The 230,686-nt window shown below is 49.6% G+C and carries 199 protein-coding genes, 7 tRNA genes and 1 other RNA gene (2 of these 207 running past the window's edge); 58 read left to right on the top strand and 149 right to left on the bottom strand.

From position 1 onward, the window contains the following. Both H9I35_RS04030 and H9I35_RS04035 read right to left on the bottom strand, forming a co-directional pair. Window positions 1-685, bottom strand: the 5' portion of a protein-coding gene (locus H9I35_RS04030; RefSeq protein ID WP_187420327.1) for a lysophospholipid acyltransferase family protein. 197 nt of this gene lie to the left of the window's left edge; only the first 685 of its 882 coding nucleotides appear in the window; the start codon lies at window positions 683-685; the stop codon falls past the left edge of the window. 31 nt (window positions 686-716) lie between these two features. Further along, on the bottom strand, window positions 717-1,679 hold the full coding sequence (locus H9I35_RS04035; protein WP_187420328.1) for a glycosyltransferase family 8 protein: 963 nt from the start codon (window positions 1,677-1,679) through the stop codon (window positions 717-719). Window positions 1,680-1,765: 86 nt separating this feature from the next. Here H9I35_RS04035 and H9I35_RS04040 point away from each other — a divergent pair, with 86 nt between their 5' ends. Continuing rightward, a complete protein-coding gene (locus H9I35_RS04040) occupies window positions 1,766-2,602 on the top strand; it encodes a hypothetical protein (protein WP_187420329.1) in 837 nt (278 codons plus the stop codon). Window positions 2,603-2,717: 115 nt separating this feature from the next. Further along, window positions 2,718-2,882 (top strand): hypothetical protein, encoded by a 165-nt coding sequence (locus H9I35_RS04045; RefSeq protein WP_016521654.1) that lies wholly within the window; start codon window positions 2,718-2,720, stop codon window positions 2,880-2,882. Between the two features lie 82 nt (window positions 2,883-2,964). Here the strand turns inward: H9I35_RS04045 and H9I35_RS04050 are convergent, their stop codons facing one another. From H9I35_RS04050 to recQ, 14 genes are all read right to left on the bottom strand, one after another. Next, window positions 2,965-4,356, bottom strand: a complete 1,392-nt coding sequence (locus H9I35_RS04050; protein ID WP_187420330.1) for a GntP family permease — start codon at window positions 4,354-4,356, stop codon at window positions 2,965-2,967. A gap of 163 nt (window positions 4,357-4,519) precedes the next feature. Next, window positions 4,520-4,593: transfer RNA gene (locus H9I35_RS04055), tRNA-Arg, on the bottom strand. A 218-nt stretch (window positions 4,594-4,811) separates the two neighbouring features. Continuing rightward, window positions 4,812-5,237 carry a hypothetical protein gene (locus H9I35_RS04060; protein ID WP_187420331.1) on the bottom strand — a complete coding sequence of 142 codons (426 nt, stop codon included), beginning with the start codon at window positions 5,235-5,237 and terminating at the stop codon, window positions 4,812-4,814. Window positions 5,238-6,105: 868 nt separating this feature from the next. Further along, window positions 6,106-6,861 carry a hypothetical protein gene (locus H9I35_RS04065; RefSeq protein WP_187420332.1) on the bottom strand — a complete coding sequence of 252 codons (756 nt, stop codon included), beginning with the start codon at window positions 6,859-6,861 and terminating at the stop codon, window positions 6,106-6,108. An 8-nt stretch (window positions 6,862-6,869) separates the two neighbouring features. Next, window positions 6,870-7,460: a hypothetical protein gene (locus H9I35_RS04070; protein ID WP_187420333.1), complete on the bottom strand. Its 591-nt coding sequence runs from the start codon at window positions 7,458-7,460 to the stop codon at window positions 6,870-6,872. A gap of 190 nt (window positions 7,461-7,650) precedes the next feature. Beyond that, window positions 7,651-7,923, bottom strand: coding sequence for a helix-turn-helix domain-containing protein (locus H9I35_RS04075; RefSeq protein ID WP_187420334.1), 273 nt, complete (start codon window positions 7,921-7,923; stop codon window positions 7,651-7,653). Continuing rightward, window positions 7,920-8,279, bottom strand: coding sequence for a type II toxin-antitoxin system RelE/ParE family toxin (locus tag H9I35_RS04080; RefSeq protein WP_187420335.1), 360 nt, complete (start codon window positions 8,277-8,279; stop codon window positions 7,920-7,922). The genes H9I35_RS04075 and H9I35_RS04080 overlap by 4 nt, the downstream gene beginning before the upstream one ends. Before the next feature lie 128 nt (window positions 8,280-8,407). Next, complete coding sequence (locus tag H9I35_RS04085; protein WP_187420336.1) at window positions 8,408-9,745, bottom strand: RluA family pseudouridine synthase; 1,338 nt, start codon at window positions 9,743-9,745, stop codon at window positions 8,408-8,410. Window positions 9,746-9,748: 3 nt separating this feature from the next. Continuing rightward, window positions 9,749-11,272 carry a type I 3-dehydroquinate dehydratase gene (locus tag H9I35_RS04090; RefSeq protein ID WP_371809469.1) on the bottom strand — a complete coding sequence of 508 codons (1,524 nt, stop codon included), beginning with the start codon at window positions 11,270-11,272 and terminating at the stop codon, window positions 9,749-9,751. Between the two features lie 22 nt (window positions 11,273-11,294). After that, on the bottom strand, window positions 11,295-12,347 hold the full coding sequence (locus tag H9I35_RS04095; protein ID WP_187420337.1) for a PASTA domain-containing protein: 1,053 nt from the start codon (window positions 12,345-12,347) through the stop codon (window positions 11,295-11,297). 128 nt (window positions 12,348-12,475) lie between these two features. After that, complete coding sequence (locus H9I35_RS04100; protein ID WP_187420338.1) at window positions 12,476-12,868, bottom strand: NusG domain II-containing protein; 393 nt, start codon at window positions 12,866-12,868, stop codon at window positions 12,476-12,478. A gap of 131 nt (window positions 12,869-12,999) precedes the next feature. Further along, a complete protein-coding gene (locus H9I35_RS04105; RefSeq protein ID WP_187420339.1) occupies window positions 13,000-13,917 on the bottom strand; it encodes a 1-phosphofructokinase family hexose kinase in 918 nt (305 codons plus the stop codon). A 128-nt stretch (window positions 13,918-14,045) separates the two neighbouring features. Beyond that, window positions 14,046-14,906: a class II fructose-bisphosphate aldolase gene (locus tag H9I35_RS04110; RefSeq protein ID WP_187420340.1), complete on the bottom strand. Its 861-nt coding sequence runs from the start codon at window positions 14,904-14,906 to the stop codon at window positions 14,046-14,048. 122 nt (window positions 14,907-15,028) lie between these two features. Beyond that, entirely contained in the window at window positions 15,029-16,936 is a 1,908-nt protein-coding gene (gene recQ, locus H9I35_RS04115) for a DNA helicase RecQ (protein ID WP_187420341.1), read from the bottom strand. Between the two features lie 69 nt (window positions 16,937-17,005). Between recQ and H9I35_RS04120 the strand changes: the two genes are divergently transcribed. Next, window positions 17,006-17,088 (top strand) — tRNA-Leu (locus H9I35_RS04120). A gap of 97 nt (window positions 17,089-17,185) precedes the next feature. Here H9I35_RS04120 and H9I35_RS04125 read toward each other — a convergent pair. From H9I35_RS04125 to H9I35_RS04135, 3 genes are all read right to left on the bottom strand, one after another. Further along, a complete protein-coding gene (locus tag H9I35_RS04125; protein WP_187420342.1) occupies window positions 17,186-18,832 on the bottom strand; it encodes a DUF438 domain-containing protein in 1,647 nt (548 codons plus the stop codon). 230 nt (window positions 18,833-19,062) lie between these two features. Further along, window positions 19,063-20,622 (bottom strand): YifB family Mg chelatase-like AAA ATPase, encoded by a 1,560-nt coding sequence (locus H9I35_RS04130; protein ID WP_187420343.1) that lies wholly within the window; start codon window positions 20,620-20,622, stop codon window positions 19,063-19,065. 159 nt (window positions 20,623-20,781) lie between these two features. Next, window positions 20,782-21,627, bottom strand: a complete 846-nt coding sequence (locus tag H9I35_RS04135; protein ID WP_252722716.1) for a PHP domain-containing protein — start codon at window positions 21,625-21,627, stop codon at window positions 20,782-20,784. Window positions 21,628-21,692: 65 nt separating this feature from the next. Between H9I35_RS04135 and H9I35_RS04140 the strand changes: the two genes are divergently transcribed. After that, window positions 21,693-22,940: a Crp/Fnr family transcriptional regulator gene (locus tag H9I35_RS04140; protein ID WP_187420345.1), complete on the top strand. Its 1,248-nt coding sequence runs from the start codon at window positions 21,693-21,695 to the stop codon at window positions 22,938-22,940. 146 nt (window positions 22,941-23,086) lie between these two features. Here H9I35_RS04140 and H9I35_RS04145 read toward each other — a convergent pair whose 3' ends face one another. Together H9I35_RS04145 and H9I35_RS04150 are read right to left on the bottom strand one after the other, a co-directional pair. Next, entirely contained in the window at window positions 23,087-25,051 is a 1,965-nt protein-coding gene (locus H9I35_RS04145; protein WP_187420346.1) for an FAD-binding protein, read from the bottom strand. 104 nt (window positions 25,052-25,155) lie between these two features. Continuing rightward, complete coding sequence (locus H9I35_RS04150; protein WP_187420347.1) at window positions 25,156-26,049, bottom strand: phosphatase PAP2 family protein; 894 nt, start codon at window positions 26,047-26,049, stop codon at window positions 25,156-25,158. A 102-nt stretch (window positions 26,050-26,151) separates the two neighbouring features. Between H9I35_RS04150 and H9I35_RS04155 the strand changes: the two genes are divergently transcribed. Further along, window positions 26,152-27,045 carry a DMT family transporter gene (locus tag H9I35_RS04155; protein WP_252722717.1) on the top strand — a complete coding sequence of 298 codons (894 nt, stop codon included), beginning with the start codon at window positions 26,152-26,154 and terminating at the stop codon, window positions 27,043-27,045. Here H9I35_RS04155 and H9I35_RS04160 read toward each other — a convergent pair. Beyond that, window positions 27,042-27,941 carry a DUF6675 family protein gene (locus H9I35_RS04160; RefSeq protein ID WP_187420349.1) on the bottom strand — a complete coding sequence of 300 codons (900 nt, stop codon included), beginning with the start codon at window positions 27,939-27,941 and terminating at the stop codon, window positions 27,042-27,044. The two genes, H9I35_RS04155 and H9I35_RS04160, sit on opposite strands and share 4 nt — an antisense overlap. 10 nt (window positions 27,942-27,951) lie before the next feature. Further along, window positions 27,952-29,220: an argininosuccinate synthase gene (locus tag H9I35_RS04165; protein WP_187420350.1), complete on the bottom strand. Its 1,269-nt coding sequence runs from the start codon at window positions 29,218-29,220 to the stop codon at window positions 27,952-27,954. Between the two features lie 123 nt (window positions 29,221-29,343). Here H9I35_RS04165 and arfB point away from each other — a divergent pair, with 123 nt between their 5' ends. Then, the gene (gene arfB, locus H9I35_RS04170) at window positions 29,344-29,754 is read left to right on the top strand and encodes an alternative ribosome rescue aminoacyl-tRNA hydrolase ArfB (RefSeq protein ID WP_187420351.1); all 411 of its coding nucleotides are present in this window, start codon (window positions 29,344-29,346) and stop codon (window positions 29,752-29,754) included. Window positions 29,755-30,230: 476 nt separating this feature from the next. Here the strand turns inward: arfB and tsaD are convergent, their stop codons facing one another. The 5 genes from tsaD to H9I35_RS04195 form a co-directional block, all read right to left on the bottom strand. Beyond that, window positions 30,231-31,259, bottom strand: coding sequence for a tRNA (adenosine(37)-N6)-threonylcarbamoyltransferase complex transferase subunit TsaD (gene tsaD / locus H9I35_RS04175; RefSeq protein ID WP_187420352.1), 1,029 nt, complete (start codon window positions 31,257-31,259; stop codon window positions 30,231-30,233). Window positions 31,260-31,368: 109 nt separating this feature from the next. Then, on the bottom strand, window positions 31,369-32,673 hold the full coding sequence (locus H9I35_RS04180) for a divergent polysaccharide deacetylase family protein (protein WP_187420353.1): 1,305 nt from the start codon (window positions 32,671-32,673) through the stop codon (window positions 31,369-31,371). Between the two features lie 82 nt (window positions 32,674-32,755). Next, window positions 32,756-33,763 carry a leucine-rich repeat protein gene (locus tag H9I35_RS04185; RefSeq protein WP_187420354.1) on the bottom strand — a complete coding sequence of 336 codons (1,008 nt, stop codon included), beginning with the start codon at window positions 33,761-33,763 and terminating at the stop codon, window positions 32,756-32,758. A gap of 145 nt (window positions 33,764-33,908) precedes the next feature. After that, complete coding sequence (locus H9I35_RS04190; protein ID WP_187420355.1) at window positions 33,909-34,775, bottom strand: Rpn family recombination-promoting nuclease/putative transposase; 867 nt, start codon at window positions 34,773-34,775, stop codon at window positions 33,909-33,911. 392 nt (window positions 34,776-35,167) lie between these two features. Next, window positions 35,168-36,010, bottom strand: a complete 843-nt coding sequence (locus tag H9I35_RS04195; RefSeq protein ID WP_187420729.1) for a sigma-70 family RNA polymerase sigma factor — start codon at window positions 36,008-36,010, stop codon at window positions 35,168-35,170. Between the two features lie 521 nt (window positions 36,011-36,531). Between H9I35_RS04195 and hflK the strand changes: the two genes are divergently transcribed. The 9 genes from hflK (at window position 36,532) to H9I35_RS04240 (ending at window position 48,384) form a co-directional block, all read left to right on the top strand. Then, entirely contained in the window at window positions 36,532-37,506 is a 975-nt protein-coding gene (gene hflK, locus H9I35_RS04200; RefSeq protein ID WP_187420356.1) for an FtsH protease activity modulator HflK, read from the top strand. Continuing rightward, entirely contained in the window at window positions 37,503-38,489 is a 987-nt protein-coding gene (hflC, locus tag H9I35_RS04205; RefSeq protein ID WP_187420357.1) for a protease modulator HflC, read from the top strand. Before hflK ends, hflC begins: the two co-directional genes overlap by 4 nt. A gap of 47 nt (window positions 38,490-38,536) precedes the next feature. After that, complete coding sequence (locus H9I35_RS04210) at window positions 38,537-40,282, top strand: hypothetical protein (RefSeq protein WP_187420358.1); 1,746 nt, start codon at window positions 38,537-38,539, stop codon at window positions 40,280-40,282. Window positions 40,283-40,516: 234 nt separating this feature from the next. Next, window positions 40,517-42,007 (top strand): acyl-CoA carboxylase subunit beta, encoded by a 1,491-nt coding sequence (locus H9I35_RS04215; RefSeq protein WP_187420359.1) that lies wholly within the window; start codon window positions 40,517-40,519, stop codon window positions 42,005-42,007. A gap of 188 nt (window positions 42,008-42,195) precedes the next feature. Continuing rightward, window positions 42,196-43,908, top strand: coding sequence for a phosphoenolpyruvate--protein phosphotransferase (gene ptsP / locus H9I35_RS04220; RefSeq protein WP_252722718.1), 1,713 nt, complete (start codon window positions 42,196-42,198; stop codon window positions 43,906-43,908). A gap of 34 nt (window positions 43,909-43,942) precedes the next feature. Beyond that, entirely contained in the window at window positions 43,943-45,403 is a 1,461-nt protein-coding gene (gene der, locus H9I35_RS04225; protein WP_187420361.1) for a ribosome biogenesis GTPase Der, read from the top strand. Window positions 45,404-45,414: 11 nt separating this feature from the next. Then, window positions 45,415-45,750 carry a MerR family transcriptional regulator gene (locus tag H9I35_RS04230; protein WP_016521687.1) on the top strand — a complete coding sequence of 112 codons (336 nt, stop codon included), beginning with the start codon at window positions 45,415-45,417 and terminating at the stop codon, window positions 45,748-45,750. After that, window positions 45,737-47,215, top strand: coding sequence for a small ribosomal subunit Rsm22 family protein (locus tag H9I35_RS04235; RefSeq protein WP_252722719.1), 1,479 nt, complete (start codon window positions 45,737-45,739; stop codon window positions 47,213-47,215). The genes H9I35_RS04230 and H9I35_RS04235 overlap by 14 nt, the downstream gene beginning before the upstream one ends. Before the next feature lie 86 nt (window positions 47,216-47,301). Beyond that, a complete protein-coding gene (locus H9I35_RS04240; RefSeq protein ID WP_187420362.1) occupies window positions 47,302-48,384 on the top strand; it encodes a BMP family lipoprotein in 1,083 nt (360 codons plus the stop codon). Between the two features lie 199 nt (window positions 48,385-48,583). Here the strand turns inward: H9I35_RS04240 and H9I35_RS04245 are convergent, their stop codons facing one another. The 6 genes from H9I35_RS04245 to dtd form a co-directional block, all read right to left on the bottom strand. After that, window positions 48,584-49,360 (bottom strand): tRNA threonylcarbamoyladenosine dehydratase, encoded by a 777-nt coding sequence (locus H9I35_RS04245; protein ID WP_215905299.1) that lies wholly within the window; start codon window positions 49,358-49,360, stop codon window positions 48,584-48,586. Between the two features lie 17 nt (window positions 49,361-49,377). Then, the gene (locus H9I35_RS04250) at window positions 49,378-50,310 is read right to left on the bottom strand and encodes a type I phosphomannose isomerase catalytic subunit (protein WP_187420363.1); all 933 of its coding nucleotides are present in this window, start codon (window positions 50,308-50,310) and stop codon (window positions 49,378-49,380) included. Beyond that, window positions 50,303-53,041 carry an AAA and adenylate/guanylate cyclase domain-containing protein gene (locus H9I35_RS04255; protein WP_187420364.1) on the bottom strand — a complete coding sequence of 913 codons (2,739 nt, stop codon included), beginning with the start codon at window positions 53,039-53,041 and terminating at the stop codon, window positions 50,303-50,305. Before H9I35_RS04255 ends, H9I35_RS04250 begins: the two co-directional genes overlap by 8 nt. 225 nt (window positions 53,042-53,266) lie before the next feature. Continuing rightward, the gene (locus tag H9I35_RS04260; RefSeq protein WP_187420365.1) at window positions 53,267-54,241 is read right to left on the bottom strand and encodes a BtrH N-terminal domain-containing protein; all 975 of its coding nucleotides are present in this window, start codon (window positions 54,239-54,241) and stop codon (window positions 53,267-53,269) included. Beyond that, window positions 54,238-54,756: a PadR family transcriptional regulator gene (locus H9I35_RS04265; RefSeq protein ID WP_187420366.1), complete on the bottom strand. Its 519-nt coding sequence runs from the start codon at window positions 54,754-54,756 to the stop codon at window positions 54,238-54,240. The genes H9I35_RS04260 and H9I35_RS04265 overlap by 4 nt, the downstream gene beginning before the upstream one ends. Window positions 54,757-54,855: 99 nt before the next feature. Then, complete coding sequence (gene dtd / locus H9I35_RS04270; protein ID WP_187420367.1) at window positions 54,856-55,296, bottom strand: D-aminoacyl-tRNA deacylase; 441 nt, start codon at window positions 55,294-55,296, stop codon at window positions 54,856-54,858. A 237-nt stretch (window positions 55,297-55,533) separates the two neighbouring features. On the opposite strand from dtd, the gene ssrA reads away from it, so the two are divergent. From ssrA to H9I35_RS04285, 3 genes are all read left to right on the top strand, one after another. Further along, window positions 55,534-55,913, top strand: a transfer-messenger RNA (tmRNA) gene (ssrA, locus tag H9I35_RS04275). Window positions 55,914-56,106: 193 nt separating this feature from the next. After that, window positions 56,107-56,247: a hypothetical protein gene (locus tag H9I35_RS04280; protein WP_187420368.1), complete on the top strand. Its 141-nt coding sequence runs from the start codon at window positions 56,107-56,109 to the stop codon at window positions 56,245-56,247. Next, window positions 56,244-56,417 carry a hypothetical protein gene (locus H9I35_RS04285; RefSeq protein ID WP_187420369.1) on the top strand — a complete coding sequence of 58 codons (174 nt, stop codon included), beginning with the start codon at window positions 56,244-56,246 and terminating at the stop codon, window positions 56,415-56,417. The genes H9I35_RS04280 and H9I35_RS04285 overlap by 4 nt, the downstream gene beginning before the upstream one ends. A gap of 1,392 nt (window positions 56,418-57,809) precedes the next feature. Here H9I35_RS04285 and H9I35_RS04290 read toward each other — a convergent pair. The 3 genes from H9I35_RS04290 to H9I35_RS04300 all read right to left on the bottom strand — a co-directional run bounded on the left by H9I35_RS04290 (window position 57,810) and on the right by H9I35_RS04300 (window position 60,385). Beyond that, on the bottom strand, window positions 57,810-58,373 hold the full coding sequence (locus H9I35_RS04290; protein ID WP_252722720.1) for an NlpC/P60 family protein: 564 nt from the start codon (window positions 58,371-58,373) through the stop codon (window positions 57,810-57,812). A 94-nt stretch (window positions 58,374-58,467) separates the two neighbouring features. Continuing rightward, entirely contained in the window at window positions 58,468-59,577 is a 1,110-nt protein-coding gene (locus H9I35_RS04295; protein WP_252722721.1) for a tyrosine-protein phosphatase, read from the bottom strand. A gap of 118 nt (window positions 59,578-59,695) precedes the next feature. Further along, window positions 59,696-60,385, bottom strand: a complete 690-nt coding sequence (locus tag H9I35_RS04300) for a tyrosine-protein phosphatase (protein WP_187420370.1) — start codon at window positions 60,383-60,385, stop codon at window positions 59,696-59,698. Window positions 60,386-60,554: 169 nt separating this feature from the next. On the opposite strand from H9I35_RS04300, the gene thrS reads away from it, so the two are divergent. Together thrS and H9I35_RS04310 are read left to right on the top strand one after the other, a co-directional pair. Further along, window positions 60,555-62,312, top strand: coding sequence for a threonine--tRNA ligase (thrS, locus tag H9I35_RS04305; protein WP_187420371.1), 1,758 nt, complete (start codon window positions 60,555-60,557; stop codon window positions 62,310-62,312). A 131-nt stretch (window positions 62,313-62,443) separates the two neighbouring features. Further along, on the top strand, window positions 62,444-62,689 hold the full coding sequence (locus tag H9I35_RS04310; RefSeq protein ID WP_187420372.1) for a PspC domain-containing protein: 246 nt from the start codon (window positions 62,444-62,446) through the stop codon (window positions 62,687-62,689). Between the two features lie 162 nt (window positions 62,690-62,851). Here the strand turns inward: H9I35_RS04310 and H9I35_RS04315 are convergent, their stop codons facing one another. From H9I35_RS04315 to H9I35_RS04325, 3 genes are all read right to left on the bottom strand, one after another. Beyond that, a complete protein-coding gene (locus tag H9I35_RS04315) occupies window positions 62,852-63,676 on the bottom strand; it encodes an Mrp/NBP35 family ATP-binding protein (protein ID WP_187420373.1) in 825 nt (274 codons plus the stop codon). Between the two features lie 95 nt (window positions 63,677-63,771). Continuing rightward, window positions 63,772-64,254 (bottom strand): GNAT family N-acetyltransferase, encoded by a 483-nt coding sequence (locus tag H9I35_RS04320; RefSeq protein WP_040770381.1) that lies wholly within the window; start codon window positions 64,252-64,254, stop codon window positions 63,772-63,774. 32 nt (window positions 64,255-64,286) lie between these two features. After that, window positions 64,287-65,150 (bottom strand): CPBP family intramembrane glutamic endopeptidase, encoded by an 864-nt coding sequence (locus H9I35_RS04325; RefSeq protein WP_187420374.1) that lies wholly within the window; start codon window positions 65,148-65,150, stop codon window positions 64,287-64,289. Between the two features lie 196 nt (window positions 65,151-65,346). On the opposite strand from H9I35_RS04325, the gene H9I35_RS04330 reads away from it, so the two are divergent. Further along, window positions 65,347-66,474, top strand: coding sequence for a lipid II:glycine glycyltransferase FemX (locus H9I35_RS04330; protein WP_187420375.1), 1,128 nt, complete (start codon window positions 65,347-65,349; stop codon window positions 66,472-66,474). Window positions 66,475-66,489: 15 nt separating this feature from the next. Here H9I35_RS04330 and H9I35_RS04335 read toward each other — a convergent pair. Beyond that, window positions 66,490-66,562: transfer RNA gene (locus tag H9I35_RS04335), tRNA-Pro, on the bottom strand. 148 nt (window positions 66,563-66,710) lie between these two features. Beyond that, on the bottom strand, window positions 66,711-67,475 hold the full coding sequence (locus H9I35_RS04340) for an ankyrin repeat domain-containing protein (RefSeq protein ID WP_187420376.1): 765 nt from the start codon (window positions 67,473-67,475) through the stop codon (window positions 66,711-66,713). Between the two features lie 287 nt (window positions 67,476-67,762). On the opposite strand from H9I35_RS04340, the gene H9I35_RS04345 reads away from it, so the two are divergent. After that, window positions 67,763-69,130, top strand: a complete 1,368-nt coding sequence (locus H9I35_RS04345; protein ID WP_187420377.1) for an MATE family efflux transporter — start codon at window positions 67,763-67,765, stop codon at window positions 69,128-69,130. Window positions 69,131-69,138: 8 nt separating this feature from the next. Here the strand turns inward: H9I35_RS04345 and H9I35_RS04350 are convergent, their stop codons facing one another. From H9I35_RS04350 to H9I35_RS04365, 4 genes are all read right to left on the bottom strand, one after another. Continuing rightward, complete coding sequence (locus H9I35_RS04350; protein WP_187420378.1) at window positions 69,139-69,798, bottom strand: HAD family hydrolase; 660 nt, start codon at window positions 69,796-69,798, stop codon at window positions 69,139-69,141. A 49-nt stretch (window positions 69,799-69,847) separates the two neighbouring features. Continuing rightward, window positions 69,848-72,511, bottom strand: a complete 2,664-nt coding sequence (gene leuS / locus H9I35_RS04355) for a leucine--tRNA ligase (RefSeq protein ID WP_187420379.1) — start codon at window positions 72,509-72,511, stop codon at window positions 69,848-69,850. Between the two features lie 194 nt (window positions 72,512-72,705). Continuing rightward, complete coding sequence (locus tag H9I35_RS04360) at window positions 72,706-74,361, bottom strand: putative manganese-dependent inorganic diphosphatase (RefSeq protein WP_187420380.1); 1,656 nt, start codon at window positions 74,359-74,361, stop codon at window positions 72,706-72,708. Window positions 74,362-74,520: 159 nt separating this feature from the next. After that, window positions 74,521-76,053 carry a lipoprotein 17-related variable surface protein gene (locus H9I35_RS04365; protein WP_187420381.1) on the bottom strand — a complete coding sequence of 511 codons (1,533 nt, stop codon included), beginning with the start codon at window positions 76,051-76,053 and terminating at the stop codon, window positions 74,521-74,523. A 137-nt stretch (window positions 76,054-76,190) separates the two neighbouring features. On the opposite strand from H9I35_RS04365, the gene H9I35_RS04370 reads away from it, so the two are divergent. Next, complete coding sequence (locus H9I35_RS04370) at window positions 76,191-77,432, top strand: galactokinase (protein WP_187420382.1); 1,242 nt, start codon at window positions 76,191-76,193, stop codon at window positions 77,430-77,432. A gap of 75 nt (window positions 77,433-77,507) precedes the next feature. On the opposite strand, the gene H9I35_RS04375 is transcribed toward H9I35_RS04370, so the two are convergent. The 4 genes from H9I35_RS04375 to H9I35_RS04390 form a co-directional block, all read right to left on the bottom strand. Continuing rightward, on the bottom strand, window positions 77,508-78,572 hold the full coding sequence (locus H9I35_RS04375; RefSeq protein WP_187420383.1) for a Gfo/Idh/MocA family protein: 1,065 nt from the start codon (window positions 78,570-78,572) through the stop codon (window positions 77,508-77,510). 134 nt (window positions 78,573-78,706) lie between these two features. Then, window positions 78,707-80,641, bottom strand: coding sequence for an IdeS/Mac family cysteine endopeptidase (locus tag H9I35_RS04380; protein ID WP_252722722.1), 1,935 nt, complete (start codon window positions 80,639-80,641; stop codon window positions 78,707-78,709). A gap of 171 nt (window positions 80,642-80,812) precedes the next feature. After that, window positions 80,813-80,894 (bottom strand) — tRNA-Leu (locus H9I35_RS04385). 66 nt (window positions 80,895-80,960) lie between these two features. Further along, window positions 80,961-82,130, bottom strand: a complete 1,170-nt coding sequence (locus H9I35_RS04390) for an ISAs1 family transposase (RefSeq protein WP_187418599.1) — start codon at window positions 82,128-82,130, stop codon at window positions 80,961-80,963. Between the two features lie 265 nt (window positions 82,131-82,395). On the opposite strand from H9I35_RS04390, the gene H9I35_RS04395 reads away from it, so the two are divergent. Continuing rightward, the gene (locus H9I35_RS04395; protein WP_016521726.1) at window positions 82,396-82,671 is read left to right on the top strand and encodes a hypothetical protein; all 276 of its coding nucleotides are present in this window, start codon (window positions 82,396-82,398) and stop codon (window positions 82,669-82,671) included. Between the two features lie 260 nt (window positions 82,672-82,931). Here H9I35_RS04395 and rsfS read toward each other — a convergent pair whose 3' ends face one another. The 26 genes from rsfS to H9I35_RS04525 form a co-directional block, all read right to left on the bottom strand. Further along, on the bottom strand, window positions 82,932-83,285 hold the full coding sequence (rsfS, locus tag H9I35_RS04400; RefSeq protein ID WP_187420385.1) for a ribosome silencing factor: 354 nt from the start codon (window positions 83,283-83,285) through the stop codon (window positions 82,932-82,934). Between the two features lie 15 nt (window positions 83,286-83,300). After that, window positions 83,301-84,527 carry an LCP family protein gene (locus H9I35_RS04405; protein WP_187420386.1) on the bottom strand — a complete coding sequence of 409 codons (1,227 nt, stop codon included), beginning with the start codon at window positions 84,525-84,527 and terminating at the stop codon, window positions 83,301-83,303. Window positions 84,528-84,551: 24 nt separating this feature from the next. Next, window positions 84,552-85,142 (bottom strand): bis(5'-nucleosyl)-tetraphosphatase (symmetrical) YqeK, encoded by a 591-nt coding sequence (gene yqeK / locus H9I35_RS04410; RefSeq protein WP_187420387.1) that lies wholly within the window; start codon window positions 85,140-85,142, stop codon window positions 84,552-84,554. Next, window positions 85,123-85,785 carry a nicotinate (nicotinamide) nucleotide adenylyltransferase gene (gene nadD, locus H9I35_RS04415; RefSeq protein ID WP_187420388.1) on the bottom strand — a complete coding sequence of 221 codons (663 nt, stop codon included), beginning with the start codon at window positions 85,783-85,785 and terminating at the stop codon, window positions 85,123-85,125. Before nadD ends, yqeK begins: the two co-directional genes overlap by 20 nt. Next, entirely contained in the window at window positions 85,782-86,912 is a 1,131-nt protein-coding gene (obgE, locus tag H9I35_RS04420; protein ID WP_187420389.1) for a GTPase ObgE, read from the bottom strand. Before obgE ends, nadD begins: the two co-directional genes overlap by 4 nt. A 503-nt stretch (window positions 86,913-87,415) precedes the next feature. After that, window positions 87,416-87,673 (bottom strand): 50S ribosomal protein L27, encoded by a 258-nt coding sequence (gene rpmA / locus H9I35_RS04425; protein ID WP_016521732.1) that lies wholly within the window; start codon window positions 87,671-87,673, stop codon window positions 87,416-87,418. Between the two features lie 12 nt (window positions 87,674-87,685). Beyond that, window positions 87,686-88,024: a ribosomal-processing cysteine protease Prp gene (locus tag H9I35_RS04430; RefSeq protein WP_187420390.1), complete on the bottom strand. Its 339-nt coding sequence runs from the start codon at window positions 88,022-88,024 to the stop codon at window positions 87,686-87,688. Further along, the gene (rplU, locus tag H9I35_RS04435; protein WP_187420391.1) at window positions 88,024-88,338 is read right to left on the bottom strand and encodes a 50S ribosomal protein L21; all 315 of its coding nucleotides are present in this window, start codon (window positions 88,336-88,338) and stop codon (window positions 88,024-88,026) included. Before rplU ends, H9I35_RS04430 begins: the two co-directional genes overlap by 1 nt. Window positions 88,339-88,554: 216 nt before the next feature. Next, window positions 88,555-89,025 (bottom strand): 30S ribosomal protein S7, encoded by a 471-nt coding sequence (gene rpsG, locus H9I35_RS04440; protein WP_187420392.1) that lies wholly within the window; start codon window positions 89,023-89,025, stop codon window positions 88,555-88,557. Between the two features lie 14 nt (window positions 89,026-89,039). After that, window positions 89,040-89,414 (bottom strand): 30S ribosomal protein S12, encoded by a 375-nt coding sequence (rpsL, locus tag H9I35_RS04445; RefSeq protein ID WP_016521736.1) that lies wholly within the window; start codon window positions 89,412-89,414, stop codon window positions 89,040-89,042. Window positions 89,415-89,545: 131 nt separating this feature from the next. Next, window positions 89,546-93,805: a DNA-directed RNA polymerase subunit beta' gene (gene rpoC, locus H9I35_RS04450; protein WP_187420393.1), complete on the bottom strand. Its 4,260-nt coding sequence runs from the start codon at window positions 93,803-93,805 to the stop codon at window positions 89,546-89,548. Further along, complete coding sequence (gene rpoB, locus H9I35_RS04455; protein WP_187420394.1) at window positions 93,798-97,349, bottom strand: DNA-directed RNA polymerase subunit beta; 3,552 nt, start codon at window positions 97,347-97,349, stop codon at window positions 93,798-93,800. The genes rpoC and rpoB overlap by 8 nt, the downstream gene beginning before the upstream one ends. Before the next feature lie 582 nt (window positions 97,350-97,931). After that, window positions 97,932-98,315 carry a 50S ribosomal protein L7/L12 gene (gene rplL, locus H9I35_RS04460; RefSeq protein WP_187420395.1) on the bottom strand — a complete coding sequence of 128 codons (384 nt, stop codon included), beginning with the start codon at window positions 98,313-98,315 and terminating at the stop codon, window positions 97,932-97,934. 296 nt (window positions 98,316-98,611) lie between these two features. Continuing rightward, window positions 98,612-99,280: a 50S ribosomal protein L10 gene (gene rplJ / locus H9I35_RS04465; RefSeq protein ID WP_187420396.1), complete on the bottom strand. Its 669-nt coding sequence runs from the start codon at window positions 99,278-99,280 to the stop codon at window positions 98,612-98,614. A 2-nt stretch (window positions 99,281-99,282) separates the two neighbouring features. After that, on the bottom strand, window positions 99,283-99,963 hold the full coding sequence (rplA, locus tag H9I35_RS04470) for a 50S ribosomal protein L1 (protein ID WP_016521741.1): 681 nt from the start codon (window positions 99,961-99,963) through the stop codon (window positions 99,283-99,285). Between the two features lies 1 nt (window position 99,964). Next, window positions 99,965-100,396: a 50S ribosomal protein L11 gene (gene rplK / locus H9I35_RS04475; protein ID WP_187420397.1), complete on the bottom strand. Its 432-nt coding sequence runs from the start codon at window positions 100,394-100,396 to the stop codon at window positions 99,965-99,967. A 173-nt stretch (window positions 100,397-100,569) separates the two neighbouring features. Beyond that, window positions 100,570-101,127: a transcription termination/antitermination protein NusG gene (gene nusG / locus H9I35_RS04480; protein ID WP_187420398.1), complete on the bottom strand. Its 558-nt coding sequence runs from the start codon at window positions 101,125-101,127 to the stop codon at window positions 100,570-100,572. 11 nt (window positions 101,128-101,138) lie between these two features. Next, window positions 101,139-101,321, bottom strand: a complete 183-nt coding sequence (gene secE / locus H9I35_RS04485) for a preprotein translocase subunit SecE (RefSeq protein WP_016521744.1) — start codon at window positions 101,319-101,321, stop codon at window positions 101,139-101,141. A 20-nt stretch (window positions 101,322-101,341) separates the two neighbouring features. Next, window positions 101,342-101,414, bottom strand: a tRNA-Trp gene (locus tag H9I35_RS04490). 126 nt (window positions 101,415-101,540) lie between these two features. Beyond that, window positions 101,541-101,717 carry a 50S ribosomal protein L33 gene (gene rpmG / locus H9I35_RS04495; protein WP_021330783.1) on the bottom strand — a complete coding sequence of 59 codons (177 nt, stop codon included), beginning with the start codon at window positions 101,715-101,717 and terminating at the stop codon, window positions 101,541-101,543. 40 nt (window positions 101,718-101,757) lie between these two features. Continuing rightward, window positions 101,758-101,830, bottom strand: a tRNA-Thr gene (locus H9I35_RS04500). Between the two features lie 187 nt (window positions 101,831-102,017). Continuing rightward, on the bottom strand, window positions 102,018-102,809 hold the full coding sequence (locus H9I35_RS04505) for a FecR family protein (RefSeq protein ID WP_187420399.1): 792 nt from the start codon (window positions 102,807-102,809) through the stop codon (window positions 102,018-102,020). Window positions 102,810-102,875: 66 nt separating this feature from the next. Beyond that, entirely contained in the window at window positions 102,876-104,036 is a 1,161-nt protein-coding gene (locus H9I35_RS04510; protein WP_187420400.1) for a hypothetical protein, read from the bottom strand. Further along, window positions 104,033-104,485 (bottom strand): hypothetical protein, encoded by a 453-nt coding sequence (locus H9I35_RS04515; protein WP_187420401.1) that lies wholly within the window; start codon window positions 104,483-104,485, stop codon window positions 104,033-104,035. The genes H9I35_RS04510 and H9I35_RS04515 overlap by 4 nt, the downstream gene beginning before the upstream one ends. 193 nt (window positions 104,486-104,678) lie before the next feature. Further along, window positions 104,679-105,443 (bottom strand): Nif3-like dinuclear metal center hexameric protein, encoded by a 765-nt coding sequence (locus H9I35_RS04520; RefSeq protein WP_187420402.1) that lies wholly within the window; start codon window positions 105,441-105,443, stop codon window positions 104,679-104,681. 24 nt (window positions 105,444-105,467) lie between these two features. Further along, the gene (locus tag H9I35_RS04525; RefSeq protein ID WP_187420403.1) at window positions 105,468-106,493 is read right to left on the bottom strand and encodes a hypothetical protein; all 1,026 of its coding nucleotides are present in this window, start codon (window positions 106,491-106,493) and stop codon (window positions 105,468-105,470) included. 174 nt (window positions 106,494-106,667) lie between these two features. Here H9I35_RS04525 and H9I35_RS04530 point away from each other — a divergent pair, with 174 nt between their 5' ends. After that, window positions 106,668-108,161, top strand: coding sequence for an HDOD domain-containing protein (locus H9I35_RS04530; RefSeq protein WP_187420404.1), 1,494 nt, complete (start codon window positions 106,668-106,670; stop codon window positions 108,159-108,161). A gap of 86 nt (window positions 108,162-108,247) precedes the next feature. Here H9I35_RS04530 and H9I35_RS04535 read toward each other — a convergent pair whose 3' ends face one another. From H9I35_RS04535 to rsmI, 4 genes are all read right to left on the bottom strand, one after another. Next, window positions 108,248-109,081: a TrmH family RNA methyltransferase gene (locus H9I35_RS04535; protein ID WP_187420405.1), complete on the bottom strand. Its 834-nt coding sequence runs from the start codon at window positions 109,079-109,081 to the stop codon at window positions 108,248-108,250. Window positions 109,082-109,104: 23 nt separating this feature from the next. Continuing rightward, on the bottom strand, window positions 109,105-110,253 hold the full coding sequence (locus H9I35_RS04540; protein WP_187420406.1) for an iron-containing alcohol dehydrogenase: 1,149 nt from the start codon (window positions 110,251-110,253) through the stop codon (window positions 109,105-109,107). Window positions 110,254-110,363: 110 nt separating this feature from the next. Next, window positions 110,364-110,651 (bottom strand): flagellar biosynthesis anti-sigma factor FlgM, encoded by a 288-nt coding sequence (locus H9I35_RS04545; protein ID WP_016521754.1) that lies wholly within the window; start codon window positions 110,649-110,651, stop codon window positions 110,364-110,366. Window positions 110,652-110,672: 21 nt separating this feature from the next. Then, complete coding sequence (rsmI, locus tag H9I35_RS04550) at window positions 110,673-111,380, bottom strand: 16S rRNA (cytidine(1402)-2'-O)-methyltransferase (RefSeq protein ID WP_187420407.1); 708 nt, start codon at window positions 111,378-111,380, stop codon at window positions 110,673-110,675. A gap of 118 nt (window positions 111,381-111,498) precedes the next feature. On the opposite strand from rsmI, the gene H9I35_RS04555 reads away from it, so the two are divergent. The 3 genes from H9I35_RS04555 to H9I35_RS04565 are packed head-to-tail and all read left to right on the top strand — an operon-like array spanning window position 111,499 to window position 115,576. Then, window positions 111,499-112,746, top strand: a complete 1,248-nt coding sequence (locus H9I35_RS04555; RefSeq protein WP_252722723.1) for a response regulator — start codon at window positions 111,499-111,501, stop codon at window positions 112,744-112,746. After that, a complete protein-coding gene (locus tag H9I35_RS04560; protein WP_187420409.1) occupies window positions 112,733-114,706 on the top strand; it encodes a response regulator in 1,974 nt (657 codons plus the stop codon). Before H9I35_RS04555 ends, H9I35_RS04560 begins: the two co-directional genes overlap by 14 nt. 36 nt (window positions 114,707-114,742) lie before the next feature. Further along, entirely contained in the window at window positions 114,743-115,576 is an 834-nt protein-coding gene (locus H9I35_RS04565; protein ID WP_187420410.1) for a histidinol-phosphatase, read from the top strand. A 52-nt stretch (window positions 115,577-115,628) separates the two neighbouring features. Here the strand turns inward: H9I35_RS04565 and H9I35_RS04570 are convergent, their stop codons facing one another. Further along, window positions 115,629-115,985 carry a TraR/DksA family transcriptional regulator gene (locus H9I35_RS04570; protein WP_016521759.1) on the bottom strand — a complete coding sequence of 119 codons (357 nt, stop codon included), beginning with the start codon at window positions 115,983-115,985 and terminating at the stop codon, window positions 115,629-115,631. Window positions 115,986-116,195: 210 nt separating this feature from the next. Between H9I35_RS04570 and infA the strand changes: the two genes are divergently transcribed. Further along, on the top strand, window positions 116,196-116,414 hold the full coding sequence (gene infA, locus H9I35_RS04575) for a translation initiation factor IF-1 (RefSeq protein ID WP_016521760.1): 219 nt from the start codon (window positions 116,196-116,198) through the stop codon (window positions 116,412-116,414). 114 nt (window positions 116,415-116,528) lie between these two features. Here infA and H9I35_RS12535 read toward each other — a convergent pair whose 3' ends face one another. The 9 genes from H9I35_RS12535 to H9I35_RS04620 form a co-directional block, all read right to left on the bottom strand. Next, complete coding sequence (locus H9I35_RS12535; protein WP_215905300.1) at window positions 116,529-117,098, bottom strand: DnaJ domain-containing protein; 570 nt, start codon at window positions 117,096-117,098, stop codon at window positions 116,529-116,531. Between the two features lie 112 nt (window positions 117,099-117,210). Continuing rightward, complete coding sequence (locus H9I35_RS04585) at window positions 117,211-118,086, bottom strand: aldose 1-epimerase family protein (protein WP_187420411.1); 876 nt, start codon at window positions 118,084-118,086, stop codon at window positions 117,211-117,213. Window positions 118,087-118,150: 64 nt separating this feature from the next. Then, entirely contained in the window at window positions 118,151-118,693 is a 543-nt protein-coding gene (locus H9I35_RS04590; RefSeq protein WP_187420412.1) for a Smr/MutS family protein, read from the bottom strand. Between the two features lie 23 nt (window positions 118,694-118,716). Beyond that, window positions 118,717-120,150, bottom strand: a complete 1,434-nt coding sequence (locus tag H9I35_RS04595) for a hypothetical protein (RefSeq protein ID WP_187420413.1) — start codon at window positions 120,148-120,150, stop codon at window positions 118,717-118,719. Continuing rightward, complete coding sequence (locus H9I35_RS04600; RefSeq protein WP_187420414.1) at window positions 120,099-121,739, bottom strand: VWA domain-containing protein; 1,641 nt, start codon at window positions 121,737-121,739, stop codon at window positions 120,099-120,101. The genes H9I35_RS04595 and H9I35_RS04600 overlap by 52 nt, the downstream gene beginning before the upstream one ends. A 1-nt stretch (window position 121,740) precedes the next feature. Continuing rightward, window positions 121,741-122,742 (bottom strand): VWA domain-containing protein, encoded by a 1,002-nt coding sequence (locus H9I35_RS04605; RefSeq protein ID WP_187420415.1) that lies wholly within the window; start codon window positions 122,740-122,742, stop codon window positions 121,741-121,743. A gap of 47 nt (window positions 122,743-122,789) precedes the next feature. Further along, window positions 122,790-123,782 carry a hypothetical protein gene (locus H9I35_RS04610; RefSeq protein ID WP_187420416.1) on the bottom strand — a complete coding sequence of 331 codons (993 nt, stop codon included), beginning with the start codon at window positions 123,780-123,782 and terminating at the stop codon, window positions 122,790-122,792. Continuing rightward, the gene (locus tag H9I35_RS04615) at window positions 123,779-124,675 is read right to left on the bottom strand and encodes a DUF58 domain-containing protein (protein WP_187420417.1); all 897 of its coding nucleotides are present in this window, start codon (window positions 124,673-124,675) and stop codon (window positions 123,779-123,781) included. The genes H9I35_RS04610 and H9I35_RS04615 overlap by 4 nt, the downstream gene beginning before the upstream one ends. A 2-nt stretch (window positions 124,676-124,677) precedes the next feature. Continuing rightward, a complete protein-coding gene (locus tag H9I35_RS04620; protein ID WP_187420418.1) occupies window positions 124,678-125,670 on the bottom strand; it encodes an AAA family ATPase in 993 nt (330 codons plus the stop codon). A 73-nt stretch (window positions 125,671-125,743) separates the two neighbouring features. On the opposite strand from H9I35_RS04620, the gene H9I35_RS04625 reads away from it, so the two are divergent. Next, on the top strand, window positions 125,744-127,045 hold the full coding sequence (locus H9I35_RS04625; protein ID WP_187420419.1) for an aminotransferase class I/II-fold pyridoxal phosphate-dependent enzyme: 1,302 nt from the start codon (window positions 125,744-125,746) through the stop codon (window positions 127,043-127,045). Next, on the top strand, window positions 127,035-128,438 hold the full coding sequence (locus H9I35_RS04630) for an extracellular solute-binding protein (protein WP_187420420.1): 1,404 nt from the start codon (window positions 127,035-127,037) through the stop codon (window positions 128,436-128,438). Before H9I35_RS04625 ends, H9I35_RS04630 begins: the two co-directional genes overlap by 11 nt. Window positions 128,439-128,477: 39 nt before the next feature. Here H9I35_RS04630 and H9I35_RS04635 read toward each other — a convergent pair whose 3' ends face one another. From H9I35_RS04635 to H9I35_RS04655, 5 genes are all read right to left on the bottom strand, one after another. Then, a complete protein-coding gene (locus H9I35_RS04635) occupies window positions 128,478-129,479 on the bottom strand; it encodes an endonuclease/exonuclease/phosphatase family protein (RefSeq protein WP_187420421.1) in 1,002 nt (333 codons plus the stop codon). Window positions 129,480-129,717: 238 nt separating this feature from the next. Beyond that, a complete protein-coding gene (ilvC, locus tag H9I35_RS04640; protein ID WP_187420422.1) occupies window positions 129,718-131,205 on the bottom strand; it encodes a ketol-acid reductoisomerase in 1,488 nt (495 codons plus the stop codon). A gap of 176 nt (window positions 131,206-131,381) precedes the next feature. Beyond that, a complete protein-coding gene (dnaJ, locus tag H9I35_RS04645; RefSeq protein WP_187420423.1) occupies window positions 131,382-132,521 on the bottom strand; it encodes a molecular chaperone DnaJ in 1,140 nt (379 codons plus the stop codon). Window positions 132,522-132,689: 168 nt separating this feature from the next. Next, entirely contained in the window at window positions 132,690-134,633 is a 1,944-nt protein-coding gene (dnaK, locus tag H9I35_RS04650; protein WP_187420424.1) for a molecular chaperone DnaK, read from the bottom strand. Window positions 134,634-134,649: 16 nt separating this feature from the next. Beyond that, window positions 134,650-135,369: a nucleotide exchange factor GrpE gene (locus H9I35_RS04655; protein ID WP_187420425.1), complete on the bottom strand. Its 720-nt coding sequence runs from the start codon at window positions 135,367-135,369 to the stop codon at window positions 134,650-134,652. A 226-nt stretch (window positions 135,370-135,595) separates the two neighbouring features. On the opposite strand from H9I35_RS04655, the gene H9I35_RS04660 reads away from it, so the two are divergent. The 4 genes from H9I35_RS04660 (at window position 135,596) to H9I35_RS04675 (ending at window position 143,750) form a co-directional block, all read left to right on the top strand. Then, entirely contained in the window at window positions 135,596-136,627 is a 1,032-nt protein-coding gene (locus H9I35_RS04660) for an ABC transporter substrate-binding protein (protein ID WP_187420426.1), read from the top strand. Between the two features lie 139 nt (window positions 136,628-136,766). Continuing rightward, window positions 136,767-138,452 carry an ABC transporter permease gene (locus H9I35_RS04665; protein ID WP_187420427.1) on the top strand — a complete coding sequence of 562 codons (1,686 nt, stop codon included), beginning with the start codon at window positions 136,767-136,769 and terminating at the stop codon, window positions 138,450-138,452. Between the two features lie 61 nt (window positions 138,453-138,513). After that, window positions 138,514-139,584: an ABC transporter ATP-binding protein gene (locus tag H9I35_RS04670; RefSeq protein WP_016521779.1), complete on the top strand. Its 1,071-nt coding sequence runs from the start codon at window positions 138,514-138,516 to the stop codon at window positions 139,582-139,584. 293 nt (window positions 139,585-139,877) lie between these two features. After that, window positions 139,878-143,750 (top strand): histone H1-like repetitive region-containing protein, encoded by a 3,873-nt coding sequence (locus H9I35_RS04675; protein WP_187420428.1) that lies wholly within the window; start codon window positions 139,878-139,880, stop codon window positions 143,748-143,750. A gap of 70 nt (window positions 143,751-143,820) precedes the next feature. On the opposite strand, the gene H9I35_RS04680 is transcribed toward H9I35_RS04675, so the two are convergent. After that, entirely contained in the window at window positions 143,821-144,804 is a 984-nt protein-coding gene (locus tag H9I35_RS04680; RefSeq protein ID WP_187420429.1) for a tRNA-dihydrouridine synthase family protein, read from the bottom strand. 101 nt (window positions 144,805-144,905) lie between these two features. Here H9I35_RS04680 and H9I35_RS04685 point away from each other — a divergent pair, with 101 nt between their 5' ends. The 3 genes from H9I35_RS04685 to sppA are packed head-to-tail and all read left to right on the top strand — an operon-like array spanning window position 144,906 to window position 147,430. Beyond that, window positions 144,906-145,595 carry a CYTH domain-containing protein gene (locus tag H9I35_RS04685; protein ID WP_187420430.1) on the top strand — a complete coding sequence of 230 codons (690 nt, stop codon included), beginning with the start codon at window positions 144,906-144,908 and terminating at the stop codon, window positions 145,593-145,595. Between the two features lie 43 nt (window positions 145,596-145,638). Next, complete coding sequence (locus H9I35_RS04690; protein WP_187420431.1) at window positions 145,639-146,478, top strand: DUF975 family protein; 840 nt, start codon at window positions 145,639-145,641, stop codon at window positions 146,476-146,478. Continuing rightward, the gene (gene sppA / locus H9I35_RS04695) at window positions 146,465-147,430 is read left to right on the top strand and encodes a signal peptide peptidase SppA (RefSeq protein ID WP_187420432.1); all 966 of its coding nucleotides are present in this window, start codon (window positions 146,465-146,467) and stop codon (window positions 147,428-147,430) included. Before H9I35_RS04690 ends, sppA begins: the two co-directional genes overlap by 14 nt. 302 nt (window positions 147,431-147,732) lie before the next feature. Here the strand turns inward: sppA and H9I35_RS04700 are convergent, their stop codons facing one another. Further along, window positions 147,733-148,341 carry a response regulator gene (locus tag H9I35_RS04700; protein ID WP_187420433.1) on the bottom strand — a complete coding sequence of 203 codons (609 nt, stop codon included), beginning with the start codon at window positions 148,339-148,341 and terminating at the stop codon, window positions 147,733-147,735. Window positions 148,342-148,547: 206 nt separating this feature from the next. Here H9I35_RS04700 and H9I35_RS04705 point away from each other — a divergent pair, with 206 nt between their 5' ends. Together H9I35_RS04705 and lgt are read left to right on the top strand one after the other, a co-directional pair. Then, window positions 148,548-149,696, top strand: coding sequence for a nucleotide-binding protein (locus tag H9I35_RS04705; RefSeq protein ID WP_187420434.1), 1,149 nt, complete (start codon window positions 148,548-148,550; stop codon window positions 149,694-149,696). Window positions 149,697-149,699: 3 nt separating this feature from the next. Then, on the top strand, window positions 149,700-150,689 hold the full coding sequence (gene lgt, locus H9I35_RS04710) for a prolipoprotein diacylglyceryl transferase (RefSeq protein WP_187420435.1): 990 nt from the start codon (window positions 149,700-149,702) through the stop codon (window positions 150,687-150,689). 163 nt (window positions 150,690-150,852) lie between these two features. Here lgt and H9I35_RS04715 read toward each other — a convergent pair whose 3' ends face one another. From H9I35_RS04715 to ftsH, 10 genes are all read right to left on the bottom strand, one after another. Further along, complete coding sequence (locus H9I35_RS04715) at window positions 150,853-152,715, bottom strand: FAD-dependent oxidoreductase (RefSeq protein WP_187420436.1); 1,863 nt, start codon at window positions 152,713-152,715, stop codon at window positions 150,853-150,855. Window positions 152,716-153,047: 332 nt separating this feature from the next. Beyond that, a complete protein-coding gene (gene tkt / locus H9I35_RS04720; protein WP_187420437.1) occupies window positions 153,048-155,018 on the bottom strand; it encodes a transketolase in 1,971 nt (656 codons plus the stop codon). 114 nt (window positions 155,019-155,132) lie between these two features. Further along, the gene (locus tag H9I35_RS04725; RefSeq protein WP_187420438.1) at window positions 155,133-156,590 is read right to left on the bottom strand and encodes a hypothetical protein; all 1,458 of its coding nucleotides are present in this window, start codon (window positions 156,588-156,590) and stop codon (window positions 155,133-155,135) included. 52 nt (window positions 156,591-156,642) lie between these two features. After that, window positions 156,643-157,287 (bottom strand): CBS domain-containing protein, encoded by a 645-nt coding sequence (locus H9I35_RS04730; RefSeq protein ID WP_187420439.1) that lies wholly within the window; start codon window positions 157,285-157,287, stop codon window positions 156,643-156,645. Between the two features lie 368 nt (window positions 157,288-157,655). Then, on the bottom strand, window positions 157,656-158,369 hold the full coding sequence (locus tag H9I35_RS04735) for an ABC transporter ATP-binding protein (RefSeq protein ID WP_371809470.1): 714 nt from the start codon (window positions 158,367-158,369) through the stop codon (window positions 157,656-157,658). 41 nt (window positions 158,370-158,410) lie between these two features. Then, entirely contained in the window at window positions 158,411-159,208 is a 798-nt protein-coding gene (locus tag H9I35_RS04740; protein ID WP_187420440.1) for an ABC transporter ATP-binding protein, read from the bottom strand. After that, window positions 159,201-160,196: a branched-chain amino acid ABC transporter permease gene (locus H9I35_RS04745; protein ID WP_187420441.1), complete on the bottom strand. Its 996-nt coding sequence runs from the start codon at window positions 160,194-160,196 to the stop codon at window positions 159,201-159,203. The genes H9I35_RS04740 and H9I35_RS04745 overlap by 8 nt, the downstream gene beginning before the upstream one ends. 30 nt (window positions 160,197-160,226) lie before the next feature. Further along, window positions 160,227-161,150 (bottom strand): branched-chain amino acid ABC transporter permease, encoded by a 924-nt coding sequence (locus H9I35_RS04750; RefSeq protein WP_016521795.1) that lies wholly within the window; start codon window positions 161,148-161,150, stop codon window positions 160,227-160,229. 370 nt (window positions 161,151-161,520) lie between these two features. Then, window positions 161,521-162,666, bottom strand: coding sequence for an ABC transporter substrate-binding protein (locus H9I35_RS04755; RefSeq protein WP_187420442.1), 1,146 nt, complete (start codon window positions 162,664-162,666; stop codon window positions 161,521-161,523). Window positions 162,667-162,900: 234 nt separating this feature from the next. Further along, window positions 162,901-164,931, bottom strand: coding sequence for an ATP-dependent zinc metalloprotease FtsH (gene ftsH, locus H9I35_RS04760; protein ID WP_187420443.1), 2,031 nt, complete (start codon window positions 164,929-164,931; stop codon window positions 162,901-162,903). Between the two features lie 186 nt (window positions 164,932-165,117). On the opposite strand from ftsH, the gene fliS reads away from it, so the two are divergent. From fliS to H9I35_RS04775, 3 genes are read left to right on the top strand one after another with little or no spacing between them, the layout of a single operon-like run. Further along, on the top strand, window positions 165,118-165,558 hold the full coding sequence (fliS, locus tag H9I35_RS04765) for a flagellar export chaperone FliS (protein WP_016521798.1): 441 nt from the start codon (window positions 165,118-165,120) through the stop codon (window positions 165,556-165,558). Between the two features lie 14 nt (window positions 165,559-165,572). Further along, entirely contained in the window at window positions 165,573-166,052 is a 480-nt protein-coding gene (gene flgN / locus H9I35_RS04770) for a flagellar export chaperone FlgN (protein ID WP_187420444.1), read from the top strand. Window positions 166,053-166,058: 6 nt separating this feature from the next. Next, window positions 166,059-166,607: a dihydrofolate reductase gene (locus tag H9I35_RS04775; RefSeq protein ID WP_187420445.1), complete on the top strand. Its 549-nt coding sequence runs from the start codon at window positions 166,059-166,061 to the stop codon at window positions 166,605-166,607. A gap of 76 nt (window positions 166,608-166,683) precedes the next feature. Here the strand turns inward: H9I35_RS04775 and H9I35_RS04780 are convergent, their stop codons facing one another. From H9I35_RS04780 to H9I35_RS04790, 3 genes are all read right to left on the bottom strand, one after another. Then, window positions 166,684-167,631: an AEC family transporter gene (locus tag H9I35_RS04780; protein ID WP_187420446.1), complete on the bottom strand. Its 948-nt coding sequence runs from the start codon at window positions 167,629-167,631 to the stop codon at window positions 166,684-166,686. A gap of 69 nt (window positions 167,632-167,700) precedes the next feature. Then, window positions 167,701-168,804, bottom strand: coding sequence for a radical SAM protein (locus H9I35_RS04785; RefSeq protein WP_187420447.1), 1,104 nt, complete (start codon window positions 168,802-168,804; stop codon window positions 167,701-167,703). 4 nt (window positions 168,805-168,808) lie between these two features. After that, window positions 168,809-169,210, bottom strand: coding sequence for a hypothetical protein (locus H9I35_RS04790; RefSeq protein ID WP_187420448.1), 402 nt, complete (start codon window positions 169,208-169,210; stop codon window positions 168,809-168,811). A gap of 462 nt (window positions 169,211-169,672) precedes the next feature. Here H9I35_RS04790 and H9I35_RS04795 point away from each other — a divergent pair, with 462 nt between their 5' ends. Then, window positions 169,673-170,230 carry a TM2 domain-containing protein gene (locus tag H9I35_RS04795; RefSeq protein WP_187420449.1) on the top strand — a complete coding sequence of 186 codons (558 nt, stop codon included), beginning with the start codon at window positions 169,673-169,675 and terminating at the stop codon, window positions 170,228-170,230. A gap of 107 nt (window positions 170,231-170,337) precedes the next feature. Further along, the gene (locus H9I35_RS04800) at window positions 170,338-171,228 is read left to right on the top strand and encodes an alpha/beta hydrolase family protein (protein ID WP_187420450.1); all 891 of its coding nucleotides are present in this window, start codon (window positions 170,338-170,340) and stop codon (window positions 171,226-171,228) included. Between the two features lie 34 nt (window positions 171,229-171,262). Here H9I35_RS04800 and H9I35_RS04805 read toward each other — a convergent pair whose 3' ends face one another. Then, complete coding sequence (locus H9I35_RS04805) at window positions 171,263-171,583, bottom strand: type II toxin-antitoxin system RelE family toxin (RefSeq protein WP_016521805.1); 321 nt, start codon at window positions 171,581-171,583, stop codon at window positions 171,263-171,265. Next, entirely contained in the window at window positions 171,571-171,843 is a 273-nt protein-coding gene (locus tag H9I35_RS04810) for a type II toxin-antitoxin system Phd/YefM family antitoxin (RefSeq protein WP_016521806.1), read from the bottom strand. The genes H9I35_RS04805 and H9I35_RS04810 overlap by 13 nt, the downstream gene beginning before the upstream one ends. A gap of 253 nt (window positions 171,844-172,096) precedes the next feature. Between H9I35_RS04810 and H9I35_RS04815 the strand changes: the two genes are divergently transcribed. From H9I35_RS04815 to H9I35_RS04830, 4 genes are all read left to right on the top strand, one after another. After that, on the top strand, window positions 172,097-173,557 hold the full coding sequence (locus H9I35_RS04815) for a flagellar hook assembly protein FlgD (RefSeq protein ID WP_187420451.1): 1,461 nt from the start codon (window positions 172,097-172,099) through the stop codon (window positions 173,555-173,557). Window positions 173,558-173,756: 199 nt separating this feature from the next. Next, window positions 173,757-174,029 (top strand): BrnT family toxin, encoded by a 273-nt coding sequence (locus H9I35_RS04820; RefSeq protein WP_187420452.1) that lies wholly within the window; start codon window positions 173,757-173,759, stop codon window positions 174,027-174,029. A gap of 151 nt (window positions 174,030-174,180) precedes the next feature. Further along, window positions 174,181-174,438 (top strand): BrnA antitoxin family protein, encoded by a 258-nt coding sequence (locus H9I35_RS04825; protein WP_187420453.1) that lies wholly within the window; start codon window positions 174,181-174,183, stop codon window positions 174,436-174,438. Window positions 174,439-174,654: 216 nt separating this feature from the next. Continuing rightward, window positions 174,655-175,464, top strand: a complete 810-nt coding sequence (locus H9I35_RS04830) for a class I SAM-dependent methyltransferase (RefSeq protein ID WP_187420454.1) — start codon at window positions 174,655-174,657, stop codon at window positions 175,462-175,464. Between the two features lie 40 nt (window positions 175,465-175,504). Here the strand turns inward: H9I35_RS04830 and H9I35_RS04835 are convergent, their stop codons facing one another. The 6 genes from H9I35_RS04835 to nifJ form a co-directional block, all read right to left on the bottom strand. Beyond that, window positions 175,505-177,382 carry a tetratricopeptide repeat protein gene (locus H9I35_RS04835; protein ID WP_187420455.1) on the bottom strand — a complete coding sequence of 626 codons (1,878 nt, stop codon included), beginning with the start codon at window positions 177,380-177,382 and terminating at the stop codon, window positions 175,505-175,507. 20 nt (window positions 177,383-177,402) lie between these two features. Further along, on the bottom strand, window positions 177,403-177,882 hold the full coding sequence (gene nusB / locus H9I35_RS04840; protein ID WP_187420456.1) for a transcription antitermination factor NusB: 480 nt from the start codon (window positions 177,880-177,882) through the stop codon (window positions 177,403-177,405). 9 nt (window positions 177,883-177,891) lie between these two features. Beyond that, window positions 177,892-178,959, bottom strand: a complete 1,068-nt coding sequence (locus H9I35_RS04845) for an MOSP complex formation periplasmic protein, TDE1658 family (RefSeq protein ID WP_252722725.1) — start codon at window positions 178,957-178,959, stop codon at window positions 177,892-177,894. 116 nt (window positions 178,960-179,075) lie between these two features. Beyond that, window positions 179,076-180,884, bottom strand: a complete 1,809-nt coding sequence (locus tag H9I35_RS04850; protein WP_252722726.1) for an alanine--tRNA ligase — start codon at window positions 180,882-180,884, stop codon at window positions 179,076-179,078. Between the two features lie 124 nt (window positions 180,885-181,008). Then, window positions 181,009-182,328: a hypothetical protein gene (locus H9I35_RS04855; protein WP_187420458.1), complete on the bottom strand. Its 1,320-nt coding sequence runs from the start codon at window positions 182,326-182,328 to the stop codon at window positions 181,009-181,011. Window positions 182,329-182,605: 277 nt separating this feature from the next. After that, window positions 182,606-186,139: a pyruvate:ferredoxin (flavodoxin) oxidoreductase gene (nifJ, locus tag H9I35_RS04860; protein WP_187420459.1), complete on the bottom strand. Its 3,534-nt coding sequence runs from the start codon at window positions 186,137-186,139 to the stop codon at window positions 182,606-182,608. A gap of 192 nt (window positions 186,140-186,331) precedes the next feature. Between nifJ and H9I35_RS04865 the strand changes: the two genes are divergently transcribed. Then, a complete protein-coding gene (locus H9I35_RS04865) occupies window positions 186,332-187,531 on the top strand; it encodes an integrase catalytic domain-containing protein (protein WP_187418950.1) in 1,200 nt (399 codons plus the stop codon). Between the two features lie 6 nt (window positions 187,532-187,537). Here H9I35_RS04865 and H9I35_RS04870 read toward each other — a convergent pair whose 3' ends face one another. Then, window positions 187,538-187,708: a hypothetical protein gene (locus tag H9I35_RS04870; RefSeq protein WP_187420460.1), complete on the bottom strand. Its 171-nt coding sequence runs from the start codon at window positions 187,706-187,708 to the stop codon at window positions 187,538-187,540. Between the two features lie 38 nt (window positions 187,709-187,746). Between H9I35_RS04870 and H9I35_RS04875 the strand changes: the two genes are divergently transcribed. Beyond that, window positions 187,747-189,258 carry an IMP dehydrogenase gene (locus H9I35_RS04875; RefSeq protein ID WP_187420461.1) on the top strand — a complete coding sequence of 504 codons (1,512 nt, stop codon included), beginning with the start codon at window positions 187,747-187,749 and terminating at the stop codon, window positions 189,256-189,258. 46 nt (window positions 189,259-189,304) lie between these two features. Here H9I35_RS04875 and H9I35_RS04880 read toward each other — a convergent pair whose 3' ends face one another. Continuing rightward, window positions 189,305-190,012, bottom strand: a complete 708-nt coding sequence (locus tag H9I35_RS04880) for a DUF2259 domain-containing protein (RefSeq protein ID WP_187420462.1) — start codon at window positions 190,010-190,012, stop codon at window positions 189,305-189,307. Between the two features lie 82 nt (window positions 190,013-190,094). On the opposite strand from H9I35_RS04880, the gene H9I35_RS04885 reads away from it, so the two are divergent. Then, entirely contained in the window at window positions 190,095-190,910 is an 816-nt protein-coding gene (locus H9I35_RS04885; RefSeq protein ID WP_187420463.1) for a hypothetical protein, read from the top strand. 2 nt (window positions 190,911-190,912) lie between these two features. Here the strand turns inward: H9I35_RS04885 and H9I35_RS04890 are convergent, their stop codons facing one another. Together H9I35_RS04890 and flcA are read right to left on the bottom strand one after the other, a co-directional pair. Next, window positions 190,913-191,533 carry a diacylglycerol/polyprenol kinase family protein gene (locus tag H9I35_RS04890; protein ID WP_187420464.1) on the bottom strand — a complete coding sequence of 207 codons (621 nt, stop codon included), beginning with the start codon at window positions 191,531-191,533 and terminating at the stop codon, window positions 190,913-190,915. Further along, the gene (flcA, locus tag H9I35_RS04895; RefSeq protein ID WP_187420465.1) at window positions 191,530-195,384 is read right to left on the bottom strand and encodes a periplasmic flagellar collar protein FlcA; all 3,855 of its coding nucleotides are present in this window, start codon (window positions 195,382-195,384) and stop codon (window positions 191,530-191,532) included. Before flcA ends, H9I35_RS04890 begins: the two co-directional genes overlap by 4 nt. 415 nt (window positions 195,385-195,799) lie before the next feature. Between flcA and H9I35_RS04900 the strand changes: the two genes are divergently transcribed. Beyond that, complete coding sequence (locus tag H9I35_RS04900) at window positions 195,800-196,510, top strand: early set domain-containing protein (protein ID WP_187420466.1); 711 nt, start codon at window positions 195,800-195,802, stop codon at window positions 196,508-196,510. A 111-nt stretch (window positions 196,511-196,621) separates the two neighbouring features. Here H9I35_RS04900 and H9I35_RS04905 read toward each other — a convergent pair whose 3' ends face one another. The 6 genes from H9I35_RS04905 to H9I35_RS04930 all read right to left on the bottom strand — a co-directional run bounded on the left by H9I35_RS04905 (window position 196,622) and on the right by H9I35_RS04930 (window position 202,426). Further along, a complete protein-coding gene (locus H9I35_RS04905; RefSeq protein WP_215905301.1) occupies window positions 196,622-196,870 on the bottom strand; it encodes a BrnA antitoxin family protein in 249 nt (82 codons plus the stop codon). Continuing rightward, complete coding sequence (locus H9I35_RS04910; protein ID WP_215905302.1) at window positions 196,851-197,123, bottom strand: BrnT family toxin; 273 nt, start codon at window positions 197,121-197,123, stop codon at window positions 196,851-196,853. Before H9I35_RS04910 ends, H9I35_RS04905 begins: the two co-directional genes overlap by 20 nt. A gap of 160 nt (window positions 197,124-197,283) precedes the next feature. Then, on the bottom strand, window positions 197,284-197,613 hold the full coding sequence (locus tag H9I35_RS04915; protein WP_187420468.1) for a hypothetical protein: 330 nt from the start codon (window positions 197,611-197,613) through the stop codon (window positions 197,284-197,286). 594 nt (window positions 197,614-198,207) lie between these two features. Next, a complete protein-coding gene (gene ffh, locus H9I35_RS04920; RefSeq protein ID WP_187420469.1) occupies window positions 198,208-199,578 on the bottom strand; it encodes a signal recognition particle protein in 1,371 nt (456 codons plus the stop codon). Window positions 199,579-199,697: 119 nt separating this feature from the next. Beyond that, window positions 199,698-200,753, bottom strand: a complete 1,056-nt coding sequence (locus H9I35_RS04925) for an NAD(P)H-dependent glycerol-3-phosphate dehydrogenase (protein WP_187420470.1) — start codon at window positions 200,751-200,753, stop codon at window positions 199,698-199,700. Between the two features lie 503 nt (window positions 200,754-201,256). After that, a complete protein-coding gene (locus H9I35_RS04930) occupies window positions 201,257-202,426 on the bottom strand; it encodes an ISAs1 family transposase (protein WP_187418599.1) in 1,170 nt (389 codons plus the stop codon). Between the two features lie 115 nt (window positions 202,427-202,541). Here H9I35_RS04930 and H9I35_RS04935 point away from each other — a divergent pair, with 115 nt between their 5' ends. Beyond that, complete coding sequence (locus tag H9I35_RS04935; protein WP_187420471.1) at window positions 202,542-203,957, top strand: leucine-rich repeat domain-containing protein; 1,416 nt, start codon at window positions 202,542-202,544, stop codon at window positions 203,955-203,957. A 99-nt stretch (window positions 203,958-204,056) separates the two neighbouring features. Further along, window positions 204,057-204,803, top strand: coding sequence for an NAD(+) diphosphatase (gene nudC, locus H9I35_RS04940; RefSeq protein WP_187420472.1), 747 nt, complete (start codon window positions 204,057-204,059; stop codon window positions 204,801-204,803). On the opposite strand, the gene H9I35_RS04945 is transcribed toward nudC, so the two are convergent. From H9I35_RS04945 to amrA, 19 genes are all read right to left on the bottom strand, one after another. Beyond that, window positions 204,800-206,350, bottom strand: coding sequence for a M16 family metallopeptidase (locus H9I35_RS04945; protein WP_187420473.1), 1,551 nt, complete (start codon window positions 206,348-206,350; stop codon window positions 204,800-204,802). The genes nudC and H9I35_RS04945 overlap by 4 nt on opposite strands. Further along, complete coding sequence (locus H9I35_RS04950; protein ID WP_187420474.1) at window positions 206,347-207,822, bottom strand: M16 family metallopeptidase; 1,476 nt, start codon at window positions 207,820-207,822, stop codon at window positions 206,347-206,349. The genes H9I35_RS04945 and H9I35_RS04950 overlap by 4 nt, the downstream gene beginning before the upstream one ends. Window positions 207,823-208,029: 207 nt before the next feature. Then, the gene (gene dapB, locus H9I35_RS04955; RefSeq protein WP_187420475.1) at window positions 208,030-208,803 is read right to left on the bottom strand and encodes a 4-hydroxy-tetrahydrodipicolinate reductase; all 774 of its coding nucleotides are present in this window, start codon (window positions 208,801-208,803) and stop codon (window positions 208,030-208,032) included. 63 nt (window positions 208,804-208,866) lie between these two features. Next, window positions 208,867-210,192, bottom strand: coding sequence for an aspartate kinase (locus H9I35_RS04960; protein ID WP_187420476.1), 1,326 nt, complete (start codon window positions 210,190-210,192; stop codon window positions 208,867-208,869). 184 nt (window positions 210,193-210,376) lie between these two features. Further along, on the bottom strand, window positions 210,377-210,544 hold the full coding sequence (locus H9I35_RS04965) for a four helix bundle protein (RefSeq protein ID WP_187420477.1): 168 nt from the start codon (window positions 210,542-210,544) through the stop codon (window positions 210,377-210,379). Window positions 210,545-210,553: 9 nt separating this feature from the next. Beyond that, window positions 210,554-211,045: a hypothetical protein gene (locus tag H9I35_RS04970; protein WP_187420478.1), complete on the bottom strand. Its 492-nt coding sequence runs from the start codon at window positions 211,043-211,045 to the stop codon at window positions 210,554-210,556. An 85-nt stretch (window positions 211,046-211,130) separates the two neighbouring features. Then, window positions 211,131-213,683, bottom strand: coding sequence for a fibronectin type III domain-containing protein (locus H9I35_RS04975; RefSeq protein ID WP_252722727.1), 2,553 nt, complete (start codon window positions 213,681-213,683; stop codon window positions 211,131-211,133). Window positions 213,684-213,810: 127 nt separating this feature from the next. Further along, on the bottom strand, window positions 213,811-214,521 hold the full coding sequence (locus H9I35_RS04980) for a DNA-binding domain-containing protein (RefSeq protein WP_187420479.1): 711 nt from the start codon (window positions 214,519-214,521) through the stop codon (window positions 213,811-213,813). 364 nt (window positions 214,522-214,885) lie between these two features. Further along, on the bottom strand, window positions 214,886-216,055 hold the full coding sequence (locus tag H9I35_RS04985) for an ISAs1 family transposase (protein ID WP_187418599.1): 1,170 nt from the start codon (window positions 216,053-216,055) through the stop codon (window positions 214,886-214,888). Window positions 216,056-216,158: 103 nt separating this feature from the next. Next, entirely contained in the window at window positions 216,159-216,341 is a 183-nt protein-coding gene (locus H9I35_RS04990) for a hypothetical protein (RefSeq protein WP_187420480.1), read from the bottom strand. Further along, window positions 216,335-217,456, bottom strand: coding sequence for an ABC transporter ATP-binding protein (locus tag H9I35_RS04995; protein WP_187420481.1), 1,122 nt, complete (start codon window positions 217,454-217,456; stop codon window positions 216,335-216,337). The genes H9I35_RS04990 and H9I35_RS04995 overlap by 7 nt, the downstream gene beginning before the upstream one ends. Window positions 217,457-217,638: 182 nt before the next feature. Next, entirely contained in the window at window positions 217,639-217,743 is a 105-nt protein-coding gene (locus H9I35_RS05000) for an FMN-binding protein (RefSeq protein WP_187420482.1), read from the bottom strand. Window positions 217,744-217,786: 43 nt separating this feature from the next. Beyond that, window positions 217,787-219,688, bottom strand: a complete 1,902-nt coding sequence (locus tag H9I35_RS05005; RefSeq protein ID WP_187420483.1) for a ribonuclease catalytic domain-containing protein — start codon at window positions 219,686-219,688, stop codon at window positions 217,787-217,789. Next, a complete protein-coding gene (locus H9I35_RS05010; RefSeq protein WP_187420484.1) occupies window positions 219,685-221,067 on the bottom strand; it encodes a hypothetical protein in 1,383 nt (460 codons plus the stop codon). The genes H9I35_RS05005 and H9I35_RS05010 overlap by 4 nt, the downstream gene beginning before the upstream one ends. A gap of 392 nt (window positions 221,068-221,459) precedes the next feature. Next, the gene (locus tag H9I35_RS05015) at window positions 221,460-221,696 is read right to left on the bottom strand and encodes a hypothetical protein (protein ID WP_187420485.1); all 237 of its coding nucleotides are present in this window, start codon (window positions 221,694-221,696) and stop codon (window positions 221,460-221,462) included. Window positions 221,697-221,939: 243 nt separating this feature from the next. Further along, window positions 221,940-223,706 (bottom strand): flavocytochrome c, encoded by a 1,767-nt coding sequence (locus H9I35_RS05020; protein ID WP_187420486.1) that lies wholly within the window; start codon window positions 223,704-223,706, stop codon window positions 221,940-221,942. 145 nt (window positions 223,707-223,851) lie between these two features. Next, window positions 223,852-224,697, bottom strand: a complete 846-nt coding sequence (gene amrS / locus H9I35_RS05025; RefSeq protein WP_252722728.1) for an AmmeMemoRadiSam system radical SAM enzyme — start codon at window positions 224,695-224,697, stop codon at window positions 223,852-223,854. Further along, window positions 224,684-225,652 carry a DNA-methyltransferase gene (locus tag H9I35_RS05030; RefSeq protein WP_187420487.1) on the bottom strand — a complete coding sequence of 323 codons (969 nt, stop codon included), beginning with the start codon at window positions 225,650-225,652 and terminating at the stop codon, window positions 224,684-224,686. Before H9I35_RS05030 ends, amrS begins: the two co-directional genes overlap by 14 nt. Window positions 225,653-225,667: 15 nt before the next feature. After that, window positions 225,668-227,089 carry an AmmeMemoRadiSam system protein A gene (gene amrA, locus H9I35_RS05035; protein WP_187420488.1) on the bottom strand — a complete coding sequence of 474 codons (1,422 nt, stop codon included), beginning with the start codon at window positions 227,087-227,089 and terminating at the stop codon, window positions 225,668-225,670. A 277-nt stretch (window positions 227,090-227,366) separates the two neighbouring features. On the opposite strand from amrA, the gene H9I35_RS05040 reads away from it, so the two are divergent. Continuing rightward, entirely contained in the window at window positions 227,367-227,591 is a 225-nt protein-coding gene (locus H9I35_RS05040; RefSeq protein WP_187420489.1) for a FeoA family protein, read from the top strand. Window positions 227,592-227,593: 2 nt separating this feature from the next. Then, window positions 227,594-229,444 carry a ferrous iron transporter B gene (locus tag H9I35_RS05045; protein WP_187420490.1) on the top strand — a complete coding sequence of 617 codons (1,851 nt, stop codon included), beginning with the start codon at window positions 227,594-227,596 and terminating at the stop codon, window positions 229,442-229,444. Between the two features lie 207 nt (window positions 229,445-229,651). Here H9I35_RS05045 and H9I35_RS05050 read toward each other — a convergent pair. Together H9I35_RS05050 and H9I35_RS05055 are read right to left on the bottom strand one after the other, a co-directional pair. Further along, window positions 229,652-229,724: transfer RNA gene (locus H9I35_RS05050), tRNA-Thr, on the bottom strand. A gap of 62 nt (window positions 229,725-229,786) precedes the next feature. Next, window positions 229,787-230,020, bottom strand: a complete 234-nt coding sequence (locus H9I35_RS05055) for a hypothetical protein (RefSeq protein WP_187420740.1) — start codon at window positions 230,018-230,020, stop codon at window positions 229,787-229,789. Window positions 230,021-230,216: 196 nt separating this feature from the next. On the opposite strand from H9I35_RS05055, the gene H9I35_RS05060 reads away from it, so the two are divergent. Further along, a protein-coding gene (locus tag H9I35_RS05060; protein ID WP_187420491.1) for an AzlC family ABC transporter permease crosses the window boundary here: on the top strand, window positions 230,217-230,686 show its 5' portion. 247 nt of this gene lie beyond the right edge of the window; the window shows 470 of its 717 coding nt (coding positions 1-470); its start codon is at window positions 230,217-230,219; its stop codon lies off the right edge, out of view.

The following is a 230,686-nucleotide window of genomic DNA, read 5'->3' on the forward strand; positions in this document are numbered from 1 at the left end:
TTATGAACATCGGGATTACGGGAGCATTGTTTTCGGCGGCAAAACGGTATGCACCGGGCGTAAGAGGACGCGGCTTTCTGTAGTTCCACCACATCGCCTGTTCGGGATAGATGAGAATATGCCTGCCCCGTGAAAGATATATTTTTACCGCATCCATAAAATTCTTCATCGTGGAAGGTAAGCTGCTCAAAGGCATGGTATTGCAGTGCTTAAACAAAAAACCGTAAAATCCCGGAAAATTCGTATAGTTTCCCTCACGGCAGACTTTCAAAAGTTCTCTGTGATAGACGTGCTTTTCTATAGCCTTGTATACGGCAAAATTGTCCATGGGATTGAAGTGATTGCAAGTGATTATTGCGCCTGTCCTTTTTAACGGAATATAGTTTTCAAGACCGCGTACTTCTTTTATAATCATCTGTCTCGATTTCATAAGACCGAGAATATGGCGGCGTGCGAGCATATTCGCAAACTTCATCCATATTTTGCTGGAAATCTTTTTATTCAGATAGTCGACCATTTCGGGACGGAGCGGAACGGTCGGAGGATCCTGTTCGACATCCTCCGAAAAACGCCCCTCCCTTTCATAGGCTTTTATCTTTTCTACGATTGCAAGGCGCTCGGGATCCCGTCCGGTAAAAGATTTCGAATCTCCGTTGTTTTTTCCGATGACCGTTTTTTCCGACATAAAAAGCTCCTCTCCGGACTTTCCGATATGATTATTTCGTCCTGTTTACCGTGTTCCAATAATTATCGGGATCGTTCGTATCTTCAATCGCCATTTGCTTGAGTCTTTCAAAAGCTTCGGCATCGCTTCTCTTTTGCTCAACGCCGTATGAAGCTTTGATTTTCAAAATATTTTCATAGAGGGGAGTCTTTTCGGCGCATTCCCAAAAATATTCTTCGTAAAGAACGTGGTTGTAATGCCAAGGCTTCCAGTTTATTTTGTAGTGGATTATCTTTAAGTTCTTTTCGTCAAAACCTTCGGTTTTGTAAGCGGACTTGTTCCAGCCCACATCGAGCCATTTTACTTTGTCTTTACACAAAACATTCAGATAGTCTTCGTCCTGGGTGATTCTGAACTTGAATCGGTTCATAAGAGCGATGAATTTTTCCTCGATGTTTTCTTCCCGATATTTTTTTGCATTTATTAGAAGAACTCCCGCACTGAAGTATTTTTCACGAGGAACGCCGAGAGCCTTTTCCACATAAGTTCCGAACACATCGAAAGACTGCATAACCTCTTCGATTGCGGCACCGACAAGATTATCGCCGATATCAATATCGTAGAGTTCGGAAATATCGCCCGTCACGACGATGTCGCTGTCAAGGTAAATTACCTTATCGTACTGAGGAAAAAATCTCGGAATGAATATTCGGCAGTACGTTTCCCTCGAATAATAATCGCGCAGATGAAAAGTGCCGGAAGTCTTTTCCATCTCCTCGCGCAGCGAAACAAATTCGACGGATGCATTGCCGGGCATTGCAGCTTGACAGATGGTTTCCAACTGTTCGATATATTCACGGTAAAGGTCCGTCGTTAAAACATAGACCTTATAAAAGCAATTTTCCGACGCCTTTTCCAGCATCGATGCCAAAGCGACCGCCATAAAAGGCGCATAGTTGTTGTCCGTAGCAAAGAAGACCGGTATTTCTTTTTTATCGGTTGAGTTTATACGCATAATTTCGTAAGTCTATCACGAATCGAGAAATCTGTGCAATATCGATTTTTCTTGTAATAAATCCCGATTTTTTGTATCCTGTAAGGGTGAAAAAATCGGCAAAAAAAATAGCGGTATTGTTTTCCGCCTTGGTTTTATTTCAGGCGTCCGCAAAAGAATTCAGTCCCGAAGAAAACGCTCTCATTCAAAAAATATTCGATTTCAGACTCAAGCTCAGATCATTCGACACCGAAGACGAATGCATCGAAAAAATCATCGAATACCGCGATTCTATCTCCGATGAAATAAAAGCCTTTTCCGAAGAAGCGCAGATCACCTGCACCAATATGCTTTCAACGGCGCAATACAACTGCGAATATGCCAAAGACATGAAGTCCCCGAACATGGAAAAGATTCTGCGTCCCCAGTACGAAAAAATTATGCAATTTACCCGTGCAAATGCCGCCGACCCGAATCCGTGGTTTATTCTCACTTCGGCGGACATACTGAACTCAATGATGCAGTTTTTACCGCAATCGGAATCCATAAAAATCGGGCTTCAGGAAAAAAAGGACTACGCCGACGTTATTAAAAAAAATCCGACAATGAGTTTCGCCTACACTCTTTCCGGCTGGTGGTATTATTATGCGCCCGCAATCGGAGGCGGAAGCAAAAAACTTTCAAAGGATTTTTTTATTTCCGCGCTCAAGTACGCAAAAAGCGACTACGACAAGTTCTACGGAAACATAAATCTGGCGCAATTTTATTTTGAAGAAAAAAATACGGCGGAATGCGAAAGGCTCATGGAAGAAGCGGAAAAAATTCTTTCGGGAACACGATATGTAAAATTCCTAAAAAGCATAAATGAGATCGGCTATTCGCTTTTTGATTACAACATGAATTCGCGGCGGGATAAAATAAATCAAAAATTGGCGAACCGCTAAAACGGATAAAGTTCAAATACCGCACGAAATCTTGCATACATTCCGTTTCCGCTATATACTTAAACCGCGTACGAAAATTTGCTGCAAATACCTGCATTTTTTATGGGAGTCCGCTATGACAATCGAAGGATATTTTGACGGAAAAACCTTTGTGCCGCTTGAAAAACTTTCTTTGAAACCGAATCAAAAAGTGCAGATTACGGTTCTCGACGAATTCCTTACGTCCGAAAAGCAAAAACAAATTTCCCGAAAACACGGCAAAGACGACAATAAAAAATAAACCGTATACCGGCGAAACCCGCAAACGGGACTGTCCGAAAACTGAAGTTTTCGGACAGCTTCATCGATTTATTGTGCGATCATCAATGCAGGAAAAGCGACAAGATAAATATTTCTACAACACCTGCTATACCGAGCACAAGCGTACCGAGCGTCTGCGTTTTATAGCCGCGTTCGGGCGACATAGCGCCGAAATTCGTAACGACCCAAAAATACGAATCGTTCGCGTGACTTACGGTCATGGCGCCGGCACCGATCGCCATACATGCGAGCGCCGCACGTACCGGAGAATCGAGACCGAGAACCGGAAGCAGCGGAGCAATGATGCCTGCAGAAGTCACAAGCGCAACGGTTGAAGAACCTTGGGCCGTTTTCAAAATCGCGGAAAGGATAAACGGAAAGAGGATACCCATCGTCTGAAGTACCGTCGCGTGCATTTTGATATAGTTTACCATATCCGAAGACGCGATAACTTTTCCGAGAACGCCGCCTGCCGCCGTGATAAACAGAATCGGGCCGGTAACTTTGAGCGTTTCTTCCACGATCGTATAAAAATCCTTTATTTTATCGGCAAGCTTGAGCTGCAGCACTGCAAATGCGGTACCGACGCTGAGTGCGATAACCGGAGTTCCGAGGAATTTAATAATATTGACTCCGAGTCCTTGCATCTTTGCCATAGCAACGACGGAAGATGCCGCCATAAGGACAACGGGAACGACAATCGGTGCAAGCGCGTTAAAGCCGTTCGGAAGTTTTTTAAATTCGGCAACGAGCTGTTCGTAGCTTTTCGTCACCTGACCCGCATCGGCTTCATCATCCGCACGGACACGGGAGCCGATATATTTTGCAAAAAAATAACCTGCGATAAGCGGTAAAACGGAACAAAGCGCGCCCATGCCCATAACGAGCAAAAGATTGTCGCCGATACCGAGCGTATTCGCAGCGGCAATCGGACCCGGCGTCGGCGGAATAAATACGTGTGAAATATACAAACCGAATGAAAGTCCGGTCGTCATCGCAACGGAAGAAGCGGCGGTTCTGTTGACGAGCGCTTTACGGATGGGATTCAAAATGACGAAACCCGAATCGCAAAACACGGGAATGGAAACGACCCAGCCCATGAGCTCTATGGCGAGGACGGGATGATTTTTTCCGACAAGATGAATGATCATGTCCGCAAGTTTCAGCGCCGCGCCCGTTTTTTCAAGTATGGAACCGATGAGCGCACCGAGGATGATAACGATACCGATACTGGTAAAAGTACCGGCAAAGCCCGCGCCGATAACGTTTGCAAGTCCCTGCACCGTTTTTCCGTCGGCGGTTTTCATGTCGACGAGCGGAATACCGGCAATCAAACCGAGCAGCAACGAAATGCACATTATCGAAATAAAGGGATGGATTTTGAATTTTGAAATTGCAAAAACCATGACGATAATCGCAATGACAAAAACAAAAATAAACGGTAAGCCTGTCATATATAATGACCTCCTTTTTTGTCAATTATAGTAACACGAGTTTTTAAATTCTGCAAGAATTTTTTTTTATGAAATACGGATATGCGGATTGTAAAAGATATAACGCTGTACGGACAAAATATAAAACGGAAAAGCGGCACGGCGGTTTTGTGCAGCTTCGGATTGACGCATGGCGGATTCGAACCGCCTACCTACTGCTTAGAAGGCAGTTGCTCTATCCAGATGAGCTAAAGCGTCGTAGAGTTTATAGTACAGTAAACACGCAATTCTTGCAATACGCAAAACAGGGTTTACGGCAAACAATATTAAAGAAACGAAAAGCGAGCCGAACACCGAACGGGCTTTATTTACATAATGTAAAGCGATAAATCACATAAAGCTTTCGGCATTTTTTCGGATGAAAAAGTTTGATACGAAAAGATTTTTTTCATTCGATCCGTTCGGTAAAAAATCGATCAGCGGGCGGCGCCGCTTTTACCGCCGTATTTTACATAGCCGATACCGTTGAAATTAAAGGTATCGCCCGATATTTTTCCGCGTTCATCATACGTCGAAGAAACGGAAAGCCACACGCCCTTGAGTGCATTAAACGTCGACGTAACGGTAAGCGTGATTTCTCCGTCGGATTGAGCATCGCCGGAATAAGTTCCTCTTTCGGTTTCGATTTCGCCCGACCTTACTCCGTCCCTTCCGTAGGCGCCGCGTGAAAACGTATTGTTTGCGTAAAAGCGATAAAACGTATAACCCGATTTATCGCCGGCACTCATACCGTAACGGTATTCCGCAAGTCCGCTTCCCTTCTTCGTCGATTTACACGAAGCGAAAACACCGAGCGCGGCAAAAATTGCGAAAACGACAATCCATTTCCCAACGTGTTTCATACGACATCTCCTGCAAGCGATTATACGGCAAAGGCGGCGTTCCGCCATCACCTTTAAATCAGGCCGATTCTTTTAACGCTTTATTGTAGCCCGAATACCGACTTTTGTAAATCGCCGTTCGAAGATTGCTGTTCGAATATGCAGAAAACTTCGTTCCGCCCGTTTACAACCTCGCTCGTACGGCGGCACCTACGAAGTCTGCGCCGGTAAAGCGGGAAATCACTATCTTCGTATGCGCCGGCTCTACGAAAAAGAGCAGATGTATGTTATTACGATTTTGAATACTTTGCAATTATATTTTGCAATTCAAAAAGTGCCGATTTACGCAAACAGAGGACAGTCGATTTCCGATCTTTCATTTCATCCGTCAAAGCATCAATAAAGTATCCGTCATATATATATGCGTCTTTTAAATACACCGAAAGAAAATTATCTTCGCCCTTATCGGTTTTATAACAAAAAACAATATCCGGACGATCGGAAATGCAAATTCTTTTCATTTTCGCAGATAAGACAATACGCCAAACCGTTCGCACTTCTTCATCCGAAAGACGGCTGTCATATATTTTCAATTCTGTGTACATCGGGTATTTTTTATCACAACCGATAAATGCAAAACAAACAAGCGATAAACATAAAAAACGTATAATCTTATTCATTTTTATTATTATTCACCGGAACCTCGCCGACAGTCGGCATTAAGCGATATCTTATGCATAACTTTTCGTACATATTAATAATCCCGTTTTAAAATTTGGAGTGCAAAACCCAAGAGTCACACTTACTGCAAAGATCGTTATCGTATTTTTGCAAACGTTGCAAGGACACGCAGTTTTTGCAAAAACTGCCGAATCTCACGGTATAATAATTATTTACCGTCAGGAATATTTTTTTCTTCAATCACAAAGGCTTGTTCATATTTTGTAGTATATGAATAGTTAATAAAATACGGTTTTCCGTTTTCATCGTACAACTCTTTTAATAAATCTCCGTCAATAAAGTAAGGACTTAATTTATATCGGCCGTTCCATTCAAAACGTCTTGTTGAAAAGAAAAAACAAAGCTTATTTTGATATAAACCGAAAAACTTTTTATTGAAATCGGCTTCGATAAATCTTTTTTCCGGCGGATAAAAAACAATATGTTCGGGATCCGTTATATCAAAAATAAAACATATACAGTCATTATATTTACCTATATTCCCTAGAAGCATCAAAAAAGTCTTATCTTCAAAATTTGCGGAACACAATTTTAAGCTATGTAAATCGAAATCCGATTCATTATAAACGAATTTCTGACCATTGATTTCAAACTTACCTTTTCTACACTCTTTATTATTACCCATCGGATAATACAGAAAAGTCTCGATGCCTTTTATATTTTCAATTGAAAAAATCCAGCATGTAGAATAATCGGAATCTTTTATATACTGAGGTTCAAGCGTACCGCGGTCTTTGATTTGAATTTCTTTATACGGATATTCTTTAAAATCAAATAACGAGCGTAAACTTGTATCCGCAAAGATCAGAGTACTTAACAGCATCAAATATACCGATATAAGTACTTGCAGAACCCCTGCTCTTATCCCCTGAACGAACACGTTGTCTTTTTTTCTTCGCCTCATAAAATACCTCAGTAGCTTTCCAAAAGCCGTTTCAAGTCAGCCTTTATCTCTTTCGCCGATATACGATCAAACGATAAGTAGCACGGTAAAAATCCTTTTTTCCTATTATGCTCTTCTGTCTGTGCTATCATCTTTCCCGTTACAACAACGTGAGGACGTGCACTGAATCGGACACCAGCGGCTCTGCTGTCTTCCTGTAATTTTTGATACGCTTCTCCTCGCTCCCTCAATATATCATATAGATATCTATCAAATGAATAAATTATCCTTTCAGAAAAACCTAATGTCCATGCAGGTGTAGGTGCATCGGTCACCAATAAATAATCATCGTCGATATTCGGAAAATCGTGATAGCGCATAAAAAAGATATCTGTTGCATGAGGTTTCAATTCGTGTCCTTGCACGCTCATCGCCCCTCCCCAACATTCATAATTAATAAGAAAAAAATCATTCTCCGAAACTCTCGTTTCCCTAACGCAAAAACCTTTTGTCTTTAGATAAATCGCAAATACTCGTATTATAAAATGTCTCGCGTATAAAATCTCTTTAGCCGTCAATTGTCCCCAATCTTTTGATGCATCGATATGCATTATTTCCATATTAATAATCCTATCTTAAAATTCGAAGCGCAAACCGCAACGTTTGCACCATCCGATGTCGAATAAAAACCGGAAGCCGTCTCCGCACGGGGCACCTTCGTTCGAAAGGGATGACGAAGCGCAGCTGTGTGCTATTGGGGACCTCTAAAAAGCTGCAGTTTTTAAGGCTTTTCTTTACAATTAAAGTAAACTAAAGTAAACGCACGGATAGCTTCTTTCCAAGAGCATAGGCAAAACGCTCGATTGTAGAAAGCGATGTATTGAATGAAGGATTCAATGCGTTATCAACGGCTGTACGAGTCGTATTCATCCGCTTTGCCACAGCCGATTTTGTAAGTTTTTGTTTTGCCATTTCAGCCTGTAATTGAGCAGCGATTACTTTTTTGGTTGCAAGCTCCCGTGCTTCTTCATAGAGACCTTGCTCTTTCATAAAATCGGAAAAATCCTGTCCTACCCTTTTCATTTGTTTTGCTCCTTATAGTCCCTAAGCCTATTTTTTGCAGTTTCTATTTCATCTAACGGTGTTTTCTGAGATTTTTTCCTAAAGCCGTGAAGCAAAATCATTGTGTTCGCGTCTACGGTAAAAAATATCCGGCAGATTCCGTCTGAAACGGTAGAACGCACTTCCCATAAATCAGAATCCATTTTTCGGCATAACGGGAATCCCATCGGAAAGCCCTTTTGTACGGCAAAAATATCAGAACCAACCTCACGTCTATCATCCCTGCCGAGTTCAAGCAAAAAATCTCGGCAAGGTTGATTTCCGTATTTTGTCTTGTAAAAGGCCGCTTCCAAAGCTTTTTCGCGTTCCACAATCATAGTGTACAATATATTGTGCACTATGTCAAATTATTTTCTCAAACGCACAGCAATCGCACACTGTAAGCGCCGGTGAAAACCTGCAATCGTAGGCGCTTGTCGTATCCGCCCGCTCCCGCATCATCCTCTTAAAAATCGGGTTCGCATTCGAAGGCGACCCGCTCACCCCTTACAGGATGGATAAACGACAGATACGAAGCGTGAAGCATGAGACGCTCTCCCTCCCCGCACCTTCCGTACAAAGAATCGCCGACAATCGGAAGACCGAAACCGTGCATATCGCTTGACGCGACGCGGAGCTGGTGCGTGCGCCCCGTGTGCGGAATAAATAAAATGCGCGTCACCTTTCTGTTTTTCCCGTCGATTCCGCGGTACCAGTTGTAGCCGAGTTTTTTCCATTCGGTGATGCCGAGCTTACCGTTTACTTCGTCGTAGATGCGCTTCGGGCGGTTCGGCCAGTCGAGCGAAAACTTCAATTCCATGCGCCCTTCGACGACGCTTGGAAGAGGAGCGCATCGGCCGGGAGCCTTTTCGAGAGATCCGTCAAGCAGTGCGATATAGCGCTTATGCACATCGCCTTTTTCGAACTGCATCGAAAGCGAGCGCTGCGCGTCCTGCGTAAAGGCGAGCACCATGAGCCCCGACGTTTCCATGTCGAGCCGATGTACCGACGGATACGGAATCGTTTTAGGAAAGAGGCGCTTCATGCGGTTTACGATGCAGTCCTGTTTTTCAGGTCCCCGACCCGGAACGGAAAGGAGGCCGCTCGGCTTATTGACGACAAGGATCACGTCGTCGCGGTAGACGATTTCAAGGCCGAGCATCGAAGGCAAAACGAGCGCGCAGCGTTCATCGCACGGCGGATAGGATGTGCCGCTCTCTTTACTTTGCGTCGCCTTACCCCAATACATTTCATCCATACTCACGGGAAAAAGCGAGTGCGAAAACGCATAGTCGAGCAGCTTCGGCGCACAGCAATCGCCGGTGCCTGTCGGCGGCAATTTCGTTTTACAGATATCGGTGAGGCGCCGAATGTTTCCGTCTATGCAGTGAAATCGATACAGTTCATGTACTTTTCGAAGCGACTCCGTCGTTAATATTTCACGCTCTTGGGCGATGCGGCGAAGATCGTTTTCGGGAGCGCTTTTCAATTCCGCGGTCAATTCGTGAATGCGCTTGTCGTTCGGTAAAAGCGCGCGGGCAATAAGCTTTGCATTCACGATCGGCGGCACCCATATTCCCTCGGACTCGCCTTCGGCGACGAGACTGTTGCCCGAAACCGCGTTGAGAATTATTTTATTGCCTTCGGCATCGGCACAGACGAGACATCCGATCATAACGCCGTGCCCGTCGCGCTCTTCACTCGGAAGCGACACCTGTTTTAAAACGAGAGAACCCTTTTGAAGCCGCTCGAAAATCTTTTTCAGATAGAGGTGTGCACGTTTTGTCGGGAGAGGCGGAAACATCGGCTAACAAAGCCTCGCGCACTCGGCACCGTAATCGATTCCCGTAAAAATTTTAAACTGTTTATAGCCCTGATATTTGAGCATTTCTTCGCCGTTGCACGTTTTGCAGCCCGCTTCCGCAGCGCGTGCCATAATCGGCGTAACTTGAGGCACGTACACCAAATCGAATACCGTTTCCGTTCCGGTGAATTGATAAAAATACAGCGGGTCACCGTCTTTCGACGCTTGCCCGTCCGAGCTCATACCTTTCGACGTAGTCTGAATTATGATGTCGGCGTACTTTTCGATTTTTTTTGCAGCTTCCGGTCCGAGCGGTGCATAGTCGAAGCCGTACCGTTCGGCGAGCGCTTTTGCATGAGAAAGCGTTCTGTTGAAGATGCACGCTTTAGCGCCGAGAGACTTGACGGCGTACGCGACTGCTTTTGCCGCACCTCCGGCACCGATGACGGCGACACGGCGGCCGCGGAGTTTTTTTACGCCGAGAAAGCGCAAAAGCGCCGTTCGAAATCCGTACGCATCGGTATTGCTGCCGGTCCATCCCTCGTCCGTGCGCACGACGGTATTGCACGCACCGATCGCCTGCGCTTCTGAATCGAGCTTTATCAATTCGGGTATCACGGCTTCTTTATGCGGAACGGTTACCGCAAGTCCCCTCACGCCGAGAAAAGATGCACAGTCGAGTACATCGGAAACGGACGGCGAACGCAGCGGCAAAAGAAGCGCATCGATATTATTAATTTTATATCCTGCGTTGTGAAGCGCGGGGCTCGATGTTTTCGGAAGCGGCCATCCGGTCACCGCATAAAGCGCAGTCCGATCGCTTAAAGCGCGGAAACGGTATACATCGTTCAGCGTAATCGGATCGATGTGACCGATACTTGCGATATTGCCTTCGGTTTCTTCGGGCGACACGTAAGTCAAATACGAATGAAGCTTATATGCCAAAATACGCGTTACCTGTCCCATCGGTCCCATCGCGCACAGTATGTGCTCATAATCCGTCATCGACTCCGCTTCGCGGAACATATCGACGACATCGGAAAGCGTTTTCGGCATGCATGCGATCTTAGGAATTTCATAGCCCGTCGTGCGCATCGCTTCGCACTTGGCTTTGAGATTTTTTATCGGCTTTTCCATGTCGTGACAGCTTCTGATGATGCGGACGCCGAACGCAAGGCATGCATCCTGTAAACTCGGAACCCGGAAATCATCTTCAAAATCGACGTATGCGAAATTCTTTTGCGGATTTTGATCGGCAAACGCAAGCGCGCGTCCGAAAAGCATCGTCCGCGACATTTCGTTGCTCGCAAATCGTCCGCCGTCCGCCGTCCGCCGGATCGTCAGTATGCACGGAACATTGACCATAGCCGGAAAACGGCGCACCGAAAGCTGTTCGTCGGGAGCAAGGAAATCGACGCGGAGTTCCGCGACATCGATATAGCGGTTATACTTCCGCACGAGAGCCGCGTTCTCTTCGAGCGTCGAAGCGGTGAGCGTCAAACAGACAAGCGGCTGACTCATCGGCATATCCTCATCGATAATTATTGATTTATCTGACGGTGATCCGCTTGCGTTCCGTTTCTCCGGCAGACGACACGACCGAAAGGATGAGATCCGTACCTTTCGGAACGGCGTACGGAATCGTAACGGCACCTCCCGGATGCGAAAAAGTCACGATCGTATAGGCGTCTCCGTCTTCCGGTTTCGCCGCCAGTTTTACCTGTACGGAATACGGATAAGCGGGCAGCACGGCATCGAATATACCGTATACGTTTCCGCCCAGTGTTTGGCGCGGAAATGCGAATTCGACGGCGACGTGTGTATAGTTCGGAACGAGTTCTTCCTCAAAAGTCTGCTCGCGCACCACCGTTCCCGCGTTTTCGCCCGGACCCGCTTCGTGCGAAGTAAAATCGAAAACAAGGCGCGTGCGGGCCATCTGCTGGAGTACGTCGTTTACGGAATTGCCGAGCAAATCGGGAACTCGCGTATTTTCGAAATTCGGTCCGCGGCTGACGACAAAATGCACGGTTACGGGATCGGTTATACTCGTACCTTCCGGCGGATCCTGTTCGAGAATGGTGCCGGCTTCGGCGGTATCAGCTTTGTACTGCGGAGAAGCGATGACGATAAGCGGCTTCGCCGTTCCCGCAAAGAGCGTCTGCAGTTTCATGCGCACCGCGTCGATATTTTCTCCGATATAATTTTCCACGTGATCGATGACGACGCCTCGGCTTACTACGAGCGAAATGTGACTGAAGCCTTTTCTGATTGCCCCGCCCGAAGGATTCTGTTCGAGAATCGTCCCTTCGTCGCCCGGCGTTTCCGAATAGCGCAGCTGGATTTCAGGGTACAATTTTTTCGCCTGCATTTCGATAAGCGCCGCGGTCAGTTTTTTTCCCGTAACATCGGGAACGAGCACTTGTTCGGGACCTTTTACGTTTACGCTAAAGACGGCAAGACATGCAAGCGACATCACGACAAATGTTGCGATGACGGTCATCAAAAGCAATTTGCCGTTCGATTGAAGCCTTTCAAACACAGCGTGAAAATCGATCCGCAAAAATTTTTCTTTTAATTTTAATAATATATCTTTGAGCTTCATATCAATCATATCCTCGACGGTTTTTTATCGTATCATTTTCCGCACACATAATCAATGTTTATAAAACGGCGAAAACGAAATGCTCCCCAGCAAAAAATTATTAAAAAGCGATAAACGCATTTTTTCATCTAGCGTACCGTCGCATCAACGGACGACGATCTGCCGCCTTCTATCCGCAAAAACACTTGATTCGGAAGACAGGCCGACCATTCGCCGCTTTCGCTTATCGGCATGGACTGCACGCAGGTTTTATTCGGACAAGGAGAATCGAGAAAACGAACCGTACCGTCCGAGATTTCGATACGCGACGTACCGATCGCACCTTCGATATCGATAATTCTGTCTTTCGACATATCGTACGCAAAAGTACCGCGGGGAGTATGCACGAGCAGTTCTTTTCGATTCATACCGCCGCTGTACGCGTATGAAAATGCATATACCGTAACGGCCGCAAAAACGGCAAAAACGGCGATATCGATCAGTTTAATTTTCCGAAAGAAATTTAAAAAAAAGCTTGACATTACGCCACCACTATAGTATATTTTAAGCAAGCTTGTAAATAAGCTGATAAACTCTCTCCGATGTCCAACTATGTTGGACGGTAGAGGCTCCGGGTGGCGTTGTCGTTCGGAGCCTCTATTTTTTTTTGCCCTTACCGCAATCCGAGACGGAGCGACTGCGCGTTTTTGAGCGCACAATCCATACCGAAGCGTACCGCATCGGAAAGCGATTTCCCCGCAAGCAGACTGTGTATCATGCCGGCGGTAAGCGCGTCTCCGCAGCCTATCGTATTGACGACGGGTACTTCTTTGTTCGGAACGGCCGAAAAATCATTTCCGTCGTACACCCACGTATCGAATTTGCCTCGGCTTATGACGCTTTTTGTCCCGTAATCTTCGAATATTTTTTTTGTAACGGAATAAACGGTTTCACGGAGAGCATCGGAATTTTCATTTTCGAAAACGACGCGGCCCTTTTCCACGGTTGCCACAAGCTCGGAAAGATTCGGCTTAATAACATCGGGACGAAAAAGGAGCGAACGCCGTAAATCTTCTCCTTTTAAGTCGAGTACGACAAGCTTTCCCAGCTCTTTCGCCCTCGCCGTCATGCGGGAATAGAGATCGGCTTCATAGCCTTGGGCGCGAGTGCCGGTGATAACGAGCGCATCGAATTGTCCGATAAGCGAATCGAATAAATCGAACGCGCATTTTCCGGCGCCTTTTTCGACGGCGAGCGGCTCCTGCACGATTTCCGTACTCGTCTTTTTTTCGCCGTTGACGATATTGATACACGTTCGCACGGGGCTCGCTGACGAAAAATATTCGAGGATGATATTTTCCGCCTTACAAAGATTGAGAAATTCACCTGCACGGCTTCCGCCCAGATGCGTCAATACGTGCGCTTCGGTTCCGAGCTGCGTCAAAACACGAGCGACGTTTATCCCCTTACCCGAAGGGAGGGTAAAATAATTTGCGGTACGGTTCACTTCGTTTTCATAAAAAGAATCGAGTACGACAGTAAGCTCAAATGTCGGATTCAAACAAACCGCGAGCACTTTTCCGGATTTCATTTTGCGGCTCCTAAAAAAATATTATTAAAAAATTATTATACGGATCGAATTTCAGTTTTTATTAAAACCGAAATTATTGTCCGAAACAAAGGGTGACGAAAGTTTTACAGGCACTCGAGGACTTCTTTTCAGACCGCCTTGCCTGCGCTTCCGACGACGTCGATCAGCTCCTCCGCAATGACGGCACAGTTTTCAATCACCGAGCGGCAAACGTTTCGGGGATCGGCATCGGGCAATTTTGCGTATTCGTTTTTTACGGTATCGGAAATGCCGTGTACGCGGAATTCGGTTCCGACATTGATTTTACGTATGCCGCAGGCGATCGCCTTTCGTAAATCTTCGTATGATACCCCCGTACCGCCGTGCAGCACAAGAGGGATGTCGGGAATCAATGTATGGATCTTTGCGATGCGCGCAAAATCGATTTTGGGTTCAGCTTTATAAAACCCGTGTACCGTACCTGCCGCAACGGCAAGGCAGTCGACATGCGTATCGCGGACAAAGCGAACGGCTTCTTCCGGCTGCGTAAATAAAGCCGACATATCATCGACTTCGATATCGTCTTCTTTACCGCCTATGCTTCCGAGTTCCGCTTCGACCGTGACGCCGTACTTTGCGGCGTATTCGACAATGCGTGAAGTAATGTCGACGTTTTCGTCGTAGCTTTTCGAAGACGCATCGATCATAACGGACGTAAAACCGTCGTCTATACAGCGGCGGATCATATCGTAATCGCGGCAGTGATCAAGGTGTACTACCATATCGATTCCGTAATCTTCGCTTACGCCTTCGCACATTTTTACACTCGCGTTTTCTCCCATAATTTTCGTACCGCTTACGGTCGCCATAGCGATAACGGGACTGCGTTTGTTTTTTGCCGCCTGCGCTATGCCTGCAAGATTTGAAAACGTAAAAAAATTAAATGCGGGAACGGCATAGTTTTCCTTTTCCGCTTTTGCAAGTTCATACTTCATCGTCACCAGTGCCATATTCGCTTCTCCCGAAATTACAGACGCAAAAACACGGTGCGCCGTTTCGGTATTTTAAAGTGCATTGCATATTTTTGCAATGTGTAAAATTATTGCGATACGGAACGACAGCCGGAGCGTTTTTACTCATTTTTCACGATGCGTATGATCGCGCTGCCGAAGCGATCGGCTTTTACCGAACCGATGCCGTATACGCGGGAAAGTTCCGTTTCGTTTGCCGGTTTTTTTGCCGCAATGTCGGCAATCGTCCGGTCTCCGAATATGACGTACGGCGGCACGTTTTCTTCTTCGGCGATTTTTTTCCGCCACGCTTTGAGTTCCCGCGCGATGCGGAGCGCATCTCCGTCGCTTTGATCGACGATTTTTGACGGAAGCGATTTTTTTGCAGCTTTGCGCGGAAAGCCGAAAGAAGCGGATCCGGAAGATGAAAGTGCGGATTTTACGGCAATATGTCTCTCTTCTTCCGCTTCGAAAACTCCAGGAGAAATCGGCAGTTCGATTTTTTCACGCGAAGCCAAAGCTCGCTTTGCTTTTTGAGAGAGAGAAAGCACTCGGTAGTCTTCGGATTTATAAAGATAGCCCGCATCGACAAGCGCTTCGGTAAGCGCAAACCAATCGCGCTTCGGAAAGTCTTTTCCGATACCCCACGTCGAAATGGAATCGTGTCCGTTTTCCGCAATGCGTTTGGCACGAGAACCCGTAAGTACATCGATGACATAGGACGCGCCGAAGCACTCGCGCGTACGGAGAATGCACGAAAGAAGCTTTTGAGAGGGAAGCGTCACATCGACCGACGGAAGCTCTCCGGCTGCGCAGACGCTGCAGCATAAAGAAGCATCCTGACTTACGCCTTTTTCACCGAAGTAGGAAAGCAAAAACCGTCGGAGACAGGTCTTTGACGATGCATAAGAAATCATGCTTTGCAAAAGCCGCTCCGATTTTTTTCGGTCGGCGCTTTCGTCGAAAAACCAGCGGATTTTCCGAACGTCTTCCGCACCGTATAGAAGCAGCGCGTGAGCGGGAAGTCCGTCGCGCCCCGCCCTGCCGATCTCCTGATAATATTGTTCGACGGATTTCGGAACGGAATAATGGATGACAAAGCGCACGTTCGGTTTATCGATCCCCATGCCGAATGCGACGGTTGCAACCATGATGAGCGCTTTGTCGCGGATAAACGATTGCTGATGCGATGCGCGTTCGGCGTCGCTCAAACCCGCGTGATAATTCAGCGCGGAAAATCCCATATCGCAAAGAGAGTGCGCAAGATCGTCGACTTCGCGCCTCGAAAAACAATAGACGATGCCGCTTTCATCCGGATGATTTTTAATAAAATGTACGACTTGACCGAGCGCGTTCCGCTTGGGCTGCACTTCGAGAAAAATATTTTCACGGTTAAAACTCGCGACAAAAACTTCGCATCGTTTCATGCCGAGATTTTTAATAATATCGGCTCGCACGGAAGCCGTTGCAGTCGCCGTCAGCGCAAGGCACACGGCATCGGAAAAAAGACGGCGCACGGAAGCGAGTTCGAGATAATCGGGACGAAAGTCATGCCCCCACTCGCTGATGCAGTGCGCTTCATCGATCGTAACGCAGCTCACTTTGACGCCGTCGGAACAAAACAAATCTTTTAAGCGCTCCGTCGCAAGACCTTCGGGCGAAACGTAAACGAGCTTTATCTTTCCCGAACGGATATCGTCCGAAGCTTTTCGATAGTCGTCCCATTCGAGCGTGCTGTTTAAAAACACGGCGCTGACACCGTTTTCGGCAAGGGCGGACACTTGATCCTGCATGAGCGCGATAAGAGGAGAAACGACGATCGTAAGCCCTGCAAAGATGAGAGCGGGAATTTGGCAGCACAGCGATTTACCGCCGCCGGTGGGCATAACGGCAAGCGTATCTTTTCCGGCAAGCACCGATGCGATAATCTCTTTTTGAAAGGGCCGAAAAGAATCGTAACCGAAAACGGCTTTCAGCACCCGCTCCGGCTCCGCACCGACAAAGTCGGCCGCATCCGCTTTATGTACCATAGGGCAATTATAGCGTTTCACCGAGTACTTGCAAACATACCGCTATTACGGTATAGTGACATCTATCCTGCCGGCATGGTGGAATGGTAGACACGAGGGACTCAAAATCCCTTGGCCGCAAGGCCGTAAGAGTTCAAGTCTCTTTGCCGGCAACAAGAAATTTCACATCAGCAAATAAATCAATCATAAAAAATATAGTCGTTATATTGCCGAAGGAGACTTGAACTCCGAAGCTCACATATACTCGATTTATTTTCCCTCGTGAGCTTTTATCTTCGCTTCGATCGCCGCGATCAGTTCATCCATCGGCATTTGACTGCGCTCGCTCATCATAGAAACGGTCGCCTTCGGGATCATGATGCGGGCGAGCGGCGTTTGAAGCATTTTAAATGCGGGATTGATCGACGGAAGTTCGGCTTTCAGCCACGGGTAAACCGCAAGCAAATCCGAAAGCTTCGTTTCGCTTTTGAGCGGCAAAACCTTTGTGCCGTTCGCACTTTCCGAAAAATGTTCCGGCGCGGCCGATTCCGCTCCGGCACTTTCTTTTTTCGGCCGGCTTTCCGCGTCCGCTGTATTGCTTCCCGAAGAAGTATCATCGGCATAGACTTTTTCTTTTTTGCCGCTGCTCCACGTTAAAAGCGTCTGCGAGCCTTCAAGACTTCTGATATGAGTGCAGTCCTGCATCATCTCCAAAACGCCGCGGAAACGCCCGTCGGCATCGCGCACCGCAATATACGTGATATAGATAAAAAGGCCGGGCTTATTTATCCAAAACTCCGCTTCGCTCTCTTCGCCGCTTTTGAATTTTTTAATAATTTCTTCGACGATATGAACGCTCGCTTTCGGGTGACAATTTTTTACGTCGCGTCCGATAACGTTTTTGCTGCGCGGAAACACGCGGTGTTCGGTATCGGTGTAAAAGCAGACGATTTCATTTTCGTCGACGTAGGAAATATCGACCGGCATGTGTTTATAGATCAAATTGATTTGATCGAGCGTCAATCGTCCCGTCGTAACCTCGAGCTTTTCACCGGAAGAAGCTGCGTAGCCGTGTTTTTGCAAAAGCTTTGCAAGGTCGCTTGCAAAATCGCCGCCTGCACCCGACGCAGTTTTCGCATCCGCACAGCTGCAGTCCAAAGAAGCGGCCGCTCCGCTTTTTGCGGAACTTGAGTTTACATCGATCCACGCAAAACCGATTTCTCTGTCGCCGATTTTCATATCTTCGAATTCTTCCGGCGTGAGCATCGCAAGAGAAGTCGGATACAAAATCGTGTTTTCTTTGGAAATCAAATCGCGGACATCGGCAACGATCGTCGGCTGCATCGCGAGAAAGGCGTCGTCTTTGCCTTCTTCCAAAAGCGTGCGCGCGTCTTTTATCTCGTCGCGGATAAAATCGTCGAGCGTCCACATCGTCGTTGTCGGGCGGTCGAAGCCTTTGCGCTCGAGCATGGAATACAATTGATTTTGCTTGCGGGAAAAATGCAGACGATACTGCGCAAGCTTATCGTAGATTTCGAGCCACTGATTTTTGATGAGCGGGTACTGAACCAAATCTTCGATTTCAAGCATGATTTTTAAAAGCGCGTCGTTTTCGCGGTAATAACACATGATCGGATGATCGGCCGGCAGATCGGGGCGGGATGTGTCCATGATATCTTCAAAGAGAACGAGCATGCCTTGAATGTTTTCTTTGCGGCATTCGTCGTCTTCGAATTCTTTGAGTTCCTGTTCGGCAACGGCGATTTCCTGAGGTGTAAGTTTTTTTACTTTTTCCTTTAAAATCCGCTTCGCCTCTTCAAGGCTCATACGCCCGCCGTTGTAAGCGTCTTTTATTTCCAAAACCGTTTTCAGTTTTTCTTTATCGATATCTTTAAGATAGTGCATCATGTTTTCCATAAAATAACCTCGTGCGTGTTTTTAGCATTTTTACGCCGTTTTGTCAATTTGTTATAGTACGCTAACCATAACAACCGTACCGGGAAATATACTCTCTAAAACCGGTATATAACCTAAAAATCGGCTGTACTCCCGCGGGAGCATGTAGCATAACCGCGCAAATTTTCGCGCGGGTTTGTTGTAAGTTCGTCGGACACCGGCATAGAAGAGCCGTTTCGAAAAAGCGCACCCTACTCGTCCGCATTTTCCGGTAAAAAACCCGTACACGCTTTTCGGTATTGTATCGCTTCTTTTACGTGCGCTTCCTGTATGACAGTACAGCCTGCCATATCCGCTATCGTACGCGCGAGTTTTACGGAACTTGAAACGGCGCGCGGAGAAAATCCGTATCGCACCGCTGCGTTGTCGAGCAGCTTTCGCCCGCCTGAGCTCATCGGACAGTATCCGGCAACCTCTTCGGGCAAAAGTTTTGCATTTTTTTTACCCTGCCTTTTCCGCTGCACTTTTACCGCACGCGCGATTTCCATGCGTAATTCGGCGGTCGTCGTCCGTACAGCGCTCGTCCCCACGCCTTCGTTGTCGACGAAAACGCGCATATCGATGCGGTCTAAAAGCGGGGCTGAAAATTTATTCCAATAGGTTTCGACGGCGCGGGCGCTGCACAAACAGATTTTCGATTTCGATCCGAAGTTTCCGCAGGGACAGGGATTTGCCGCCATGAGCAGCTGAAACGACGCGGGATAAACCGTCGAGCGTCCGGCGCGAGCGAGCGTTATGCGTCCGCTTTCGATCGGTACGCGGAGCATCTGCAGCACCGACGAACGGAACTCGGCGGCTTCATCGAGAAAGAGAACTCCGTTGTGTGCAAGCGATATTTCTCCGGGGATACAGCGTACGCCGCCTCCGCACATGCCTTCGATCGTCGCAGTTTGATGCGGTTCGCGGAAGGGAGCGATCCTGACGAGCGGTTCGCTTCCCCGCATAAGTCCCGCAATCGAATAGATGCGCGTAACCGGCTGAGCTTCTCCGACATCGAGGAGAGGAAGCAGTGCTTGAAATTTCCTCATCGCCATCGTTTTGCCGCAGCCGGGAGCGCCGACCGCAATGAGGTTGTGACCGCCGGCAGCGGCAATCTGCAAGCCCCGCACAAAAAAACTTTGCCCCGCCACATCGGCAAATTCAAAACCTTCGGTAACGGGCGGAAAGAGTACGCCCTCCGTTTCGACGCAGTTTTCCGGTATAAAGGCGCTTTGTTCCGATCGGCTCCGCTCGGTAAAAAGTTCATCCGAGTCGAGCGCGGAAAACGCATCTTCGAGAGATGCCGCTCCGTACACTTTCATACCGTTCACTTCGCGCGCTTCGTCTTCGTTCGAAAGCGGCACGATGCATTTAAAAATCCCCGATGAAGCGGCAGTGGAAGCGGCAGCGTGAACGGCGCGCACGCCTCGCACATTTCCCGAAAGTTCGAGTTCCCCCATGACGAGGACGGAAGACGAATCGGAAAGCGAATCTTTTCCGCTGCGTGCTTGGAGGACGGCAAGCGCGATCGCCAAATCGAAGCCTGCGCCTTCTTTCCTCATATCCGCAGGCGATAAACTGACAAGCACGCGCTCCGGCGGAAAGTCGAAGCCGGAATTCTGCACGGCAGCTCTCATGCGCTCTCGCGATTCTTTTACCGCGCCGTCCGCAAGACCTACGATATCGACAGCGGGAATACCGCGGCGGATATCCACTTCAACCGTGACGAGCGCGCCTTCGTACCCGAACGGCGAAAACGAAAAAATCTGCATACGCATTATGCTCCCTGCACGCAAAATCTCCCCGTATAAGGATCGTCTGCAACCGTGCAGTTTCGGAACATGTATGTAAAAATTTTTAAAAAAAATATGTGGCACGGCCGACCTGTCCGCAATTCTGCAAACCGCAGGCCGGAAATCACGCGAAGGCCATTACTTTGCCAAATGCGGAAGCAGTTCTTCGTAATAAAACCGATCGTCTATTTTTTTACCGTCGGCTGTATAACCGAGTTTTCTATCGGCGCGGATTTTTTCGCCGTGAAAATCGCTTCCCGCAGTAACGAACATGCCGTGCTCGTGCGCAAGCGATTCGAGGCGCTTGCAGTCATGACCGCTCGCTCCCGGATGATAAGCTTCGATCCCTTCCACTCCGCGGGAGTGAATATCTTCCAAAATCGTCCCGAGATGTCCCCATGACACATAAAGCGACAGCGGATGCGCGATGACAGGAGTGCCGCCCGAATCGACAATCGCCTGTACGGCTTCATCGAGATTTGCGCCGGTACGTTCGGCGTAAAAGGGTTTGCCTTTTCCGAGATATTTTTCAAAGGCTTCCCGATTGTTTTTTACCGTATTTTTGTATTTAAGATATTCGGCAAAATGAGGTCTTCCGACGCAACGGCCCGGAAAAAGGCTGCAAAGCTCGTCGTATGACGCATCGATGCCTTCTTCACGCATCTTTTCGATTATATGCAGATTCCGTTCGGTGCGTTTTTTTTGCAAAAAATCTACAAGTTCCTCCAAAGACGGCGAAATATGCGTAAAACCGAGTCCGAGCAAGTGGAATTCGCCGGTCGGCCATCCCACAAAAATTTCGATTCCCCGTATAAAAACAATATGCCGTTTTTCGGCGGCTTCGGCGGCTTCGGAAAGCCCTGCAACCGTATCGTGATCCGTTATCGCAAAAACGGAAATACCGCTTTCGTAAGCCTTTTCGACAAGCTCGGCCGGACGGTACTGACCGTCGGATGCATTGCTATGAATATGTAAATCAATCATCAAAAAGAGCATAGCACAAATAGATGATTTATGATATAATACTGTAATGTACCAGGGGATTTTGTATGCCTAAAGCGATGCAATATACAAAAGGATCGATCGTTTACTTTGAAGGGGATAAAGACGAACGGATTTTTATCCTGCAAAAAGGTATTCTCGTCCTTACAACGACAGATGTGGAAACTCATCAGCCCGTCACCGAGCAGGTAAAAAACGGCGAGTTCTTCGGTGTCAAATCCGCACTCGGCCGTTTTCCGCGCGAAGAAACCGCAACCGCGCTTACCGACTGCGTTTCGATCGCTTTGACCATACAGGAATTCGAACAGATATTCAGCAGCAACAAAGAGATCATCATGAAGATGCTCCGCGTCTTTTCAAATCAGCTGCGCCTCATTCATAAAAAAACCGAAGCGATTCTCAACAACGTTCCCGAAGATCAGCAGACGGGTATGATCGCCGTTGCAAAGAGTTTTTATAACGATGAAGAATACCTCTCGTGCTGCGACATCTGCGTCAAATTTTTATCGCTCTATCCGAACACTGCGAAAAAAGACGAAGTCGCAAAATTATATGCCGATGCGAAACTGCGTAACACGAAGATAAAAGAAAAAATAAAAAGCAGCGATACGACCGAAGAAGACGAAGAAGCTTCGGGCGCGCTGAAGCAGTTCGCACTTCCCGCGTTCAAACGTTTTGCCAAACAATATAAACCGGGCAATGTCATCATCAGCGAATTCGAACCGGGTAACAGCTTTTATCTCATTCAGTCGGGACGCGTGCAGCTCGTCAAATGCGTAAACGGCGCAAAGAAAAATCTGGACATCATGAAGCCCGGAGAATTTTTCGGCGAAATGGCCATCCTCGACAATTCCCCGCGCTCGGCAACCTGCGTCGCGATCGGCAACGTCGAATGCCTCGAATTCAACAAAGAAAATTTCCAACTGCTCATCATGGGTAATCCGCAGATCGCCATTATCCTATTGAAGCTTTTTTGCAAACGTATCTACGACCAACGGCGCAGACTCCGCACGCTCGCGATCAAAGACGTACAAGCCCGCATCGCCGACGTATTTCTCATGTTCGACGAAATGAATCCTTCACCGAATGCGCCCGATCGGCAGCGGAAGTTCAACGTGTCTGCCGGAGATGTGGCGCATTGGGCGGGACTGTCTCCGGAAGCGACGCGCGATGAAATTAATAAATTCGTCGAAAAGCGGAAAATCGAAGTGTACGACAATTACATCGTTGTAGACAATATCGCCGATATGAAGCGTATCGTCGACACGCGAAGCGGTCTTTCGGAACAAAAATAAATTTTATTAAGTCGTATTTACACATTGCCGCGAAATCAATAACTTCTTTCGCCTACTTCAATTTTCACGATAAAAAAACCGCCGTCGATTCCCGACGGCGGTTTTATGCTGAGGCTTAGTCTATGTAAGCTTCTATTTCTCTACAGTTACCGCGCATCCGCGACAACCGTATCGCCTGCGAGCTTACCGAATACGACCGTATCCACGACGGCATTTCCGCCCAAGCGGTTCGCGCCGTGAATACCGCCGGTGATTTCACCTGCCGCATACAAACCGGGGATAACTTTGCCGTTCGTGCCGATAACGTGTCCGCTCGTGTCGATCGTAACGCCGCCCATCGTGTGGTGAACACAGGCTTGGCGCGGAGTTGCAACCCACGGGCCCTTCGTCAGCTTCGTCGAATAGAGCGTTCTGCCGAATTCGTCGCGGCCGGAATCGACGCTCGCATTGAAGGTGTTGATCGTCTCTTGGAGCGTCGCAGCGTTCATGCCGAGTTTTCCGGCGATTTCTTCAAGCGTGTCGCCCTTGTAGATGTAACCGTTCGATTCGAGATAGTCGAAGGTAAAGCCGTCCGCGCTTCTCCAATCGGGATCTTTGATGTCTTTATACTTGTCGCCGTCGCCGGATTCGAGCATATAGAACACTTTATCGGGCTGCGCAAAAACCGCGAGACAGATATTGTCGCGTCTGCCGCCTTCGTTCGTAAAGCGTTTGCCTTCTTTATTGATAAAGATGATCTGGTCGGTGCCGTTGACGTCTCTCGGCGGATACTTAGTCAGCTGCCCGTCTTTTAAGTTGCCGAGATACAAAAGCTGGAGCTGTTCCATATCGGTGAGTGAAGCGCCTGCAGCGACGGCCATTTCGATGCCGTCTCCCTGAGAGCAGGAAAAGCGGTTCGTCGTCGCGACTTTGCTCAAATCCTGCCATTTGCCCGACGTATTGTATTTTTGCACCATCGCGCCGTTTGCGGCAAAACCGCCGGTCGCGAGAATGACGCCGTCCTTTGCCGAAAGGGTAAACTCGTTGCCGTTTCTGTCGGCGCATACGACGCCGGTAACTCTGTCGCCGTCTTTAACGAGCGATTTGCCCGTCGTCTCTACCATGACCGTAATATTGTTCATCTTGGCGATGTTTTCGACATAGGTCGAAATAAAGCCCGTTCCCATCTTCATGGTACTCGTGTGAGTGCGCTCCCACAGAGAACCCGCTCCCTGGCTGATGACGTCGGAAAAGCTCATACCCAAATCGTCGATCCAGTTAAGTCCGTCGTATGCGTTGTAGCACAGCACTTTGACGAGATTCAAATTACCGACTTTGTCGCCGCCGTTCCACGTCTGCAGCGCAAACCATTCTTTCGAATCGAAGAGGTCGGTTCTGCCGCTCGCTTTGTACGCGTTCCACTGCGAGCGCACCTGCGCTTGAAGCGCGGCGTGCTCTCCGCTTTTCGGAGCTTCGGCAAGAGCCGCTTCGATCGTGCGTTTTACAGCATCACCCATCGTCGCTTTTTTCTGCAGCGCTTCGTCGGGCGTATTGTAGATGGCGCCGCACACGAGCGTGTCGCCGCCGACTTCGCCGTTCTTTTCTACGATGATAACGGATTTATTCTGCTGACCCGCAGCGATAGCCGCCGCAAGACCCGCACCGCCGCCGCCGACAACGACGACATCCGCGCTCGCATTTGCAGGAGCGGGAGCCGCTTCGGGTTTCGCATTCCAATCGGAAGGATTCGCTTTCGCCTCTTTCAGACAATTCGACACCGCAGCTTTGATGGCAGCCGACGTGATCGTCGCACCCGTCACGACATCGACGTTGACCGACTGATGCTTTACGATTTCGGCGGGAATCAATTCGACGGGGGACGCACCGCCCGCCGTCAGAATCGTGCCCTTCGCATCCATCAGCGGACTGCCGATTCCCGGCGTTTCCGAGTTTTTCGTAACCCGTACGTCAGCGATCTTTTTGTCTGCAATCGTAACGGATACTTCGATTGCATCGTTCATACCCTGTATGGACGAAGTGTAGGTTCCGTTTTTGATCGATTTACCGCCGCAGGAAATCAAACCCGCAACGGCAAATGCGATCAGCGTAAATGAAAATACCTTTTTTTGCATTATTCATGCCTCCAAATATTATTAAAGGGTCGCTGTTCAATACAGCGATTCCTTTTTATGGTATGACCATATATCCGTTTTGTCAAGAAAAACGGCAAAAGTTTTTAGAATCTTGCGCTTATACATACGCCTGTCGGAAAAACGGAAAGCGACACGGCTTCTTTACGCTTTTCAACCGCCTTATGAGATTGCCGACCGATCATGTGCAAGAGCGGTATGCCGATACCGAAAACGGTACCGAAGGCGGCGCCCGCAAGCACGTCGGTCAAAAAGTGATTACCGCTTGAAAGACGCAGCACTGCGACCGTGGCAGCAAGCGCATAAGATCCCGCGCTCACCGGAATATTCCACAGAGAACGGGGAAAGTAGACTGCAAAGACGAAACTCGTAAACGCGGCTGCGGCAAAAGCCTGCATCGTATGTCCCGACGGAAAAGAATTATTCCAATCGCCCGAATCGACATATTTTTGCGGATAGCCTTCGAAGTACATATAAGGACGCGCGCGGAACGTGAGCGATTTTATAAAATCTTTTACCGCATGCGTGAGAAGCATCGTTTCGGCATACATAATACCGATCGTAATCCATTCGTGTCTGTCTACGGATGCAAATACGAGCGGGGTCGCCATTGCACCTCCTATAAATACGTCTCCCGTTATGTCGAGCGCGCGCGAATACGGGCGCATAGCCCAACGGTCGAAAGGATTTACGTCGTCGCGATTGTACGGAGTCCCGCCGAAAACGCGATCGCTTTTAAAACGGAACAAAAACTGATCGGCCGCAAAGAGTCCGATACCGCTCCCGATAAGGACGGAATCCGTTATCGGATTCAACGAAAAATACTGCCGTGAACCTGCGACATAGGATAAAAATCCGCTCTTTCCCGCTTCGGTTTGCGAAACGCGATCTTCGAATTTTTCGGTAAAAACACTTTCCGAATAAACGGAAGCACACGACAGAACGGCAAACACACACAGAGAAAAAATCGATTTCATCATTTACGTATTATTATATGAAAACAAAGCTGCACTGTCCACAGTCGCAGGCTTATGAAAAAGCGATGTCTTGCCGATAAAGCCCATTCGCTTTATATTATATATATGCCTCAAGAATACAACAAATCTCGCATCGCGCGAGGCATCTTCTATATCGTCTGTTCGTCGTTTTGCTTTGCACTTATGGGAATGCTCGCCCGCCTTGCAGGCGACATCCCCTTTATGCAAAAAGCGTTTTTCCGCAATATCATCGCCTTTTTTATCGCTTTCGTATTATTGATAAAAGAGCAGCGCGAAGGAAAGAGGCCGTTTGTACTGCCTGCGGGAAGCGTCCGGTTTCTTTTTTTCCGATCCGTCGCCGGTTCCCTCGGCATATTCGGAAACTTCTATGCGCTCGACAAAATAAACATCGCCGATGCGTCGATCCTCAACAAGATGTCGCCTTTTTTTACCGTCATTTTCAGTTTTTTCATACTCGGTGAAAAGATCATGCCTGTCCCGCTTGCGGCGATTTGCGTGTCGATTGCAGGAGCGGCTCTGGTTATAAAACCGTCGTTTGAAATCACGGCAATGCTTCCCGCTCTTGCAGGATTTTTGGGAGGCGTAAGTTCGGGGTTCGCATACACCTGCGTACGCCGTTTAAGAATAATGAACGTAAACGGCAAACTCATAGTCGCCTGCTTTTCGCTTTTTTCATTGCTTCTTGCAGTCCCGTTTTTGCTCTTTCACTTTTCTCCGATGACAAGCCGACAGCTCCTTATCATGCTTGCTGCGGGCATTGCGGCCGCAGGCGGTCAGCTCACGATAACGGCGGCATACAGCGAAGCGCCCGCCGCAAAGATCAGCATATTCGATTATTCGCAGATCGTTTTTTCATCGCTTATGGGATTTTTCGCATTCGGTCAAATACCCGATGCGATGAGCTTCGCAGGTTATGCCCTCATCATCGCCATGGCGATCGTCGTATTCGTATACAACAGACGGCATAACAATTCCTAATTATTAATTTGATTGATAAACCATGTGTAGAGCGCATCGGTACGGCGTTTAAATGCGTCGGCCAAATCCACTTTTATAAAGAGGACCGTTACCGTCTGCTTTTGCCCCGTAACGATTGCGGAAGAAGAAAAGAAAATACCTTCTTCGAGCGGATACGCCGAAATGCACATTTCCATTTCGCGCTCTTTTAAGCACGTCACTCCGTGATACTTCATCGGCGTGCAGTTCGTGATTTCGAGGAAGATTTCGGATGCGGAATCGGTATACGTATGGAGATACGTATTTTCGCCGAACGACGTATCTTCCTGAAACACGTAGCGCCGGTCGGAAGCGGGAACTTCGCTTGCAACGGGATCGGCCAGCGCGGTTTCCGTATGTTCGGTATCTGCAATGTAGTATGAACGCGTAAAAAGCGTTTTCGGTTTATAGCCCGCGCGCCGTGAAATATACGTAATGCCCTTTTGCGCCGAAACACGTCCGAGCGCATTGTAGAGGGAAAGAAGCTTTTCATCCGCACTCATACTCTTCCACGAAGCGGGATACGGGATGAGCGCACACGATACGACGGCAAAGCCGCTCTTCCCCTGCGGAGATGCCGCAAGTTTTTTCGCGGCGGCGCTCGAAGAAGGCACGTACTTTGTCAAATCTTCTCCGCTTCCGTTGCCGAAGGAAATCACCTTTCCCGCAGCAAGATCGGCCGCCTCTTTTTCACCGAGATTCGGAAGAGCGGCCGAAAGGCGCTCGGCCTTTTTCACGGCGAGTTTATACCCTACATCCCCGTATGAAGGAAAAACAACGGTAGACGAATCGGCGATCCCTTTATCGCCTGCGGAAACGGAAAGCATACAAAGCGATACCGCTCCCGCAAAGACGATTTTTTTAACAATGTGTTTCATTTATTTTAATTTATTCCGTCGGACGCTTTTTCAAAGAACCGCTTTTTACGACAGCCTGTCCTTTACCCGCTTTTTGTTCCATCATTGCGCGCACGGTAAGCGGCAAACCGAAGAGCGTGATAAAGCCGCCCGCGTCGCGGTGATCGTAGAGATCGCCGGTCGTAAAGCTTGCGATGCTTTCGTTGTATAAGCTGTACGGAGAAAAGGAACCGGCCCCCTGTATCGTGCCTTTGTACAATTTGAGGCGTACCCAGCCGCTCACGGTTTCTTCGACTTTGTCGTTGAACGCCATGATGCCGCTCATGAGAGAGGTAAACCACAAACCGTTGTAAATGAGCTCCGCCTGCTTGAGCGCGATCTGCTGCTTGTAGTGATAGGTATCGCGGTCGAGGCACAAGTGCTCGAGTTGTTCGTGCGCGTAATACAAAATCGTTCCGCCCGGCGTTTCGTATACGCCGCGGCTTTTCAAACCGACACAGCGGTTTTCGACGAGGTCGATGAGACCGATGCCGTTTTTTCCGCCGATTTTGTTCAGCGTTTCCATGAGCGAAAGAGAATCCATTTTTTTACCGTTGACCGCGACGGGAATGCCCTTTTCGAATTCGATCTTTACGTATTCGGCTTTATCGGGAGCCGCTTCGGGCAGCTTCGTGATTTTGAGCATATTTTTCCAGTCGGCTTCATTTTCAGTCTTTTCAAGTTCGAGGCCTTCGTGACTGATATGCCAAATATTTTCGTCGCAACTGTACGAAGAAGATTTTTTTACCGGAACGGGAATGCCCCTCTTTTCAAGATATTCGATTTCGTCTTCGCGGCTTTGGAGATCCCACTTAGGATCGCGCCACGCGGCGATAACGCGGAGATCCGGTGCGAACGCTTTGATCGCAAGTTCGAAGCGGACTTGATCGTTACCCTTTCCCGTCGCGCCGTGACAGATCGCAACGGCCTTTTCCTGCCGAGCGTATTCGACGAGGATTTTTCCGATAAGCGGACGCGCCGTCGACGTACCGAGCAGATACCGGTCTTCGTAGAGCGCACCGCCTTTCAGCGCAGGCCAAATATATTCTTCGATATATTCTTTTCGCGCATCGACGACATAGCATGCCGAAGCGCCCGTTTTAATCGCGCGCGCTTTTATCGTTTTCCAATCGTCGCCCTGCCCCAAATCGATGCAGACGGCAATGACATCGTAATCGTAATTTTCCTTCAACCACGGAATGATGACCGTCGTATCCAGTCCGCCCGAATACGCGAGAATCACTTTGCTTTTTTTAGCCATACGAAGCCTCTTTTCGATAAACAAATTTCTGTAAAGGATTGTACCAGCAATCGCACAGTATGGCAATCACGAACGACAGTGAAAATATTTTACCGTACGAGCGGATTGTGCTATACTCGCCGTATGGACAGACAAAAACTGCACGACAGTATCGCGCTTCACACCGAAATGACATTCGCCCGATCGAGCGGAGCCGGCGGACAAAACGTAAACAAAGTCAACACGAAAGTACACGCATCCGTAGCGCTCGAAAAAATCGAAGGATTGTCGGAAGCGGAGCGATCTCTCGTCATGCAGCGTCTTGCAAAAAGCATACACGAGGGCGTTATCTCCGTCGACGTGCAAGACGAACGCTTTCAGGAGCGGAACAGAAAAATCGCGCTCGAACGGATTGAATCGAAAATCGCAGGCGCGGCGCGGATCGAAAAAAAGCGGCGAGCGACAAAGCCGACAAAGGCTTCGCGTGAACGGCGCTTGAAGATAAAAAAACTGCGCGCGGACATTAAAAAAAACAGGGGAAAAGTGCGGGTGTGAAAAAACGTATGTATCGGCTTCATTTCAATCTCGACACATTTGTTATTCCGGCAATTCTGTTATTTCCGCTTTAATTTTTTCATAATTATTCAATAAAAAACGAAATCATATATCATCATGCATTTTCGATTTTATCAAATAAACGATATACAGTATGAAAAAAGCCGCCGTATAAATCGGCAAACATCTCTTTTTCAGATATATTGAAGAGTCGGTATAAAATTGATAAATTTTCATGGGTATCGAACCTTGATACGGTCCGTTCATCGCTATGAAAACCATTTGCATTATTGTCAATAACAAACAAATTAAAAACGCATTCCTTGCATAGATACAATTTTTTTTTGCCTTTTGTTTTTTTCTGCGGATACTTTGCCGCTGTGCGGAGGCGCTTTTATCGTGATCGTCCATTCGTTTTTTCTCCCCGCTTTGCGGAATATACGCCCGCACCGTGAAGCGCCATCGCCGCGTTATCGCTACCGCCTCCGCACCTGTTCCAATCCGCGCTTGAACTGAGGGATGCGTGCACAGGCGGTCGTGTTGAGCGGGCTCGTATCGCCGCGCTGCAAAAAATGATAGGCGACGCCTGCAATCATAGCGCCGTTGTCGCCGCAAAGTTTGAGCGGCGGAAATATGCACGTGATATCGCGCCGTTCGGCGAGCAGCGCGCGCAAGTGCGAATTGGCAGCCACTCCTCCGCCTGCGATGACGGTCGTAAGACCTGTGTCTTCCACCGCGCGGAAAAGACGCGACGTGAGTGTGCGGCACGCAACGTCCTGAAAGGACGCGCACATATTTTCCGTCGTCGGTTCGAAGCCTTTGTTCAAAAAGAGATCGCGCTGATGGATGACGGCGGTTTTCAATCCGCTGAAGGAAACGTCGTAGCGGTGTTCGCTTTCGTCGAGTTTGGGGACCGGAAAGGAAAATGCGCGCGCATCTCCCTCTTTCGAAAGTTTATCGATAATGACGCCGCCGGGATAGCCGAGGTCGTAAAACTTGGCGACTTTATCGAAAGCTTCGCCGACCGAATCGTCGACTGTCGTACCGAGCACTTCGATATCGTCGAATCCGTGCACTTTGCAGATGATGCTGTGACCGCCTGAAACGAGGAGACCGAGATACGGATATGCGATATCGTTTGCGAGATGCGCCGCGTAGAGGTGACCGAGCATGTGGTTGACCGCAATAAAGGGTTTTCCCGCCGCCCATGCGAGCGTTTTACCGTAAGTCAAACCGACGAGGAGAGCGCCCATCAATCCCGGACGGTTCGTCGCAGCGACCGCATCGATGTCGCCGAGGGAAAGGCCCGCCTCTTTGAACGCCTGCTTTACGACGGGCAAAATCCATTCGGCGTGCTTTCTGCTCGCGATTTCGGGGACAACTCCTTTGTATATTTCGTGAAACGGGATCTGCGTCGCAACGACGTTGCTTAAAATAACGCGGCCGTCTTCGACGATCGCCGCCGCCGTTTCATCGCATGAAGATTCGATACCGAGAACTTTCATCTTTACTCCAGAATATTATCAATCGGCAACTTCTAAAAATTGCAATTCGCAAAATCGTTAAATTATTAATTAATAAATTATCAATATGCCGCATTGCGGACATTGTCAACTACGGGCGGATAAGCGCGCCGGAATTGCTCACCGTCGTAAACGCATACCCCTTGTTTTTCAGCACGGGATAGAATTCGATTAATATGCCCGGCAAAATATCCGCCGACCATATATGCCCGATCATTATCGCCGCTCCCTTCGCGTTCGCGATGCCGATACCGCGCATGATTTCGCGGATGATTTTTTCGCGGTCTTTGGTATTGTCGAGAAACACGTTCCGCGAATAGTAGGGTATGCCGAGCGCCATAGCCGCCTGCGGTACGCGCGTTTGGCTCGTCGTTCGCGAATCGAGAAAAAAGACGCCGCTCTCCTTTGCCGCAAGCATCGCAGCTCCGATTTTCATTTCGTCTTCGCTGATGAGAGAGCCTTCATGATTGTTGATTCCGGCGACCGGACCGATTTCGGCGATATTTTCTTTTATAAGCGCTTCGATCGAAGACGTCTGCATATCCGCCGTAACCGCGCCGGGACCGGGATTGACGTTCAAGTTTACCGCCTGCATGGGCTGGTGCAGCATCACTTCATTGCCCGACGCGCGCACTTTGTCGGCACACGCTTTCGAATGCACGAGCTTTGGCAAAACGGACACGGTGATCGGAAACGGGAGCGAAATGAATTTTTCAAGCTGCGAAAGGCTTTGACCCGCGTCGTCGAATACGAAAACGAGCTTCGCGCCGTTTACCGCCTGCGGGATGTCGGGAAGCGGAGATGCGGGTACTGCGGGAGTTACGGGTACGGAAGACGAAGGCTTTACAGACGAAAGCGGTTTTACCGATGCGGGATTTGCCGGCTGCCCCTTGGATGCGGAAGACGAGGGCTTTGCGCTGCCGGAAGATTTGTTGTCCGCGCTTCGATGAACCTGCGCTTCGACCACGCGCTCCTTTTGCCTTACGTTTTCTCCCTCTACGTTTTTTTTCGGCACATCGCTCCGCGACTCATCCCGTCCGGCGCCTTGCCGCTCATCGGATTTTCCCGCGCTTTGCTGCGGCTTTTGCAAACTTTGCCGATCGGCGTTTTGCCGAGCCTCCGCCGTGCGCGACGCATCGCCCGCACTATCCGCATTTTGTGAGGCGATCCTATGCTCGACGGCGGTATTTTTCGGATTGCGTCCCGAATTGACGATGAGGAGTGTAAAACAGGCGGCAATGATCAAAACGCAGAGGATCGCCGTCTGCATGGAAGAAAATACGATTTTATGTTTTTTGCCCGGAATCCGACGGGGAGAGGACTTTGTCCGAGTAGAAGATTTTTCGGAAGATCGCGAAACGGTTTTCCGCCCGTGTGTGCGTCCATTTTGTGCCATAATGCGTATTCTATCACGTATCGCAGGTTTTGAAAACGCTCGAAAAAAATATCCGTAAGAAAAAATATCGCCTAAAAAAAATCTACGGCAGAGTTACATAACACCTTGCCGAACCCGCCAAATCGATTCTGTCGCCGTTTTTTAATACGAGGACGAATTTCATTTTCGCCCAATACTCCTGACATTCTTTCAATATCGTATAAATCAAATCGGTTTCCGGAAGTTCGAAGTATTTTGTCGGAACGCCGGTAAAAGTATAGACCGTTTTATTTTTTTTGATTTTGATAGGAAGCCTACCCATAAGCTCGCCGCCGTTATGCACATCGTATACGAATATGTTCGCCTTTTGCGTTTTCGCGGGCTTTTCCGCAAGCGTTATCGTATAAGCGATATCGTCCCACATGTGATAATTGGCATGTTCAAAAGCGACGGTACCTCTTTCCCCTGCAGGCGGCTCATCGTTTTTTTTATCGGTCTTTTTATCGGAAAAATCTTTTTCATCCGAATAAACGATTTTTGCATCGTTCCACGCGTTCCATGCAAGCGACCACTTTTCGGTATTCGCATTTTTATCGATCAGTATGTATTCGAGCGAAGAGCAATCGCCGAAAGCGCAGGCCCCGACATAGCGTACGCTCGCAGGAATCTCGATGCGTTTTAACGAAGACACGTCGAAAAATGCGTTATAGTTAATTTCCTCAAGCCCGTCGGGAAGCCTTATCTCTTCGAGCTGCATACAGTCAAAATAACGGAGAAATTTTGTACTCATCGGCAGCACGCATCTGCGCACATTTTTGATATGAAAAAGCTCGAGTATACAATCGTCGTCTGCGTAAGTGCATTCCGACAAATCCAAATCGAAATACAGGTTTTTGGAATTTTTTGTTTTCCACGTCAGCGTTACCAAGCTGTTTTGCGTTTCGGAAGAGAGCACGTCTTTTATTTTTATCGAAACGGTTTCGCCCTCGGCACCGGATGCGATTTTATAATTTTCGACATAAGATTTGAATTCGGAAACCGTAAAGGTTTTTTGAGCGAACGCTGAAAACACCGAGCAAAACACTGCAAGCGCGATAATCGATTTACGCATAATTTCTCCCGGAACCGGCCGATAGGCGGTGATTTGTTACATCATAAATGAAATACAAAGTTCCGTCTAGTTACGGGCAATGTCGATGCATATCGCAAACCGATTTTCACAGCGGAATCTAGGGGAAGTGCGCGAAGAAAAACGATTACAGCTTTTCGACTTCCATTTCCGAAAGGCCGGTCATTCTCATAATAAAATCAAGTTTGCAATTTGCCTGCTTCATCAGCTTTGCCGTTTCAAGTGCTTTTTGATGTGAGCCTTCCGAAAAACCTTTCGTTTCACCTTCCTGCAATGCTTCTTCACGCTGCACGGCGATGTCGACATCATAATCGTATTCGGCAATTAACATGTTTATTACCTCCCTTGATTTTCGCTGTAAGTATTCCCGTAAGACGTCGTTTTGTATGCATTCTTTGATCGCGTTCTGAAAGCCGTTCTCGCTGTCGAGCTTTGTATGTCTCCTCACGGCTTCTACGAACAGCGTGTATTCTTTCAGCGGTTTGCACACACGTAATATTTTACTGTCTTTAGTATAATTGATATTCCTCACGCTGACAACGAGTTCGAGTGCAGGTTTTTCGGACATCGCCATAAAAGCGTCGGAAAAACGTAATGTCGCTTTTTCGGGGTAATCTTCTTCCCCGTTGTAGAACACGTAGAATTCGGGCGTCGGTATCTTTTTCAGCCGTCTAAGATAACGGTCGCGCGGATTTTGGATGCATTCGTAGAGGCGTGCAACGTACTGCAAAAAGCGCAGCGGCATATTCGCGTTGACAGTCGATTGATGTTCGACTAATACGATGATCTTTCCGTCTACGAGGCAGGCGACATCGTTGCGGAAAGCCATGTACATCACCTGTTCGAGCTGCAGCAGCTCGAGTTCCGTCGATGCGTCGAGCTTTGTCCCGTGGAGAGCGTTGTAGAGCGAGAGAAAATTGCTCTTTGCGTTTTTGTCTTCACCGAAAAGATCGACGAAGACGGAATCCTTATACCGCCGATTATGCCTTGCCATAAAACCTCCGGTATATATATCGCGGGAATATTGCGATTTCGGCGGTTTTCAGGAGAAATTTTCGGTAAAAAAAATAGAGTATACAGCGGAAAACATTCGTCCGCGCAGCTGTTTCGGCGTTTCGATCGTCGTACGATGATACCGCGTTAGGCGCCGGAGCAACGCGGAGCGGCCACTGGAGCGAGCGCAGCGGCTGGAGCGAAAGCGGAATTGCGGAAGCGCCGGCGGGCGAAGCCCGCAACGCCCGTGTGTTTTTACTCCACATCGTCCTTTATACACGGGGCAGTAATCTGCCGTACTGTAAAATAAAAGACCGCTGCAAAGCATTTTATATTGCCCTGCAGCGGCGCACTGAAACTCTCTCTTTCTCCGATGTTCTCTATGCGGTATGGTTATGCCGTCAGCGTTTCCTCCGCCGCGCTTTCGAAAGCCGATGCGCTTTCTTTTATAAAACGCATCACGCGGATTTCGATTTTGCGCACGGTTTCCGAGGAAATACCGAGCAGCCTGCTCGTTTCAAATAATGTCCTCCGTTCCATCCTGTCGAAATCGTAACGGCAGAGCATGACTCTGCGTTCTTCTTCCGGCAGCGAATCGATAAAAGTGCGGACTTCCTGTTTTAAGATTTTTCCGATCGCGGTTTCTTCGGGACCGGAAGCCGTATCGGGAATACTGTCGCCGCATACGGTATCTTCATAATCGCTGCACGGCGAATCGAAACGTATGACGTTCCACGGCATGACGGAAATATCGCGCACCGTTTTTTCTTCGACATGCAAAACTCGGGCGATGTCCGCATCGGACGGCATAAAACCGTTTTTTGAAAAAAGCTCTGCACGAACTTCGTTTATTTTCCGAAGCAGGACGATTTTATTGTCGGGGATATAGATATCCGTCGATTTCGTCTGCACGTAGCGCTGCATATATTGCACTATCCACGGATAAGCGTAGGTCGAAAAACGCGTGCGGTACGAGATTTTGAATTTTGAAACGGCGGTCATCAAACCGATATTTCCTTCCTGGATCAAGTCCATAAAAGGCGTTTTAGAATCGGCAAAACGGCCGGCAATACTGATGACAAGACGCAAATTCGAATTGATAAAGCGCGTTTTCGCCGCTTCATCGCCCGACGCAATTTTTTTCAACAGCGATTTTTCTTCCGATTCGGAAAGCAAGGGGTACGATTTGATTTCATTGAGATACAATGCATACACGTTATCGTTTTGTGTTTTCATACATCCGCTCCGGCTCAAAAATCAGGGTCTATAGCGCCCGTCCTTTTCAAAACGGGGCATCATCCCTTGCCGCCTCTCCGATATATTTTACGCAGACAAACTCTCGATTATCTATAATGCAAAAAATGTGCCAAGAAAGAAAAAACCGCAAATTTTTATATTGTTTTTTAATTCATTATAATACAATAAATTAAATATCGATATCCGGGAAAAATATGATTTTAACAAAAAAATAAGCCGTATATAAAATAAGACGGCGTATACTTTTTTATACGCAAATACATATAAATATGCAGACTGTATACAAAAGTATACAGCAGCCGTAATTATTTGCTTAAAGGCGTGTTGTTTAATGAAGTTTTTATGCGAAACGATATAAAGCGCGAAGTTCCACTCGCCGCTTGCAAGGATCGCTGAACAGAAAATTCCCCGCTCCCCCTTATATGCTAAAAAATTGCGGCGCCCCTTTCCTCTTGATGATACGGCCGGCGTTTTATGTTATATTTGAAACGAGGAATACTATGGGAAAAATAACAAAAGAATCGGCACGGCGTTTTTTTTCAAAGCCGTCGTCCTATGCATTGCTGCTCGTCCTCTTCATCGGAGCGTCGGCGGTAAAAAGCAATTTTTACATCGTCGATGAAACTGAGCAGGCCGTCGTCACGAGATTCGGCAAATACGTCGAAACCGTCGGACCGGGTTTGCATTTTAAGCTGCCCTTCGGCATCGACAAAAATTACAATATTCCGGTGCAAGTCGTTCAAACGGAACAGTTCGGTTTTCAGACGATCGAAATGAAGCGGAACAGCCGCTATCAAAACGGCATCGTCGCCGAATCCACGATGCTCACGGGAGATTTGAATATCGTCGACGTCGAATGGATCATTCAATACCGCATCGTCGATCCGAAAGCGTGGCAGTTCAACGTCGAAGACCGCACGCGTACGATCCGCGACATCTCCCGCTCGGTGATCAATACGCTCGTCGGCGACCGCGCCATCCTCGACATTATGAGCGCGGAACGCACGAACATCGAAATGCAGTCGCGCGATATGATGAACGACAATTTTGCAAAACTCGGTTTGGGCATACACGTTACGACGGTCAAGCTGCAAAACATCGTTCCGCCCGAGGGCGTGCAGGATGCTTTCGAAGACGTCAACAAAGCCATACAGGATATGAACCGATTTATCAACGAAGGAAAAGAAGCGTACAATGCCGAAATTCCGAAAGCTCAGGGTGAAGCCGACAAACAGATTTCGCTCGCGCAGGGATATGCGGCGGAACGCGTAAACCGCGCGAAAGGCGACGTCGCCCGCTTCAACTCCGTATACCGAGAATACCGGCGATCGCCGCGCGTTACCCGCGAGCGCATGTATTTGGAAACGATGGACGCCCTTTTCAATTCCGACACGAAGAGTACGCTCATCGACGGTAAACTCCAAAACCTGCTGCCGATAAAACAGCTTTCGGCTTCCCAAGGAGGCGCGCAATGAAATCGATCAAACGTATCGTCCTGCCCCTCGCCGTTTTTTTATTTTTGTTAATTTTTTTCTTCGCGTCCGGCCCGCTCTATATCGTCAGAGAGGGAAATCAGGCTGTCGTCACGAGATTCGGAAGCATCGCCGAAGTCCGCACCGATGCGGGATTGTATTTTAAAATTCCCGCAGCCGATATGGTGACAACGTATCCGAAACGCATCCTTTCGATCGACGGCGATCCGCAGCGCATTCCGACAAAAGAAAATCAATTTATCGTCGTCGACACGACGAGCCGATGGAAGATAGCCGATCCGAAATTGTTCTACACGAGTTTTAAAACGATCGAAAACGCAAGCAACCGCCTGAGCGACATCATCGATTCGGCGACACGTACGGTCGTCACCGCAAACCGTTTGAGCGAAATCGTGCGCTCTTCGAATATCATCAACGAGCGAGCGGCAAAGGCCGTCGCGGCGGAAGATGAAGAGACGAAAGAAATCGAATCGCTTGTAAACGTCAATACGACGATCGAAGCGGTCGTGCGAGGCCGTGGCGCGCTCTGCGAAGAAATGACCGCAGCCGCGAACGCCCTCGTTTCGGACTACGGCATCACGGTTATCGACATCGTACCGAGGCAAATAAAATATTCGGACGAACTCACCGAAAGCGTATACAAGCGCATGATAAAAGACCGCAGCCAAGTGGCGCAGGCATATCGTTCGCTCGGAGAAGCGAAAAAAACGGGATGGATCGGACGGCTCGAAAACGAAAAGCGCACGATTTCTTCCGACGCGTATCGCCGCGCCGAAGAGATCAAAGGACAGGCGGACGCGGAAGCGGCGCGCATTTACGCCGAAGCCTACAACCGCGATCCGGAATTTTACGCGTTTTGGAAAAGTATGGAATCGTATGCGAATACGCTTAAAGGCCGCGATGCGACGTACAGCACGAATATGGATTACTTCCGTTATCTGTATTCGCCGGAAGGCAGACGATAAGGCCGTCGGCTGAATGCGGAGTTTCCAAATGATTGTATAATAAAATTATGAGTGAAATTATATTCGATACGGGATTAAACGAATCGGCATTTGCCAAAACCCGTTTTTCAAATTTGCTTTCCGAATCGGGCATCGCCGCCTGCGCGGATAAAAATTTCGGATCCGATATGACGTTTTCGTTTTCCGAATGGAAATTCGACGGCGTCAAAACGATCGGCGACGGAGATGACGCTCACGTGTATCTCTGCGGGCGGTTCGGTGAAGATGAAGAGATGCTCTCTCTTGCGGAAATATTTTTGAGGGCGGAAAAAGGCGGAGAGGCCGAGCGCTATGAGGCGGCAGCCGCTTCCTATGCGGCACTATGCGCAATAGAAGAAGCGAAAAAAGAAAACGTAAAAATCGAAAACATCGGTGCGGGCGGCATCTATGTAAAAAACGCGGCGGGGTTTGCAAAAAAACCGGCTCTCCTTTTTTTGCCCCAAACGCTGTTCGATAAAGCGTGCGCGACCGGCGGCGAATCCTATGCAAAACTGCAGGGCTTTTGGATAAGCAAATCGCTTTCCGAAAGACGCAGCGCACTTTCTTTTACGCAGGCGGTCATCGCTTACCGCGCCCTTGCAAAGCGCATGCCTTATGACAAAAGCGATGAGAGCGCGCGAAGTACCGACGAATACGATAAAAATTATATGCGTCTCGAGCACGTCATAAACGGAGTCGATAAATCGCTTGCCGAAAGCGTCGATGCCACGCTTGAACTTCCGTCGCGCAGCGTGCAAGCCGGACGGAAAAAAGCAGACGACACGGCGGGCACAAAAGCGGACGGCACGGCGGACACCTTGCATGCGCCGGACGGGCAAAAAGAAAAACCCTTTCTGCTTCAAGCTTTTTACGCCGAACTCGGAATCGCTGACGGCACGCTGAAAAAAGTGCCGCACCCTGCAGCCCTCCCTCAAGCGGAGTTCGACGCAAAAGTCGCATCGTATTATAAATCGAAAAAACGAAGCGTAAGCGCCCGCCGTACGTTCAGGCGCAACGCGGGAGCGATCGCGGCCTGTTTTGCGGCTACAGCCCTTATCGCATTTTTTGCTTTCGGCGCGGTGCGCGATGCCCGACACCGACCGTCGGCCGTCGGCCTTACATCTTTTGAAGTTACCGAAGCCTTTTACGAAGCGATACATACGCAAAACGTCGAACTCGTCGGCGCAATGTCTTCGGGCAAAGTGTCCAAGCGCTACGGCGATATCGTCGGCGGCATCTACGTCGTAAACAAAGCGAGGAGCGCCTACGATCCGAAAAACGGCATCGTCGACCCGGAAACATGGTTCGCTTTTCTCTCCGAGGAAAATGCGGGAACAAGGCGAGACGTATACGGCATTACTTCTTTTACGCTCGACGGCAAAGAAAGCTCACTTGAAGTCCGCGTGCCCGAACGGAGCGAAAAGAAAACGCCGGTAAGAGGCGAAGGAGGCGCACCGCTCGACGACGGCGCTCAAGCGGTACATACGGCGGAATATTACACCGTGCGCACGGACGGCGAAACGGGCGATTTTATCGTAGAGCGTAATCGCGATACGGTAAGGCTGACGTATAAAAAAAACGAATGGGCAGTCACCGGCATCGAAGAAAAAGAGAACGATGTGCCCGTCGATACCGCAGCGTTCAAATCCGATGCGCTCTCCGCCTTGCAAAAACACGGAGGAAATGCCGTCCTTGCCTCAGGCGCGCTAAAAGAAAAATACCCGTGGGTGCCGGATCCGGACGCCGTGCGGAAAGCGGCGGAGCGGAATCGATGAAGACTTCAATCCGGAACGGCCGATTGCAGCGGTAAATTGGGGGATAATCGGTTTTGCCGCATCCGATCGCGGCGTACGAAACTTCGCTTCTTTACCTAAAGCTGTTGAGCGGTCATCCAGAATACGTCCGGCACGACTTCGACATAAAACCGATTTTTGTCATATTGACAGCGCGGAAACGATGGGTTATCATAGAGCGTACGTTTAAATTATTTTGGAACGAGGAATTGTCTTATGGAATACAATGTCGAAAAACAACACGAAAAAGGAAAACTTCACGCAATCGAACGGATTCGCGCTTTGTGCGATGAAAATTCGTTTATGGAAATCTATTCGGGTGTGCGTCACAACTGCACGAGCTTCGGCATGGAAAAAAAGGATATGCCCTACGACGGCGTCATCACCGGATTCGGAAAGATAAACGGAAGGACGGTCGCGGTATACGCTCAGGATTTTACGGTGCAGGGCGGCTCACTCGGTCTCATGCACGGCAAAAAAATCGCCGAACTCATCGACAAGGCGGTCGAAGCGCGGTGCCCCGTCATCGGTATAAACGATTCCGGCGGAGCGCGCATTCAGGAAGGCGTCGACGCGCTGTGCGGCTACGGAGATCTCTTTTATCAAAATGTCCGCGCATCCGGTTCGGTGCCGCAGATTTCGATCGTCGCAGGTCCCTGTGCGGGAGGCGCCGTGTATTCGCCGGGCATCACCGATTTTATCTTTGCGATCGACAAGATAAGCGAACTCTTTATCACCGGACCGAAAGTCGTCAAATCGGTTATGTTTATGGATATCTCGTCGGAAGATTTGGGAGGAGCGGCGATCCACTCGAAAAAATCGGGCGTCGCGCATTTCCGCTGCGAAAGCGAAAACGACTGCTATCGAAAAGTGCGCGCGCTGCTCGACTACATCCCCCACTATTTCGGCGACGATCTCGCACAAAACGAAAAATACAAATTCGACGCAAAGAAAAAAGCGAAGCGCATCGAAGAAGTCATCCCCGAAAACCCGCGCGCCGGTTACGATATCCGCGAAATCATCAACTGCTGTATCGACGACGATTCGTTTTTTGAAACGTCGGCCGAATTTGCGGTAAACTGCGTCACGGGCTTTGCGAAAATCGAAGGCAAGTCGGTCGGTATCGTCGCAAACAATCCGATGGGCGTCGGCGGCGTTCTCGACTGCGATGCGAGCGACAAAATCGCGCGCTTCGTCCGTTACTGCGACGCTTTCGGCATACCGCTTTTAACTTTCGTCGACGTTCCCGGCTTTATCCCCGGCCCGCAGGAAGAGCAAAAAGGCATCATCCGGCACGGCGCAAAAGTGATCTATGCATACAGCGAAGCGAGCGTTCCGAAAGTAACCGTCATCGCGCGCAAAGCGTACGGCGGCGCATACATCGCGATGTGTTCGAAACACCTCGGCGCCGATTACGTATACGCGTGGCCGAAAGCCGAAATCGCGGTTATGGGTGCGGAAGGCGCGATCGGCATTTTGTACGCAAAAGAGCTCAAAGATCCGTCTAAGGCGGCCGAAGTCGCGGCAAAGTCGGAAGAATATAAAACGGAGATAATGACGCCGAAAATCGCGGCGAAGCGCGGCTATGTCAGCGAAGTGATCGAACCGCAGGAAACGCGAGAGCGCATCGCACGCAGTTTCGAAGTGCTCGCTCGAAAGCGCAGCATGGACACGCCGCTGAAAAAGCACGGTAATATCCCGCTGTAATCGTCCGCGGCATGACGCGCGCTTGCAGTCCCTCATGCCGCAAAAAGATTGAAAAGCAAATTACTGTAATGAAGATACGGCTGCGCACATGCGCGGCCGTTTTGTATATAAGCGTATTCGACTGCTTGATAAAAAATCGATACCTTCTGTTTGACACTCCTCCGAGCCGCCGTTATAATAAAATACAAATGAAAATATTTCTCGGCATTCCGGCAGCTGACGGAATAGGACTCGGAAAGGCCTTCGTCATTCCCGAAAAGACAATAAAAACCGTTCCTCAAAAAACCGTCCGAAAAGAAGAAAAGGATGCCGGCTGGGAGCGTTTTTTATCGTCGGTACGCGCCGTCACCGAAAGGCTCGGCGCCGAACTCGACCGCCTGCCGAAAAACACGGCGAACAAAACACAGCGCGATCTGCTCGAAGCCTATACGCTCATGCTCGGCGATCCGATCTTTGCCGCCGAACTCAAAGATTCTTATGAAAAATCGAACGTAAATATCGAACACGTCGTCGACGTAAAATCGGCCGAATATGCCGAAAAACTGCGCAACGCGGGCGACGACTATTTGGCCGAACGGGCAAGAGACATCACCGATGTATTCGCCCTCGTACTCGACGATATGCTGTGCGTCCGCGAATTCGACGCAAACGAAGTGCCTGAAGGATCGGTCATCGTCGCGTCATCCCTTTCACCGACGGATACGATCGCCCTTGCAAAACGAAAGATCGCGGCGCTCGCACTCACCGAAGGCGGCCTTTCGAGCCACGTCGTCATATTGGCACGGAACTACGGCATTCCCGCCGTCGTCGGCATCAACAATATCACGCATCAAATTCAAACGGGGGAAACAGTCGTCGTAAACGGCAAAACGGCGGAAGTCATCGCCGGCCCCGACGACACAACGCTCTCCGAATATCGAAAAAAGATCGACGAGGAAAAAGCACACGGCGAAAAGCTTAAAATATTTTTAACAAAATCCGCCGAAACGAAAGACGGTACGAAATTTCAATTATATGCGAATATCGGCACGCCGGAAGAAGCGGACTTCGCGGTAAAAGAAGGCGCGGACGGCATCGGCCTTTTCCGAACGGAATTTTTATACATGAGCACCGTGCATGAAGCGGGAAACTACGCGTACCGCCCTTTCGACGAAGATGTGCAATTCAACGCGTATAAGCACGCGCTCGGCGCTATGAACGGAAAACCCGTGACGATCCGCACGCTCGACGCGGGCGGCGACAAACTCATTCATTCGGCGGATATCCCGATCGCCGAAGAAAAAAATCCGCTTATGGGACTGCGCGCCGTACGCCTTTCCCTCGCCTATCCGCAGCTTTTAAAAACACAGCTGCGCGCTTTATACCGCGCAAGCATTTACGGAAACCTGCGCATCATGCTGCCGCTCATCACGACCGTCGATCAGGTCAAGCAGTGCAAATCGATCGCGAAAACGGTGCGGAGCGAACTGCGCGCCGAAAACATTCCGTTCAACGATAAGGTTCCGATCGGCATCATGGTGGAAACGGCCGCAGCCGCCCTGCTTTCCGATTCGCTTGCAAAGCACAGCGATTTTTTTTCGATCGGCACGAACGATTTGACGCAGTACACGCTCGGCATCGACAGGGAAAATCCCGCAGTGTCGGGACTTTACGACGAATTCAATTTGGCCGTCCTGCGCCTCATCGCGATGACGGTCGATGCCGCAGGAAAAGCAGGCATACCCGTTTCCGTGTGCGGCGAAATGGCAGGAAAAAACGACAGCGTTCTCGTGCTTTCGGGTATGGGACTTCGCAGTTTGAGTATGAGTGCAAAATTGATTTCCGGCATCAAAGAGCTTTTGTCTCGCTTTACGATCGACGAATTGAATGCGATTTCGGCAAAGCATCTCAACAGTTTATAATAATTAATAATTACGGCGAACGGGATTATCGACTATGCAGAAAAAACGCAAACCTGATTTTTCAAAACCGCTCGAAAAAAAACGATCGGAATCGATCGTACAAAAAGCAACGGATGAAAAGCGCGATAAGCTGTTTGCAAACTGCCCCGTCGTCGTCATCGCAGGCCGCCCGAACGTCGGCAAGTCTACGCTCTTTAACCGCTTTATGGAAAAAAATATCGCGATCACCGATCCGACTCCGGGCGTTACCCGCGATCCCGTCGAAGGCACGGCGCTCATCGCGGGAAAACCCGTTCGCCTCATCGATACGGGCGGCTACAAACTCGAACGGAAAACGGGCACGCAGGAAGCCGCCCTCGACGAACTCGTCGTCAACCGTTCGCTCGATGCGATACGGAAAGCCGATTTGATTTTGCTCGTTTTCGATGCCGAAGAACTCACCGCCGAAGACGAAGAGCTCATCGGAGAAATGCGTCCGTATCGGGACAAAGTCGTCGCCGTCGTCAACAAAACGGAAGGCGGGCGCAACAGAGAGCAGGCTTACGATTACGCAAGATTCGGCTTCGGCGATTTGATTTTCATTTCGGCCGAACACGGCGATCACATTCCCAAACTTTCGGATGCGATCGTTTCGCGCCTCGATTTTTCATCCGTCGTCGAAACCGACAAAACGCCGGTCGTACGGATCGCGATCATGGGAAAGCCGAATACCGGAAAATCGACGCTCGCAAACCGTTTGACGCATTCCGACGCTTCGATCGTCAGCGATTACGCCGGCACGACACGCGACGTCGTCGAAGGTGCCTTTTCGTACGGAGGAGCCGACTTTCAAGTGCTCGATACCGCCGGCATCCGAAGAAAGACGAAGGTAAAAGAAAACGTCGAATACTATTCCGTAAACCGCGCGATCAAAACGCTCGATGAATGCGACGTCGTCATATTGATGATCGACGCACAGGACGGATTGGACGAGCAGGTAAAAAAATTGTGTGCGCTCGCACACGAACGCGGACGAGGCATCGTCTTCGCGCTCAATAAATGGGACACGCAGGAAAAGGGACGCGCCTCTTTCCGCAAAGCGGCGGAAAATATCCGCATCATGTTCGGACACATGGAATACGCGCCGATCGTCGCGCTTTCCGCACTCGAAGGCAAGGGCATAAAAGATTTGCTCGCTACGGTGCTTGAACTCTACGCTCAGCTTACGCGAAAAGTCGAAACGTCGGTACTGAACGCCGCTCTCAAAGATTGGCTTTTTCAATACCCGCCGCCTGCAGCGAAAACCGCGCATTTTAAAGTACGCTATATGACGCAGACAGGCGTCAATCCCGTGTCGTTTTTGATCTTTGCGACAAAGCCCGAATCGGTACCGCAGACGTACATCGCCTATCTTAAAAACAGGATCCGCGAAGATTTGGGATTTAATAAAATTCCCGTACAGCTCGAACTGAAAGCGAGCCGGCAAAAATGGGAAGACCGCACGAATAAAAGCTGACGGAGAAGCAAGTGGCATCGTATTCGATCGGCGACGTAGAAGAGATCACGGGCGTAAAAGCCCACGTGCTTCGCTATTGGGAAAGCGTGATACCCGGATTCGCTCCGCAAAAAAATATGGCCGGACACCGCGTATATTCGCAGCGCGAAATCGATATCATCCTCCGGTTAAAATACCTTATCAATATTAAAAAATTTACGATCGAAGGCGCACGCAGTCAAATCATCGAAGACGCGAATCGTCTCGAAGACGATGCGGATACGCTGCATGCGATCCACGATTTGCGCACCGATTTGACCGACATCTACCTTACGATGAGGAAATACCGAAAGCATGAATCGAACTGACGGCGCAAAGCGGTACGAAAAATTTATTAAAAAAGACAGCGCGGCAAAAAATGCCGAAACGCGCGCTATGCTCGACGGCGCTTCCGCGGCAAAACGAAAACCTCCGCGAATATACGATGCGCCTGCCCAAGCGAAACCGAAGCCCGCTCCCGCGCGGCAAAACCCCGGTATTTCGCAATCGATACGGCGCACATCGCCGAAAGACAAGGCGGCGTACCGCGCACCCGTCTCGGCAATTTTGAAACGGCGCAGTATGTTTTCCGCCGATGCGATCCCGCCCGACGCGCGAAATGTCATCGCCGAATTCGACAAGATATTGCAAAGCGTATTTCCCGCAAACGGCAGACAGCTCGCTTCTCTTCCGAAAAACATAAACGCGCTTTCGCACGCGCTCACCGACGAGCGGGGCAAACGGAGAAGAGGCTATATGAACGCGCCCGAAACGCTTTCCGCATACGTTCGCTATTTTTCGTGGTGGAACATCGTCCGCTTTACGCGCCTCTTTGCAAATTTTGAAAAAGACGCGTTCGCACTTTCGGACGGGGACGCCTGCCTCGATGTCGGAAGCGGCCCTCTCACCGCCGTCATCGCGCTGTGGCTTTCCCGCCCCGAACTGCGGAACAAAAAACTTACGTGGTACTGCATGGACATATCGCAGGCATCCCTCGCGCTCGGAGAAGATCTCTACTTTTCGATCGCAGCCCGAGTCCCGCCTTCCGATAAAAACGCCGCCCCTCATTGGAATATCGTGCGCATAAAAGGAGAACTCGGAGAGCCCATACGGCAAAAAGCCTCTCTCATCGTCTGTGCCGACATGCTGAACGAACTGCGCGAAACCGATGCGCGGAGCGACGAAATACGCGCAAAACAGTACGCCTCATCGCTCCTCTCCTATGCGGCAAAAAAATGCGACCTTCTCGTCATCGAACCGGGAGTGCCGTCCGCCGCACGCATTATCAGCTTGATGCGCGACACCTTGCTTAAAAAGAATATGACGATCGTTTCACCCTGTCCGCACGCGGACGCATGCCCGATGAACGGATACCGCGCGCATACGGGAAGCGCGTCGAAGTGGTGCAACTTCGCCTTTTCGACGGAGGACGCGCCCCCCTCTCTTTTGAAACTTTCGAAAGACGCAAAGCTTCCGAAAACCAGAGCCGTCGTAAGTTTTCTCTTTGCCCGAAACGCTTTCGAAAGCGGGAGCGTAAAAGCGGTACGCGGATGCACCGACGAAGCGCCAAAAACAAAAAGCACCGAATTTCCGATCCGCATCGTAAGCGACGCCATCACGCTTCCCGGCCGCGCTTCGGGACACTACGCGTGCAGTCCGCTCGGATTGACGCTCGCAGTTCCCGCATCCGGAAGCCCGCTTTTTTCGGGCGACAGTATCGCAGTCGGCACGCTCGGCAATCCGGCACGGCTTCCGAAAGACGAAAAAACCGGAGCTTCCGTCATCAGGATTTGAGATTCTCCCAAAACATACCTTGACTAATGCCGCCGCTCGGTATACTATTTTTATGATTATTATTTACCCGCAATAAGGAGAACACGATGAAAAAAACAATCGCAATTCTGTGCGCACTGCTTGCAGCAAGTGCAGTCTTTGCAATGGGAGGAGCCGATTCGTCCGCATCCGGAAAAAAATCGCTCCGTGTCGGCATGGTAACCGATGCCGGAACCATCGACGACAAATCATTCAATCAAGGCACGTGGGAAGGCATCCTCCGCGCACAAAAAGATATGAACATCGAATGCAAATATCTGAAACCTGCGGGAACGACGGAAGCCGACTATCTCAAAGAAATCGGAAACCTCGCGGATGCGGGCTATCAGATGATCATCTGCCCGGGCTTCAAATTCGAAACCGCCGTTTTCGCAGCGCAAGACAAATATCCGAAAGTCAAATTCGTCATCCTCGACGGAAAACCGCACAACGCCGATTATTCGGTATACAAAACGGCGCCGAACGTCGCGGCCATTTCGTGGCTCGAACAGCAGTCCGCCTTTATCGCGGGCGTCGCGGCCGCAGTGCAGGTCAAAGAAGGCAGCTTCGGCTTTATCGGAGGCATGGAAATCCCCGCCGTTCAAAAATTCAACTGGGGATGGCAGCAGGGCATCAAATATGCAAACGCGAACTTCGGCACTAAGATAACGATCAAAGCCGAAAACGTCATCTATCAGGGAACCTTCAACGACGTCGCGGCAGGTCAGCAGCTCGCAGCTTCCATGTTCGATAAAGGCGTCAAAGTCATCCACGCAGCGGCAGGCGGCGTCGGCGTCGGCGTCATCAGCGAAGCGAAAACGAGGCGCTCTACCGGCAAAGACGTATGGGTCGTCGGCGTCGACGTCGATCAATACAACGACGGGCTCATGCCGAACGGAAAGAGTGCCGTGCTCACATCCGCTATGAAATTCCTCGACCGCGCTTCGTACGATATGATCAAAGCCGAACTACAAGGTCAATTCCCCGGCGGCAAAGAACTCGAGTTCACGGCGAACAACAACGGCGTCGGCATCCCCCTCAAAAATCCGAACCTCTCGGCGGAAGCGCAAAAACGCGCAATGGAAGCATTCGAAGCTATCAAATCGGGAAAAGTTATCGTTGCGGACAATCCTGCAGGATTAATAAAATAAAAATCGGGACGAAGCGGTCGGAAGAACCCGCCCTCTGCGGCTCGCTCACGCTCGGCCGCGTCCCTCGCTTGCGCTCGCTCCGCGTCTGCCTTCGGCACCGCTCCGCGCGGGCGTAGGCTGACGGTGTAAAAGCACCGTCGAAAGCAGACCCTTTACAAAGACGGCGCACTTCCCTTCAATTTATTAATTATTAATAATATCAACAGCTCCGCGCTTTTTCAAGCAAATCGCACACGACCTTTTGCGCGATCAAAAGCCCGGCGGCCGCAGGCACGAATGAAATGCTTGCAGGCGGTTTTTCATAAACCGAAGGCTTTTCGGTCGAAAAGAGCACCGGAACTTTTTCTATGCCCCGCTTTTTCAATTCCTGCCGAACGACGCGCGCAAGCGGACACACGCTCGTCTCGGCTATATCGGCAATGCGAAAACGAGACGCATCGAGTTTGTTTCCCGTACCCATGGAGCTTACGACGGGCGTCCCCGCGTCCTTCGCTCTTTTAATGATTTCTATTTTTGCAGCGACCGTGTCGACCGCGTCGACGACGTAATCCCAGCGTGAAAAATCGAATCGATCTTTCGTGTCGGGAAGAAAAAAACAGCGATGGGCCATTACGGTACATTCGGGATTGATGTCTCGGATGCGCGCGGCGGCGACATCGACTTTATACGCGCCGACCGTGCTGTCGAGCGCGTATATCTGCCGGTTTATGTTCGAAGCGGAAACGGTATCGTTATCGACGATATCGAGAGAACCTATACCCGCGCGCGAAAGCGCTTCGACGACAAAGCCTCCCACGCCTCCGATACCGAACACGATGACGCGGCTTTTTTGCAGCGTTTCGACGCCGTCATCCCCGACGAGCATCCTTGTCCGCGAAAAGCGCTCTTCATCGGACCGAGCGCTTCGGTCTTTACGCTCCCCGTCGGCAGCGGGCGTTGCCGCCCCCGTCGCGCTTTCCGTATCGAACACCGTCAAACAAGACCCCGCCGCGCTTACACTGCGGATATGACGAGCTGCATATCGCCTTCGAATACCGCCCGCCCGTACTCATACGGAAGAATAAAGTGGCTTCCCTTTCGAACGGCTTTTCCGTCCACAGTCCCTGCGCCTTCGACGACCGATACGAGCATAAATTTTTGATCCTGCACGATCTCAGCCCTTCCTTGCACGCCGAGCGTCCACACGGAAAAATACGGACAGCTTACGAGTTCGCCGAGATTTTTGTTGATCGTTTTATGAGGATTTTTTTGCGGCAGACTCTCTTCGAACGGCGCCGTTATGACGTCGATGCTCTCGGCAATATGAAGCGCGCGCGGTTTTCCGTCGCTGCCCGGCCTATCGTAATCGTAAACGCGATAAGTGACGTCGCTGTTTTGCTGCGTTTCAAGCAAAAGAGTGCCGCCCTTTATCGCGTGAACCGTTCCCGGCGAAATAAAGAAAAAATCGCCCTTGTGTACCGGCACTTCGCGGATAAACTCGTTCCAGCGCTTTTGTTCGATCATATCGCGCACTTCGCCGCGGTTTTTCGCATTGTGCCCTATGACGATCTTCGCACCGGGCGCGGCATCGAGAATATACCAGCATTCGGTTTTACCGAGAGAGCCGTTTTCGTGTACCTTTGCGTACGCATCGTCGGGATGCACTTGGATGGACAGGTCGCGCTCCGCATCGATGATCTTCGTCAAAAGCGGAAAACGCTCTCCCGCCTCTCCTCCGAAAAGCTCGCGATGCTTTTGCCAAAGCTCCGAAAGGCGCATACCGGCAAAAGCGCATCCTTCGACGGTACAGTCGCCGTTCGGATGTGCGCTGATCGCCCATGCTTCTCCGACATGATCGCTCGGCAGTTTATAACCGTATTCGGCGAGGCGCTTCCCTCCCCACACCGTATCTTTTAAAACGGGATCGACAAAAATGATTTCACGCATTGCATTCGTTCTCCGCAGCAAGGTTCGTATATTTTGCAATCGCATCGGTATCTTTCGCTTGCTTCGCGTAATACAGCAATTTGTCCGCAACGGATCGGATATTGTCTTTATATTTTTCTTCAAGATAATTGATCATCGCGATATTCAAACTTCTCCGCGTGGACTCGATGATCGTCCTATAGAGGACATCTCGCACCATCACATCTTTAAACGTAAAGAGCGTCCGCTTTGCATTGTTGCAAATGATAAAGCCGCTCTCTTCAAGTTCGGTAAGCGATCGCTCGAGGACTTCGGAAGAAATCGTTTCGGACATAAGCGCTTCAAGCGCGGAAAGCGAAAACGTTCTGCCTATAGCGGAAGCATTTTTGCAGATAACCTGCGATTCATACGAAAGCGCATTGAGCTGTACGACGATAAGGTTTTCGATAGTATACGGGATCTTTATATCATCGATAGGCTTGACCGGATAATAATACCCCTTATTATTTTTAATAATTTTTTCATCAGAAATGAGACTTTCGACAATGATTTGGATATACAACGGATTACCGCCGGACAGAGCAACTATTTTCGCCGAAAGCAGTTTATCGGGCGTTTCGAAATTCAAAAGTTTTGCCGTAAGCCGAGAAGCGGCCGTATCGCTTAAAGGTGCGAGACGCATCACTTTAATATTGTTCAGAGAAAAAATCCTCTTTATCTTTTTCGACTCGCGGGAAACGGGCACGACAAGAATCGGCGCGTTCTTGGGCTGACGCGAAATATACGAAAGCAAATGCAGCGAAAGACTGTCGGCCCATTGCAGATTTTCAAGAACGATGACGAGAGGATGACTTTCCGCATAACTTACGAGCAGCGTATATACGAGGGCAAAAAAGTGCTGCTGCTTTGTCGCCGGATCGAGGTGCGCGGTTACCGGATTTTCCACGAAACTGTAGCCGAGTACCGACAGAAAATACGACACCCAATTTTTATGAGCCGGAAGCTCGCGCGCGAATTTGTTCAGTACGTGCAGCAAAAGCATTTCACCCTGCATCGAATCGGTTATGCCGACGACGCGCTTTATAATGTCGCTCCACAAAAAAAACGGAGTCGAAACTTCGTAGGGATATGCTCTTCCGTACATGACAACGGTATCCGTGTACGACGCCATAATATCCGAAACGAAATCCTGTACAAGGTAAGATTTTCCCAAACCGATATCGCCGACAATAGGAGCAAAGCACAACTCTCCCTGTCTGATTCTTTCATACAATGCCCGAAGAGCCGAAAGTTCACCGCTTCTTCCGAAGAGCTCCGTTTTATGATTCACTTTTTCGACATCTCTTTTGATTGACAAAAGATGATATACGGTTTGCATTTCGGAAAAACCTTTGAGCATAATACCGGGCATCGTTTCCGTTTCGCACATCGCATCGGTTTTGGATTTCGTCGCTTCATCGATAAAAACGGTAAAACTTCCGTGGTTCGTCGCGTTCATCATGAGGCGTGCGGCAAAGTTGATCGCGTTGCCGACGATCGTAAAATCTTTGCGCATATTCGCACCGAATTCTCCGGCGTAGACGACGCCGGTGGAAATGCCGACGTTTACGATAATTTTACCGCCCGCCTTTACTTCTTCTTCGATCAGCTTGTGCGCAAACAGCAAGGCCATACGTTCTTTATTTTCGATTGCAACGGGCATGCCGAAAAATACGGGAAAGACGATACCCTTGTCGCTCAAATCGGGCTTTCCGCAATAACCGGTAAAACGATTCGCGATATCCTGCAGATCTTTATAAATTTTATTAAGACTTTCATAACCTTCGGCGATAGACGCTTCGCTGACGGCCTGTCCGAAAACTCCGTCGAAACGAACCATACAGCACGTGACATTGCGGTATTCGCCGTCAAAGCCCTGCACATTGTTTTTTATCCGGTTGAAGATAACGGGATTGATAAACGAATACAGACGATTGTAAAAACGCGGATTTGAAAACCATGTTTCCACGTCGATATATTCCGGACGTTCGACCGAAGCGGCAAAATCTTCAGGGATATCGGTAAGATGATAAAAACCTTCCTGTTCGGCAAAATAGCGCTCAAGCCCTATTTTACACGCAAGGTTCCACACGGGAATACTCACGACGATTTCCTGCATCGTACAGGCTTCTTCCATTTTGATCGCTTGGATGACTGCCGCACCCGTAAGCACCGGCGTCATCGAATATTCCGTGTCGCCGAGAAATATCTGAAAGATTTCCCCCTGCCCCATACCGATTTTCGGCTTCAGAGTAAAATTAACAAACTCTTCGGAAACCGTATTGTAGTTGTTGCTCAGTTCGAGGATGAGAATCATCGCCGCAAGCGCACGCCGTAAATTGTTTTCATCGCTTTCGTCTTTCAATCTGTTGAAACAGATGAGAATCGAATCGCCTGCAAATTGAAACACGGAGCCGCCGAATCCGCGGACGGTTTCTATAACGACCGAATAATAATCGGACAGCGTATTCGTAAGATCCGCAACGTCGCGTCCCGTTTTCATATAGCCGTCGACGATTTTCGTAAAGCCGATGATATCGAGGTAAACCATGACGCCTTGAAATTTTTCTATCGTTCTTTCAAAAAAGCAGCTGGGAGATTCGCCCATCATTTTTACGACGCTATAGGGAACATAACGCGTCATAAAAAAAAGCTGTTCGGGCGTTATATCGTTATCAGTACGCAAAATGCAGTCGATGCAATTCTCTTTCATTAACAAAAACCCCAAAAATCAAATTGAACTTTCTGTATCTTCCGTCAGTATAATATAATTCACCGCGCGACTTCAAGGGTACGTAGACTTATGCACGCATTGCCCGTATTGCATCCGCTGCGGAAATCAATTTTTAATCGCAGGATTTTCATCGGCCGGACGGTTTCGATCAGCTGCACGTACAGTACAATTTCCCGCATCCGCTTACGGCATCTCCTTTTGCTGTCAGATATTTTCGAGCAGCTGCATCGCTCCTTTTTCCTTTTCGGCGAGACTTCGCAGGAGTTCCGACGCTTGCAGCACGTACCGTCTTTCACCGGTTTTTCCGACGTTTTCAAAAAGCGCGATGACGCGCGACCAGTCTTTCGCAATATCCGTAAACGCTTTGTGTGCTTTTTCGATCGCATCGTGTTTCGTCAAGCGATAAGCTTCGGCTAAAAAATCGCGGTAAAGATTTCGAAACAGCGCTCCGCCGGTCCCCGCTTTTTCCATCAACATCGCGCTCGCGGCGAATTCCGTTTTAACATCTCCGGAGCCGTCGAACCATCGTATGATTTCGCCGCTCGCTTTTTCAATACCCTTGTACGAAAGATTTTTAATCGGAGGAGAAAGATACGCCGCCGCATTACCGCGGATCGCTTTGACGACGGCTTTTTTGAGCGGAATGCATTTTTCTTTTTCGATTGTATAATACAGATTTTTCGACGACATCGCTCCTTTTTCGCTCCGAGCCGCTTCCAAACTTTTCAGCGACGTCACCGAAGAAGTACCCTGCTGTTTCGTATCGATTAAAAACGCATTTTTATCGTCATAACCGATAATGGCGACGTAGTGTCCTGCAAAATGTATCGGATGCGAAAAATATTCAAGGTGATAGCAATCGAGCTTTAAGCCGACCGCTTTGCCGGCATCCAACAGCGCTTTAACTCCTTCCCACGCTTTTTTATGCGAACTCGTTTCTCGTACCGTAAGTTTCAATCCGAGATTTTTTGCGATATTCGCAGTGAGTACGTCGGGCTTGACGCGGCCGCCCATAAACGGAAACGTCATCGTTTTCATGTTCCATATAATAAAGTTTAAACCTTCGCCGATCCCGAACAGCATCGGTTCTGAAAGCTCGATCCCCAACTGATGCAGCAAAGTTCCCGTCGCCGTAGTTTCGCAGTGCTGTCCGATAAAGGGTTTTACCGATACGTTCATTTTTTTATCCTCCTCAATTCCGCGCTTATCCAATCCGCTTCGGTTTTCAACAATGCTTCGCTCAAAGAGAACAGCTCTCGTGCAGAACGCGGTGCATTTTTATTTTCCGTAATCTTTTTTTGCAGCGCTTGCAAATCTTTTTTTATTTCGTTTCGCCGATTTTTAAAAGCGTCGATGAGTTCCGAAGATTCCAACAGCCAGCTTCCGGCCAATCCCGTCATAAAGTGCATATTCGAAGGCCGCCGCTTTTCGATTCGTTTTTTTGTTTCTTCTTTCAGAATCACCATACCTTTATCGGTTATGGAATAACGCTTTTGCGCTTTGCCCGCCGTATGAGCGCCGGCCGCCAAACCTTTTTTTTCAAGTCGATCTAAAACGTAATAAATTGAAGAAAAGCCGACTTCAGTCCACTTCCGCATGCCCCGCTCTTCGATGAGATGTTCGATGTGATAACCGTGCTGCGGTTTTTCGGCTAAAATGCCGAGCAGCAGCAGCTCCGTCAATGATATATCCATGGTTAATATTCTAGTACTAGAATAAAGAAAAATCAATCGCGCATAAAACATCCGATAAAATTATCAAAATAATGAGTCGGAACGATATGTCGGATAGTTTCAGACGGTTTCAAGCATGATCGTAAAGGGGCCGTCGTTGACGAGCGAAACTTTCATATCGGCACCGAAAATACCGTGACCGACAGAGCGGAACCGGCTCTCGCAGTAGGACAAAAAATATTCATATATGTTTTTCGCATAAGCGGGTTCGGCCGCGTTTTCAAAACCGGGCCGGTTACCACGGCTGCAGTCGGCGTACAGCGTAAACTGCGACACGACCAAAAGTTCGCCGGCAACATCTTCGAGCGATAAATTCGTCTTTCCGTTTTCGTCTTCAAAAATACGAAGCTTACGGATTTTTTCCGCGAGCTTTTCAGCGGTCTCTTTTGTGTCTCCGTGCGTAACGCCTAAAAAAACGAGAAAGCCGCGAGAAATGGAAGCGCAGTACTTACCGTCCACCGATACCGATGCGGTGCTTACGCGTTGAATCAGTGCTTTCATTATAAAAGTATTCCTTACATAGCCGGATGCATGAGCGCCGTTTTATTGCGTTTTGTCATACACGGGGCTTTCGGCAAAATAATAATATTTTTTTATGCGTTCGGCAAGGCGCTCGATTCGGACTTTTTTTACATGTATGCGAAAAAACAAAAGGCAGGCGGATAGAATCAGAAAAAATCGAAAATACGCTTGACAAAATCACCCTGCATGAGTATCTTTAAAACGATTCCGCAAATCGGGGGTGCACCGGTTTCGACGGATACGGGAAAGCTTGTACTGCAGGTAAGGCCGCGTTTCCTTTGAAAACGCAAAAAAACATAACTGCCAAACGTGAAGAAGACTTCGTGTCTGAAGACGAACAGTTAGCTCTTGCTGCGTAAGCGGCGACTTAAAGAGCCGGAAACCCGTCCGCGCCGCTCTGAGCTGGCGGGATTTCCGTCGTAAACCGGAGCTTGCTGCGTACAGTGTCCGATATGTGCGCAGGACATCTATCGGAATACGGAGCGGACACCTGCTGTGCCGTTAAACGCTCCCGACAATCACCTCGCACAGCTACACCTGTAGATGTACCTGTTTTACGTACCCGGACGGGGGTTCAATTCCCCCCATCTCCAAAATGCATTTCGTAATTTTAATAAAACGGGAATTGAACCCCGCGAAGCGAGCGCCGAGCAAGTGCGAGGAAGATGCGGCCGGAAGCGAGCGGAGACGGCTTGAAGGAGCATACAGGATGTATGTGACTGAAAGCGGTTCAATTCCCCCCATCTCCAAAACGTATTTTATACTGATACTATAGACGAGGTGCTTGTTATGGACGTATTCCTTTCAATAACCTTTCTCGTCATTTGTGCCGCTGTCGGCGCTCTTATCGGCGGCTTTATCGGTAAAGTTGTTTCAATTTTACTTTCTCCTTTTATAAAGCGCTCGCTTAAAAAACGCGGTGTGCAATGATCGCTTTATTTATTCTTGCCGTAATAATCAGCGCCGTTTTTGGCTTTTACTACCTCGTATGGCTTCTCGTAAAAGCCGTTCATAAACGCCTTGACGATAAACTCCCGTCCGTCGCTCCAGAAAAAATCGATTTACTCGTCGCGCTCGGGCTGTTATTCCGAAAGAATTAACGCTCTGGCAATTTATTAAACCCTCGCGCGCCCCTTTATTTTCCGCGCTTTCCTTTACGGGCAGCGCCCAAATACGTTTCAGCTTTGTCATCATTTTGTCTTTACCCGGCTTTGAGCAATGGTAGCTCATAATTTCGTTTACGGCGGTGACGATGCCGGAAAAGCCGACGAAGTCTAAAAAAATCTGCGGTCCCGTCATAATTCCTCATGTATATAGTCATTTTTGTTTTCTGTTTTTTGATAAAATTTTATACTTGACAGATAATCAACACCCCCGACGCAAGCGTCGGGGTATGTTGTTCTCATAAGGTGGTTGCAGTCGGCTTTAATACCCTTTGTTACGACGCAAGCGTCGGGGTATTAAACCCTCCGCACGAATAAATAAGGTCGTATGTTGTAATTGCTCGAATGCGTATAGCGATTATACGCCTCTTGGGGCGCCGACCGCTCGAAAGGGCGGTTTTTATTTATTTATTACTTGACAAAAAAAAACAAATACGTCATATATTGTAATTGTCCGAATGCGTATAGCGATTATACGCCTCTTGGGGCAACCTCCGCTCGAAAGAGCGGTTTTTTATTTTAATGCCGCAAGAAAAGCCCCGTAATTACGTATAGCTATTATTTTCTCAATTATTGTTATAAAACCGCACTACGGCAATCCTCGCGGCTCCAGCAGGGTATTTTAATCGTCGGTGCTCGGTATATCTGTTTCCATAATAGCTATTGTTTCTTCGATAGTTGAAAGCCTAATTATTTTTCCGTTGTCAATGGCATATTGCGGATAGCCGACACAAGCCCCTTCGTTTGATTTCAGTCATACTGAATATATCTTGTTTCCGCGCCAATCGGGGCGGGCTTCGTATGTGTCAAAATCTGCGCTGTGTTCACCGATAAAATCTTGAATTGTCATTTTTTCGCCTCCCGTAAGATTTCGTTTGCCGCATTCCGTTATCCAATCAAACGATTTTTGACACGTTGGCTGCGACCGAAGAATGTAATCTGGATTTTTCCCTAAAGCAACGGAATACTCTTTTCCGAAAGATACGACGGCACTGGAATTATATAACTGTTTTATCCGTTTTTATTCGGAAGGAACATATACCGTAACAGGTACTTATAAGCGTATCGAAACCGCAACGCTAAACGGCAATCTTTATACAGATACCATTACTAAAAATATAGTAACAGTCAAGATTTATAAATCTAAAACGGAAATTTCAAATTTATTTCATGTCGATTTTATAACCGATACCAACGAAACAATAAGCAATTATTATGAATGGCAACATCATCGCTACAACGTGTGGCACAATAATAAAATCAATGGCGATATTGTCATTCAGAAATTTTAATTCTTAAATATCCTCTGCCTCTGTTTAAGTATTTTTTTTAATACGCCAACCTCATCTTTCCATACGCTTTGATTCTGCCGTCATTTTTTTCATAATTCCGTGCGGTAACTCCGTTTATTTCGTAAACACCGTCATTGTTATCATCTTTTTGCGTACTGTCGATAAAATACACTTTTTCATTTTCTATTTTATCGAAAATTGCAATATGGGTAACGCTTGCCGTATCGGCTTCGCCCATAAAAATCAAATCACCCCGTCTCGGAAATCTCGTTGGCGTGCTATAGTTCATATAAATGGCTTTTGCAGACGCATCGTCGAAAAGAAGATTATACTTCGTATCGACAAGGGCATATTTATAACACATTACGACAAGACCGGAACAATCGATCCCCGCCGAACGAAGAGGCGATTGTCCCCCGAGTTCATATTGCATCCCTGTTTCTTTGTACAGCAGCGCAAATTCAAATGCGCGGCCGCATATCGCATCGGGACAATCGATCTCCGTAAAATCGGCGATACTATTACTGCAGGAAACAAACGGCAACATTGACAACAATGCGATAATCCAAAATGAAATAATCCCCGATCGACTCATCCGCATACTTCTCATCCGTTCCGATTTCAAATCACATAAGCGTGTACGTCTGCACTTTTACGCACCCGCTTATGCGTACAATTTCCGTCGCCGCGCTTTCCTACTGCAGCGCCGCACGCACGGCGTCGATCTCTTCTCGCGTAAGGCCGACTTTTGTGCGGAGGTAATTTTCGACGACTTTTCCGACGTTCCGATCGGTAACGCCCCGTCCGCCGTTGATCGATACGAGCGTACCGATGATGACGCCTCCGATCATATCGTACTGCTCCGTACCTTTTTTGACGCCGAAATAATTTTCGAAGCTCGTCATATAATCGGCTTTGATTTCATTGAGCGTCGCGCCGCACAGCGCTTCGAGCAAAGCGCACACATAGCCCGCACGATCTTTTCCTTCATTACAATGAACGATATAAGACGCGCTTTTCTTTTCACCGATAAAGACGAGAGCATCGTGCAATTTTTTAATAAAATCTTCATCGGCAAACGAAACTCCCATATTGAGGAAAACGACATTACCTCTTTCCGCAAGCGATTTATAATACGGCGCTTCTTCGATATGTTTCCAAGCGCTCTCGCGGCTGTCCGCAAGGTTTACCGCAGCTTTTATACCGTTCGCCTTTATGAGTTTTTCGGCATAAGGGGCGCGCGCATCACCGTAGACGGGATTACACGATCGATACAAGCGGACGGATGCAATGCCTCCCGCTTTTACTTCGCGAAAATTGGCAAAGATTTCGTCGGATGCGTAGTCGCTCCGGTTTTCGCTTTTTTTAAGCTGACGGATTTTATAGTCGGCAAGGTATGCGCCCTTTCCTTTCATCGAGACGGCGACGGGAGTGCCGGCTGCAGCTCCGCTCGTTTTGGCAAAATTGCCCATATTGATTGCGAACGAAACGCCTCCCTTGCTCAAGCGAATGAGGTATTTTCCGTTATCGACGTCGCTGTAATTCGTACACACGGGAGCATCGAAGGTGAAAGCGCCCGCCTTTACCGACACGATATCGCCCGGCTCGAAACCCGCAGCGGTAAATTCATCCTGCGTAATGCTGAGCGCGCAGTTTCCGTATTTGTCGATCGACGAAACCGTCGTTTGAACGCCCGCGCGGGGGGATTCTGCGGAAACTTTTTTTGTCGTCGCGCAGCTTGCCGCAAAAAATGACGCGATAAAGAGCAATGCTATCGTCATCACACGTACTTGTTTTTTCATCATGATTCCTCCATGATTATCGATTATATCACAAAAAGCCGAGACCGGACACGGAAAAAATATTTAAACGTTGAACCGCGCGGTATCGGTGTATGATCCGTTCCGCACGAATAAATGCCGTTCAAATCGAAACGAATTTTTTGTAAAGCTTTCGGCGCACCGCATCCGTTACACCGATCGCATCGAGGTACTGAATAACGCCTCCGTAATTTTTGTGCAAAAAGGCGAGCAGCTTTTCCATATTCGTATAGTGAGAACCCGAAACATCTGCCATAAAGCCTTTGATATATGTGTGGCTCACTTCGTAGTCGGCTACGATGTCCTTTTCATCGACGCCCGCGATCGTATATAAAAACATCGCGGTAAGTCCCGTGCGGTCTTTTCCCGCAAGGCAGTGAAACAGAGTCGGTCCTTCCGCATCGGCTAAAAAAAACAGCACTTTGCGGAATTCATCGCCGCTCACCGTGAGGAGCTGCCGATACATATTGTACAGCGTGTGCGTCATATACACGTCTCCGTTCACTTTGAGTTCATGCGGACGGATGGAACCCAGTACCGATATGTTTTTATAAACGCAGGACTTCGGCAGGCAATCGGGACGGGAAGCCGTTTCTTCAGGATGGCGAAGATCGAGGATCGTCCGTATACCCAAATCTTCAATGCGCTTCAAGTCCGCTTTCGTCGCTTTTGCAAGTTCGGTCGAACGATAAAACACTCCGTATTTTGTCATCCCGCCGCCGCTGCATTCCCAGCCGCCGAGATCGCGGAAATTTTCGATGCCGTCAAAACGCAGCCGTCTGTAAGCTTTCATGTACCGTACTCCCATAAAAATAATCTGTAAAATACAAGTATAGCATAAAAGGCAAGGAGAGCGAAAGCGGAAAAATATGCGGCAGGAGAAAACGCAATTTTCAAGTGATTTACAAAAATCGGCATTCGAGTTATTATCAATACAATCTCTTGATATTATAGGTACGCACATGGCACTCGATGAACGATTACAGACAATCAGGCACAGCTGTTCGCACGTTATGGCGGAAGCGATCAAATATCTCTATCCGGGTACGAAAATCGCGATAGGCCCCGCAATCGATACGGGCTTTTATTACGACTTCGATTTTCCGAAAGACGTCAAATTTTCGGAAAGCGATTTTCCTGCGGTCGAAAAAGAGATGCGGAAAATTCTTTCGGGCAATCACGAATTCGTGCGCAAAGAGATTTCAAAAGACGAAGCGCTTTCTCTTTTCAAAGACGAGCCGTATAAAATCGATTTGATACAAAGCCTTCCCGCAGACGAAGCGATCTCCACCTACGAACAGGACGATTTTCGCGATCTTTGCCGCGGACCGCACGTATCGAGTACGAAAGAGATAAACGCGCAGGCTTTTAAATTGATGAAAATTGCGGGCGCATATTGGCACGGAGACGCAAGTCAGCCGATGCTCACGCGCGTGTACGCGGCCTGTTTTGCAAAGCCGGACGATTTGAAAAATTATCTCAAAATGCTCGAAGAAGCCGACAAGCGCGATCATCGAAAACTCGGCATAAAGATGGATCTCTTCCACATAGACGACGAAGATCCCGGTCAGATTTTTTGGCATCCGAACGGCTGGTCCGTGTACATAACGCTGCAGGAATACATGCGCAAAAAGCTTGAAGCCGACGGCTATATGGAAGTCAATACGCCTGCGATCATGCCGCGCACGCTGTGGGAACGGAGCGGACACTGGGGACATTATCAAAAAAATATGTTCATCACCGAAAGCGAAAAGCGCATGTTCGCGATCAAACCGATGAACTGTCCCGGCGCAATCGAGATATTTAAAACGCGGACGAGAAGCTATAAAGATCTTCCGATGCGCCTTGCCGAGTTCGGTCACTGCGTACGCAACGAGCCGAGCGGCACTCTTCACGGCATCATGCGCGTGAGAGGCTTCGTGCAGGACGACGCGCATATTTTGTGTACCGAAGAGCAGATCGAAAGCGAAGTCGCAAAGTTCTGCAAACTCCTCGTCGGCGTATACGGCGATTTCGGTTTTAATAAAAATCTCATCGTCAAACTGAGCACGATGCCCGACGATCACGTCGGAGACGAAGCGACGTGGCATCACGCCGAAACCGCTCTCGGGAATGCGTGCAAAGAAGCCGGTCTCGACTACGACGTACAGCCGAAAGAAGGCGCATTTTACGGACCGAAGCTCGAATTTACCCTCGTCGATGCGCTCGGCCGCGAATGGCAGTGCGGTACGATTCAGCTCGATTACCAGCTGCCGTCAAGCGAACGGCTCAACGCGGAATACATCGGAAAGGACAATCAAAAGCACCATCCGGTTATGCTGCACCGCGCCGTGCTCGGCTCTCTCGAACGCTTTATCGGCATCCTCATCGAAAACTACGCCGGAGCTTTTCCCGCGTGGCTCCACTTCGAACAGGCGGCCGTCGTTCCCGTCGGGCCCGATTTTTACGAGTACGCGGAACAAGTGCGCAGCGCGCTCTCCGAAAAGGGCATACGCGCAAACGCATACATCGACGAAAGCAATATGAAAAGCAAAATCAAATCGATAAGCTCGGAGCGCAAAACGCCGTACATCCTCATCGTCGGACAAAAAGAAAAAGACGAAGGTGCGGTAACGGTCCGCTTCCGCGCCGACAGCGGTCTCGAACAAAAAACGTTTTCGCTCAAAGACTTCGTCGCCTATGTGCAGGAAAAAACGAAAACGCATTACAACGGTATTTGACCGATTTTTAAAACCTGCGTTTCGGCACTTCGTTTTAAGCGATGTACCGAAAGCCGAATTCTGTCGGCGCCCGTCCGCGTGCGGATAAAGCCGACAGCGTCTTTATTCCTTTATCAAGGGAGCGATCAGCCATGAAAAAAAGATTATATAAATCGAATGATAAAAAAATCTGCGGCGTGTGCGGCGGCATCGCCGAATACTTTGACACCGACCCGACCGTCGTCCGATTTATCTGGGGCATTTTAACGATTTTGAGCTTCGGTATGGGCGGCATCCTCGCCTATATTCTGTGCGCCTTTATCTTTCCCGATAAATCGAAAGCGCATATTTCGGACGGAGCCGAATACGATACGACTCACGCATCGGAAAAAGACTAAAAGCCGAATATCGAATTTTGAAACTATACGCCGAATAAAGCCGTGCGTCCGAAAAGCACTTCGCTCGCCGGCTCACATCGTTCGGTTTTGCCTCGCCGTGTATACCGCGGTAGAAATTTAAAATCGGGCTTCCGTTTTTGGGCAGCCCCGCGAACTTTCCGGCTACAAAGCAAGTATCGTATCGATTGCGCGATCGACGTAGTCGACGTTCAAGTCTTCGATCGTACCTAAATCGACGGCAGCCGAAGATTGTTCTTCTATCGGAATCTTTGCAAGCACGGGAATATTGTAATTTTTTGCAATCGCTTCGATATTGCTTTTTCCGTACACGTTGATGATTTCGCCGCATTTCGGACATTTGACGTAGCTCATATTTTCGACGAGACCCAAAATCGGAATCTTCATCATCTGCGCCATCTTCACCGCTTTTTCGACGATGACGCGCACGAGCTGCTGAGGAGAAGAGACGATGATAATGCCGTCAACCGGAAGCGATTGGAATACCGTAAGCGGTACGTCGCCCGTACCCGGCGGCATATCGACGAACATATAATCGACGTCGCGCCAAATGACGTCCGTCCAAAACTGCTTTACCGCACCCGAGATGACCGGTCCCCGCCAGATAACGGGATCGGTATTGCTTTCAAGCAAAAAATCCATGGACATGAGCTGAATGCCGCCGTCCGTCGTTACCGGATGAATCGTCTGCTCGTCGCCCTCGGCGCGCGCAGAAGAAAGACCGAACGCTTCGGGTATGGAAGGTCCGGTTATATCGGCATCGAGGATCGCCGTATGTTTTCCTTTTCGATTCATGGCACAGGCCAAAAGACAAGTGACAAAAGATTTTCCGACACCGCCTTTTCCGCTTAAAACGCCGATCACTTTTTTGACGCTGCTTTGTTCGTGGAGCTTTGCGCGCAAATCTCTTTGTTCGCAGCTTTTTCCGCACGAGCCGCAGCCGTTATTGCAATTTTGTTCTTCCGCCATCATATGCCTCAACTTCGATTACGGCCGCTTTCCGAAAACCGCAGAAGTTTCCGGCAGCTACCGTATGTATAATGTACTCATAAAAGAAGGCGGCGTCAACTTTCATCCGCCAATGCCGAAAGCGTTTTTCCCGAAAGCCGATAGACGTTCCAATCTTTCATCCGCTCGGCTCCGATCGAAAGATAAAAATCGATACTCGGCGTATTCCAATTCAGACACGACCATTCAAGCCTTCCGCAGCCGCGAGAGACGGCGATGCCGGCAAGTTTTATTAAAATCGCTTTTCCGACGCCGCGCCCGCGGTATTCGGGAAAGACGTAGAGATCTTCGAGGTAGATGCCCGCGCGACCGAGGAATGTGGAAAAATTATGAAAAAAAAGCGCAAAGCCGATTTCCTTTCCGTCTGCAAGCGCAAAAAGCACTTCGGCTTTCTTTTTATCGAAAATCCATTCGTTCAAAAGCGCTTCAGTCGCGACGACCTCATCTTCCATCTTTTCGTATTGCGCGAGCATTTCAATAAAGTGCAAAATAAGCGGCACATCTTTTTTTTCGGCAAATCGAAATCGAATATCGTTCATAATTCGAAGTATAGCATAAAGGATACATGCCGTCAAAATACGGGAAGCAAGTTTTTCCGCTTGAGCAGATAGAGGATGGTTACAAAGATAAAGGACAATAGCTGCGCCGTTACGATCCGTACAACTTGCAGATGATCGCTTCCCCTGCTCGAGGCAACGTGAACGATATTGATAACGCTGTTGTTGAAAAAGTGTTCGGACAAGCCCGCCCATACAGAGCCGGTCATTCTGTATAAAAAGCTCATCTTCAAACCGTAGACGAATGTGAGCGCGACATAGCCTGCGCCCAAAAGCAGCATCGGAGCAAGCTTCATCTGCCCTTCGATAAACGAGCGTACGGGCATTATCAAATGCCACAGCCCGAACAATAATGCGGTAATAAATATTGTCATCCTACAGTCATACCGCTCGCGCAAAAGCCGTGTAAAAAGCCCGCGGAACAAACCTTCTTCCATCCACACATTGAGCACATTGAATAAAAGAATAAAAGCGATGCCCGTGCTTACAAACTCGGTACTCTTTACCAGTGAAAAACCGCCGGACGCTATCTTCAAAGAAGGAGAGGCTTCCTGAACGTACAGCACGATGCACTCGACCGCATAGGCGATCGTGTAAAAGCCGAAGCCTAAAGTCAAACCCAAGCCGATATTTTTAAGCCGACCGTCGCGTACAAAACCGATGTCGCTCCAATGCAAACCCGATACGAAAAGCACGGCGAAAATTACAGCGACGCCGCACGCTTTATGAATAAAGTTTTCACCGATAACGCTTTCGTCCGTTTTGAGCACAAAATATTCCCACAGACGGAACGCATAGCATATAAAGTATATTGCAATACATACCGACAGGGGATATTGAAAGAAAGCATTTCCTATTGCATTTGTATTGTATTTCATTCGTATTTTCCTCCGCACAACAGTATACCACAAGAACAAAAAAATATCCCCTGCACAAAACCGTCAGAGCGATTGTACGCCTCACAAAGAACGAGAGAAATTGCAGCGATGCGTATAAAAATACCGCGTCATATACGCCCAACAAAAGCCGTCATCGGCATTGCGCCTTTTGCGTTTAATTGTTATGGTAGCCTTTATGGTTTCGATCGAACAAGTATCTCCGGAAGCGTTTCCTCCGCAAGATAATCTCTTTCAAACGGCGTTTTGGGGAACATTTAAAAAATTTGCGGGACAGGAACCGCGTTTTTTTTCGGCGACCTTTACCGACGATGACGCTTCATCCGCATACACGTTTCCGTTTATGATCCTCCTGCGGCACAGGCATGACGGCAGCTGTTATGCATACGCGCCGAAAGCTCCGTCGATTGCGCTGCCGGCCGAACAGAGAGGCACGCTTCTCGAAGAGCTCGCGCTCGCCCTCCGTCCCCATGTTCCGGAAAACTGTATTTGTCTGCGCTTCGATTTGGCATGGAGGAGCCGGTACGGCGGAGATGAAATCCTAAAACCGGAAACGGCGCAGCTTGCGCTCAACTGGGGAACAAAAACGCACAATTTGCGAAAAGCGTCCGGAAACCATCTTGCGCCCGACACCGTCATTATCAATCTGTCGCTCACTCCCGAACAAATTCTTTCGCGCATGAGGGGGACGACGCGGAACTGCATACGCCGCGCGTACAGGAGCGAAATCGATTTTGCCGTCGGCGGAATCGATATGCTGCACGACTGGTACGGACTCTACGAAGAGACCGCAAAGCGAAAAGGTTTTTATTACGAAAGCGAAGATTATTTCAATACGCTGTTTTCGCACAAGCGCATTCAGGAAAACACCTTTCACGAGCCGCCGCCTCATAAAAAAATTGAAACGAAAAAAAAGGAAATCATTCCACTCGCCGCCCCCGCCCCGCTTCCGCAATTCCATATCATGACCGCATCGAAAAGCGGCAAACTCCTTTCGGGAATCATCATCGCTCTGTCCGGACACAACGCGTATTATATGTATGCGGGCTCATCGGAAGATTTGAAAGAACTTATGGCAAACTACGGACTTCAATGGGAAGCCGTACGTTTTGCGCGAAGCAAAGGATGCACGAACTACGATCTCATGGGCATTCCGCCGAACGGCGATACGTCAAATCCGATGGCGGGTTTGTATCTTTTTAAAACGGGATTCGGCGGCGAAAAAGTACGTTTTGCCGGTACATGGGATTATCCGTATGACGAAAAGCGCTACGCGTATTTCAATCTCGAAGAGCAGATGCGGTAAACAGGATAAAAATCGTCGGGATAGGGCGGTTCGAACGCCCGACATCTTGCTCCCAAAGCAAGCGCGCTACCGGCTGCGCTATATCCCGAAAGCAAAAAGAGTATAGCCCGAACGCACCGTTTTGTCAAAGCGAACACACACAAAAGCGCTCGTATCATTCTACTCGAAGATAACAAATCTGCAGACGAATATTCTTTTTTTTCATACCGGAAGCACCGGCATAATCGGCAAGCATATTAATATGTAAGTCCTTTAATTTGCAATCCCAATTCGTCGGCAATCCATTTTGCATCATACCCTTCGTTATCAACAATACTTATATCAGCTTCGTGTTCTATTAAATATTCACAAATATCTATTCGACCGATATTGACGGCATACATCAAAGCACTGCATCCTATAGAATTTATAGCGTTCACATCTATTTCATGATCAATTAAAAACTTTACATAATCAAAACGACCCATTATAACAGCACCGAACAACGCTGTTGCCTTATCTTTATTTTTTACATTTATATCTTTTGTCCTTTTGTAAATTATATCAAGTATTTCTACTCCAGTTGCGGCAGCATACCAAAGAGTACTACAACCGTCAGAATCGTTAAACACAGAAACATCCGCGTTATATTTTATAAGCAGTTCAAGCCCTTTTATATTATTATTCACAATGCAATTAAATATTATCGGCGTATGCATTGTCGGTGATATAGCATCGGGGTTTGCTCCTTTTTTTAATAAAAATTCTGCAATATCATAATGATTATAATATAAGGATCCCTCTAAAGGGTTTATCATAAACAACCCTTCAACCCCGTATTGCTCAACCGATCTGGGACCGAATTTTTTATAATATTTTTTTACACCCTCCAAATCACCGTTTTCAAGATACTTTGAATATTCGGCAAAATCTTCTAATGTAGGAAAATCTTCTTTACAGGAAACAACCGATAAGACCGATACTATAATCGATACATATATAACTATTCTTTTTATACTCATTTATTTACATCTCCATGCCAATCTTGATTCCCACCCGCAAAAATCATTCCACCGCTTTATTACCTTATCTCTTTTTTACCGTATAAAAGCGAACATAATTCTCCAACAAATATTCCCGATAGGTTCCTTTATATCCTTTCGAAACGGCATACTTACGGACTGTCGGAATATGAATCAGTATACTCGTACTTTAATAAAAAGCAATCCACACAAACATCCGCCATCCGCGGGCGGCTGCACACATAAAGCGCTGGACAAATGCACAAAAGCGCTGTACAGTAAAACACATGACGAGCGACGGCAACAACGGCACATCCGCTTCCATTCTCACCGGATCCGTATGGCGTTCGCTCCTTTCCTTTTTTTTCCCCATTCTGCTCGGTACTTTTTTTCAGCAGCTGTATAATACGGTCGATGCCGTCATCGTCGGGCAATTCCTCGGCAAAGCGGCCCTTGCCGCCGTAAGCGGGGGAAGCGGCGTCTACGTCAATCTCCTTGTCGGATTTTTTCTCGGAGTATCGAGCGGCGCGACGATCATAATCTCTCAATTCTACGGAGCAAAGCGCGAACGGGAACTAAGCCGAGCCGTACACACCGCTATGGCGATGTCGATATGGGCGGGCATCTTTATGTCCGTCGCCGGTTTTTTCGCATCCGCTCCCGCGATGAAAGCGATATCTACGCCGAGCGATATCTTTGCGCCTTCGGTAATCTATCTGCAAATCTATTTTATCGGAGCCCTTCCGATGTTCGTTTATAACGTCGGATCGGGTATTTTGCGCGCGCTCGGCGACAGCAAAAGCCCTTTTATCATTCTCGTTGCGGGCTGTATCGTAAACATCTTTCTCGATCTGCTTTTCGTCGCGGTCTTCCGCTTAGGCGTTGCGGGGGCGGCGTGGGCGACCGTTATTTCGGAAGTCATCTGTACGGTTTTGACGCTCGTAAAACTCATGCGGGAGCCGAACCGCTATGCCCGCCTCGTCATCCGAAAAATCCGTTTTACGCCGCACCTCCTTTCACGCATGAGTGCGATAGGGCTTCCTGCGGGCATTCAAGCTTCGCTTTATACCGTTTCAAATTTAATAATTCAATCGAATATCAATTCGTTCGGAACGGATGCAGCTGCGGCATGGGCGGCATACGGCAGGCTTGATTCCGTCTTTTGGATGACCGTAAGCTCCTTCGGCATTGCAATCACAACCTTTGCCGGTCAAAACTACGGCGCGCGAAAGATCAATCGCATGAAAAAGGCGACGATACAGGGACTGGGTATGGCGGGAGCCGCCGCCCTCTTTTATACGCTGATTTTTTATCTTTTCGGACAATATTTCTTTTTGCTTTTTACGCACGATGAAGCGGTAATCGAGCAGGGAAAATTGCTGCTGCATTTTTTGCCGCTCTTTTTTATCGCCTACGTTCCGATCGAAATACTTTCCGGCACGATCCGCAGTACGGGCGAAACGTTCAAGCCTATGATCATAACGATGCTCGGCGTATGCGTGCTGCGCGTCGCGTGGATTTTCACAGCCGTTCCGCTGCATAACACGCTCCTCACCGTCGTCGCCTGTTATCCGATCACGTGGACTGCGACTGCTATAGCTTTTTTTATCTATTACTGCAGAGGAAAATGGCTTATCGGCAAGGCTACGGATTAAACGCGCCGTCACGCACCGACGGCAGCCGAAAGCTCTTTTGCATTACTGACGATTTTTTGCGCTCCGTGTTCGGCAAGGAATCCGCGGTCTTTAAAACCCCACGAAACGCTGATGCACGGGATGCCCGCATTTTTTGCAGTTTCTATATCGACTTCGGAATCTCCGACATACACGCAGTCTTTTTTTTCAGCTCCGATTTTTTTAATAATTTCAAACACCGAATTGGGCGCGGGCTTCGTTTTGATACCCTCTCTCGTTCCGACGGCGGCATCGAAAAGGCGCGGAAAATACATTTCGGCGAGAATCCGCACGGCTTCATCCGGCTTATTTGAAACGACGGCAGTCTTTATGCCGGACTCGCGCAGAGATGCGAGCAGTTCGGGAATGCCGTCGTAGGGTTTTGTCGCATCGGCGCAGTGAGCTTTATAACGGGCGTTATAATCTTCGAATACTTTATCGAAAAGGGCATCCGCCGTACCTTCGGGCACTGCGCGCCGAATCAATTTTACCGCACCGTTTCCGACAAAGCGCCGCACTTCTTCGCGCGTCCGCTTCGGAAGACCGTTCGCTTCGAGAGCGTAGTTTACGCTTGATGCCAAATCGTCGAGCGTGTCGAGGATCGTGCCGTCCATATCGAAGATAACCGCTTTATAATGCAATCCGCTCATCGCTTTACGCCCCCTTATCGCCGTGTTCCGAAATATACCCGCCGCCGAATCACTGTACGACGATATTGACGAGTTTATCCGGCACGACAATCATTTTAATAATTTTTTTGCCGTCGATGTGCTTTGCCGCGCTTTCCTCCGCAAGCGCCGTCTTTTCAAGTTCGTCTTTCGGCGTACCGCTTGCCGCTTGAAAGGTTGCGCGGAGTTTTCCGTTTACCATAACGGCTATCGTTTTCGTATCGTCGGCAGAATATTTTTCGTCGATCGCGGGCCAGGTTTCATATGCGACCGTCCCGTCGTGACCGAGTTTTTGCCACAGCTCTTCGCCCAAATGCGGCGCGTAGCACGAAAGCATTTTGACAAAGCCTTCCCACATGACTTTCGGCACGACGGAAAGCTTCGACACTTCGTTGATAAAAATCATCATCTGACTGATCGCCGTATTGAACGAAAGGCTTGCCGTATCGTCGCTCACTTTTTTTACCGTCTGCGCATAGGTTTTCCGCGCAGATGCAAGAGAAGCGTCGTCGAGTGTGCCGAAGATATCGATATCGCCGATTTCCTTTTCGCTCACGTTCCACACTTTTTCGAGAAAGCGGTTTATGCCGACGATGCCCTGCGTATTCCACGGCTTCGACATCGTCAGCGGCCCCATAAACATTTCGTACATGCGCACGCTGTCCGCACCGTAGAGCTTTATCTCCTCGTCGGGATTTACGACGTTTTTCAGCGACTTGCTCATCTTTGCGACGACGCGTTCGAGTTTTTCTCCCGTCGCTTTTTCGATATAGACGCCGTCTTTTTCTTCGACCATGTCGGTCGGCACGAGGGTTTTATTTTTGCGCTCGTATGCAAACGACGTGATCATCCCCTGATTGACCAGACGGCGGAAGGGTTCTTTCGTAGACACGGCTCCGATATCGTAGAGGACTTTGTGCCAAAAGCGCGCGTACAAAAGGTGAAGCACCGCATGCTCGGCGCCTCCGACATAGAGATCGACCGGCATCCAGTATTTTTCTTTTTCGGGAGCGCAAAAACGTTCGCCGTTGTGCGGGTCGAGATAGCGCAGATAATACCAGCAGCTTCCCGCCCACTGCGGCATCGTGTTCGTTTCGCGTTTAGCTTTTCCGCCGCACTTGGGGCAAGTGCAGTTCACCCACTCGTCGATTCCCGCAAGCGGACTTTCCCCCGTACCCGTCGGCTGATAGGTTTTTACATCGGGCAGCACGAGGGGCAAATCCTTTTCGTCGACGGGAACGACGCCGCAGGCAGGGCAATGCACGAGCGGGATCGGCTCTCCCCAATAGCGCTGACGGCTGAAAATCCAATCGCGCAGTTTGTAATTTACCGCTTCTTTGCCGATATCTTTTTCGGAAAGCCATGCAATCATGTCTTTGATCGTCTGTTTCGTAGCCGTTCCCGTAAAGGCTCCGCTGTTGATCGAATACCCGTCAGCACTCGTGCAAGCATCGGCGACGTTGAAGATTTCGGGATGCGCTTCGACAAGTTTTCGATATGCCGCCTCGTCTTTTGCGGCATTCAATAAAATCGCCTGTCCCGCTTTTTCGTCTCCGCCGCCGAGAGAAGCGACTTCTTCTTTCGATGCGACGACTTTTACGATCGGCAAATCGAATTTTTTCGCAAAGTCCCAGTCGCGCTCGTCGTGCGCGGGAACGGCCATAATCGCACCGGTGCCGTACGAAATAAGTACGTAGTCCGAAATCCAAATCGGAATCTCACGACCGTTTACCGGGTCGATCGCACAGCTTCCGGTAAACACGCCCGTTTTATCTTTTGCCAAATCGGTGCGCTCGAGGTCTGATTTTTTTGCAGCGCTTTCGACGTATGCGGCGACGGCTTCTTTTTGCCCGTCGGTCGTAAGCTTTGAAACGAGCGGGTGTTCGGGCGCGATAACCATGTACGTTGCTCCGAAAAGCGTGTCCGCCCGCGTCGTGTAAACCGTGAGCTTATCTCCGCTCGCTTTGCCGTCTTTGCCTCTGACGGCAAAATCGACTTCTCCTCCCGTCGATCGTCCGATCCAGTTTTCCTGCATGAGCTTGACGCTTTCAGGCCAATCGAGTTCGTCCAAATCTTCGAGCAATCTGTCGGCGTACGCGGTGATCTTTAAAACCCACTGCCGGATCGTTTTGCGCGTAACGGGTGAACCGCAGCGTTCGCATTTTCCTTCTTTGACTTCTTCGTTTGCGAGCCCCGTCTTGCAGCTCGGACACCAGTTTATCGGAGAATCCGTTTCATAAGCGAGACCGCGCTTGTACAGCTGTAAAAAAATCCACTGCGTCCATTTATAATAACTTTCTTTGCAGGTGATGACGCACCTGTCCCAATCGTAGGAAAAGCCGAGCGCTTTGATCTGCTGCGTAAAGTGTTCGATGTTCGCCATCGTTGAAGCCGCCGGATGCGTGCCCGTTTTGATCGCATAGTTTTCGGCGGGCAAACCGAATGCATCGTAGCCCATCGGATGCAAAACGTTATATCCGTTCATGCGGAGATAGCGGCAGTAGATATCGGTCGCCGTATAGCCTTCAGGGTGTCCGACGTGCAAGCCCGCGCCGCTCGGATACGGAAACATATCGAGAACATAACACCGCTTTTCTTTCGGCACCGATTCGTCTTCCGTCGTTTTGAACGTTTTATTTTTTTCCCAATATTTTTGCCACTTCGGTTCAATCGATTCAAAAGGATATTTCGACATAGGTACTCCAATCGTTTTCGTGCGCGCTGCAAGCTCTTCAGCTCACATCGGCGCATTTTATTTATTTTTGAAAATTAAAAAAAGACGCGCACAACGAAAAGTTCCGTAAGCCGCGCGAGCGATTTTAATCGGCGTTTTTCATTATACTTGCACGGAAAGACAGTGGCAAGACGGCGCAGGCGCGAATTAAAATTTTACGATTCGTATGCGTGCAGCTGCTCCGTCATAAGCGGGATGAGCTGCTTTTTGCGAGACACGACGTCTTTCAAATAATACACGTTTTCTTCGAGACGCGGGAAAGTCACAAGCGGTATAAATTTTTCGTCTCCGACCAAAAACAGCAAACTCGACAGCTGCGTAATATCCGTGACGAGAAGAGCGGAAAAAAGCAATTTCCGCGAACGCTGTTCGATTTCGAGTTCTTCGATAAATTCTTTTTTGCGGTCGAGAATCTCTTTCGTATCGTCCACTTCGATTTGGCTCACCGTATAATTCACTTTGTCCTGCACATACTCTTTCATGTCCTGCGTAACGAGGTCGTGCGCGCTCCGCCCCTTGATGCGGCTTCCCGAAGCGATCACGTCTTTACCGAGCTGCTTAATATCGAGACCGGTGATATCCGAAAGATAGCTTGCCGTCTCCCGATCTTCGTCCGTCGTCGTAGTGGACTGCAATATGAGCGTGTCCGAAAGGATGCCGCACAACAAAATGCTTGCGATTTCGCGAGGAATCGGCACTTTGTATTCGCGGTAGAGATTCGTTATCAAAGTCGATGTCGAACCGACCGGCTTTGAAATAAACATAATCGGATAATCCGTAGAAAGAGTTCCGAGCCGGTGATGATCGATCACTTCCCGTATGCGGTAATGAGCGATGCCGTCGACCGCTTGAGAAGCTTCATTGTGATCAACCAATATCAATTCGATGCCGGGCTCCTGCAGGAGGTCGTGTTCGGAAATGAGACCGACGAGTTTTTTATCGTCGTCGATAACCGGAAGACAGCGGCACGGAGATTCCTGAATGAGCGGCCGTATCTTCGCGACGGTATCTTCCGGATGTACGGGCGGAACATCGGCGTCGGCCATAACCGAAACGGGAGCCGCATACGGAATAAGCATCGCCGTCGGGGACGTCGCATAGGGACTGATGATAACCGACACTCCCCGCTCTTCGGCTCTTTCACGCAGTTCTTTTTTCAGCGGCTTTCCGAGCGTAATGATAAGAAGCTTTACGCCCGCGTCGATCGCCGCGCTCTGTATGTCTTCCCTGTCGCCGGTAATGACAACGGCATTTTCGCTGTTGTGTTCGGAAAGCGTATCCGAAAAAGTTTCAAGCGATGCAGCACCGACGAGTACCGACGCTTTGAACACGGCGTTTTCGTTTTTGACGATAACAGGCTGCGCGTGTATCGTATGCGCGATGAGCGCAATGCTCGTCGGCAAAGAGGTTTTATATTCGGGATCCAAAACGGAAAGCACGTTTTGCGCAAATATATTGTAATGGAGCATTGCCATATACGCGCCCTTTTCGTCGACGACCGGCAGCACGCGGCTTTCGAGTCTGTCCATAACGCTGATGGCATCCCACACCGATTCGTCTTCGCCGACCGCATCGCACGAACCGCTCATAAAATACGCAACTTTCGGAACGACGTTCGAAATATATTTCGGATACGGTACTTTAAAACGATTGAACACGTATTCCGTCTGCGGAGAAAAATGCCCCGCACGGCAGGCGATATAATTCTTTTTGCCGAGCAGCTCCTTTAAACGCGCGTACGCGGCAGCCGCAACGGCACAATCCGTGTCGGGATTTTTATGCCCGATAATATAAACGGTCTTTTCTTTCATAACAATATTTTCGTGCAAAACTCACCCTTTGTCAAACCGCATGTCGCACGCACTAATGCGGCACTTTCAAGAAAGGCACCCGCATTCGATCGGTTCTCAAACAATGCTCGCAAGAAAAACGCCGCTCGGGAACGGATCTCCGACCGGCGGCGTACGATTTTAATTCCAAGGAAATGGAGCAAGTGTAAGTTCTATCGGAGTCCCCAAACCTTCAAAAGTGAATATCAGAACAAGATCTTTTTCATTCTCTACCTTATTCATACGGATCGATGTAATCAGCAGGCTATATTCTCTTGGTGCTTGCCCCTTTGCTATTGAAACATATTGCTTACTTGCTACAGCAAGGTCTGCGAGTTCCGTTAAATTATTTACGGAAAGATAATAATCGTCCGTATTGTGGTGATCATAATCGATCAAGTGTCGGTTTTTAAGGGCAAATCCTTCAGGAGTTTGGGCACCCAATAATTCAATATTATTGATCTTTCTCTTTAGCCATTTAGTTTTTGCAACGCCTGTATTGCCGGTCTTTATAAGGCTAAATAAAAAATTCTGTTTTAGGAAGTTTTCCGATAGTTTCATAAAACCTGTTTTCTCAACATGGACGGGTTTTATAACGTACGAACCGTTATACGTTCCGTTTTTTACATCAGCAATAAACTGATTTCGTTGAATATAGTAGTTAACGCTTATTGTACCGGAATAGTCATCTGCCCCAATACCTCTATCTTTCGGTTTGTCCAAAGCGTAAGATAAATCGGAATCACCGTGGACGTCTGTTATCTGAATCTGTCCGTCGGATTTTTTATAAGTGTCTTGATATTTTTTAAATTTTGAACCTTCGCCAACATTGAATATATCGCTTGGCGTAGCATTTAAATATTTTGCACGCGCATAAACATAAGAAGCAAATGTATTTGCCGGTACTTTAATTATTTCGTCCTTAACTTTTTCGGCAACATACTCAAATACGTCATTTTCTGTAAAATAATCATATTCAATATTATGAAATGCCGGCCCTACAATGGTTACCGGCACTTTTTCGGTTTCTTCCGAAGCTCCTTCAGCCAATTTCTTATAAATAAGTTCATATTTTGGAGTAAGTTCTATTTTACCGCTGTTTTCTGCAAAGTCCGCAGTAAATTTATAGGGTTCTGCAGAATTGGCAATATCTATAACTTTCCCGTTTGCAAGAGTGAATTTTAATTCAAGATAATCTGCGATGTTTGCAGCATTCTTTAATAAATTAATAAAATTCTGCAGTTTTAAGTTATCTTCCAGTGCCGCATCAAATTTTAGTTTATCTCCAAAATTTTTTGAGAATGGTACACTGTTATAGGGGTGCGTAAATCCTTCCATCGTTATTGTGTTGGAAAAATTTTTACCGTTTTTCGTACCCTTTACTTTTACGGTAAACGTTCCCGCTTCATCGTCATATGCAATAAAGTTTCTTTCAGTAAATATAACGCCGCTTGCCGCCGGCATGCCGTTTGCAATTTTTTTTGCCGCGGCCGAAGCTGTTATCGAGCCCTTTGTTAAGCCGAACGCCCCAAGCACATCCGCTTCGGTCAATTCATACGGATTTTGCGGAACGACGGGATTCGTTCCGGGATTTTCCGGTTCACGGCAGCCCGCCGCAAACAGCAAAAAAATCATCACCGGTACGGCGACAGATTTCGACAGTCCTTTCATCATAAAATCTCCTCGTTGTATTTTTGCATATAGTATTTTATTATAATTACAGTATAGTGAAAAATACAGAAAAAAACAACGTTTTGCAAAAACCGGCGCTTCGGTTGCCGTCCGTCCTTTTTCGTGTTAAAATCGCCGCTATGGATACGCTTTCAAATAAAATCGTACCGGAAAATCTTCCCGGCGAATTTAATAAAATCTACGGCGGCGGGAAAAATTCAGTGCGCGTCTTTGCCGCTCCCGCACGCATCAATATCATCGGAGAACACATCGACTATAACGGCGGAAAAGTATTTCCCTCGGCAATCGACCGTTTTCTCTACGTAACGATCAGAAAACGGGACGATTCGCGCATCAGCTATCGAGACTTGAAATTTCCGGGCATCTACAGTTTCGATATACGCGACGAGTTCGCATACAAAAAAGAAAACGGCTACGCAAATTACTTAAACGGCATCGTGACGATTTTAAAACGAAGAGGCTGCGTCTTTTCGGGCGGCTTCGACGCGCTCATTGCAAGCGATATTCCTCCGGCAGGCGGCATTTCATCGTCGTCCGCCCTCGAATGCGCCTTCGCGTTCGCGCTTTCGGAAGTTTTCGGTTTCGGCATTTCGCGAAAAGATATCGCCCTTATCGGACAGCAGAGCGAACACGAATTCATGAACGTCAACTGCGGCATTATGGATCAATTCATCATCGCGACGGCGAAAAAAAATACGGCTGAACTGCTCGACTGCGCGACGCTCGACTTCGAATACGTGCCGCTTGCGCTCGGCGATTGCCGCTTCGTCGTCATGAACACGCAAAAAAAACGACAGCTCGCCGATTCGAAATACAACGAAAGGAGAGCCGAGTGCGCCCGCGCTCTTGCAATATTACAAGAGGCAAAAATTCCGCTTCACACCGCAGGAAAGTATACGAACACGGAGGACATTCCCGACCTGTGCGCTTTGACGCCGAATCAGCTCGAGGAGTGTAAAAGTGTTTTTACCGACGAAACGATTTTCCGCCGCGCGCGCCACTGCGTCACCGAAAACGCACGCGTCGCAAAAGCCGCAGCCGCTCTCAAAGAAGGAAATCTCTCAGCACTCGGAACATTATTAAAAGAATCGCACGCATCGCTCAGAGACGATTACGAAGTGACCGGTATCGAACTCGACACGCTTGCAGACGCCGCAAATGCCGAGCGCTCGTGCATTGGAGCCAGAATGACCGGAGCCGGCTTCGGAGGATGTGCGATCGCGCTCGTAAAAAACGGCGGCACGGAAGAATTTATCGACAGGGTGCAGCACGCGTATATAAAAGCGATCGGCTATGAAGCGGCCTTTTTTATATGCGAAAGCGCGGACGGCGTACGAGAGATCGAAACGGCACGAAGCTAACGCTGCCGAATCGGCGCAATGCGGCGCAAAGTATGACACAGACCATACGGCGGTTGATCGAATTTGCAAGACGTCTCAGTTTTCGTCAAACTGCCTGTTCAATTTTACGAATGCACGGGAACGCTTGCTTTCATATATCGCCGTAACGATCCGCACGGCGCAAAGCCCGTCTTCTCCCGAAATGAACGGCTTTCGATCGCGGATAATCGCATCCGCAAAATCGCAAAACTGTTTTGCATGACCTTCCGAAAGAATCGCTTTAGGATCCGACACACCCCCTGCCGAATTGCTTTTTTTCCCGAAGCGCTCTCGGATTTCCTCATCTTCTTTCCGCTCGTCTTTGAATTGCCACACTTTCAGCATATCTTCTTCGATAACGGCAGTCCCTTCCGTTCCCGTTATTTCTATTTTTTTTAATGTTCCCGGATACGATCCCGTCGTTCCCTCTATAACGCCGAGAGCGCCGTTCGAAAATTTCAACACCGCGGCTCCCGTATCTTCGACCGCAATACGATTATGTGCAAGCGTTTCCGTAAAAGCGCCTATTTCCGTTACCGGCCCCATAAACCACTGCAAGAGATCGACGGCATGGATACTTTGATTCATGAGAGCACCGCCGCCGTCGGTTTCCCACGTACCGCGCCACGCACCGGAATCATAATAGGCTTGACTGCGAAACCATTTCACATATGCGCTGCCCAAGACAAGAGTGCCGAAACGCCCTTCATCGATCGCTTTTTTCACGAGACGCGGCGCATCATAAAAGCGCGATTGAAAAATTCCCGAAAGCTTTACACCTTTTGCATTTGCCGCATCGATAATTTTCCTGCAGCGTTCGACGGTAATCTCAAGCGGTTTTTCGACAATAATATGTTTTCCCTTTTCGATCGCACCGAGCGCCGTATCCAAATGGCAGCCCGAAGGCGTCGCAACGGAGACAGCCTGAATACCGGATGAATTGAAAAAACTTTCCAAGTCGGTGTAGGGATCGAGCCCATATTTTTGGGCGAACCGATCCGCTTTATCCGGAGAAGGACTGTAACAGGCTGTGAGTTCGCAGTTCGGACATTGCGCCAGCGCTTCGGCATGAACGTCGGCAATGGAACCCAATCCGATTATACCGAATTTGACTTTTTCCATAAGAATATCATAACAAAGCGGGAGAGGATGTCAATACGACACGATAGGGTCGGACAAAGGGCTGTCTCAAAAGCCGGTTGCTTTTTCAACAGCCCGTCGAGTTTGATAAAACCCGCAATTGAACTTATAATTTTTTACGGATTTGCATCCAGCCATGCCTGCCATTGGGCTTCGCCTTTGTCGAGGGTGACTAATGTACCAACATATCTATTTATTCTCTTATTTATGGCATAATTAATAAGATACGGATAGGCGTTAGTTTCACCTTCAGGATCGTCCGCATAAATATCGCCTTTATAATATATCCCGTAAGTAAATATTCTATTAGGCTGAAAATTATTATCACACACGTAAATGGCAATAACATTTTCTTCTTCGTCAAAAGCCGCTCCCCACAGTGTTATACCATGTCCATACTTACCTTCATCATGTACGTGTACTCCGACAGCCTTTTTGGAATTAGGATTAAGAAGTGCGTCTTTTAATATTTTTTCAAATATTTTTTTTGTATAAGTACCTTCTGCCGCAACAGGATCCTTTCCTTCCTCTTTTCCAAAAACATCTTTGAATAGGGCAGGAGAATATGTTGTGTTTATTGCCAAACCTTCAAGTCCATAAAGATACCATCTGAGCCCGGAATATATCCAATTCCCATTGGTGGAATTTGGGCATTTCTTGCGAAATTCATTTGCTATGGAACTTTTTATGTTTTCATCCGTATCAGGAAGCCCGCGTTTATAATAAGGATTATACATCTCGTACATAGCAGGATTATTTTCTTTTGTTATACCTTTCTTTGCTATGTACTTTTCTACATTTTCTTTGTTTTGTAAAAACCACCAATGCAGCATATTGGAAGAACTTTTTGCCCAACACTGACTACCATCAGAAAATCCCTGATTGTTAGAACCTGTTGGTCCCATCTTTCGTGTGTTAAAAAATTTTGTATGTTCCGTTTCATTCCAATAAAAAACATAAGGCATTGTATGATATTCCGGTGGATTCGAACCTTGGATTTCGACAAGCTCTTTTTCTCCTGCGGCAGGGCCTTCTATTCCATACACCCACTTTATCGTTACATTCGGGTTCTCATTCTTTTTTTGAGTGAGTTTTACTTGCAATTCCTTACCTGCGGAAATGACATATTTATGTGTCGTATTATCTTTAAATTTGATATATGCCGTTCTATCCCATACGGTTTTATTTTGCTTAAGACTTAAATGTACCGTATCCGTGTTTGCATCCGTATTGTCTTTACGAACAAAGGTGAGCCATGCCTTTTCACCTGTTCCGCCCCCTACGACTTCAGGTGTATAGTCAAGTTTTCCGTCGACCGTTTTTACCGTAAATGTAAAATCATTATTTCCGTTACTTTCATACGGAACATATAGGTTGTCTATGCTAATTGAGGGATCTGTGGTTTTTTGCTTCGTCTTAAAATGAACTTCTTTTTTAACAGAGGGATTATCTACAGAGGTTATGGTTACCGTTGCTTCTCCGACATCGTGATAGGCTTTTATTGACAGGTTTCCATCGCCGTTCGGCCATGCTACATTCTCATCAGATGAAGTAATTCTAAGCTCTTTATTAGCGACATCATCCGGCATTACTTTCAGCTTGAGTTCATACGACTCGCCGATAACCAGCTCGATCGGATTTGCAGGTTCCTCTTCAAATTCGATGGAAGTAACATGGACAGGGGCCGCCGTAACGGTAACGTTTATTGTCTTTTGCACGCCGTTTGCCGCACGTATCGTAATTTCCGCAGCGCCTGTTTCATGTGCGGTAATCAAACCTTCGGCATTTATCGAAGCGATTTCCTCGGCGTTTGACAAAAAAAAGAGTCTTTTATCCGACGCATTTTTCGGCAAAACGCTCGCCTGCAGGCGGTACGTATCGTCCTTGACGATGGAAAGAGAATCACCGACGGAATTAATGTGAATGCCCGTAACCGCCGTATCCGTATCGGTCTTGGATAGATCGTTCGCACAAGATACAAAGAGCAAGGCCGACAACGATACAAACACAGCGATTTTATTTTTAAATAAATATTTTATATTGTGTTTCATATTGTATAATATACAATATTTTCCATTTCTTTTCAAGTGATAAATCAAATAAATTCAATACCTCTAATAAGTCAATCCAAGACATATCCCTTGCACAAAACCGATCTTACCTCAGAAAACATAAACGGACATAAAAAAAAAGGATTACCGGAAACCCGATAATCCTTGTACTGCGGAGAACCTGACTTGAACAGGCACGGCTCGCGCCACTAGCACCTCAAGCTAGCGTGTCTACCAATTCCACCATCCCCGCGTGTGAACGAAAGCATATCACAAGGCACAAAGCGTGTCAAGTATACGGCGCAGCGGTACACGGAAATCAAGTTTTGCCCAAAAGCGGTAATAATGCTTGAGGATTCATAAGTGCACGGAACATAATCCCGTTTAAAGGCAGCTTCGATTGTGATTCACGTTTGTGTATGCGGATTATGTTAAGCGCAAACTTGTGCAGCATATTGAGATTCTGTTGTACGTTCTTACTCTGCACCCTGCATCTGTCCTCGTCAAAATGTACATCCAACAGCCAATGCATCGATTCCACCGACCATTCCTCTCTTGCATGATGGAGCAGCTCTTCCGCTCGTAACGCTTTACTTGAAATATAATAATGCCATTCTTCCGTCACCCCTTTACTCGTCTCAAATCGTGTATGCACTGCTCCAATACATTTGAGTTCCGGCCATACTCGTCCTCCCGGCTGCCATGAAACATCTGCACTCGTATACGCACTGCGCCTTTCCTTCCGCCCATGTCCCTTTTCCGTTCGTGTGATGCTGTCCATCGTCACTCTCAGCTTTGTATCCTGAACATACTCCGCGATATCGTTCATAAGTGCTTCCTGATTGCCCTTCGCACTTAACAAATAATCCGCTTTTGCCTCAATTATCGCCTCGGCAGTCTCTATTTGACAGTTCATTGCGTCCGCGACCACCATACAGCCCTGAATTTCAAGCTCTTTTATCAATTCCGGTACGGCAGGAATCTCATTACTCTTTGATTCGACCGTTCTTTGGGCAAGCGTCAACCCCAATTCCCCTATCTGTGCACTGATGATATGCAAGGGACTGTCGTATTTTTTCATCTTTCCCGTTGAGCGGATAGCTTTTCCGTCTATGGCTATCGTCAACGGCTGCTTCTTTTTCTTCGCGCTTTGTTCTTTCTCTTCCGTCTCAAGTTTTGCTGCAAGAGCCGGTACAACCGAAGCTACCCATTGTTTCATACACTCATTCAATGATTCCGGCCGTATGATTCCAAGCAGGCTTAACAGCCACCAATAGCACGGTATTCGTTTGATTCCGAACGTTTCTGCCAAAAATGTTCTGACATGTTCGGTCGTTGCCCACTCGTGGATTTTCTTTACGCTTTGCAAATCGCACAAGCTTCCCAAAATCACGATGATAACCGCGTCTTGTACGCTGCAAAAATACCCGTCGTATTCCCGTTCCGTCTCAAGCACTGCAAGTGCTTCTTCTAATGTTTCCCACCTCATACACTTACTTTAGCACTTTATCAACTTTTTAAACAATACTCGAGCAAAAATTGATTTCCGTGGCAGCGGTATGTGCAATATCAAGCGGCTCGAATCGCCCGTTTGCTTTCGGAAAGGCTGCCGGCTTTTCGCCGTACACGTTTATTTTTTAGAGCGCATGGTGTCCCGCGTCTCTGCTTTGAACGGCCAAGCGCTCTATTGACACGATTGCGCAGGTCATTTACAGTAAACGAGGTTTGAGAGCAGTCAGCAGTAAGGAGTTAGTATGTCCGCCGAAGAATTATTTTCGTATGACGACGAATACGATGACGACGATTTCGATGCCGATGACGATTTCGGCAGCGACGACGGAGACGAAGAACTCGACGAATTCGACGAAGACGCCGATTTTTTCGAAGACGATCCTCTTGAAGAAGAAGACGATATAGACGAACCCTACGACGACTACGAAGAAGAAGACGGGTACGGCGCCGTACGTGACGATGACGAAGATTTGTCGGAAGACGACGACTTCGATGATATCGACGACGACTCCTATTGATATCGCTCTTTAAAAGCCGATCGGCGCGCTTTCATTTTTTAAAAATTTCCGACAGACTCGGCTTTCAATTCCGATTTTATTAATTATTGTTTTTTATTTCAGGGCGACTTTTTGCGGCAAACCGCAAAAACCGGGCTTTCCGAGGTTCCGCCTTCCGGCTCCATTCCTTCGGAACGGCTCCGCCGCCTCTCCAATCCCTGTCGCTCGCAAAGCCTTTTTCCGCTTTGCATTTCCTCCGAAACTCGCAGCACTACCGTGCGTTAATTATCAAATTCCACTCGGCGGCCCGCATGCCACAGCTTTTCCAAATCGTAAAAGCCCCTCGCCTCGCTCGACATCAAGTGTACGACGATATCTCCGAAATCCGTGAGCTGCCAGTCGTCGCCGTCGCTTTGTTTTCTGCGAGTGCGGTAGAGTTCGAGTTCGTTTTCTTTCGCGTAATCGCACGCCTGTTTATATAAACCTTCTTTGTGCGCCGAACTCGTAACCGTAGCGATGACAAAATAATCCGTCCAGCTGTTCAGCTCCGAAATATCGATAAGCGCGACGTCTTTTCCTTTGCCGTCTTCCATAAGCCGCGCGAGTTCTTTCGCTTTTTCTTCCGTCGTTTTCATACTGCAACCCTTGTGTCAATTTGCGGACGGGCGCACATAGCGGCCGTCAAAATCTTTTCCCAATATAATCGTAAAGTCGACGCTCGCAACCGATTCGTTCGAACTGTCGCTCCTCACTTCTTCTTCCTGAATATTCGTGCAGCGGATAAAATCGCCGACCATTTTCGCGATTTCCCTGTTGCCTATATGATCGATGATCACCGTCTTTTCGTAATCGTTTCTGTCGGCATTCTGCGTACTCAAAATATCGTAGCTCGCGTTTTGAAACAAAATCGCCGTATTGTGCGCGAGTCCCTGTACCGTCGTGCCGTTTTGTATTTCAAGCACGTAAATACGGCTCGTCATCGTGTTGCCGGTGGATATGAGCATATTCGTCGACTGAGCGACAGCCTGTTTGATAAACTCGCCGCCGTTGAGCGGAAAGACGAGCTGTTTGCCGTCGACGGTACTCACTCTTCCCGTTACGTTTTGCCTCATGATATATTCCGTGTTCATCTCCGCAAGCAGCGACATGTGCGTGATAAAATCTTTCGCATCGAGGTTCGATGAAAAAAGCGGCAAAAATTTATCGATATTTTTTTTCGCGAGCACCATGGCTTTGTTTTCGCCTAGCTGCGTAAAATAAGCGATCATGATGTTTTGATAACGCTCGTATACATCGGTATCGGTCTCTTCGCTCAAACGGTAACGAAGATAGGTCGAAACTTTATCGCCGTCGAGCGTTACCGCACCGGAGGGCAAAAGCCAGCGCTCCCCGTCCGGGGAAAGAGAGTCTACCGGTGCGGAAATAAAAACGCGCAAGCCGCCCATCATATCGGTCAGCGTGATAAAATCGTCGAGCTTTACGATCGAATAAAAGGGGATCGACGTTCCGAGCAGCGTTTCGATCTGCCGGAGATAAGCGCCTATTCCCTTTTCGCGATAGATGACCGCGATACCGTCGGTGCGTCCCTGCGTGCCTTCGACACCTTCGAGTACGCGGTAGATGCCGCCGACATTGTACGGGATATTGACGACGGCCGCTTTTTTCGAAACCGGATAATAAATGACGACTTCCGTCATAAGCGCATTTCCGCCGCCGTCGTCGAGCACATACAGCGTGCGGATCACCTGATCGTTTTCGAGGCTTTTGCCGACCGTATCGGTGCGAAGCGACATCGCGATAAAAACGGAAACGCCCGCGATGATGGCGAATATGAGGATCAAAAACAGTATGCCTTTTTGTTCGTCACGGATATGCATATATCGTAACAACTCCTTAACAATCTAACGGCGATTCAACGAGCGCAAAAGTTTTTCCGATTCGGGCGCGACGGCGCATCCCTTTTTTTTCAAATACGCGATTCCGTCGGCCAGTACTTTTTCTACGAGTTCGTCGAGCGAAAGACGATCGAGAGACGCCGTATACGCTTTTGTCGCCTGCGGACGGCCGGGTTCGATTTTATCCGCCGCATAAACGGCTTTCGAAAGAGGGCACATACCTTCTTCTCCGAACGTGTGCACGGCGACCGCCTGCAGTATGTCTTTATCGGTTACGCCGAAATCGCGGCGGAGCATAAGAGCTGCCGCGCGTCCGTGCAAGAGCGAAGGCTTTTGCGCTTCAAGCTCCGAAATCGCTTTTCCGTCCTCGCAGGCAAGCGCCGCGATCTTTTCGCCGCTCATGTCTTTGCACATATCGTGCGCGATACCCGCAAGATAGCCGCGCGAAGCGTCCAATCCGTATTTTTTACAAAGCCGGGAAGCGGTTTCGGCGACGCGCAGCGAATGTTCGTAGCGCTCTTTTGTTAAAACCTCTTTCGCATAATTTTTGACGCGTTCGGTGAGCGCGGAGATGCAATCAGAATCTTCCGTATCCATAGAGCCGTTTCCGTATAATATATCGAAAAATGCTTTCGGGAACAAGGTAACGCCAGCTTTTTCCCGAACCGATGCGGGAGCGGATTTCGGTCGAAGAAAGCGTAAGCTGAGGATTGTCGAGAAGTTTGTGCGGAAACGGAAAAGACACGGACGCCTCTCCTCCGTCAAATCCGCCGGTATAATTTCCCAGAGGCGTATTTTGAAAGGCTTTGAGCGCTTCCCCCTTGTCTCCGTCCCGTCTCCGCGCAATGACGATATCGGCAAGGGATGCGACATCGGATGCGCGGTACCACTTTTCGAACTCGCGCGCATTTTCCTCCCCGATGATGAGCGCGGGCTTTCCTTCGATTGAGCCACCGAATTTTTTAATAATATACTCAAGCGTATCGAAAGTGTATGAAATGCCTCCGCGCCGGATTTCGCACGCTTCGGCGGCAAAGTGCGGAGAATCTTTACAAAACGAGCGCACCATGCCGAGCCTGTCTTTCGCAGAAGCCGCATCCGTAAAACGTTTATGCGGCGGGATATATGTCGGAACGAAGAGCACTTTGTCGAAACCGAGCTCTTTTACTGCGATTTCGGCAAGCATGGCGTGTCCGATATGCAGCGGATTGAACGCGCCGCCGAGCAAAGCGATTTTCATGAGCGCTCCGTCCCCGGATACTGCGTTTCCATATTTTCGTCGACCGACCGCGTCGAAAGGAACGACGACTCATCATTTCCGAGAGAAGTCTCTCCGTCCCGAGCCTCAGACTCTACGCCCGAAGCGGCATCGACCATATCGATGATCCCGATCTTTGCGCTTCTCATATTCATATTCGCGGTAACCGAAATCGCGATAACGGGAGTTTCCTTTTCCGTTTCACGAATCGATTTAATAATTTTTTGTGCGTTTTCCGCAGCACCTTCCACGTCGATTTTATTGCACAGTACCATTTTCGGCTTTGCGGCGAGCTCGGGCGAATACGAAGCGATCTCTTTTTTCAGCGTAGCGTAAGCGGTCATACAGCTTTCGTCGGAGCAGTCGATTATATAGATGAGACAAGCCGTGCGTGAAATGTGTTTTAAAAATTTAAACCCGAGTCCTGCGCCTTCGGACGCGCCTTCGATAATTCCCGGTATATCGGCGATGATGATATCGCGCTCTCCGTCGACGCGGAGCACTCCCAAGTTGGGGATTTTCGTCGTAAACGGATAGGGCGCGATTTTCGGACGCGCATTCGTAAACGCATTTAAAAGCGACGATTTTCCGGCATTCGGAAAACCGACGAGACCCGCGTCGGCTATGATCGAAAGTTCGAGTCGGAGCTTTCTCACTTCTCCCGGAGTGCCCGGATGCGCGTAGCGCGGCGCCTGATTCGTCGACGACTTGAAATGGACATTGCCCCAGCCGCCCTTACCGCCCGTTAAAAAAACGAAGCGCTCGTTTTCGTCTTCGTCGGTAAAATCGTGAATGAGTTCGTCCGTTTCGGCGTCCCGTATCGTCGTGCCGGGCGGAACGGCGATAACGACATCTTCTCCGTCTTTGCCGTATTTGTTCCAACCCGAACCGTCGCCGCCGTTTTTCGCTTTAAAGACGACTTGATTGCGGAGTTTTGCAAGCGTGCGCATATTGCGCTTGATGCAAAACACGACGTCGCCTCCCTTGCCGCCGTCTCCACCGTTCGGTCCCCCTCGCGGAATATATTTTTCCCTGCGAAACGCGATGCAGCCGTTCCCGCCTTTTCCCGAACGGACTTCGATTACCGCTTCATCTGCAAACTGTACCATACTATTCTCTTGTTTATATCCGGGGCAACCGCACTGGAAACCTATAGTCTCTAAAAATAGGGTGTAACATAAAAAATCGGCTACACTCCCGACAGCAGCCTGCCGTACGCCGCGGCAGACCGTGATCGGAATCGGACTACACAAACTTTTTTCGCAAAAAGTTTGCTTGCCATTCTTTATAGTACGGCATTGCAGAAAATGTCAATTTTCGAAAATGCCGTACTCGTGTGCGAAAGCACACACGTAGATACACAAGTTTGTCTCGCAAACTTACAGTTAAACGGGACGCGCTATTTTAGCGCCCCGTTTAAACTCGGTCTGAGCGGCTCGGCGGCAGTTCCGCTGCCTCGCGTTCCGCCTTTTCTTGTGTAAGTATACGCTTCTTTTCTGTGTATACATTTCCAGTGCAGTTGCCCTGCTATTTTCATTTAAAATTACCCTAAATAAAAATACCCGGCGCAGGCTGTGCTGAACCGGGTATCGTCATAGTGTCAAACAAAATTTTACGCGTTTGCCGGAGCAACGGAAATATATTTTCTGTTCATCCGTTCGTGGTAGACGACTTTACCGTCCGCCGTCGCATACAGGCTGTCGTCGCCCGCGCGCTTTACATTGCTGCCCGGAAAAAATTTTGTTCCGCGCTGTTTGACAAGTATGGAACCGGCCGTAACCGCTTCTCCGCCGTATCGCTTTACGCCTAAACTTTTCGGATTGGAATCGCGTCCGTTTTTGGCGCCGCTGCCGCCTCTCGATCTTCCCATAGTATACCTCGTTTAATCAGTTTGTATCTTCAATTCTACGTTGAGCGGATATTCCCGCACAAGGGAAGCAAGTCCCGCTTCCAAAAATCGCCCGGCATATACGAGCGCCGCCCGTGATTCCGCCGGTGCGCTTTCCGCACTCACATCGAAATCCAAGCTCCCCCGCTCCGAAGCGTCGGCTCGAACCAAAATACCTTCCGTCTCGGAAAGTACTTGCATCGTCGTACGCAGCAAAACCGTAACGGCGCTGCAGACGATGTCGCCTCCCCTCTCGGCAAAATGCGCGTGTCCCCGCGCCCTGCACGATGCGAGCGCTCCGTCTTTGCCGCAGGTGAGCAGCACGGAAATCATTACGCGCCGATAATCTCCGTTACGGTAACTTTCGTATACGCCTGTCTGTGCCCGATAAGCCTGTGGTAATCCTTTTTCGCTTTGTATTTGAACACAAGCACTTTTTTGTCACGGAACGTTTCCCCGACTTCGATTTTGACTTTAGCGCCCGCAACGTACGGAGCGCCGACGCTGATTTTGTCGCCGTCGCTTACGAGCAAAACGGAATCGAGTTCGACGGTCGAACCCTTTTCTTCGCTCAATTTGTCGACCGTTAAAACGGCGCCTTTTTCCGCTTTATATTGTTTGCCCTTATATTCGATAAGTGCGTACATGGCAACACTCCTGATTATTAAAATAATGCGCGCAAAACAGCCGCACACAAAACGGGGATTATGCAGCACCGTCTTACACTGCGCGTATCGGTCATTGTATCGGAAAAGGCGGGGCTTAGTCAAGCGTTTTTGCCAATTTCCGATACCCGACCTATTAAAAAACGCCGCCCACAGACGTGAACGGCGCTCTTTGAAAGATTTTCGGATCGTCGAAAACTACCAGCGGTAGTGTGCAAACGCTTTGTTCGCTTCGGCCATTTTATGCGTATCTTCTTTTTTCTTAAACGCCGTACCCGTGCTGTTGTACGCATCGAGCAATTCGGCGGCAAGCGTTTCTGCCATACCGTGTCCGTTTCTGTTGCGGGCGGCTGTGATGATCCAGCGCATTGCAAGCGCTTCTTTGCGCACGTCGCGGATTTCAACCGGAACCTGATAGGTCGCGCCTCCGACGCGGCGGGATTTTACTTCCACCATCGGCTTGACGTTTTCGAGCGCTTTCAAAAACACTTCGAGCGGATCTTTGTCGGTTTTGGCTTTTAAATTATCCATCGCGGTGTACACGAGACGCTTGCACGTTTCTTTTTTACCCTGCAGCATCATGCGCGTGATGAATTTCGAAACGACTTTGCTGTTGTATTTTACGTCCGGCATAACGGGACGATCGATCGATTTTTTATGTCTTCCCATTTTCTGATCCCCCGTTACGCTTTAGCGCGTTTTGCGCCGTATTTCGAGCGGCCGCGTTTGCGTCCGTCGACACCGAGCGTATCTTTCGTGCCGCGGATAATGTGATAACGTACACCCGGCAAATCCTTTACACGTCCGCCGCGCACGAGCACGACCGAGTGTTCCTGCAAATTATGACCGATACCCGGAATATATGCAGTCACTTCCATACCGTTGCTGAGCCGCACACGCGCAATTTTTCGAAGCGCGGAATTCGGTTTTTTCGGCGTCATCGTCATAACACGAGTGCATACGCCGCGTTTTTGCGGACACGAATCGAGAGCGGGCGCTTTCGTTCTGTTTGCGCTCGACTTGCGTCCCTGATGAATCAACTGATTAATTGTAGGCATTGCCTATCTCCTATCGCAATAATTAATAATCTTTAACAAAATCCCGGTCAGCACCCCGGAATATAATCCGCCGTTATCCTGAAAACGGGGGAATTATATGATACTTCATTCCCCCGTCTCTCGTCAATAGCTCAATCCGCTTCCGGCTCTTCCGCATCGAAAGCCGCATCTTCTTCCGTCATACGGAGTGCTTCCTGCTCTTTTTCGATACGGCGGCGTTCGAGGATTTCATCCATCTGGATATCCAAATCCCTGTCGCTTCCGTCGAAAAGCTTGATGTGACGGTAATTTCTGATGCCCGTTCCTGCGGGGATCATGTGACCGATTGCAACGTTTTCTTTGATGCCGTGCAGGTAATCTGTCGAACCGGAAATTGCGGCGTTCGTGAGTACGCGCGTGGTTTCCTGGAACGATGCCGCCGAAATAAAGGAATCGACGCCGAGCGAAGCTTTCGTGATCCCCTGGAACATCGGGCGGCCGGTAGCCGGCTGTCCGCCTTCGTCTTTTACGCGCTTATTTTCTTCGTGGAATTTGTATTTGTCCACTTGCTGCCCGTAGATAAAGTGCGTATCGCCGACTGCAACGATTTCAACTTTGCGCAGCATCTGGCGCACGATGATACCGATGTGCTTGTCGTTGATATCGACGCCCTGCGCACGGTACACCTGCTGGATTTCATCCATAAGATAATTTTGCAGCGCGTTTTCACCGAGGATGGCGAGAATGTCGTGGGGGCTCGGAGAACCGTCGCACAGCGGCTCTCCCGCTTCCACGCGGTCGCCGTCGCGCACGAGCATGCGCTTGTTCATCGGAACGGCGTGATCGTGCACTTTGCCGAATTCGTCTTCGACCGTCACCATGCGCTTGCCTTTGGTGATTCCCTTAAATTTGACAAGCCCCGAAATCTTCGCAAGCACGGACGGATTTCTCGGCTTGCGCGCTTCGAAGAGTTCGGAAACGCGCGGAAGACCGCCGGTGATATCGCTCGATTTCGCCGCGACTTTCGGCAGCCTTGCAAGCGTAACGCCCGCGGCGATCTGCTTTTTGTCGTCGACGTTCAAAACGGCGCCCGCCGGCAGATAATAGCTTCCGAGTTCGTTACCCGCTTCATCCGTGATGAGAATACGCGGCTGCTTTACGTCCAAGTGCAAATCGGTGATGATGCGTTCGATGTTTCCCGTCTGCATATCGTGCCGCTCTTCGAGCGTCGAACCGACGATGATGTCTTCAAAGTGCACGTAGCCGTCGCTTTCGGCGATGATCGGTTCGCTGAACGGATCGAATTCTCCGATCGGCTTTCCCGCAGCAACTATGTCGCCCGCTTTGGCGTAGATCGTCGAACCGTTTGCGATTTCGACTTTCACTTCGCTGCTCGTCAAATAAACCGTATCGCCGATGATCATAATTTTCGCATCGGCGGACGCTTTTACTTCTCCGCTCTTTGCCGTCATAACGACACTGCCCTTTAAGATGCGGTCTCCGTCTTTTACTTTGACGGACGCATCTTTACCGATTTTGATTTCATCGATAATGCGGATAACGGTCATAAAGCCTTTGCGCGTAAAGAGCCACTTGCCGCCTTTTACTTCTACGTGCGTACCCGCGACCTCTTTGATAAAGGCGTTGAATTTGAGAACGATGTGATTTTCTTCCGTTGTCTTTTCGGCAGCCCCTCCCGAGTGGAAGGTTCTGAGCGTAAGCTGCGTACCCGGCTGTCCGATCGACTGAGCCGCAATGATACCGACGGCTTCTCCGATTTCGACGATTTTGTTCCGCGCGAGGTTTTGTCCGTAGCAGCGAACACAGATGCCGTGGTGCGCTTCGCACGTAAGCACGGTGCGCAGCTTTACTTTTTCGACGCCCGCTTCATCGATTTTTTTCGCCAAATCGCCGTCTATGTAGCGGTTGACATCGCACAAAAGTTCTCCGGTAATCGGATGGATGACGCGCTCGATCGTATAGTGGCCGACGATGCGCTCGGAAAGCGGAACGATAACTTCGTCTCCGTCTTTGATTGCCGCATAGTCGATGCCGTTGATCGTACCGCAGTCGTCTTCGTTGACGACGACATCCTGCGCAACGTCGACAAGCCTCCGCGTCATATAACCTGCGTCCGCGGTTTTGAGTGCGGTATCCGACAAACCTTTTCGCGCACCGTTCGTCGAAATGAAGAATTCGATAACGGACAAACCTTCTTTAAAGTTCGAGCGGATCGGCAGTTCGATGATGTCGCCGTTCGGTTTTGCCATAAGGCCGCGCATCGCCGCAAGCTGTGAAATCTGTTTCGGAGAACCGCGCGCGCCCGACTTCGCCATCATGTAAATCGTGTTGAAACCGTCTTTGTCTTTGGCGAGGTTGTCCATCATTATCTTTGAAAGTTCATCGTTCGTTCTCGCCCACAAGTCGGTAACTTTTTGATAACGCTCTTCGGCAGTGATGATACCTTTCGAATACTGTCCGACGATCTCTTCGACTTCTTTGTTCGCTTTGTCGACCATCTTTTTCTTTTCGTCGGGAACGAGGATATCGTCCATGGAAAGCGTCGCGCCGTAGAAGGTCGCGTTTTTATAACCGCATGCTTTGATCGCGTCGAGCATCTTTATCGTGAGCCAAGGGCCCTTCGTGTGATACACGTGTTCGATCATTTTGCGCAGCTTTTTGTCGTCCATCTGCTCGTTTACGTAGTCCACTTCGTCCGGCATCTCTTCGTTGAACGCGAGGATGCCCGCCGTCGTTTCGATCACTTTGCCGTTGTACGGAGCTTTTTGAACGGGAGCTTTGATCGCAGCCTGCCATTCGATACTGCCGTATTCGGCGGCCATGCGCGCTTCGTCGCTCGAACTGAAGCGTCTTCCCGTACCCTTTGCGTTCGGTTTGACCGACGTCATATAGTAGATGCCGAGCACCATATCCTGAGACGGATAGACGATCGTGTTGCCGTTTGCGGGATCGAGCAAGTTGCGCGCAGAAAGCATGAGCGTCCAGCACTCCATCTGCGCCGCCTGCGTCAGCGGCACATGGATCGCCATCTGGTCGCCGTCGAAGTCCGCGTTGAACGATTTACACGCGAGCGGATGCAGTTTGATCGCTTTGCCTTCGACAAGTATGGGTTCGAAGGCGAGAATGCCGAGCCGGTGCAAAGTCGGCGCGCGGTTCAGCATAACAGGGTGTTCGCGCACCACTTCATCGAGGATCGCGTACACTTCAGGCGATTCCTGTTCGACAAGCATTTTCGCTTTTTTGATATTGAACACGACGTCTTTATCGACGAGCTTTTTCATGATAAAGGGCTTGAAGAGTTCAAGCGCCATCTTCGTCGGAAGTCCGCACTGCCACAAATGCAGTTCAGGGCCGACGACGATGACGGAGCGTCCCGAATAATCGACGCGTTTTCCGAGCAGGTTTTGGCGGAAGCGCCCCTGCTTTCCTTTGAGCATATCGCTTATCGATTTGAGCGGACGATTCGATGCGCCTTTTACGACGCGTTTTCGTTTACTGTTGTCGAAGAGCGCATCGACTGCTTCCTGCAGCATACGCTTTTCGTTTCTGATGATGATATCGGGAGCCGAAAGCTGCTGCAGCCGCTTTAAACGGTTGTTGCGGTTTATGACGCGGCGGTAGAGATCGTTCAGATCGGATGTCGCAAAGCGGCCGCCGTCAAGCTGTACCATCGGACGCAGATCCGGCGGAATGACGGGAACGACGTCCAAAATCATCCAGCTCGCTTTATTGCCCGATTCGCGGAAATGCTCCACGATTTCGATGCGCTTTAAAAGCCGCTTGTCGCTCTTTGAACCTTTTTCGATCATCTTTGCGCGAAGCTCGGCGGCGAGCGCGTCGAGGTCGAGTCCTTCGAGCAGCGTTTTGATCGCTTCGGCGCCCATATCCGCGGTAAAAGTTTCACCGTAGCGTTCGCGCGCTTCGTTGTATTCGTCTTCGGTCAAAAGCTGCATCTTTTTCAAATCGGTGTCGCCCGGCTCTATGACGATGTACTTTTCGTAATAAAGCACCGAGCGTAAAGATGCAACCTGCAGATCGAGCAGGAGTCCCATGCGGCTCGGCACCGAGCGGTAATACCAAATATGGCTCACCGGAGCCGCAAGCTCGATGTGTCCCGTGCGTTCGCGGCGCACTTTAAAATCGGTCACTTCGACGCCGCAGCGGTCGCAGATAACGCCTTTGTAGCGGATCGATTTGAATTTTCCGCAATAGCATTCCCATTCTTTTGTCGTGCCGAAAATACGCTCGCAAAAGAGTCCGTCTTTTTCGGGACGCAGCGTGCGGTAATTTATCGTTTCGGGTTTTTTCACTTCACCGTACGACCACGCGCGGATCGTATCGGGAGAAGCGAGTTTTATTTTAAGGCTGTCAAAATCCTGAATATCACGCATTGGCATTCTCCTTGTCAAAACCGGAAGCGGCTTTATCGATCAATTCCTGATCGCGTTCCGTCAGGGCGATCTGCTTGCCCTTCGCATCATAAATCGTAAAGTCGAGCGCAAGACCGCGCAGCTCCTGTACGAGTACGTTGAACGATTCCGGCACTCCGGCGGGAGACGACGGGTCGCCTTTGACGATCGACTCGTAAATCTTCGAACGGCCGTTCATATCGTCCGACTTGATCGTCATCATCTCCTGCAGCGTATTCGCCGCGCCGTAGGCTTCGAGCGCCCATACTTCCATTTCGCCCAAACGCTGACCGCCGAACTGCGCTTTGCCTCCGAGCGGCTGCTGCGTAACGAGCGAATAGGGACCGGTCGAGCGAGCGTGCATTTTATCGTCAACGAGGTGGTGCAGCTTCATAAAGTAAATGACGCCGACAAAGATCGGATTGACGAAGGGAACTCCGGTGCGCCCGTCGTGCACGATTTGTTTGCAGTCGGGAGAAAGACCGGCTTCTTTGAGTTTTTCCGCAATCTGTTCCTGACTGGGTGTTTGGAAAGCGGGGCACTCGTAGTACTGACTCAAATAGCGGCCGGCCATGCCGAGTTCGCTTTCCATGATCTGTCCGATATTCATACGGGACGGAACACCGAGCGGATTCAAGCAAACGTCGAGCGGTGTGCCGTCTTCGAGGTACGGCATATCTTCGATCGGAAGGATGCGCGCGACGACGCCCTTGTTTCCGTGGCGTCCGGCCATCTTGTCGCCTTCGCAGAGCTTGCGCTTGTTTGCGATAAGCACTTTGACGACTTCATCGACGCCGGGGTTCAAATCGTCTCCCTGAGTCCTCCGCAGCCGCTGTATATCGATGACGACGCCTTCGACGCCGTGAGGAACGCGCAGCGACGAATCACGCACTTCTTTTGCTTTTTCACCGAATATCGAATTTAATAATTTGAATTCGGGCGTCGTTTCGGTTTCGCTTTTCGGCGTAACCTTTCCGACCAAAATGTCGCCGCTTCTCACTTTAGCGCCGACTCTGATGATGCCTTCCACGTCGAGATTGTCGAGCGTTTTCGAAGCGGTGTTCGGAACGTCGCGCGTGATCTTTTCGGGACCGAGTTTCGTTTCGCGGATTTCGATCGTAAATTCTTTTATGTGGATCGACGTATACATATCTTCGCGAACGACGCGCTGAGAGATAAGGACGGCGTCTTCGTAATTGTATCCGTTCCACGGCACAAAACCGACGAGGATATTGCGTCCGAGCGCAAGCTCTCCGTTGAACGTCGCAGGTCCGTCGGCGAGCACATCTCCTTCTTTTACCGTTTCTCCGACGGAAACGGTCGGCCGCTGGTGATAGCAGGTATCCTGATTCGTGCGCTGGTATTTGAGCAGGATGTATTCGTCGAGCGGGTCGGTCTTTTTTGCACCTTCCGGTTTTACTTTGATACAGTCGCTCGTCACCGATACCACTTCACCCGCGTGTTTCGCTTTGATGAGAACGCCCGAATCGTAGGCCGTCTTTTGCTCCATGCCGGTGCCGACGATCGGCGGTTCGGGGAACAGGAGCGGTACCGCCTGGCGCTGCATATTGCAGCCCATGAGCGCGCGGTTCGCGTCGTCGTGTTCGAGGAAGGGAACGAGGGATGCGGAAACGGAAATGACTTGGCGCGGCGAAACGTCTATATACTGCACGTCTTTCGGCGAGCGCTGCGTATAGTTTCCGCGGTTGCGGCACGAAATCATATCGGCTGAAAACGAACCGTCTTTGCCGATGCCTTCGACGACCTGTCCGATGTAGTATTTGTCTTCGTCCATCGCGGAAAGGTATTCGACTTTACCCGTCACTTTGCCATTTTCGACTTTGCGGTACGGAGCTTCGAGAAAGCCGTAATCGTTGATGCGCGTAAAGATTGCAAGCGAAACGATGAGACCGATGTTCGGCCCTTCAGGTGTTTCGATCGGACACATGCGTCCGTAATGCGAATAGTGGACGTCGCGCACTTCGAAGCCCGCCCTTTCGCGGGAAAGCCCACCGGGTCCGAGCGCGTTCAAGCGCCTCTTGTGCGTGAGCTCGGCAAGCGGATTGACTTGATCCATAAACTGCGAAAGCTGCGACGAACCGAAAAATTCTTTGATGGATGCGACGATCGGTTTGATGGAAATCAAATCCTGCGGCTTCATCGTTTCCGTTTCTTTTAAACTCATGCGTTCTTTTGCTATGCGTTCCATGCGATTGAACGCCGTCTTCAGCTGATTCGTCATGAGTTCGCCGACGGAACGGATGCGCCGGTTGCCGAGGTGGTCGATATCGTCTATCTGCTCGTCGCCGATGTATACTTTGATGAGATACTTCATCGTCTGAATGACATCTTCGCGGATAAGCGTAAAGTCTTCGACATCATCTTTGTAGTCGAATTTTTTGTTAAGCTTATAGCGGCCGACTCTTCCCAAATCGTAGCGGCGTTCGGAAAAGAACATGGACGCCAAATCCTTTTCGGCGGCTTCGACGGTGATCGGCTCTCCCGGCATAAGGATCTGGTAGACGGCCGAAAGCGCGTCCTCTTTCGTCGGTTCCATATCGACGGAACCTTCTTTGACGTAACGCACTTCTTCGCGCTCAAAGCAGTTGATGATCATCTGCGAATTGAGCGATTCGTTTTTTTCGTCGGCGCCCTTGCCTCTCGTATCGAATTTGATGACGACGATTTTACTCACGCCGTTTGCGATGAGATCGTCGATTTCGTGCGGGTGCAGGCGGATGCCGGCATTGAACAGGCGCTTTTCTTCGTTCGTATCTTTGTCGCGCAGGATAACCGCGCTCGCCAGTACTTTATCGACGAGCTTTTCGCGGGAAGCGTTATCGCTCTTTACAGGCACTTCTTCCGTCGCATAAAAACAGCGGATAATCTGTTCGCGCGTATTGTAGCCGAGCGCACGCAGCAAAATCGTACCGAGGATTTTCTTTTTGCGGTCGATTTTGGCAAAGATCAATTCTTTCTTTTGGTCGATTTCGAATTCGAGCCATGAACCGCGATACGGAATGATGCGGCTCGAATAGACGCCCTTGTCATGGCAAAAGATGACGCCCGGCGACCTATGGATCTGTGAAACGACGACGCGCTCCGCTCCGTTTATGATAAAGGTGCCTCTGTCGGTCATGAGCGGGATGTCGCCCATGTATATGTCTTTTTGCAAAATGGTTCCCGTCTGGAGAAACACGAGCTTGATGACCGCTTTCAGCGGCACGGCATAGGTTAAACCCTTTTGCTTGCATTCGAGTTCGGAAAATTTAATATTGTTGAAATCGAGTTCGTACGAATCGAATTCGAGGTTCATATCGCCGTTCGGGCTTTCGATCGGAAACACGGACGTAAATACTTCCTGCAGTCCCTGTTCGAGCGGCTTTTCGCGATTTTTAATTTTGTTTGCTTGAAGAAAACTTTCATACGACGAAGTCTGAATCGAAATAAGATCGGGCACGTCCATGAAATTGCGGATGTCTTTGCCGATGTAGCGGCGATCGATCGTTCGGGTTTTTGCGAACATCTGGTTCCTCTATGTGAAGTCGGGCGTTCTTCCGCTACAAGGAGAAACTCTCCTCAGCACGAAAGGCGCCTCGTGTTTCCGTGTTGACTCGGAAACGGCGGGTTTGCCGCAAAACGGCGGAAAAGCGCGCAGGATATATTCGAGCGCGATTCGATTCCGCCTTTTTTCGCAGGCGTTTCAATCGTTCCTTAAAATTGCACAGCGAGTAAATCTTCGGATTTAGGAGCTGTGCAATTGGTGCGCGCAAGCGCACACCTATATCCGCGAGTTTTCGAAAGAAAACTCGATGTTAAAAGTGCCGCGCTATTTCAGCGGCGCTTTAAACCTTCCTTAAAATTGCACAGCGAGTAAATCTTCGGATTTAGGAGCTGTGCAATCGGTGCGCGATTGCGCACGCGTATATAGTCGAGTTTCCTGCAAGAAAACTCGAAGTTAAACGAGACGCGCTATTTCAGCGTTTCGTTTAACCGTTCGGAAAATCGAGAAAACCGTTCGAAAACCGAAATCTTCGAACGGCTTCGTTTCCGTACGGAAGTCTCGAAAAATTTCGATTTTTCAAGATTTCCGTCAAATGCAAATTGCTTATTTTTTGCTTGCGGTACCGCCGGCTTCCGTGAGCTGGGCGATGATCTTGTCGGCATCCGCTTTGCTGACGCCTTCTTTGACGACTTTCGGAGCGCCTTCGACGAGCGTCTTCGCTTCTCCGAGACCCAGTCCCGTAATTTCGCGGATCGCTTTGATAACCGGAATCTTTTTCGCCGGATCGAATTTTTCGAGCGTGATCGTAAAGTCGCTCTGCTCTTCGGCTGCCGCTCCTCCGGCCGCGCCGGGTGCCGCCGCAACAGCTACGGGAGCCGCCGCCGTAACGCCGAATTTTTCTTCCATCGCTTTGACGAGATCGGCTGCCTGCTGAACCGTCATGTTCGCAATTGCTTCGAGAATCTCTTCATTCGTAAGTGCTGCCATATTATCTTCTCCTAAAAAATAATAATTATTCGTCCCGTACGGAACGATTCCGGCTTCGTCTTTTTAAAAAGACGGCCGGTTTTTATGCGGACAGTCGACAGCAATGAAGCCTGACCGCAGTTTATACACACAGTGCCGGGATTTTGCAAAGTACTGCAACCCCGTATGCGATTTTGCCCGCGACGCGCGCACATCGAAATCCGGTACGCACTTTCGTTCACGCATCTTCGGCATTTCAAAGATCGCGCTCCGAGCAATACGCGCGCCGAAATCATCCGGAGCGCGTTTAAAGAACCTTACGCTTCGGGAGCGGCATCCGCTTTCGGAGCTTCGGCTGTGCCCTCTGCCGGTTTTTCGGCGGGAGCCGCATCGGCTTTAGGTGCTTCAGACGCAGGAGCCGCATCGGCTGCCGGAGCAGCCGGCGCTTCTTCCGCTTTCGGTGCTTCGGGTGAAGCATCTCCGCCGGCCGATTTTTTGTCGACATAGGCCTGCAGCGTCGCTGCGAGCTGGCGGGCAGGTCCGTTGATTGCGGACATGAGCATCGCGATGAGCGTCTTTTTGCCCGGAATCTTCGAAAACTCCGAAATCTTCGCCGCATCGTAAATCTCTTTGCCGATAAAACCGCCTTTGACGTTCAAAGTCGGCGCGTCTTTCGTAAAGTCGAACATCGTCTTTGCAACTTCGTTCGAATCTTCTTTTACCATCGCGACGACGGTCGGTCCTTTAAGGTAATCGGCAACATTGTCGATCTGCATATCCGCAAACGCGATGCGCGCGAAATTGTTTTTGACGACTTTAAGGGCGGCGCTCTGTTCGCGGAGCTTTTTACGAAGCTGCGTGATCTGTTCGACCGTCATACCGCGGTAATCGGCGAAAATGAAGTCGTTGTAATCGGCAAATGTCTTTTTCGCTTCTTCTATCGCAGCCGTTTTTGCAGGCTGCACTTTTTTTGCTTTGACGGCCATGATTATTCTCCTTCCTTATAGTCGATCCATACGCCGGGTCCCATCGTAGAACTCAGGGAAACGGTCGCGATATAACCCGCTTTCGCATCGACCGGTTTGCGTCGGCGCACTTCGTTTAAAAGTACATCGACGTTTTCCGCGACTTTACCGGGATCCATCGACACTTTGCCGACCGCAATGTGAATGACGCCGCCTTTATCCGCGCGGAATTCGGTGCGTCCTTTTTTGAGTTCGCCGATCGCGTGAACGATGTCGTTCGTAACCGTTCCCGTCTTCGGGTTCGGCATAAGACCTTTGCGTCCGAGCACCATACCGAGGCGGCCGACGTCTTTCATCATATCGGGAGTGGCGACGGCAATGTCGAAATCGAGCCAGCCGTCTTTTACCTTTTGAATATATTCGTCGGCTCCGGCGTACGTTGCACCCGCGTCGAGCGCTTCTTTTGCACGGTCGTCTTTGCAAAAGACGAGTACTTTCTTTTCAGCGGTAAACTGATTCGGAAAGACGAGCGTATCGCGGACGCTTGCGTTTTTGCCGAGTTTGAGAGAAATATGAGCTTCGACCGTTTCATCGAAAGCGGCATATTTCATATCCTGCACCATTTTGCACGCGTCGGCGACGAGGTATTTTTTCGTAAGATCGTATTTTGCTGCAGACGCGCGATATTTTTTTCCACGCTTCATATCATGCCTCCACATCGACGCCCATACTGCGTGCAGTACCGGCGATAATTTTTTTTGCCGCTTCGAGATCGTTCGCGTTGACATCGGGGAGCTTCGTCTTGGCGATCTCTTCGAGATCCTTTTGAGTAAGCTTTCCGACTTTATCGCGGAGCGGATTTCCCGAACCCTTTTCCAGCTTGAGCGCCTTTTTGATGAGGACGGCGGCAGGCGGGGTCTTTAAGATAAACGTGTAGGATTTGTCCTGATAGACGGTGAGAACGACGGGGATGATAAGTCCCTTTTCCATCTTTTTCGTTCTGTCGTTGAATTCTTGGACAAATTTCGGCGCGCTCACTCCGTGCGGGCCCAACGCGGGACCGATCGGGGGCGCCGGCGTCGCAGCTCCTGCAGGGCACTGCAGTTTAATGACAGCCGTAACCTTTTTTCCAGCCATAATGAACTCCTTAATTGGTGCGGGTGTGCCGCATGCGGCATCCCTAGCGAAGCGCGTATGTCCGACGGACCGGCGCTTCTCCCAAAACAGGTATACTCTCCCGCCGCGCGTGCGGCGGAAAGATTTTGTCCGCGCTTTTTAAGCACGGATCCTGATTCCGAACTTTGTTATATCTAGATCTTTTCAACCTGCATGAGGCTGACTTCGACGGGCGTCGCGCGGCCGAAAATCTGCACCGTAACGCGAAGCCTGTCTTTTTCCGTATTCACTTCGTCGATGTCCCCGCTGAACGACGCAAAAGGACCGTCGATAATTTTCACTTTGTCGCCGACGGCGTACGACTGCTTGACGCGCACGGTTTTTTCGCCCTTTATCGCGCCGGACTTTTGCAAAAGATTTTTCGCTTCATCTGCGGAAATGGGGCGCGGACGATCGCTCGGATTCGTTCCGACAAAACCCGTCACGCCCTGAATGCGGCGGATCGCCGTACACGTCTTTTTCCAATCAAGCTCCGGCAAATCCATTTCGAGCATGATATAACCCGGTAAAAATTTATTTTTGCGCGAATGCTGTTTACCGTCTTTTAATTCGATAATCTCTTCAACGGGAACTTTGACATCCGTAACGACAGCGGGATCTATATCTTTCGATTCGAGCAGCAATCTGATTGTCTTTTCGATCTTCTGCTCATACCCCGTATAGGTATGCAGAATATACCAATTCTTTGCCATGCAGCGCTTTCCTATTTCATGATCGCGCGGAACGCGGCGGTAAATCCCAAATCGAGCAAACCGAGTATAACGGCGACGACAAAGGTCGAAACGATAACAACGATTACGGAAGAGACAACGTCGTCACGGGACGGCCAAACGACTTTTTTAAGTTCGGCTTTGCTTTCGCGAAAAAACTGAATAACTTTTGACATAGTACCCCCGCTTAAAATAACAGGCCAGGCAGGATTCGAACCCACGACAGGCGGTTTTGGAGACCGCAACTCTACCAGCTGAGCTACTGGCCTAAAAAATGACGTTTGCGCACGGGTGCGGCAAACATCGGCTATATAAAACCGTTTTTATAAAATTAAAAACGGACAGAACGCTCCGAGTAAAACGCAAACCGAAAGCCGCGTCTCACCGTCTGCGCGCTATTTTACTTTTGTTTCTTTATGAACGGTATGCTTCCGGTCGAAGGGGCAATACTTACTCAATTCAAGCTTACCCTGCGTGTTTTTGCGGTTTTTCATCGTCGTATAATTTTTTCGTTTGCATTCCGTGCACTGCAGCGCAATGATTTCAACAGCACCTTTCTTTTTACTCGCCATAATGATATCCTCTGACTTAAACAGTAATTTCGACTGTTCGAGCCCCCGTGCAGAATCGAACTGCAGACCTCAACCTTACCATGGTTGCGCTCTACCGACTGAGCTACAAGGGCAAACGCGTTTTGTAAGTATATAGAAGTGACGATTTTATGTCAACAAGCGCATCGACATTTTACCACACGGTCTACCCGTATACCGCGCAATACAAACCCCTTCTAAAAACGAAGCGCATTCGGAAAAGTAAAAATCTTCCCCGAATGCGAACGATCTCACATCGATAAAAATAAAAACTGTCTCAAATCAATTGTCAAACGAAAGCTTTACTTTAACCGTTCCGACGCTTTTCTGTACTTGCGCATTCCGGACAATCGATACACCGGTACCGACGCTTTCGGTTTCGGCCGGAGTTCTCATGCTTGCGGCGACCTGCGAAGCGGCCGCGAATGCGGATGTTGCCGGATCCGAAGTCATGCCGTCGGAAGAAAACGCGGCGGCTTGCCCTCTCAGCACGACAACGGTACCTGCCGGAGCCGAAGGCGCTATATCGGAAGCCGGAGTTGCAGCGTTCGACTTTCCTTCAGCCGGTACGGCATTTACAGCGGAAGCGATATACGAACGCGCGCTGTACGCGGCGACAGCTCCCTCGGAACACGAAATCACACCGTCTCCGCGAAAATCGAATTCCGTACCGCGGACGGAAGCGACTGCAACGGGATTTCTCACCGTATAATTTACACGGCGGTTTTCAAGGGGTTTTACCGTAGATTTTACCGCACCCGTATTCAAATAGACGGCAACCGTATCGCTCTTTTCGCTTGCAACAAGCTTTTCCAGGGTAACCCGCGTAAGCGCGCCGAGCTGCAGCAAGGAACCCTTACAGCGCAGCGTCGCTTTCGACTTAAACCCCGTCGATATGACTTCCCCTTCGGAAACGATATCGTTCACGGCAAGCGGAACCCATTTTCCGCCGCGTTCGACTTCCACTTTGCCTTCCGCAGCAACAACCGTTGCGGGAGCGGCACAAAGCGGAAGCGCAAAACACAAAGTTATAAGCGCAGCCGAAACCGCATTTTTAATTTTAATAAGATCCATAAACAACCTCCAAACAGTAATAATTAATAAAAACGATTGCCGTATTGCATCGTAAAACACAGTCGCTCAAAAAACAAATGCCCCCGAAACGGAAAGACAGAGTTTATCGTTTCCTCCGTTTTTCCCTATGTATTGATATAGGGCCGACGAAAGCTGCAAGTCGTGAAAAATATTCCATATCGCGTCGATACGCCATTGAAAACCGTTATATGAAAAGGTATTCGGACAGGCAAAGACGACGGCGGCCGAAGCTCCGACGTAAACGCGGGATAAAAACGTATAAGTGCCTGAAATTTCCGCTTTAAGCTTGCTTTCGTATTCGGTGCCGAAGTCGGCCGTCTCCGAAGCCGAAACCGCGGTTTGCGACGTAAATCCGCGGAAAGAAGATATCGCTCCGTGATCGCCGGATGCGTACACACCGGAAAATCCGATTGACGCTTTTTCAGCGGGATAAAACGACAGCGTCAGCTTCGATAAATTCGATAAATTGGGAAAAGAAGCCGTATTTGCCATAGAGAGCGTCGTCGACGCGGCGTAAAACATATTGTTCAAAACGGGACCTGAAAACATCAGCGTCGTGTAAAACCGGTTATAATTGTCGCCGGAATAATCGATAAATCCCCATTGTTCGAGCGTAATATCCTGATTTAAAAACAGCGACGGGAAATACAGCGAAAGCCCCAAAGGTATATACGAGGGTCCCATCACATAGACGAAAGAGGCATGCTCCGACTTTACCGTCGTATCGGAAAAGCGGCGCAAAATGACGACATCGTGACTGTTGAGCAGCCGCGTCGTCCCGCCGTATAAACTCACCGAGCAGACAGGCCATGAATACTTTGCGTAGATGCCGTCGCTTGTTTGATTGAAAATAATTCCCGTCGCATCGTTTACCGAAAAACGCCCTGCACCGAATTCGAAAGTATCTTTTTGATTCGGATGGAAAGTGCCGCTCAATTTAAATAAGTTGATATCGACGATATTCTTTACGGTACCGCCTTTTTGATCGTAGCGGAACTCGTATGAAGCGTCCGTACCGAAATAAAGCTTGCTGCCGATCGGCGAAGTAAACCATAGATGAACGCCCGCGCTTTCATACCAAAAAAGCGAGTTGAATTTATCGCCTTGATATTTTGTCGTACTGTTCAGTTTTCCGCCCCAATCGAATGCGCAAAGCGGGGCAAGCAGCAATACGGCAAACGCCGCAGATAAAAGAGTTTTTTTCATTGGGCTTCTCCGTATTTCCGCAAACAAAGGGTATACATATTCAATACATCGGTACCCGACGCTTTTTTCGACGGATCGGTACGTTCGGGAATGATGCCGTCCGTTTTAAACTGCCGAAACGCATAACGAGCGGAAGCTTTGGTCGCACGGTACATAAGCCCGCCTTTGATATGCCATATTTTCGCCATAAGGCGTGAAAGCTCGGCGAAGGTCACCGGGTCTTTTACATCGGCGCCGGGAGCGGCCTGCCCCCGCTCGACGAGAACGCGCAAAGCATCGGCATAGGAAGCGTTATCACTTATAAAGCCCTGATATACGGCTGAAAGATAGCAGACTGCGCCGTACGAAGCTTTATCCGCAGCGATGAGTTCGCTTACAAAATCCGCACGCTGGGCGTACGCCGCCATCGACAAGACGAGTACGACCGGCAAAATAAAACTTTTTTTCATTTGCATCCCCTCGCTTTATATAAAATTATTCAAACAAAATATGAAAGCTCAATATAGTATAACATAAATAATAAATAAAAACAATTAAAAAATCGATGCCGCAGGCTCAAGCGCGCGTAAAAGCATATCTTCCGAAGCAGAACGGGCAATAAAAAATCGGGAGTTTTTCCGGCAAGAGCTCTGCCGGCTATACTCATAGACCGGTCGGTATATCGATAAAGACGGTTTCCATGCGCAGATCTTTTTCAAGCTTCGCGCGCACAAGGTTTACGCCGACGGTTTCGGTTTCGTAATGTCCGCCCGCGATAACGTTGATGCCCGTCTCTTTTGCAAAGTGATAATCTTCGTGCTCGAAAGCTCCCGTAATATACGCATCCAAGCCTTCGGCCGAAGCCTGGCGCACGTCTTCGCCCGCCCCGCCGGAAATGATTCCGACAGTACGGATTTTTTGGGGTCCGAACGGAAATACGGCGGCTTTTTTTTCAGGACGCATAACAAGAGAGGCGAGCTCGTCCGCCGAAAGAGGAGAACGAAGCACGCCTTTTACGCCGATCGTCATATTTTTCCACTCGCCGAAAGGCTCTCTTTTTTTCAAACCGATGCGGTCGGCGAGCCCTGCGTTGTTTCCGAGTTTTTCATGTGCGTCGAGCGGGATATGATATGCGCACAATGCGATATCGTTTTTTATAAAAGCCGCAATGCGTTTATACTGAGAGCCGGTTAAAACCGTACAGTCGCCCCAAAACAATCCGTGATGCACGAAAAGAACATCGGCGCCGAGGGAAGCGGCTTCGAGAGCGGTCGCTTCGCACGCATCGACTGCAAAGGCAACTTTGGAAATCGGTTTACGGTCGGGGGCTTCGTTTTGAATTTGAATACCGTTGCGGGATATATCGCTCGGAAAATTCTCTTTTTTCAAAAACGAATTAAAATACGCGTCGAGTTCGAAAAGCGTCATATTCTTTCCTCTCCTTGTCCCTGATTATCGGATCCGCCGAAGCGTTTCCGAAACGAGCGTGTGCGGCAGGCGCATATCCGCATCGCGCGAAAGACCGAAAAAAGCCGCAAGCAGCGGATCGGTTTGTTCGATCAGACCGAAGCCGGGCGTCCGGTATTGACCGACACTGTCCAAAGCGAGAGCGCCTTCCACGCTGCCGTTCGCGTCTCTTATAAAATCGACGGCAGCCGCATCCGCCATACCGTCGCATGCGATAAAAAGTTTGACATCGTTTCCGAATTTTTTTTCGGCTATGGCGCGCATGGCCGAAAACTCGCGGATCATGCCGAACGTGTAAAAATCTTTTTGACGCAAAAAATAATCCCGCCGAAAGAGATACGACGCCGTCATCGCAAATTTCCGAAAAAAACGCAAATTTGCAGCCGAATCGAACCAGCGCCCGTCGGAAGCGTAAAAATCGCAAGCCATAACCGTATAGCCTTCGGCGGCAAGCAGTATCATATAGGGACGATACGCAGCCGCATCCGCCCTTTTATCGCTTCCGACGATTACGACGGGAGACGTTTTTTTTTCGCCTTGCCCTTCATATATGTAAAGGACGGCGGAACTCCCGTCGAAATAAGCGGCTTCGGAAAATCCCGAAGCGAAAGAACCGGAAAGCCTCGTTTTCGTTTCAGAAACGCCCAAACGGCTCGGATCCGCCGCAACGGGCGCAAAGAAGACGGCAATGACTGCAAGCGCAATCGATACGATCAAAATCAGCGCCGAAAAAACGATAAAAACGGGACTGTAATGATCGACATAGAGTTTCGACGCCAAACGGGAAAGCGCACGGATATTCGTAAAAAACGCGATAAGCGCAAGTATAAAAAGAGAAGCGGAAATAAAATCGATATTCCATGCCAGGATTTGCAAAACGATGACGATAAGAGCCAGAGGCGCAAGAACGGCGGCAGTATCGAAGCGCTCGTATTTAAGAAAAAAAATCCGCGCACTTGAAGCTGCAAGCAAAAACGCCGCAAGCAAATCGCCGAAAACGGAATAAACCATATCGTCATCATAGCCGAAAAGGACGAAATACGCAATAAAATCGAACGGATTATATTTGTCATTTTATTCGATATGTGTTATAATTTATTAATCGATTCGATTTTAGATTTTGCAAAATCGAAATCGAATCCTATTCATTTTAAACCGGTTTTTTATCGGCACTTCGGAGATATCATGGCCGCTCAAAAAATAGCAGTCGATCTTGAAAAGATCAAAACGGCAATCCATTCGGGCATCCCCCTTTCGATTACGACATACACGCTCCCGCGCGAAATGGAAACATATATGGGAGATATACTCAGCGCGTTTTTAATCGAATTGGATCAGCAGCAGATGATTCAATACTTGAGCTACTGCCTGAGCGAACTGATGACGAATGCGAAAAAAGCGAATACGAAGCGCGTCTACTTTTCGGAAAAGCATCTGAATATTACGGACGCGGGCGATTATAAAGCCGGTATGGCGACGTTTAAGGCGGACACGCTCGGCAACATCGAACATTATCTGCAGCTGCAGAAAAAAGCGGGTTTGTATGTAAAGCTTTTGCTGCAGGTACGCGCGAACAAAATCCGCATCGAAGTGCGGAATAATTGCCCGCTCACCGTTTTCGAATACAAACGCATTCACGATAAGCTCGCACGGGCGCAGCAGTACGCTTCCATTGAAGAAGCGCTTTCACAAATTCTCGACGATTCCGAAGGCGCGGGTCTGGGTCTGATCATCATGATTTTGATGCTCGAAAAAATCGGTTTGACCGAAGAGAATTTCCAAACGGTTTCGGAAAACGGAGAAACGATCACGCGCATCATACTGCCGCTTTCCGAAAAGACGAAACGAGAGCTTTCGGTCATCGCGCTGGAATTTATTAAAACGATCAACAATCTGCCGCAGTTCCCTGACAATATCGTCCGGCTGAACCGCCTTTTAAACGATCCCGATTCGAAGATGTCGGATATAGCGATGCAGATAAGCAACGATGCGACGCTCACCGGAGAATTGTTAAAGCTCGTCAATTCCGCGGCTTTCGCGCTTGCAAACCCGTGCGCCAATATTGCGGATGCGGTAAAGCTCGTCGGTATCCGCGGTATCCGAAATCTTTTGTACAGTATCGGCTCCATTAAAACGCTGTCAAACGTTCCGGGAAGCAAAAAAACGCTGTGGGCGCACGCATATCAAGTGGCATTTTACGCATACAATATGGCACGCAATTTTTGTCCGAACGAGCGCGCGGTCATCGACGATGCATACATCTGCGGCTTGCTTCACGATATGGGAAAGATCATTTTCGAAACGGCGCATCCGGATTTACTCGAACGCGTTATGTCCGTCTGCAGCGGAAAAGGCATTTCAAAAGAAACGTTCGAAAAATTGATATCCGGAGTAAATCACGGCGAAGTCGGCGCCCGCGTTGCGGAAAAATGGAATTTTCCGGAAACGGTTTCGAACGTTATCCGCTATCACCACGAACCCGAAGAAGCGCCTCAAGATATCCGAAAACTCGCCTCGCTCATATACCTCGCCGATGCGATCGCGCACTACCAGCAAGGCGATATCGATTTTTATCAAATCGATCCGGACGTACTTTCGCTTTTCAAAATTACGTCGGAAGCACAGTTGAAAACCATCTCCGACAGAATGTACACCGCATTTAAACGCGACCGCATATAAACAGGGCGAATGTCCGGTTTGAAAAGATGAACCGATAAACTCTTCCGGCGAAACCTTCGTTTGCCGTACTCACTGCCGATGAAAAATCAAATCGCTTTGCCTTGTGCGACGGATTGCGTCCACGAAGCGAGGAGTACACCTAAGGCTACGCCGACGTTGAGCGACGCTTTGAGTCCCTTCATCGGAATGGAAACGCATCCGTAATCGGCACGATCGAGCGCTTCGGGGCTGAGCCCGAGTTCTTCCGATCCGATGAGGCAGATGCCTTGCTTCGGAAAAGCGAAATCGGAAATCGGCGTGCCGCCCGTTTCGAGCGCAAAGACCGGTATCTCCGGCGGCAAATCGTCAAGCGCTTTTCGTTCCCAGCCGAGCGTTTCGATGCAGCCCATACCGCTTCGAAGCGCACGCGTTTGGAGGGGATCGGCACAAAACGGAGACAGATATACCTTATCGACACCGAAAGCTTCCGCGCTCCTGAAAATCGATCCGAGATTGAACGGAGAGCGTATGTCTTCGGCATACACGCACATACCCGCATAAAAATCGCGCTGCTTGACGAGGCCGTTTTCATCGAACGGTAAAGCGTGCGGCGCTATAACCAAATCCCATTCGGCCGGCAGCGTTCCGATGATTGCAAGAAGATGATTTCGCGCGCAGTTGCATACGCGCCGCTCGTCGAAAGGTTCGGCATCGATAAGCGAACGGAGTTCCGCAGCTGCGGCTTCGGACAGAGAGGGATCGCGCAGCACGATTTCCGCAAGGCGCTTGGTATATGCCGCCCTCGTCATGGACGGAAAATCGTACGAAGCGCCTTTTTCCGCAATACCTGCAATATCGCGTTCGAGAGCGCCGAACGTAAGCGCGAGTTTCCGCCTGCGCTGCCCTCCTTCAAGCTGAAACAGTTTTCCCGGCTCAATCATAGCGATTTTGCAAATGAGGCGGTTCAGTACACCGATTTGATAAAATCGAACAAGTCATCCGATGACATACTGCGCGGCAGCGTGTTTGCAAATTCGAGCCGTCCTGCGTCTTCTGCCGGGAGCGCGAGCTGTTGAATCGAAATCGACAATTCTTTTAGGCGCGACGGCAGATTCGCTTTGGCAAGGAGCTGCCGAATGTACTCCGCAAAACGGGCGACCGCTTCTTCGCCGTGCACATCGGAAGGAACGATACGCGAAATATGCGCAAGTTTTTCGACGCGTTCGATTTTGAATTTGCCGGCGTCTTCGATGATGCTCGGAAACAAAATCGAAGCGATAAGCGAACGCGAAACGCCGAATCGTGAATTGATGCACAGCGAAATAAGCGTGCCGAGTCCCGGTGCGCTTGCGGCGGCGGCGAGAGAGGCCATACAGCCGGCCTGCGATTTGAGGATTTCTTCCGGAGTCGTGATTTCAAGCGTCGGCGAACCGCAGAGCGCGTACCCCATAAGTTCGACCGATTTTTCGACAAGCATATCGCTGAAAAAATTCGCCTTTTGCGAAAGGTATGCTTCGAGAGCGAGACACATCGTTTCAACGGCCATCGCGGTATTTTGATTGTCGGTGAGCGTAAGCGTCAAATTCGGATCGACGAGTGCAAGCTTGCAGAGCGTACCCTGAGCTTTGAGCAGTTTTATTTGCCGAGAGCGGGAATCGACGATAGGGATCATATTCGTGTAAATAAACGGAGCGCGGACCGTCGTCGGCACACAGACGAGCGGCAGCGCTCCCGTCGTCGGAACGGCACCGTCGACGTAATCGTAGAGATCGTGGTTTTCGTTGTACAAAGAAGCGACCGCCGAGGCGACATTGAGCACTTTCGAACCGCCTGAGGCGATGATGCCGTGGATGCGTCCGTCGCGCGCGAGGGCGAGTATGCGCTCGACGGTTTTCGTATCCGCGCTCTCACCGAATTCGTTAAAAATAAAATAGTCGATTTTACGTTCCGAAAGCGGCTCGATCAGTTTATCCGCGAGGTTCACTTCTTTTAAAATAGGATCCATGATGATGAGAAAACGCGAACCGTATTCGCGTACGTACTGTCCGATGCGGCTCAGCGTATACGGACCCAGCACGATATTCGGTGAAATACGGAAAATAAAATCGGCCATAGAACTCTCCATGATAACGGCGGACATAAACAAAAAAAAGACGGAATGATACTTCCGCCTTTTTTTACATCGATTATCTTTTTATCGGCAAATGCCTATACGCAGGATAATTAAAGTCCGAAACTCGTCATAATGCGATCCGCTGCGGAATCGATTACGGCATTACTCAGATAAGACGGGTCTTTAATCTTTTCTTTTACGGCTGCGATACGGTCGGAGCGGACATCCGGTGTTTCTGCCGAAACTTTGTTCGCGTAGTACAAAGCCGCCATGCGTTTCGCTTCGTCGGAAACGCTGATCGAATCGCTGCCTACTTTGGGCGCTCCCTGTTCATTTATCCGGTGAGCGTTCTGTACATTGTTAAGAGGATTTACTCCCCCGATTTTGTCTATCATCATTCCGTCCTGCCTCTCTACCGATTAATTATCGGCAGATTTATCAGAAAGTTTAATTTTTTTTACGCCCGAAACGAAAACCGCACATTCGCCTTTTATCGACTCTCGGGACACAAAATCGTCGCGCAACGCCTGCGCCGTTCCTTCGATAATCTCTTCGTGCAGTTTCGTGAGCTCCCGTCCGATCACGATACGGCGCTCACTGTCAATATCGGCTAAATCCTCGAGCAACTTGAGGATCCTGTACGGCGATTCGTACAAAATAACGGCATCGCCCGAAAAAAGCAGCTCTTTAAGGCGGCGGCGGCGTTTTCCCGGCGAAGGCGACAAAAATCCTTCGAAAACGAGGGTTTTTCCGCCGGCTCCCGCAACGCTTACGAGGGCCGTGAGAGCCGAAGGACCGGGAACGGGAACGACGGGAAAACCCGCATTGCGCACGATACCCGCCAAAAGGGCGCCCGGATCGCTGATGCCGGGAGTACCCGCGTCGCTCGCATAGGCGACGTTTTTACCGCTTTTCAGCAAATCGACGATTTTTTCGGCCGATTTTTCTTCGTTTTGCGCCCTGCACGACACAAGAGGCTTTCGTATGCCGAAATGCGTGAGCAGTTCAAGCGTATGCCGCGTATCTTCGCACGCGATCACATCCGCCGTTTTGAACGTTTCGAGTGCGCGGAACGTAATGTCGCCGAGATTGCCGATCGGCGTTCCTACGATATATAACGAAGCCACGATGTGTCAGTATAAACCTTCAAGCGCAAATTTGCAATGATAAAACGACAAAAATATAAAAAATACAAAAAAGAAATTACTTGTCAATTTATATATTTGCATATAGAATGATATGGCTATGAACAATGTTCTGCTGATAGATGCTTCCCCGCTTTTTAGAGAGTTTTTAAAGGACAAACTTTCCGCAGAAAAAGTCTCGGTTACGGTGACGCAGGGAAAACGCGACGCGTTTATTAAAATGATTTCAATTCTCCCCGATCTTATCATCTACGAAGTAGAAGATGATTTTATCGAATTGTTTCATTTTTTGGAAAAAAAACGCTCGAACCCGAATGCAGTCCGTATTCCGATGATCGTTTCGGGCCCCGTCGCAGACCGCGCAAAGCTTTCGCAGTTCGCACAGTTCGGCGTCACAAAATATTTCAACAAACCTATAAAATTCGACATCTTTTTTGAAGCGGTCGGTCAAATTCTCTCCCTCGCATTTTCCATGGATACCACTCCGTGCCTGCTCGACATTCACCGCAACGGCGACATCATCTTTATAGAAATCGCCGAAGGTTTGAACCGGGAAAAACTCGCACTGCTGAAATACAAACTCATCGAAATGATCGATTCGGGAAAGCTCGCCGATCCTAAAATCGTTCTTATGATGACGAATCTCGATCTCAGCTTTGTCGACGGATCGAATATCGAAATGCTGCTCAACAACATTCTCGCAGCCCCGAAAGTTTTAACAAAAAATGTTAAAGTGCTTTCGTTCAATTCTTTTACCCGGGAACTTATAAACGGCCATCCCGAATACGACGGCATTGAAGTCGTAACGGAACTCTCGCACGTACTCAATTCGCTCATCGACAGCAGCGCCGCATCGAGCGTATCCGAACTCGTCGCGGAAAAAATATTGTCGCCGTCGGGTGAACAAATACGGGGGTCGGTCGATACGCGCTTTCATTCGGACTTGGGCGTCAATCAGGATGACACGGAAACCATCGGCAACGTTTTACGCATAGCACTCGTCGATGACGACAGCATCATTTTAAAGATTCTTGAAAACGCATTCAAAGCCGTAAGCGCAACCTGCGATTTGTATTCGAGCGGCGCGGAATTTTTAACGGGCATCAACAAACACCGCTATGATCTCGCAGTCGTCGATATATTGATGCCGGGCATTTCGGGCTTCGATATTTTGGCGCGTCTCGGCAGCAGCGTAAACAATATCCCGGTCATTATCTATTCGCAGACGACAAAACGCGAAGATGTCATACGCGCGCTCAGCCTCGGTGCGAAGCACTATCTCGTAAAACCGCAAAAAGCCGAAGTTATCGTACAAAAGGCGATAGAGCTGCTCCATGGAAAAATCTAACATCGATCCCGGCCAACGTCTGGCATTTTTGGCAAACACCGTACATGAGATCCGCACTCCGGTGCAGACGATTGTCGGTACGCTGGAGCTGCTTTCGGACACGCGTCTCAACAACGAACAACAGGAATACGTGCGCCAAATTCAATTCAGCACGAACGTACTCCTTTCTCTCGTAAACGACATACTCGATTTTACAAAAATCAAATCGAGGCAAATCGTACTCGAATCGATTCCGTACGATGTCGTCGCTCTCACGGAACAGGTCGTCGATCTTATAAGTATGGAAGCGTTCGGCAAAGGCATAGAGCTCGTCGTCGATTCCGATTACTCCTTGCCGCAGTTTATTATCGGAGACCCGACGCGCATCCAGCAAGTGCTGCTCAATATTATTAAAAATGCCGTCAAGTTTACACAGTCGGGCTATATTCACGTATCGCTTGCAAAAAAAAACGAAAATACGCTGCTGTTTGAAATCAGCGATACCGGCATAGGCATTCCGAAAGAAAAACAGGAATATCTTTTTACCGATTATTATCAGGCGGAAACGTCGACGACGCGCAAATACGGCGGAACGGGTCTGGGGCTTGCCATATGCAAGGGACTCGTTTCGGCGATGAACGGCGACATAGGCGTACGCACGAATCCCGACGGCGGATCCGTTTTTTGGTTTACCGTTCCGTTTTCCGCCGCTCAGAATTTGCCGGCTTCCAACACGAAGACAGCCGCTCCGGCGAATACCCGTATCCTCATCGTCGACGACAGCATCCTCGCGCTGAACAGTATGCGGCAAAAACTCAATTCATGCGGTTTATACAATATCTCGTATGCAAAAGATGCGGACGAAGCGCTTTTGAAAATGAAAAATGCGAGCCACCTCGGAAAAGCTTTTTCGCTCGTCTTTATCGATATGGGTTTACCGAAAGTGGACGGCTGGCACCTCGCGTGGGAAATCAAAGAATGCAATTTTACCGATACGAAACTGTACTTGCTCGTTCCCGAAGGCAGGATGGGCGCCGAAGCGAAGATGAAGCTCATCAATCTGTTTAACGGCTATCTTTACAAACCCGTCAAACGGCATCTCGTGCAGTCTCTGCTCAACGACATATACGACGTACCGACAGATCTTGAAACGGTCGACGCAAAGCAGCCGAAAGCGGACGAAGCGAACCTTGCTGAAAACGAAGTAAATATCACGGAAGGCATGACGATACTCGTCGCCGAAGATCATCCGCTGAACAGAAAACTCATCGTAACGTTTTTAAAAAAATTGGGTGCGCCGGTCATCGAAGCGGAAAACGGCGAGCAGGCCGTCGAAGCCGTCAAAAAAAACCGCGAAATCAATATGATCTTTATGGACATCCAAATGCCGGTTATGGACGGTATAGACGCGTCAAAAAAAATCAAAAGTGCGGGCTACACGGGGATCATCGTGGCATGTACGGCAAACAACGACGAAAACGATTTCGCTCTGTATCGAAAAATAGGCATAAACGATATCCTCGTAAAGCCGTTTAAGCGGGACGATATAAAATCGCTTATCGAAAAATGGCGCACGGTTATCGAACTGCCCGTAGCACCTAAAATTACGATGCTCGACAGTATGATCTCTTCCGAAAACACGACATGGAACCAAAAAGATTTCGAAGACACGATCGGAGGCGATATAGCGCTCGGAAAAGAACTGCTTGCGGAATATCGAAAACAGTTTATGAGCTTCGTACGCGAAATCGAAAAAGCAATCGTCCGAAAAGATTTCGAAACGCTCGGACGCATCGGACACACGATCAAAGGCAGCTCGGCTGCGATCGGCGCGTACGTGCTCTCAAACCGGGGTGCGTCAATCGAAAAAGAAGCGGGAAAGCGCGACATCGAAAACATAGAAAAAGATTTTGCCGCGCTCAAAGACGAATTTGTGATTTTCGAATTCAATTCGAACGAATGGAAACGAAAGTGGGAATAAGCGCAAAACGCATAGGGATTTTTATACGAGGATACAATGAAAACGAATTACCACATGCATACGACATTTTGTGACGGAAGCGATACGGTCGAAGCGATGGCAGCGGCCGCATTTGAAAAACAATTCGACATCATCGGATTTTCGAGCCACAGCATGTACCCCTTTGCAGGTGACTGCCACATAGCACCGCGCGAATTTAACAATTATGTAAGCACGGTACGGAATGCGGCAAAAGCATACGAGGGGCGTATGCAGATCCTGCTCGGTTTTGAAGTCGAATATATGCCCGGTCTTTCGGTTCCGCGCATGAGCGATTATGCCGCTTTTCAGCCGGATTTCCTCATCGGCTCGGTGCATTATCTCATAACGGAAAACGGCACTTTTTCCGTCGACGATAAAACCGAAAAAGTGAAAGAGGGACTCGAACGTTATTTTAAAGGAAACGCAAAAGAAGCGGTGTGCATGTATTTCGCACTGCAGCGAGAAATGCTGCAAAAGGGCGATTTCCTCATCTGGGGACATCCCGACGTTATCAGAAAGCGCAACGGCATCCTGCATTTTTTCGACGAAAGCGAAAGCTGGTACCGCAGCGAACTCGTCGCGACGGCGAACTCGGCAAAACATTCGGGCGTTATCGCCGAAATCAACACGGGCGGCATCGCACGCGGCGCGATCAACGACGTTTATCCGTCCGCGGATTTTCTTTCACTGCTCCACGCTTCGGGTGTTCCCGTCATGATCAACTCCGACGCGCACCGCTCGGAAGACCTCGACTGCGCGTTCGACAGAGCCGAAACCGCGGCAAAAAAAGCGGGCTATACGGAAGTTTTATTTTTGGATGCGGGCTTTATACGGCATAAAAAAATTTAATATCCTTTCCCCCCACAAATAAACGGGAAACGGCAGCGAATCGTCCGAGCGTTCAGCGGCGCTTGCGTTCTTCTTCGGATGCGCAGTTTACGCACATAAGTGCATACGGCAGCGCCTTTAAACGCTGCTGCGGAATATCTTTGCCGCATTTAATACACTTTCCGTATTTTCCCTGGCGGATGCGGTCAAGAGCGTTGTCGACAAGCTGCAGGCGTGCGGCATCCTGAGAGCCGAGCGAATCGAGCAGCGTACGGTCGATCGCATCGGAGGCGACATCTATAACGTCGCCCGCAGCGACGGTTTTTACCAATTTTTTCATATCGTCGCTCTGTTCCGCAAGCGAGGTAAGAATAGTCTGCCGGCGCGCGAGCAAATCTTTTTTCATGCTTTCAAGAAATTTTTTATCCATAATCGATTAACTCCGTGCAATGAATCCGCACCCGTGTTGACAAGCGCGGAGATTTTATACATACTGAACAGTATACGACCAAATCGGAATAAAAACAAGGTTAAATTGAACGTCTGAAACAGCGCCGTTCAATTTAACTTCGAGTTTTCAAATGAAAACTCGCGGATATACGTGTACACGTTCGTACACGAATTACGCAGCGGAGGAACTGTGGCGAAAGAAGAAGCTATTGAAGTGGAAGGCGTCGTAAAAGAAGCGCTCCCCAATACAACATTCAGGATCGAATTGCAAAACGGACATCTCATCCTTGCGACATTGTCCGGAAAAATGCGAAAGCACTATATCAGAATCGTGCCGGGCGACACGGTAAAAGTCGCGCTTTCTCCGTACGATTTGAACCGCGGCCGGATCATCTTCCGCCAACGCTGAAGCGCGTTTCGACGGCGCGCATTTGCGCTGCAACGAACTATACCGTAAAGCGCACCGATTGTTCCCGATTTAATAATTAATAAATTAAAAACGGGCGATCCGCAGTTTTCCGCTTTATTCCTGTCTTCCCAATTTAATAAGCGCGATGGCGGATTTTACCGCACCGATGACGCCGCCGACAGTTACAAAGAGGCATAAAATTCCGAAGAGCGGAAAAAAGCCGAATATGCTGCTTGCGATTATGCCGAAAAACGCCTGTCCCAATTTCGAATAAAGCTGAGAACGGAGCGCTTCCCGCGTATCCCGTTTCTTTTCGTTTGTCCACGTATAGGTATAGCGCCGCTCGGCGTTTTGCCGTCCGCCGTAATTGCTGCCGAACCACTGCCAAAACATATCTTCGTCGCCGGAGCGGGTGCCGCCGTAAGAACCGTACGCATACTGCGCGTCTTGCCGGTACTCGTACGCAGTTTCGGCTTGCCCGAAGCGATCGTACTGTGAACGCTTCGTTTCGTCTCCGAGCACATCGTAGGCGGCATTTATCGCTTTGAATTTTTCTTCAGCCGCCTTATCTCCCGGATTTCTGTCGGGGTGATATTTGAATGCGAGTGTGCGGTACGCTTTTTTAATTTCATCGGTGCTTGCCGTTTTCGAAACTCCGAGCACCGCATACAAATCCTGATTCATCAGCTATAAAATAGCCGTTTCGGACAAATGTTACAAGTGCCTGCCGTCCGTACACCAGAGACGAGCAAAAACATACAGCCGCTCCGAACGGAAATCGTTCGCGTTCGGAATTCTAAAACAGCGTGATCGAAAACGATTTTTCAAAAACGGCGGAAGGAGGAAGAGAATTGCCCCACTCTCGTTCGCTCAATTCACCCGAAAAGCCCGCGAGGTCGCAGCGACCGTACCACGGTTCAATGCACAAAAACGGAGCGCCCCTTTCCTGCGGCGACCACAAACCGAAAACGTCGGTATCGAAGTCGACTCTCACGAATTCTTTTTTCGATTTGTCGAGCAATGTGACCGCTTTGACACCGCTCTTTTCGAAGATAAGCGCATCATGTGAAAACATGTCGTCGGTAACCCGCACGGTGCCGTCCGAAAGCGAAAAGGAATCCGTCTTCTCCTGTACAAGACCCGCGGCATTTATCGTACGAGCGGTAACCCGATCGATTTTTTTGTCACCCGAAAAACGGATCGTCCAGTCGGTAAGCTTTCCGCCTTGCCCCGGACACATAAAGCCCGGATGCGCGCCGAGAGAAAAATACATCATCGATTTTCCGGTATTCGTCACGCGCCACGTTTGCGTCAGCGTGCTTCCCGTAATCGTATACGTGATTTCAAATAAAAACGGAAACGGATAAACTTTCCGCGTTTCATCCGTATCGGAAAGTGCAAAGCGCAGATAGGTGTCCGTCCGCTTTGAAAGCGCAAACGGCACGTCGCGCGCAAATCCGTGCGGCGTCATGGGGTATGTTTTTCCTTCAAAGCGATAGACTCCGCCGTTCAATTTTCCGACGAACGGAAAAAGGTTCGGAGCGGAACGATTCCATACGACCGAATCGGCCTGCCACAGATATTCCGTACCGCTCTTTTTCAACGATACGAGTTCCGCACCTTTTAAAACCGCCGCAATCGATATGACGCCGTTCGATATTTCGTATTGCATATATGCCTCCCGTATTCACAAAAGCGCCGCTGAAAAATCGGTCGATTTCAGAGCGTCCTTCAATTCAATTTTTCAAAAATACCCACGTGGCGCCGCTGCCTCCCATACGCCGATCGGGATGACCGGAGCGGCCGCAGCGTTTATCCTCTTCGATAAATTTTCTTACCTCTTCTCCGAGCACGGGATCGCTTCCCGTCGTATGGATCCCCTTTCCGTGCACGATGAGAATTTTGCGAAGTCCGCGTTTTACGCAGTCGCCGACAAAAAATGCAAGTCTGCTCCTCGCTTCCTCCCGCGTCAGTCCGTGCAAATCGATTTTCGCTTCGACCGGAATTTTTTTTACGTAAAGCTGCGACCGTTCACGATTGCGCTCCGCTTCCAAAGATGCGATCTTATCTTTATCGACGACGCCGTAGCGGCGAAGCCACGCTTCCTGCGGATCGATCCGTTTTGAAAAACCGTTTCCTTCTCCCGAACAATCGGAAGACTCTTTGCCTTTTTCCGGCGCGTTCGCCTTTTTTCCCGAAACGGAATTTCCCCCATGTCCCTTCCGCTTCGCTTCTTTTTGCATTTTATCCCATTCATCGAGCACCGCACCGAAATCCATAATATCCCCGCATTATCAATTAGCTACCGTATCGGAGCGACCGACGACGAAATTACCCAGCCGCCGGTCGTACCGTATTGGATATACATCCATTTTCCCGCAGTTTCTTCGATGCGTACCCGTTCGCCGCTTCCGATCGGAGAAACGAAGCCGGACGATTCATCCGGAACAAGCCGTATTTCTCCTCCCTTAAAAATACCGTATACCGCCGAAAGGCGTATTGCCGAAGCGACGGCAAACGCAAGGACGATGCAAAAACCGCATAAAACCGTATATGCGAAAGCGCGTTTTTTTAGGGCAAAAAATACGACGCACAACAACGCGAGCACTCCGGCGCAAACTGCAAAAAGCGTGCATACAGCGGCTTTCGGCTCCGCTTTTCCCGACGTGATCCCCAGATTCGCTTCAAACGCGCGGCGGGCGGATACCGCTTTCCACGGAAAAAAAGCGTGCCGTTCGGTACTCCGAAGCAATGCAAGCGTTTCACAATCGGCTTCGGAAACCGCACGAATGGTATTTTCGTTTTCGGGATTATCGACTTCGGAAAACGCATAAGAAAAATAACTTTCATTGCTGTCGCTTTCATCGGAAGGAGCTGAAAGCGCGGGTACAACGCGGATCACAGCTGCGGGAAGCGAAAGTTTTACCCGTGCACCGCTGTATGCGCTTGTGCTGAGTTCAATGTCGGGGAGCGCCGTATTTCCGCTTACGAGCGGCTGCCATTCGAAGAGCGCTACGGGAATGGGATCCGTCGTAAACAGAGAAGATCGCGCGGCACTGTCATTGATTTCATAGCGCCACAGTTCCGTTAAAAGAGCGTCTTTCGGTGCCTGCCACGAAAAGCGTATGACCTGTACGGCATATTGCAGATACAACGTAAATAAAATTTTTTCACCTGCAGGCAGGGTAAACAGCGGCTCATCGTTTACCGCATTATCGGATACCTCCGTACCGTTTGCAAATTTAATAATCAGACGCGGAGAAGTCGAAGCGGGATTCTGTTCGATATTGACATCGGCAAAAGGAATCTCATACGGACGCCCTTTGATGCGCACGCGCAGAGGAGGAAGCGTATAAATGCGCGCATCGCGAAACGAAAGCCATATAGCGATCTCGGTTCCCGTTTGCATACCGGCTTCGGTATAGTCGGTCCTGCGCATCGACACGACGCTGACGCCGGAAGGCAGTTCGGGTGTATCTGCCTGTATGGAAGACGGCTTTACGTCGGGGATAATGAGCGAAAACATATATTCGTTTCCCGAATAGAGCGCGCCGACGGGAGGCGTTACGCGGAGTTTTTGCAGATCGGGAAGCGTTTGAGCGCGGAGAAAACGGGTATCGATAAAAATCAATAAAAACAATACCGCGAATACCGTTTTGCATGCAGGCTGAAATATTGATAAAATTAATAATCGACGGAAGAATTCGATTCTGCCGTATGTTCGCTGTTTTTCCATTGTTTTTGATCGTTCTCCCGTATCCGTTGGTATATCGCGCTTTCGACGGCATTGATCGCATCCGTATCTTCGGCAAGCGGCACGAGCTCTATTTCTTTTTCGTGTGCTTCCTTTACGATCTGCTGCCGGCGCGCGATTTCAAGATTTTCCTTCGCCGCCGTTTTTGTACCGTCGATTTTCAGCGCTTCCCGAAAGCATGCCGCAGCTTCGGTATAATCGCCGCTCCGATAAGCGATAATCCCCTTATTGTAATAGGCTGCGAAACGCACTTGCGGAGGAGATACCGGCGAGATATTTTTCAAACAGGAAAGAGAAGCCGTGTATTCGCTCTGCATGATATAAGTCGCAGCCAAATTGTACCGTGCGTATTGTTCGGAAAGCGCGTCTCCGTTTTCGGCAGCCCTTTCTCCGACACGCAAAAAGCCTGCGATCGCGCTTCGATATTTTTTTTGATACCACGCCCAAGAACTTACCGCGGTTTCTTTCGCATTTGCGATCCGTCCGGTACACGAAACAAATAAGAGCGAAGATGCGCAAAGCAAAACGGCAGCCGCCTGATTTTTATGAAAGAGCCTGCGATAATTTTCAAAATCGAATTCCGTTACGGCAAAACTCAACACGAATGCCGCTATCGAAAAAATTAAAAAAAGCGTATACCGCTCGACGGGTTTCGCTTCGTATGAAACGGTAATCGCTTTTTCGTTTCGAAGCGGCTTCAACAGTTCGAGAGCCGATCCCGCTTCCGTCGCATCGATATAACGCACCGCCGCTGCAGAATTATAACGCCGCGCGTAAAGCGATGCCTGCTCGGCGGCTTTTTTCATCTGCTCCGATCGGAGAAAAGTCGTCACTTTCGTTTTTCCGTCGCCGGCATTTATTTCAACGCCCTGCTCTCCTCCGAATCCGACAAGCGAAACGTTTACTCCTCCTTTTACGCAGGATTCGAGAGAAAGGGCAAGCTGTCCGTCGGTTTCATCTCCGTCCGTAAAAACCCAAATACGCTCGGCCTGTGCCGAGTCCGGAGGAAAGGAGCGGAACGCGGCTTCAATGCCTTTGCCGAGCGACGAGCCGGCGGCGCTCATGAGATTCGGTGAAAGCGTTTCCAAAAGAGAGCGCACGATTGCCCTGTCTTCCGTAAGCGGAACGACGATGATACCGTCGCCCTTTGCCAAAACGACCGAAACGGATACGCCTTCCATACGCGATAAAAGCATGTCCGCATAGCGCGATGCCGCTTTGAGCCGCGTCAATCCTCCCGGCGCATCGTCCGCTGTCATACTGTATGAAATATCGAACACAAAGGAGACCGCGCTTCCGCTTTTTTGTACCGGAACTTCGTAAGTACCCCATGAAAATCCCGCATACGCGAGAATCAGCATAATCCACGCAAAACACCTGAGCAGCGTCCGAACGACGAGCGTACGCGAAAGATTCAGCATACGCTTTGCGCCTTGAAAATTCGTATCGACGGAAGCGATCCGCTTCGAGTACGCGACAATCCCGCGGTAACGGCGCATTTCGGCAAGCACTATCGGCACGATCAGCGCAAGAGAAAAAAGAGCATGGGGACGTTCACAGGAAATTACCATATCAAATGAGCTCCTGCAGATAAACCCTGCATATAAACAACACAAACGCAAATAAAATTACCGCAGCAACGATAAATCTGTCGTAATAGCGGACGCTTTCGGTACGCAAGTGATAGCTCTGCACAACGTTCATTTCCCTGCCGATCGACGAAAGCACGTTCGCCAAATCGCCGATCGTCTGCACGCCGTAATATTTTCCGCCGGAAATCGAAGCGATGCGTTCGAGCGGAGCGGAATCGAAATCGGATTGAAGATACCCCGAATACACGCGCCCCGTTTTCGGATCGACATAATCGAGAGGTGCCGCCCCCCTCGTACCGATACCGAGCGTATAGACGGCTATATGATTTTTTTCCGCAAGTTCGGCTGCAGTTTCGGGATGGATCGAACCGGCATTATTTTCTCCGTCGGTAACGAGGACGATGCATTTTTTCGGAGCGGCGGAAGAAGAAAGGTGATAGACCGCCGTACTCAATCCCGTACCGATTGCGGTACCGTCGCCGAGACTTCCGATTGCAAGAGAATCGAGCCGTGAAAAAAATACGGAACGGTCGGTCGTGGGAGGTACGACGATCGCGGCTTCGGTCGCCATAGAGACGAGACCGAAAGACGTACCGCCGCTGTCCGAAGAAAGCGTACGTATCGCGCGGCGGGCGGCATCGAGACGTCTCATATTTGCGATATCTTTTACCGCCATGGAAGGACTCGTATCCACGACAAAAAGGATATCCGCCCCTCGAGACGTATACACGCGCTCCTGACGATAAGAGACCGGATCGGCAAGAGCGGCGATGACAAGGATGAACGCCGCAACAATGAAAACGCGGGAAACATGAGAAGCGAAACTGCGCAGCCGTCCTTTCCATTCGAAAGTTTTTCCGCCCCAATCGGCAAGCGTCGCAGGAAACGCGATTCGAGTAAACACCCCCAGCGCCCGCAATATAAAAAGAGCGGGAATAAAGAGCAGTAAAAAAAATGCCGCGGGATTCCGGAAATCAGGCATAGAAGACGCTCCGGTTAAAATCAACAATTAAATCCAATACACTCATTTCAATTGTCTCCCTCGAAGCGTTCGACGGCATCGCGCACGATTCTGATAAGGGACGAGCGTTCGTCCGCCTTAAGATCCGCCGCAAACTCTTCGGCAGGTTCCTTTTTCGAATCGATGGAACCGCGGGCATAACGCACGTAATCGGTGCGGCGCAAAACCGCCGCAAGCGACATGGCGCCGGATTGGGTTTTTTCGGACATCGCGCCTGCCATAATCTTTTCAAACGTATCCATGATCGCGGGGCTCGAAACGGCGCTGAATCGATAGCCGAAGCGGAAATCGAGGTAGCGCCTGATAAGCTGCTGCAGCTCCGTACAGAATTCAGCATCGTCGATTTTTTTCCCGGCACGTTCGAGCCGTTTTAAGCTGCGGTATAATTCTTTTGCGTTTTTGGCATACAGGCGAAGAAGCTTCCACGTTTTATACGCATCGCACACGGACTCGCGTTTTACGACGAGTCTGAAGATTACAATCAAAAGGATAACAGAAAGAAGAGCCGCAAAATAGAGCGCATACATCGTTCCGGGAAGGAGAAGCGGTCCCATACTTTCGCGAAGCTGGGCTTCGTCTTGATCCTGCAAAATCGACGAAACTTCAATGCTTTGCACATCGATGATAAAAGGAGCGGCAGCTCCTCCGTATACGGCGGCGGAAATATCGAACATCGGAAAATCGATGGAGCCGGTATTCCACGGAATAAAAAAAAGCCGGAATGTATAAAGAAGACCGTTCCGCGCAAGCGACGCATCCAATATCGTATAATCGTCGGTATCCGTCTCGAAAGGAAGCGACTTCAGTGCGATTTCCCGGGAAAGAGCGCTATCGTTCATATCCGCAAAAAAATCGACTGCGGAGCGGAATGTGTAGCGGAGTTCGGCCCTGTCGCCGACATAGATCGTTTTCGGCATAACGACCTGCGTCGTATCGTCTTCGGTAAAACCGGCGGTACTCACACATATCGAGATGCAAAAAAGAATCAATAATTTTTTCATTGTCCCCGCCCTTTATACGAAAAAAAATTCGAAAGGACGCGGACGACCTCATCGTCGGTTGAAAGACTAAGCGGAACGGCGCCGTGACGGATACAGGTTTCCTGCCAATGCGCGACTCTCCGGCGGTTATCGTTTCTCCACGCATTTCGAAAGGCCGGCGAAGAAGACGGAAGCACGAGGCGCACAGTCGTTTCGCCGTCGATAAAGGGTACCGTCCCGATTTCCGGCAATTCATTGTCACTTTCGTCGGTTATACGCACCGCAATGACGTCGTTTTTTTGTGCGAGAGAAGCGAGCGATGTGATCCATCCTGTCGTCCGAAAATCGGAAAAGACAAAGACGAGCGATCTTTTTTTTAATAATTTTCCCGCACCCGTGAGTGCGCTTCGGAGCGCGGAACCGGAAACGCCGTATTCGTCGACTTCATCGAGACGCGCAAGCAAAAGCATCGTCCGCTTCCGGCCGCTTTCCGGAGCGCATGAAAATTGTATGTCGCCGTCGAAAAAAACGGCGCCGATACCGCTCACGTTTATCTCGGCCGCCATCGCGACGAGAGAGGCCGCTTCGGCTGCGGTACGGTAGCGCGTTTTGCTCCCCGTGCCGGAAAACATCGAGCGTGAACGATCGACAACGATAAAAATCTGAAGTTCTCTCTCTTCTTCGAAAAGCTTCACATAGGGCTTTCCCATGCGCGCGGTCACGTTCCAGTCGATAGCGCGCACGTCGTCGCCGCGAAGATATTCGCGCACACCGCTGAATTCGATCCCCTGCCCGCGGAACAGCGAACGGAAAGAGCCCGTTTTAAAACTGTCGGCGAGAGAAGCGGCGGTGAGACGGAGCAGCGCCGCCTGTTTTGCGAGCGTTTCTCTGTTGACGGCGAGCAGATGTTTCATCGCTAGGGAACCGGAACGAAATCGAGGATGCGGGAAATGATTTCATCGGCGGTGACGGAATCCGCGGCGGCTTCGTAAGAGAGCACGAGACGATGACGCATAACGGCGGGAGCCGCAAGCTTGACGTCTTCGGGCAGCACAAACGACCGCCCTTGAAAGAGAGCGGCCGCTTTCGCACACTGTAAAAGCGCGATCCCTGCGCGCGGAGAAGCGCCGAATGCGATATAGCGCGTAATGTCGTGTTCGGACGCTTTTTTATCGGAAGAAGGGCGAGTTACCGATGTAAGCGAAACGATATATTCGATAAGCGCATCGTCACACACGATTTTTGAAAGCAATTTTCGAAGCGTGGCGATATCACTCGAACTCAAAATTTTTCGAACGGGAACGGAAGAAGCCGTACCTCCCGTCTTCACGACCGCGAACTCCTCTTCGGCTTTCGGATAGGGCACGACGATCTTCAGCAAAAAGCGGTCGAGCTCAGCTTCGGGTAAATTGTAGGTACCTTCCTGTTCGATAGGGTTTTGCGTCGCGAGTACGAAAAACGGTTCGGGCAGTGCATACGACGTTTCGCCGATCGTCACTTGCCGCTCTTCCATCGCTTCGAGCATGGCGGACTGCACTTTCGCACTTGCGCGGTTTATCTCGTCGGCGAGCACGACGTTCGCAAACACCGGCCCCTTGCGCACGGAAAAAGTGCCCTTTCCCTGCTCATAGATAAGCGTACCGGAAACGTCGGCGGGAAGCAAGTCGGGCGTAAATTGAATGCGTTTAAAATCCAGTCCCGAAATTTGTGCAAAGGTTTTGACGGCGAGCGTCTTTGCAAGTCCGGGCACGCCTTCAAGCAGCACGTGTCCGCCTGCGATAAACGCCGTCATAATACCGTCGAACAGCACATCCTGACCGATAAGACGCTTATGGGCTTCCGTACGGCACGATTCGATAAGGGCACGGCTTGCTGCAAGTTCCGCTTCACCGACACTGCTTTTTTCCATCTGACAACCTCAAAGCCTGCATACATTATTATAATTGACAATCTCACCGTATTTCAGAATAATCTATTTTATCATGTTGAACCCTTTAGCACAAGAATTAAACGAACGATTGGAAGATTCCGTCGCAGGCGCATTGCTTTCCGAAGAAGGCTTGAGAATGTACTTTCCGAAAGGGATAATTGCACAGAGCGAAGAAGCGAAAAAGGGAGCGTCCAAAGCGAACGGGACGATCGGCATGACTATCATTGACGGAAAACCGGCGATCCTTCCGTCCGTTCAAAAAAGCGTTCCGTCTTTAGATGCCCGTTCTCTCGTCGCGTATGCGCCGACGGCGGGGCAAAAAGAGTTTCGCACGGTTTGGCAAAAACAGATAATCGACAAAAATCCGCTTTTAAAAACAAAAAAAATATCGCTGCCCGTCGTCGTACCGGGGCTTACCGCAGGCATTTCGTATATCGCAGACCTCTTTATAGACGAGAAAAAACCGCTCGTCGCTCCGGATCCGTCGTGGGACAACTATGCGCTCATCACCGAAGCGCGGCGGGGAGCAGAACTGCACCGATTCAATTTTTTTAACGGCAAAAAAATCGATATGGCGGCGCTCGAAAATGCGGTCAAAAAGGAAGCGGCCGCCTGCTCTTCGGTACGGCTGCTTTTGAATTTTCCGCAAAATCCGTCGGGTTACAGTCCGACAAAAAGCGAAGTTGTTGAAATCTGCCGCATCATACGAGAGACGGCTTCCGACGGTGTAAAATTATTAATCATATGCGACGATGCGTACTTCGGACTCAACTACGAAAACGATATCGAAGAGCAATCGCTTTTTGCTCACATCGCCGACATCCATGAAAACGTGCTTGCCGTAAAAATCGACGGACCTACAAAAGAAGATTTCGCGTGGGGGTTCCGCTGCGGCTTCGTTACCTTCGCTTCCAAAAATTTCAGCGACGAACACTGCGATGCGCTTGTAAAAAAACTCATGGGCGTCATACGATCTTCCGTTTCGTGCAGCGCAACTCCTTCTCAGTCGCTGCTCATGCAATCCTATACCGATCCCGAAAACGAGGCGCAAAAAATCGCATTCCGAAAAATTCTCGAAGCGCGCTACCGCGCCGTAAGGAGCTTTGTCGATTCTCATAAGTCGAACGCAATCGAAACGCTGCCGTTCAATTCGGGCTACTTTATGAGCTTCCGTCTCAACGGAATCGATGCGGAGACCTTGCGTAAAAAGCTGCTTTCCGAAAAAGGCATCGGCACCATATCGATCGACAGCCGTACGCTCCGCGTCGCATTCAGCAGCATAGATGAAGATAAAATCGAATCGGTGTATACCGACATATACGACACAGCCGACGGGATGTACCGTGCTCTCTGAATCGCCGGAAGCCGGCGTACTGCCGAACGAACGAAATGCCGCTTCGTCACTCGGACGAGGGGGCGGAAAAAACGCAGCCGTTTTGCCGTGCGGCAAATCCTTTCAAACGGGCAGACAGGCGATGCGCGTCAGAAAAATTTCACTGTCCGTTTTCGGTCTTTTTTTATTTGTATTCTTTTTTGCGGGCTGTTCGCTCAAACGCGAAACGCTTATCACGATATGGACGAATATACCCGAATTTACCGAATACGGAGAACTCTTCAACAATACGCACGACAAAAAAAAAGTCGTCCTCGTGTATAAAAAAAATCCGTCGGAAGCGATTGCTTCCAAAACCGAAAAAAATCCGCCCGATATCGTCGTCGCTCCGTGGCTTCGTACCGATAAAACAAGCCGCTATTTTCGAGCTATAGACACGATATTTGACGGAGGCGGTCTCTCGCATTCGATTTTCTACCCTCCTCTTCTCGAAGCGGGAAAAATCAGACAGGCGTATTATCTTTTGCCGGTAAGCTTCAATCTCCCGGCCGTCATCTTTTCAAAAGAAAATACGGCGGCGGTCGAAGACAATTACACGCTGTCGATCGAACAGATAAAAAAGGCGGGAAGCGCTTTCAACGAACTGCATAAAAACGGTACATACTCCCGCATGGGATTCGTGCCGCAGGCGGGGAACAGCTTTCTCTATTTTGCGGTAAAAGCGAAAGGCGCGCAGTTCCGAGAATACAAATCGTCGTTTACGTGGAACGCCGACAAACTTTCCGATGCGATCGCCTATCTCAAAAATTGGTCGAAAACCGTAAACACTTCTTCCGAAACCGAACAGGATTTTGCGTATAAATATCTGTCCATGCCGAACTTCAAGCGTGTCACGTCGGGGCGCACACTGTTCGCATATATTACAAGCGACGCTCTTTTCAGCCTCACGCCCGAACAATCGGAACAGCTCGACTACCGCTGGATCTATGAAAACAATAAAATACCGATAGAAGATTCCTTTGTTACGCTCGGCATTCCCAAGCACGCAAAACACGCAAGCGCCGCATACGATTTTATCGAATGGTTTTTGAGCGCGGAAACCCAGCGCGCCATACTCGAACGCAAAGCGAAACAAAATCTCGACATACATCAATTCGGTATCGCAGGCGGTTTTTCTTCGATCAAAGAAGTAAACGAACATATCCTGCCCTTGTACAAAACAATGCTTTTAAGAAATACGCCTCCGACCGATATGCTCGGCGTACCGGAAAAGCTGCCGGCCGATTGGGAACTCATAAAAGAACAAACCGTCATTCCGTATCTCAGAGATGAAATAAAAAACACCGGCGACACACCCGTCCTCGATTTGCCGACGCGCATCGCAAACAGGGCAAAGCCGAGTTACGAACAATAATGCACCGCCAACTTCGATCGCTTAAAGCTGCCGCAACGATCAATAACGTATGCTCGCCGCAATCGGTAAATGATCGGAATATCCCTGTCCCGTGAGCATCACATACCTTAGGGGAACGCCTTCTTCGTCCGCCCACGGCCCGTCAGTTTCGGCGGCAAACGAAACGGCTTCCGCCGTTCCCGATATGAAAAAGTGATCGATCCGTTTTCCCGTCCCGTTATAATAATAACTGTACATCGTGCGCGCGTTTTCCGAAAGCCACGGCGATTTGACAAGGCTTTCGGACACGGTGCCGAAACCCGCCCTGTGCAAAACGACGCTGCCGCTTTCCGCACCCTTCGCAAATTCTCCGATATCGCGGTTAAAGTCTCCGCATGCTACGAACGCCGTGCCGCCCGATTCCGTCAGCAATCCGGCAAGGACTGATGCCTGCCAATCGCGCCAGATTTCGCTTTCTTTTTCCCCGCCCAATTTCGATTTCCAATGATTGATGCAAACTGCAAGGCGTTTGGAACCTGCAAACACCGACAAACTGATAAGGGGACGCATACGCGGCTGTTTCGCATGAGTGCGGATATCGAGAGCGTGGACGGTCATCGCACCGAGCGGATAGCGTGAAAGAACGGCACAGCCGAGCGCGTCGCCGGGCGTTTTGGCAAAAGAAGCGTAATTCCAATTTTTTTTAGCATCCCATGAGCCGCCTGCGAGCATGTTCGCAATATCGTATACGACTCCTTCGTTTTCTATCTCTTCGAAAACATATACGTCGGCGTTGAGTTTTTTTATCACGTCGCACAAGCGTCCGAGCCGGGCGGCATATCGCTCGCTTCCCCATTTCGATTTTGACGATTTGAATTCGGCATATTCGCTTCCTTCGGTATGCGCATCGAAAAAAGTTTCGGCATTCCAATTTACAATGCGTATCGTCTCGCCTCCGCTTTGCCGTTCGCCGCCTCTTTCCTTTACACCTTCGGCGGACACGGCGCATCCCGCACCCAAAAGCAAAATCGGCAAAAAATATGCGATCCTTATTTTTTTCATGGCCTTTCTCCGTACGATTTTCGCTTTATAAACGGGAACTTGATTGCCCCGAACACGATAATCGTCCGACAGTATAATCGTCTGCAATTGCCGTTTTTGCGCGGTTTTTGGATTTTTTTATTGATAATTTTTTAGGCACGAAACGGAAAGCGCGCCGACAGGTTTTCGTAAAACGATGCGGTATCAATATACTATGCGAAAGCGCGGCACGGCGCACGGGCTGTACCGCGCAAACGCATTATTCTGCAAGAGGCTTCATCGAAGTCATATAAGCGCGGAGACGGCTTCCGACTTTTTCGATCGGGTGATTGCGGATCTCGGCATTGACGGCGACGAGTTCCGTATTGCTTACCGAATTGCAGGCATCGTTCATCCCCTTACCGATCACATCGATGCCGACGGAAGGCATGAATTCCTTTTCGAGGAAGGGAACGGCGGCATTGGCAAAGAGCGCGCAGCCGTATTCCGCCGTGTCGGAGATGACGCGGTTCATTTCGTAGAGTTTTTTTCGATCGATGAGGTTTGCGATGAGCGGCACTTCGTGCAGCGATTCGTAATAAGCGCTTTCCGGCATAATGCCCGCTTCGACCATCGTTTCGAATGCGAGCTCGCAGCCGCACTTTACCATGGCGACGAGTAAAATGCCTTTATCGAAATACTCCTGTTCGGAAATCGCATCGTTCGATTCTTCGGTCGTCTCAAACGCCAAGCGCCCGGTCGCCTCTCGCCACGCAAGCAGATCGCGGTCGCCGTTGTCCCAATCTTTCATCATCGCCGTGCTGTACGCTCCGCTGATGATATCGTCCATGTGTTTGCGGTAAAGCGGCGTTAATAATTTTTTCAGCTGCTTTGAAAGTTCGTTCGCTTTGATCTTCGCGGGGTTCGACAGGCGATCCATCATATTCGTAATGCCGCCCCACTTGAGCGCTTCCGAAATATAATTCCATCCGTGCTGCAGAAATTTTACCGCATAACCCGGCGCGATACCGTTCGCCGTCATCTTATTGTAACACACGATCGTGCCCGCCTGCAGCATACCGCACAGAATCGTCTGTTCGCCCATCAAATCGGATTTCACTTCGGCGACGAAAGACGATTCGAGAACGCCGGCTTTACTTCCGCCCATCGCGACGGCGAGCGCTTTCGCTTCAGCCCAGCCGCGCCCGTCGGGATCGTTTTCGGGGTGAACGGCGATGAGATCGGGCACGCCGAAACCGCGCTGGAATTCGTGCCACACTTCCGTGCCCGGCCCCTTCGGCGCGCACATGATAACGGTATCTTCTTTCGGGATCTGCATACCTTCTTCGACGATATTGAATCCGTGCGAATACCAAATCGTAACGCCTTTACGTGCATATTTTAAAACTTCGGTGATAACCGGCGTGTGCTGTTTGTCGGGAGTCAGGTTTCCGATCACGTCGGCGGAAGGGATCATCTGGGCATAGGTGCCGACTTTAAAACCGTTTTCGACCGCATTTTTCCAGCTCTGCCGTTTTCCCGACACGGCGCTTTCACGGAGCGCGTACGCGACGTCCAAACCGCTCGCGCGCAGACACAAACCCTGATTCAAACCCTGAGCGCCGCAGCCGACGATGACGATCTTTTTGCCTTTGAGCGCTTTCACTCCGTCATCGAATTCGTCTTTCGCCATTGATCGGCAGTGACCGAGCTGCAAGCGTGCTTCGCGCCACGGAATCGAATTAAAATAATTTTTTCGTTCACCCATACAATCACCTCTGCGATACATTGTTATTAAAATGAATTGTTCGAGGGCGTTTTTGCCGCGCGCTCAAACGACTGTGAACAGTATAGACGAATAGACCTCGTACGTAAAGATAAGCGGATAAAATCAAATTTTCTTTCCGCAAGAACGGCGGCAAAAAGGATAACCGTTTCCTTTTTTCAGCGGCTGAGCGATTCGAGCGGAATGAGATCGGGAGACGTCGTCGGATTTTCGAGTGCGAGGTATTGTTCGAGGAGCGCCTTTTGCTGGGCGCTCAAGCGGGAAGGCACTTGCACGACGATTTTAACGTAGAGGTCTCCGCGGCGGGAAGTACCCGTATACGGCACTCCTTCGCCTTTGATGCGCAAAAGTTTTCCGTTCGACGTTCCGGCAGGCACTTTGAGACTCACGCGCTTGTCGTCGAGGAGCTGTATCGTTATCTCCGCGCCGAGAGAAGCCTGTGCCATCGTAATCGGAACGGCACAGTAGAGATCCTGCCCCGAACGTTCGAAAAAGCGGTCGCCTGCGACATGAATGACGACGATCAAATCCCCCGCAGGTCCGCCGTTCTGACCGACATCGCCTTGGTGCGGTATGTCGATGCGTTTACCGTTATCGACGCCTGCGGGAATCGTCAGCGTCATCATTTTATTTTTTTCCTGCACGCCCGTTCCGTGACATACCTGACAGGGATTGTCGATGACCGTTCCCGTTCCGCGGCAAGTCGGACAGGTTTGCTGCATCGCAAAAAATCCCGCGCTCCGCCGGATCTGCCCCGTTCCCTGACAGGAAGGACAGGTTTTACTTTTAGCTCCTGCAGCGCCTCCTGTGCCGTGACAGGTATCGCAGACTTCGTTATGCGTAAAACGGATTTCGGCTTTCGTGCCGAACACCGCAGCTTTAAATGATATTTCCAAATCGTAGCGGAGCGTCGCGCCCTGAGCAGGTCCGTCGGAACTTCTGTGCGAAGAAGAAGAAAATCCGCCACCGAAGATATTTTCGAATATGTCGCCGAAGCCGCCGCCCATGCCGCCGAAAAGGTCGCTGAAATCGTGGAACGCATGCGAGTACTGCGCACCGCCTGAGGCACCGTCGACGCCTGCAAAACCGTATTGATCGTAGAGAGGACGCTTTTTGTCGTCGGAAAGCACTTCGTACGCTTCCGTCGCTTCTTTGAATTTTTCTTCGGCCGCCTTATCGCCGGGGTTTCTGTCGGGATGATATTTTATCGCAAGTTTACGGTACGCCTTTTTAATTTCATCGAGAGAAGCGCTTTTGTCGACTCCGAGCACTTCGTAATAATCACGTTTTTCCGCCATATCTTCTGCCAAAAATCAGTATTCGCAAAACTATAACATAAAAAACACCTCCGACGCAATCGGACGGAGGTGTTTTCGCGTCTTACGGTAACGCCGCCGATACACGGGCAGCGTTCATATCCGCTTTGCATGCCGGGCTTCGTAAATCACCCAAGCCAGCTATGCGCTTTATTTGTCGTCGTGCACTTCGTATTCGGCGTCGTCGGCTTTACCTTTGTCAAAGCCGCCCGACTGCTGCGAGCTTTGTTCGCTTCCCGCGCCGCCCCTTTGTCCCTGCGCACTCTGCTGCTGGGACGCCTGCTGCTTGTACACTTCTTCGGCGATCTTGTAGGACGCCTGCTTGAGCGCTTCCGTCTTCGATTTAATCTCTTCGACGTTGTCGCCTTCAAGCGCTTTTTTCAGCGCCGCAACGGCATCATCGATCGCCTGCTTGTCCGCAGCGTTTACTTTGCCGTCCAAATCTTTGAGCGTCTTTTCAGTCGCGTAGATGAGGCTGTCGGCATCGTTTCGCGCATCGACGCTTTCGCGTTTGGCTTTATCGGCCGCGGCGTTCGCTTCCGCATCTTTTACCATACGGTTGATCTCTTCTTCGCTCAAACCGCTGGAAGACGTGATCTGGATGTGCTGTTCTTTGCCCGTACCCAAATCCTTTGCGCTGACGTGAACGATACCGTTCGCATCGATGTCGAAAGTAACTTCGATCTGCGGTACTCCGCGCGGAGCGGCAGGGATTCCGACGAGGTCGAAATTGCCGAGCGTGCGGTTTTGCGCCGCCATCTCGCGTTCGCCCTGCAGTACGTGAATCGATACCGCCGTCTGTCCGTCGGCCGCCGTCGAAAAGATTTGGCTCTTTTTCGTCGGGATCGTCGTATTGCGCGGAATGAGCTTCGTAAAGACACCGCCCATCGTTTCAATGCCGAGCGAAAGCGGGGTTACATCGAGAAGGAGGACGTCTTTGACATCCCCTCCCAAAACGCCGCCCTGAATCGCAGCGCCGACCGCGACCGCTTCGTCGGGGTTGACCGAGCGGTTGCCTTCTTTGCCGAAAATCGCTTTGACGACTTCCTGCACTTTGGGCATGCGGCTCGAACCGCCGACGAGGAGTACTTCGTCGATTTTATCCGGGGTAATACCCGCATCGCTCATGGCTTTTTTGCACGGCTCTTTCGTCGCATCGAGCAAGTCCGCCGTCATCGCTTCAAACTGCGCGCGTGTCAGCGTCTTTTGCAAGTGCTTGGGGCCCGACGCATCCGCGGTGATAAAGGGCAGATTGATATCCGCCGTCGTCTGCGACGAAAGCTGGATCTTTGCGTTTTCCGCAGCTTCGCGCAGGCGCTGCATCGCCATAGCGTCGTTCGACAGGTCGATGCCGCCGGTATCTTTTTTAAACTCGTCGACAAGCCAGTTGATGATTCGCCTGTCCCAGTCATCGCCGCCGAGCTGCGTATTGCCGTTCGTCGATTTGACTTCGAAGACGCCGTTACCGAGCTCGAGGATGGAAATATCGAACGTACCGCCTCCCAAATCGTAGACGGCGATCGTCTTTTCTTTCGTCGAATCCTTATTGAAACCGAATGCGAGAGAAGCCGCCGTCGGTTCGTTGATGATGCGCTTGACGTCGAGACCCGCAATTTTTCCGGCATCCTTCGTCGCCTGGCGCTGCGCGTCGTTGAAATACGCGGGCACCGTGATAACCGCTTCCGTCACCGGCTGACCGAGGTAATCCTCCGCCGTCTTTTTCATCTTTTGCAAAATGAACGCGCTGATCTCCTGCGGGCTGTACTGTTTTTTTTCGCCGTTCTGCTCGATTTCGACTCTCACGTCTTCACCGTGGTCGATAACCTTGTACGGCAGCTTCGTCGCCTCTCCCTTCAATTCGGAAAAGCGATGCCCGATGAGGCGTTTAATGGAGTACACCGTGTTTTTCGGGTTCGTCACCATTTGGTTTTTTGCCGGAAGCCCGACAATGCGGTCGCCCTTCGACGTAAAGCCGACGATGGACGGAGTAGTTCTTCCGCCTTCGGAATTCTGAATGACGACCGGTTCACCGTTTTCCATAACGGCGACGCATGAATTCGTTGTTCCCAAATCAATACCGATAATTTTTCCCATTTCAATATCTCCTCAATTATTTCGAATCGGATTTCTGTCCGGCTTTTTCGTCCGATTGAACCGAACCGTCGGGCATAGTCACCATAACCTTTGCGTGTCTGATAATCCTGTCTTTTAACTTATATCCCTTTAAATATACTTCTTTTAAAACCGGTTCGGCAACAGCGCCCTGCACGCTGCCGATCGCTTCGTGTTCGTCGGGATTGAAGGTATCGCCTACCGCTCCGTAGCTCGACAGATTATACTTGTCTTCGAGCATTTTGACGAGCGACGCGTTTATCATCTTTACGCCGTCGGCGATCGATTTGACGTCTTTCGCGTTCGACGCAGCGTCTACCGTACGGTCGAAATTATCGAGACTTTCAAGCAGATCGTGCAAAAGAGTTTCGTTCGCATAATCGAATACGTCCTGTTTTTCTTTCAGCATACGCTTGCGGTAATTGTCAAAATCGGCCGCACGGCGCAGCACTTGATCTTTCAAATCGGCGTTTTCTTTTTTGAGCTCGTCGATTTGCATTTTAAGCTCCGAAAGCGCATCTTTACCCGAATCTTCCGCCGAAAGCTTTTCGCCCGATTTTTCGGAAGCGCAGCTATTCGCCTTTTCAGCCGACTTGCAGTCCGCAGCATCTTTTCCGCCGCTTGCCTTCTCTTCACCTGTCGGCGCTGTCATCCCGGCGTGCGCTTCGCCGTTCAGAGGCGTTCCGTTTTCCGTTTTTTCCTTTTCCGATTCACCCATGTACTGTCACCTGTAAAAGTATTTACTATAAATGTACTAAGCGGAGCGCAAAGCGTCAAGAAATTTGTATACGATTTAATTTTCCCGGATTGTGTTAAAACGATCGGTGCCGATTTTTTTTCTTGCGTTTTGAAAATCTCGTAGTATAATGAAAGCATTGATCGGAACCGAAAGGATATTCAATCATCGATATGTCATCAATTCGGTTCTTCCTATGGAGGATTTTATGAAAAAGTTGGCAGGAGTACTCGTATTGTTTGCGCTGGTTTTCGTCGGCTGCAAAAAAGCCGATAAAAATGCATCCGCAAACGACGTCAGTGGCAAAATCGTCATCTATACGTCAATGTACGAAGACGTCATCGATGCGGTAAGCAAAAAACTCAAAACGCAATTCCCGCACCTCGAAGCGGAATTCTTTTACGGCGGCACTGGAAAAATTCAAGCAAAAATCGCCGCGGAAAAAGACAGCGGCAAACTCGGCTGCGACATGATGATGGTCGCCGAACCCGCCTATTCGCTCGAATTGAAAGAAAACGGCATGCTGCACAATTATATGTCGCCGGAAGCTGCTTCCCTTTCGTTCGAATACGATAAAGAAGGCGCGTGGTATCCGGTACGCATCTGCACGATGGTTCTCGCCTACAACCCCGAAAAATATTCCACAAAAGAAATACCGACTACGCTCAAAGATTTCGCGCTCGATCCGCGCCTTACCGGCTACAGTTCCATGTCGAACCCACTCACGTCGGGCACCGCTATGGCATCGATCGTCGGCCTCCTCGACGCGTACGGCGAAGAATATTTCGTCGGCCTCGGAAAGCAGCGCGTGGCAATCGAATCCGGCTCCGTCGCGCTCACCAAGCTCGAAACCGGCGAATGCAAAGAGATCATGATACTCGAAGAATCGGTATTGAAAAAACGGCAGGAAGAAGGTTCGAAGCTCGCGGTCATCTACCCCGAAGACGGAGTATTGTGCATCCCGTCGACGGTTATGACGGTCAACGAAAAATGGTGCGCAAACAATAACATCAAAGCCTGCGAAGCGGTGACCGACTGGCTGCTCGGCAAAGACGGACAGCAGTGCATGGTAGACGGCTGGATGCATTCGGTCAGAGGCGATGTCGATTACGTTCCCTACGATTCCATTCCGAACAGCGAAGCTTATGCAAAGACGATCCCGATCGATTGGGAAAAATGTTACAAAGAACGCGATTCGATCCGCACGGCATTCGAAGAGCACGTCACTATAAAAAAATAAACAATCACCGATCCCGGACTGCGCACGAGGCGGCACGCTTTGTGCGCGCTTTTATTTTTGCGCATAAGCGCACGACTTGTGCGGCTCTTAAATCCGGAGATTTACTTGCCGTACGATTATAACAAAAGGGAATAGCAAATTGGAAAGTCAAAAAAAACTGTATTTCGATTTCAAATGGGTAATCATCTTTTTGATTGTCGGATTCCTGCTCATCTTTCAAGTGCTGCCGCTCGTCTACCTGCTCGTCCGCTCCATGTTCATCAACGGGCGTTTTTCGCTCGAAGGCTTTAAAAACATCTACTCATACGCGCTCAACTGGACCTGCTTAAAGACGACGCTCGTTGCGGCGACGCTCACGATGCTCTTCGGCGTTCTGCTTTCGTTTCCGCTCGCGTGGCTTGTAGGCCGCACGAATCTCTACGGCAAAAAAATATTCCGCACCGTCTTTGTCATGACCTATATGGTACCGCCCTACGTCGGTGCGATGGCGTGGCTGCGCCTCTTGAACCCGACCGTCGGCACGATGAACGTTGTTCTTGCAAAGATTTTTCACCTGTCGCAAAATCCGTTCAATATCTACACGGTCGGCGGCATGGTATGGGTGTTGACGACGTTTTATTATCCTTATGCGTTTATCACGATTTCACGCGCGATGGAAAAAATGGATCCCTCGCTCGAAGAAGCGTCCCGCATATCGGGTGCCTCTCCGCTGAAAACGCTTTTTACCGTCACGATTCCGCTCGCGCTTCCGAGCCTCATCGCCGCGGCTTTGCTCGTATTCGTCGCAGCCGCTTCGTGCTACGGCATTCCGTCGATCATCGGAGCGCCGGGACAGATATACACCGTGACGACGCGCATCATCGACTACGTGCAGATCGGAAACGATGAAGGACTCACTCATGCGACCTGCCTCGCAGTTTTTCTCATGGCGGTCGCGTTGATAATTTTATACGTGTCGAATTTCATCGTCGGGAAAAAAGAGTACATCACCGTATCGGGAAAATCGACGCATCCGTCCATCGTCGATTTGGGAAGATGGAGAATACCCGTTACGATCCTCGTCACACTCTTTGCGATTCTCGTCGTCGTCATTCCGTTTTGGACGGTCATTTCCACGTCGGTTACGATGAACATGGGCAAAGACGTATTCGCCGAAAACAATATCACGTGGCGCTATTGGAAAATCATCTTTTCGCGTAAATCGATTTTAAACTCGTTTAAAAACAGCATCACTTACGCTTTCCTCGCCGCGACTTTCGGCATGATCGTCAGCGTCGTCATGGCGTGGCTTTTAAAACGCACGGAAGCTAAGGGACGCGAAATCCCGGACTTTTTAATAACCGTCGGAAGCGGCACCCCGAGCGTCGTCATCGCCCTGGCTCTCATCATGACGATGACCGGAAAATTCCGCATCAACATCTACAATACGATCGGCATCATGGTTATCGCGTATATGATCAAATACATGATGATGGGTATGCGCACCGTCGTATCGGCCTTTACGCAGATAAGCCCGTCGCTCGAGCACGCCGCTCAAATTGCGGGTGCGGGCTGGGTACAGCGCTTAAAAGACGTCGTGCTGCCGCTCATAAGTCCTTCGGTCGTCGCCGGCTGGTTTCTCATCTTTATGCCCTGCTTTTACGAGCTGACGATGTCGACGCTTTTGTATTCGAACAGTACGAAAACGCTCGGCGTGGAATTGTTTACGTATCAGACTTTTCACAGTCAGCAGACGGCCTCGGCACTCGCAACGGCGATCCTCGCGATCGTCATCATCATGAATACGGTGCTGAATAAATTGACAAAGGGTAAATTTTCGATTTAGCTTCGAGCGCGCAAGATGCTGCCCTTCCTGTAAAAGTTTTATCCATTAGTTAGGAGAAATTATGTCAACGGTAAGTATTAAAAACGTAACGAAAGTATACGACGATGAAACGGTCATCGATACGTTCAACGCTGAAATAAAGGACGGAGAGTTCATAACACTGCTCGGCCCTTCCGGCTGCGGGAAAACGACGCTGCTTCGCATGATAGCGGGTTTTAGAAAACCTTCGACCGGTTCGATTTCGATCGCCGGAAAAATCGTGTCGGACGATACGACTTTCGTGCCGCCGGAAAAACGCGGCATCGGCATGGTCTTTCAAACCTACGCGGTGTGGCCGCACATGAACGTATTCGACAACGTCGCTTATCCGCTGAAAATTCAAAAGCTGAAAAAAGATGAAATCAAAAAGCGCGTCGGTGCGATCCTCGAAATCGTACATTTGAGCCAATACGAAAAACGTATGCCCTCCCAGCTTTCAGGCGGTCAACAGCAGCGCGTAGCACTCGGACGCGCCCTTGTCGCCGAGCCGAAACTGCTCCTTCTCGACGAACCGCTTTCAAACCTCGACGCAAAACTGCGAGAAAGCATGCGCTTCGAAATCAAAGACATTCAAAAAAAGCTCGGCATCACCGTCGTCTACGTCACGCACGATCAAGTCGAAGCGATGACGATGAGCGATCGAGTGTTTTTAATAAACAACGGCGTCGTACAGCAAGTCGGATCTCCTCTCGAAATCTACCGCAATCCCGTCAATCAATTCGTCGCGAACTTTGTCGGAAAAGCGAACTTCCTGAAAGGGACGGTTTCCGGCGGCCGCATTTCGATAGCGGGAACGAATCAAAGCGTACCGTATTCGGGAAAGCTTTCGGGAAACGTCGTGCTGACGCTGCGCCCGGAAAACGTAAAGATCGTTCCGTCGGGAGGAGACCTCACCGGCACGATTCAAAACATGTACTATCTCGGCAACGAAAACGACTGCCGCGTCGACTTGGGCGGCGTCTCCGTGCGCATCATCGCAGATCCGCACAGCTTCGATTCGCTTTCAGCCGGTCAAAAGATCGATATGAAAATTCAGGATGAATTGGTATACGCCGACGACGGCAAAGACGATCAATATAAAATTTTGACGTGATGAAAAACGGAAGCCGCATCGAAGTACTTTACGGCTTCCGTTTTCCGCGCGGGGCTTGTTTTATTCGTGCGGAGGCTTTAATACTCCGGCGCCGCTTGAAGCTTCGCTGCGAGGCTGCGTCGGACTTGTTGATTTATGCCGAGTGCCAAGCCCCGCTTCCGCTCAAAGATTCGCCGTGAGCGTATAGCGGAATTGGCGATTAAAAAAAATCCGCAAAAAAAAATTACCCTTTTTTTTCATATCGTGTTATAATTGTACGAACGTATATCGAAAAAGTGCAACACGGAGATGCGGTGAAAATTTCGTACAATGAATTTCATGTAAGTAAAAAAGTCAGAGATCTCTGCCGCTTTAACGAAACGCTGTTCGCATCCTCCGGCAATATAATTTTCTCCGACATATATCAAGTACGCTCTTTCGCCGAAAAACTGAACGCGCTTTTCGATAAACGAAACGAACATGAAAAGCGTATTTCTGCAGGCGCACTCAACGCGATGGGTCTCATCGACGAAATATTTCACTACGTGTGTATGCTGTATCGAAGAGATGCGGCGGCAAAATCGTTCAGCGATCTTCTTGCAAAACTCGATGCCGAATTCGGCGCGGCGCACATGGATGACCTTCTTTTATCGTTTATCGACGAGTTTCCGCCGCACGCCGTTTATATCGGTAAGATAAGCGCTCAAAACTATCTTTCACAAAGCGCATTCGATGAAGGAACAAAACGAAAGCGGACAAACCGTGAGCAGACGCTCGAAGAACTTATACTTCTGCACCTCGCAAACGAAAATCTCGCATTTAAAAAATTCGGCATTTTATTTGATGACACAAAACTCGCCCGCAATGTGCTGTACGTAAAGTCGTGGGATATTATTAAAAGTCATTTCGCTTTGCTTCCGCCGTTCGGACCGTTTCGGCACGATCTTATTTCCATGCTGAAAGAACCCGTCGTCTACAACCCCGAAAGCCTCAAAGATCAGCTCGATTATATCCGCACGCACTGGGCGACGATGCTCGGAGATCTCATCAAGCGTCTGCTTGCCGGCATGGATACGATACAGGAAGAGGAAAAAGCGGCGTGGCACGGCGGAGGTGAAATCGAAGCGGTACCGTACAGCTATGAAAATCTTTCAAAAGAATACGAGCGCTTCAGTACGGACAGCGCATGGATGCCGCGCGTCGTACTCATCGCAAAGATGGTGCTCGTATGGCTCGATCAACTTTCAAAAAAATACGGACGCGCGATCACCCGCCTCGACGAAATTCCCGACGAAGAACTCGACACGCTTAGGGACGAAGGCTTTACGGGACTCTGGCTCATCGGCTTGTGGGAGAGGAGCTATGCGAGCAAACGCATAAAGCAGATCAACGGAAATCCGGAGGCGGCCGCAAGCGCATACAGTCTCTACGATTATGAAATCGCTCATGATATCGGCGGATGGAGCGCGCTTGAAAATCTCCGCACGCGATTATGGCAGCGCGGCATCCGGCTCGCATCAGACATGGTGCCCAATCACACCGGCATGGATTCGAAGTGGATCGTCGAAAAGCCCGATCTCTTCGTTCAGCGGAGAGACTGCCCCTTCCCTCAGTACACGTTCAACGGCGAAAATCTTTCACGAGACGGGCGTGTCGGAATCTACCTCGAAGATCATTATTATACGAAAACCGACTGTGCCGTCATATTCAAACGGATCGACAACTACACCGGAGACGTACGTTATATCTACCACGGAAACGACGGTACGGGACTGCCGTGGAACGATACTGCTCAAATCGATTTTCTGAACCCCGCCGCGCGCGAAGAAGTGATGCAGGAAATCATCAAAGTCGCAAAAAATTTTCCGATCATCAGATTCGATGCGGCGATGGTGCTTGCAAAAAAACATATCAGACGATTGTGGTATCCCGAGCCGGGACACGGAGGAGACATCGCGACGCGGAGCGAAACCTCTCTTTCAACGGAAGAATTCAACCGTGCGATTCCGAACGAATTCTGGAGAGAAGTCGTCGACAGGATCGCAACCGAAGTTCCCGACACGCTGCTGCTCGCCGAAGCTTTTTGGATGATGGAAGGCTACTTCGTCCGCACGCTCGGTATGCATCGCGTCTACAACAGCGCGTTCATGAACATGCTCAAAAAAGAAGAAAATCAAAAATACCGCGACACGATAAAAAATACGCTTCGCTTCGATCCGCAAGTGCTCAAGAGGTTTGTAAACTTTGTCAACAATCCCGACGAAGAAACCGCCGTCGCACAGTTCGGTAAGGGCGACAAATACTTCGGCGTGTGTACGCTTATGGTTACGATGCCCGGCCTTCCGATGTTCGGACACGGACAGATCGAAGGCTTCGAAGAAAAATACGGCATGGAATATACGCGGGCATACCGGAACGAGAGCCCCGACGAAGGTTTTATAGCGCGGCACCGGCGTGATATTTTTCCGCTTATGAAAAAGCGGCGGATTTTTGCGGATGTCGAAAATTTTTTATTTTACGATCTGTGGAACGAAGGCGGAGTCGATGAAAACGTATTCGCCTATTCGAACAGCGCGGACGGCGAGTATTCGATCGTCATCTACAATAACGCATACGAACGGACTGCAGGCTGGATCAAAGAATCCGTACCGTATGCGCTGAAAACGGGAAACGGGGAAAACGATAAAACCCTCGTAACGCATTCGATAGCCGAAGGCCTGCAGCTCAGCGATACAGACGATACCTACTGCATTTTCCGCGAACAACGTTCGGGACTCTACTACATCCGCAAAAACGACGACATACGCGAAAACGGTTTGTTCGCTTCGCTGAACGGATTCGAATCGCAAGTCTATACGGATATCCGTCAAGTTGCGGATACCGACACACACAAATACCGCATTCTGTGCGAAACGCTTGCAGGACGCGGCGCGGAAGATTTCGATACGTTTTGGGAAGAAATCGAATACCGGGAACTGTATAAAGCCCTTGAATCCTTCGCCGCGGTATTAATACCGAAAGTAAAAATGCTCTTATGTCCGGACGACAAAGCTCCCTGTGAAACGCGATCCCTTACCGAAAAAGCGCGGCAAATCACGGAAGAAGTAAAAGAAAGCGCTCTCGCATTTTATACCGTCGCCAAGCGCTTTGCGGAAAACGGCGGCGTTACGCTCTCTTCACCCGAAACACAATTCAAGCAATTTAATAAAATATTTCTCACATCCGTATCGTCGTATGAAAAATTATTAAAAGAAAAAAATTCTCTTGATGATAACAAAGAATTATTAAAAACAAAAGACGCCGATGATATCATCGCTTATTTTATGCTATCCGAAAAAAATCTTCCGATCTTATTAATTTGTCTTGCAACGATTGCGGAACTTGCCGCCTGCGGATGTGCGAAAAAATTTAATTTCGCGCGAAAACTTGCCGAATATATAAAGCGAACGGGATGTCCGAACTGTCCCGATCGAAACGAACTGATGAGAGTGATTGCACTTGCACCTCTTGCCGAAAAAACAGTATTATTAAAGAGCTTGAAGACGGCGGCATACGATACTGCTGTGTATTTGATGCAAAGCGAAAACGCTCCGATGCTTTCGGGAAGCAATCTTTTCGACGGCATACGGTGGTTCAACAAAGAACTGTCGGACAGCAGCTTGACATATTATATCGCTGCCGCAACTTTGTATGCGCAGAATGAGAAGAAGGATTTTGTACGCGCGTTGTATTTTCTTCTCAATGATGCTAAAATAAAAGCATCATTTAAGTGCGAATTATTTATTAATCAATTCGCACCGAACAAAGGTTCTAAAGCTTTACCTCCCGTCGGGAAGAGAGAAGCTGCAAAGATAACGACTGTCGGTTTATCCGGCAGTAAGCACAAGGAGTTGACTATGGAGACAACCACAGCAAAAAAACCGGCTGCAAAAAAAACAACGGCGAAAAAGCCCGTTGCAAAAAAGACTGTTGCTAAAAAAACAACAACGAAAAAGCCGGCCGTAAAAAAAGTCGCCGCAAAAAAAACAACGGCGAAAAAGCCCGCAGCAAAAACGACGGCGAAAAAGCCGGCCGTAAAAAAAGTTGCCGCAAAAAAAACAACGGCGAAAAAGCCCGCAGCGAAGACGACTGCAAAAAAACCGGCAGTAAAAAAAGCACCGGCAAAAAAGCCGGCGGCAAAAAAATAATCAAACAGTTATCGGAAATATAAAAAAAGCGGTGCATTGTCACCGCTTTTTTTATTAACATATACGGATTTTACGGCAGACGCAGCAGTACGTCGTCAGCCTGCTTTTGAAAATAATCTCGAATGCGATCTCGCGCATCGCCGGTATCCTTTGCATTTTGCATCTGCGTTTGAAAATAATACGCAAATGAAAAACCGCGGCAGTAATACGTAAAAAAACGCTGCATGCGAGTTTTCCAAAATTCTTCCGGCTGATACTTTTCAAGCATATCGATAAAGTCGAGGGCGAGCCGTTTGCGATCGATCACCGCAGCAAAACTTTCATGCCGCAAGTCGGCGGCAAGTTCGGCAAAGAGCCAGGGTTTTTCGATCGCTCCCCGCGCGATCATAATGCCTGAAGCGTGAGGAGCGGCACGCAGGGCATCGTGCAACGACGGCGGATCGTGCACACCGCCGTTTAAAACGACGGAAACGCCGTCATCCGCATATCGCAGGGCAAGGCGCTCGACGTATTCCCACCTGAGAGGCGAACGGTATTTTTCTTTACTCGTGCGCGGATGCAATGCAAAAAGCGTCACGCCTTCGGAAACGAGCATATCGCACAGCGAAAAAAATCGCTCGTCGGTAAAATGTTCGTCGCCGAGGCGGAGCTTAACCGAAAGTCTTTTTCCGGATCCCGAAAGCGCATCCCGCACGCTCCGCACCATAGCGCGAGTTTCGGAAGCATCTTTCGAAAGCCATGCCGCCCCCGCCCCGCTTTTGATTATGTCCGGAGCCGAGCATCCCATATTGATATCGATCCCGATTCCCGAAAGCTTGCCGATCATGGAAGCGGCTTCCGCAAGGTGTTCGGCTTTCCGTCCGGTAATCTGCCACACCGTTTTTTCCGGCGCAGGATCGGGAATGACATAGTATTTTTCAAAAGGACCGCCGTTCACGAAAGTGGCCGCGTTTATCATTTCGGAATAATATTCGTCGCAGCCGCCGAAGCGATCGACGATGGAGCGGAAAGCCGCGTGTGTAACCGTTGCGACAGGCGCGCAAATCAATTTCATAGCGCTACTATATCACGTATTAAAAGTCGGTAAAAGCACGTTGCAAGGGAAGCGGGCATTCGGGCGCTTTTGCAAAAAAAACTCCCGTGCTACAATGAATTATGTACGAAATCGAACTGAAAGCGCATGTCGAAGACCGCGGGGAAGTCGCCCGCGCGCTCGATTCTTTTGCCGAATACACAGGTATGCTTACCAAGCGCGACGCTTATTACCGGCTGCCGCGCATTGCGCCGACCGATACGGAGAGGTCATCCTCGAAGCGCGCTGACATAAAAGTGCATTCGGAAAATACAGCGGTACAGGGCCATATCGGCTGCCGCATACGAAAAACGGTTTACGAAAAAACGGGCGAAACGAAAATCACGTTTACGTATAAACGAAAAGAATTACGAAAAGATGCGGACGGCATCGCGGTCGAAGTGAACGATGAAAAAGAATGTACGCTTTCCGAAACGGATGCGATCGAATCGTTTATTAAAGATGCGGGCGGCGGCATTTCGCACGTAAAAGAAAAAATTATTAAAGAATGGTATGCCGAAACGGAAGCGGGAAAAGCGCACATCGAGCTGTGTACCGTGCCGCCGCTCGGAGACTTTCTCGAAATCGAAGTGCTCGCAAAAGACGATACGCATACGAAAAACGCAAAACGCGCGATCATGTCGATTTTCAAAAACTGCGGTATCGATGAAAACGCGATCGAAAGCCGCTATTACAGCGATATGCTTACCGAAGAAAGAGCGCGGACGGAAACGGCAAGCGGCAAACAAAACGCGGACGATGCGCTCTGTTGAAGAAAGGCGTATTATCGTTTATCATCGCTTGGAGGCCGAAATAATGTTCGACAGAAAAAAATATAAATCGTTTGTACGTATTCAATTAAAAAATCGGAGGACAGTGCCTGTACTCATGACGCTCATCACGGCACTCGTCCTGCTGCTTTTATCGCTTCCCTCGATCAAAAAATCGATCACGATGTACAGCGAAATTTTGCAGGCATCCGCTTTATCGCTAAATAAAAACGCACTCCTGCAAATCGTGCGTAAATATCAAGAGTCGTCGCCGCTCGATTCGTTTTTAAGCTGGCTCGTGTTTTTCGTAACGGCAATCTGTACGATCTCACAATACTGCGTGTACTTGAAAATGTCGCGGGATCCCGAACCCGTATCGATCGGAGATTTTTTTGCGGGTTTTGCGCACTGGCTCCGCGCGATCGGAGCGGCGCTGTGGAAGCAGATTTGGATGTTTTTGTGGATGCTCATCTTTATCATACCCGGCATGATTATCATCTTCGCATCCGTCCGCTCGCTCAATCGGTGGCTGATCGTCTTTATCATCCCCGCTGTCATCCCCTACATCGTCAAGGGCATAGCGTATTCACAGATGAATTATATCGTTGCAGAATTCCCTCACGTACCGGTAACACAGGCCCTCGACATCAGCAAAAAAATCACTCGGGGATATAAGACGGATTTATTCGTTTTGTACTTGAGTTTTTTGGGATGGTATTTGCTTTGCGCTTTGACACTCGGTATCGCCTCTCTGTGGGTTATACCGTATAGGACAATGACATGCGTAAATGCGTATCACGCGCTTATGAAGCAGGCACTCGAATCGGGCGTCGTCACGATCGAAGATATCGGAGACACCAACGGAGAACAGTATGGCAAAAAATAAAAAACGCGGCGGAATCGCCGTATTCGTCATCATTTTGCTCGTTGCGGCGGGCATCGGCATCTACACGATAGCGACGGACAGTTCGCGCAATGACGGCGGCACGGGATTTTTTAATAATTTTATCATTCGCAAAAACTACATCGCGTCGCTGTACATCGAAGGCGTCATCGAAACGGAAAATAAAACGTACAATCACGAATGGCTCATCGACACGATCCGTTCGCTCGAAGACGATGAAAAAAATAAAGCGATTTTACTGACCGTCGATTCTCCCGGAGGCGGCGTCTACGAATCGGACGAAGTGTATCTCGCACTCCGCGATTACACCGAACATACCGGCCGGCCGGTCTATGCGTACATGACGACGCTCGCAGCTTCCGGCGGTTATTATATTTCATGCGCGGCCGAAACGATATATGCGAACCGCAACACGCTCACCGGATCGATCGGCGTCATTGCAAGCCAATCGGTCGATATGACCGAACTGCTCAAAAAGCTCGGCGTCAAAGTCGAAACGATCACTGCGGGAAAAAACAAGAATATGCTCAACATAAACTCGCCGCTCACCGACGAACAGAGAGCCATCATGCAGTCGATCGCGGACGAAGCGTACGAACAGTTTACCGCCATCGTCGCAAAAAGCCGAGGTATGAAAATCGGCGAAGTGAAAAAACTTGCCGACGGCCGCATCTATACCGCGTCCCAAGCGAAAAAAAACGGACTCGTCGATGAAATCGGGACATGGGAAGATGCGCTCTCGTCTCTTCGAAAAGAACTCGAAGATAACGAAAGCGTCGTAACGACATTCCGCTACGAAAAAAAAGATTCGCTTTTGGAAATGCTTTCGGAAGCGGCAAGCAAAGCGGGAAAAACCGATGCGCTCATCCCCGATGCGATAAGGCGCGAACTCATGCTCGGTATTTCATATCCGGCGTATATTTACCGAAAGTAAATGCGGCAAGGATCGGAGGGGTGAACACAGAGCAACTTCACCGGAAAAACCATATTCTCTAAAAAATAGCATGTAAAGTAAAAAAATCGGCTGCACTCCCGGCAGCAGTCCTGCCGTCCGCCGCGGCTGACCGTAATAAGAATCGGACTACGCAATCTCTTTTTACAAAGAGATTGCTTGCCATCGGTCAGAGCGGCTCGGCGTCAGTTCCGCTGCCTCGCGTTCCGCCTTTTTTGTATAGACACACGTTTTTTTATATATACATTTCCGATGAGGTTGCCCCGGTACAGAGAAGCCTTTTATCAATCTTTGAATACGCGGTCGACTGCGTCGGCGAGCAATTCGAGTTTCAGAGGTTTTCGGAAAAATTTTTCGATGCCGAGATCGACGATGCGGTTTTCGTGTTCTTTGTCTTCGAGCGCGGTTACGACGATGACGGCGGGCTTTCCGTATGAATTGTCGGCATTGATTTTGCGGCAGAGTTCGAAACCGTCAACGCCCGGAAGATCGAGATCCAAAACGACGCAGCGCGGTTTTTTCGAAAAAAGCTGTACGCCCGCTTCGAAACCGTCGAACGCTTGAATTATCTCAAGATCCGGAAAACGTTCGCGGATAAAACGTGCGACGAGCGTGTTAAAAGTTTTATCGTCGTCGATGACAAGCAAAGTAGAAGAATTGTATGCCTCGCAATTCGAACATGCACTCAAAAGTTTCATGGGAATGTGCATATTGCGCTCTCGCATAAAATCCGCAAGATCGTCGGGGTATACGCGGTACTGACCGCCGGGCGTTTTGAACGCTTTGAGATAACCGCTGTTTATCCAGTTGATTGCCGTTTGATTTACGACGCCGCAGATATTTGCAACTTCAAGAGCGGAATATATCACCGGTTTTTCAATTTTTTTCGCCATAGACTCTGATCCGTGTTTTAGATAACAAGGTGTATAGTATAGCGCATCGCTGGGGAAAGAGCAATCGGTCGAAAACGGCACGAATATGGGCCGAAGCGACATCGGTTGTATTTCACGCGATCGGGAGCGGCGGCAACGGATCGATATTGCCGAAACCGTATCGATACAGGGTATGCACAAAAGCGCGCGTGTGTTATAATCGACGTATGCAAATCATTCCCGTTGCGAGCGGAAAGGGCGGCGTCGGCAAAAGCCTTTTGTCGGCAAACCTTTCGATTGCGCTCGGTCAGGCCGGCAAAAAAACAGTGCTTGCGGATTTGGATTTAGGTGCATCGAATCTGCATCTCGCGATCGGTCAGCACGTGGATCCGGCGGCAAGTCTCGGCGCGTGGCTCACCGATAAAGGCGAATTCGAAGACATTATCGTGCCGACCGATTATGAAAACGTGAGCTTTATCGCAGGCGACAGTCAAATCCCCGGTCTCACCTCTCTCAAGCCTTTCCAAAAGACAAAGCTCGTGCGCAGTTTTCAAAGCATTGACGCCGATTACCTCATCCTCGACTTGGGAGCGGGAACGCACCAGATCATCCTCGATATGTTTTTGCTTTCCGCACAGGGCATCATCGTAACCGCTCCGACGGTCACCGCGACGCTCAACGGTTATCTCTTTCTCAAAAACGCCGTCTTCCGCCTCATGTACACGACGTTTAAAAAAGGGACTGCCGGATACGACAGACTCGAAGCGCTGCGTAAAGATTCGACGTCGCTCCAGCGGCTTTATATCCCCAAATTGATTGAAACCCTCGACAAAGCCGACCCGGAAAACACCGCGCTCTTTTTGTCGCGCGTAAAATCGTTCCGGCCGCGTCTCATCATGAATCTCATCGACGATCCGAAAGACGCGGACAAAGCGCAGCGCATACGCCGTTCGTGCAACCAATACCTCGGACTCGATATCGAATATTTGGGAATCATGTACCGCGATTCGCTGCAGGAAAAAGCGCTCGAGTCGCAACTGCCGATCATCGTATATAAACCGCAGGCGGTACTTTCGCAGGCGATCTACCGCATTGCCGAAAAAGTGCTCGCATCGGAAGCGCATAGTTTCGACGACGCTTATGCCGCCGATACGGACGGAGGTGCGACGTTCCAAATGGCGGAAGAAGAAGCGAACGAAGATTACGGCTACAAACTGTCGGTCATCGACGATTTGGTCGGAAGCGGCACGCTCACGATAGGAGAACTCGCCGAAACGATCAAAACGCAGCAGTTCGAACTCACGCAGTTGAAAAAGGAAAATATATTGTTAAAATCGAAATTGGTGCAGGCTGCGGCCCAAGGCTTTAAGGTATAAGCGATGTTTTTACCCTTGTATTGCAATTATCCGTCGTGGATCCATCCGGAAATTTTTCCGGGCATCCCCGTACTCGGTCTTTTGCGCTGGTACGGTCTCATGTACATATTCGCATTCGGCACGGCGTTTTTCGTGCTGAAAAAAGAAATGCAGGAAGGCGCGCTCGACAGCAAAAACTACAAAGCGACCGAAGACGACATATTCGGTTTTATCGCTACGGGGATCGTATTTTTGCTCATCGGCGCGCGCATCTTTTCAACCCTCGTCTACGATACGAGCGGCATGTACCGAGAACGGCCGTGGCTCATCTTTTGGCCATTCGATACGGTAACGCATAAATTCACGGGCCTTGCGGGCATGTCGTATCACGGAGGCCTTATCGGAGGCCTTATCGGCACGATCGTATGGTGCAAGCGGCACAAAAAAAACACGCTCCAATGGATGGACGCGATAGCGGCCGCAATCCCCGCAGGCTACACGTTCGGCAGGCTCGGCAATTTTTTAAACGGAGAGCTCTACGGAAGGATCACGACAATGCCGTGGGGGATCGTCTTTCCGCAAGCGGAAAAATTTTCGGCAAGCTTAAAATGGGTGCAGGAATTTGCGGCAAAGATCGGCATGGAAATTTCGAGCGCGACCGTAAACCTCCCGCGCCATCCGAGCCAATTATACGAAGCGTTTTTCGAAGGCGTCGTACTGTTCGGCATACTGCATCTTATCAGAAAACGTAAAATATGGGACGGCATGATTTCGGCAGCATACGTTTTCGCTTACGGCGCATTCCGCTTCGTCATCGAATATTTTCGGGAGCCGGATGCGGATTTGGGTTTCCGCATCGGAAAGGATACGGCTTCACCCGTCTATATGAACGCTTCTCTCCTCAATTTTTCAACGGGGCAAATCCTCTGCTTTTTGATGATGCTCGCGGGCATCGTCTTCGCCGTAGTTTCTTATTGTTACGCGAAAAAACGATCGAAAGAAAACATACTTTAAGCGATAAGCTTCGTTTGCAAAACTTGCACCGACAACAAGACAGGATGTTTGCCGTCAAAGGCTTTCCGCTTAAAAAAACCGCAGAGGCTTCCCCCTGCGGTTTAATAATTTTGATTAATTATTAATAAAGTCGAAGTTTGCGTTCATTGCCGCCGCACAATTTTTACTTTGCGCTTTTAGCGTAAGAAGCCGCGCTTTCGCCTGCGATGCGGCCTGACGTCCATGCAAATCCGCACGCAAGTCCTTCATACGGAGGATAGCCCCTGCCCGCATAGTAACCGCCGGCGCTCGTTCCCGCGGCAAAAAGACCCGGAATGGGTTTGTAATGCTCGACGTCAAGCACGCGCAAATGTTCGTCGACTTTTACACCGCCGATCGTTCCGAGAAATACGGCGCGGCAGTCGAACGCATAAAAGGGGCCTTGCGATACGCCGAAGCGGAGCGACTTTGCGGACTTCCCGTAATCGGTATCGTTCCTCTGCGAAACCATCGTATTGTAGCGGTCGACGGAAGAAGCAAAACCTTTTTCATCGAAACCTGCTGCGGATGCAAGCTCTGAAAGCGTATTTCCCTTCCACGCCGTTTTACCCTGTACTGCAAGTTCCGCAAGTTCGGTCAAATTACCGCCTTCTTTGCTCGGCCCGGGGCCGCTGTAGGAAAGGCGAAGCGTATCGCCGTTCGTGTAACTGTCGAGGGTCGCCTGATCCGTGACGATAAAATAGCGTCCGCCTGCGGCATAGGCGGCATTCGCCCAAAACGCCGTATCGTAGACGACGTCTTCGTTTGCGAAGCGGCTGCCCTGCCCGTCGACCCACAAAAGCGGCGACTGCAAAAGCCACGTAAGCGCTGATGAAGAATATCCTGCCAGTTGTTCGCTGCTCGACTCTTTTGCAACGGTGCTTTCGGCAAGCTGGCATGCGTGCAAAAGCGGCGTCGCATCCCAATCCTTCGCTCCGGCTTTCAGCATCGCGTCCAAGCCTTCGCCCATGCTCGGCATACCGATAAAATTGAGGTAGGGCGTTTTGAGTTCCCGCCGCACGCGTTCGACGTCTCCGCCGAAGCCGCCGGTCGCAATGACGACCGATTTTGCGCGGACGGTGAGCACGCCTCCGTCTTCTTTTTCGGCTTTTACGCCGGTAACGGTACCGTCGGTATTTTGTATGATTTCGGTAAGGCGCGTATTCGTGCGGAGTTCGGCTCCCATCTTTTTGAGATTCGCATAGAGATTGTCGAAGCCCTGAGTGCTGTTGTCGTATTTATGATAGCAAAATGCCTCGTACGCATCTCCCTCGTGCGCAAACTGCGTCGTTTTCTCCTGCAAGTGAAAGGTCATGCCGTAGCCCGTAAGCCAATCGATCGTATCGGCAGCTTTATAAACGATAGCACGGGTAAGCGGCCCGTTTGAAAGATATTGATTGAATTCGAGGAGACGGTGCACGGCGACGTCTTCGGAAAGACGCATACCCTTTGCCCGTTGCAGTTTCGAATCGACCGCAAAAAATCCGGAAGCGAGCCGACTGTTGCCGCCGTAATTCGAAAGTTTTTCGAGAATCAAAACGCGCAGTCCCGCTTCCGAAGCGGCAAGCGCCGCAGCCGTTCCCGATCCTCCCGCGCCCGCAACGACGACATCGACCGTAAGCTCTTCGTCGGCACCGCTTTTTGCAACGGATTTTTTATACGCGGCAAGTTTTGCACCCGATTTTTTAAGCGCGGCTTCGGCGGCCGAAAACACAGCCTTACTCGTAAGCGTCGCACCGGAAACGCCGTCGAGCGCAATCGTCTGAGATGAAACGATGGAACGCGCGAGCTTTTCCGCAGCCGCGCCGCCGATGTTCGGCGTTTCATTCGGAGCCGCGATAACCGCCTCCGTGATTTTGCCCGACGCATCGAGTGTCAGCGATACCGTAACCTCTCCTCCGAAACCCTTTTCGGAAGCGGAATAAGTTCCCGCTTTTACGCCGGAACAACCCGCCGCAAAAAGCGCAAACGCGGCAGCAAAAGCAAACGGCACGATAAATTTTCTCATACAATCCTCCGTAAAAAAAATCCAAGACACTATCGATTTTTGAAAAAAGGCGGCAGTATTGCAGCCTCTCTTTTACGTATTCGATCGCATTACAACTATAGCATAATTATTGAAAATTTGGGAAGCTCGTATGCGGCACTCGGAGCATCGTAAAAAAAACACTGCTCAATCCGCAGCCGAATTAAACAGTGTCTTTTTTGAAAATACCGATGATATGTGTTTCCTCTTAAACGCTTTTGTACACCGCTGAAAATAACGCTTTGATTTTCAGCGGCTCCGTTTTCAGATTTGCGCATTCAGCGTAAGCGGCACTTGCACCCGCGATGCGGCGCTCAGCGCTTCAGCACCTTTGCCAAGTCCGCGGCGGTAAAGTGCAAATGCTCCGCAACTTTTTCCGCCGGCCCCGATTCGCCGAAGCTTTCGATACTGAAGATATCGCCTCGATCTTTTACGAAACGGAACCATTCCGTACCGATACCCGCTTCCGCGGCGACGACGCGCTTTGCATTTCCGATGATTTTGTTTCGAGCCGTATCGTTGGCTTCGGAAAACCGCTTCAAATCGATAACCGATACGATGCGGATCTTTTTTTCGGGAACGAGCTTTGCCGCTTCAAGCGCCGTATTCACTTCGGATCCCGATGCGAGAACGGTAATATCAGGAGCGGCGCTGCCTTCCTGCACGACGTAGGCGCCCGTGCGGATCGTCTTTTTCCAATCTTTGTCGGCTTTTTCGTATACGGCAAGTTTTTGCCGGGTGAGCGCGAGGCAAACCGGATGATCTTTGCTTTCATAGGCCGCCTTCCACGCTTCGACCGTTTCTTCGGCATCGCCCGGACGGAGCACTTGTACGCCGGGGATCGCACGAAGCGCGGCGAGCGTTTCGACCGGCTGGTGAGTCGGTCCGTCTTCGCCGACGTAAATAGAATCGTGTGTAAAAACGTATATGACGGGCTGCTTCATAAGAGATGCGACGCGCAGCGATGGACGGAGGTAATCGCTGAACACGAGGAAAGTCGCACAGAATGGACGCAGACCTCCGTGCAGACTGATACCTGCGCTGATTGCCGACATCGCAAACTCGCGGATGCCGAATTCGATCATGCGCCCTTTTCGGTTTTCAGCCGAATAGATGCCGTCCAATTCGTCGATCTTCGTTTTGTTCGGCCCGGTTAAATCGGCCGAACCGCCGACGAAGTTTCCGTAACGCTTTGCGATCATGACGATCGCTTTGCCGCTCGCATCGCGCGTCGCAAGAGAGTCTCCGACTTTGAACGAAACGTCGGGAACGTCTGCCGTCGGAGAGTCCGTATGAAAAGCGTCCCACTCTTTTCGAAGTTCGGGATTTTCTTCAGACCACGCTTCGAATTCTTTTTTCCATTCCTCTTCGCGCTCCGCATACGCCGCTTTTTTTGCGGCAAAATAATCGTAGGCTTCGGGGAGGACGTAAAAATCTTTGTCGGAAGGCAAACCGATCGCTTCTTTCGCAGCCTTTACGCCTGCTTCTCCGAGGGGAGAACCGTGTACGTCGGGCGTGCCCTGCTTCGGCGCGTATTTTCCGATGACCGACGTAAGCATGATGAGCGTCGGTTTGTCGGTACATTTTTTCGCTTCTTCCGTCAATTTAATAATTTTTTTAGGTTCGTACATCGAACCGTTCAAAACCTGCCAGCCGTACGCTTCGTAGCGTTTTGCAATATCGTCGGTAAAAGCGATATCGGTCGAACCGTCTATGCTGATTTTATTTTCGTCATAAAATACGATGAGCTTTCCGAGCTTCAAGTGTCCCGCAAGGCTCGACGCTTCGGACGCAACTCCTTCTTGGAGACAGCCTTCGCCGACGAGCGAATACGTATAGTGATCGACGATTTTACGAGAAGCCGTATTGAATCGCGCGGCAAGCATCGTTTCCGCGATTGCAGAGCCCACCGCCATCGCCACACCCTGTCCGAGCGGGCCGCTTGTATTTTCGACTCCGTCCGTCGCGCCGTATTCGGGGTGCCCCGGACACTTCGAACCTACTTGGCGGAAACTCTTTATATCGTCGAGCGTTACTTTGTAGCCCGCGAGGTGCAAAATCGCATACAGCCACATAGAGCCGTGTCCTGCGGAAATCAAAAAGCGGTCGCGGTCTGTCCATTTCGAATCGGCGGGATTGTGTTTTAATATTTCTCCGTAAAGAACGGCCGCCAATTCCGCCGCTCCGAGAGGGATCCCCGGATGCCCCGAATTCGCCTTTTGAATGGCATCCATCGAAAGGCTGCGCACGCTCGCCGCAACGGCTTTCATCGCTTTTTCGTTCATAATCGCTCCTATCAAAAATAATTAATAATTATTAATTTAATAAAATAATTTATGAAAATCATACGATGAAAAAACGGCAATCCTGAAATTAAAAACAGTGCAATACATTCGTCGTTATTTTACGACGATAAAGCCGTTTCTTTTTTCCGATTTGACGGCATCGCTAAGCTCGCCGCTGATATCTTCAAAATTGCATTCCATACCGTCGAGCGAAGCTTCGATCCGATCGACATCTTCGGTCGCAGCTGCGGGCTCCCGTTCGATCATCTCCAGCATGTGCAGAACATGATTGAATATCTGCGACAGGATGACGAGCTCCTGCTGCGGATAGCGCTCAAGATTTGCGGCAAAGCGGTCGATTTCCAACACGAGCTGATTCGCCTTCCGATACAACGCAAGCGCACGGCGGCGCAGCGGCCCGATATAAAAATCGGCAAACCAATTGTAATCTTTTTTTATTATAGCGTGGCACGAATCGATGTGCAATAAAAGAATTTTCCGTTCTTCGGGTTTTAAATGAACTCCGTCAGGCAAAATCCGGTCGAGGATGAGGTCGGGATCGTATTTTTTTTCGAAAAGCTGATCTTCGATATAGGCGTCGAAAACAAAATCGGGAGCCGCTAAATCTTCGAACATCCGACCGTAGGCGTCCGCATCGGCGTTCAAAAAATTATTCCATTTCCCGACGGCGGGAACTTCTTCCCCCGCTTTCCATATACGCGTTTCAACACCGAAGGGCTCATAGGCGACTTTGCGGCTTTGCTGAAGCAGCTCTTCGACCGAACCGCAGTGTACCGTACACAAAGCTTTGCCGTCGTCGAGAAAAACGCAGGCAAGCTGCTCTTCGATCGATGCGCAGGGGCCTGCGGCATCGAAACTTTCAAGTAGATCCGATTCGAGCCTCGCGTACCAATTTTGCCGTTCGAGATCGTCGGCTTGCATGCGCATAGGGTTTTCATCGCGCTTTACCGGCACGACTTCGATTTGCCCGAAATCCCAATCGACTACGCGGCACAAAATACGGTCGCCGTATTTAAAACCGCAGTATTTGACAAGGGGCTCAAGGGAATTGACCGTAAGGCACACTTCGGACGGCAGCTCAAAATCCTGAGATGCCAAATCGATTCCCTCGTTCGCAGGATCGGAGGCGATATATTGAGAAGCGAATTCCGCGCCGTAAAGCGCAAAAAGATCGGCCGCATCGGGGCTTGCAAAAGTCACAATCTTACGCGGAAGCGCTTCGCCTTTGTATGTAAAAGTAAGCGACGACGGAAACATTTCGGGATCGACAAAAGGCATACACCTCGCTCCCGCCGCAAAACAGTTGTGTTCGACTTCGCCTCGAGTCGGCTTAAAGCTGAACCAACGGTTCGAAAATGCGCCCGCTCTTGTGATGTACAGCCCGTCGTCCAACATAAAAACACAATCGCTTGAAGCGAGGTAATCTTCGCATATCTTACGTGTCACGCGCATACCCATTTTGCCGAGCATGCGCGCAAAATCCTTATCGGAAAAAACTTCGCGGTATGTTCTGAGAAATCTGTCGATAAGGGTTTTTGTCTGCGCTTTCATCTTTTATAAAATACTGACAGTCCGCCGCAAAAGCAAATCTTTACGCGCTCGGTCACACGACGCGGATATCTTCCACCGAAACGCCGCAATCAGAAAGCACCGACTGCATCGCTTCGAGCGTTATGTCGGTCGCTTTTATCGTGAGGCGGCGTACACCGGGTTCTTTCAGTTCATCGGTAACGACGGAAACGATATTGCCGTTGAGCGCCGCTATCTTTTCGGCGATCTTTGCAAGTCTGCCGGGCTTGTCGGCGCTGCTTATCGTCACGCGCACGCCTTTGTGGCGGGCACCGAACATATTGGTAAACAGGTGAAAGAGATCGCTTTCGGTCACGATGCCGATGAGGATATCGTCTTTCATAACCGGAAGGCATCCGATTTGGTTGTCGACCATAATGCGCGCCGCTTCTTCGACGATCTCGTTTTCGGAAACCGTTACAACTTTTTTCGTCATGACTTTTTCGACGGTCAGCTTGGAAAGCAGATAGCCGATTTCATACATGTCGAGCGTGGTCGCATCGGAGGGACCGGCTTTTGCCAAATCGTTTTTTGTAATGATGCCGGCGAGTCTGTCGTTTTTATCGATGACGGGCAGCTTGTTGATGGCCTTTTTCGTCATAAGCGCTTTGGCTTCCGTAAGCGTCGTTTCCGGAGAAACGTACACCGGGTTTCGAGTCATCACATCCTTTACAATCATACAAATCCTCCTGCACCCCAAGGCAACCGAGCCGGAAACTATGTCATCTAAAAAATAACATGTAATGTAAAAGCGGCTGCACTCCCGGCAGCAGCCCTGCCGCTCGCCGCGGCAGACCGTAATCGGAATCGGACAGCGCAATCTTTTTTATAAAAAAAGATTGCTTGCCATCGGTCTGAGCAGCTCGACGTCAGTTCCGCTGCCTCGCGTTCCGCCGCTTTTTATGTACTCGATACACTATTTTCATACCTAATACATTTCCGACTCGGTTGCCCTGTTCTGCATTTCCTTAGTATTATAACACATTCCGCGCGATTTTACCGCTATACCGTGTTTTTTTTATCGGCCGCCGTTCGCGCGTGATGATTTCAGCCGCCGAGATAGGCCGCTTTTACCGCGGGATCGGCAGCGAGATCGGACGCCTTTCCGCTTTTCGATATTGCGCCCGTTTCGAGGATGTACGCGCGGTCGGCAACGGAAAGCGCTTTATACGCATTTTGTTCGACGAGCAGGATCGTCGTCCCCTCTGCGCTGATTTTTTTAATGATTGAAAAGATTTCATCGACGAGGATCGGCGCAAGCCCCATAGAAGGTTCGTCGAGCAAAAGCAGTTTCGGAGAAGCCATGAGAGCGCGGCCCATCGCGAGCATCTGCTGCTCTCCTCCGGAAAGCGTTCCCGCATTTTGCTTTAAGCGTTCTTTTAAGCGCGGAAAAAGAGCGAACACTTTTTCCGTATCCCGCCGGATTTCCGCCTTGTCGCGACGCAAATAGGCGCCGAGTTCGAGGTTTTCGCGCACCGAAAGGTTTTGAAAAATGCGCCGGCCTTCCGGCACCTGAATCAAACGGCGCTCGACGATTTTGTCGGGTGGGCAATCGGTGATGTCTTCTCCGTCGAAAAAAATGCTTCCCGCATCCTTTTTCAAAATATTCGAAACGGCGTGCAGCGTCGTCGTCTTGCCCGCGCCGTTCGATCCGATCAGCGTGATGACTTCTTTGTCTTCGACCGAAAACGAAATATCGTGAAGCGCTTTGATCGCGCCGTATGAGACGGTGAGATTTTTAACTTCGAGCAGCGTACCCATCGTGCCCCCTTATATATAGATTAATAAAAGTCGATTCCCTTTTACGACGCGTCCCGGCCGAGATAGGCTTTGATGACCTGCGGATTCGTCCGAATCTCTTCCGGCTTTCCTTCCGCAATGACGCGGCCGTAATCGAGCACCATGATATGTTCGCAGATCCCCATGACGAGCTTCATATCGTGTTCGATGAGCAAAATCGTCAAATCGAATTCCTTTCTGATAAAATCGATCATACGCATGAGTTCCGCCGTTTCCTGCGGATTCATTCCGGCCGCCGGTTCGTCGAGCAAAAGCAGCTTCGGCTTCGACGCAAGGGCGCGCGCGATTTCCAGTTTACGCTGTTCGCCGTAGGGCAGGTTGCGCGCGAGTGAGTCTTTTTTACCGTCGATTTTAAACAGCTGCAAAAGGTGCATCGCCCGTTCGCTCATCATTTTTTCGTCGCGCCTGTACTTCGGAGTACGAAGCAGCACGTCGAGAGGGGAAACCGTACGCGATGAGTGCAGCGCGATGCGCACGTTGTCGATCACCGAAAGATTTCCGAAAAGCCTGATGTTTTGAAAGGTGCGCGCGATGCCGATCGCGTTGAGCCCCGCGGGCTTCATTTTATTGATGATACGGACTTTGCCGTTTTTATCCCAAAACGAAAGTTGTCCGGAAGTGGGCGTATAGATACCGCTGATCATATTGAACAGCGTCGTCTTTCCTGCGCCGTTCGGACCGATCAAACCGTAGAGCCCTCCTTCACGCAGTTCGCACGAAAATTCGCTCACCGCGCACAAACCGCCGAAGATGATCGAAACGTCGGTTGCTTCGAGCACGAGTTTTTTTTCATCAGCCATTGTGCGCCTCCGTTTTTTTGCCGCGCGCGAAGATCGAAGCGATTTTATCGAAGGCGCGGACAAATGAAAATTCTTTCATCCCCATGAGTCCCTGCGGGCGGAATATCATCACGATGATGAGGATAACAGGGTAAATGAGCAGGCGGTAATTTTGCAAAAAGCGTAAAAACTCCTGTACATAGGTGAGCACAAAGGCCGCAAGCACGCTTCCGGTCGTCGAACCCATGCCGCCGAGTACGACGAAAATGAGATAGTCGATGCTTTTCGTAAACGACGCCTGGTCGGGTTTTACGAATCCGATAAAGGGCGCGTAGAGCGCTCCTCCGATACCTGCAATAAAAGAAGCGACGACGAAACCGAGCATCTTATATTTAAACACGTCGATGCCCGCAGCATTCGCGGCGATTTCGTCTTCACGCACGGCGAGGATCGCGCGTCCGTAAGTCGAGCGTATAAAGTTCTGCACCAAAACGACGAGGGCGACAAGCGTTCCGACGATAACCGTATACGCGAGAACGGGATTGAGCGCGAGCGCGGTCGGAAACTGTTTACCGTTCGGGCCTCCCGTCCATCGTTTTAAATTGACGAGTACGACGCGGATTATTTCACCGAAGCCGAGCGTTACGATCGCAAGGTAATCGCCTTCGAGTTTGAGCGTCGGAAAGCCGATGAGAAATCCGAAAAAAGAAGTAAGTATACCGGCTAAAACGATCGAAAGGGGCAGCGGTACGTGCGCGTTCGTCGAAAGCAAAATCGTCGCGTATGCACCGATCGCCATAAAGCCCGCCTGCCCGAGAGAGAGCTGCCCTGTGATGCCGCAAATCATATTGACGCTGAGCGCCATGATCGCGTTGACCGCCGACAGCGTGAGTATTTGCGCGGTATACGCGTCGATGATTTCCAAGCGTATGAGGAGGGCGGGAAGCGCGACGGCAAGCAGCGCGCACACACCCGGAACGAGCATATTTTTCAGCAGTTTATCTTTCATAATTATTAAATCTCCGTACACGCAAGCGCATCACACTTTTACCGTGCGGCTCTTTCCGAATATACCCGACGGCTTTACCAAAAGGACGATTATTAAAATGGAAAAGGAAATCGCGTCCGCATACTGCGACGAGAGAAAGCCCTTTGTGAGTGTTTCCGCGATGCCGAGCAGGATGCCGCCGAACATCGCGCCGGGGATCGAACCGATACCGCCGAGAACGGCCGCGATAAATGCTTTGAGACCGGGCATATACCCCATCATCGGATCGACTTGCGGATAGGCGGTCGCATACAAAACGCCGCCCGCACCTGCGAGGATCGAGCCGATAACGAAAGTAACCGCGATAATGCGGTTGACGCTGATCCCCATCAGAGAAGCGGCCTGCATATCGAATGAAACGGCCTGCATCGCTTTGCCCGTCTTCGTCCTGTTTACGATATAATTTAAAACGATCATCAAAAACGCACTCGATGCGATGACGATACACTGGATATTCGATACGGCAAGAGAGCCGAATAAAAAGTTTTTTACCGCAATCGTCGGAAATTGGCGAGGATCGGGACCGACGAAGGGCAGCACGCGCATCGTATTCTGCAAGATGAGTTCGACCGCGATCGCCGTGATAAGCGAATTGAGGCGCGGAGCCGAGCGGAGCGGACGGTAGGCAAAGCGCTCGATGACGAGCGAAAGCAAGGCGCAAACTACCATAGCCGCGGCGAACGCAAGCACGAGGCTTACGGGAGTGACGCTTGCTGCGACCGAAGGCGCGGATCCGAGCGCGACAAGCACGAAGTAGCCCGCGTACGCTCCCATCATGACGACGTCGCCGTGAGCAAAATTGATAAGTTTTACAATGCCGTAAACCATCGTATAGCCGAGCGCGATGAGAGCGTAGATGCTGCCGAGCGAAAGCCCGTTGATGAGCTGCTGTAAAAACAGTAAACCGTTATTCATAGCCGATTCCTAAACCTTTTCCAACCTTTTTATTTTCTGTATTAAACGGTAAGTTTTACAGTACCATATCCGCGCCGATTATTCAATAAAACGCTCATTAATAATTATATCCTGAATATCGAGTTTTGAAAGTATTATCTAAATAAAAGATATGCTTTCAGCGAGAACCCGTCAGCTTAGCCGCGGTCGAGCTTTTAGGGTAGATTTCCGTAAGCATAACGCTCGAAACGGCACGCTGCCGGAACCTCGCCTCCGCACAATTTTATTTGCTTTCAAAACTCGCCATTTAGTTGCTATCCGAAACAAAAGGAAAATAAAAAAGGCGCCGGCTTCGCAAAGGAAGGGGCGCCTCTTGCCGTGCAAAAAAGCTTTAGGGATTGACCGTCGTCTTATACACGCTCGTCAATTTTCCGTCCGCTCCGCGCACGAGTTCGAGCATGACCGCGGATTTGACGGGATTGTGCCGGGCATCGAAAGTCAAATGCCCCGTAACGTAATTGCCGTCCGTCTGTTCAAGCGCCGAACGGACAGAAGCGGCGTCGAGCGTTCCCGCTTTTACAATCGCATCGCGCAGCATGTACACGCTGTCGTAGCCGAGAGCCGCAAACGCGTTGGGCGCGGAATTGTATTTTGTCTTGAAAGACGAAACGAATTTCTGCACCGCAGGAACTTCCGAATCGACCGCATAGTGATTCGAATAAAATCCGTTAAGCACTTCGTCGCCTGCGTTTCCGGACAGTCCGTCCCATCCGTCCCCGCCGACGATCGGCGTCGTTATACCCTGCATACGGAGCTGACGTGCGATGAGCGCGACCGTACCGTAGTAATCGGGAATATAGACGACATCGGGTGAGGCGTTTTTGATTTTCGTAAGCTGCGCATTGAAATCCTTATCGCCTGTCGAATACGATTCGCGCGCGACGATCGTTCCGCCGCCGGCTTCGAATGCTTTGACGAAGTTTTCTTCAAGTCCGACGGAATAATCGTTTTGGATATCGTACAAAACGGCGGCGCGCTTTGCACCGAGCGTTTCCGTTGCGAATTTGCCGCCGACCGTTCCCTGAAAGGGATCGATAAAACACGCGCGGAAAATATAATCGCCCGCATCGGTGATCGCCGGAGCTGTCGCCGCCGGTGCGATTTGAATGACGCGCCCTGCCTGTGCAAGCGTCGTCACCGCCTGTACGCAGCCCGAGGTCAGCGAACCGATAATGAATTTGACTTTGTCTTTCGTCGTCAATTTTTTAAAGGCGTTGACGCTCTTGTCAGGCTTGCCTTCATCGTCTTCTCCGATAAGAACGATTTTTTTACCGTTTACGCCGCCCGATTCGTTTATTTCATCGATAGCAAGGTCGATGCCTTTTTTGCATTCGACGCCGTATACGGCGACGTCGCCGGACAGCGGAAAGATGCCGCCTATGTTAATCATATCACTTTCGCTTTTGGAACAGCCTGAGACAAAAAGCGCCAAAGCCGCAGCAAGCACAAAACCCGCACATTTACCGAGCATTTTCATATCGAATACCTCCGAACCATGATCTTAAGTATGAGTAAATATATTCAAAAATATTAAAGTTTGTCAAGCGCGCTGCAAATGCGTTTCGCTGCGCACAGACAGAGCAAGCGCATCAAAAACCATATTCCCTAAAAACAATGGTAACACAAAAAATCGGCTGCACTTCCGGCAGCAACCCTACCGTTCGCCGCGGCAGGCTGCAAACGCGGGAAACTTCACACCCCGCCGCCGAGCCTAAACGCGTTTTGCCGATTTTTTTGCAGAGGGCTTTGAAGCGTCTTGGAGCGCTTTTGCATGAGCTTCAGCTTTGACGATATCTTCGAATTCTTTGCCGTCCATCGTTTCTTTTTCGAGCAAATATTTCGCGATGTATTCAAGCAGCTCGCGGTGCTTTTTCAAAAGCGCAACGACGGATTTATAGCGCTCGGCCATGACGCGCGCGATCTCTTCGTCGATGTATTTTTGCGTTTCTTCCGAATATTCGCGCACGAGCTGCGGTTCGGTAGCCCCGTATCCCTGTCCCGATTTTCCGAGCGTAACGTTTTTGAATCGTTCGCTCATGCCGTAATCGGTAATCATTTTGCGGATCGTGTCGGTTGCGCGCTGAATATCGTTTGCGGCTCCCGTCGAAATCTCGTCGAAAATAACCTGTTCGGCAGCCCGTCCGCCGAGGAGAACGTCGACTTCGTTGATCAAATCGCGTTTCGTCTGCAGCGTTTTTTCTTCTTCTTCGCGGTACTGCGTAAAACCTCCGATACCGTGAGAACGCGGAACGACGGTGATCTTGTTGACCGGCGGATAATCGGGCGTAAAAGCGCCGACGAGCGCGTGCCCCGTTTCGTGGAACGCGACGATGCGCCGCTCTTTTTCGTTTTCCTTTCGCGTCTTTTTTTTGAGACCGATGCTCACTTTGTCGATCGCGTCGTTAAAATCGGACATCGTCACTTTTGCGTGTCCGTTGCGTACGGCAAGGAGTGCCGCTTCGTTTACGACGTTCGCGAGGTCGGCGCCCGCAAAACCTATCGTACCGTGAGCGAGGGATTCGAAATCGACGTCGGAATCGAGTTTGACGTTTTTCGCATGGATGCGCAAAATCTCTTCCCTGCCCTTGACGTCGGGACGTTCGACGGGCACTTGGCGGTCAAAACGGCCGGGGCGCAAAAGCGCGGGATCGAGTATGTCGGGGCGGTTCGTCGCCGCAAGAATGATCAATCCTTTTTCGTTATCGAAGCCGTCCATTTCGACAAGGAGCTGGTTGAGCGTCTGCTCTCGTTCGTCGTTGCCGCCGAGGTTGTTCATGCGGCTTTTGCCGATCGCATCGAGTTCGTCGATAAAAATAATACACGGCGCTTTTTCCCGCGCTTGGCGGAAGAGGTCGCGCACGCGGCTCGCACCGACGCCGACGAACATTTCAACGAAGTCCGAACCCGAAATGCGGAAAAACGGCACGCCCGCTTCTCCCGCTACGGCGCGCGCAAGAAGCGTTTTACCCGTACCCGGAGGCCCGACGAGCAGCACGCCCTTCGGGATCTTACCGCCGATGTCGGTGTATTTTTTCGGCTGCTTTAAAAAATCGACGACTTCGATAAGCTCGTCTTTCGCTTCGTCGACACCCGCGACGTCGGAAAAGCGCGTTTTCACTTTTCCCTCTTCGACGGCTTTCGCGCGCGACTGCCCCGCACCGAAAATGCTTCCCATACCGCCGCCCATGCCGCTTCCCATCTTTCGAAGCACTAAAAAATACATAATGAAAATAAAAACGATGGGTATGAGATTGGCGAGAATTGGAAGCAGATAACCGTTTTGCCGAAGCACGAATTTATAATCGACGCCCTTTTCGTTCATCAGATCGATAAGCCCTTCGCTTAGGCCCAGTACGCCGAGCGTTTTGTATTCCTGACGGCTGCGCGTTTGAACGGGAAAAAGCATATAGCCCTTCGCGCCCTGATCCGAAGACACCGAGCGTTCCGGCCCGTAGCCGGTAAAATACGTTTCACCGAGTTCGACCGAAACGATCTTTCCGTCTTCGATGAGACTGCGGAATTCCGAAAAATCGATAAGATTATCCGGCTTGGCCATAACGAACATATTGACCAGTGCAAGAACCGCAAGCACGAGAAGTATAAGAGCCCACAGCGGAAAATGCGAGCGGTTATTGTTGTCGTCTTTTTTCTTTTTATCGTTGTCTTCCGGTCCGGCAAATTTGAAAAAATTGTACGGATCGTCTTTGTTGTCGTCTTTTTTATCGTCGATTTTATCGCTCATCAAAAACCTCGCTGGGATACATTTCGGTACTTTAAATATACGAAATATCCTCCGGTTTGTCGACAGAAAAAATACTTCCTCCGAATAAATTTTTATATAAAGTTTCATTTTCAAATACCGATACTGATATACGGATGACTGTTATTTTCGGGAAATATTTGCTGCATGGGTACACGGAGGTTGAACATGGGCTATAATCAAGCGTATAATGCATATAAAAATACCAATATCCGCACGGCCAGTCAGGGGCACCTCGTCGTTTTACTCTATGAAGGAGCGGTACGGCAGCTCTCAGCCGCTGCCGATATGTTCGATTCCGCGAACACCGTAAAAGCGCGCGATATCGAAAAGTTCAACAACTGTCTGCAAAAAGCGCAGGCGATCATCACGGAGCTGCAAGTGTCGCTCGATATGGACAGGGGCGGAGAGATCGCAAAAAATCTCATGTCGCTGTACATATTTTTCAATAACGAACTCATGTCGGCAAACATCAACCGCGATAAAAAAAAGATCGATTTTGTACTGTCGATGATGACCGAACTTTCCGGCGCGTGGCGGCAGGCGGCAAACAGCACGGCAAATGCGCCGGCGGCGACGGTCGCAAATGCATTGAATATAGAAGGCTGAACCGAGAGGTGATCATGCAGGAACTTTCACAAAACGAAATAAACGAACGCGTTGCCGTACTCAAACGATTTAAAACGCTGCTCGAACAACAGCGCGACAAATTCCGCGAATATCTTTCAGTGCTCGAAAAACAGCAAACGTCGATTACGGAAGAAAACACCGACGCGCTCATCGCGCATACGGAGCTCGAACAGCAAGTCGTTTCGAATATCGCAGGCCTGCAAAAAGTGATCGTACCGATGGAGGAAATGTATTCGTCGATAAGGAGTTCCGCTCCGGAAGGCGAAAAGCGCGCGCTCGAATCGATTCAAAAAGATCTCGCACACTTGCAGTCGCAAGTCCTCGCCCAAAACGAAAAAAACCGCAGCCTGCTCCGCGTTCACATTGCGGATATTCAAAAGCAGATGGAGCGTATCAAAAATCCCTACCGCGGTAACAGAAGCGTCTATGCGCAAAAGCAAAGCGTCGGAAGCTTTGTCGAAGTGCAGGCATAAGAGGGCATGATCGCAATCATCGCGGCGTATGCAAAAAACCGCGCGATAGGCAAAGACGGAAAACTCCCGTGGAAATTAATAAACGAACTGCATCATTTCCGCGATGTAACCGCGGGCAATATCGTAATCATGGGACGAAAGACATTCGAGTCCATAGGCAAACCGCTTAAAGGCAGAACGACGATCGTCCTTTCGAAAAACAAAATATTTTCCGAAAAACGGCAGCCCGAAGCAAAGCTCTACGAAGCGCGAAGCATACCGGAATCTCTTTCGCTTGCAAAAACGCTTTCGGCAAAAAGCGATCCCCCGGCCGATATTTTTTTTGCGGGAGGCGAAGCGGTTTACGCCCAAGCCCTGCCGCTTTGCAGCGCGCTTTATATAACGGAAATCGACACATACGTCGACGGAGACGCTTTTTTTCCCGAGTTCGACGAAACGCTTTTCGAAAAAAAAATTATTAAAAAGATGAACGACGACGTTTTCCCCTGCACGTACATCCTGTATACGAAAAAAAACGCCGGTGATTATCCGCACGACCCTTCCTTTTACACATAGCGCATGTATCGCTTGCAAAAAAAACGCGTTCTGCGGTATCGGCATAACGCTTTCGCCGTGCTTACGAGTGCTTCCGTCAGCGGAACACAGCTTCGGCCAAACGCACGAAAAGCGGAACGGTGAGGAAGCTCAGCGCGGAGGTAAGCGAAACGACAAGACTCGCATACGACGTATCTTTTTCAAAGACGGCGGCGAACATCGACGTGCTTATACCCGACGGACAAAGGCTTGCAATATAGAGCACGAACATAATTTTTTTTATGTCGGGAAAAGATGCCGAAAAACGAAGTACGACAAACATAAACGCGAGCATAACGAACGAAGATACCACTAGGCGGAGCAGTATGACTTTTACGGCGTGAACGATGTACAATGCGCTTTTCGACGGAACGCGGAAGTCCGCAAACAATATGCCGAGGATCACCATCGAAAGGGGCGTATTCATACTCCCAACGAGCGCTGCAGGATGAGCGATGAATTGCGGCAGTCTGAACGGCAGACAAAAAAGCGTAAAACCCGCAGCGACGGCGATTATGCTCGGATTGAGCAGTACTTTTTTGAGTTCGATTTTGCCGGACATTTCGAAGCTTCCGTACGTCCATATCGCAATATTGAATACGGCGATAAATCCCGTGAGATAAAAAACACCCTCGTCGCCGAACACTCCGTGTACGAGCGGAATGCCGATATAGCCGCAATTCGTAAACACGACGGCAACGCGGTCGATACCGTCGAGAGCCTTACCTTCCGCCGTTTTTGATCGGGTAAAAATACGCGCGACAAAAGCCAAGAGTACGATCATCGCCGCACTCAGGACTGCGATAACGATAAACTGCTTTATTTTTTCGCTGTCATAGGGAGCATCGAGTATGTGCAGCAAAAGACAGGGAGCAACGAGATAGAGGAGAATTTTGCTTAAAAATTGCTGTTCGGTTTTTCCGGGCCGTATTTTCCGCGCAAAGAAAAACGAGACCGAAACGATACACAGCATAATTACGAGCTGTTTCAATACGAGCAGTGCCATAGGATTCCTTACATATTCATCATAACGATGTGATGTCCGCTCGGCAACCGACAGCCGTCCGCGATTTTTTTACACTTCAAAACCCGTTTTCCAATGCCACACGGGTTTTGCGAGCGCGTTTGAAAAGGGCTGCGTACGGTTAAAATCGGGAAGCCAGCTCGTATCGTCGGAAAGTTCCTGATAAAAAAGATATTCGAAATCGTGAGCGTCGATAAGGTCGCGGAGATCGGTATCTTCGGCTTCGCTTACGAGACGGTTTTCGATCGCCGAAAGCGCAGCTCCCCGTTTTACACGCTCGCTTTCTTCAAAGGGTACGGGCGTATACTGCGACATGAGCGAAACGAGCGCTTTGCCGTCGGCATAACGCTTGAGCCATGCGAGCGTATCGGCCGTTTCGGAAAAGCGTCCGGGCAAAAAAAGATGGCGCACGATGACGCCGCGCTCGATCTTTTCCTTTTCGGTTCCGTCTTTTGTCTTTTGCACGAGAGTAAGCGGAAAACGCTCGATCATCCATCGGACGGCGAGAGCGGCGGCTTCGGGATAATTTTCCGCACCGAAGAGATGTTTTGCAAGTTCGGGCGAAAGCGTTTTCAAATCGGGCAGCCATACGGACACGAGGTCTTCGAGCAGTTCGAGCGTTTCGACCGATTCGTATGCCGAAGAATTCCAGCAAAACGGAATCGACAGTCCGTCTTCGCGTGCGCTTTTCAAATAAGAAGCGATGAGCGGGATCGCGTGACTTCCGGTGACGAGATTTATGTTTTCAGCGCCCGCATCTTCGAGCGTCCGGCAGATTTTAACAAATTCGGTTCTGTCGACGGCGCGTCCCATGCCGTTTTGCGAAATCTGATAATTTTGGCAAAAAGCGCAGCGGAGCGTACAGCCCGTAAAAAAAATCGTACCGCTTCCGCCGAATACGGTAACAGGCGGCTCTTCGCCGAAGTGCAGACACGCGGACGCGATGCGGAGAGCATCCCCTTCTCCGCACAATCCGCGCGCGGTTTTTCTGTCGGCGGCGCATTTTCTGGGACACTGCACGCACGGAGCATAAACGCCTACGCCCGATTGTAAGGGCGGCGGAACGCCGTTGCGGAGCGAAGCGGAGCAATGAAGCGGAGCGGAACCCTGCAAAGCGGGTTCTTCGATCCGCTCCGTCCGAAAGGATTGCGGCATAAGGTTACACCGCTTTTTGTTCGACGAGAGAAGCCATGAGCGACGAAAGCGATTCGATCGGAAGCGTTTCGGCTTCATCCTGTACGAGAGAGGCAAGATTTTTCCAGTCGAGGGGAGAAAGGCTCGACGTGTCGCCTTCGCCGCGCAAAAACGAAAGTATCGCGGCAAGTTTTTCGGCGTGCTCCCTCGTCGGCTCGTTTTCGATATCGGGCGACGAATCGATATACTCGGCGAGCCAATAGTTCCCGGCCGCACGGGGAAGATCGCCGAGACCGCGGATAGCGTTTTCGAGGGAGCGCGCGATTTTTTCGCACGTTTTTTTCGCGTCGTAACGGCCGACGCTTTCCGCCCGGTCGCGCTTGGCCGCGCGTGCAATATCGCTCAGGAATTTTTCCGTATAAGTCATAGACTCACGGTATACCGCGAATGCCGATTTTTGTAAATTACCCCGCGGGGGCGTGGCGGGGGTACGGATGCAAAAATCATCAAAGCAATGTAAAGACGAAGGCGACAATGTAAAGGCGACAGTTGTCCGGCCGGTATTAAATCGATAAAATAATAAGCGCTGATGCCCGAAGGGGCACGATTCGAAGATACGGAGAAAGCCGATGAACGGATTTTCAAAAATGACGGCCGCTATTGCCTTTTGGAGCGGCATCGCTTTATTGATTACAGCCGTTTTTATCGTGATTTTTCAAAAAACGTGTTTGGCATATTATTTTCATGCGAGCGGGCAGTCCGAGCATATTTTTATTATTCCATGGAGAGAGCTCATTCAGTATACGCTTACGACCCTTATTATCGGATCGTATCTTTTTACCGGTAAAAAAATTCAAAGACGACCGTACTCCTTATTCTCTATTTTTATATGCATATAACGGTGCTGCTGACAAATCCGCTGACGAATATCCTTATCACAACGTTCAAAGCGCAAACATACGGCGCCGATTATCTCGCTGTTTACAATGCGCTCGTTTCGTTTTTTGCCCATGTATCATTCCCCTTTTTATTATTGTCAAATTCACTGTTTCTCCTGTCCGCCGGAAGCTCTATTGCGTATTGTAAAGACGCGCCCGTTACGGAAACACAAGCGAAAAACGCTTCATCGAAGAGCAGAAACTCATTGATATGCCTCTCGGCATTATTAGGACTTTTGGGCGTCGATCGTTTTTATGCAGGCAGAAAAGTGCTCGGAACGCTGAAAGCGCTATGCGGCTTAGTGCTGATCGCGGGGCTGCTGTCGCAGTATTTTTTCTTTCAAGAATTCTTGTTTTTATTTATTGCTTTTCCTCTTTTTCAAATAGCCGGTAAGATAACCGGCGCCGTTTTTATTTTTGGTGTCGTCATTTGGAATTGGATCGATTTTATTTTTGCAGTAACGGGAAAAATGAAGGACGGAGAGAAAAAGGAAATCAAAATATGGTAAAAAAGAAAACGCGTATCGGTATTCCGCAAAAGTGTGAAATGCCCGCCGAATACGGTCGCAGGTGGAGTACCTGCAAAAATCATTAAGACCATTACGGAGGCTTAACTATGAAAAAACCATTTTGTTTATTAACGCTGCTGCTTTGCATCGGGGGCATCGAAAAAACCGCGGCGACGCAAACGGGCGTGCCGACAGCCTTTACGGTGCAGGAACGCAGCTTCCTGAAAAACGGTATGAAAATATACGGCGAACTTTTTATTCCCGACCGCGCATCGCCCGTGCCCTTGGCCATCCTTTCGCACGGATTCGGCGGAAACCGCGGAAGCGTTAAAGGCTATGCCGAATCTTTTGCGGAACGGGGTATTGCCGCATACATTTTCGAGTTTATCGGCGGCGGCGATCATATCAAAAGCGACGGAAAAATGACGGAAATGTCGGTGCTTACCGAAGCCGAAGATTTGATTGTCATTTTCGATAACTTAAAAGCCGACTCGCGTTTTAAGGCGGAGCAAATCTTTTTATTCGGAGAAAGCCAAGGAGGATTCGTGTCAACCTATGTCGCAGCAAAACGCCCCGCCGATGTCGCGGGCCTGGTTTTATTATATCCCGCTTTCGTGTTGCATGATTACGTTCGGCGGCGCACTCCCGATCCGGAACGGATTCCCGACACAATGAAGCTGCTCGGAAAAACCGTCGGGCGGATTTACAATAAGGATGTTCTGTCCTTCGATATTTATACGTTGATGCCGCAGTATTCCGGCAAAACGCTCATCATTCACGGAAGCGACGATCCGCTTGTACCGCTGCAGTATTCGGAACGGGCGATCAAAACCTTCCCCGATGCGAAGCTCATAAAGCTCGACGGGGAAAAGCACGTCTTTTACGGAAACGCGATGCAAAAAGCCGCGGAAGATGCGGTAGAATTTGTACAAAGCATAATCGGCGAAAACGCTGCCGCGCAAACGGGCACGCCGACAGCAGTTAAGGTGAAGGAATGAAGGGCAAGATGACCATTGTCCGCGATGACATATATTATTCATCCTTTAATAAGCCGCTCTTAATATATTTTTTCATCAATTCATAAATATCGTTTTTTCGGTCTCCGCCGCGTCTTATTCCGACGGCAACAACAATGACTTCTATTTCCGTCTCTCGCACTCGATAAATAATTCTATACCGCTGTCCGACCGAACGGATTGAACGATATCCTTGTAAATTACCCTTCAGAGGTTTTCCGACTTTTAGCGGTTCGGATTTTAAAATTTCAATTTTTTCCAAAATGAGCGCTTGTGATTTTTGATCCAATGACGCAATATAATCGGCTGCAATCTGCGTCAGTTTTATCGAGTACATAAAAGCTTTTGTTTAAATGAATCGAAATCGACTAATTTATTTTGATTGATTTGCCGAATACCGACAGCAAGCTGTTCGGAAAGCTCTTCATCGGATAAAATTTCGAGCGTTTCGCGAATACTTTCATAGGTATCCCATTTTATTAAAGCAAACACTTCTCTACCATGATTGGTAATGGAAATTGTATCGTCATAATCCATAGTATGTTCAAGGGAAGTGATTTTTTTTCTGGCTTCCGTAATTGTCATCGGCGTAATCATTGTCGATTCCTCCGCAGATAGTGTACATATTTTTGCACAAAATACAAGTACAAACAGCCGGTAATAATGCGGCTGCCGCGGCAAATTCATTCTTCCCTCTTGACTCAAACCGAACCTTAACTTGTATACTATTTTACGGAGGAAACCTATGAATGAATTTAACGGCACAGCCGATACCATGCTTATTCCGATGGCGGCGCGAAATACGGAATACGGACTGGTCTTTACCGTATAAATGTGATAATACATATCCATGCGCTGTATAAAAAAAACTGCCGTCATTATCGCGTTCCTTGTATATTCGACGGGCTTTCTTTATGCGCAGGAGTCCGAATGCGATCTTGAAAATGAAAGCAGATACCAAATAACAACCGAATTACGGCAAACCTCCGGAGAGTTGCATCTCCGGATTAATGAAACGGATGCCGCCCTGTATTTAGACGGTGTCAAACAGGGAAATCTTTTCGTCTGTTTTTCCTTGGGAACAGCGGCTAAAAAAAACTACGACGGTTCATACACGTACTTTGAACAAAACGGCATACGCGGCTGCGAATGGATACTGAAGGTTCCCGAAGGGGAACACATAATCGAAGTAAAAAAATTCGGCAAAAAGACGGCCGTAACAAAGGTATACGTATTCGGAAAAACACAGGTTGAACTTGATGTAAGCTTACAAGACGCGGATTTTGAATTGATTTCTTTTTCCGCCGAAAAAAAGCGTTTTAATCCGTATAATCCGGGTACATTGGGAATGTGCCGTTTCAATTTTTCCGTTACCGCTCCCGGAGAGGGTATGCTGGAAATATACGGCGCGGACTCCCGGCTTGTGTATCGGAGAGGTTTAAAACCGTTCGCCGCCGAAAACGTACACAGCACGTGGGACGGTCGAGACGAAAACGGAGCAATCGTTAAAAAAGGTATCTATACGGCTTATCTTCAAGTACGGGGAGCAGCCGGTACCGAGTTTATACAATCCGAACCGCTTTCCGTCGCAGTAGATACGGCTCCATCCGTTCCTCTCAGCCTCTTTTCGACAAGCGGATTGTCGGCAGGTCTTGTTCCTGCAGCGCACCTTATGCCCAAAGGAAGCCTGTACGGCGCAGGTACGTGCGGCACCGATTTTTCCCTGAGCAAAGGTTTTAAAACCGCTCCGCTCTTCTTAGGCTTTGCCTACGCACCCTTGGAATTTTTGGAACTTTCATGTACGACGGGAACTGAAATAAAACTCTCACGAGCAAATCCCCTTATCATACAAGGTTGCTTAAAAGCCGTCTGCAAAAGCGGTATGTTCCGATACGGGGCACTTTTAGGAGGCGCGTATTCGTCCGGCAAAGCCGCAAGCGTTTTTAATGAAGGAATTTTACATACGGGAAGCCTTTTTGCGATCGATCACGGTCCGCTGTGCATCGGAGTGTCGGAACAGGTATTTTTCGGTATCACAGGAGGAGAGCTGTACCCGCTTAACGGAAATTTAAAAACGGGAGTATCGGGCAGTTTTCAAAAAGGATTTTATGCGGTACATCTGTCTGCGGTTTTATATTCGCCTTTTTCATCAAGCGGCATGCAGGGTTTCGGCCGTATACAGGCAGGAAGCGATGTGTGTGTATTGATACCGAAAACCCTGTGTATGCCCGGCGCGGGAATATATTATACGCGGGATAAAAACGGTGAAAACGGCTTTACCTTCCGCATCGGAGCTGCCATATATCATTAAATCGTGCGTTTATAAAACTTAATCAACAAACCCGACGCAGCCTCCCAGCGAAGCTTCAAGCGGCGTCGGGATATTACCCCCTCCGCACGAATAAAAAATACCGGTATTTTGGAAACGATACGAGCTATAGCATTATAAAAAAGATTGACAAGCATACATAAAAGAAATACAATTTAGATATACAAAAGAGGTGTTTTTAATGACAGTCGTTCAAGGGCGTTTTGAATGGGATAGCGAAAAGAATGAAATAAACATTAAAAAGCACGGATTCTCTTTTGAAGGAATTCTTAGCGTGTTCGATGATCCTCATTTTATCGAAAGAGCGGATTTAGAACATTCAACTATCGAAGAAGAAAGATTTATTGGATTCGGCAGTATAAACGGATTAGTAATCGTTGCAACAATTTTCATAGAGCGGGATCGAATAAGAATTATTTCTTCACGTCTTGCAACAAAAAAAGAGGAGGCTTAAATTGAACGTCTGAATAGCGTCGTTCAATTTAACTTCGAGTTTTCTTTCAGAAAACTCGTTCATCGAACTGTGCGCAAGATGCGCACGAATTGCACAGCTCCTAAATCTGAAGATTTACTCTCTGTGCAATTTTAAGAGGAGACTTTTTATTATGAACAACAAAAAAACTTTGACAGCTGAAAGAGTTGCAGAAATCAGAGCAAAGGGAATTGATTTTTCAGATATTCCCGAAATTACGGATTTTACCGGCTTTCAACCCAGATACCCGCAATATTTTAAACCTAAAAGAGAGCAAGTTTCAATTAGATTAAGTAAATATCTCGTTGATCACTTCAAGGCAATGGGTAAGGGGTGGCAGACAAAAGTAAATGATTTTCTAATGGAAGCAGTAGATAAAGGTCAAATATGAAAACGTACTTAAAGTGTATATTTTCACTTTATCTTTTTTTCCTTTTTGATTTGTTACCGGTTTTTAAAGTTTAACAACCTCGACGCAGCCTCGCAGCGAAGCTTCAAGCGGCGTCGGGGTATTAAACCCTCCGCACGAATAAATTTCTCCTGTCAACAAATTCCCTCTTGACTCAAACCGAGCTTTAACTTGTATACTATTTTACGGAGGAAACCTATGAATGAATTTAACGGCGTAGCCGATACCATGCTTATTCCTATGGCGGCGCGGATTTATGTGTCAAAACGCTTTCCCGAATATTTTTATGATAAAACGGCTTTGGAACTGGAAGGGAAAATCCCTGCGGATGCGCTTGAGCGGATTCAAAAATCATCTTCCGAATACACGATGCTGGCTTCCGTTGCCCGCTATTATAATTTTGACGAAATCATTAAAAATTTTCTTAATCGACACGAAAGGTGCAATATCGTAAATCTCGGCGCGGGACTGGAAACGGCCGCTTTTCGGCTGCATGCGGACGGCACGATTTTTTACGAAATCGATTTACCCGAAGTGATCGACCGGCGAAAAAATATTTTGGGCGCAAAAGAAAACGAAAAGCTTATCGCAGCCGATATTTTCAACTTGGAGTGGGCGGAGCACATCGACACGTCGCTCCCGTCTTTACTGATTGTCTCGGGCGTATTTCAATATTTCCGCGAAGAAAAAATCGTGCGGTTTTTATCTGACGTAAAAAAGCGCTTTCCGAAAGGAGAATTGATTTTCGACGCGACGAATGAAATCGGTATAAAATACGCGAATAAGTATGTGCAAAAAACGGGCAACACGTCGGCGCAAATGTATTTTTACGTAAACGACGGTCAGGCTTTTGCGCAAAAATGCGGTACGGAACTCGTTGAACAGCGTACCTTTTATACCGCAGCGCGGAAAATGCTGAAGCGCAAACTCAAGCTGTACACCCGCATCGCGATGAAAGTGTGCGACGACGGCGGAAGAACGATCATCCTGCATTTAAAGCTTAACTGAACAGAGCGGACGAGCAAGGGCTTTGATGCGATCGAAACGCTTATCGGCTTTGTTCTGCGAGACGGTCTCTTAACAATTTTGCACGCGCATGAGTCGGAACAAGGGCGAGCGCATAACCTGCCGAACGGAGCGCTTCCCTCGTTTTGCCCTGTGCGCCGTAGATGAGCGCCATGCGGTATTGGATTTCTGCCCGCTGCACAGCGTCCGCCGCACGGACGAAAGAGGCCGCATAGAGATCGAGCGCCTGTATGTTCGAACCGAGGCTTTCGTATATCATTGCGAGGTTCATGCACGACGGCGTAGAGACGAGGGAGGAAATCGTTTTGCCGTCCGTGCCGCCGCCGCTTTCGTACACGCAGTATTCGTAGAGTCGTATCGCCGTATCGGCAAGCCGGCTGTAAGCTGCAAACCACGCCGCATATTCGGCTTCGCGGATCGTCATATCGCGGACACTCGAAGCGCACGCTTCCCAAAAATCGCGCGACGGGTCAAAACCGTATTTTGCGGCCATGCTTTTTCGAAAAAGGCGGAAAGCGTCGTCGTAACGCCGATAAGCTAAAAGGCGGTTCAGCGCAAATTCGAAAATAACGTCGGGATAAACGTTTGCGCCGACGCTGCCGCGTTCGAGTTCGTTCCATACGTCGGATATTTTTTCATCCGGTGTCAGAGAAAAATCGGTTTCGTATTTTAAATGCAAGCGCGCGATATACAGCACGGGATTATTGATTCTCTCGAGGCTTCGATCGATACGGTATTCGGCGTCGCTCACCGGAATCTTTGCGCGCCTGTCGTAAGCTTCCATCTTGAGCGTCGCAAGGCCGTTGTCCCTGAGCGTGAGTTCCTGCATATCTTCCGCCGGAGGCATACTCGTCCGCCGTGCAAAATCCGCATACGCGATGAGAGCGGGCGCATAATCGGGCCACGCGTTTACCGTATCGGTCAAAAGGCGGCTCGCTTCGTCGTCGTTGCCGTTCGCTTCGGCGTACAGGGCGCTGTTGACGAAGAGAGAAGGCAAAAGAGAACTCACATTTTCGTCAGCGATGTTCATACCGCCGGTATTCCGCTCCATTTGGGCAATGACGCTGCGCCTCGCCCGCTCGGCTTCTTCCGTCTCCGAAAGCGCGATATGAGAGTCGGAAAGAACGGCGGCTATTTCAACGGGCGATACTCTGTGACGGGAACGGATCGAAGATGTCGGATAGAGCGAGTGGGCTTTTTCGGCATAGGCGGCCGCTTCTCCGAAACGGCGGGAATCGAACATGACGAGACTCCAAAAAAACGCGTCTTCGACCTCAAAGCAGTCGGCGGGTTTTACCGAATACGCCGTATCGTAGTTGCCGTCTTTTAAGCAGATAAGCGCCGCGTTGCGTAGCCAGTACCCGTCTTTCGAGCCGGCGTATGCGTCGCAAAAAATCGAAAAAAATCGATTGTCGAAATATTCGGAAGCGCTTGCTCTTTTTTCGGATGCAAGTTCACGTAAGTACGCTTCGGAATATACCGAGCCGAAGCGCGTACCGCGAAGGCATTCGGCGATCTTTACCGCTTCCGCCCCCCTTCCGGAGCGCATCAAAAACTGCGCGTACACCGCGGACATTTCGGGATTTTTCGGATTGCGCTTCAATCCGCGCACGAGCGTCTTTTCCGCAAGAGCCGTCTCTCCCATTTCAAAATAGCGGCGGTATATGCCGATGCGCGACCACGAATCGTATACGTATTTTTCGGCTTTTTTCAATTCCGAAAGGGCATCCCTATCCTGCCCCTGTTCGCTGAGCGCGTCGATTTCATCGAGCATGCCGGTAAACGACGAACGGGATGCGCTCATCTTGCACGATGCGGCACATACAATGAGATAAAAATTAATAATTAATAAAAACAGAGGTAAAAAGCGCGGCGCAAAATGTTCAGGCAGTTTTTTCATAACGCCCCTCGTTCCGCCCGCTATTCGGCGGACGCATCTGCGGAAGGCGGTGCCGCCCTTTCCGCAGAAGACGGCAAAACGGAAGAAGCTTTACCTACTTTATCGAGCACGGCGTTGATAAAACGAAACGAATCGTAGGCCCCGAATTCCTTTGCGATTTGAATGGCTTCGTCTATGACGACGGAAGCGCCGACGTCTTTTTGATATAAGAGCGAATACACGCTCATGCGCAAAATGGACAAGGATACTTTATTTACGCGGGTGAAATCCCAATTCGCGGCGAGGTGTTTTTTTATGTTTTCGTCTATTTCGGAAAGATGCTCGACCGTACCGGCGGCCAAAAGCCGTGCGAACGCGTATTCTTCTTTGTTCGCGTTTTCGGCGGGAACTCCGTTTTCCGACACCCACGAAAAAGTGAGCAGGTCTTCAAGCGGGATACCGCCCACTTCGTAAGAATACAGCGTTTGAAATGCAAGCACCCTGCCCTTTCTGCGCGACACGGGATTTCCTTACCAGCTTAAAAGTTTATCCAATTCGGCGCCGGTTTTTTTGCGGTCGACATTTTCGCTTACGTCGAGCGATTTGGAAATCTCGTTTGCGGCCTTTTGCAAATACGCCATCTGCTGCTGCTGACCGAGATACTGCTTGATGTAATTGTAAACGGTGATCGTCGTTCCCGGACGGACGATATCGCTCAAACCGAGCAGTTTCGCGTCGTATTTTTCTACGATGGAATAAAATTGATAATTCGTGTCGTTATCCTGCACGTCGGAAATGTATCCGGGAGTGCGGGAAAAGAGTTCGAGCAGCACGCGATAAGATATGCCGAGCTGTACGGCGCTCGTTTCGGTTTTGTTGATAAGCATTTCGCCCGCTTGAAAACCGGATTTTTCAGCTTGAGAACGGACTCCGATCTGCGTACGTGCGGAGGACGGATCCTTTGCGTTTTTGAGCGTATTCCACATTTCCGTCGCTTTCGCTTTCGCATCGTCCGGAGAAGATCCTTTCGGCACAATGACGAGGAAGAGGCGGAGCATATCGCTCCACACGAAATTCGCTTTATTCATTTCGTAAAACGAACGGATATCTTCGTCGGTCGGAGCGACGTTGCGCAGTTCGGCTTCGCGCTGCTGCTGGATATACTGCTGCGCCGTGATCTGCGCTTTGAGGTAGTCTTTATACTCGGCGATGGACATGCCGGCCTGCTGCTTCATAAACTCGTCGAGCGACATCTTCGTCTGCTGACGCACAATCGTATTGAGTTCCTGTTCGGTAATCGTATCGTTTCTGCCGATCATCTGCGACATCGATTGGAGAAAGTTTTGATTTACCGTACTGTCGGGAATGGAAATACCCGCTTTTTGCGCCGCCTGATTGATGAGCTTTTCGGAAATGAGCGCGTCGAGCGTTTGTCTGCGTTCGTCGACGGTCAGCACTCTGCCCGCCTGCTTTTCGTACACGCCGACGCGCGTTTTAAGCTGCTTGACGGTAATCGATTCGCTTCTGTTGAGCTTTATGACCGCGAGCACTTGCAAATCCGACTGCGCGAAAACGGACGCGGCCGAAATCATCAACATGCAACAGATGAGGGTAAAACGGTTTACTTTCATTGTATCTAAGTCCTTTTCAATAATAACAAATTGTACTGCGATGTGTTACACGAGCGCATACCGGAACGAAGATGCGCCGGGCGCTAAGCTCCGAGCGGAAGCCCTCCCGAGATGACCGCACGGATGCGGCGAACTCCTGCCGACGACGACTGCTCTTTCGTTATCTTAAACTGTCCGATCTGCGCCGTATGCTCGACATGCGGACCCGCACACACTTCTTTGCTGAAGTCTCCGATGGAATACACCGTAACGCGCTCTCCGTATTTGTCGCCGAAAAGCGCGCGCGCTCCGGTGTCTTTGGCGTCGTCGAGGCTCATCTCTTCCACCGAAACGGGAAGGTCGCGCGCGATCTGTTCGTTTACCAAATCTTCGACTTTTTGCACTTCTTCTTTCGTCAATGCACGCGAAAAAGAAAAATCGAAGCGGAGGCGTTCGGGCGTAATATTCGAACCCTTTTGCGCGACTTCCGGCCCGAGCACCCGCTTGAGCGCTTCGTGCAGCAAGTGCGTCGCCGTATGATATTTCGTCGAAATCTCCGAATGATCGCCGAGACCGCTTTTAAAAGCGCCGGCGCTCAGCGTACGCGATTCTTCCTGATGCTTTTTTTCTTCTTCTTTGAACGAATCGATATCGACCGTCATACCGTGTTCGCGTCCGAGCTCTTCGGTCAGTTCGATCGGAAAACCGAAAGTATCGTAGAGCCTGAAAGCGACGCGGCCGGGAATCGTTTTTTGCGGATTTTTTAATAAATTCGGCAAAAGCTTTTCGAACTCCGCTTCGCCCTTTTTCAGAGTCGCAAGAAATTTATCTTCTTCCGCGCCAAGCTGTTCGAAAATAAAATCTTTTTTGCCTTCGAATTCGGGGTAAGCTTTAATGTATTCGCCGATGACGACGTCCGCAGGCTTGGCGAGAAAGGCGCCTTCAATGCCGATCTTCCGCCCGTGGCGCACCGCACGGCGAATCACTCTGCGGAGAATATAGCCCGCGCCGACATTGCTCGGCGTTACCGCTTTTTGGTCGCCTAAAATAAAAGTCGCTGTGCGTACGTGATCGGAAATGATGCGGATCGATATGTCGACGTCTTCGTTTTCGCCGTACTTTTTTCCGGAAAGCGATTCGATGCAGCGGATGATCGGAACGAAGACATCGGTTTCGTAAACGGATTTCATACCGCCGAGCATCGCGACCGTGCGTTCGGCTCCCATGCCGGTGTCGACGCATTTTCGCGAAAGGGGTTCGAACGTACCGTCTGCGGTTTTATTGTACTGCATAAATACGTTGTTCCAGATTTCGACGTATTTTCCGCACGGACAGCCCGGCCGGCAATGAGAAGCACAGGCTTCTTTCCCCGTATCGTAAAAGATTTCCGTATCGGGACCGCAGGGACCGGTCAAACCCGCAGGCCCCCACCAGTTGTCGCTCCTCGGCAGATAAAAAATCCGCTCGCGCGGAACGCCGCAGCTTTCCCAAATGACGGCCGCTTCGTCGTCGCGAGGCACCCCTTCTTCGCCCGCAAACACCGTCACGGAAATTTTTTCCGGCGGAATCGCAAGCCATTCTTTGCCCGTCAAAAATTCCCAGCTGAAAGCGATCGATTCTTTTTTAAAATAATCGCCGAGCGACCAGTTGCCGAGCATTTCAAAAAACGTCAAATGCGACGGATCTCCGACCGAATCGATGTCGCCGGTACGCACACACTTTTGATAGTCGGTGAGCCGCGTTCCTTCGGGATGATTTTGCCCCGAAAGATAGGGAACGAGCGGCTGCATGCCGGCGGTCGTAAACAAAACGGTGGGATCGTTGTCGGGAATGAGCGACTGACCGCTTATTTCCGCATGCCCTTTACTTTTAAAAAACGCGATATATTTGGATCGAAGTTCATCTACAGTCATAAATTCGATAATATAAATTCACCGCTTTAATGTCAAGGCGGAAACGGCTCTTATATCGAGGACATATGATATTTTCGCTTATGAGCGGTGAAAGAGCACGACTCTTTATTCGGATAAAGCACGCTTAATCGTCGTCGAGACCCCACCAATTTCCGTTCATACGTTTCCATGAAGCAGTAAAAGACAGCGATGGTGTGCATACAATCTCCACTTCGTCGTCGAAAAAGTCCGGTACCTGAGTATTCGTGCCCGTATCGTCTCGCAAGATCGGATACCTTTGCATATCGGCTTTCGCGTGTTTTTTTATCTCCTCTTCGGTAGGACTGGAATCTCGATACTCCACTATCACCTTTCCGACTTCATCGACAAGCGGTCTTACGATGACAATCTTTCCGTTTTGTCCCGGAGAAGACCGGGCAGCTCTAAGCTGAATTTTCGTTTCGTCTTCAAGTGTTACAGATCCGCCGAGTCTCAGTTCACCCCCTGTATTCACATCAACAAGAGCACTGCTGGTAGGCGACACGGTACCCTCGATCCGCACATCGGTAAACGAAAGGGGTCTGCCGGAAGAAACCGAAAAGTCTTTCGCTTTCAGTTTGCAACGCTTTCCCGAAATAGACGCGAAATCGACGGAATGTTTTAATCCGTTATCGCTCGTAGAAATCGACAGCGGAACGCCGGAAACGTCGATATCGTCCATTAAAATGATGACGCCCGCTTCGTCCGGTCCCAAACCCTTTACAGCGCCCAAAGCACCCGTCATATTACCGGAGTAACTCCCGTAAAAGTGCGTCGGCTTATACGGCGTGCTCTGTTGCGGAGAATATGTGCTTTGGCCGTATGAGTTTATGACACCCGCTCCGTTTTGCGTCGCAAAATAGACGGGCGCATTTTCATTTTTTTTCAGCGTAAGGGAAATATCGTTTTCTCCCGTACCGGGCGTATAAAAATTATCGGTAAAATAGTAGTTTGTTCCGGCCCAATTCACAAGGGAATCGGGCGAAATCCCGGAAAAAACGGTATGCTCCGTTTTTGCGGAATTCGTATACGTGACGAGGACGCATACGAAGCACTTCGTCTTCGCTTGTACGCGCTGAAAAAAGAGCGGCTGCGGCCGCGATAGATCGGCTCCCTTCCGTGACACGGCTTGAATGAGTCCTTTATAACGCTGCGCTTCGCCCTCGCTCGGCGGAGAGAACTGCCCATTACCAATATTTTTGATTTCGGCAGGATCGGCATCTTCACCGAACAAAAAGCCGTAAATCGACCACTGTCCTTCCGAAACGCCGGATGCAGCCCTCGCATGGGACGAAACGCTTTGCGGCACTAAGGGGGGAACCGTAAATGCAATACCGTCCGTTTCTCTGCCGCCGAACACATCGCTGCAGGACAAAAAGGCAAAACCGACAAAAACCGCCGCGGCGGCAAAAATCGCTTTTTTCATAACGCTCACTCCTCTATAATATACCGTGTTCACAGTCCGCCTGCGGCGCACATCCGAAAACGGTATGTCATACGGTTCGATTCCTCCTTTATATAAAAGGTGGAATCCGCCCTATGATATTGTAGCATAAACAACAAATAAAAACAACTTTTTCTTTGATACGTTTTTACCGGCTCCCGCTCCGTAAAAAAACGGCCGCCCTTTCGGACGGCCGTTTTCGTTACATTACATTTGTACGATTTTTATGCGCTTTACGCGCACTTTGCACATACGCCGATCAGAACGGGCGTTTCGCAAGATAGTCGTACTCCTGCCACGTCCGCTTTGCGGCTGCAGTCGCTTTTTCGAGCAGCATATCCGCACGCTCGGGATTCGCGGCTTTCAGTGCTTTGAAGCGGCCTTCGGCGTACATATAGTCGGCAAGCTGATAGTTCGGTTCGCGCGAATCGAGCTGGAAGGGATTGAGTCCCTGCTCTTTGCGGCGCGGATCGTAGCGGTACAGCGGCCACAGTCCGCATTCGACCGCCTGCTTTTGCAGCTTCAAACCGTCACTCATATTGATCGTGTGGTTGATACAGTGCGAATAGGCGATGATGAGAGACGGACCGTCGTAGCTTTCGGCTTCGCGGATCGCTTTAATTGTCTGAGCCTGATTTGCGCCCATCGCAATCTTTGCAACGTAAATGTAGCCGTAGCTCATCGCGATCATACCCAAGTCCTTTTTCGCAATGTCTTTTCCCGCCGCCGCGAATTTTGCAACCGCGCCGAAAGGAGTGGACTTCGACATCTGACCGCCGGTATTCGAATATACTTCCGTGTCGAGACAGAGGATATTGATATTGCGTCCCTGAGCGAGTACGTGGTCGACGCCGCCGAAACCGATATCATAGCCCCAGCCGTCACCGCCGATGATCCAGTTACTCTTTTTAATAAAGTGATCGGCAAGCGACAGGAGTTCTTTCGAAAGCTCGTCTTTATTGTCTTTCAGTGCCGCTTTGAGCGCAGCGACATTTTTACGCTGCGCTCCGATCGCCGCGTCGTCCGCCTGCGTATTCGAAAGGAGCGCGTCGATCTCTTTTGCGGCAATGCCCTTTTCCTTCACTTTCGCTGCAACTTCGCGAGCGTATTCGGCAAGTTTTTCCGCCGTAAGGCGCATACCGAAACCGAATTCCGCCGCATCTTCAAAGAGCGAGTTGCTCCACACCGGTCCTCGCCCGTTTTCATCCGTCGCATACGGCGTCGTCGGCAAGTTGCCTCCGTAAATGGAAGAACAGCCGGTCGCGTTTGCAATCATCGCGCGGTCGCCGAAAAGCTGACTTACCATTTTGATGTATGCCGTTTCACCGCAGCCCGAGCACGCACCGCTGAATTCGAAGAGCGGGCGCTTCATCGAAAGGCCTTTGGCCGATGCGAGGTTGAGCGTCGAAGCGTCGACTTCGGGCAATGTAAGGAAGTAATCCCATTTTTTACTTTCGGCTTTTCTGTATTCGGGCGTAAAGAGTTCCATGTGCAGCGATTTTTTCGGCTGCGTCGGGCACGCGTATACGCACAATCCGCATCCGGTGCAGTCGTCGGCCGAAATCGCAAGCACGAATTTCTGTCCGGGTTTGGCAGGCTTGAGCTCGATGCTCTTGAATCCTTCGGGAGCTTTCGCCGCCGCATCGTCGGTGATCGTTTTCATGCGGATACACGAGTGCGGACATACGAGAGCGCAGTTACCGCATTCGATACACGTCGCTTCGTCCCAACACGCTACCCGCTCGGCGATACCGCGCTTTTCGTACTGCGTCGTCGCAACAGGGAAAGTTCCGTCGGCAGGCAGTTTGCTGACCGGCAGTTTGTCGCCTTCCTGAGCGGCCATTGCGCCGAGTACATTTTTGATAAAGGAATCGTTCGTGTTTTTCATCGCCGATTCCATCTTGAAGTTGCCGCCGACCTTTTTGCCTTTAAGATCGACTTTTTCGACTGCAGCAAGCGCCAATTCGATCGTCGAAATATTTTTATTGACGACGTCCTGACCTTTTTTGCCGTATGTCTTCGTAATGAATTTCTTCATGTATTCGACGGCGACATCTTCTTTCAAAACGCCCGAAATCTTAAAGAACGCGGCAAGCATGACGATATTGATGCGGTTGCCCATACCGGCTTTTTCCGCGATCTTAAACGCGTCGATGACGTAAAACTGCGCCTTTTTTTCGAGAATGCGTTTTTGCTGTTCAACGGGGATTTCTTCCCACACGTGATCTTTATCGAAGCGGCTGTTGAGCAAAAAGATTCCGCCCTCTTTCAGATACTGGAGCATGTCGTACACGTCCATGTATGCGAATTTGTGACAGGCGAGGAAGTCGGCGGCCGTAATCAAATACGGGCGGCGGATCGTCCGCTTGCCGAAGCGCAGGTGCGACACCGTAATGCCGCCGGATTTTTTCGAGTCGTACGAAAAATACGCTTGAGCGTTGAGGTCGGGGCGCGCGTCGCCGATGATTTTAATTGCGATTTTATTCGCGCCGACCGTACCGTCGGAACCGAGTCCGTAGAACATCGCTTCGGTCATACCCTGTTCGGCGATGAAAAAGTCGGGATCGTATTTCAGAGAGGTTTTCGATACGTCGTCGTTGATACCGATCGTAAAGTGATTTTTCACTTTATCTTTCGCGTCGAGATTTTCAAAGCACGAAATGACCATCGCAGGCGTAAACTCTTTCGAGCCGATACCGTAGCGGCCGCCGATAATCTGCGCTTTGCGTCCTGCTTCTTCGAAAGCCGTGCATACGTCTTCGTACAGCGGTTCTCCCAAAGCGCCGGGTTCTTTCGTGCGGTCGAGTACGACGATTTTTTTCGCCGTTTCCGGGATCGCCGCGAGGAATTTATCCGCCGCAAAAGGACGGTACAGGTGTACTTTTACGACACCGACTTTTTTGCCTTTCTGCTTGCACAGATATTCGACCGTTTCGTGAGCCGTGTCCGCGCCCGATCCCATGATGATCATAACCGATTTCGCGTCTTTTGCGCCGACGTAATCGTAGAGTTTGTATTTGCGTCCGGTAAGCTTTGCGAACTTCGCCATTTCGCTCTGCACGATCGCCGGGACAGCTTTATAATAATTGTTGACCGCTTCGCGGCTCTGGAAGTACACGTCGGGGTTTTGCGAAGTACCGCGGATTTCCGGCCGTTCGGGATTCAAACCGCGCTCTCGGTGAGCGCGTACGAGATCGTCGTCCACCATGCCGCGCATCTGATCGAACGACACTTCATCGTATTTTTGGATTTCGTGCGATGTACGGAATCCGTCGAAAAAGTGCAAAAACGGAATGCGCGAACGAAGCGTCGCCGAATGCGCGATGACCGCCATATCCTGCGCTTCCTGCACGGAGTTCGACGCGAGCATAGCCCAGCCGGTTTGACGGCACGCCATAACGTCCGAATGATCGCCGAAAATCGACAGGGCGCTCGTTGCGATGGCACGTGCCGCAATATGAAATACCGTGCTCGTCAATTCGCCTGCGATTTTATACATATTCGGAATCATCAGGAGCAAGCCCTGAGAAGCCGTAAACGTCGAGCTCAACGCGCCCGCCGTCAGCGCACCGTGTACGGCACCGGCCGCTCCCGCTTCCGATTGCATTTCGACAACCGTCGGCACCGTGCCCCAAATATTTTTTTCGTTCTTTGCCGACAGATCGTCGGCAACCTCACCCATCGGGCTGGACGGAGTAATCGGATAGATCGAAATTACTTCGCTCAGCGCATGTGCAACGCGTCCGACCGCAGTGTTCGCGTCGAGCGTTACTTTCTGTTCTTCTGTTGCCATGGCAGCTTCCTTTTCTTGAAATGTATTGATTTGAAACAAGTATCAATTCGCAACTTGTATTTTACACCCGATGGCAGGGATTTGCAAGAGCGCGCATTGCATCACGTTAAATCTAACCGAAAAAAAAGCCGTTCCTCACGTAAAAATCTAACCCAAATCTGAGTCACAATAGAAGCCCGAAGGAAGGGCACCATGGGGTTAGATATGAAAACGAAAAAGAAATTGACCGAAGAAACGGCAAAACGCTACTGTACGGCAAACAAGAAGCGCAAGACGAAAATCATCGACGAGTTCACCGCAACCACCGGCTACAACCGAAAATACGCCATCCACATCCTCAAAAACAGCGCACGCATAAAAATAACACACTTCAACAACGTCGAAAGAAAGAGTGTACAGATCATCAAAAAGCCTCGTAAAAAGCGGCACTATGAAAAATACTACGGTCAAGATGTGCAGCGTGAAGTTATTCGACTGTGGCTATTTTCGATGTACCTGTGTGCAAAACGGCTCGTACCCTTTATCCGCGACAATATCGATTACCTTGCCCTCAAGTTCGGCTATACTGAACAACTGAAAACAAAACTTGCTCACATATCAAGCGCAACGGTCTCAAGGATACTCAAGCCGGAAATCCCCAAGCATTCCATCCGCGGTATTGCAACGACACGACCGGCAAAGAATCTCAATAAACTCATTCCGATCCGCACCTTCTTCGATTGGGACGAACGAAAACCGGGCTTTTTCGAAGCCGATACGGTCGCTCATTGCGGTACAACTACGGAAGGACAGTATATTTGTACCCTGACACTCACCGACGTTCATTCAGGATGGACGGAAAATCGTGCGCTTTTGAATAAAGCTCATCGGTGGGTCAAAGAAGCGACAGAGGACGTGAAAATACACTTACCCTTTGCTATGAAAGGCATTGACAGCGATAACGGACGTGAGTTCAAAAATATACAGCTTTTGCAGTGGTGTGAACTAAATCATATTACGTTCACCCGAAGCCGGTCGTACAAAAAAAATGACAACTGTTTTGTTGAACAGAAAAACGACAGCGTGGTAAGGCGTATTGTCGGCTACTATCGATTTGAGGGAGAAGCTGCCTGTGTTGTCTTAGCAGAACTGTATGAAAGTTATAATAAGCTCGTTAATTTCTTTTTTCCCTCGATGAAGATTATTGCAAAGCAACGAATAGACGCAAAGGTCATAAAGAAATATGATGCGGCTAAGACTCCCTACCGAAGGCTTATGGAAAGTAAGGAGGTAAGCAAGGCGGTAAAAGCTGAGCTTTTCAGGAGAAAGAACAGATTGGATTTACAACAGCTGCTTGACAAGACACAACTCTTGCAGCGTAAGCTTATCGCTATGGCGGTGCAACGGTCATAGCTACGGTTAGATTTTTACTTGAGGAACCGAAATCGTTTCGGTTAGATTTTTACGTGAGGAAATACGGAGCGCATGGAGCCGGTTGTCGGGTTCCGGCATGGCGGTTTTCGTATGTTCCGTCTTTGCATTTTTACGGTTTATCATTCCGGTAAATAATGCGATACGTTGACGGTTCAAACGATATGACTTATACTGATTTTTCAAGGAGCGTTTCCATGGCATATTTTTTTGACGAACCCTCACACACATTCGACGAATACCTTTTGATTCCGGGCTATACGTCCGAAACGTGCATTCCCGCAAACGTGTCGCTGCGCACGCCCGTCGTCAAATACAACAAAAAAGCCGGAGACGCCTGTCCGCTCATGATGAACATACCGATGGTATCGGCCGTCATGCAGTCCGTTTCAAACGACACGCTTGCGATCGCGCTTGCACAGGAAGGCGGCATCAGTTTTATCTACGGTTCGCAGACGCCCGAAGATCAGGCGGCGATGATAGCCCGCGTCAAATCATATAAGGCGGGGTTCGTACCGTCGGATTCCAATGTCCGTCCGGATCAAACGCTCGAAGAGCTCACCGCAACCATCGAAAAAACGGGACACTCGACGGTCGCCGTCACCGAAGACGGAAGCCCGAACGGAAAGCTCGCCGGCATCATCACCGAGAGAGACTTCCGCATCAACCGCTGTAAAAACGGCGCGAAAGTGCGCGACTACATGACGCCTCTTGAAAAATTAATAAAGGCGGAAGCGGGCATTTCACTCGACGATGCAAACGATTTGATTTGGGATCATAAAATCAATCAGCTTCCGATCGTCGATAAAAACGGCAACTTGCAGGCGCTCGTGTTCCGAAAAGACATCGAAAACCGCGAAGAGCACCCGCTGGAAATTCACGACGCGCAAAAACGCTACACGGTCGGCGCCGGCATCAATACGCGGGATTATATGGAACGCGTGCCCCTTCTTTTGAACGCGGGAGCCGACGTGCTCTGCCTCGATTCGTCCGAAGGATTTACCGAATGGCAGCGCCGTGCGCTCAAAGACATCCACAAAAAATGGGGAGAGGGCGTTAAAGTCGGTGCCGGAAACGTCGTCGACAGAGACGGCTTCAACTTTCTTGCCGAATCGGGCGCCGATTTCGTTAAAGTCGGGATCGGAGGCGGTTCCATCTGCATTACGAGGGAACAAAAAGGAATCGGACGAGGACAAGCGACCGCGACGATCGAAGTGGCGAAAGCGCGCGACGAGTGGTACGAAAAAACCGGCATCTATATTCCGATATGCTCGGACGGCGGCATCGTGCACGATTATCACATAACGCTCGCGCTCGCGATGGGCGCGGACTTCGTTATGCTCGGCCGATACTTCGCAAGATTCGACGAAAGCCCGACGCACAAACTCATCGTCAACGGCAATTACGTTAAAGAATATTGGGGTGAAGGATCGAACAGAGCGCGCAACTGGCAGCGCTACGATTTGGGCGGGGCGAAAAAGATGGCCTTCGAAGAAGGCGTCGACAGCTACGTTCCGTACGCCGGAAGCCTCCACGATAACGTGCAGATAACGACGAGCAAAGTGATCCACACGATGTGCAACTGCGGCGCCCTCACGATCCCCGAACTGCAGCAAAAAGCGAAGATAACGCTCGTAAGCCAGGCGTCGATCCGCGAAGGCTCCGCGCACGACGTTATCGTCAAAAACACGAGCATCCGCGCCGACTGAGCGGCAAACGTTCCGAACGATAAGACTCCGCTTTCAAAGTCCGGATTCAGTCGAAGAGCTTTGCCGTTTCCGCCATGTAGCGGATGAGTACACCCGTTTTATCTTCCATTGTTTTCGCGACGATAAAAACGATGCCGTCGCCCCGTTTATTGCACAGTATTTTTTCGATCTTATACGACGTTACGCCCTTTCGGACGACGTCGGGCGAGCCGATTTTTTGCCGCTTTACGACGCTGCCGTTTTCATCGATCCTTTCCATCAAAATATAAAACGACGACTTCGCGCTTTCACCCGCACCGCTTACCGTCGGGATAAGCCGTATGCGGTATGTCGACTTGCTTCCGATTTTTCCGGTAAAATCTTTAAAGACGATTTCATCGTTTCCGTCTTTGCTTTCATCGCCGCAGATGTAGAGGATCTGATCGGGAGATGCGGGTGTGCAATTATATTTTTTCGTATCGAAATAACTTTTGGCCGCAAGCGAATCGTAGACTTCGCGTCCCGATTTTCCCGCCGTAACGGAAGACGGATGTATTTTATACGTACCGCCTTTAACGAAATCGTTTTTTGCGACATCGACCGTATAGATTTCAGCCCAGCCTCTAAAGGATTTATCGGTTTTGCCGTACTGACCGAACAGATATATCGACCCGTCGGATGAAAATCCCGCATCGACAAAAACTGCGGCATCGCCGGCAAGCGCACTATATAAGCAGAGCGCGAAAATCAATCCGCCTGCAATAATTTTTTTCATACGGCATCCTCCCGTCTTTTACATTGTCGGAATTTCAGGGCAAGTCTTTACTATTATTTCCGTTGCGGGTATCATCGTTTCTATGACTATCAAAACGCGGAATTATTTTTTTCTCGCTCTGGTTATCGCCTTTTCGGTATTTCTTTTAGCCGCTTCCGCAATGCTCGGATATTCGGTTTACTCGGGTACGCTCACCCGTCCGGATATTTTTCCGACCGAGCGCATCGCGGGTTTTTATACGAAGGGTTATTCGTTTATCGCGACGATCGCATCGATCTTTACCTTCGCGCTGTATGCCCTGCTTGCCGTTATCTATCTCTATGTCCAATTCGAAAAAACGCAATCGACGGAAGTGATTTTTTTTGCGCTGTTTCTCATCGGCTGTTTTGCGGAAACGGTACGGCTGTGCGTGCCCCTTTTCAATCTGTGGCATGAGCTTTCGGTTTTTTTGCTTTTTATAGGGAGGGCCGGCCTCTTTGCGCGGACGCTCGCTCCGACGGCGCTCCTGTTCGATGCGGTTTTCAGCGGAACGGAAGCGCGCCAGCACGTCGAGCGGAACCTCGTCATACTCATCGTGCTTTCCGTCATGATTTCGATGCTGATGCCGCTCAACACCGCAATCGTCCTTCCGAACTTTTGCATAAAATGGGGAAGCGGAAAAGCGTTTATCGCAATCCGCGCGCTCATCCTCGCCGCGTCGATCCTTTCGCTCTTCGTCAATGCCCGCTCGCTCGGAACGAAAGACGCATCCCCGTTCGGCTTTGCGGCTTTGGCTTTCGGATACGAAATCTCTTGCTATGCGACTTCATACGCGGCGGCGGCCGCGGGAGGGATATTGCTTTTCGGAGGAACGGCGGTATACCTCAAAAGTCTGCACCGAAAATATCTGTGGCAATAAAATCAGCGCATTAATAATTCCGCAAGTCCGCCGATCGCAACGGGAATGACAAGGTTATCGAAGTCGCCGAGGGGAATAAGCTCTATCGCCATCGCGGAAAGCGCCAAAACAAGCGATACGAATCCGTTTTTGCATACGGCAAACGACGAACACAATACCGCAAAAAAACACGTGAGACTTCCCGCAACCGTTTTTCCGTGCGTAAACGGAATGACCGTGCGGCCGAAGAGTTTTCCGCCGAGACTCGCAAGTCCGTCGCCGAAGGCGAGCGCATAGATGCCGATACGGGCGGCTTCGGGCTTCCACACGAGCACGGTAACGATGATGCCGAGTACGAGCGTTACGGGACCGAGTACGAATTTATTTTCATCGCGTTTTCGCGAAGCGACTTCGGTTATGTGCGATACGACGGGAACGGAAATGCCGCACTTTCTGAGCGTTTCGGATGCGATATAGAACACGAGAACGGCTGCAAGACAGACGATAACCGGACGGTACGCAAAGGTCAAAAGAGTCGGGATAAGCGCGCTGCAGATGTGGATCGTTTTCCGGACCAGCTCTTTTTTTATGCTGTTTTTATATTGCGCCTGCAGTATGCCGGCTCTGTTTTCGTCGGCGCTCATTGCGTCAATTCCTTTTCACCGGTGAGAATCTTCGGAATATCCGTATAGATCGCAGGTTCGTAATCCGGCATCGGGTGACTCATATAGCGCATATTCTGTTCGGCAAGGTTGCTGCCCGGAAGGCGTACCATCGTCGCTTCGTTCCGCGTAAGCGCATCCCACGCGCGCATCGACACGGAAAGCTGTACCATCGCGTCGGCATTCATTCTGCTGTTGCCCGTGCGCCGTGCAAGGCGGAAAAGCGTAACGCCGAAATTATTCGCCGCTTTCAGATAAAGTTCCGTGAGCGCGTCTTCGGCGGCTTTTGTCTGCGTAAACGCGATCCCTTTTTTTGCAAATTCGGCATCGAGATTGTTTACGAGCTGTTTGTAATAACCCTCGGCCGCATAGTTCGCATCGCGAAGCGAAAGCGTATTGCCCATCGCAAGCAGCAAGTGATCGTCGTCCTGCTTTTCGGCGCCGGCTTTAATAAACGAACCGACCGCGCCGTCCAAATCGTTTTTGGAATATTGTATAAAGCCGATACGGTAATGCAGGGACGCCGTATCGTAGTGCGTGCGTATCGCAGAAAGGTAATCGTTATATGCACCCTCGTAATCGCCGCGGATAAAATAATCGATATCGCCCGAATCGGCATAGAGTTTCCCTATATTTTCGTTTCCGGCAAAGCCGCTGTTCGCCTTTTCGCGCTCGTACAGTGAAATCCCGTCGGTATATTTTTCTTCCGCCGTCAAATATTCTTTGCCCGAAACGTACTGTTCTCCGAGCAGACGGTACGAATCGATCTGCTTATAGATATCGCGGCGGCGGAGATGCTGCGAGCGTTTTTCAAACAACTTGACCGTGTGTTCGAGCATCCGCACGGCGCGTTCCGAATCGTGCATCTGCACAAAATAACGCGAAAGATTATAGGATGCGACCGGATTCGACGGATCCGCAGTTACCGCGCGGTCGAGCATATCGCGCACGTCTTCGATCCGCGTGCGAAGGTATTCGTCTTTGGGCGGAAGCGGTCCGTACAATTTGTCGAGAAGGTATCCGCTCATCTCGTTCCAATCTTCGGCATCGAGCGATTTCGCTTTCGGATAAAATCGGTCTTTGAGCTGCAGCACTTCGCGGAGATTGTCGGTACGCACAAAATAGCGCATCATGCGCGCGAGATATCGATCGGTCGGTCCGTAGAGCTGCACGAGGGAAGCATACTGTTTACGCGCTTCTTCGAATTTCGCAGGATCCTTTTCGGTCGCCCACTCAAGGTAAATATCGCCGAGCAGGAGTATACCGTCGGAATCGTTTATGTGATAGTCGAGAACGCTCCGCCTGGCAATCTCTTCGGCCTTTTCATAATTTGCCAAATCGTCGCATTCCATACGTGCGTATTCGATACCCGCTTCTTTATCGTAATTAAAATAATAAAGGATATTGCGGTACATCCGTTCCGCACGCAAGTATTGCTTTCGTTCGCGGTATGCGCGCGCATATTTGAAAAACCATTTTTTCTGCAGCTGCTTGCCGGCCGCTTCATTGAACAGCATCTCCGATTGAGGATATTCGTCAGCTTGAATGAGCGCATACCCCTGTTTGTACAGATCGTTCGCCCTCAGCGGGCGCCAGATAAAATTGAGCGTAAAAATTATCAAACCGAGTACTGCGGCGGCAGAGAGCAAACCGAGTACGATGCCCGGAACGATCCTGTTTTGCAGCTGATATTCCAAAGACGCTTTGTACGCATCGTATTCGGCTGCGGTACGGCGTTCAAAATCGCGCGGAACGGGAATCGAGATGTCGAGCATCTTTTCAAGGTTCGCGGCAACTTGACGAGCGGGCGCTTTATTGAGAATTTTTTCAACGATTTCAAATTGTGCGTCGTCGGTAAATTCGTTTGCAACGAGCAGATTTTCGACGGCGAGGCGTACGTTGAGCGGATAGTGCGCGAGGTTTGCAAGAAATTTTTCATACTGCGCATCGGTAAGCGTATTTTTCGGCGGTTTTCCGCCTTCGGCGGCACCGCGGAAATCGGGCGCTGGCAATTTGATGCGGCCGCTTTTATCGGTTTTTACTTCCGCCGTATCCGAAAAACCGGGAATTTCAAAATCGTCGAGATCGCCGTGCATACCGCGTTCGAAGTCGGTTTTATCATCTTCGGATTTTGAAGGCGCCGTAACGGAAAAATCGAGCCCCTCCATTTCGGACGTATCGAAGTGTTCTATCGGAATAATTTCTTCGCCGTTCTCTTCCGAGCCCGCATCGCCGAAACGTCCATCGCCCGATGCCGTTTCACCTGCCGCCCCCTCTTCTCCGTCTCCCATATCAAAATCGAAATCGAAAGTATCGGGATCAAAGCTTTCCGGCGACGGATGAGGAGCAAACATATCCGAAGACGGTTCTTCGCTTTCTTCGGCAGCATCCCCGCCGAGAGAGATTTCATCTGAAGAGGAAAAGGATTTCGGACTTTGCACCGTTTTTTCGGTTTGCGTTTTTTCATTGCCGAAAGAAAAATCATCCGCTGCGGCAACCGGCGGATTTTCATTCATTTCGTATTCTTCGCCGCCGAGAGAGATTTCAGGAGAAGCCGTATCGGCCGAGGGTTCGGAAAAGTCGGGAGATGTTTTTTCCCGCCCGGGACTGCCGGCAGCAGGCGAAAGTCCGTCATCATCGAACATCGATGAGAAATCGAAATCGGGAAGTTCCAAACCGTTCGAAGCCGTATCGGCGGAAGAAAGCCGACTGCTGCTCGCATCCGCGTCAATCGCACCGCCCGGCCTTCGGCCGGCAGCCGCAGAAAAAGACGCGTCGTCGGAACCGAACGTTTCTGCCGTTTTTTGTCCGGCAGGCATTTCGCCGAAAGCCGATGTCCGATCAATATCTTTTTCCGAAAGCGCAGGTGTACCCTTGTCCTGTACGGCGAGATCGCTTTCGACTTCGGGCATATCTTCCGGCAATTCGATATTCATATCGATCGTCGGACCGCCGGTATCGAAATCATGAGCCCAATCGGAAACGGAAGATTCGGTCGGTGCGGAAAGATCCGCGCCCTTCTTTTGCTCGACAAGCGTTTTTTGAGGAGAAGGCGTAAACGCATCAAGCGGAGGAAGCGCAAACTCGTCGTTGCCCGGAATAAGAGCCGATGACGCGCCCGCATTCGGTTCGGGAACGGGAAAATCATCGAGAGACGGGAGATCGGGTACGGTATGAGCGTGAATTTCGGGAGGAAGAGGAATATCCGGCACGGAAGATGAAAAGCCTTCGTGCGAAGGCAGCGCAAACGCATCCTGAGCCGCATTGTTCGTTTGATAGGCGGCGCCGCTTCGGTTCGATGCATACGTACCGCCCGACACATCGGATGCGCTTTCTTCCGGCAGCACATCGCTCGCATCTTCCGCTTTACCGCCCATATCGCCGAGCAGATCGTCGAGATTCATATCGGCGATCGACACTTCCTCAGGTTCTGCTTTTTCGATTTTTCGTTCCGCTTCATCGGCAAATTGGGAAAGGTCGGGCATTTCCGTCTCTCCTGCCGACGCGGACGGGATAACGGGATTGAGCAAACCGGAAAGATCGGGAACGCCGGCCGAAGACGATTCGGCACTCTCTTTCGGCGCCGCACCCTTTTTGCCCGTTCCAATGATATCGGAAAAATCTTCAGCTTCGGACGAAGTTTGCGCCGGTATCGCCGACTCGGGACTCTCCGGCATACCGAGAACAAAATCTTCGGAATCATCGACATCCCGCACCGTTTTCGGAATCGGAATTATGATCGGCTTTTCACCGCGGGATGCGCGCGCATGTACCTCATTGCCGAGTGCGAGAATATCTGAATTGAATTTCTTTAGTTGGCTTAACCCCGGCATAATCCACCCGATTTATTGTATCGCTAAAACGCCCGTCTTTACAAGTATTTGCCCTGCGTAGTCTTTATTAGGTCTAATTTCGAGTTTTCTAAAACTCGAAATTTTCCATTCGTTTCGTTCACCAACTGAATGGCGAGTTTCGAAAGTAAATAAAATGATGCGGAGGCGAGGTTCCGGCTGCGTGCCGTTTCGAGCGTTAGGCTTATGGAAGCGTACCCTAAAAGCTCGACCGCGGCTAAGCGGACGGGTTCTCGCCGAAAGCACACCTTTATTTAGAAATACTTTCGAAACTCGACTTTCGACCTATTATAATAACGGATGATTTTCACGCATACATTAGAAAAGTCTCGAACGGCACTCGCTATCTTTTGCCGATTCGGTAAATCTTCAGCGCCGTTTTGCCGATAATCGGAGTATGAAACGCTTTCTTTTTTTACTCTGTGCGCTTCAAGCCCTGCTTTCCGCCGTATCTGCAGCGGATTATAACGATGAAACCGTTCTCGAAATCCGCGGCGTCGGCGTACCGTACGAAAAAGACGATACGGTCGTTTTTACCGCCGATGCGAAATCGCGCTTTACCGGCATCGCGTTCGATTTTGAAGGATACAAAACGATCCATCCTTTCCGCATACATACGATGCGCGACATGGACGGAAAAGCAAAAGGTTCGGTACTGTTTTATATTTTACATCGTCCCGAATCGACACGAAGCCTTTCATATCGCCTCGTCATCGACGGATTGTGGACAACCGATCCCGCAAACCCCGACAGCTACTACGACGAAAAAGAAGGCATCTCTCTTTCGCGCTTTACTTTCGCTTCCGATCTGCCGCAAAAGACCGCGTCCGCAGCAACAAACGCGTCGTCTGAAAAAATCGTACGATTTATCTGCCGCGCAAATGCGCATCAAAAGATATATCTTGCAGGCTCGTTTACGAACTGGGATCCGTGGATTTACGAAATGAAAGAAACGTCGCGCGGCTTGTACGAAATCGCACTGCCCCTGCCCGCCGGTACGCATTATTATAATTATTATTCGGGAATGGACGCGCTCACCGACTCGACGAATCCGAACAAAGCGTACACAAAAGACGGTCGCGTCGCATCGGTCATCACGGTGCCGTAGGCGACGGGGAAAACAATACAAGCCGTCAGCGGAACAATCGGTTGTACCGCAGGCGGCTTGATCGGTTGTCGGCTTTGAAAACGGCGTTATGTGATTGTTCTATCCCTCGATTCAATTTACCGCATAATACTTTGCATATTGAGAAAGTACTTCATTCATCATAGTCTGATATTTTGTATGATTTTTCTTGGCTTCTGTTTTGAAAAAATTAATACAATCGGAATCAATTGAGATTGTTATTTTTTCTTTTGTTGATTTTTTTACAAGCTCTGATGGAGCAGGAAGGAAATCCGCCACTAATACGGCAGAATCCAATGCTTTCATTACTGATTTTTCGGGGTTACTGTAAATGTTCTTCATAGAGTTTCTTTCCTTGACGCCAATATCCTGCGCCGAAAATTCTAATGTTCTGACCGCGTATTGTAAAACGTACCGTTAAAATTCCTTTGTCTATTTTTCCAATGCAAAAATAACGTTTTTCTGAAACGGAATGATTTACATCCTCTAAAATCATACGGTTTACGTCAAAAAAAGTATCCTGCGCCTTTTCAAAAGAAACCTTATGCTTCTGAATGTTTTCAGAGTTTTTATTTTCATCCCACTCAAAGGTCATACACATATATATTATACATATTATTTTATGTATTTGTCAACAAACTGTTTTATAAAAAGCGGTGAGTATGTAATTTGAAAAAGCTTTTTAAATTACCTTATTAAAGCTTAATGTATCTTTTCAGCAAGCTTGACTTACTGAAAAGATACTCCTTTGTTTTTTAATCGGCATATACAACCTCCGCAGATTCAAAATTTCCATTATCATCAAAATAAATATATAATTCCCACATAGCAAGGAAACCGTCTGATTTTAACCAATAAGAGACTTCATTATCACTTATTCTACCTTCAAGTTTTGGTTTTCCCAGCAAATCAAATATTTCAGTTCTTTTTGGTTTATCTTCATTTAATTTTTTAATAAGCGAATCGGTCATATAAAATCGATTTTTTTCTCTCATCCATTGTTTTTTGTTAAATGGAATCTGTTTTTGTGAACATGAAACAAATATTATACAAAATAATATAAATATAACCGTAATTTTTCTCATTTGTTATCCCATTACAGCACCCCATAGGGGCGTCCACATAACATTGTTTTAAACCGCAATGCAGCTCGACTGCGTTGTCGGCTTTGAAACTTTGTTATACGTTCATAATACAGATGGATTCTCTGTTCCACCTAACAATTTCCTATAATACATTATTGCCTGTTATTTTATGTCTGAAATCTTAAGTCATATAAAGTAATGTTGGATAATCTATACATATTGTTAGAATAAAAATAAAACATAAAAAAATAAAAAAAATTATATCGATTAAAAAATATTTGTATTTTTTATCTTTAAATCTCAAAATAATACTTACAATTAAGAATACAAATATTAATAATACATAAATTGAGACAAAAAAAATCTCAACTGTAATCCATTTGCTACTAGTATACGAATTGGAAGTTATGATTAATCGATGAATAATTGAAATTATAAAACTAATAAATCCGGGCAAACAACATACAATAAATAATATTATATCTTTTTTTAAATTCTTAAAAGTTATCTTATTCATTCAATCCCTTAATTTAATCTTTATATACCTCGCCCCCCCCACCCCCAGCCCGCCTAACAACTTTTTCGCAAATACCGCTATCTGCCGAACCTCTTCGCGAGAGCTTCCATGTCGAGAGCGTTTCCGCCGAGTTGATTCATAAACTGCGCCTGCATACCGCGGTTTTTGCTGAGCTTTTTCATCGCGAGTTTCGTCTTTTCAAACTGCTTTATCAATTTGTTGACGTCGGCGACTGAAGTCCCCGATCCTTTTGCGATGCGCTTACGGCGCGCAGGCCCGATGATAAAATGGTTCGCCCGCTCTTTTTTCGTCATCGACAGGATGATCGCTTCCTGTTTTTTCATGCCGTCCGTATCGAAATCGCGCCCCTGCATCTGCTGTGCGATGCCCGGCATCATCTCCATAAGCTGCTGCATACTGCCCATCTTGCGCACTTGCCGAAACTGCGTGAGCATATCGTCGAGCGTAAACTCGTTGCGCGCCATTTTCTTCTGCAGCTTTTCCGCTTCTTCGCGGTCGACCGTTTCCTGGGCCTTTTCGACGAGCGAAACGATATCGCCCATACCGAGGATGCGGCTTGCGATGCGGTCGGGGTGAAAGACTTCGAGGTCTTCGGTTTTTTCGCCCGTACCGATGAACAGAATGGGTTTACCGGTCATCGTTTTAAGCGAAAGCGCCGCACCGCCTCTCGCATCGGAATCGAATTTTGTTAAAATAACGCCTGAAAGCGAAAGCTTTTCGTCGAAAGTTTTTGCGATGTCGACCGCGTTTTGTCCGGTCATCGCGTCGGCAACGAGAATCGTTTCATCGGGAGAAAGCGCTTTTTTAATATCGACGAGTTCGGCCATCATCGCTTCGTCTATCTGCAAGCGCCCCGCGGTATCGACGATAAGCGTATCGAGCGAATTTTTCCGCGCATAGTCGAGCGCATCTTTTGCAACGCGAACGGCGGATACGCCTTCTTCTTTAAATACCGGCACGCCGATCTTTTCGCCGAGCTGCGAAAGTTGTTCGACGGCGGCAGGACGGACCAAATCGCACGCGGCGAGCAGCGGCTTCCGACCTTCTTTTGCCAAGCGGTATGCAAGTTTATGCGCTGCGGTCGTTTTACCCGAACCCTGTAAGCCGAGCAGCAAAATCACCGACTGCGTGTCCGGTCCTTTTAAATGCAGATCGGTTTTCGCGTCTCCGAGCATCGAAGCGAGTTTGTCGTAAATGATTTTAACGAATTGTTCGCCGGGATCGACGGCGCGAAGAACTTTTTCGCCCTTCGCTTCTTCGATCGTCGAATTGACAAAGCGGCGAACGACGCGGAGATTGACGTCCGCTTCGAGGAGCGCCGTCTTAATGCGTTCGACCGTATCTTCAATATTTTTTTCGGTGATCGTCGATTTTCCGCTCACCGTTTGGATAATCGATGAAAAGGTATTTGTTAATTTTTCAAGCATAGGCCGATTATACCCGCCCCGCTTTTTTTTTGCAATGCAGCGCGCGAACAAAGCTCCTCACGGAACGAGCGCGATGGCACTGTGCTGCGGACGGAATGTCCGCACGTTCGCCCTCGCGCTTACTTTTCCTGCGTCAAAAGCTGTGCGATAAAATCGCGCGGAGAAATTTCCTTATTCAATATGCGGTACAATCCGTCGCAGATCGTCAGCTTGAGATTTTTTCTTTGCGCGATTTCGTGCACGTATTTGCACGCGATCGCACCTTCGGAAAGATAGCCGAGCTTTGTCATATTTTCGATCAAATCGTCGAGATTCGAAAATTGCGACATGATATCTTTTTTAATCAAATCCTGTCCGAAGCGGCGGTTTCGTCCGTATTTGCTTTTGCACGTTACCTCCAAATCGCCCACGCCCGCGATCGACGTAAAAGTTTCCGCATGAGTCGCGCCCATCGCAAATCCGAGCGTTTGAATTTCGTTTAAGCCCGCGGCCATCAAAAGGGATTCCGCATTGTCGCCGAATTCTTCCGACGTTTCGGCAAGCGCATCCATCGCACCGTATACGACGGCGATGATATTTTTTGCGGCGGCGCAGATCTGCACGCCGACGACGTCGAACGACGAATAGGGCAAAATCCCCGGCACGCGCAAAAGCTCCCGCACTCTGATCGAATTGCGCGGGTTTTCGCACGCGGCGACGAGTCCCGTGATCTTTCCGATCGCAACTTCTTCCGCGTGGCTCGGACCCGACACGTAAACAGTGCATCCCTTGTAGATGCCCGGCAAAAGATTTTCGATCGTCGTAAGGACGAGCTTCGGCCCGTCGGCGGCCGGCACAAAGCCCTTCGTAAGAACGGCGATACAGGTACTGCCGTCGGCGATACCGGGAAGCGCGGTGATCTTTTTTACCGTGTCGGCGATATACAATGACGGAGAAGCGATTATTAAAAATTCTTTGTCGGAAGCGACTTCGGCTATATCGTTTGAAACGGAGATGTTTTCCGACAGCCTGTAGCCCGGCAGATACCGTTTGTTTTCGTGATCATTGTTGACCGAGTCGGCGACGTCCGCTTCACGCGCCCACATCCGTATCCGGTGATTACCGCGGGCGAGCGCTTGTGCCAAACCCGTACCCCATGCACCGCTTCCGAGGATGCCGACAGATTTCGATTCCATAGCGATTCCTTATTTTAATAATTTATTTAGCGCGTGCCGTACCGAATACCGTGCGGAATTTTCGGCAAACGGCTTCGACAGTATACACGCGCATACGCTCTTTTGCAATCGATACATTGATCGGACACAAAAATCGATTTTTATATAAAAGTCAAAACGTCAAGTTTTAAAAGTATGAGCTTAACAAAAGGGGAAAGCCTTCCCCTCGCGCGTACTTTGTTGCGCGCTGCCCCTTCCAGCGGGGACACCCCGCAACGCCCCGGATGGCGGTGTGTCAGTCTTGCGGCGTTTACGCTTGCGCAAATTCGCAGAACATACCTCTACTGTCCGTAAAACTTGTTTTGTATCCGCACGCAGTATATTCTGTTTTATTACGGTAATACTTCTTTAAAAGTTATTATTAGGAGGTTCCAATGAAAACGGTAAAAAAGAGTATGCTGATTGCGCCGGCATTCGTACTGCTGTGCGCGCTGTTTATTACGGGCTGTCCGCAGCCACGGAAATCAAGTTTTGCCCAAAAGCGGTAATAATGCTTGAGGATTCATAAGTGCACGGAACATAATCCCGTTTAAAGGCAGCTTCGATTGTGATTCACGTTTGTGTATGCGGATTATGTTAAGCGCAAACTTGTGCAGCATATTGAGATTCTGTTGTACGTTCTTACTCTGCACCCTGCATCTGTCCTCGTCAAAATGTACATCCAACAGCCAATGCATCGATTCCACCGACCATTCCTCTCTTGCATGATGGAGCAGCTCTTCCGCTCGTAACGCTTTACTTGAAATATAATAATGCCATTCTTCCGTCACCCCTTTACTCGTCTCAAATCGTGTATGCACTGCTCCAATACATTTGAGTTCCGGCCATACTCGTCCTCCCGGCTGCCATGAAACATCTGCACTCGTATACGCACTGCGCCTTTCCTTCCGCCCATGTCCCTTTTCCGTTCGTGTGATGCTGTCCATCGTCACTCTCAGCTTTGTATCCTGAACATACTCCGCGATATCGTTCATAAGTGCTTCCTGATTGCCCTTCGCACTTAACAAATAATCCGCTTTTGCCTCAATTATCGCCTCGGCAGTCTCTATTTGACAGTTCATTGCGTCCGCGACCACCATACAGCCCTGAATTTCAAGCTCTTTTATCAATTCCGGTACGGCAGGAATCTCATTACTCTTTGATTCGACCGTTCTTTGGGCAAGCGTCAACCCCAATTCCCCTATCTGTGCACTGATGATATGCAAGGGACTGTCGTATTTTTTCATCTTTCCCGTTGAGCGGATAGCTTTTCCGTCTATGGCTATCGTCAACGGCTGCTTCTTTTTCTTCGCGCTTTGTTCTTTCTCTTCCGTCTCAAGTTTTGCTGCAAGAGCCGGTACAACCGAAGCTACCCATTGTTTCATACACTCATTCAATGATTCCGGCCGTATGATTCCAAGCAGGCTTAACAGCCACCAATAGCACGGTATTCGTTTGATTCCGAACGTTTCTGCCAAAAATGTTCTGACATGTTCGGTCGTTGCCCACTCGTGGATTTTCTTTACGCTTTGCAAATCGCACAAGCTTCCCAAAATCACGATGATAACCGCGTCTTGTACGCTGCAAAAATACCCGTCGTATTCCCGTTCCGTCTCAAGCACTGCAAGTGCTTCTTCTAATGTTTCCCACCTCATACACTTACTTTAGCACTTTATCAACTTTTTAAACAATACTCGAGCAAAAATTGATTTCCGTGGTCCGCAGCCCTTTGAAAATAAGCCGAATATACCGAGCGGTCCCGACCCGAATTTGAAAATCGAAAACGGCGTGCTTAAAGGCTATAACGGAACGCCCTCGGGTACCCTCGTCATACCGGCGGACGTTACGGAAATAGCGCCTTACGCCTTTTCAGGCTGCACAAGTTTGACGGCAGTGGATTTTTCTTCCTGTACCCGACTTACAAAAATCGGCGGCGGCGCATTTTTTGAATGCACGGGAATAACCGGAACGGTAGTTTTCCCGGCAAACCTTGAGACAATCGGCGGCAGTGCGTTTTATTCGTGCAGCAACGTTGACGGCTTTGATTTTTCACAGTGCAAGCGGCTTACTTCAATCGGCAGTTGGGCATTTACAAAATGTACGAAAATAAAGGCGGTGGACTTACCCGCAAGTCTTGAAACGATTAAAGGCGACGCCTTTGAAGGCTGTACGGAACTTAAAAAACTTACGGTGCAAACCGGCGGTTCCTTAGTCGCAGAAAAGGATATCATTTACAACCGCGACAAAACAAAGATATTTTGCAGCGCACCGAAGATAGAATCGATTGACTTTCCTCCGGATATTAAAGAGATAGAGGAAGCTGCTTTTAAAAGTTGTACGAATTTAAAAGCGTTAAATTTACCCGACAGTGTTGAAAGCTTGGGTTTTCAGGCGTTTTCCGGATGTACGGGAATAACCGGAAGGGTGCGTCTGCCGAAAAACCTCACGACAATCGGCGTCAGTGCGTTTTACTCGTGCAACAAAATTACCGGCTTTGATTTTTCACAGTCTATCAATCTTGCCGAAATCCATAATCTTGCGTTTGCAAACTGTACGCAAATAGAGACCGTGAACTTACCCGCAAGCCTTAAAACGATTGTAGGCGACGCCTTTTCAGGCTGTACGAAACTTGAAACGATTACGGTAGATTCTGCAAACACATCTCTTAAAGTTCAAGATAATATCATCTACGATAAAAAACAGCCCGGCAGGCTGTTGTGCAGTGCGCGGAGGATAAGATCTGTTAACTTTCCCGCAAATCTTACGGAAATAGCGATCGGCGCCTTTTCAGGCTGTACGAGATTAGCAGAAGCGGATCTTTCTTCGTGTACCGATCTTAAAATAATCGGTACCGATGCGTTTTCCGGTTGTGAGGGCTTACTGCAGTTAAAGTTGCCTGCAAATCTTAAAACTATCGACGGTTTTGCTTTTAACGGTTGCCGAGGAATAGAAGGTTCGGTAGTTTTGCCTGAAAAGCTTGAGACAATCGGTATGCTTGCTTTTAACGGCTGCAGCAGGGTTGATGAATTTGATTTTTCAAAGTGTACCGCTCTTACCGCAATCGGCAGCAGTGCGTTTTCTTACTGTAAATCGGGTGCTGCGTTTAAGGTAAAAAAGGGCAGTGCAATAAAAGCAATGCTTATAGCAAGCGGCGTTGCCGAAAATCAAATAGAAGAGATCGAGTAAAACGGCCGATTTCGTATAAAAATCATTCGGGCATTGATAACCGATGCCCGAAATACGGCGTTTACAAAAGACTGTCCGCCCGATATAGTAAGCCTGTCTATGGACTACTATATTTTCCGCAGTAAGGACTTGCTCGTACGTAAAGATTCGCACGCGCTTCCCGACGAAAAAACGTGGCTCGCTTTGCGCGAATCGAAGTCCGTTTGCGATATTTTTTCGGAAACGCCGTACGCATACACAGCCGCCCTCCTTCAAGACGGTGCAGTCGACGAAAATTACGAACTCATTCCGATTCGAAGCTATTTTGCCGAACACGACGAAACTGAAAGCGCCCGCGCCGCACGCGCAAAGGGAATGCTCGCATGGCGGCGTACATACAATTTTTGCCCTTCCTGCGCCTCTCCCCTCGCCGACGATGAAAAGCTTTCCGCTCGAAACTGTACGAACTGCGGCGCGCAGTTTTTTCCGCGCATCGAGCCGTGCGTCATCGTGCTGGTAACAAAGGGCGATAAGCTCCTCCTCGCAAAACACCGTACCCGCAATCAAAACATCCATACGTGCATTGCGGGTTTTATCGAAATCGGTGAAAGTGCGGAACAGGCGGTCGTACGCGAAGTGCACGAAGAAGTCGGCATCGAAATAAAAGACCTGCGCTATGTCGGAAGCCAGGGCTGGCCCTTTCCCGACCAGCTTATGCTCGGCTTTCGCGCCGAATACGAAAGCGGCGACATACGAGTGCAGGAATCTGAACTCGTCGAAGCGAAGTGGTTTACGAGAGACGCTCTTCCGCCTTTCCCTAAACAGGGGAGCATGGGCTGGCGCCTCATCACGGGCGTATACGGTTAGAATTTAATATTATCGATATCTTCCGGGCCGACGACGCAAAACCACCTGCCGCCTGCAATCCAATACTTTCGGAATGCACGAAGCACATCGTCGGCGCTTACCGAAAAAAGTTCGGCGATTTTTTCGTCGTACGCATACGGGTCGCCGAACATGAGGAGGCTGTATGCGAGGCGCGAAGCGACTCCTCCGTTCGTCACGGACGAAGCGTAAAACGAATTGACGTATTGATTTTTATAGCCTCGAAGCCTGTCGGCGACGGGTGAAAAAATATACGAGCCGTCGTCGTTTTTTCCGTCGATCACTTTGCCCGATGCGAAAATCGCTTGGGCTTCTTTTTCAAAGCGCACGACGTTCTCCAAATCGCTCGCCTTAAATATAAACACGTTTGCAAGTCCCGCCCGCATCGGAATGACGGATGCGCTCGGCGAATAACAGGCGCCGTATTTTTCGCGCACGACGTTAAAAAGCACTTGCGAATACATGGAAGCGGCGAGAGAAGCCGCAAGCATATCATCGTCAAAGAGCGAGGGGCCGCCCATCACTTTTTCAAGATAGCCCGTGCCGGAAGCGGCTTTGCTTCCGATGACGATCGGTTCTCCCGATACGGTAAGCGGCGGCACATCGGGGATGAGCAGCTCGTAGGACTGAGAGGGGATCGAGCCGAAAGCGGCGTCGAGTTTTTTTAATAATTTTTTTTCATCGTAATTTCCGACCGCAACGATCATAATGCGCCTCGCGTCCGTATCGCGCTCGTGCAGGAAGCGCATCGCTTCGACCGTTATATTGCCGATCGATTCCGGTTTTACCGACGCGCTTGCCGCATAGGGATGATCTTTAAAAACCGTCCTCGTCATCCGATAGGCGAGCATGCTTTCCGGATCGCTTTCCAAGCGCTGCATTTCCTGCGAGTAATCGGTCATAAGATTTTTATACTGCTGCGGATCATACAAGGGATGCAAAAACGCATCCGCAAAAACAGGCAACACTTTATCGAAATAATAATCGATACAGCTCATCGAAAGGACGGCGCCTTCACGCGAAACCTGCGGCAGAATCGAAAAACCCGTTTCGTACGCGAGAGCGCGGAGCTCATCGTACGTGTACTTTTCCGAACCGCGCGTCATCATATCGAAGAGCGCCTTTTCCAAGCCGGAAGATTCGGGAGAAAGGTAGGAAGTTCCGCCTTTGACGATGACGGAAAGAGCGAGTTTTCTGTTCGCCGTATTTTTTCGGATGTAAAGCGGGATGCCGTTCGAAAGGCGGAACTCCCGCACATCCTTCCGGACGGAAACGCACCCCTCGGCGGCTTTTACGTTAGCGGTTTTTACCGACGCGCACGAAAGGATAAAAGCGGAAAATAAAAGCGCGCAGAACGGAATCGATATCCGCCGAAAGAAAGCCTGTCTCTCGCCGCCGCGCCCCGCGGACGCACGCGAATCGAAACAATCAACAAGCCGGACGCAGCCTCGCAGCGAAGCTTCAAGCGGCGTCGAAGTATTAAACTCTCCGCACGAATAAAAAAACGAACGTATATAAAATCCTTTCATTTTACCGCCTCCGTGTCTTTATACCAAAATGCGGTATCGGCGGTGATCTCGGAAAAGCCCGCCGCGGCGAACGCTTCTTTTTGCTTTTCATACACGGCGGGATTGACGAGCACCGTGACGAGCGCGTTACGCTCCGAAACGTATTCCGTCAAAAACCGATCGATATCGTCTTTATCGATTTTCATCATATTGTCGAGATAGCGATAATAATAATCCGCATCCGCAGCGATCCACCAAAAACGGAGACTCGTCTTTACGCGCTCGGCCGTTTCTGCGTCGTCGATAAACCTATCCTTTATCTTTTGATATACGCGCGAAAACTGCCGCTTCGAAAAAATCGACGCGTCGCCTCGAATGCGCCCTACGATGTTTTCCGTAAGCGTCGTATAAAAAAGAGCCGCGCGCTGCGCCAAATCCTTTTCAGGCGAAAGAAGCAAAGCGCCGAACGACAGCGTACTCGTCGCGCGAGTGGTCATATAGCCTTCCCACAGGTACTCGGGATCGGGAATGCCGAGCGCTTCATTTTGCATCATCGTTCGAACGTAGATGCCCTCGGGATCGTCGAAAAAGTAGCCGAGCATATCGGCGGCATAGGTCGCCTTTCTGTCATAGCCCGCATCGGGACCTCGCCAGATGACGGACACTTGCGCCGTATCGATCGAAATCCGGTCGTAAGGCATAACGCGGAAGGTCGTGCGCGGAAGCGGATCAACAGGCTGCCTTTCGATCGGCGGAACCCACGGATCTTTTCCGCGTTCCCACGAACCGTACAATTCTTTTGCAAGCGCATACACTGACTCGGGATTTACGTCACCTGCGATAAAGAGAGCGGCGTTATTCGGTATGTAGTAGGTTTTTTGAATAGCGCGGATCTGATCGACCGTCGCATTCCTCACGACGGCGGGAGAACCCGCAGGATCGCATCTCCACGGATATTTCGGAAAAAGCGTCTTTTGAATATCGTATCGGTAAATCGTATTCGGATCGGAAAGCCCTCCTTCGATTTCCGAAAGCACGACTTTTTTTTCGCGCTCGAATTCAGCTTCGTCCAAAAGCGGTGATCTGATCGCATAACTCCAAAACTCCATCCCCTCTCGGAGCAGTGCCGACGGTACGGTAAAATAATAATTGACGCACTCGGATCCCGTCGTGCCGTTCCAATCGGGTACTCCCATATCGCTTATGGCGCGCTGCACGCTCGCGGCATTCGGGTACTTCGCGTTGCCTTTGAACATCATGTGCTCGTAGAGATGAAAGAGTCCCGCATTTTCGCTCGTCTGCGCGATGCCGCCCGCCTTTACCGCGATTTCGATATACGCAAGAGGTGCCGCATGATTTTCGACGACGTATACGTCAAGTCCGTTTTCAAGCTTGTAGCGGTGTACGTTTTTGATCGGCGTCTTTTCCGCAAAAGAAAAAAAGGCTGTCGACAGAAAAAAGAGAGCAAGGACGATTCGTTTTAAAACAGTCATACCGGCAGTATAACAAAGGACGCACGGGCGCGCAACGACGGAAGCAATATATGCTTCGGATAAAAGCGCATATATTCCGAGCGTCAGCGGCCGGAAGGACGCCGGAGGCGTTCCGCAGAAGGCGCGAGCCGCTGCGGAATGAAGCGGAAGCGGAATCCTGCAGGACGCGACCTGCCGCACGGCAGGGGACGCCAAAATTAATAATTATTAAAATATATCCTGCATGGTATACACGCGGCCTTTTTGCAGCGTTCCGATTTTCAGTGCGGAAGAAAATCGTTCGAGTGCGCGGACGGCACCGAAAGCAAATCCTTCACGGCTTCGAGCGCGGTGGGTAAGTTCGATCGTATCGGCTTGTCCGTCAAAAAACACGGTGTGCTCTCCGGGGTTCGAACCGCACCTCGTGCTTGCAAGGCTCAGTTCGTTTTCTTCGGGCTTTCTGTGAAAGGAGTCGGAGACGATTTTCGTTTTCGTCGTATATTCGGCCATAATGCGCCGTGCTATTTCGAGCGCCGTACCGGACGGGCTGTCGGCTTTTTGATTGTGGTGCGCTTCCCATACCGCGACATCGTAGTCGGAACAGTCTTTCATAAGGCGGGCGGCTTCGGAGACGATTTTGTAAAACATATTGACGCCGATGGAAAAATTCGACGAATAGAGTAAAGCGCCGCCCGTATCTGCGGCACGTTTTTCTACCGCCGGAAGGCTCTCCGTCCAGCCCGTCGTTCCGACGACGAGCGGGAGCGAAAGCGGAAGGAGCGAGTGCATATTTTCGACGGCAACCGACGGACGACTGAACTCGATGACGCCTTCGGCTCCGGAGGATTTTACCGCACGCGCCGTATCTTCCGCCGAAGCGGGTTTTACATCGGCATCGAAAGCTGCCGGATCTGCGGTAAGAACGATGCGGTGGCCGAGCCGTTCCGCAGCATTTTTAATCATGTGCCCCATCTTTCCGTAGCCGACGATCGCAATATTCATATACACTCCAAAATTGTTAATTATTAATTTTCAGATCAACCTTCGAATTCGAAACGCCGGACATCAAGCAAAATACGCTTTGTGCAGCACACGCACGGTTTTATCGGCTTCTTCGTCGTCGACGATCATGCTGATATTCACTTTGCTCGCGCCCTGACTGATCATCTGCACGTTGATATTTTCATCCGACAACGCTTTAAATCCCGCCGCGAGGATCGCCGAAGAATGCAGCGCGTCGCAGATGATCGACACGATCGCTTTTCCGCTCCTTGTCCGCACTTCGGCGACGTCGCTCAAATCGCGGATCAAACCCGAGAGATCGGTCTTTGTATTTACCGTCAGCGAAACGGATACTTCGCTCGTCGCAATCACGTCGATGCTGATATTCCATTTTAAAAACTGATTGAATATGTGCGCAAGAAAGCCGACCGCACCGAGCATGCGCGTCGAAGCGATATCGATAAGCGTTACGTGTTTGACGCCCGTGATCGCGCAGACGGGAGAAGCTTTTCCGTTATGCGTTTCGACGATGATCGAACCGGGGCTTTCGATATTGTACGAATTTTTTACGCGGACGGGAGTCGCAGTGCGGCGGCAGGGGAGCATCGAACGCGGGTGCAGTACTTGCGCGCCGAAAAACGCAAGCTCCTGCGCTTCTTCGTACGTTACTTCGCGTACCGGCTTGGCGTCGGGGCAGATGCGGGGATCGGTCGTCATGATGCCGTCGACGTCTTTCCACGTTTGAATCTCTTCCGCCTTCATCGCAGCTCCGATGATCGTCGCAGTCAAATCGCTTCCGCCACGCCCGAGCGTCGTAATATTTCCGCTTTTGTCTTTTGCGATAAAACCCGTCACGACCGGGATGCGCCCGTCTTTTCCGGAGGCGTATGCATGCAAATGCTCCGGTATCGATTGCCACACTTCATCGAGGAGTTCCGCCGACATAAAATTGCCGTCGCTTACGATGCCGATATCCCATGCATCGTAAGGTAAAGCGGGAATCCCTTCTTTTGTCAAATAAGCGGCCGCGATACGAACCGACATGCGTTCGCCGAAGGACACGAGATAATCGCGCGTGCGTTTTGTCAATTCTTTTATCATCGAAATGCCGGTCAAAAGCTGCGTCAATTCGTTTATTAAATCTTCGATCGTGCCGCTCGGCAATCCGAGTTCGCGCAAAGTTTCAAAATGAAGAGAAGCGATACGCTCCATGCCCACGACTCCGCCGAGCGCTTTATCGGCAGCTTCGAGGAGGTGATCGGTCGTGTCTCCCATCGCGGAGAGCACGACGACAGGTCTGCTCTTTTGATACGCTTTAATAATGGATGCGACATGCCGGATACGTTCCGCATTTGCGACCGACGAGCCGCCGAATTTCATAACTATCATAGCTGTACTATAACAATGCGCGCCGTCTTTTGCAAGTTTGGATGCGGGACTGCTTTTACGGCGGAATTCGATACGGAGATAATTCAGAGGTTTTTGATTTTAGTTTAAGCTCGTCGATTGCAACATAGACCTGCAGTATCTTGGCACTGCAGGTTCAGGCATCCGAGCGGTATATGAAAGTCCATCACTTATTTGCACGGTAGATGTTCCGCACCGGCAGTATGCAATCGCGCTTTAAGTCCTGCCCCAATGTAAATTTGTATTCACGGCAAAAATGTGCCGTAAGCTCAAAGATACGCAGGGTCATCTTATAGACGTCTTTAAAGATCGGAAGTTCGTAATACAGTGCCATATAATCCGATTATTTTTTCCCTTTGATTCCTCTTTTTTTAAGAATTTCTTTCCAGTCGTAATAGATTGTTCCGGAAGGATTTTGCGTAGCCGTATATTTAAATTGGGCGAATCTTTTTTCTTCTTCAAGTACATACATCTGTATCGGATCCGCAGAATTATTACAATATTTTGCTACCCATATTTTAAAGGCGCTGAGCGTTGCTATGTCACGGCATAAAACCCGTTCCGCATTTTCAAGCGATAAGCTGTTATAATAGCTTCCGATTCTCCATATAGACGTATAAATCCCCCTCCCTTGCAGATTCGTATTTTTTTTCAGATCGGGATATAAAGCGGTTAGATACTCTTTATTTTGATTGTAGGATAATCGAGGCAGAAAAAAACCGGCATTTCTTTCTTTTTCATTGCTTGGCCAACAATATATTCCCAGCATTTGTACCAGTTCGTAAGACTCTCCGACAGGTTTTGAAACGATATCCGTAAAATGTATTTCATTCATAGTTTTCCTCCAAATTTTTCTCCACGCAAACCGGCGGTGCCGGTTTGCGTAAACAGTTAAATAGGTAACGTTCGCTCCGCTCACGTTAAAAGCCGGCTATACAACACAGATTGTAATTGAGGGTCTTGTACTTGCTGTGAAGGTAGCCGCTGCCGAAATCCGCAAGCCACGCATTGTCATTGAGGCTGGAATGCTGCGACGACGACCAGTACTGGGTCCAGCTCGTCCCGAGACTTGCATCCGCATAGGTACCGTCAAGCCCGTTTATTTTCGAAAGACTTGCATTTATCGCCTCGCGGTTTTTGTACACTTCGCAGAGTTCGGCTATGCTCGGCATATACCATGCGGGACGGGCAGAGCCGAGTTTGGATTTGTACGTCTCATTGTACGTATTCACCCAGTCGAAAGCGGGGTAGTTTACGGCGGCATTCGCCGTTCCTTCGGGGTCTACGGAACATATATAGTCCCAGTTGTCGCTTCCGCCTTTATCTCCCGTAAAAGTTGCCGAAGCGGCAGCTCCGTTTCCCGTTACGCTCGGCGTGCAGACGATCCCTTCGAATTTCGTGCCATCGCCCGTCGTTTTGTCTTTTGCCCACGACAAAGAAGATGTACTTTTGTGCAGTGCGATGCCGCACGGAGCGCCGTAACTGTTCCTTCCGCAGATGACCGCAATCGGCGGATTGCTCGGATCTACTGCCGTATAGTCCTCTTTTGTAACGCGCGTTCCGTCCGCCAGTACGATTTCACCCGGTACATAGCTTCCACTGTAATCCTGTACGGAAATCGTGCCCGTTTTGTTTGCGTTTTTGCAGTTCACCGTAACCGTATGTTCTCCCGCCGTATAGGGACAGCTTACTTCTGCAGTCGCCTTCGTATCGCTTACGACTTTGAAATTCGCAAAGGTCGCACCCGTACCGCTGAAGTCGGCTGCGCTTATACTGGGAGCTTTAAAGTTTTTTCCGATAATCATGACGGGAAGCTTATTACCCGCATAGCTTATGCCCGCACGAGGAATAGAAACTTTCGTAATGACGGGGTCGTCATAGAGCTGTACATCTGCGGTTTTCGCATCTTTTTTACCGTCAAAATAAAGCGCAACGGTAAAGACGCCGCTTTCAGCCGGCAGCGGGACGGAAGCGGTGAACTCCGATGCGTTTCCGACGCTTGGTGCGACCGTTACCGTGCTCGCACTTACTTCCTGCCCCGCAGAGTTCAAAAGCTTTATCTTCGTTTCGCCTCTGATATCGAAATTCGCTCCCTTTACCTTTACCGAAACGTTCGATGCCGAGCCGAATTTGATCTGTGCGGGCGAAAGGATGATTTCTTTTACCGCTGCGGGAGCGGAAACAATAAAGTTTGCAGTCGCCTGTGCGGGCGTCGCACTGTTTACAATCGCCTGTACCGTATAGGCCGTACCCGCTTCGGTCGGGCTTGCCGGAACGGGCGCCGTGACCGTCGCAGTCGCTGTATTGTGCGCCGCATCGATCGTCGCCGTTACGGGAGACTCGGAAGTATGACCGTCCGTCACCTGTACCAAAAGGCTTGAAAGCGTATTGAAATTGCTTCCCGTTACGGTTACCGCTACGGAGCGGTTCGTCATGATCGTATCCAAGTGCGTGCGGTCGAGGCTTATAGCCGTTACTTCCGCATAGAGTGTCGAACGCACCGTTACGCTTTCTTTTTCGCTTTCGTTACCGAGTTCATCTTTTGCGGTAAGGGATATCGTATATTCGCTGTTGTCGGGACTTATGCCCGTGATTTCATAGCTTGTGTCGGTTTTTGAACGGAGCACTTCAGTTTCGCTTCCCGCGCCTTTTTTCCAGCGCAAAACGCTACCCGCAAAGTCGGCGTCCGCGGGATTCGTCCACGTTACGGTGATCTTTTGACCTGCCGAACTATAGACTGCCGAAAGGTTTTGTACCTTTGCAGGCGGGGTTTTATCTATATTGCCGACGGTGATCGTCTTTATCTCGCGCCTCCCGTCATTATCCATGACCGCAACGGTATAGGTGCCGTTGACGCTTACCGTAAAGCTGTTGCCGGTAATATCGGTACCGCTTGTCAAAACCTCGTCTACGGTTTTTATGCCCGCTGCCCATTTGGCAGTTTTCACCGACGTACTCGATGAAACGCTTACCGTAACGGCACCGTTTGTAGGGGTCGCGGGGCTTTGCGTAAGCGTAATCGTCATAGGGGCGCCCGGTACGGATGCGCTTTGCGTACGTGCCGTTTTGCTTAGGCCTGCGCTTTTATTGAGCGATTTGTCGACGGTTTTTACCGTAAAGGTGTAGTCCGTGTCGGCGCTTAAACCGTCCGCACTATAGCTTACGACTTTCCCTTTTTCGGCTGCAAGATATATGGCAGTTTTAAGCGAGCCGTGAGCGGGGAGGGCCGTGATCTCTACCTGATAGAGGTCGTCGTCGGCAGGGTTTTTCCAGCTCAAATTGATAACGCTTGCACTTCCTGCAACCGCCGTAAAGTTTGCAACTTCGGCCGGCGGCGTCGTGTCCTTCGGCGGCTGTGCCGGCGTTTCGGCATTTTGCTGACAGCCTGCAAGCAAAAATACTGCGGCAAGCGCGATAAAAGCCGCCGCAGCCTGACGGAAAAACACAAAACGTTTTTTTCGATTCGTCTTCATATTGTCTCCTAAATATTTTTCTCTATTACCTACACCTATACGTGTAGGCTGCCTACACTTGTGCGTGTAAGGTGTCCACACCTATGTGTGTAAGCACCCTACACCTATGCGTGCAGGGTGCCTACACTTATGCCGTAACGGTAAGCGGCTTTGCAAAACGTCCGGCTTTCATCGCTTTAAGCGGTTTTCCGCCTTCGGCAAGTTTTGTCCTTACTTCCACATAATACGTTCCCGCCGAAAGCGAGTTCGGTATCAGCGCCGTAAGGCGGGCGGGTTTGTTTTCGGCGATGACGGAGGCTCGAATCTGTGTCCCCGTTTCCGGCACGAAAAAGATCCCCTGAGACTCGTCTTTCGCGTCGAATTTCAAACGGCTCCCCGTTATCTGCACGATGCCGCCCTTCGTCAGCACCGTATTTACCGTGTCCGAGACGACGTCCTTTACTTCGGTAATATACGGATCGGTGCTTGCAATTTGCGTTTTTTCGCACTTCACTTCCTGCAGGGCATCGCGAAGGAGCGTTCCCGCCGTCATATTGAGGTTTACCGCGTGACGCTTTTTGTCGAAAGAGTCGTTCGCTCCGTCGAAGACGCCCGAAATGCTCATGCTTGTATTGAAAAGCGGCGTATTGAGCGCGCTGCCGTTGGCGATGACGAGGGCGCACACTTCCCCGTACACTTGCAGTACCGCCGCCGCATCGGCTCGGGTTACCGACGAACCCTTTTCCATCATCAAGTTGATGATTTCGTCAAGCGTGTACGATCTCACATCCGCTGTCTGCGCCATATAGTTGTCAGGCGCCGGCGTCAGCAAATTTTCACGCAATGCATACTTCAGCATAAGAACCTCCTCTTGTATGAAACCATCCGCTTCCGCGAACGGAAAGCGGCATACAAACAATGAAGGGGAAACTGCAAAACGCGCGGAGAAAGCGTTTCCGCTCCGCGCGCAGAATATGAGATAAAGCTGTCGGATTTTATTTAAAGAGAGTTTGCCCTCAGCCGTGAAGCCGTGAAGCCGTGAAGCCGTGAAGCCGTGAAGCCGTGAAGCCGTGAAGCCGTGAAGCCGTGAAGCCGTGAATTTTGCGCGATGCGCGTATGCGTGTCAAGTACTCCGTACGACATATACGCTGCAAATACGTTTTTCATCGCCTACAGTATATGCCGTATGCGCGGAAAAGTAAAGGCATTAATAATCACGGAAATCAAGTTTTGCCCAAAAGCGGTAATAATGCTTGAGGATTCATAAGTGCACGGAACATAATCCCGTTTAAAGGCAGCTTCGATTGTGATTCACGTTTGTGTATGCGGATTATGTTAAGCGCAAACTTGTGCAGCATATTGAGATTCTGTTGTACGTTCTTACTCTGCACCCTGCATCTGTCCTCGTCAAAATGTACATCCAACAGCCAATGCATCGATTCCACCGACCATTCCTCTCTTGCATGATGGAGCAGCTCTTCCGCTCGTAACGCTTTACTTGAAATATAATAATGCCATTCTTCCGTCACCCCTTTACTCGTCTCAAATCGTGTATGCACTGCTCCAATACATTTGAGTTCCGGCCATACTCGTCCTCCCGGCTGCCATGAAACATCTGCACTCGTATACGCACTGCGCCTTTCCTTCCGCCCATGTCCCTTTTCCGTTCGTGTGATGCTGTCCATCGTCACTCTCAGCTTTGTATCCTGAACATACTCCGCGATATCGTTCATAAGTGCTTCCTGATTGCCCTTCGCACTTAACAAATAATCCGCTTTTGCCTCAATTATCGCCTCGGCAGTCTCTATTTGACAGTTCATTGCGTCCGCGACCACCATACAGCCCTGAATTTCAAGCTCTTTTATCAATTCCGGTACGGCAGGAATCTCATTACTCTTTGATTCGACCGTTCTTTGGGCAAGCGTCAACCCCAATTCCCCTATCTGTGCACTGATGATATGCAAGGGACTGTCGTATTTTTTCATCTTTCCCGTTGAGCGGATAGCTTTTCCGTCTATGGCTATCGTCAACGGCTGCTTCTTTTTCTTCGCGCTTTGTTCTTTCTCTTCCGTCTCAAGTTTTGCTGCAAGAGCCGGTACAACCGAAGCTACCCATTGTTTCATACACTCATTCAATGATTCCGGCCGTATGATTCCAAGCAGGCTTAACAGCCACCAATAGCACGGTATTCGTTTGATTCCGAACGTTTCTGCCAAAAATGTTCTGACATGTTCGGTCGTTGCCCACTCGTGGATTTTCTTTACGCTTTGCAAATCGCACAAGCTTCCCAAAATCACGATGATAACCGCGTCTTGTACGCTGCAAAAATACCCGTCGTATTCCCGTTCCGTCTCAAGCACTGCAAGTGCTTCTTCTAATGTTTCCCACCTCATACACTTACTTTAGCACTTTATCAACTTTTTAAACAATACTCGAGCAAAAATTGATTTCCGTGATTAATAATTGATAATTCGTAATGGGTAATTGATTCCCCTCTTACAGCGGCACAAACACGACGGTCTGCTGCGGTATATCGATATTCATCGCCTTGACTTCAAGCGTATCGTTCAGTTCATATTTTTTTTGAGGGGCGATAAATAAACAATTCGAACGGCGCAAAGATAAAAAACCCGCCGCATCGCTGCGGCGGGTTTTATTACCGACAAATCGGTTTACCACTTCTTTTCGACTTTATCGCAGATATTCGGCTCGCCTTCTTCCATAGAGAAGAATTTCGCCTTTTCCATATTCGGAACGAAGTTGAGCGTATCGCCGAGACGGAAGTCCGCATTTGCCGACGTTTTAACGATGAGGTTTTGTCCCTTCGTCGTAACGACATAGAGGTGCGTTTCCGAGCCGAGCGGTTCTTTGTTCGTAAGCTTCATCTGCATATTGTTCGACGCGGCAGGCTTTTCAGAAAACGCGACGTCTTCGGGGCGGATGCCGAACGATACTTCTTTGCCGACGAAAGCTTTCAGCTCTTTTGCCTGCGCGTCCGTCGGAACGACTTCAAACGAACCTTCGTCGCATACGATCTTGCCGCCTTTTTCAGCGACTTTGACCGTCATAAAATTCATCGGCGGCGTGCCGATAAATCCCGCGACGAATTTGTTGATCGGCGAATTGTACAAATAGAGCGGTGCACCGATCTGCTGAATAAATCCGTCTTTCATAACGACGATTTTCGTACCGAGCGTCATAGCTTCGATCTGATCGTGCGTAACGTAAATCATCGTCGCCTGCAGCCTCTGGTGCAAAGAAGCGAGTTCTGAACGCATCGTAACGCGGAGCTTCGCGTCGAGGTTCGACAGCGGTTCGTCGAAGAGGAATACTTTCGGATTGCGCACGATCGCGCGTCCGACTGCAACGCGCTGGCGCTGACCGCCGGAAAGCGCTTTCGGTTTTCGGTTCAAATACTGCGTCAAATCGAGCTGCTTTGCAGCATCTTTTACGCGGCGGTCGATTTCCGCTTTGTCCATTTTGCGGATCTTCAAACCGAATGCCATATTGTCGTACACCGTCATGTGCGGGTACAGCGCGTAGTTTTGGAACACCATGGCGATGTCGCGGTCTTTCGGCGGAACATCGTTCATCTCCACGCCGTCAATGTACAGCTTGCCTTCGGTAATGTCTTCAAGACCCGCAACCATGCGGAGCGTCGTCGATTTTCCGCAGCCGGACGGGCCGACGAAAACGCAAAACTCTTTGTCTTCGACCGTGATATTGGCGTCGGTGACGGCACGCGTCATGCCTTCGTATACTTTACCGACACCCTTCAGTTCAACTTTTGCCATAAAAGGCCTCCCTTGGGGTTATATTATGAAATTCAGTATACGGCAAAAAATACGAGCTGTCAAACGATTTTTTTTGACAGATATCCGGCAGATATCCGGCGGACAGATATCCGGCACAAAAAAAGGCTGCCGAAAAGTTCACAGACTTTTCAGGCAGCCCTTTTTATTCAATAATTTTTATATCAGCGGGCATCTTTTAATGCAAGCTTTGCCGCTTCAATCAGAGCCTTGCTTGTCATCGTCGCACCGGAAACACCGTCGACTTCAAAAGAATTCGCTTTTACCATCACCGGTAAGACACAAAAGCTGCGGATAATACGTCGCGAGCTGTCAATCTTGCGGCACAAAAACGACTGTCTGCTGCGGGATATCGATATTCGCCGCCTTGACTTCAAGCGTATCGTTCAGTTCATATTTTTTTTGCGGTGTGATAAAGGCTTGCATATCGAGCGACGGGATATAGAGCTGAACCTGTTTGTCTTTTTTATCGACGCACACAGCCTCCCCCGTCCACTCGGGATTTTGTAAAAGATATACGAGCTTCCAGTGCGTTTCGCTGCAACGCGACGCTTTCCGTGCGGCAATCGACGCGATATCGCCTTCACTGATGCGCATGAGCATATCGTCTTTGTCGATGAGCGGCCTGCCGGCCATAAACGCGCGCAGCTGTTCGTGCGCGATCAAATCGCCGTAGCGGCGGAGGGGGCTCGTCACTTGGCTGTACATAGAAACGCCGATCGCAGCGTGAGGCGCGGGCGTAATGCCGACGCTGCGCTTTCGCATACAGCGCAAGAGACGAAAATCGCCGGCAAGTCCCGGAGGCAGATCGGAGGGAACCGAAGGCGCTTCCTGACTTACGTACGGAAAGGGAATGCCGTTTTTAAACGCGAAACGAGCCGCGCCTTCTCCTGCAAGGAGCATCATCTCTCGCACCATATCGCCCGATTCGTAGCGGATCTCCGGTTCGATCGAAACTTTTTTCGTCTCTTCATCGACACTGATATGCACTTCGGGCAAATCGACCGAACAGGCGCCCGCTCTCTTCCTCCGTTCGATATTGCGTTTTGCGATATCGAACAAGGATTTCAATTCGGGCGAATCTTTCAGCGCATCCGCTTTTCCATAGGTAAGGCGCTCGACATTCACGAATGTTTTAAAAACCGCGCAGTCGGAAATGCCGCCCTTGTCGTCGAATAAAATCCGAAACGAAAGCGCGCGGCTCCTCTCGTTCAAACCGAGCGCGTAATCGGCAAGGGAAGTTTCCGCAAGCATACGACTCGTCCCTTCGGGCAGATAGAGCGTCGTTCCGCGTTCTCGCGCGGTTTTGTCGATCGAACTGTCAGGCATGACGCTGGAAGCGGGATCTGCGACATGCACCCACAGGTATTCGCCGTCCCACGAAACCGCATCATCGGGATCTTCCGACCACGCGTTGTCGATCGCGTATGCCCGGCTTTGCACGCAAAGCCGCTCTTCTTCGGGCGGAACGGCAAGCCCCTCCGATGCCGACGTCATCGAAAGCCCGTAGCGCGTCGGATACGGATTTCGCGTAACGGACCATACGCCCGTATCGATGAGCAGCTTGTGCGCCTTTTCGGGCGTCTGTGAAAAACCCGCCTCCGCCATAGCCTTCGATTTGTCGGTCTGACCGAGCGCGAGAGATTCGACTTCGCTCATATACTTGGAGTCGCCGGGAAGTTCGAGCTTTTTTTGTTTGAGCCGCTTGATAAAGGCCGCGCGCACCTCTCCTTCGTGCGCCTTTTCGTATGCTTTTTGTTTTAATGCCGCTATTTCTTCTTCGCTCCGCACCACAAACGCAAGCGTACCGGATTTAAAAGATGCGGTATCGAGGGCGAACTCGTCGCTTTCGGAAATCGCTTTATAGACGGCAAAACTTTCGTCCGCCGAAAAAGACGGACGCATGAGCCGGGCGATATCCGAAAAAAGGACGGGCGACGACGCGGTGCCGGGATCGGATCGAAGCAGTTCGTAAGCTTCGGAAAGCTGAGCGGAAATCGTGCCGTCGGAAAACGAAAGGAGCGCATCGAGAGACGAAGCGGGTCCTTCGTGCAGCACAGCGATATCCTTTTCGCGCACTTTAAGCGATACGTATGATTTTTTTCCCGTCGCGGACGACGAAGGACAATATTGAATCGCATATTTTTCGCCTTCGACATCGGCGACGAGCGCGCATTGATTTTTGTAAAGAGCGACGGCGTTTTTTCGAATCATACGCCGTATTTATACGTCCAATAAATTCCGAACGACCACGCCGATCGATTTTTTCCGTCAAAGGCCGTGCGGTTTTCATAATCGAAGTCGATCGAAAGCGAATGGCGGGTATTAAACAAAAATGTCGCCTCCGGACGGATGTCGAAAATAAAACCGCCGGTATAATCTTTCGTCGCCGAGTACGTCGCATAACTTCTGTCGCCCCAGCGTTTGTCATAAGAGCCCCACGCAAGGGACGACCATGCGCTTAAAACCACATTGCGCGAAACCGCAAAGCGCGCGAGGATACCCGTGTAAACGGCGGGACCGTAATTCACATTTTCAAACCAATTCAAACCCGCTTCGGGACGGATCGTCAAATCGATTTTCGGAAAGGAGATCGTAACCGCCCCTCCCGTCGTCCACGCCATATCCGCATCGTTTTTATCGGCATCGATCGAATCCCAGCCGAACCATGCGTCGATAACAAAGCGCTTGTCGAAGGCAAGCGATATGCCCGTATACAGATTGCCGTCCCGTTGAAATATCCCTTCGTATGCAAACGATGCGCGCAAAAAATCGACCGGATGCACTTCCGCTCCGAAGTTTATAATCGGAGCATCGGTATTCGCTCCGCTCGGAATCGCAATGCCCGTTTGAAAGACGTCTTTATAGCGGTAGCGCGCCGCGATTGCCGTCTTCGCATATTTATTCGCGACGGGAACGAAACCGACGACATCGTACGAACCGGGCGCATCGGGAGTATAGCGATAACGGTGAGCGCTCGCACTCCATACATTCCAATCGCTCCCTCCCTGTGCGACGCCGTGCCGATCGTCGTAAGACGTGCTGAAACCGCCGGCGCGTATATGCGCTCCCGCTTCCCACACCCATGCACCGTAGCCGGGTGCGGGACCGACCGACCAATTGAGTTTCGTACCGACACCCGCGTCGAAGCCTTTAAACGGATGCATCAAAAAATTGATATAATACGGATCGGATCGCGTATTCAAATGACCGTTCGCGGCGTTATTGTATGTCACACCCAGAGGCGCTCCTATGCGCTGTACGTTATTCGTATCTTCTCCGCCGTTATAATAATGATAGGAAAGCGCCGAACGTTCCGTATTTTCGATCGAAAAATTATCGAGCGTGTTATCGCCGTCGTTCCAGCGCGCGAGCGCGCCCCAGTTGATCATACCGTCGATCGTAAAAATACCGACATCGACACGCGCTTGAAGCGTATCGATAATGCCGTAATATTTGGCTCTTTGAGATCCGAGCGGTCCGCCGAATCCCGTCCACACCGTATTTTCAACTCCCGTTTTTTGAAGTACTTGAGCTTGAACCGAAGCGGCGATAAAACCGGCTGCGGCAAAAATCATGCATATTTTTTTCATATTACATCTCCCGATACAAAGGACATATTCGAACGCTTCCGCTTTCGGATAGTCCGTGAATCTCTTGCGAATTCTATATAAAACGGAATGAGCCGTCAATGGGCTGCAATCGGCACAAACGGATATGACGGCGAGGAGATAAAAAAGAGTTATTTTCAACTCGGTTTGGAAAAGACACAAAGCAATTATAATTTTAAAAATTCTTCCGGGCTGATAATTCTTACCGGCGAATTCTTAAACCCGTTTTCTTTATCACGTGTAATAATATAATCCAAAATGAGTGTGCTGAAAAATATCCGATATTTTCTCCGATGACGCAAGAATTGATTATTTTAGAAGCGTTTTCCGAATACGGTTCCCGTTTTTGAACCAAATCAAGTACGATATTTGTATCAATTAGAATATGAGTATTTTTCATCCAAGGCTTTTTTCAATTCTTGTTTTTCATCGATTTTACGATCCACACTGCCTTTTATTTTATTAAAAAAAGACAACCCCTTTTCAATCTGCAAACTATCGGTTTTCTTTTTTTTGAAAATCAATGTCGTTATTTTGTCGGAAAGAATTTCCAAATCCGATAAATCAAGCGAATCCAATCGATTAAAATAATTAAATGCCGAATCGGACATACATTCCTCCTAATCCCTAATTATAACATACATTCGCTTATAAATAAACAATTCGAACGGCGCAAAAATAAAAAGGGCTGTCTCAAAAGTCGGTTACTTTTTCGACAGCCCCTTTATTACCGACAAATCGGTTTACCACTTCTTTTCGACTTTATCGCAGATATTCGGCTCGCCCTCTTCCATAGTGAAGAATTTCGCCTTTCTCAGCGACTTTGACCGCATAAAATTCATCGGCGGCGAAAATCAATCTTTCAGCGCTTCGCTTCCCGCAATACGGCCGAAAACGATGATATCGGTGATGGCGTTGCCGCCCAAACGATTCGTACCGTGAATACCGCCGACAACTTCGCCTGCGGCAAAGAGGCGCTTAATCGCTCCTCCGGAAACGCTCTGCACGCGGGTGTGCGCATCGATCGCGACACCGCCCATCGTGTGGTGCGTGGAAGGCGTCACCGTTTCTATATAAAACGGTCCTTCGGCAATCTTTCTGAACGCGCCGGTCTTTTGAAACTTCGGATCTTTTTTGCCGTCGACAAAGGAATTGAATTCCGTAATTTCGGCAGCGAGAGCGGCAGCATCGATCCCGGCGGCTTTTGCCGCATCTTCCAGCGTATCCGCCTGAACGAGCAGATTCGTCGCTTTCAGCTGTTCGAATTCTTTGGCATGTATCTGCGTCATCTTTCCCACCGATTCGATTTCGCTTCCCCACACCAAATACGCACATTTGTCCGTCTGTGAGAGGATCGCCTGCGAAATAACGTCGCGCCTGCCGCCTTCGTTTACAAAGCGCTTTCCTTCTTTATTGACTAAAACGGCGCCGTCAAAGCGGGAATTGGCGACATAGGAGATGATCCCCGTTTTGGGATTGCAGGTAGGATAGACTTGAATATAGCCCATATCGACGAGCTTTGCGCCGGCAGCCTGTGCCATGACGATACCGTCGCCCTGCGCCGCCTGTATGCACGTCGTTTTGTATTCGCTTCCGTATGCGGGATTGTATTCGACGCGCATCGCGACATTCGCTCCGAATCCGCCGGTCGCCAGCACGACGCCTTTTTTTGCGGCAAACGAAACGGTTTTACCGCCGTTTTCAGCTTCAACGCCCGTAACGGCATCGTTTTCTTTCAGTAATTTTACCGCCTTCGTTTCGTAAAAGATATCGATTCCGAGCGCTTCGCATTTTTTTACGAGCGCTTCGGTTATCGTATAGCCGCTGTTTCCGACGGGGACGCACGCGCGGGGAACCGAATGCCCGCCGAACTGCTGCACGCGCTCCTGCATAAACGGAACTCCGATATCGTCGCGCAGCCAATTGTATGCCGCAACGGAATTGCGCGCCATAATGCCGACGAGTACGGGATCGTTTTTATTGTCGCCGCCCTTCAGCGTATCTTCGGCAAATTTTTCGACGGAATCGGTTATTCCCTTTTTTTGCTGCAAATCGGAACCTGCGACGTTCAAGCCGCCGCCGGATACCATCGTATTGCCGCCCGCAAATCCGTTTTTTTCAAGCACGACGACGGAAGCGCCGCCCTGCTTTGCCGTAATAGCCGCCGTCAAACCGGCGCCGCCTGCGCCGATAACTACGATGTCGTATTCGTAGGAAGTTTTTTCCGCAGCCGGACGCAGCGTAACGGCCGCCATCGAAGCGATCGTCTTATCCGATGCGCCGGCTTTTTTTACCGTTTCCTGCATGATCCGCTTGACGCAATTCGACGATATCGTCGCGCCGGTGAGCGTATCGACTTGAATGCTGTTGTTTTCCGTCATAGCGCGGCACAAAAGATCGACGGCCGCCTGTCCGAGCCCCTTCGTCTCCGAGCTTTCGACGGTTTTAATGTCGGCTATCTTTCCGTCTTTGATGACGGTTTCCAATGTAACCTTTCCGTTGTGCCCGACGGATGACTCCGTGTACGTTCCGTCTTTTAATTTTCCGGACGCGCCGCACGCCGTAAAAACGGCTGCGCATACGATCAAAAGCGCGCATGCAATTTTTTGATGCAGTCTCATTGCGATTACTCCTAATGATTGATAATAAAACGTTGAATATGCCGTCATGTTATACTATTTGCCGTAAATCGACAAAGCGAACAGGTTGTATCGAAAACTTTTGATATTTTCTTAGGCGTCTAAAACATTCGGAAAAAATTCCCGCTCAGCAATTGCCGGGGAATACGTATTCGAGATATTCGCGCGCGATCGAAACCGCGCGGTACACCGTGCCGACCGGCGTCGCCTCCGTATCCGGCATGCGCCAGTGCGGAAAAAAGCGCGTGATGTGCAGCGGAATCTTTTTATCGATTTTCGAAACCCACTGCGCGAGCGAGCGTATCTCCTCTTCGCCGTCGTTTTTTCCGGGAACGATGAGCGTCGTAACTTCGACGTGCGTCTTCTTCGCCGAGCGTGCAATCGTATCTTTGACGACATCCAAATCGCCGCCCAAGCTTTCGTACCACTCGCGCGTAAATCCTTTTAAATCGATATTCATCGCATCGATGTACGGCAGCAGTTTTTCGATCACAGTGCTGTTGACGCAGCCGTTTGTAACGACGACGTTTTTCATGCCGAGAGCGCGTACACAGCGCGACGCATCGCGCACGTATTCCCACGACACGAGCGGTTCGTTGTACGTGTACGCGACGCCGATATTGCCGCGAGGAACAAGCGATAAAGCTTTTTCGGCAAGGGATTCGGGCGAAACATACGCCGTTTCGATGTCGCCGCCGCTTTGCGAAATCTCCGCATTTTGGCAAAACGGGCAGTGCATATTGCAGCCGAAACTTCCCGCCGACAAAATCATGCTTCCGGGAAAAAATCGATAGAGCGGTTTTTTTTCGATAGGATCGAGGGCGAGCGCGGTAAGCCGTCCGTAATTGAGAGGGACGATGTTTCCGCTTCTGTTGATCCGGGCGCGGCATTTTCCCGTCCGACCTTCGGCGAGAGAGCAGCGGTAAAAACACGTGTCGCACGTCACACGCATTTCGCCCTCAGCGCTTTTCACGAAGCTCTCCCTGCTCCCTTCCCGTGTTGCGTTCCCAAAACACGCCGTCCGTATACCCTTGGATCGACGTATCGCGCTCCGCCCGCTCAAGACGCTTCAACGCAAGGAGACAGTAGTCTTCGTTGATTTCGATACCGCAATACCTGCGCCCGAGCTTTTTTGCGACGACGGCCGTCGTACCCGAACCGAGGAAAGGATCGAAAACGAGCGAGCCTTTTTTCGAACTCGCCAATATCAATTTTGCGATAAGCTTTTCGGGCTTTTGCGTCGGATGCTCGGTGTTTTCGCTCATCGACCAATACGGCACCGTGATGTCATCCCAAAAATTCGACGCGCCCGTCAAACGGAATTTTCCGTCGTCGGCTTCCTCCCAATCTTTCGGTTTTCCGTCTTTACGATAAGGCGCTATGACGCGCCGCTTTTGCTTGACCGCATCCGCATCGAAATAATAATCGCCGCTTACCGTCGCAAAAAAAATATCTTCCGAACAATTTTTCCAATTCGCTTTCGCCCCGCGTCCCTTTTCCCTCTGCCACGTAATGCGGTTTCGCACCGTCAAAAAACCGCTTGCCGCCGTGTACACAGATGCCGCGCTCTTCCAATCGCCGCAAATGTACACGCTCGCATTTTTTTTAAGGAGCCGAACGACACGCGGAAACCACGAAGCGAGGTAATCCGCATACGCTTCGTCTCCGCGAGACGCGAATTTTACGCCGCCGAAATTTTTCGTGATATTGTACGGCGGATCGATTATCATGAGATCGACCGATTCCGACGGAAAAAAATCGATCGCATTGAGCAAGTCGCCGTTGAATATCGAATCGACGATTTCATCTTTCGAAAGCGGGGCTGCCGCGCGGCGTATGAGCGGCTTTAATAATTTTCTGTCGTCCGTCGTAAGAACTGTCGTACGATTTCTCGGCGAAAGTATTTTTGTACCTGCATCGTCTTTCATTGCAATACCCGGAATTTAATAATGGCGCACGACTTCAAAGCGTTCGAGTTCGGGATTTTCACTTTTGTCGATGCCGCCTTTTTTGCACGCGATTTCGATCTGCTCATCGACCGTATTTACCGTTTCAAGGTTCGGCAAAAGCAAGCCGCGCCTGTTTCCCTTCGTCACGATGACGCCGTAGCGTTTTACATCGAGCGCTTCTTTCGACGAAATTTTTTCAGGGCTCGAAAGGACGTCGACGCTGTAGACGAGAGATGAAAGTTCGTCTTTCGTCACTTCGGAAAAGCGCGGATCGGAAGAGGCTGCGCTTACTGCATTGTGCAAGATCTCTTGGGCGATACTCTCCCAAACCGGCGCAATCGTTCCGATACAGCCGCGGAGCATGCCGTCTTTTTTCAGCGATACGAAAACTCCTGCGCGGTTTTTGAGCAAGTCGCCCGAAAGCTCCATACGCTCGGAAGTACTTGAGCATACGGCCGCGCCGCCTTCGATGCGAAGCCTGCCTTTTGTTCGCACATAATTTTCGACCGCAAGCCTTGCGAGGCGGACGTATTCGTCTTCGTTTTTTTTCCGCGCATCGAGAGCGCGCTTCTCTTCCGCTTCGTAGCGCTCCAAAAAATTGCGCGTTTCGTCGCACCCGGTCACGTCATAGGCGCAGACCCCATAGCCGACGCCGAAGGGTCCTTCGTAAGAAAGCTTTTCCGCTCGGACTGCCGTGCGGTCGAGACTGCCCGCCATAATGATAAACGAACGGTGTCCGCACTCCGCGGCGTTTTCACAAAAATCGGGACTGAACGAAAAAAGCTTTCCGAAATCGGCACGTTCCATGACGTCCATGATGCGCTCATCGTATACCGCCCCTTCCGCGCGATACCCGTAAGGCCCGTCGGATTTCAGCACGTGCGACAGATCGCCGCTTGCGACGACGGCAATTTTCTTTTCCGTTTTTTCCGCCGCTCGACGGATACATTCGCCGAGCGCATAATGCGCTTTGTACGATTGCCCCGAAAGACCGATGCGCACGAGTTTATAATCGGTGTAATATTTATTAATAAAATAAAGCGGCACCGCCGTACCGTGATCGAGCGATGGGCGCCTCTCCCCTTTCGTACCCGCCGCGAGAGCTTCTTTATCGGCTTCGCTGCAAAGGGCTTTAACAAAATCGGCATCGTAAAAAAGATGAAAGCGAACTTCCGGCGCACCGAAATCGGAAAAATCACCGAAGGCTTCGATACCGGGAGAAATATGAAAATAATCGCGGTAAAGCGGTGCGTGCGGAGACGTGACGACGATCGTTTCGGGCTTCAGACTCGCAATTTTTTTTGCAACCAGCACATACGCGGCAATTGTCGCCGCAATTTCATTTTCCCTGCCCTTACCTACTTCATGTACGATGAGAGGCGGATGCGGAACCATAAACGCGCCGATTATCGCCATAGCAACTCCCTTTTAATAATTATTTTTCATGCCGCCTCTGCAAAAATGCGGCATTTTTATCCGCAATTTTAAATAAAAACCGCACGTATAAGTGTACTTCATTTTGCCGAAGTCGACAAGAAAATATATAGACGCCGTAAAAAGCGCCGAGCAGTAAAAAACGAATTTATTTTTAATCGATATGGCACGATTTGAAAATCTGTGCTATAGTAATATTAGCATAGGCTACCTTTTTAACTGCGCGCCTGGCGCGTTTTCAAACCATGCAGGAGGTGTTATGTCGCTGAGCGAAACGGAGGAAGGTTTTTCCGGGAAAATAACGGATATCGCAGGAGATGCGCATTTTATCGGAAGGGTTACGTCGATGGGGCTTACGGTCGGCTGTCCGCTCACCGTCGTGAGACATGAAAAAAAACAGCCCATACTCATCGAAGCGCGCGATACGCTGATCGCAATCAGCTGCGGCGATCTCGGTAAAATTTTCGTAGAAGCGGAGAAGTGATTATGACAAAGACAATCGCATTGCTCGGACAACCGAATTCCGGAAAATCCACGCTGTATAACGGACTTACGGGCTCGCACCAGCACGTCGGCAATTGGCCCGGAAAAACGGTAGAACAAAAAGAAGGCTATTTCACTATCGACGGAGAGCGATACATCGTCGCAGATCTTCCGGGAAGCTATTCCCTTTCGGCGGGGTCACAGGAAGAAGAGATAACGCGCGCCTACATCGCATCCGGTAAAGCCGACATCGTCTGCATACTCGCCGATGCGTCACAGCTGAGGCGAAACCTCTACATGCTCGCCGACTTCGCACCGATGCGCGTACCGGCCGTTTTAATTCTCAATATGATGGATGTCGCAAAACTGCAGGGAAAATCGATCGACACGGAGAGCCTTTCAAAACGGCTCGGCATCACCGTCGTTCCCTTTGTCGCCGCCGACAGAAAAAAATATCCCGAACTGAAAGACATACTCCGAAGCGAATTTAATAATCCGAAAAAAATCGATACGGAAAAACTCGACGCTCTGTGCGGCGGTGCAAAAAGTGAAATGGAACTTGCGAACGCCCGCTTTCAATGGATCGAAGCGCTGCTCGACGGCGTCGTCACAGGCGAAAAAAAGCGCGCAGCACTTTCAAGAGCCGACCGCATCTTTACGAGCCGCCGCTGGGGAAAGCCGTTTTCCGTCGCCGTCATGCTGCTCGCTTTCGTCGCGTCGATGATCATGGCCGTACCGCTCATGGGACTCGGATCGTTTATTCCTCGTCTCGCATCTCCCCTCCTCCACCGCCTCATGCAAGCCGGACACGCGGCTCCTTTTTTGGAATCGCTCGCTGCCGATTTGATCCCGAACGTCGTATACTTTGCCGCCGCGATGGCGGGCTTTGTCGTCGGCGTAACGTTTACGTTTACGGCGCTCGAAGAGACGGGATTTTTGGCGCGCATTTCCTACGCTTTCGACGGAACGATGACGAAGCTCGGGCTGCAGGGAAAAAGCATCTGCCCCATGCTGATGGGTTTGGGCTGCACGATCGGAGGAGCCGCAGGCGCGCGCGTCATCGACAATTGGGGACAGCGCATACTGACGATCATGCTTACGTGGGCGGTACCCTGCGCCGCCATCGCTACCGTCATGCCGACGCTCGCGACGATCTTTTTCGGCGCTCACGGCATCCTCGTCATGCTCGGCATTTATGCGTATATGTTTTTTATGATATTCATCACGGCAAAGATTTTCGGCAACAAACTTTCGCCCGCCGCCGAGCGTACCGGCATGCTGATGGAACTTCCGCCGTATCACCGGCCCAGGTGGGCAAACGTGCTTTATACGTCGGTTGCAAAATCGTGGGATATCTTTAAGAGGGCGCTCCGCGTCATATTTTTGATTTCGGTAATTTTTTGGGCGCTTTCGTTTTCATCGACGGGACGCGCGGAAAACAGCATTATCTATCGATTCGGTATGTACATCGAACCGGTTACGCGATTTTTCGGATTGGGCTGGCAAACCTTTATCGCTTTTCTCGCGTCCGCCGTTTCAAAAGAAGCGGTGCTCGGAGTATTGAATTCGCTTTATGTCGGAACGGGCGATGTCATGACGGCGACCTTTTTGTCGAAAACCGCCGGCGTGTCAAGCGGAAACCTCGCATCCGTTTTACCCGAAGCGATTTCAAAAGCGGAATCGCTTGCCTTTATGTTCGCCGTTTCGTTCAACGTGCCCTGTCTCATGGCCGTTACGGCGACATACCGCGAAACGCATTCGCTCAAATGGACGGCATCGATCGCGCTTTACTATATCGCAAGCGCGCTCGTCCTGTCGTTCATCGTATATCACATCGCGGTTTTAATAATGTAGAGGATTCGTGCGCGAGCTTCGCAACGAGCGCGTAAGCGCGAAGTTTCGAGCGGCGCACGTGTATATGCAAGTTTTCAAAAGAAAACGCGAAGTTAAAAGCACCGCGCCGTTTCACAGGCGATTTCAAATGTACGATTTTTAAAGACCGCCCCGTATGTACCAACGGGGCGTCTTTTTGCAATTGTAAAAACAAAGATAAGAAAAAAAAGCCAACTACCGGACTTGAACCGATCACCGCCGCATTACGAATGCGATGCTCTACCGGATGAGCTAAGTTGGCAAATATGTGCGAACTATAGCATAATTACCTGATTATGGCAATATGCTTTTTTTCCGATCCGCTTATTTTTTCTCTTCGCGTTCGCGCGCTTCTCTTTCTTCGCGTGCAGCTTCTTTTTTGTCTTTGATATCGGCAACACCGATAAACAGACAGATAAGCCCGACAAGAGCCGAAAGAACGGGCAGACAGCCTTTGAGAAAGACAAGTACGTCCGCGCCCCAGTTGAGCGGAAACGAAGGATGCAATGCAAAAAAAGTAAATGCGATAAAAATGATTCCTGCAATCAACGACACCATAAGAACTCCCATACATTGTGTGTATTGGAATATAATAACTCGAATACGAAGTTTTGTAAATCACCGTACAAAGCAAGGTACCGAAGCAAGAGTATCGAAGCGGAATATGAATGAAAATGCAAAACTCCTGCGCTCGACTTAGTTTTTGCAAAACGATATACTGCAAATCGATTTACATAAAACGGCGGCACGATTGATGGAGCGCAGATATTTCGCCGAAGCGGCAAAAATCACTATTCCTGTATTGTTCGGTTATCTTGCAATCGGTATTCCGTTCGGACTCATGATCGTAAACGCAGGCTATCCCGTGTGGATCGCTCCGATTATGAGTATAACGATGTACGCGGGAGCCGGACAATACGTCGCCGTCGGTTTGTTCGCTTCGGGCGCGCCGCTTGCGGCGATCGTTTTCACCGAACTCCTCGTCAATATCCGCCACATGGTATACGGACTTTCGCTCATCACGCGATTTAAAAATACCGGCAAGTGGAAGCCGTATTTGATCTTTGCTTTAACCGATGAAACATATTCGCTGCTCACAAGCTGTACCGTTCCCGAGGGAGCCCGTGAAGGCGCGTTTTACGGCACGATCGCCCTGCTCGATCATCTGTATTGGATTGCAGGCGGCGTCATCGGAGCGGTCGCGGGCAAATTTATTCCGTTTTC

The organism is Treponema sp. Marseille-Q4132 (assembly GCF_014334835.1).
GTDB lineage: Bacteria > Spirochaetota > Spirochaetia > Treponematales > Treponemataceae > Treponema_D > Treponema_D paredis.

Coding starts and splice junctions, on each gene's coding strand:
- H9I35_RS04565 (WP_187420410.1), top strand. CDS start 114,743: ATGAAAACGAATTACCACATGCATACGACATTTTGTGACGGAAGCGAT.
- H9I35_RS04380 (WP_252722722.1), bottom strand. CDS start 80,641: ATGAAACACAATATAAAATATTTATTTAAAAATAAAATCGCTGTGTTT.
- H9I35_RS04105 (WP_187420339.1), bottom strand. CDS start 13,917: ATGAAATCCGGAAAAGTGCTCGCGGTTTGTTTGAATCCGACATTTGAG.
- H9I35_RS04165 (WP_187420350.1), bottom strand. CDS start 29,220: ATGGCTAAAAAAAGCAAAGTGATTCTCGCGTATTCGGGCGGACTGGAT.
- H9I35_RS05020 (WP_187420486.1), bottom strand. CDS start 223,706: ATGAGACTGCATCAAAAAATTGCATGCGCGCTTTTGATCGTATGCGCA.
- H9I35_RS04280 (WP_187420368.1), top strand. CDS start 56,107: ATGGACGTATTCCTTTCAATAACCTTTCTCGTCATTTGTGCCGCTGTC.
- H9I35_RS05045 (WP_187420490.1), top strand. CDS start 227,594: ATGACAAAGACAATCGCATTGCTCGGACAACCGAATTCCGGAAAATCC.
- rplL (WP_187420395.1), bottom strand. CDS start 98,315: ATGGCAGCACTTACGAATGAAGAGATTCTCGAAGCAATTGCGAACATG.
- H9I35_RS04375 (WP_187420383.1), bottom strand. CDS start 78,572: ATGGAAAAAGTCAAATTCGGTATAATCGGATTGGGTTCCATTGCCGAC.
- H9I35_RS04110 (WP_187420340.1), bottom strand. CDS start 14,906: ATGGCACTGGTGACGATGAAGTATGAACTTGCAAAAGCGGAAAAGGAA.
- H9I35_RS04745 (WP_187420441.1), bottom strand. CDS start 160,196: ATGAAAGATAAACTGCTGAAAAATATGCTCGTTCCGGGTGTGTGCGCG.
- H9I35_RS04215 (WP_187420359.1), top strand. CDS start 40,517: ATGGAATACAATGTCGAAAAACAACACGAAAAAGGAAAACTTCACGCA.
- H9I35_RS04250 (WP_187420363.1), bottom strand. CDS start 50,310: ATGCGTGAAATCATTTTTGTCGATCCCGTTTTAAAAGATACGGTGTGG.
- H9I35_RS04050 (WP_187420330.1), bottom strand. CDS start 4,356: ATGACAGGCTTACCGTTTATTTTTGTTTTTGTCATTGCGATTATCGTC.
- dapB (WP_187420475.1), bottom strand. CDS start 208,803: ATGAATATTGCGATCGTCGGCTACGGAAAGATGGGGCACATGATTAAA.
- arfB (WP_187420351.1), top strand. CDS start 29,344: ATGGACAGACAAAAACTGCACGACAGTATCGCGCTTCACACCGAAATG.
- rpoB (WP_187420394.1), bottom strand. CDS start 97,349: ATGTTCGCAAAAACCCGAACGATCGATCGCCGCTACATCGGCAAAGAC.
- H9I35_RS04915 (WP_187420468.1), bottom strand. CDS start 197,613: ATGAGAAAAATTACGGTTATATTTATATTATTTTGTATAATATTTGTT.
- H9I35_RS04090 (WP_371809469.1), bottom strand. CDS start 11,272: ATGCCGATGAGTCAGCCGCTTGTCTGTTTGACGCTCACCGCTTCGACG.
- H9I35_RS04060 (WP_187420331.1), bottom strand. CDS start 5,237: ATGAAACACGTTGGGAAATGGATTGTCGTTTTCGCAATTTTTGCCGCG.
- rpmG (WP_021330783.1), bottom strand. CDS start 101,717: ATGGCGAGTAAAAAGAAAGGTGCTGTTGAAATCATTGCGCTGCAGTGC.
- H9I35_RS04585 (WP_187420411.1), bottom strand. CDS start 118,086: ATGCAATACGAAATATCGAACGGCGTCATATCGATTGCGGCGGTTTTA.
- H9I35_RS04800 (WP_187420450.1), top strand. CDS start 170,338: ATGAAAAAACCATTTTGTTTATTAACGCTGCTGCTTTGCATCGGGGGC.
- H9I35_RS04145 (WP_187420346.1), bottom strand. CDS start 25,051: ATGCAAAAAAAGGTATTTTCATTTACGCTGATCGCATTTGCCGTTGCG.
- thrS (WP_187420371.1), top strand. CDS start 60,555: ATGGCACTCGATGAACGATTACAGACAATCAGGCACAGCTGTTCGCAC.
- rplA (WP_016521741.1), bottom strand. CDS start 99,963: ATGAAGCGTGGAAAAAAATATCGCGCGTCTGCAGCAAAATACGATCTT.
- H9I35_RS04560 (WP_187420409.1), top strand. CDS start 112,733: ATGGAAAAATCTAACATCGATCCCGGCCAACGTCTGGCATTTTTGGCA.
- H9I35_RS04610 (WP_187420416.1), bottom strand. CDS start 123,782: ATGAAAAAATTATTGATTCTTTTTTGCATCTCGATATGTGTGAGTACC.
- H9I35_RS04975 (WP_252722727.1), bottom strand. CDS start 213,683: ATGAAGACGAATCGAAAAAAACGTTTTGTGTTTTTCCGTCAGGCTGCG.
- H9I35_RS04670 (WP_016521779.1), top strand. CDS start 138,514: ATGTCAACGGTAAGTATTAAAAACGTAACGAAAGTATACGACGATGAA.
- hflC (WP_187420357.1), top strand. CDS start 37,503: ATGAAATCGATCAAACGTATCGTCCTGCCCCTCGCCGTTTTTTTATTT.
- H9I35_RS04885 (WP_187420463.1), top strand. CDS start 190,095: ATGACTATCAAAACGCGGAATTATTTTTTTCTCGCTCTGGTTATCGCC.
- H9I35_RS04805 (WP_016521805.1), bottom strand. CDS start 171,583: ATGTACTCGATAAAACTGACGCAGATTGCAGCCGATTATATTGCGTCA.
- dnaJ (WP_187420423.1), bottom strand. CDS start 132,521: ATGGCGGAAAAACGTGATTATTACGAAGTGCTCGGAGTCGACAAAAGC.
- H9I35_RS05010 (WP_187420484.1), bottom strand. CDS start 221,067: ATGAAAAAAATATGCATGATTTTTGCCGCAGCCGGTTTTATCGCCGCT.
- H9I35_RS04185 (WP_187420354.1), bottom strand. CDS start 33,763: ATGCGTAAATCGATTATCGCGCTTGCAGTGTTTTGCTCGGTGTTTTCA.
- H9I35_RS04725 (WP_187420438.1), bottom strand. CDS start 156,590: ATGAAAGCGCAGACAAAAACCCTTATCGACAGATTTCTCAGAACATAC.
- H9I35_RS04155 (WP_252722717.1), top strand. CDS start 26,152: ATGCCTCAAGAATACAACAAATCTCGCATCGCGCGAGGCATCTTCTAT.
- H9I35_RS04520 (WP_187420402.1), bottom strand. CDS start 105,443: ATGACGCTTTTCGAACTCGACGCGTATTTTAATTCGTTTTTGAAAAAA.
- rpsL (WP_016521736.1), bottom strand. CDS start 89,414: ATGCCTACAATTAATCAGTTGATTCATCAGGGACGCAAGTCGAGCGCA.
- H9I35_RS04715 (WP_187420436.1), bottom strand. CDS start 152,715: ATGAGAAAATTTATCGTGCCGTTTGCTTTTGCTGCCGCGTTTGCGCTT.
- flcA (WP_187420465.1), bottom strand. CDS start 195,384: ATGCCGGGGTTAAGCCAACTAAAGAAATTCAATTCAGATATTCTCGCA.
- H9I35_RS04325 (WP_187420374.1), bottom strand. CDS start 65,150: ATGAAATACAATACAAATGCAATAGGAAATGCTTTCTTTCAATATCCC.
- H9I35_RS04300 (WP_187420370.1), bottom strand. CDS start 60,385: ATGAAAGCTTACAGACGGCTGCGTTTTGACGGCATCGAAAATTTCCGC.
- yqeK (WP_187420387.1), bottom strand. CDS start 85,142: ATGGATACGGAAGATTCTGATTGCATCTCCGCGCTCACCGAACGCGTC.
- H9I35_RS04395 (WP_016521726.1), top strand. CDS start 82,396: ATGTCCGCCGAAGAATTATTTTCGTATGACGACGAATACGATGACGAC.
- rplU (WP_187420391.1), bottom strand. CDS start 88,338: ATGTACGCACTTATCGAATATAAGGGCAAACAATATAAAGCGGAAAAA.
- H9I35_RS04160 (WP_187420349.1), bottom strand. CDS start 27,941: ATGAAACACATTGTTAAAAAAATCGTCTTTGCGGGAGCGGTATCGCTT.
- H9I35_RS04515 (WP_187420401.1), bottom strand. CDS start 104,485: ATGAAAAAAAGTTTTATTTTGCCGGTCGTACTCGTCTTGTCGATGGCG.
- rpsG (WP_187420392.1), bottom strand. CDS start 89,025: ATGGGAAGACATAAAAAATCGATCGATCGTCCCGTTATGCCGGACGTA.
- nifJ (WP_187420459.1), bottom strand. CDS start 186,139: ATGGCAACAGAAGAACAGAAAGTAACGCTCGACGCGAACACTGCGGTC.
- H9I35_RS04635 (WP_187420421.1), bottom strand. CDS start 129,479: ATGAAAAAAATAAGGATCGCATATTTTTTGCCGATTTTGCTTTTGGGT.
- H9I35_RS04405 (WP_187420386.1), bottom strand. CDS start 84,527: ATGCATATCCGTGACGAACAAAAAGGCATACTGTTTTTGATCCTCATA.
- lgt (WP_187420435.1), top strand. CDS start 149,700: ATGTTTTTACCCTTGTATTGCAATTATCCGTCGTGGATCCATCCGGAA.
- nadD (WP_187420388.1), bottom strand. CDS start 85,785: ATGAAAATCGCTTTGCTCGGCGGCGCGTTCAATCCGCTGCATATCGGA.
- H9I35_RS04315 (WP_187420373.1), bottom strand. CDS start 63,676: ATGGCGGAAGAACAAAATTGCAATAACGGCTGCGGCTCGTGCGGAAAA.
- ftsH (WP_187420443.1), bottom strand. CDS start 164,931: ATGAGCGATAAAATCGACGATAAAAAAGACGACAACAAAGACGATCCG.
- H9I35_RS04135 (WP_252722716.1), bottom strand. CDS start 21,627: ATGATTGATTTACATATTCATAGCAATGCATCCGACGGTCAGTACCGT.
- H9I35_RS04730 (WP_187420439.1), bottom strand. CDS start 157,287: ATGATTGTAAAGGATGTGATGACTCGAAACCCGGTGTACGTTTCTCCG.
- H9I35_RS04685 (WP_187420430.1), top strand. CDS start 144,906: ATGTACGAAATCGAACTGAAAGCGCATGTCGAAGACCGCGGGGAAGTC.
- H9I35_RS04035 (WP_187420328.1), bottom strand. CDS start 1,679: ATGCGTATAAACTCAACCGATAAAAAAGAAATACCGGTCTTCTTTGCT.
- H9I35_RS04530 (WP_187420404.1), top strand. CDS start 106,668: ATGGCCGCTCAAAAAATAGCAGTCGATCTTGAAAAGATCAAAACGGCA.
- H9I35_RS04510 (WP_187420400.1), bottom strand. CDS start 104,036: ATGAAAAAAACTCTTTTATCTGCGGCGTTTGCCGTATTGCTGCTTGCC.
- rplJ (WP_187420396.1), bottom strand. CDS start 99,280: ATGGCCGTCAAAGCAAAAAAAGTGCAGCCTGCAAAAACGGCTGCGATA.
- tkt (WP_187420437.1), bottom strand. CDS start 155,018: ATGAACGAAAAAGCGATGAAAGCCGTTGCGGCGAGCGTGCGCAGCCTT.
- H9I35_RS04545 (WP_016521754.1), bottom strand. CDS start 110,651: ATGATGATAGACAAAATCGGGGGAGTAAATCCTCTTAACAATGTACAG.
- H9I35_RS04810 (WP_016521806.1), bottom strand. CDS start 171,843: ATGATTACGCCGATGACAATTACGGAAGCCAGAAAAAAAATCACTTCC.
- H9I35_RS04595 (WP_187420413.1), bottom strand. CDS start 120,150: ATGGAAAAACAGCGAACATACGGCAGAATCGAATTCTTCCGTCGATTA.
- H9I35_RS04320 (WP_040770381.1), bottom strand. CDS start 64,254: ATGAACGATATTCGATTTCGATTTGCCGAAAAAAAAGATGTGCCGCTT.
- H9I35_RS05030 (WP_187420487.1), bottom strand. CDS start 225,652: ATGAAAGACGATGCAGGTACAAAAATACTTTCGCCGAGAAATCGTACG.
- H9I35_RS04705 (WP_187420434.1), top strand. CDS start 148,548: ATGCAAATCATTCCCGTTGCGAGCGGAAAGGGCGGCGTCGGCAAAAGC.
- H9I35_RS04365 (WP_187420381.1), bottom strand. CDS start 76,053: ATGATGAAAGGACTGTCGAAATCTGTCGCCGTACCGGTGATGATTTTT.
- H9I35_RS04360 (WP_187420380.1), bottom strand. CDS start 74,361: ATGAAAGAAAAGACCGTTTATATTATCGGGCATAAAAATCCCGACACG.
- H9I35_RS04890 (WP_187420464.1), bottom strand. CDS start 191,533: ATGAGCGCCGACGAAAACAGAGCCGGCATACTGCAGGCGCAATATAAA.
- amrA (WP_187420488.1), bottom strand. CDS start 227,089: ATGGCGATAATCGGCGCGTTTATGGTTCCGCATCCGCCTCTCATCGTA.
- H9I35_RS04660 (WP_187420426.1), top strand. CDS start 135,596: ATGAAAAAGTTGGCAGGAGTACTCGTATTGTTTGCGCTGGTTTTCGTC.
- H9I35_RS04070 (WP_187420333.1), bottom strand. CDS start 7,460: ATGGAAATAATGCATATCGATGCATCAAAAGATTGGGGACAATTGACG.
- H9I35_RS04960 (WP_187420476.1), bottom strand. CDS start 210,192: ATGATAGTTATGAAATTCGGCGGCTCGTCGGTCGCAAATGCGGAACGT.
- H9I35_RS04100 (WP_187420338.1), bottom strand. CDS start 12,868: ATGTCAAGCTTTTTTTTAAATTTCTTTCGGAAAATTAAACTGATCGAT.
- H9I35_RS04775 (WP_187420445.1), top strand. CDS start 166,059: ATGATCGCAATCATCGCGGCGTATGCAAAAAACCGCGCGATAGGCAAA.
- rpoC (WP_187420393.1), bottom strand. CDS start 93,805: ATGCGTGATATTCAGGATTTTGACAGCCTTAAAATAAAACTCGCTTCT.
- H9I35_RS04255 (WP_187420364.1), bottom strand. CDS start 53,041: ATGAAAGAGAATTGCATCGACTGCATTTTGCGTACTGATAACGATATA.
- H9I35_RS04900 (WP_187420466.1), top strand. CDS start 195,800: ATGAAACGCTTTCTTTTTTTACTCTGTGCGCTTCAAGCCCTGCTTTCC.
- H9I35_RS04815 (WP_187420451.1), top strand. CDS start 172,097: ATGCGCTGTATAAAAAAAACTGCCGTCATTATCGCGTTCCTTGTATAT.
- H9I35_RS04825 (WP_187420453.1), top strand. CDS start 174,181: ATGAACAACAAAAAAACTTTGACAGCTGAAAGAGTTGCAGAAATCAGA.
- rplK (WP_187420397.1), bottom strand. CDS start 100,396: ATGGCTGGAAAAAAGGTTACGGCTGTCATTAAACTGCAGTGCCCTGCA.
- ffh (WP_187420469.1), bottom strand. CDS start 199,578: ATGCTTGAAAAATTAACAAATACCTTTTCATCGATTATCCAAACGGTG.
- H9I35_RS04370 (WP_187420382.1), top strand. CDS start 76,191: ATGGATACGCTTTCAAATAAAATCGTACCGGAAAATCTTCCCGGCGAA.
- H9I35_RS04540 (WP_187420406.1), bottom strand. CDS start 110,253: ATGGCCGATTTTATTTTCCGTATTTCACCGAATATCGTGCTGGGTCCG.
- H9I35_RS04980 (WP_187420479.1), bottom strand. CDS start 214,521: ATGCTGAAGTATGCATTGCGTGAAAATTTGCTGACGCCGGCGCCTGAC.
- H9I35_RS04605 (WP_187420415.1), bottom strand. CDS start 122,742: ATGCCTGATTTCCGGAATCCCGCGGCATTTTTTTTACTGCTCTTTATT.
- H9I35_RS04075 (WP_187420334.1), bottom strand. CDS start 7,923: ATGAAAAGGGTAGGACAGGATTTTTCCGATTTTATGAAAGAGCAAGGT.
- tsaD (WP_187420352.1), bottom strand. CDS start 31,259: ATGAAAGTTCTCGGTATCGAATCTTCATGCGATGAAACGGCGGCGGCG.
- fliS (WP_016521798.1), top strand. CDS start 165,118: ATGGGCTATAATCAAGCGTATAATGCATATAAAAATACCAATATCCGC.
- H9I35_RS04835 (WP_187420455.1), bottom strand. CDS start 177,382: ATGAAAAAACTGCCTGAACATTTTGCGCCGCGCTTTTTACCTCTGTTT.
- H9I35_RS04845 (WP_252722725.1), bottom strand. CDS start 178,959: ATGTTGATGATTTCGGCCGCGTCCGTTTTCGCGCAGTCGGATTTGCAA.
- H9I35_RS04855 (WP_187420458.1), bottom strand. CDS start 182,328: ATGAAAAAAGCGATTTTTGCCGCCGCGGCGGTTTTTGTCGGTTTTGCC.
- rpmA (WP_016521732.1), bottom strand. CDS start 87,673: ATGGGAAGATCGAGAGGCGGCAGCGGCGCCAAAAACGGACGCGATTCC.
- H9I35_RS04995 (WP_187420481.1), bottom strand. CDS start 217,456: ATGGCAAAAGTTGAACTGAAGGGTGTCGGTAAAGTATACGAAGGCATG.
- H9I35_RS04945 (WP_187420473.1), bottom strand. CDS start 206,350: ATGAAAGGATTTTATATACGTTCGTTTTTTTATTCGTGCGGAGAGTTT.
- H9I35_RS04130 (WP_187420343.1), bottom strand. CDS start 20,622: ATGCAGATTTTTTCGTTTTCGCCGTTCGGGTACGAAGGCGCGCTCGTC.
- H9I35_RS04310 (WP_187420372.1), top strand. CDS start 62,444: ATGAAAAAAAGATTATATAAATCGAATGATAAAAAAATCTGCGGCGTG.
- H9I35_RS04700 (WP_187420433.1), bottom strand. CDS start 148,341: ATGGCGAAAAAAATTGAAAAACCGGTGATATATTCCGCTCTTGAAGTT.
- H9I35_RS04505 (WP_187420399.1), bottom strand. CDS start 102,809: ATGGATCTTATTAAAATTAAAAATGCGGTTTCGGCTGCGCTTATAACT.
- H9I35_RS04430 (WP_187420390.1), bottom strand. CDS start 88,024: ATGATTTCCGTGCTGCTCACCTGCGGCAAAGACGGAGCGCTCGCATCG.
- H9I35_RS04865 (WP_187418950.1), top strand. CDS start 186,332: ATGGGGTTAGATATGAAAACGAAAAAGAAATTGACCGAAGAAACGGCA.
- H9I35_RS04755 (WP_187420442.1), bottom strand. CDS start 162,666: ATGAAAATGCTCGGTAAATGTGCGGGTTTTGTGCTTGCTGCGGCTTTG.
- H9I35_RS05055 (WP_187420740.1), bottom strand. CDS start 230,020: ATGGTGTCGTTGATTGCAGGAATCATTTTTATCGCATTTACTTTTTTT.
- H9I35_RS04535 (WP_187420405.1), bottom strand. CDS start 109,081: ATGATTGAGCCGGGAAAACTGTTTCAGCTTGAAGGAGGGCAGCGCAGG.
- H9I35_RS04785 (WP_187420447.1), bottom strand. CDS start 168,804: ATGCCGCAATCCTTTCGGACGGAGCGGATCGAAGAACCCGCTTTGCAG.
- H9I35_RS04680 (WP_187420429.1), bottom strand. CDS start 144,804: ATGAAATTGATTTGCGCGCCTGTCGCAACGGTTACACACGCGGCTTTC.
- ptsP (WP_252722718.1), top strand. CDS start 42,196: ATGAAAATATTTCTCGGCATTCCGGCAGCTGACGGAATAGGACTCGGA.
- H9I35_RS05000 (WP_187420482.1), bottom strand. CDS start 217,743: ATGGTAAAAGCGAATTCTTTTGAAGTCGACGGTGTTTCCGGTGCGACG.
- rsfS (WP_187420385.1), bottom strand. CDS start 83,285: ATGAAAACGACGGAAGAAAAAGCGAAAGAACTCGCGCGGCTTATGGAA.
- H9I35_RS04740 (WP_187420440.1), bottom strand. CDS start 159,208: ATGGCTGATGAAAAAAAACTCGTGCTCGAAGCAACCGACGTTTCGATC.
- H9I35_RS04830 (WP_187420454.1), top strand. CDS start 174,655: ATGAATGAATTTAACGGCGTAGCCGATACCATGCTTATTCCTATGGCG.
- H9I35_RS04780 (WP_187420446.1), bottom strand. CDS start 167,631: ATGGCACTGCTCGTATTGAAACAGCTCGTAATTATGCTGTGTATCGTT.
- H9I35_RS04285 (WP_187420369.1), top strand. CDS start 56,244: ATGATCGCTTTATTTATTCTTGCCGTAATAATCAGCGCCGTTTTTGGC.
- H9I35_RS04910 (WP_215905302.1), bottom strand. CDS start 197,123: ATGACCTTTGAGTGGGATGAAAATAAAAACTCTGAAAACATTCAGAAG.
- hflK (WP_187420356.1), top strand. CDS start 36,532: ATGGGAAAAATAACAAAAGAATCGGCACGGCGTTTTTTTTCAAAGCCG.
- H9I35_RS04570 (WP_016521759.1), bottom strand. CDS start 115,985: ATGGATAAAAAATTTCTTGAAAGCATGAAAAAAGATTTGCTCGCGCGC.
- H9I35_RS04140 (WP_187420345.1), top strand. CDS start 21,693: ATGCCTAAAGCGATGCAATATACAAAAGGATCGATCGTTTACTTTGAA.
- H9I35_RS04045 (WP_016521654.1), top strand. CDS start 2,718: ATGACAATCGAAGGATATTTTGACGGAAAAACCTTTGTGCCGCTTGAA.
- H9I35_RS04880 (WP_187420462.1), bottom strand. CDS start 190,012: ATGAAAAAAATTATTGCAGGCGGATTGATTTTCGCGCTCTGCTTATAT.
- H9I35_RS05015 (WP_187420485.1), bottom strand. CDS start 221,696: ATGTCCGATTCGGCATTTAATTATTTTAATCGATTGGATTCGCTTGAT.
- H9I35_RS04970 (WP_187420478.1), bottom strand. CDS start 211,045: ATGAATGAAATACATTTTACGGATATCGTTTCAAAACCTGTCGGAGAG.
- H9I35_RS04190 (WP_187420355.1), bottom strand. CDS start 34,775: ATGGCAAGGCATAATCGGCGGTATAAGGATTCCGTCTTCGTCGATCTT.
- secE (WP_016521744.1), bottom strand. CDS start 101,321: ATGTCAAAAGTTATTCAGTTTTTTCGCGAAAGCAAAGCCGAACTTAAA.
- H9I35_RS04125 (WP_187420342.1), bottom strand. CDS start 18,832: ATGGAAAACATGATGCACTATCTTAAAGATATCGATAAAGAAAAACTG.
- H9I35_RS04925 (WP_187420470.1), bottom strand. CDS start 200,753: ATGGAATCGAAATCTGTCGGCATCCTCGGAAGCGGTGCATGGGGTACG.
- H9I35_RS04795 (WP_187420449.1), top strand. CDS start 169,673: ATGCATATAACGGTGCTGCTGACAAATCCGCTGACGAATATCCTTATC.
- H9I35_RS05040 (WP_187420489.1), top strand. CDS start 227,367: ATGTCGCTGAGCGAAACGGAGGAAGGTTTTTCCGGGAAAATAACGGAT.
- dtd (WP_187420367.1), bottom strand. CDS start 55,296: ATGAAAGCACTGATTCAACGCGTAAGCACCGCATCGGTATCGGTGGAC.
- H9I35_RS04525 (WP_187420403.1), bottom strand. CDS start 106,493: ATGGTTTATTCCGTTTTCGGCGATTTGCTTGCGGCGTTTTTGCTTGCA.
- H9I35_RS04345 (WP_187420377.1), top strand. CDS start 67,763: ATGACGAGCGACGGCAACAACGGCACATCCGCTTCCATTCTCACCGGA.
- H9I35_RS04600 (WP_187420414.1), bottom strand. CDS start 121,739: ATGGTAATTTCCTGTGAACGTCCCCATGCTCTTTTTTCTCTTGCGCTG.
- H9I35_RS04065 (WP_187420332.1), bottom strand. CDS start 6,861: ATGAGGCGAAGAAAAAAAGACAACGTGTTCGTTCAGGGGATAAGAGCA.
- H9I35_RS04240 (WP_187420362.1), top strand. CDS start 47,302: ATGAAAAAAACAATCGCAATTCTGTGCGCACTGCTTGCAGCAAGTGCA.
- H9I35_RS04850 (WP_252722726.1), bottom strand. CDS start 180,884: ATGACTGTAGATGAACTTCGATCCAAATATATCGCGTTTTTTAAAAGT.
- H9I35_RS04265 (WP_187420366.1), bottom strand. CDS start 54,756: ATGGATATATCATTGACGGAGCTGCTGCTGCTCGGCATTTTAGCCGAA.
- H9I35_RS12535 (WP_215905300.1), bottom strand. CDS start 117,098: ATGAATCAGGATTTGTATGCGGTGCTCGGAGTTTCGAAAACGGCAAGC.
- H9I35_RS04590 (WP_187420412.1), bottom strand. CDS start 118,693: ATGGATTTCGGTGCGGTGCTCGATGAATGGGATAAAATGCAAAAAGAA.
- H9I35_RS04390 (WP_187418599.1), bottom strand. CDS start 82,130: ATGAGGTGGGAAACATTAGAAGAAGCACTTGCAGTGCTTGAGACGGAA.
- obgE (WP_187420389.1), bottom strand. CDS start 86,912: ATGGTACAGTTTGCAGATGAAGCGGTAATCGAAGTCCGTTCGGGAAAA.
- H9I35_RS04950 (WP_187420474.1), bottom strand. CDS start 207,822: ATGACTGTTTTAAAACGAATCGTCCTTGCTCTCTTTTTTCTGTCGACA.
- dnaK (WP_187420424.1), bottom strand. CDS start 134,633: ATGGGAAAAATTATCGGTATTGATTTGGGAACAACGAATTCATGCGTC.
- H9I35_RS04625 (WP_187420419.1), top strand. CDS start 125,744: ATGTTGAACCCTTTAGCACAAGAATTAAACGAACGATTGGAAGATTCC.
- H9I35_RS04750 (WP_016521795.1), bottom strand. CDS start 161,150: ATGAATAACGGTTTACTGTTTTTACAGCAGCTCATCAACGGGCTTTCG.
- der (WP_187420361.1), top strand. CDS start 43,943: ATGCAGAAAAAACGCAAACCTGATTTTTCAAAACCGCTCGAAAAAAAA.
- H9I35_RS04235 (WP_252722719.1), top strand. CDS start 45,737: ATGAATCGAACTGACGGCGCAAAGCGGTACGAAAAATTTATTAAAAAA.
- nusG (WP_187420398.1), bottom strand. CDS start 101,127: ATGGCAAAGAATTGGTATATTCTGCATACCTATACGGGGTATGAGCAG.
- leuS (WP_187420379.1), bottom strand. CDS start 72,511: ATGTCGAAATATCCTTTTGAATCGATTGAACCGAAGTGGCAAAAATAT.
- H9I35_RS04965 (WP_187420477.1), bottom strand. CDS start 210,544: ATGGCACTGTATTACGAACTTCCGATCTTTAAAGACGTCTATAAGATG.
- H9I35_RS04195 (WP_187420729.1), bottom strand. CDS start 36,010: ATGAAAACACAAAACGATAACGTGTATGCATTGTATCTCAATGAAATC.
- H9I35_RS04085 (WP_187420336.1), bottom strand. CDS start 9,745: ATGTTTCCGCCTCTCCCGACAAAACGTGCACACCTCTATCTGAAAAAG.
- H9I35_RS04180 (WP_187420353.1), bottom strand. CDS start 32,673: ATGGCACAAAATGGACGCACACACGGGCGGAAAACCGTTTCGCGATCT.
- ilvC (WP_187420422.1), bottom strand. CDS start 131,205: ATGGGTGAACGAAAAAATTATTTTAATTCGATTCCGTGGCGCGAAGCA.
- H9I35_RS04615 (WP_187420417.1), bottom strand. CDS start 124,675: ATGAAACATCTGCTCGCCGTCAACAGAGAAACGCTCGCAAAACAGGCG.
- H9I35_RS04620 (WP_187420418.1), bottom strand. CDS start 125,670: ATGGAAAAAAGCAGTGTCGGTGAAGCGGAACTTGCAGCAAGCCGTGCC.
- H9I35_RS04820 (WP_187420452.1), top strand. CDS start 173,757: ATGACAGTCGTTCAAGGGCGTTTTGAATGGGATAGCGAAAAGAATGAA.
- nudC (WP_187420472.1), top strand. CDS start 204,057: ATGGACTACTATATTTTCCGCAGTAAGGACTTGCTCGTACGTAAAGAT.
- H9I35_RS04290 (WP_252722720.1), bottom strand. CDS start 58,373: ATGCGGATGAGTCGATCGGGGATTATTTCATTTTGGATTATCGCATTG.
- H9I35_RS04150 (WP_187420347.1), bottom strand. CDS start 26,049: ATGATGAAATCGATTTTTTCTCTGTGTGTGTTTGCCGTTCTGTCGTGT.
- H9I35_RS04875 (WP_187420461.1), top strand. CDS start 187,747: ATGGCATATTTTTTTGACGAACCCTCACACACATTCGACGAATACCTT.
- H9I35_RS04295 (WP_252722721.1), bottom strand. CDS start 59,577: ATGATGAAAAAACAAGTACGTGTGATGACGATAGCATTGCTCTTTATC.
- flgN (WP_187420444.1), top strand. CDS start 165,573: ATGCAGGAACTTTCACAAAACGAAATAAACGAACGCGTTGCCGTACTC.
- H9I35_RS04350 (WP_187420378.1), bottom strand. CDS start 69,798: ATGAGCGGATTGCATTATAAAGCGGTTATCTTCGATATGGACGGCACG.
- H9I35_RS04330 (WP_187420375.1), top strand. CDS start 65,347: ATGGTTTCGATCGAACAAGTATCTCCGGAAGCGTTTCCTCCGCAAGAT.
- sppA (WP_187420432.1), top strand. CDS start 146,465: ATGGCAAAAAATAAAAAACGCGGCGGAATCGCCGTATTCGTCATCATT.
- H9I35_RS04080 (WP_187420335.1), bottom strand. CDS start 8,279: ATGATTGTGGAACGCGAAAAAGCTTTGGAAGCGGCCTTTTACAAGACA.
- H9I35_RS04095 (WP_187420337.1), bottom strand. CDS start 12,347: ATGAAGCTCAAAGATATATTATTAAAATTAAAAGAAAAATTTTTGCGG.
- H9I35_RS04735 (WP_371809470.1), bottom strand. CDS start 158,369: ATGGGTACGCTGCTCGAAGTTAAAAATCTCACCGTCTCATACGGCGCG.
- H9I35_RS04260 (WP_187420365.1), bottom strand. CDS start 54,241: ATGAACGTATCGGTAAAACCCTTTATCGGACAGCACTGCGAAACTACG.
- H9I35_RS04555 (WP_252722723.1), top strand. CDS start 111,499: ATGAACAATGTTCTGCTGATAGATGCTTCCCCGCTTTTTAGAGAGTTT.
- recQ (WP_187420341.1), bottom strand. CDS start 16,936: ATGGTACATAAAGCGGATGCGGCCGACTTTGTCGGTGCGGAGCCGGAG.
- H9I35_RS05005 (WP_187420483.1), bottom strand. CDS start 219,688: ATGATTCGAAAAAACGCCGTCGCTCTTTACAAAAATCAATGCGCGCTC.
- H9I35_RS04655 (WP_187420425.1), bottom strand. CDS start 135,369: ATGGGTGAATCGGAAAAGGAAAAAACGGAAAACGGAACGCCTCTGAAC.
- H9I35_RS04905 (WP_215905301.1), bottom strand. CDS start 196,870: ATGAAGAACATTTACAGTAACCCCGAAAAATCAGTAATGAAAGCATTG.
- H9I35_RS04210 (WP_187420358.1), top strand. CDS start 38,537: ATGAGTGAAATTATATTCGATACGGGATTAAACGAATCGGCATTTGCC.
- H9I35_RS04690 (WP_187420431.1), top strand. CDS start 145,639: ATGTTCGACAGAAAAAAATATAAATCGTTTGTACGTATTCAATTAAAA.
- H9I35_RS04930 (WP_187418599.1), bottom strand. CDS start 202,426: ATGAGGTGGGAAACATTAGAAGAAGCACTTGCAGTGCTTGAGACGGAA.
- H9I35_RS04340 (WP_187420376.1), bottom strand. CDS start 67,475: ATGAGTATAAAAAGAATAGTTATATATGTATCGATTATAGTATCGGTC.
- H9I35_RS04790 (WP_187420448.1), bottom strand. CDS start 169,210: ATGACTTATACGGAAAAATTCCTGAGCGATATTGCACGCGCGGCCAAG.
- H9I35_RS04985 (WP_187418599.1), bottom strand. CDS start 216,055: ATGAGGTGGGAAACATTAGAAGAAGCACTTGCAGTGCTTGAGACGGAA.